Origin of the sequence: Roseibium sp., from assembly GCF_965276855.1 — a bacterium.
Lineage (GTDB): Bacteria > Pseudomonadota > Alphaproteobacteria > Rhizobiales > Stappiaceae > Roseibium.
The window spans coordinates 4807105-5037790 of the sequence record NZ_OZ255700.1 but is presented as its reverse complement, the minus strand read 5'-3'; the positions used below and the strand labels follow the sequence as shown (position 1 = coordinate 5037790).

General features: G+C 56.3%; 212 protein-coding genes, 3 tRNA genes and 2 pseudogenes (2 of these 217 running past the window's edge). 114 read left to right on the top strand and 103 right to left on the bottom strand.

Going from position 1 to position 230686, the window contains the following annotated elements; translation table 11 throughout:
* A protein-coding gene (locus tag ACQY4Z_RS23365; protein WP_428529657.1) for an SDR family NAD(P)-dependent oxidoreductase crosses the window boundary here: on the bottom strand, positions 1-758 show its 5' portion. It extends 40 nt beyond the left edge of the window; the window shows 758 of its 798 coding nt (coding positions 1-758); the start codon lies at positions 756-758; its stop codon lies beyond the left edge, outside the window.
* A gap of 61 nt (positions 759-819) precedes the next feature.
* Complete coding sequence (locus ACQY4Z_RS23360; protein ID WP_306148653.1) at positions 820-1470, bottom strand: ChrR family anti-sigma-E factor; 651 nt, start codon at positions 1468-1470, stop codon at positions 820-822.
* A 314-nt stretch (positions 1471-1784) separates the two neighbouring features.
* On the opposite strand from ACQY4Z_RS23360, the gene ACQY4Z_RS23355 reads away from it, so the two are divergent.
* From ACQY4Z_RS23355 to ACQY4Z_RS23345, 3 genes are all read left to right on the top strand, one after another.
* Complete coding sequence (locus ACQY4Z_RS23355; protein WP_428525282.1) at positions 1785-2819, top strand: cysteine synthase A; 1035 nt, start codon at positions 1785-1787, stop codon at positions 2817-2819.
* A 34-nt stretch (positions 2820-2853) separates the two neighbouring features.
* On the top strand, positions 2854-4368 hold the full coding sequence (gene cls, locus ACQY4Z_RS23350; protein ID WP_428525280.1) for a cardiolipin synthase: 1515 nt from the start codon (positions 2854-2856) through the stop codon (positions 4366-4368).
* A 120-nt stretch (positions 4369-4488) separates the two neighbouring features.
* A complete protein-coding gene (locus tag ACQY4Z_RS23345) occupies positions 4489-5058 on the top strand; it encodes an N-acetyltransferase family protein (RefSeq protein WP_428525278.1) in 570 nt (189 codons plus the stop codon).
* 52 nt (positions 5059-5110) lie between these two features.
* Here the strand turns inward: ACQY4Z_RS23345 and ACQY4Z_RS23340 are convergent, their stop codons facing one another.
* Positions 5111-7105 (bottom strand): diguanylate cyclase, encoded by a 1995-nt coding sequence (locus ACQY4Z_RS23340; RefSeq protein ID WP_428525276.1) that lies wholly within the window; start codon positions 7103-7105, stop codon positions 5111-5113.
* 238 nt (positions 7106-7343) lie between these two features.
* On the opposite strand from ACQY4Z_RS23340, the gene ACQY4Z_RS23335 reads away from it, so the two are divergent.
* From ACQY4Z_RS23335 to sseA, 4 genes are all read left to right on the top strand, one after another.
* On the top strand, positions 7344-7991 hold the full coding sequence (locus ACQY4Z_RS23335; RefSeq protein WP_428525274.1) for a LysE family translocator: 648 nt from the start codon (positions 7344-7346) through the stop codon (positions 7989-7991).
* A gap of 98 nt (positions 7992-8089) precedes the next feature.
* A complete protein-coding gene (locus ACQY4Z_RS23330) occupies positions 8090-8806 on the top strand; it encodes an alanyl-tRNA editing protein (protein WP_428525272.1) in 717 nt (238 codons plus the stop codon).
* Positions 8807-8827: 21 nt separating this feature from the next.
* Positions 8828-9316, top strand: a complete 489-nt coding sequence (locus ACQY4Z_RS23325; RefSeq protein ID WP_409687942.1) for a GFA family protein — start codon at positions 8828-8830, stop codon at positions 9314-9316.
* The gene (gene sseA / locus ACQY4Z_RS23320) at positions 9313-10158 is read left to right on the top strand and encodes a 3-mercaptopyruvate sulfurtransferase (protein ID WP_428525270.1); all 846 of its coding nucleotides are present in this window, start codon (positions 9313-9315) and stop codon (positions 10156-10158) included. Before ACQY4Z_RS23325 ends, sseA begins: the two co-directional genes overlap by 4 nt.
* A 55-nt stretch (positions 10159-10213) precedes the next feature.
* On the opposite strand, the gene ACQY4Z_RS23315 is transcribed toward sseA, so the two are convergent.
* Positions 10214-11029 carry an HD domain-containing protein gene (locus ACQY4Z_RS23315; protein ID WP_409687948.1) on the bottom strand — a complete coding sequence of 272 codons (816 nt, stop codon included), beginning with the start codon at positions 11027-11029 and terminating at the stop codon, positions 10214-10216.
* Positions 11030-11104: 75 nt separating this feature from the next.
* On the opposite strand from ACQY4Z_RS23315, the gene ACQY4Z_RS23310 reads away from it, so the two are divergent.
* Positions 11105-11725: a TetR/AcrR family transcriptional regulator gene (locus tag ACQY4Z_RS23310; protein WP_428525268.1), complete on the top strand. Its 621-nt coding sequence runs from the start codon at positions 11105-11107 to the stop codon at positions 11723-11725.
* 66 nt (positions 11726-11791) lie between these two features.
* Here the strand turns inward: ACQY4Z_RS23310 and ACQY4Z_RS23305 are convergent, their stop codons facing one another.
* The 6 genes from ACQY4Z_RS23305 to ACQY4Z_RS23280 all read right to left on the bottom strand — a co-directional run bounded on the left by ACQY4Z_RS23305 (position 11792) and on the right by ACQY4Z_RS23280 (position 19349).
* Entirely contained in the window at positions 11792-13126 is a 1335-nt protein-coding gene (locus ACQY4Z_RS23305) for a protoglobin domain-containing protein (protein ID WP_428525266.1), read from the bottom strand.
* 315 nt (positions 13127-13441) lie between these two features.
* Positions 13442-14245: an amino acid ABC transporter ATP-binding protein gene (locus ACQY4Z_RS23300; RefSeq protein ID WP_133947151.1), complete on the bottom strand. Its 804-nt coding sequence runs from the start codon at positions 14243-14245 to the stop codon at positions 13442-13444.
* Between the two features lie 67 nt (positions 14246-14312).
* Positions 14313-15464, bottom strand: a complete 1152-nt coding sequence (locus ACQY4Z_RS23295) for an amino acid ABC transporter permease (protein WP_428525263.1) — start codon at positions 15462-15464, stop codon at positions 14313-14315.
* A 10-nt stretch (positions 15465-15474) separates the two neighbouring features.
* Complete coding sequence (locus ACQY4Z_RS23290; RefSeq protein WP_428529655.1) at positions 15475-16680, bottom strand: amino acid ABC transporter permease; 1206 nt, start codon at positions 16678-16680, stop codon at positions 15475-15477.
* Positions 16681-16925: 245 nt separating this feature from the next.
* On the bottom strand, positions 16926-17942 hold the full coding sequence (locus ACQY4Z_RS23285) for an amino acid ABC transporter substrate-binding protein (protein ID WP_209002198.1): 1017 nt from the start codon (positions 17940-17942) through the stop codon (positions 16926-16928).
* Positions 17943-18332: 390 nt separating this feature from the next.
* Positions 18333-19349, bottom strand: a complete 1017-nt coding sequence (locus ACQY4Z_RS23280; protein ID WP_428525261.1) for an amino acid ABC transporter substrate-binding protein — start codon at positions 19347-19349, stop codon at positions 18333-18335.
* Positions 19350-19582: 233 nt separating this feature from the next.
* On the opposite strand from ACQY4Z_RS23280, the gene metC reads away from it, so the two are divergent.
* Together metC and ACQY4Z_RS23270 are read left to right on the top strand one after the other, a co-directional pair.
* Positions 19583-20758: a cystathionine beta-lyase gene (metC, locus tag ACQY4Z_RS23275; RefSeq protein ID WP_428525259.1), complete on the top strand. Its 1176-nt coding sequence runs from the start codon at positions 19583-19585 to the stop codon at positions 20756-20758.
* Between the two features lie 100 nt (positions 20759-20858).
* Positions 20859-21710, top strand: a complete 852-nt coding sequence (locus ACQY4Z_RS23270) for a PhzF family phenazine biosynthesis protein (RefSeq protein WP_428525257.1) — start codon at positions 20859-20861, stop codon at positions 21708-21710.
* A 43-nt stretch (positions 21711-21753) separates the two neighbouring features.
* On the opposite strand, the gene ACQY4Z_RS23265 is transcribed toward ACQY4Z_RS23270, so the two are convergent.
* The 4 genes from ACQY4Z_RS23265 to ACQY4Z_RS23250 all read right to left on the bottom strand — a co-directional run bounded on the left by ACQY4Z_RS23265 (position 21754) and on the right by ACQY4Z_RS23250 (position 25501).
* The gene (locus ACQY4Z_RS23265; RefSeq protein ID WP_008191718.1) at positions 21754-22068 is read right to left on the bottom strand and encodes a lipid-A-disaccharide synthase N-terminal domain-containing protein; all 315 of its coding nucleotides are present in this window, start codon (positions 22066-22068) and stop codon (positions 21754-21756) included.
* Positions 22069-22131: 63 nt separating this feature from the next.
* Entirely contained in the window at positions 22132-22893 is a 762-nt protein-coding gene (locus tag ACQY4Z_RS23260) for a glycosyltransferase family 2 protein (protein WP_428525255.1), read from the bottom strand.
* A 9-nt stretch (positions 22894-22902) separates the two neighbouring features.
* On the bottom strand, positions 22903-23799 hold the full coding sequence (locus tag ACQY4Z_RS23255) for a phosphatase PAP2 family protein (protein ID WP_428525253.1): 897 nt from the start codon (positions 23797-23799) through the stop codon (positions 22903-22905).
* The gene (locus ACQY4Z_RS23250) at positions 23786-25501 is read right to left on the bottom strand and encodes an ArnT family glycosyltransferase (RefSeq protein WP_428525251.1); all 1716 of its coding nucleotides are present in this window, start codon (positions 25499-25501) and stop codon (positions 23786-23788) included. Before ACQY4Z_RS23250 ends, ACQY4Z_RS23255 begins: the two co-directional genes overlap by 14 nt.
* Before the next feature lie 240 nt (positions 25502-25741).
* Between ACQY4Z_RS23250 and ACQY4Z_RS23245 the strand changes: the two genes are divergently transcribed.
* A complete protein-coding gene (locus tag ACQY4Z_RS23245; RefSeq protein WP_428525249.1) occupies positions 25742-26578 on the top strand; it encodes a phosphodiesterase in 837 nt (278 codons plus the stop codon).
* A gap of 2 nt (positions 26579-26580) precedes the next feature.
* On the top strand, positions 26581-27144 hold the full coding sequence (locus tag ACQY4Z_RS23240) for a CAP domain-containing protein (protein WP_428529653.1): 564 nt from the start codon (positions 26581-26583) through the stop codon (positions 27142-27144).
* Between the two features lie 36 nt (positions 27145-27180).
* Here the strand turns inward: ACQY4Z_RS23240 and ACQY4Z_RS23235 are convergent, their stop codons facing one another.
* Positions 27181-28539: a YcaO-like family protein gene (locus tag ACQY4Z_RS23235; RefSeq protein ID WP_428525247.1), complete on the bottom strand. Its 1359-nt coding sequence runs from the start codon at positions 28537-28539 to the stop codon at positions 27181-27183.
* Between the two features lie 289 nt (positions 28540-28828).
* Between ACQY4Z_RS23235 and ACQY4Z_RS23230 the strand changes: the two genes are divergently transcribed.
* Together ACQY4Z_RS23230 and ACQY4Z_RS23225 are read left to right on the top strand one after the other, a co-directional pair.
* Complete coding sequence (locus ACQY4Z_RS23230) at positions 28829-29119, top strand: hypothetical protein (RefSeq protein WP_428525245.1); 291 nt, start codon at positions 28829-28831, stop codon at positions 29117-29119.
* An 83-nt stretch (positions 29120-29202) separates the two neighbouring features.
* A complete protein-coding gene (locus tag ACQY4Z_RS23225) occupies positions 29203-29490 on the top strand; it encodes a hypothetical protein (RefSeq protein WP_428525243.1) in 288 nt (95 codons plus the stop codon).
* Here the strand turns inward: ACQY4Z_RS23225 and ACQY4Z_RS23220 are convergent.
* Together ACQY4Z_RS23220 and ACQY4Z_RS23215 are read right to left on the bottom strand one after the other, a co-directional pair.
* Entirely contained in the window at positions 29483-31255 is a 1773-nt protein-coding gene (locus ACQY4Z_RS23220) for a BTAD domain-containing putative transcriptional regulator (RefSeq protein ID WP_428525241.1), read from the bottom strand. The genes ACQY4Z_RS23225 and ACQY4Z_RS23220 overlap by 8 nt on opposite strands.
* Before the next feature lie 27 nt (positions 31256-31282).
* Positions 31283-31507 (bottom strand): hypothetical protein, encoded by a 225-nt coding sequence (locus ACQY4Z_RS23215; RefSeq protein ID WP_428525239.1) that lies wholly within the window; start codon positions 31505-31507, stop codon positions 31283-31285.
* Between the two features lie 185 nt (positions 31508-31692).
* On the opposite strand from ACQY4Z_RS23215, the gene ACQY4Z_RS23210 reads away from it, so the two are divergent.
* A complete protein-coding gene (locus tag ACQY4Z_RS23210; protein ID WP_428525238.1) occupies positions 31693-31929 on the top strand; it encodes a hypothetical protein in 237 nt (78 codons plus the stop codon).
* 369 nt (positions 31930-32298) lie between these two features.
* On the opposite strand, the gene ACQY4Z_RS23205 is transcribed toward ACQY4Z_RS23210, so the two are convergent.
* Positions 32299-32375, bottom strand: a tRNA-Arg gene (locus tag ACQY4Z_RS23205).
* Between the two features lie 112 nt (positions 32376-32487).
* Positions 32488-32793, bottom strand: a complete 306-nt coding sequence (locus ACQY4Z_RS23200; RefSeq protein WP_428525236.1) for an ETC complex I subunit — start codon at positions 32791-32793, stop codon at positions 32488-32490.
* A 432-nt stretch (positions 32794-33225) separates the two neighbouring features.
* On the opposite strand from ACQY4Z_RS23200, the gene ACQY4Z_RS23195 reads away from it, so the two are divergent.
* Positions 33226-33474, top strand: coding sequence for a hypothetical protein (locus ACQY4Z_RS23195; RefSeq protein ID WP_428525234.1), 249 nt, complete (start codon positions 33226-33228; stop codon positions 33472-33474).
* Between the two features lie 25 nt (positions 33475-33499).
* Positions 33500-34015, top strand: coding sequence for a hypothetical protein (locus tag ACQY4Z_RS23190; protein ID WP_428525232.1), 516 nt, complete (start codon positions 33500-33502; stop codon positions 34013-34015).
* Here the strand turns inward: ACQY4Z_RS23190 and ACQY4Z_RS23185 are convergent.
* The 6 genes from ACQY4Z_RS23185 to ACQY4Z_RS23160 form a co-directional block, all read right to left on the bottom strand.
* Entirely contained in the window at positions 33987-34700 is a 714-nt protein-coding gene (locus ACQY4Z_RS23185) for a hypothetical protein (protein WP_428525230.1), read from the bottom strand. The genes ACQY4Z_RS23190 and ACQY4Z_RS23185 overlap by 29 nt on opposite strands.
* Positions 34701-34901: 201 nt before the next feature.
* A tRNA-Pro gene (locus ACQY4Z_RS23180) sits at positions 34902-34978 on the bottom strand.
* Between the two features lie 374 nt (positions 34979-35352).
* Positions 35353-35784, bottom strand: coding sequence for a hypothetical protein (locus ACQY4Z_RS23175; protein WP_428525228.1), 432 nt, complete (start codon positions 35782-35784; stop codon positions 35353-35355).
* Between the two features lie 120 nt (positions 35785-35904).
* A complete protein-coding gene (locus tag ACQY4Z_RS23170) occupies positions 35905-36402 on the bottom strand; it encodes a DUF192 domain-containing protein (RefSeq protein ID WP_428525226.1) in 498 nt (165 codons plus the stop codon).
* A gap of 194 nt (positions 36403-36596) precedes the next feature.
* On the bottom strand, positions 36597-37178 hold the full coding sequence (locus ACQY4Z_RS23165) for a cold-shock protein (protein WP_428525224.1): 582 nt from the start codon (positions 37176-37178) through the stop codon (positions 36597-36599).
* A 146-nt stretch (positions 37179-37324) separates the two neighbouring features.
* Positions 37325-38095 (bottom strand): SIR2 family NAD-dependent protein deacylase, encoded by a 771-nt coding sequence (locus tag ACQY4Z_RS23160; RefSeq protein ID WP_428525222.1) that lies wholly within the window; start codon positions 38093-38095, stop codon positions 37325-37327.
* 51 nt (positions 38096-38146) lie between these two features.
* Between ACQY4Z_RS23160 and ACQY4Z_RS23155 the strand changes: the two genes are divergently transcribed.
* From ACQY4Z_RS23155 to ACQY4Z_RS23145, 3 genes are all read left to right on the top strand, one after another.
* Entirely contained in the window at positions 38147-38587 is a 441-nt protein-coding gene (locus ACQY4Z_RS23155) for a VOC family protein (RefSeq protein ID WP_209175233.1), read from the top strand.
* Between the two features lie 171 nt (positions 38588-38758).
* A tRNA-Glu gene (locus tag ACQY4Z_RS23150) sits at positions 38759-38834 on the top strand.
* A 294-nt stretch (positions 38835-39128) separates the two neighbouring features.
* Positions 39129-40688 (top strand): caspase family protein, encoded by a 1560-nt coding sequence (locus ACQY4Z_RS23145; RefSeq protein ID WP_428525219.1) that lies wholly within the window; start codon positions 39129-39131, stop codon positions 40686-40688.
* A 284-nt stretch (positions 40689-40972) separates the two neighbouring features.
* On the opposite strand, the gene ACQY4Z_RS23140 is transcribed toward ACQY4Z_RS23145, so the two are convergent.
* Together ACQY4Z_RS23140 and ACQY4Z_RS23135 are read right to left on the bottom strand one after the other, a co-directional pair.
* Positions 40973-42910, bottom strand: coding sequence for an adenylate/guanylate cyclase domain-containing protein (locus ACQY4Z_RS23140; protein ID WP_428525217.1), 1938 nt, complete (start codon positions 42908-42910; stop codon positions 40973-40975).
* Positions 42907-43584 carry a hypothetical protein gene (locus ACQY4Z_RS23135; RefSeq protein WP_209175182.1) on the bottom strand — a complete coding sequence of 226 codons (678 nt, stop codon included), beginning with the start codon at positions 43582-43584 and terminating at the stop codon, positions 42907-42909. Before ACQY4Z_RS23135 ends, ACQY4Z_RS23140 begins: the two co-directional genes overlap by 4 nt.
* A gap of 265 nt (positions 43585-43849) precedes the next feature.
* Here ACQY4Z_RS23135 and ACQY4Z_RS23130 point away from each other — a divergent pair, with 265 nt between their 5' ends.
* Positions 43850-44701 carry a GNAT family N-acetyltransferase gene (locus ACQY4Z_RS23130; protein ID WP_428525215.1) on the top strand — a complete coding sequence of 284 codons (852 nt, stop codon included), beginning with the start codon at positions 43850-43852 and terminating at the stop codon, positions 44699-44701.
* A gap of 2 nt (positions 44702-44703) precedes the next feature.
* Here ACQY4Z_RS23130 and ACQY4Z_RS23125 read toward each other — a convergent pair whose 3' ends face one another.
* The 7 genes from ACQY4Z_RS23125 to ACQY4Z_RS23095 form a co-directional block, all read right to left on the bottom strand.
* A complete protein-coding gene (locus ACQY4Z_RS23125) occupies positions 44704-45648 on the bottom strand; it encodes an ornithine cyclodeaminase family protein (protein ID WP_428525213.1) in 945 nt (314 codons plus the stop codon).
* Positions 45649-45759: 111 nt separating this feature from the next.
* A complete protein-coding gene (locus tag ACQY4Z_RS23120; RefSeq protein WP_428525211.1) occupies positions 45760-46857 on the bottom strand; it encodes a calcium:proton antiporter in 1098 nt (365 codons plus the stop codon).
* A gap of 129 nt (positions 46858-46986) precedes the next feature.
* Positions 46987-47766, bottom strand: coding sequence for an ABC transporter ATP-binding protein (locus ACQY4Z_RS23115; RefSeq protein ID WP_133947127.1), 780 nt, complete (start codon positions 47764-47766; stop codon positions 46987-46989).
* The gene (locus tag ACQY4Z_RS23110) at positions 47763-48518 is read right to left on the bottom strand and encodes an ABC transporter ATP-binding protein (protein ID WP_133947126.1); all 756 of its coding nucleotides are present in this window, start codon (positions 48516-48518) and stop codon (positions 47763-47765) included. Before ACQY4Z_RS23110 ends, ACQY4Z_RS23115 begins: the two co-directional genes overlap by 4 nt.
* Positions 48519-48529: 11 nt before the next feature.
* Positions 48530-49735, bottom strand: a complete 1206-nt coding sequence (locus ACQY4Z_RS23105; RefSeq protein WP_428525208.1) for a branched-chain amino acid ABC transporter permease — start codon at positions 49733-49735, stop codon at positions 48530-48532.
* A 3-nt stretch (positions 49736-49738) separates the two neighbouring features.
* Entirely contained in the window at positions 49739-50770 is a 1032-nt protein-coding gene (locus ACQY4Z_RS23100) for a branched-chain amino acid ABC transporter permease (RefSeq protein ID WP_133947124.1), read from the bottom strand.
* 111 nt (positions 50771-50881) lie between these two features.
* On the bottom strand, positions 50882-52237 hold the full coding sequence (locus ACQY4Z_RS23095; protein WP_133947123.1) for a substrate-binding protein: 1356 nt from the start codon (positions 52235-52237) through the stop codon (positions 50882-50884).
* Positions 52238-52724: 487 nt separating this feature from the next.
* Here ACQY4Z_RS23095 and ACQY4Z_RS23090 point away from each other — a divergent pair, with 487 nt between their 5' ends.
* From ACQY4Z_RS23090 to ACQY4Z_RS23075, 4 genes are all read left to right on the top strand, one after another.
* Positions 52725-53333: a pyridoxamine 5'-phosphate oxidase family protein gene (locus tag ACQY4Z_RS23090; protein WP_428525205.1), complete on the top strand. Its 609-nt coding sequence runs from the start codon at positions 52725-52727 to the stop codon at positions 53331-53333.
* Positions 53327-54460: an agmatine deiminase family protein gene (locus ACQY4Z_RS23085; RefSeq protein ID WP_428525203.1), complete on the top strand. Its 1134-nt coding sequence runs from the start codon at positions 53327-53329 to the stop codon at positions 54458-54460. The genes ACQY4Z_RS23090 and ACQY4Z_RS23085 overlap by 7 nt, the downstream gene beginning before the upstream one ends.
* 97 nt (positions 54461-54557) lie before the next feature.
* Positions 54558-56603: a M3 family metallopeptidase gene (locus ACQY4Z_RS23080; protein WP_428525201.1), complete on the top strand. Its 2046-nt coding sequence runs from the start codon at positions 54558-54560 to the stop codon at positions 56601-56603.
* Positions 56604-56749: 146 nt separating this feature from the next.
* Positions 56750-57127 (top strand): DUF423 domain-containing protein, encoded by a 378-nt coding sequence (locus tag ACQY4Z_RS23075; protein ID WP_428525199.1) that lies wholly within the window; start codon positions 56750-56752, stop codon positions 57125-57127.
* 6 nt (positions 57128-57133) lie between these two features.
* Here the strand turns inward: ACQY4Z_RS23075 and fghA are convergent, their stop codons facing one another.
* From fghA to ACQY4Z_RS23060, 3 genes are all read right to left on the bottom strand, one after another.
* The gene (gene fghA / locus ACQY4Z_RS23070; protein ID WP_428525197.1) at positions 57134-57958 is read right to left on the bottom strand and encodes an S-formylglutathione hydrolase; all 825 of its coding nucleotides are present in this window, start codon (positions 57956-57958) and stop codon (positions 57134-57136) included.
* 33 nt (positions 57959-57991) lie between these two features.
* The gene (locus tag ACQY4Z_RS23065) at positions 57992-58423 is read right to left on the bottom strand and encodes an N-acetyltransferase family protein (RefSeq protein ID WP_428529651.1); all 432 of its coding nucleotides are present in this window, start codon (positions 58421-58423) and stop codon (positions 57992-57994) included.
* A gap of 61 nt (positions 58424-58484) precedes the next feature.
* Positions 58485-59597 carry an S-(hydroxymethyl)glutathione dehydrogenase/class III alcohol dehydrogenase gene (locus ACQY4Z_RS23060; protein WP_428525195.1) on the bottom strand — a complete coding sequence of 371 codons (1113 nt, stop codon included), beginning with the start codon at positions 59595-59597 and terminating at the stop codon, positions 58485-58487.
* A 399-nt stretch (positions 59598-59996) separates the two neighbouring features.
* On the opposite strand from ACQY4Z_RS23060, the gene ACQY4Z_RS23055 reads away from it, so the two are divergent.
* The 5 genes from ACQY4Z_RS23055 to ACQY4Z_RS23035 all read left to right on the top strand — a co-directional run bounded on the left by ACQY4Z_RS23055 (position 59997) and on the right by ACQY4Z_RS23035 (position 65942).
* Positions 59997-61250: a sarcosine oxidase subunit beta family protein gene (locus ACQY4Z_RS23055; protein ID WP_209175160.1), complete on the top strand. Its 1254-nt coding sequence runs from the start codon at positions 59997-59999 to the stop codon at positions 61248-61250.
* 15 nt (positions 61251-61265) lie between these two features.
* A complete protein-coding gene (locus ACQY4Z_RS23050; RefSeq protein ID WP_008190152.1) occupies positions 61266-61571 on the top strand; it encodes a sarcosine oxidase subunit delta in 306 nt (101 codons plus the stop codon).
* Entirely contained in the window at positions 61568-64570 is a 3003-nt protein-coding gene (locus ACQY4Z_RS23045; protein ID WP_428525193.1) for a sarcosine oxidase subunit alpha family protein, read from the top strand. The genes ACQY4Z_RS23050 and ACQY4Z_RS23045 overlap by 4 nt, the downstream gene beginning before the upstream one ends.
* Positions 64563-65138 carry a sarcosine oxidase subunit gamma gene (locus ACQY4Z_RS23040; RefSeq protein ID WP_428525191.1) on the top strand — a complete coding sequence of 192 codons (576 nt, stop codon included), beginning with the start codon at positions 64563-64565 and terminating at the stop codon, positions 65136-65138. Before ACQY4Z_RS23045 ends, ACQY4Z_RS23040 begins: the two co-directional genes overlap by 8 nt.
* A gap of 90 nt (positions 65139-65228) precedes the next feature.
* Positions 65229-65942 carry an endonuclease/exonuclease/phosphatase family protein gene (locus ACQY4Z_RS23035; RefSeq protein WP_428525189.1) on the top strand — a complete coding sequence of 238 codons (714 nt, stop codon included), beginning with the start codon at positions 65229-65231 and terminating at the stop codon, positions 65940-65942.
* Between the two features lie 25 nt (positions 65943-65967).
* On the opposite strand, the gene ACQY4Z_RS23030 is transcribed toward ACQY4Z_RS23035, so the two are convergent.
* From ACQY4Z_RS23030 to ACQY4Z_RS23015, 4 genes are all read right to left on the bottom strand, one after another.
* Positions 65968-67482 carry an inorganic phosphate transporter gene (locus tag ACQY4Z_RS23030; protein WP_428525187.1) on the bottom strand — a complete coding sequence of 505 codons (1515 nt, stop codon included), beginning with the start codon at positions 67480-67482 and terminating at the stop codon, positions 65968-65970.
* Positions 67483-67635: 153 nt separating this feature from the next.
* Positions 67636-68121 (bottom strand): NUDIX hydrolase, encoded by a 486-nt coding sequence (locus ACQY4Z_RS23025; RefSeq protein WP_428525185.1) that lies wholly within the window; start codon positions 68119-68121, stop codon positions 67636-67638.
* A 113-nt stretch (positions 68122-68234) separates the two neighbouring features.
* Positions 68235-69125, bottom strand: a complete 891-nt coding sequence (locus ACQY4Z_RS23020; protein WP_428525183.1) for a nitrilase-related carbon-nitrogen hydrolase — start codon at positions 69123-69125, stop codon at positions 68235-68237.
* 83 nt (positions 69126-69208) lie between these two features.
* Positions 69209-69400: a hypothetical protein gene (locus tag ACQY4Z_RS23015; RefSeq protein ID WP_428525181.1), complete on the bottom strand. Its 192-nt coding sequence runs from the start codon at positions 69398-69400 to the stop codon at positions 69209-69211.
* A 139-nt stretch (positions 69401-69539) separates the two neighbouring features.
* Here ACQY4Z_RS23015 and ACQY4Z_RS23010 point away from each other — a divergent pair, with 139 nt between their 5' ends.
* Positions 69540-70166 (top strand): LysE family translocator, encoded by a 627-nt coding sequence (locus tag ACQY4Z_RS23010; RefSeq protein ID WP_428525179.1) that lies wholly within the window; start codon positions 69540-69542, stop codon positions 70164-70166.
* Here ACQY4Z_RS23010 and recJ read toward each other — a convergent pair.
* From recJ to ACQY4Z_RS22980, 6 genes are all read right to left on the bottom strand, one after another.
* Positions 70163-71983: a single-stranded-DNA-specific exonuclease RecJ gene (gene recJ / locus ACQY4Z_RS23005; RefSeq protein WP_428525177.1), complete on the bottom strand. Its 1821-nt coding sequence runs from the start codon at positions 71981-71983 to the stop codon at positions 70163-70165. The genes ACQY4Z_RS23010 and recJ overlap by 4 nt on opposite strands.
* Before the next feature lie 10 nt (positions 71984-71993).
* A complete protein-coding gene (glpX, locus tag ACQY4Z_RS23000; protein ID WP_209002191.1) occupies positions 71994-72989 on the bottom strand; it encodes a class II fructose-bisphosphatase in 996 nt (331 codons plus the stop codon).
* A 48-nt stretch (positions 72990-73037) separates the two neighbouring features.
* Positions 73038-74357, bottom strand: a complete 1320-nt coding sequence (locus ACQY4Z_RS22995) for a homoserine dehydrogenase (protein WP_428525175.1) — start codon at positions 74355-74357, stop codon at positions 73038-73040.
* A gap of 22 nt (positions 74358-74379) precedes the next feature.
* A complete protein-coding gene (locus ACQY4Z_RS22990) occupies positions 74380-75597 on the bottom strand; it encodes an LL-diaminopimelate aminotransferase (protein ID WP_209175147.1) in 1218 nt (405 codons plus the stop codon).
* Between the two features lie 211 nt (positions 75598-75808).
* Positions 75809-77035: a diguanylate cyclase gene (locus ACQY4Z_RS22985; RefSeq protein ID WP_428525172.1), complete on the bottom strand. Its 1227-nt coding sequence runs from the start codon at positions 77033-77035 to the stop codon at positions 75809-75811.
* A gap of 249 nt (positions 77036-77284) precedes the next feature.
* Positions 77285-77530: a hypothetical protein gene (locus ACQY4Z_RS22980; RefSeq protein ID WP_428525170.1), complete on the bottom strand. Its 246-nt coding sequence runs from the start codon at positions 77528-77530 to the stop codon at positions 77285-77287.
* 243 nt (positions 77531-77773) lie between these two features.
* Between ACQY4Z_RS22980 and ACQY4Z_RS22975 the strand changes: the two genes are divergently transcribed.
* Positions 77774-79579: a PHA/PHB synthase family protein gene (locus ACQY4Z_RS22975; RefSeq protein WP_428525168.1), complete on the top strand. Its 1806-nt coding sequence runs from the start codon at positions 77774-77776 to the stop codon at positions 79577-79579.
* A 132-nt stretch (positions 79580-79711) separates the two neighbouring features.
* Here the strand turns inward: ACQY4Z_RS22975 and ACQY4Z_RS22970 are convergent, their stop codons facing one another.
* Positions 79712-82045, bottom strand: coding sequence for a sensor domain-containing protein (locus ACQY4Z_RS22970; protein ID WP_428525166.1), 2334 nt, complete (start codon positions 82043-82045; stop codon positions 79712-79714).
* A gap of 399 nt (positions 82046-82444) precedes the next feature.
* Here ACQY4Z_RS22970 and ACQY4Z_RS22965 point away from each other — a divergent pair, with 399 nt between their 5' ends.
* Positions 82445-82963, top strand: coding sequence for a hypothetical protein (locus ACQY4Z_RS22965; RefSeq protein WP_428525164.1), 519 nt, complete (start codon positions 82445-82447; stop codon positions 82961-82963).
* Here ACQY4Z_RS22965 and speB read toward each other — a convergent pair.
* On the bottom strand, positions 82942-83913 hold the full coding sequence (gene speB, locus ACQY4Z_RS22960) for an agmatinase (protein WP_428525162.1): 972 nt from the start codon (positions 83911-83913) through the stop codon (positions 82942-82944). The two genes, ACQY4Z_RS22965 and speB, sit on opposite strands and share 22 nt — an antisense overlap.
* Positions 83914-84166: 253 nt before the next feature.
* Here speB and guaD point away from each other — a divergent pair, with 253 nt between their 5' ends.
* From guaD to ACQY4Z_RS22945, 3 genes are all read left to right on the top strand, one after another.
* A complete protein-coding gene (gene guaD, locus ACQY4Z_RS22955) occupies positions 84167-85495 on the top strand; it encodes a guanine deaminase (RefSeq protein WP_428525160.1) in 1329 nt (442 codons plus the stop codon).
* A 75-nt stretch (positions 85496-85570) separates the two neighbouring features.
* Complete coding sequence (locus ACQY4Z_RS22950) at positions 85571-85924, top strand: hypothetical protein (protein WP_428525158.1); 354 nt, start codon at positions 85571-85573, stop codon at positions 85922-85924.
* Positions 85924-87153 (top strand): HlyD family secretion protein, encoded by a 1230-nt coding sequence (locus ACQY4Z_RS22945; RefSeq protein WP_428525156.1) that lies wholly within the window; start codon positions 85924-85926, stop codon positions 87151-87153. The genes ACQY4Z_RS22950 and ACQY4Z_RS22945 overlap by 1 nt, the downstream gene beginning before the upstream one ends.
* Here the strand turns inward: ACQY4Z_RS22945 and ACQY4Z_RS22940 are convergent.
* On the bottom strand, positions 87128-88396 hold the full coding sequence (locus ACQY4Z_RS22940) for an MFS transporter (protein WP_428525154.1): 1269 nt from the start codon (positions 88394-88396) through the stop codon (positions 87128-87130). The genes ACQY4Z_RS22945 and ACQY4Z_RS22940 overlap by 26 nt on opposite strands.
* A 70-nt stretch (positions 88397-88466) precedes the next feature.
* Between ACQY4Z_RS22940 and ACQY4Z_RS22935 the strand changes: the two genes are divergently transcribed.
* Positions 88467-88883 carry a helix-turn-helix domain-containing protein gene (locus ACQY4Z_RS22935; protein WP_209175135.1) on the top strand — a complete coding sequence of 139 codons (417 nt, stop codon included), beginning with the start codon at positions 88467-88469 and terminating at the stop codon, positions 88881-88883.
* Between the two features lie 17 nt (positions 88884-88900).
* Here the strand turns inward: ACQY4Z_RS22935 and ACQY4Z_RS22930 are convergent, their stop codons facing one another.
* Entirely contained in the window at positions 88901-90298 is a 1398-nt protein-coding gene (locus tag ACQY4Z_RS22930) for an MATE family efflux transporter (protein ID WP_428525152.1), read from the bottom strand.
* Positions 90299-90373: 75 nt separating this feature from the next.
* Entirely contained in the window at positions 90374-91699 is a 1326-nt protein-coding gene (glyA, locus tag ACQY4Z_RS22925; RefSeq protein ID WP_428525150.1) for a serine hydroxymethyltransferase, read from the bottom strand.
* Between the two features lie 108 nt (positions 91700-91807).
* On the opposite strand from glyA, the gene ACQY4Z_RS22920 reads away from it, so the two are divergent.
* From ACQY4Z_RS22920 to ACQY4Z_RS22910, 3 genes are all read left to right on the top strand, one after another.
* A complete protein-coding gene (locus ACQY4Z_RS22920) occupies positions 91808-92707 on the top strand; it encodes a LysR family transcriptional regulator (RefSeq protein WP_428525148.1) in 900 nt (299 codons plus the stop codon).
* A 171-nt stretch (positions 92708-92878) separates the two neighbouring features.
* Positions 92879-93370: a MarR family winged helix-turn-helix transcriptional regulator gene (locus ACQY4Z_RS22915; protein ID WP_428525146.1), complete on the top strand. Its 492-nt coding sequence runs from the start codon at positions 92879-92881 to the stop codon at positions 93368-93370.
* A 12-nt stretch (positions 93371-93382) separates the two neighbouring features.
* Entirely contained in the window at positions 93383-94267 is an 885-nt protein-coding gene (locus ACQY4Z_RS22910) for an alpha/beta hydrolase family protein (RefSeq protein WP_428525144.1), read from the top strand.
* 55 nt (positions 94268-94322) lie between these two features.
* Here the strand turns inward: ACQY4Z_RS22910 and ACQY4Z_RS22905 are convergent, their stop codons facing one another.
* Together ACQY4Z_RS22905 and ACQY4Z_RS22900 are read right to left on the bottom strand one after the other, a co-directional pair.
* On the bottom strand, positions 94323-95057 hold the full coding sequence (locus ACQY4Z_RS22905) for an SDR family oxidoreductase (protein WP_428525142.1): 735 nt from the start codon (positions 95055-95057) through the stop codon (positions 94323-94325).
* Positions 95058-95079: 22 nt separating this feature from the next.
* A complete protein-coding gene (locus ACQY4Z_RS22900; protein ID WP_428525140.1) occupies positions 95080-95724 on the bottom strand; it encodes an NADPH-dependent F420 reductase in 645 nt (214 codons plus the stop codon).
* Between the two features lie 87 nt (positions 95725-95811).
* On the opposite strand from ACQY4Z_RS22900, the gene ACQY4Z_RS22895 reads away from it, so the two are divergent.
* Positions 95812-96711: a LysR family transcriptional regulator gene (locus ACQY4Z_RS22895; RefSeq protein ID WP_428525138.1), complete on the top strand. Its 900-nt coding sequence runs from the start codon at positions 95812-95814 to the stop codon at positions 96709-96711.
* Here ACQY4Z_RS22895 and ACQY4Z_RS22890 read toward each other — a convergent pair.
* Positions 96686-97633, bottom strand: a complete 948-nt coding sequence (locus ACQY4Z_RS22890; RefSeq protein ID WP_428525136.1) for a LysR family transcriptional regulator — start codon at positions 97631-97633, stop codon at positions 96686-96688. The genes ACQY4Z_RS22895 and ACQY4Z_RS22890 overlap by 26 nt on opposite strands.
* Before the next feature lie 98 nt (positions 97634-97731).
* Here ACQY4Z_RS22890 and ACQY4Z_RS22885 point away from each other — a divergent pair, with 98 nt between their 5' ends.
* Together ACQY4Z_RS22885 and ACQY4Z_RS22880 are read left to right on the top strand one after the other, a co-directional pair.
* Positions 97732-98616 (top strand): SDR family oxidoreductase, encoded by an 885-nt coding sequence (locus ACQY4Z_RS22885; RefSeq protein ID WP_428525134.1) that lies wholly within the window; start codon positions 97732-97734, stop codon positions 98614-98616.
* Between the two features lie 61 nt (positions 98617-98677).
* Positions 98678-99532: an SDR family NAD(P)-dependent oxidoreductase gene (locus ACQY4Z_RS22880; RefSeq protein WP_428525132.1), complete on the top strand. Its 855-nt coding sequence runs from the start codon at positions 98678-98680 to the stop codon at positions 99530-99532.
* Between the two features lie 256 nt (positions 99533-99788).
* On the opposite strand, the gene rpsI is transcribed toward ACQY4Z_RS22880, so the two are convergent.
* Together rpsI and rplM are read right to left on the bottom strand one after the other, a co-directional pair.
* Complete coding sequence (rpsI, locus tag ACQY4Z_RS22875; protein WP_133947081.1) at positions 99789-100265, bottom strand: 30S ribosomal protein S9; 477 nt, start codon at positions 100263-100265, stop codon at positions 99789-99791.
* Positions 100266-100267: 2 nt separating this feature from the next.
* Positions 100268-100735: a 50S ribosomal protein L13 gene (gene rplM / locus ACQY4Z_RS22870; RefSeq protein ID WP_133947080.1), complete on the bottom strand. Its 468-nt coding sequence runs from the start codon at positions 100733-100735 to the stop codon at positions 100268-100270.
* Positions 100736-101040: 305 nt separating this feature from the next.
* Here rplM and ACQY4Z_RS22865 point away from each other — a divergent pair, with 305 nt between their 5' ends.
* Positions 101041-102309: a GGDEF domain-containing protein gene (locus ACQY4Z_RS22865; RefSeq protein WP_428525129.1), complete on the top strand. Its 1269-nt coding sequence runs from the start codon at positions 101041-101043 to the stop codon at positions 102307-102309.
* 24 nt (positions 102310-102333) lie between these two features.
* Here ACQY4Z_RS22865 and ACQY4Z_RS22860 read toward each other — a convergent pair whose 3' ends face one another.
* Together ACQY4Z_RS22860 and ACQY4Z_RS22855 are read right to left on the bottom strand one after the other, a co-directional pair.
* Entirely contained in the window at positions 102334-102759 is a 426-nt protein-coding gene (locus tag ACQY4Z_RS22860) for a PaaI family thioesterase (RefSeq protein WP_133947078.1), read from the bottom strand.
* 100 nt (positions 102760-102859) lie between these two features.
* A complete protein-coding gene (locus tag ACQY4Z_RS22855) occupies positions 102860-104203 on the bottom strand; it encodes a ferredoxin reductase family protein (RefSeq protein WP_428525127.1) in 1344 nt (447 codons plus the stop codon).
* Between the two features lie 212 nt (positions 104204-104415).
* Between ACQY4Z_RS22855 and ACQY4Z_RS22850 the strand changes: the two genes are divergently transcribed.
* The 3 genes from ACQY4Z_RS22850 to ACQY4Z_RS22840 all read left to right on the top strand — a co-directional run bounded on the left by ACQY4Z_RS22850 (position 104416) and on the right by ACQY4Z_RS22840 (position 106741).
* Complete coding sequence (locus ACQY4Z_RS22850; protein WP_306148549.1) at positions 104416-104892, top strand: hypothetical protein; 477 nt, start codon at positions 104416-104418, stop codon at positions 104890-104892.
* A gap of 227 nt (positions 104893-105119) precedes the next feature.
* Positions 105120-105905: a substrate-binding periplasmic protein gene (locus ACQY4Z_RS22845; RefSeq protein ID WP_428525125.1), complete on the top strand. Its 786-nt coding sequence runs from the start codon at positions 105120-105122 to the stop codon at positions 105903-105905.
* A gap of 80 nt (positions 105906-105985) precedes the next feature.
* The gene (locus ACQY4Z_RS22840) at positions 105986-106741 is read left to right on the top strand and encodes a substrate-binding periplasmic protein (RefSeq protein WP_428525123.1); all 756 of its coding nucleotides are present in this window, start codon (positions 105986-105988) and stop codon (positions 106739-106741) included.
* 51 nt (positions 106742-106792) lie between these two features.
* Here ACQY4Z_RS22840 and ACQY4Z_RS22835 read toward each other — a convergent pair whose 3' ends face one another.
* Positions 106793-107158: a VOC family protein gene (locus ACQY4Z_RS22835; protein ID WP_428525121.1), complete on the bottom strand. Its 366-nt coding sequence runs from the start codon at positions 107156-107158 to the stop codon at positions 106793-106795.
* A 233-nt stretch (positions 107159-107391) separates the two neighbouring features.
* Between ACQY4Z_RS22835 and ACQY4Z_RS22830 the strand changes: the two genes are divergently transcribed.
* A complete protein-coding gene (locus ACQY4Z_RS22830) occupies positions 107392-108114 on the top strand; it encodes a hypothetical protein (RefSeq protein ID WP_428525119.1) in 723 nt (240 codons plus the stop codon).
* A 32-nt stretch (positions 108115-108146) separates the two neighbouring features.
* Here the strand turns inward: ACQY4Z_RS22830 and bmt are convergent, their stop codons facing one another.
* Complete coding sequence (bmt, locus tag ACQY4Z_RS22825) at positions 108147-109178, bottom strand: betaine--homocysteine S-methyltransferase (RefSeq protein WP_428525117.1); 1032 nt, start codon at positions 109176-109178, stop codon at positions 108147-108149.
* 193 nt (positions 109179-109371) lie between these two features.
* On the bottom strand, positions 109372-111933 hold the full coding sequence (locus ACQY4Z_RS22820; protein ID WP_428525115.1) for a GcvT family protein: 2562 nt from the start codon (positions 111931-111933) through the stop codon (positions 109372-109374).
* A gap of 351 nt (positions 111934-112284) precedes the next feature.
* Between ACQY4Z_RS22820 and ACQY4Z_RS22815 the strand changes: the two genes are divergently transcribed.
* From ACQY4Z_RS22815 to ACQY4Z_RS22780, 8 genes are all read left to right on the top strand, one after another.
* Positions 112285-113826 carry a trimethylamine methyltransferase family protein gene (locus ACQY4Z_RS22815; protein ID WP_428525113.1) on the top strand — a complete coding sequence of 514 codons (1542 nt, stop codon included), beginning with the start codon at positions 112285-112287 and terminating at the stop codon, positions 113824-113826.
* 18 nt (positions 113827-113844) lie between these two features.
* A complete protein-coding gene (locus tag ACQY4Z_RS22810; protein WP_428525111.1) occupies positions 113845-114213 on the top strand; it encodes a GFA family protein in 369 nt (122 codons plus the stop codon).
* A 148-nt stretch (positions 114214-114361) separates the two neighbouring features.
* The gene (locus ACQY4Z_RS22805) at positions 114362-115531 is read left to right on the top strand and encodes an AGE family epimerase/isomerase (protein WP_428529649.1); all 1170 of its coding nucleotides are present in this window, start codon (positions 114362-114364) and stop codon (positions 115529-115531) included.
* Between the two features lie 133 nt (positions 115532-115664).
* Positions 115665-116576: a bifunctional methylenetetrahydrofolate dehydrogenase/methenyltetrahydrofolate cyclohydrolase FolD gene (folD, locus tag ACQY4Z_RS22800; protein WP_420337410.1), complete on the top strand. Its 912-nt coding sequence runs from the start codon at positions 115665-115667 to the stop codon at positions 116574-116576.
* 190 nt (positions 116577-116766) lie between these two features.
* Positions 116767-118752, top strand: coding sequence for an autotransporter assembly complex protein TamA (locus ACQY4Z_RS22795; RefSeq protein ID WP_428525109.1), 1986 nt, complete (start codon positions 116767-116769; stop codon positions 118750-118752).
* Positions 118753-118757: 5 nt separating this feature from the next.
* Positions 118758-123101: a translocation/assembly module TamB domain-containing protein gene (locus tag ACQY4Z_RS22790; RefSeq protein WP_428525107.1), complete on the top strand. Its 4344-nt coding sequence runs from the start codon at positions 118758-118760 to the stop codon at positions 123099-123101.
* 160 nt (positions 123102-123261) lie between these two features.
* Positions 123262-123705, top strand: coding sequence for a helix-turn-helix domain-containing protein (locus ACQY4Z_RS22785; RefSeq protein ID WP_428525105.1), 444 nt, complete (start codon positions 123262-123264; stop codon positions 123703-123705).
* Positions 123706-123890: 185 nt separating this feature from the next.
* Positions 123891-125348, top strand: coding sequence for an NAD-dependent succinate-semialdehyde dehydrogenase (locus ACQY4Z_RS22780; RefSeq protein WP_428525103.1), 1458 nt, complete (start codon positions 123891-123893; stop codon positions 125346-125348).
* 6 nt (positions 125349-125354) lie between these two features.
* On the opposite strand, the gene ACQY4Z_RS22775 is transcribed toward ACQY4Z_RS22780, so the two are convergent.
* Entirely contained in the window at positions 125355-128132 is a 2778-nt protein-coding gene (locus tag ACQY4Z_RS22775; RefSeq protein ID WP_428525101.1) for an EAL domain-containing protein, read from the bottom strand.
* Between the two features lie 115 nt (positions 128133-128247).
* On the opposite strand from ACQY4Z_RS22775, the gene ACQY4Z_RS22770 reads away from it, so the two are divergent.
* Positions 128248-128985, top strand: a complete 738-nt coding sequence (locus tag ACQY4Z_RS22770; RefSeq protein ID WP_428529755.1) for a hypothetical protein — start codon at positions 128248-128250, stop codon at positions 128983-128985.
* Between the two features lie 19 nt (positions 128986-129004).
* Positions 129005-129154, top strand: a complete 150-nt coding sequence (locus tag ACQY4Z_RS22765) for a hypothetical protein (protein ID WP_428529753.1) — start codon at positions 129005-129007, stop codon at positions 129152-129154.
* Positions 129155-129258: 104 nt separating this feature from the next.
* Here the strand turns inward: ACQY4Z_RS22765 and ACQY4Z_RS22760 are convergent.
* The 3 genes and pseudogenes from ACQY4Z_RS22760 to ACQY4Z_RS22750 form a co-directional block, all read right to left on the bottom strand.
* A pseudogene (locus ACQY4Z_RS22760) lies at positions 129259-129480 on the bottom strand (FecR domain-containing protein); the annotation flags it as partial.
* Between the two features lie 495 nt (positions 129481-129975).
* Positions 129976-131139 carry an MFS transporter gene (locus ACQY4Z_RS22755; RefSeq protein ID WP_428525099.1) on the bottom strand — a complete coding sequence of 388 codons (1164 nt, stop codon included), beginning with the start codon at positions 131137-131139 and terminating at the stop codon, positions 129976-129978.
* Between the two features lie 50 nt (positions 131140-131189).
* A complete protein-coding gene (locus ACQY4Z_RS22750) occupies positions 131190-131912 on the bottom strand; it encodes a glycerophosphodiester phosphodiesterase (RefSeq protein ID WP_428525097.1) in 723 nt (240 codons plus the stop codon).
* A 389-nt stretch (positions 131913-132301) separates the two neighbouring features.
* On the opposite strand from ACQY4Z_RS22750, the gene ACQY4Z_RS22745 reads away from it, so the two are divergent.
* The 9 genes from ACQY4Z_RS22745 (at position 132302) to ACQY4Z_RS22705 (ending at position 141306) form a co-directional block, all read left to right on the top strand.
* On the top strand, positions 132302-132886 hold the full coding sequence (locus tag ACQY4Z_RS22745) for a YceI family protein (RefSeq protein ID WP_428525095.1): 585 nt from the start codon (positions 132302-132304) through the stop codon (positions 132884-132886).
* Between the two features lie 56 nt (positions 132887-132942).
* Positions 132943-133554 (top strand): cytochrome b, encoded by a 612-nt coding sequence (locus tag ACQY4Z_RS22740; RefSeq protein WP_428525093.1) that lies wholly within the window; start codon positions 132943-132945, stop codon positions 133552-133554.
* A complete protein-coding gene (locus ACQY4Z_RS22735; RefSeq protein WP_428525091.1) occupies positions 133551-134105 on the top strand; it encodes a YceI family protein in 555 nt (184 codons plus the stop codon). The genes ACQY4Z_RS22740 and ACQY4Z_RS22735 overlap by 4 nt, the downstream gene beginning before the upstream one ends.
* 133 nt (positions 134106-134238) lie before the next feature.
* Positions 134239-135876 carry a fumarate hydratase gene (locus tag ACQY4Z_RS22730; RefSeq protein WP_428525089.1) on the top strand — a complete coding sequence of 546 codons (1638 nt, stop codon included), beginning with the start codon at positions 134239-134241 and terminating at the stop codon, positions 135874-135876.
* A gap of 303 nt (positions 135877-136179) precedes the next feature.
* Positions 136180-136869 (top strand): hypothetical protein, encoded by a 690-nt coding sequence (locus tag ACQY4Z_RS22725; RefSeq protein ID WP_428525087.1) that lies wholly within the window; start codon positions 136180-136182, stop codon positions 136867-136869.
* A gap of 428 nt (positions 136870-137297) precedes the next feature.
* Positions 137298-137888, top strand: a complete 591-nt coding sequence (locus ACQY4Z_RS22720; RefSeq protein WP_428525085.1) for a hypothetical protein — start codon at positions 137298-137300, stop codon at positions 137886-137888.
* A gap of 190 nt (positions 137889-138078) precedes the next feature.
* A complete protein-coding gene (locus ACQY4Z_RS22715) occupies positions 138079-139167 on the top strand; it encodes a DUF389 domain-containing protein (protein ID WP_428525083.1) in 1089 nt (362 codons plus the stop codon).
* Positions 139168-139568: 401 nt separating this feature from the next.
* On the top strand, positions 139569-140411 hold the full coding sequence (locus ACQY4Z_RS22710; protein ID WP_428525081.1) for an urea carboxylase-associated family protein: 843 nt from the start codon (positions 139569-139571) through the stop codon (positions 140409-140411).
* Between the two features lie 301 nt (positions 140412-140712).
* Positions 140713-141306 carry a L,D-transpeptidase gene (locus ACQY4Z_RS22705; RefSeq protein WP_133947053.1) on the top strand — a complete coding sequence of 198 codons (594 nt, stop codon included), beginning with the start codon at positions 140713-140715 and terminating at the stop codon, positions 141304-141306.
* A gap of 49 nt (positions 141307-141355) precedes the next feature.
* On the opposite strand, the gene ACQY4Z_RS22700 is transcribed toward ACQY4Z_RS22705, so the two are convergent.
* Positions 141356-141922, bottom strand: a complete 567-nt coding sequence (locus ACQY4Z_RS22700) for a TetR/AcrR family transcriptional regulator (protein ID WP_428525079.1) — start codon at positions 141920-141922, stop codon at positions 141356-141358.
* 236 nt (positions 141923-142158) lie between these two features.
* Between ACQY4Z_RS22700 and ACQY4Z_RS22695 the strand changes: the two genes are divergently transcribed.
* Together ACQY4Z_RS22695 and ACQY4Z_RS22690 are read left to right on the top strand one after the other, a co-directional pair.
* Positions 142159-142788 carry a pyridoxamine 5'-phosphate oxidase family protein gene (locus ACQY4Z_RS22695; protein ID WP_428525077.1) on the top strand — a complete coding sequence of 210 codons (630 nt, stop codon included), beginning with the start codon at positions 142159-142161 and terminating at the stop codon, positions 142786-142788.
* A 49-nt stretch (positions 142789-142837) separates the two neighbouring features.
* Positions 142838-143797 (top strand): alpha/beta fold hydrolase, encoded by a 960-nt coding sequence (locus ACQY4Z_RS22690; RefSeq protein ID WP_428525075.1) that lies wholly within the window; start codon positions 142838-142840, stop codon positions 143795-143797.
* Positions 143798-143853: 56 nt separating this feature from the next.
* Here ACQY4Z_RS22690 and ACQY4Z_RS22685 read toward each other — a convergent pair whose 3' ends face one another.
* The 3 genes from ACQY4Z_RS22685 to ACQY4Z_RS22675 form a co-directional block, all read right to left on the bottom strand.
* The gene (locus ACQY4Z_RS22685; RefSeq protein ID WP_428525073.1) at positions 143854-144570 is read right to left on the bottom strand and encodes a DNA helicase; all 717 of its coding nucleotides are present in this window, start codon (positions 144568-144570) and stop codon (positions 143854-143856) included.
* A gap of 197 nt (positions 144571-144767) precedes the next feature.
* Positions 144768-145130, bottom strand: a complete 363-nt coding sequence (locus ACQY4Z_RS22680; protein ID WP_055671644.1) for a gamma-butyrobetaine hydroxylase-like domain-containing protein — start codon at positions 145128-145130, stop codon at positions 144768-144770.
* Between the two features lie 61 nt (positions 145131-145191).
* The gene (locus ACQY4Z_RS22675) at positions 145192-146628 is read right to left on the bottom strand and encodes a cryptochrome/photolyase family protein (protein ID WP_428525071.1); all 1437 of its coding nucleotides are present in this window, start codon (positions 146626-146628) and stop codon (positions 145192-145194) included.
* A 167-nt stretch (positions 146629-146795) separates the two neighbouring features.
* Between ACQY4Z_RS22675 and ACQY4Z_RS22670 the strand changes: the two genes are divergently transcribed.
* The 3 genes from ACQY4Z_RS22670 (at position 146796) to moaA (ending at position 149583) form a co-directional block, all read left to right on the top strand.
* A complete protein-coding gene (locus tag ACQY4Z_RS22670; RefSeq protein ID WP_428525069.1) occupies positions 146796-147902 on the top strand; it encodes an Acg family FMN-binding oxidoreductase in 1107 nt (368 codons plus the stop codon).
* The gene (locus ACQY4Z_RS22665; protein WP_428525067.1) at positions 147895-148347 is read left to right on the top strand and encodes a MarR family winged helix-turn-helix transcriptional regulator; all 453 of its coding nucleotides are present in this window, start codon (positions 147895-147897) and stop codon (positions 148345-148347) included. Before ACQY4Z_RS22670 ends, ACQY4Z_RS22665 begins: the two co-directional genes overlap by 8 nt.
* Positions 148348-148593: 246 nt before the next feature.
* A complete protein-coding gene (gene moaA, locus ACQY4Z_RS22660) occupies positions 148594-149583 on the top strand; it encodes a GTP 3',8-cyclase MoaA (protein WP_428529647.1) in 990 nt (329 codons plus the stop codon).
* Positions 149584-149687: 104 nt separating this feature from the next.
* Here the strand turns inward: moaA and ACQY4Z_RS22655 are convergent, their stop codons facing one another.
* The 3 genes from ACQY4Z_RS22655 to ACQY4Z_RS22645 all read right to left on the bottom strand — a co-directional run bounded on the left by ACQY4Z_RS22655 (position 149688) and on the right by ACQY4Z_RS22645 (position 153132).
* A complete protein-coding gene (locus ACQY4Z_RS22655; protein WP_428525065.1) occupies positions 149688-150932 on the bottom strand; it encodes a multidrug effflux MFS transporter in 1245 nt (414 codons plus the stop codon).
* Positions 150933-151033: 101 nt separating this feature from the next.
* The gene (locus ACQY4Z_RS22650) at positions 151034-151912 is read right to left on the bottom strand and encodes a DMT family transporter (RefSeq protein ID WP_428525063.1); all 879 of its coding nucleotides are present in this window, start codon (positions 151910-151912) and stop codon (positions 151034-151036) included.
* Positions 151913-151983: 71 nt separating this feature from the next.
* Positions 151984-153132 carry an Mrp/NBP35 family ATP-binding protein gene (locus tag ACQY4Z_RS22645; protein ID WP_428525061.1) on the bottom strand — a complete coding sequence of 383 codons (1149 nt, stop codon included), beginning with the start codon at positions 153130-153132 and terminating at the stop codon, positions 151984-151986.
* 264 nt (positions 153133-153396) lie between these two features.
* Here ACQY4Z_RS22645 and ACQY4Z_RS22640 point away from each other — a divergent pair, with 264 nt between their 5' ends.
* The 8 genes from ACQY4Z_RS22640 (at position 153397) to ACQY4Z_RS22605 (ending at position 160036) form a co-directional block, all read left to right on the top strand.
* Entirely contained in the window at positions 153397-154077 is a 681-nt protein-coding gene (locus ACQY4Z_RS22640) for an SDR family oxidoreductase (RefSeq protein WP_428525059.1), read from the top strand.
* Between the two features lie 38 nt (positions 154078-154115).
* Complete coding sequence (locus ACQY4Z_RS22635) at positions 154116-154706, top strand: GNAT family N-acetyltransferase (protein ID WP_428525057.1); 591 nt, start codon at positions 154116-154118, stop codon at positions 154704-154706.
* A gap of 208 nt (positions 154707-154914) precedes the next feature.
* Entirely contained in the window at positions 154915-155373 is a 459-nt protein-coding gene (locus tag ACQY4Z_RS22630; RefSeq protein ID WP_133947703.1) for a BLUF domain-containing protein, read from the top strand.
* 106 nt (positions 155374-155479) lie between these two features.
* Positions 155480-156649: a benzoate/H(+) symporter BenE family transporter gene (locus tag ACQY4Z_RS22625; RefSeq protein ID WP_428525055.1), complete on the top strand. Its 1170-nt coding sequence runs from the start codon at positions 155480-155482 to the stop codon at positions 156647-156649.
* A 66-nt stretch (positions 156650-156715) separates the two neighbouring features.
* Positions 156716-157594 carry a formate dehydrogenase accessory sulfurtransferase FdhD gene (gene fdhD / locus ACQY4Z_RS22620; protein WP_209175077.1) on the top strand — a complete coding sequence of 293 codons (879 nt, stop codon included), beginning with the start codon at positions 156716-156718 and terminating at the stop codon, positions 157592-157594.
* Positions 157591-158244, top strand: a complete 654-nt coding sequence (mobA, locus tag ACQY4Z_RS22615; RefSeq protein WP_428525053.1) for a molybdenum cofactor guanylyltransferase MobA — start codon at positions 157591-157593, stop codon at positions 158242-158244. The genes fdhD and mobA overlap by 4 nt, the downstream gene beginning before the upstream one ends.
* Entirely contained in the window at positions 158241-158762 is a 522-nt protein-coding gene (gene mobB, locus ACQY4Z_RS22610; RefSeq protein WP_428525051.1) for a molybdopterin-guanine dinucleotide biosynthesis protein B, read from the top strand. Before mobA ends, mobB begins: the two co-directional genes overlap by 4 nt.
* A complete protein-coding gene (locus ACQY4Z_RS22605) occupies positions 158759-160036 on the top strand; it encodes a molybdopterin molybdotransferase MoeA (RefSeq protein WP_428525049.1) in 1278 nt (425 codons plus the stop codon). Before mobB ends, ACQY4Z_RS22605 begins: the two co-directional genes overlap by 4 nt.
* Positions 160037-160274: 238 nt before the next feature.
* Here the strand turns inward: ACQY4Z_RS22605 and ACQY4Z_RS22600 are convergent, their stop codons facing one another.
* Positions 160275-161273, bottom strand: coding sequence for an MBL fold metallo-hydrolase (locus tag ACQY4Z_RS22600; protein ID WP_428525047.1), 999 nt, complete (start codon positions 161271-161273; stop codon positions 160275-160277).
* A 154-nt stretch (positions 161274-161427) separates the two neighbouring features.
* On the opposite strand from ACQY4Z_RS22600, the gene ACQY4Z_RS22595 reads away from it, so the two are divergent.
* Entirely contained in the window at positions 161428-162360 is a 933-nt protein-coding gene (locus tag ACQY4Z_RS22595; protein ID WP_428525045.1) for a LysR family transcriptional regulator, read from the top strand.
* Between the two features lie 5 nt (positions 162361-162365).
* Here ACQY4Z_RS22595 and ACQY4Z_RS22590 read toward each other — a convergent pair whose 3' ends face one another.
* Positions 162366-163013 carry a glutathione S-transferase family protein gene (locus ACQY4Z_RS22590; RefSeq protein WP_428525043.1) on the bottom strand — a complete coding sequence of 216 codons (648 nt, stop codon included), beginning with the start codon at positions 163011-163013 and terminating at the stop codon, positions 162366-162368.
* A gap of 495 nt (positions 163014-163508) precedes the next feature.
* Here ACQY4Z_RS22590 and ACQY4Z_RS22585 point away from each other — a divergent pair, with 495 nt between their 5' ends.
* From ACQY4Z_RS22585 to ACQY4Z_RS22565, 5 genes are all read left to right on the top strand, one after another.
* Entirely contained in the window at positions 163509-164285 is a 777-nt protein-coding gene (locus ACQY4Z_RS22585) for an ABC transporter substrate-binding protein (protein ID WP_209175070.1), read from the top strand.
* A 134-nt stretch (positions 164286-164419) separates the two neighbouring features.
* Positions 164420-165133, top strand: a complete 714-nt coding sequence (locus ACQY4Z_RS22580) for an ABC transporter permease (protein WP_133947030.1) — start codon at positions 164420-164422, stop codon at positions 165131-165133.
* Positions 165130-165957 carry an ABC transporter permease gene (locus ACQY4Z_RS22575; RefSeq protein WP_008190950.1) on the top strand — a complete coding sequence of 276 codons (828 nt, stop codon included), beginning with the start codon at positions 165130-165132 and terminating at the stop codon, positions 165955-165957. The genes ACQY4Z_RS22580 and ACQY4Z_RS22575 overlap by 4 nt, the downstream gene beginning before the upstream one ends.
* Before the next feature lie 84 nt (positions 165958-166041).
* Positions 166042-167199, top strand: coding sequence for a trans-sulfuration enzyme family protein (locus ACQY4Z_RS22570; RefSeq protein WP_428525040.1), 1158 nt, complete (start codon positions 166042-166044; stop codon positions 167197-167199).
* Between the two features lie 75 nt (positions 167200-167274).
* A complete protein-coding gene (locus ACQY4Z_RS22565; protein ID WP_428525038.1) occupies positions 167275-167865 on the top strand; it encodes a LysE family translocator in 591 nt (196 codons plus the stop codon).
* A 27-nt stretch (positions 167866-167892) separates the two neighbouring features.
* Here the strand turns inward: ACQY4Z_RS22565 and ACQY4Z_RS22560 are convergent, their stop codons facing one another.
* Positions 167893-168771 carry a LysR substrate-binding domain-containing protein gene (locus tag ACQY4Z_RS22560; protein WP_428525036.1) on the bottom strand — a complete coding sequence of 293 codons (879 nt, stop codon included), beginning with the start codon at positions 168769-168771 and terminating at the stop codon, positions 167893-167895.
* Between the two features lie 358 nt (positions 168772-169129).
* Here ACQY4Z_RS22560 and ACQY4Z_RS22555 point away from each other — a divergent pair, with 358 nt between their 5' ends.
* Complete coding sequence (locus ACQY4Z_RS22555) at positions 169130-170011, top strand: NAD(P)-dependent oxidoreductase (RefSeq protein WP_428525034.1); 882 nt, start codon at positions 169130-169132, stop codon at positions 170009-170011.
* A gap of 6 nt (positions 170012-170017) precedes the next feature.
* Positions 170018-170734 carry a DNA alkylation repair protein gene (locus tag ACQY4Z_RS22550; RefSeq protein ID WP_428525032.1) on the top strand — a complete coding sequence of 239 codons (717 nt, stop codon included), beginning with the start codon at positions 170018-170020 and terminating at the stop codon, positions 170732-170734.
* 25 nt (positions 170735-170759) lie between these two features.
* Here ACQY4Z_RS22550 and ACQY4Z_RS22545 read toward each other — a convergent pair whose 3' ends face one another.
* The 4 genes from ACQY4Z_RS22545 to ACQY4Z_RS22530 form a co-directional block, all read right to left on the bottom strand.
* Positions 170760-171263, bottom strand: a complete 504-nt coding sequence (locus ACQY4Z_RS22545) for a DUF302 domain-containing protein (protein WP_428525030.1) — start codon at positions 171261-171263, stop codon at positions 170760-170762.
* 101 nt (positions 171264-171364) lie between these two features.
* Positions 171365-172444: a 2Fe-2S iron-sulfur cluster-binding protein gene (locus ACQY4Z_RS22540; RefSeq protein ID WP_428525028.1), complete on the bottom strand. Its 1080-nt coding sequence runs from the start codon at positions 172442-172444 to the stop codon at positions 171365-171367.
* A gap of 3 nt (positions 172445-172447) precedes the next feature.
* The gene (locus ACQY4Z_RS22535; protein ID WP_428525026.1) at positions 172448-173683 is read right to left on the bottom strand and encodes an aromatic ring-hydroxylating oxygenase subunit alpha; all 1236 of its coding nucleotides are present in this window, start codon (positions 173681-173683) and stop codon (positions 172448-172450) included.
* Between the two features lie 144 nt (positions 173684-173827).
* Positions 173828-175864: an FAD-dependent oxidoreductase gene (locus ACQY4Z_RS22530; RefSeq protein WP_428525024.1), complete on the bottom strand. Its 2037-nt coding sequence runs from the start codon at positions 175862-175864 to the stop codon at positions 173828-173830.
* A gap of 163 nt (positions 175865-176027) precedes the next feature.
* On the opposite strand from ACQY4Z_RS22530, the gene ACQY4Z_RS22525 reads away from it, so the two are divergent.
* Positions 176028-176675 carry a TetR/AcrR family transcriptional regulator gene (locus ACQY4Z_RS22525; RefSeq protein ID WP_428525022.1) on the top strand — a complete coding sequence of 216 codons (648 nt, stop codon included), beginning with the start codon at positions 176028-176030 and terminating at the stop codon, positions 176673-176675.
* A 30-nt stretch (positions 176676-176705) separates the two neighbouring features.
* On the opposite strand, the gene ACQY4Z_RS22520 is transcribed toward ACQY4Z_RS22525, so the two are convergent.
* Together ACQY4Z_RS22520 and ACQY4Z_RS22515 are read right to left on the bottom strand one after the other, a co-directional pair.
* Entirely contained in the window at positions 176706-177962 is a 1257-nt protein-coding gene (locus tag ACQY4Z_RS22520) for a glycosyltransferase family 87 protein (protein WP_428525020.1), read from the bottom strand.
* A gap of 156 nt (positions 177963-178118) precedes the next feature.
* On the bottom strand, positions 178119-178610 hold the full coding sequence (locus ACQY4Z_RS22515; RefSeq protein WP_428529645.1) for an Lrp/AsnC family transcriptional regulator: 492 nt from the start codon (positions 178608-178610) through the stop codon (positions 178119-178121).
* 234 nt (positions 178611-178844) lie between these two features.
* On the opposite strand from ACQY4Z_RS22515, the gene ACQY4Z_RS22510 reads away from it, so the two are divergent.
* Positions 178845-179801: a sulfurtransferase gene (locus ACQY4Z_RS22510; RefSeq protein WP_428525018.1), complete on the top strand. Its 957-nt coding sequence runs from the start codon at positions 178845-178847 to the stop codon at positions 179799-179801.
* Between the two features lie 51 nt (positions 179802-179852).
* Here ACQY4Z_RS22510 and ACQY4Z_RS22505 read toward each other — a convergent pair whose 3' ends face one another.
* Entirely contained in the window at positions 179853-180500 is a 648-nt protein-coding gene (locus ACQY4Z_RS22505) for a uracil-DNA glycosylase family protein (protein ID WP_428525016.1), read from the bottom strand.
* Positions 180501-180630: 130 nt separating this feature from the next.
* Between ACQY4Z_RS22505 and ACQY4Z_RS22500 the strand changes: the two genes are divergently transcribed.
* Entirely contained in the window at positions 180631-182181 is a 1551-nt protein-coding gene (locus ACQY4Z_RS22500) for a sensor histidine kinase (protein ID WP_428525014.1), read from the top strand.
* A 19-nt stretch (positions 182182-182200) separates the two neighbouring features.
* Here ACQY4Z_RS22500 and cobT read toward each other — a convergent pair whose 3' ends face one another.
* On the bottom strand, positions 182201-183226 hold the full coding sequence (gene cobT, locus ACQY4Z_RS22495) for a nicotinate-nucleotide--dimethylbenzimidazole phosphoribosyltransferase (protein ID WP_428525012.1): 1026 nt from the start codon (positions 183224-183226) through the stop codon (positions 182201-182203).
* A 110-nt stretch (positions 183227-183336) separates the two neighbouring features.
* On the opposite strand from cobT, the gene ACQY4Z_RS22490 reads away from it, so the two are divergent.
* The 4 genes from ACQY4Z_RS22490 (at position 183337) to ACQY4Z_RS22475 (ending at position 186401) form a co-directional block, all read left to right on the top strand.
* A complete protein-coding gene (locus ACQY4Z_RS22490; protein ID WP_428525010.1) occupies positions 183337-184212 on the top strand; it encodes an adenosylcobinamide-GDP ribazoletransferase in 876 nt (291 codons plus the stop codon).
* A gap of 40 nt (positions 184213-184252) precedes the next feature.
* On the top strand, positions 184253-185437 hold the full coding sequence (locus ACQY4Z_RS22485) for an alpha/beta hydrolase (protein ID WP_428525008.1): 1185 nt from the start codon (positions 184253-184255) through the stop codon (positions 185435-185437).
* Between the two features lie 68 nt (positions 185438-185505).
* Positions 185506-185691 (top strand): DUF1289 domain-containing protein, encoded by a 186-nt coding sequence (locus ACQY4Z_RS22480; RefSeq protein ID WP_209002176.1) that lies wholly within the window; start codon positions 185506-185508, stop codon positions 185689-185691.
* A complete protein-coding gene (locus ACQY4Z_RS22475) occupies positions 185688-186401 on the top strand; it encodes a TIGR02281 family clan AA aspartic protease (RefSeq protein WP_133947014.1) in 714 nt (237 codons plus the stop codon). Before ACQY4Z_RS22480 ends, ACQY4Z_RS22475 begins: the two co-directional genes overlap by 4 nt.
* A gap of 14 nt (positions 186402-186415) precedes the next feature.
* Here ACQY4Z_RS22475 and dusA read toward each other — a convergent pair whose 3' ends face one another.
* Positions 186416-187435 (bottom strand): tRNA dihydrouridine(20/20a) synthase DusA, encoded by a 1020-nt coding sequence (gene dusA / locus ACQY4Z_RS22470; RefSeq protein ID WP_428525005.1) that lies wholly within the window; start codon positions 187433-187435, stop codon positions 186416-186418.
* Positions 187436-187719: 284 nt separating this feature from the next.
* Here dusA and ACQY4Z_RS22465 point away from each other — a divergent pair, with 284 nt between their 5' ends.
* Positions 187720-188601, top strand: coding sequence for a DMT family transporter (locus ACQY4Z_RS22465; protein ID WP_428525003.1), 882 nt, complete (start codon positions 187720-187722; stop codon positions 188599-188601).
* Positions 188602-188655: 54 nt separating this feature from the next.
* Here ACQY4Z_RS22465 and ACQY4Z_RS22460 read toward each other — a convergent pair whose 3' ends face one another.
* The 3 genes from ACQY4Z_RS22460 to ACQY4Z_RS22450 are packed head-to-tail and all read right to left on the bottom strand — an operon-like array spanning position 188656 to position 191773.
* Positions 188656-189720: a TRAP transporter substrate-binding protein gene (locus ACQY4Z_RS22460; RefSeq protein WP_428525001.1), complete on the bottom strand. Its 1065-nt coding sequence runs from the start codon at positions 189718-189720 to the stop codon at positions 188656-188658.
* Between the two features lie 23 nt (positions 189721-189743).
* On the bottom strand, positions 189744-191303 hold the full coding sequence (locus ACQY4Z_RS22455; protein ID WP_428524999.1) for a TRAP transporter large permease: 1560 nt from the start codon (positions 191301-191303) through the stop codon (positions 189744-189746).
* Positions 191300-191773, bottom strand: coding sequence for a TRAP transporter small permease subunit (locus ACQY4Z_RS22450; RefSeq protein ID WP_428524997.1), 474 nt, complete (start codon positions 191771-191773; stop codon positions 191300-191302). Before ACQY4Z_RS22450 ends, ACQY4Z_RS22455 begins: the two co-directional genes overlap by 4 nt.
* A 341-nt stretch (positions 191774-192114) precedes the next feature.
* Between ACQY4Z_RS22450 and ACQY4Z_RS22445 the strand changes: the two genes are divergently transcribed.
* Both ACQY4Z_RS22445 and ACQY4Z_RS22440 read left to right on the top strand, forming a co-directional pair.
* Complete coding sequence (locus tag ACQY4Z_RS22445; protein ID WP_428524995.1) at positions 192115-192948, top strand: hypothetical protein; 834 nt, start codon at positions 192115-192117, stop codon at positions 192946-192948.
* A 233-nt stretch (positions 192949-193181) separates the two neighbouring features.
* Positions 193182-193724: a peroxiredoxin gene (locus ACQY4Z_RS22440; RefSeq protein WP_428524993.1), complete on the top strand. Its 543-nt coding sequence runs from the start codon at positions 193182-193184 to the stop codon at positions 193722-193724.
* Between the two features lie 66 nt (positions 193725-193790).
* Here the strand turns inward: ACQY4Z_RS22440 and ACQY4Z_RS22435 are convergent, their stop codons facing one another.
* The 6 genes from ACQY4Z_RS22435 to cydD all read right to left on the bottom strand — a co-directional run bounded on the left by ACQY4Z_RS22435 (position 193791) and on the right by cydD (position 201637).
* Positions 193791-194801: a BMP family ABC transporter substrate-binding protein gene (locus ACQY4Z_RS22435; protein ID WP_306148478.1), complete on the bottom strand. Its 1011-nt coding sequence runs from the start codon at positions 194799-194801 to the stop codon at positions 193791-193793.
* A 279-nt stretch (positions 194802-195080) separates the two neighbouring features.
* The gene (cydX, locus tag ACQY4Z_RS22430) at positions 195081-195200 is read right to left on the bottom strand and encodes a cytochrome bd-I oxidase subunit CydX (RefSeq protein WP_428524991.1); all 120 of its coding nucleotides are present in this window, start codon (positions 195198-195200) and stop codon (positions 195081-195083) included.
* Positions 195201-195227: 27 nt separating this feature from the next.
* The gene (gene cydB, locus ACQY4Z_RS22425) at positions 195228-196385 is read right to left on the bottom strand and encodes a cytochrome d ubiquinol oxidase subunit II (protein WP_428524989.1); all 1158 of its coding nucleotides are present in this window, start codon (positions 196383-196385) and stop codon (positions 195228-195230) included.
* Between the two features lie 6 nt (positions 196386-196391).
* The gene (locus tag ACQY4Z_RS22420) at positions 196392-197996 is read right to left on the bottom strand and encodes a cytochrome ubiquinol oxidase subunit I (RefSeq protein WP_306148476.1); all 1605 of its coding nucleotides are present in this window, start codon (positions 197994-197996) and stop codon (positions 196392-196394) included.
* Positions 197997-198149: 153 nt separating this feature from the next.
* Positions 198150-199835 carry a thiol reductant ABC exporter subunit CydC gene (gene cydC, locus ACQY4Z_RS22415; protein ID WP_428524986.1) on the bottom strand — a complete coding sequence of 562 codons (1686 nt, stop codon included), beginning with the start codon at positions 199833-199835 and terminating at the stop codon, positions 198150-198152.
* Positions 199832-201637 carry a thiol reductant ABC exporter subunit CydD gene (cydD, locus tag ACQY4Z_RS22410; protein ID WP_428524984.1) on the bottom strand — a complete coding sequence of 602 codons (1806 nt, stop codon included), beginning with the start codon at positions 201635-201637 and terminating at the stop codon, positions 199832-199834. The genes cydC and cydD overlap by 4 nt, the downstream gene beginning before the upstream one ends.
* A gap of 235 nt (positions 201638-201872) precedes the next feature.
* Here cydD and ACQY4Z_RS22405 point away from each other — a divergent pair, with 235 nt between their 5' ends.
* Positions 201873-202193, top strand: coding sequence for a hypothetical protein (locus tag ACQY4Z_RS22405; protein ID WP_428524982.1), 321 nt, complete (start codon positions 201873-201875; stop codon positions 202191-202193).
* A gap of 66 nt (positions 202194-202259) precedes the next feature.
* Here the strand turns inward: ACQY4Z_RS22405 and ACQY4Z_RS22400 are convergent, their stop codons facing one another.
* Positions 202260-203759, bottom strand: a complete 1500-nt coding sequence (locus ACQY4Z_RS22400; protein ID WP_422023172.1) for a CoA-acylating methylmalonate-semialdehyde dehydrogenase — start codon at positions 203757-203759, stop codon at positions 202260-202262.
* Positions 203760-204092: 333 nt separating this feature from the next.
* Between ACQY4Z_RS22400 and ACQY4Z_RS22395 the strand changes: the two genes are divergently transcribed.
* Entirely contained in the window at positions 204093-204974 is an 882-nt protein-coding gene (locus tag ACQY4Z_RS22395; RefSeq protein ID WP_428524980.1) for a LysR family transcriptional regulator, read from the top strand.
* An 8-nt stretch (positions 204975-204982) separates the two neighbouring features.
* On the opposite strand, the gene ACQY4Z_RS22390 is transcribed toward ACQY4Z_RS22395, so the two are convergent.
* Entirely contained in the window at positions 204983-205588 is a 606-nt protein-coding gene (locus ACQY4Z_RS22390) for a thiamine phosphate synthase (protein WP_428524978.1), read from the bottom strand.
* Between the two features lie 159 nt (positions 205589-205747).
* On the opposite strand from ACQY4Z_RS22390, the gene ACQY4Z_RS22385 reads away from it, so the two are divergent.
* The 4 genes from ACQY4Z_RS22385 (at position 205748) to ACQY4Z_RS22370 (ending at position 209008) form a co-directional block, all read left to right on the top strand.
* Positions 205748-206683 carry a pirin family protein gene (locus tag ACQY4Z_RS22385; protein WP_428524976.1) on the top strand — a complete coding sequence of 312 codons (936 nt, stop codon included), beginning with the start codon at positions 205748-205750 and terminating at the stop codon, positions 206681-206683.
* 279 nt (positions 206684-206962) lie between these two features.
* Positions 206963-207685, top strand: coding sequence for a class II aldolase/adducin family protein (locus ACQY4Z_RS22380; protein ID WP_428524974.1), 723 nt, complete (start codon positions 206963-206965; stop codon positions 207683-207685).
* A 2-nt stretch (positions 207686-207687) separates the two neighbouring features.
* Positions 207688-208584 (top strand): ROK family protein, encoded by an 897-nt coding sequence (locus ACQY4Z_RS22375; RefSeq protein WP_428524972.1) that lies wholly within the window; start codon positions 207688-207690, stop codon positions 208582-208584.
* Positions 208585-208708: 124 nt separating this feature from the next.
* Positions 208709-209008 carry a hypothetical protein gene (locus ACQY4Z_RS22370; RefSeq protein ID WP_428524970.1) on the top strand — a complete coding sequence of 100 codons (300 nt, stop codon included), beginning with the start codon at positions 208709-208711 and terminating at the stop codon, positions 209006-209008.
* Between the two features lie 237 nt (positions 209009-209245).
* On the opposite strand, the gene ACQY4Z_RS22365 is transcribed toward ACQY4Z_RS22370, so the two are convergent.
* A complete protein-coding gene (locus ACQY4Z_RS22365; RefSeq protein WP_428524968.1) occupies positions 209246-210220 on the bottom strand; it encodes a DMT family transporter in 975 nt (324 codons plus the stop codon).
* A gap of 232 nt (positions 210221-210452) precedes the next feature.
* On the opposite strand from ACQY4Z_RS22365, the gene ACQY4Z_RS22360 reads away from it, so the two are divergent.
* On the top strand, positions 210453-211028 hold the full coding sequence (locus tag ACQY4Z_RS22360; protein ID WP_428524966.1) for a MarR family winged helix-turn-helix transcriptional regulator: 576 nt from the start codon (positions 210453-210455) through the stop codon (positions 211026-211028).
* 144 nt (positions 211029-211172) lie between these two features.
* On the top strand, positions 211173-211937 hold the full coding sequence (locus tag ACQY4Z_RS22355) for an FKBP-type peptidyl-prolyl cis-trans isomerase (protein WP_428524964.1): 765 nt from the start codon (positions 211173-211175) through the stop codon (positions 211935-211937).
* Positions 211938-211955: 18 nt separating this feature from the next.
* Here the strand turns inward: ACQY4Z_RS22355 and ACQY4Z_RS22350 are convergent, their stop codons facing one another.
* Positions 211956-213377, bottom strand: a complete 1422-nt coding sequence (locus ACQY4Z_RS22350) for an 8-oxoguanine deaminase (protein WP_428524962.1) — start codon at positions 213375-213377, stop codon at positions 211956-211958.
* Positions 213378-213481: 104 nt separating this feature from the next.
* Positions 213482-214882: pseudogene (sthA, locus tag ACQY4Z_RS22345) on the bottom strand (Si-specific NAD(P)(+) transhydrogenase).
* Positions 214883-215135: 253 nt separating this feature from the next.
* Between sthA and ACQY4Z_RS22340 the strand changes: the two are divergent.
* From ACQY4Z_RS22340 to ACQY4Z_RS22330, 3 genes are all read left to right on the top strand, one after another.
* Complete coding sequence (locus tag ACQY4Z_RS22340) at positions 215136-215888, top strand: substrate-binding periplasmic protein (protein ID WP_428524960.1); 753 nt, start codon at positions 215136-215138, stop codon at positions 215886-215888.
* Between the two features lie 330 nt (positions 215889-216218).
* Positions 216219-218399, top strand: a complete 2181-nt coding sequence (locus tag ACQY4Z_RS22335) for an anthranilate synthase component I (RefSeq protein WP_428524958.1) — start codon at positions 216219-216221, stop codon at positions 218397-218399.
* A 91-nt stretch (positions 218400-218490) separates the two neighbouring features.
* Positions 218491-218898, top strand: coding sequence for a nuclear transport factor 2 family protein (locus ACQY4Z_RS22330; protein WP_428524956.1), 408 nt, complete (start codon positions 218491-218493; stop codon positions 218896-218898).
* A gap of 66 nt (positions 218899-218964) precedes the next feature.
* Here the strand turns inward: ACQY4Z_RS22330 and ACQY4Z_RS22325 are convergent, their stop codons facing one another.
* Both ACQY4Z_RS22325 and ACQY4Z_RS22320 read right to left on the bottom strand, forming a co-directional pair.
* Positions 218965-220125, bottom strand: coding sequence for a methyl-accepting chemotaxis protein (locus ACQY4Z_RS22325; RefSeq protein WP_409688436.1), 1161 nt, complete (start codon positions 220123-220125; stop codon positions 218965-218967).
* 57 nt (positions 220126-220182) lie between these two features.
* Positions 220183-220719, bottom strand: coding sequence for a PAS domain-containing protein (locus ACQY4Z_RS22320; protein ID WP_428524954.1), 537 nt, complete (start codon positions 220717-220719; stop codon positions 220183-220185).
* A 407-nt stretch (positions 220720-221126) separates the two neighbouring features.
* Here ACQY4Z_RS22320 and ACQY4Z_RS22315 point away from each other — a divergent pair, with 407 nt between their 5' ends.
* Positions 221127-222047, top strand: coding sequence for a hypothetical protein (locus ACQY4Z_RS22315; protein ID WP_428524952.1), 921 nt, complete (start codon positions 221127-221129; stop codon positions 222045-222047).
* 68 nt (positions 222048-222115) lie between these two features.
* Here the strand turns inward: ACQY4Z_RS22315 and amt are convergent, their stop codons facing one another.
* Positions 222116-225310 carry an ammonium transporter gene (gene amt, locus ACQY4Z_RS22310; RefSeq protein WP_428524950.1) on the bottom strand — a complete coding sequence of 1065 codons (3195 nt, stop codon included), beginning with the start codon at positions 225308-225310 and terminating at the stop codon, positions 222116-222118.
* A 259-nt stretch (positions 225311-225569) separates the two neighbouring features.
* On the opposite strand from amt, the gene ACQY4Z_RS22305 reads away from it, so the two are divergent.
* Positions 225570-226052: a DUF962 domain-containing protein gene (locus tag ACQY4Z_RS22305; RefSeq protein WP_428524948.1), complete on the top strand. Its 483-nt coding sequence runs from the start codon at positions 225570-225572 to the stop codon at positions 226050-226052.
* A 17-nt stretch (positions 226053-226069) separates the two neighbouring features.
* On the opposite strand, the gene ACQY4Z_RS22300 is transcribed toward ACQY4Z_RS22305, so the two are convergent.
* Positions 226070-227137, bottom strand: a complete 1068-nt coding sequence (locus tag ACQY4Z_RS22300) for a metal-dependent hydrolase (protein WP_428524946.1) — start codon at positions 227135-227137, stop codon at positions 226070-226072.
* A 560-nt stretch (positions 227138-227697) separates the two neighbouring features.
* Here ACQY4Z_RS22300 and ACQY4Z_RS22295 point away from each other — a divergent pair.
* The 3 genes from ACQY4Z_RS22295 to ACQY4Z_RS22285 all read left to right on the top strand — a co-directional run.
* A complete protein-coding gene (locus ACQY4Z_RS22295; protein ID WP_428524944.1) occupies positions 227698-228165 on the top strand; it encodes a GyrI-like domain-containing protein in 468 nt (155 codons plus the stop codon).
* Positions 228166-228386: 221 nt separating this feature from the next.
* Positions 228387-229658: a GGDEF domain-containing protein gene (locus ACQY4Z_RS22290; protein ID WP_428524942.1), complete on the top strand. Its 1272-nt coding sequence runs from the start codon at positions 228387-228389 to the stop codon at positions 229656-229658.
* A gap of 179 nt (positions 229659-229837) precedes the next feature.
* Positions 229838-230686: the 5' portion of a GGDEF domain-containing protein gene (locus tag ACQY4Z_RS22285; protein ID WP_428524940.1), read on the top strand. Its footprint extends 402 nt past the window's final position; 849 of the gene's 1251 nt are visible here — the first part of the coding sequence; the start codon lies at positions 229838-229840; its stop codon lies off the right edge, out of view.

The window sequence follows — 230686 nt, the reverse complement described above, 5'->3', positions numbered from 1 at the left end:
ACCAGTTTGTAATAGAGATTGAACGGCAAATACTCGATCGCTTTCAACTGGCGAACAAATGCCTTTGGAAACGAGATCTCAAAGCGCTTCCGATCCTGAAGTCCGTCGATGATCCCCCTGACAGCCTCTTGAGGTGAAATCAGGTGCGGCATCGGGAACGGATTTGATTTAGTGGCGGGTGTGTCGACAAATCCCGGGCTGATGACTTGCAGACGAATTCCGGCCCGCTCGAGATCAAACCGAAGGCTTTCCGCGAAATTGAACAGCGCGGCTTTGCTGGCGCCATAGGCAGCAGAGGTTGGAAGACCGCGGTAACCTGCAACAGATGACACGATAGCGATCTGCCCCTGCCCTGCCACCTTCATCACATTGATAGCTGGCAGAACGACGTTCACGGTGCCCATCAGGTTCACGTCGAACGTTTTTCGGTAGGCTTCCGCGTCGCCGTCGAGGCCATCTTGAGGCAGATAGATACCGGCATTTGCAACGACCAAAGCAAGCCCGTGTTCGGCCGCGATAGACCCGCAGTGCGCCGCCATAAGTGCGGTATCGCTAACATCGCCGGCATAGACCACAATGGAACCAGAAAAATCGGATGCGGCGTCCTTAAGCTCCGCCAAGGCATCCTCTGAGCGCGCTGTGACGGCCACCGTCCAGCCGGTTCGTGCCATCTCCAACGCCAATTCCCGACCGATGCCAGAACTTGCGCCTGTAATCCAAACAGCCCCGTCGGACGGGGCTGCTACATAACTTACTATGGGCAATGATGTCTCCTTAAGTCTCTGCTACCTATACGCAAAGACAGGAGAAATGGTTTGATTACCCGCGCATGAAAGGCGCGAACCAGCGGCCAACCGGCCCGGTCAATTCCAGGCGCCCAGCGGTCACTGCAAAGCAAATGCAGTCATCGCCGTCGTCCGCAATCGGGCGATGGTCCACATCGTCGTCGGCGAAGGCAACGTCGCCAGTCACATAGTGACCATCGGTGTCCTTGAAGCCGCCCTGGAGAACAAGGGTGAGTTCAGTCCCGTGGTGTGTATGTGACGGCATTGCGCGCCCTGCGCGGACCCAGATGAGGCTGGCATCGCAGCCATCAATCTCGCCGAGTTTGCATTCTTTCACGCCAGGAAGAAGTGTTTTCCAGGCAACGTTGTCCATCGACGGGCCGATAATCGAACGGAGCGATTCGGGAACACGGCTATCACTCTCGCACGTGCGCCTGGGGGCTAGGTCCCGGATTGGCTCTTCACTCTCAAAAATCGCGGCCAAGGCAGAGTCGCGATCTGCAAATTCAACAGGATCACTATCAGCGATCCCCGTGCTGGCAAGAGTCTCAAGAGAATGGACATAGCCCCGGTTCTGGCCGCTCAATTCCAAGTGAGCACCAATCAGAGCTTGAGCCGGATACGTAAGTGTTCCGGCTGCGTATCCAGCCAACAACTCATCCATTCCGGTCACGTGCTTTTCCATCTCGTATCTCATGCTTACCTTTTGCTTCCAGAGTACAGTTCGCCTACGGCCTGATTCAGCATCTGGATCATTTGCAAAACTAAATAAGCCGAATTTTCCTCGAGATCTAGGGGATCTGAAGAACAACTCAGCCAGTACTTTTAATGAAAACGCTTACAGCGCCAAAAATATCGATTTTAATATGTAGCAATCCGCAGTTAAAGACTTACATTGCTTGCTTGATAAGACCTATCGGTGCCATTAGCGTCGGCGCTGAACGCGTGATGAAATCTATGGAACAGCGCTCCGCTGTCCACTCTGTCGGGATCAATTGAATGTCTGTGTCCGCATCTGTCGTCGATGCCATCGGCAATACGCCGCTTATCCGCCTTAAGGGCCTGTCCGAAGAGACCGGTTGTGAGATTTTCGGCAAGGCCGAGTTCATGAACCCGGGACAATCCGTCAAGGACCGCCCGGCTCGTCAGATGATCCTGGAAGCCGAAGCGCGCGGCGATCTGAAGCCCGGCGGTGTCATCGTTGAAGGGACAGCAGGGAACACCGGCATCGGCCTTGCGCTGGTTGCAAGTGCACGCGGATATCGGACCGTTATCGTTATCCCGGAAACCCAGACCCAGGAAAAGAAGGATATGCTGCGCATGTGCGGCGCAGAGCTTCTCGAAGTTCCGGCAAAACCCTTCAAAGATCCGAACAATTACCAGCATGTGGCGCGCCGCCTTGCTGACGAAATGGCCAAGACCGAACCAAATGGTGTTCTCTTCGCCGACCAATGGAACAATCTGGACAATCGCAAAGCCCACTATCTGACAACGGGTCCGGAAATCCTTGCTCAGACAGACGGAAAGATTGACGGATTTATTTGTGCCGTCGGCTCCGGCGGTACGCTTGCCGGCGTCTCCACGTATCTGCGCGAGCAAAAGCCGGGCATTACGATCGGATGCGCCGACCCGCTGGGCGCAGGCATGTATCACCTCTTTAAAGATGGCGAAGCAAAGGCCACCGACGGCGGTTCGATTGCAGAAGGCATTGGACTTGGCCGCTCAACGGTGATTGTCGGCGATATCAAGGTCGATCATCCATATTCAATCCCTGATGAAGAAGCGCTGCCGCTTGTCTTTGATCTTGCCGAAAACGAGGGACTGCTGCTCGGCGGCTCGTCTGCGATCAACCTTGCTGGCGCAAGGCGCTTGGCAAAGGAAATGGGTCCGGGCCACACGATCGTGACCATCCTCTGTGACCATGGCACCCGCAGCCAATCGAAACTCTATAATCCAGAATTCCTGCGGGCCAAGAACTTGCCGGTGCCCGGTTGGCTTGAGCGGACAGTCGACCTGAAACCGCCCTTCGCATAACTTCCAATGAGGAGGAGACCGAGCCGGTCCAGTCATGTCGACCCATGATCCTGCACTTCAAACCGGCATTGCCGATACAAGGCGCGTGATCCAGGATGCTGCCACGGACATAACCGTCGTTGATATGGTGGCAAACAACCTGGGTCTGGTCGCAGGTGCGCTTGCGGTTGTTTACATCACAGCGATTATTTGTGCGGTTCGCGAGATTATGTACTCGCGCACCTCACAAGGTTCGGTTGCCTGGCTCCTGTCTCTGTTTTTCATCCCATATGTCACTGTCCCGCTGTATTTTGTGTTCGGCTGGCGGTCCTTTTCCGACTACGCGAAAATTCAAATTACACTTGGCCGCAGCGAACGAGCGCGCCGGGCCGATGAACTTGGTCTCACAGACCACGACGAAACGCGGGATTGGCCCGTGCTTTCCCGTGTTGCCGGCGTGCCGTTTCTTGCAGGCAACACTTCCGAACTCCTGATCGACGGCGACGCAACCTTCACAGCGATCAAGGACGGGATCGCCCGAGCCGAAAGCGTTATCTTCTTTCAGTTCTTTGCAATACACGATGATGCCCTTGGCCGGGAAATGGCCGATGCGCTGATCGCGCGGGCCAAGGACGGAGTGGAGATTTACTTCCTCTATGATGATGTCGGGAGCCACTCGCTCTCCAATAAATACATCGAACGCCTGACGGACTCGGGTATCAAGGTTTGCGGCTTCAACGAAAATCACAAATTCCTGCGGGTTTTGGGGCCAATGCGGCTCAACTATCGAAACCACAGAAAACTGGTGGTGATCGATTATCGCGAAGCATTTGTCGGCGGCCATAACGTTGCGGATCAATATGTCGGGCGGAGCAAACGGTTTGGCCATTGGCGCGACACCCATGTGAGGATAGAAGGGCCGGCTGCCGTTGCCTGCGCCTTGTCATTTGTGGAAGACTGGCTCTGGGCGAGCGGCAATCACATCGATCTGCCGCAGGTGAGCGAAATTCCCATGCCGGGCGATGAGTCCGTGCTGGTGATGCCAACAGGTCCAGCTGACAAGTTGGAAGAATGCGCAATTGCTTTTGTTGAAGCCGCAGCGCAGGCAAAACACCGGCTTTGGATCACAACACCTTATCTGGTGCCGTCTTTGGACGTGCAAACGGCACTTGCCGCAGCTGCTATGCGCGGGGTCGATGTCCGCATTCTCCTACCGGAAAAACGCGACCACTGGACAGTCTGGCTCGCCAGCCATGCCTATGAGGATACGCTCGTCCAAAGAGGCGTTAAGATCTATCGGTACACGGACGGCTTCCTCCATCAGAAGGTGACCTTGCTTGACGATGATCTGGTGTCCATCGGCACCGTGAATTTCGACAACAGGTCCTTCCAGATCAACTTTGAACTCACGCTCTGGTTCACCCATGAACGGCTGATTTCAAAGGTGGAGAAGATGCTGGAAGACGATTTCGCGCATTCCCGCCTCACCTGGCCGGATGCGTTCCAGTCGCGCAGTTACATTTTCCAGGTTTTCGCCCAAGGCGCCCGGCTGCTGTCACCGATCCTTTAAAGGCAAGCGCACAGCACCAAAACCACATGACCCTGTTTATGCCGCATTGCAGCACTAATCTCTGATTCCAGGGAGGACACTTTCATCGCCGGAAAACCGGCAGACACAGAGGGTCCTTACATGAACGACAACTTAGCTGTTTCTCATCCCGGCATCAGACGACTTTGGCAGTCTGACCTCGACAGGCTCACCGAACATTTTCAAAGACTTGACAGCGATACCCGGCGGCTGAGGTTTGCCGGAAAGGTCAGTGACGGTTTTGTCGATCAATATGCCGAATCCATTCTTTCAGCCGGCGCAATAGGGTATGGCGCTTTTCCTGATCACGAGTTGCGTGGAATGGCGGAACTGCGCGAATTGCAAAACAGTTGGCCGCGCGCAGCCGAACTTGCGCTTGTCGTTGAACGGGACTGGCAAGAAAAAGGCATCGGTAAGGCCCTGTTCAATCGGATGATCGGCGCGGCCCAAACCAGACAGATCAAGACCATCCATATGCTGTGCCTTCTTGAAAATACTCGCATGAGGAACCTTGCGAAACTGCATGATGCGACCCTTGCGATCGACAGCGGGATCATGGAGGCCACATTGTCCGTCGCCCGCCCCTCACCAATCGCATTTCTGGAAAAGCTTTATGGCGACCCTTGCAATATTCTGAGAGCGACAATTCGCGTGGGCGGCCAAACGCGATAGGCAGACGATCGTGCCAAGAAAACCGCGGTCACCAAAATGCCCAAGCGCCTGATCAAACACAGGTCTCGATTGGACACTCGCCAAGTGCGGCAAAAAACATGTCATCGGCGGCCTCGGCAAACTGTGTGCCGACCGCCTTGATATGACATCCATAGGGCTCGCCGGTCTTGCGCTGGTTTACAATGCGTATTTCACCCTCGCCGGTTTTAAGGACCTGCGGCATAAGGCGCTTGGCCTCGCAGATGTTGGTTTGAACGCACTGCAGGACTTCAGGTTTCTGTCCGAGGAGCTCATCAGGGCTGTACGCCGTCAGCCCTTCAACGTCTCCACCAACACGCTCGAAAACGACCTCTCCGCCCCTCCCTTTTCGGGTGATGGCAGTCATGATGCCAAGTTTAAGGGCGATGTCGCACACTGTATCCCAGTCGGCATCTGGATCCCTTGCCAGTTCTTTCACGTAACTCAACCGGTCTTCACCTGTCGTCAAGGCCAGGTCATCGGCCCGATGCATGGCGATTTCAACCCGGTTCCTTCCAATTCTCTTGGCCTTATAGAGCGCTGCATCGGCGCGCTTGAGCGCAGAGGCCACAGTATCCTTTTCAGGATTCAGGGCAGCCACTCCAAAGCTTCCGGTATAAGAAACGTTGTGATGCCCCACCATGCGGCTTTCAAGAGCGCACCGAATGCGCTCACTCAACTTAGCCGCCTGATCAATGTTGGTATCCAACAATAAAATCGCGAACTCTTCTCCGCCGACACGAGCGAACAGGTCATAGCTCCGCAAACACTCCGACACCGTATGTGTCATGTCGATCAAAACGGCGTCACCCACGTCATGGCCAAACGTGTCATTAACCCGTTTAAATTTGTCCAGATCCAACATCACCACGGACAATGGCGTGTGTGAGCGCGCCGAATGGCTGCGTTCCCGCTCTGCAAGCTCAAAGAAGACCCGCCGGTTTGCGATTCCGGTCAGTTCATCAGTTGCCGCCAGTTTTTGTGCCCGGTCCTTCTCCGCTTCCAGTTCGGCCGTGCGAAGACGGACCTCGTCTTCCAGGGATTGCCGGACATCGCGCGCATCCTTGAGAGCCAATTGGAGATGTGCGGTGCCCGCAGACAGATACAAAGTAGAGATGCCAACGGTTCCGATCAGCAACTGAATGTCTATCAACGCATCGTTACGGACATCGGAGACGAAAGGTCCGAACCCGGCAACCGTTGCGCCAATTGCGCCGATTGAAAGCACCGGGAGCGCCAGGCAAATGAGCGGCACCCCGACCCTGACAGACATCAGCATCATGATCGGAGGAACCATGAACAGCAGTAATCGGTAGACGATTGTATCTTGCGGTGCGATCAGGATAGTCAGTCCAACTGCGATCAGGGCCGAAAGCAACACGAAGGCCTCAGAGCGATGCTCCCGAATGCGGAACAGAGTTCTGCCTTGAGCCAGAAGAATTAGAAGCGGGGCCAGAACCAATACACCGATTGCGTCTCCGGTGAACCAGGTGACAAACAGTGTGGCATAGGATGGTGTTTCAACGAAACCGAAGATCCAAAGGCCGGTCACGCCGAACACTGCACTTGCAAGGCTGCCGAGCAACACAGCATAAAACAGGAACGCGGTGACGCCGTGCAACGATGCAAAGAGGTGTTTTGGTGAAATCTGCCGTGTGATAATCGCAGCGGCACCAGCGGTCGCCAAAGCATCGCCGACACCATTGGAAAAACCGCTGCCAATGGCCCTTGCAGCTGTTTCCAGTGAAGTCGGATCGAAATACGCCCACCCGTTTCCGATCATGGCGCCTGCCAGAACGCCGGGCCAAATACCGGGACCCCGTATTAAAGCCCACGCAAAACATACACCTGACGGGATCCATACGGGCGTTACATTGCCTGGCGGAATACCCAGCGTCTGGCTGAAACGGGCCAGGACGAAATAAACAAGCGCGACACTGGCCCATTCAAGGAAACGAACTTCTACCCGGACCACAGTACCTCCTTCACTGAAAAAGGCAGTATGGGAACACTTTGCGCTACTTGGCATTGTAACGTCATCAAGAGGCTCGGGTTCCCTCAAAGTCAGTTATCAACCTTTTTTCCCATTCTGGATCATAGGACCAACCGTCAGCGTAAGACTTAACATAATCGCTTAATTTCGAATATGGTTAAATATAGTTTCTTCTCTCAAAACCATTGATTGTTTCGTCTTGCGGTTTTTCTTTGACAAGAGTTGCCTTACAAAGGCAGGTGCTACACGACAGCTTATTGGTGTTAATCGCTAAATGCCTGATTTTCTGCCCACTTTCTCGGTACTCGCCGCCTTCACGGCCGCTGCTCTGGTCCTGACGATCACACCAGGCCCGGACATGACCCTGTTCATGAGCAAAACGCTCACCCAGGGACGCAGAGCCGGGATCGCGGCGGTCCTTGGGGCTACGACCGGGTTGATCATCCACACGATCCTCGCAGCTATTGGCATTTCTGCGCTTCTTGCAGCCTCTGCGACAGCATTTACAGTGTTGAAGTTTGTCGGCGCGGCGTATCTGATTTGGCTTGCTATACAGGCTCTCAGAAAAGGCACTTCCCTCACCCTTGAGGCCGCAGAAAGCAAAACCCAACCGTTCCGCAGGGTTTGGCTGCAGGGGCTTGGGGTGAACATTCTCAATCCGAAAATCGTCCTGTTTTTCGTGACCTTCCTTCCGCAATTCGTGTCGGCAAGCGACCCGCATGCAACTGCAAAACTTCTGTTTTTCGGAGGCTATTTCGTTCTGCTCGGGATGCCGATTTGTGTCCTGATGGTTTTGGGCGCGGGCGCGTTTTCACGCTTCCTCAAGTCGTCGCCAGCGTTCATGCGCGCTTTCGACTGGCTGTTCGCCGGGATCATGGGAACCTTCGCACTGAAGCTGCTGGTCGCAAAGGCAAACGCCTGAACGGTTTCGCGCGACTTTTCATCTCAAAACCGGATTGACCCATTTCTCCGGCTGTGCACTCTTGGGCAAAATCAGTTTTCTTCCAAGGAGTTGCTTAGATGACCACGCCCCTCTTCCGCGATGATGCCTATTTGCGCAGCTGCGAAGCGGATGTTGTGGCGGTGAACGAGCGTGGCGGCATCGTCCTGGATCGAACTGTATTCTATGCAACCGGCGGCGGACAGCCCGGAGATACCGGGTATCTTGAGCTTGAAGACGGTGCCCGCATCGACATTGCAACGACCGTTTATGACGCCGACAAGAAAACGATCGTCCACGTGCCGGCAGAGGAACAGACACTGCCGGAGCCAGGCACAAAACTGACGGCACATATTGATTGGGCGCGCCGCTACCGGTTGATGCGAATGCATACGGCGCTTCATCTATTGTCGGTCGCGCTGCCCTTTCCAGTGACTGGTGGTCAAATCGGCGACGGCGAAGGCCGGCTCGATTTCGATATGGGCGACACGGCGCTCGACAAGGAAAAAGTCGCCGAGACACTGAATGAACTTGCAGGCGGCGATCATGATGTTGCGTTCGAGTGGATCACCGATGAAGAACTGGACGCCAACCCCGGGCTTGTGAAAACGATGTCCGTTCAGCCGCCCCGCGGTGCCGGCCGGGTGCGGCTGGTCCGGATCGGTGGGGATATTGATCTTCAACCATGCGGGGGCACCCACGTTTCCAAAACATCTGAAATCGGCCCTCTGGAACTCGGCAAAAGCGAGAAAAAAGGCAAACAGAACAGACGGGTTCGAATTCGCCTCGCCGATTGAGACTGTTTGGGAGGATGTGCCATGAAACTATCCGGCAGTTGCCATTGCGGCGCCATTCACTTCGATGTGGAGAGCAAGACGCCCTACCCTTACATGCGCTGCTATTGCTCGGTCTGCCGGAAGACAACCGGTGCCGGCGGTTATGCGATCAATCTGATGGGTGAAGCCGAGAGCCTTCAGATCCACGACCCGCATAAGGTGAGAAAAGTCTATCAGGCGGAGTTCGAGGCAGGTTTGAGCCCCGCTGAGCGCTCGTTCTGCGGACGGTGCGGCAGCCATCTCTGGCTTTGGGACCCGCGGTGGCCCGGCCTTGTTCATCCGCTGGCAGCTGCCATCGATACGCCGCTGCCGAAACCACCTGAAACCGTACATATCCTCCTGGAGAGCAAACCAGACTGGGTTGAGGTTGCAGAAGGACCCGATCAGGCCCATTTCCAGGAATATCCGGAGCTTTCCATTGAAGACTGGCATAAGCGCCACGGCCTTTACGAAAACAAGGACACCTCATGACCTATCATCCGCTTGTCTCGACAGACTGGCTGGCCGATCATCTGGATGCACCGGATGTGGTCGTCGTCAATGCCTGGATGCCGCCGGTAACGACGCCGGACGCCAAACCGGTCTATCCGGACAGCCATATCCCGGGTGCTGTGTTTTTTGACGTCAATGAAATTTGCGACAAGAACAGCGACCTGCCGCATATGCTGCCGGCCCCGCACGTCTTTTCCTCCGCCATGCGCAAGCTCGGGATCGGGGATGGCCAGACCATCGTCGTTTATGATGACTTTGGCTTCTATTCCGCCGCCCGTGTCTGGTGGACCTTCCGGACGTTTGGTGTTGAAAACGTCTATGTTCTGGACGGCGGCATGCCGAAATGGCAGGGCGAAAACCTGCCAGTCAACGATGATCCTGTCCGGCGGCCGGAACGCCACTTCTCGGCACGGCTCGACCACAGCGCTGTTGCCAATCTGTCTGCCATCAAAGCCTTGAGCGCATCCGGAAACGGGCAAATTCTCGATGCCCGGTCTGCTGCCAGATTTGCCGGAGACGCCCCAGAACCGCGTCAGGGTTTGCGCAGCGGGCATATGCCGAATGCGCTGAACCTGCCATTCACGAACCTGATTTCTGAAGACGGCACGTTCAAACAACGGGACGGCCTGGAGCAGGCCTTCAAAAACGCCGGCGTTGACCTGTCCCGGCCGGCCACAACGACCTGTGGGTCCGGCGTCACCGCAGCGATCCTGACACTCGCACTCACAGTTCTTGGAACCCGGGACGTAAGCCTTTATGACGGGTCCTGGTCTGAATGGGGCGCACGCGACGACACGGACGTTGTAACTGGTCCGAACTAGGATATGGACTGAATGCGCTGGGGCCAATTCGCGCCCCCGCATGACCGAAACGATCTTAGGTGCGGGGCGCTGCGAGCAACTTGTCTTTGGGAATTTTTGCGGTGTGGTGCTTTCCGCCAACCCGGATCAGAAAGTCACCGCGCGTTCCCTGAAGATGGTGTCCGGGCCAGATCTCCAGACCGTTCATGAGATCGCCCTTCGGATGACGTTTCTGGACCTCACGGCGTGTCGATCCGGCGATACGCGCCCGGCCCATACCGAAGACGTCACACATAGCACCCCTCGAAAGCAGATGTGCCTCTGCGCCATGAAGGCGGCGCGAGACATACCCGTTCAAGTGCAGCCCGATCGCTTCTCCAATCTTCCGCGCTTTTGCAGGATCGTGCCCTTGGGAGACAAGAAGATCCTTGCTGCGCTTTGCGCCGTGAACGGTGAAACAACAGGCGCCCGGATGAACCGGACGGTCTTTGGCCAATCCAAGGTCGTGGAGCATCGCCGCCGAAAACAGAACCTCCCGGTCAACGTCCAGCTTCTTGTAGCCCGCAAGGCACATCGCCCAATAGTAGGTACGCCAGCTGTGTTCCAGAACGTCTGTTCCGAGTTTTTCTGAAGCGAGTGCCTCACTATCGGATACCAGCCGGGTTTGGAGCGGCAACAAGCCTTCAAGATCGGCCCCATAAGCGTTCATCAGACCCAGTTTGTCTGACGCCTGATCCAATGCCTGCAGCAGGCTCATCCGAACCATGTTTCCAATGACTGTGACCTTCTCGGCCCGCGTTAACCGTCCCTCGCTGAACGCACCTTTTCTCTCACCCCAGGCCAGAGATCCCATAATTGGCGCCTTGTGTTTTGTTTGACAAATGGTGGTCATATCAGCTCCTCTGTTTATTTGTACCGTATCGCATAAAAATAGACAGGTCGAGTTTTTTGTGCGAAGCGTTACAGAATGACGAAGGAACGAAAACGCGGCCGTCCTCGATCTTTCGATGAGACGGCAATTCTCGACAAGATCATGCAGGTCTTTTGGGAGCAGGGCTATTCAGCCACGAGCCTCGACCAGATAGCTGAGGCAACCAACCTCAACCGACCGAGCCTTTATTCTGCCTTTGGCAGCAAAAAAGACATGTATCTGAAGGTGATAAACCGCTTTGCCGACATGATGCAGGCACATCTTGCGGCGGCTGGTGATTTCGACGGATCTCTAAAGGACCGCTTCGAGGCGATCCTGTCAGCTGCCATCGATCTTTATACCGGTCAAACGGGTGTATCTGCATCCCGTTTCGGCTGCCTTGCCATTTCCACTCTGCCAGCAGAAGCAGCCCAGGATACAGAGTTTCTGAATGCCTTGAACAAGGTCATGGGCCGGATGGACCGCGGCTTCGTCCGCCTCATTCTTGGCTCCGGCGATGCCCCCGTTCATGAAGACGAAGCCAATGAAACGGCAAGGCTTTTTTCCGTCCTACTCCATGGCATGTCGGTGCGCGCTCGAGCAGGTGAAGATCCAGATGAGCTAAAAAGCCTCATCAAAAGCGCGGTCGACAGGCTTTTGCCCGATCCTGCCAGATGATGCATGGCGCATGTGGCTAAGGTCTAAAGGGTTCCCGGGAGCCTTTTCGACCCCTACCGGCCTCAATCAGGTTCCGGTCCGCAGTGTCTCAAAGAAGTTTTTGATTTCATCAGAAATCACATAGACGCTTGTGTTCATCCGGTCAGCCGCAGTCTTGAAATTGCCGGCAGCTCTGTCAGTTGCCACGACTGCATGCCCAACACCTTCGATATTGCCCTCAAGTGTTTGCGCCCCGTTCGCAACCGTCTGGACACTGTGTGAAATCTCTTGCGTCGCAGCGCCCTGCTCTTCAACGGCAGCGGCAATCGACGAGGTCATCTCATCCAGCTGCCGGACCACCTCTGCAATCGACTGGATGGACCCAACCGCGCCTTCCGTCGATTCCTGAATTTCGGAGACCTGTTGACTGATCTCTTCCGTCGCTTTCGCGGTCTGTTGGGCGAGCTCCTTGACCTCTGCAGCAACCACTGCAAAGCCTTTGCCCGCATCCCCTGCCCGTGCGGCCTCAATGGTCGCGTTGAGCGCCAAAAGATTCGTCTGCTCGGCAATTGCCTGAATCAGCCCAACAACGTCCCCAATCTTCTGCGCGGCCCCTGCAAGGCTCGCAACCTGATCGCTGGATTTTTCAGTTCCGGCCGACGCCTCGCTGGCAATTCTGGACGCGCCAACAATCTGCTTCGAGATCTCCTGGATGGAACTGGACAACTCTTCCGTCGCTGCGGCCACGGTTTGCACACTGTCGCTGGAATCTTTTGACACGGCCTCCGCGCTGGATATCTGATTTTGGGCTTCCTTGGAAAGGCTTTCAAGTTCCACCGCTTCACTGGTGACCGTCCTGGCGCCCTCATCAGCATCTTGCAGCGGCTTTTCGATTTTTTCCCGGAACTGGTCGATCGCCCGATTTAGCTGGTTCGCCTGCTCAGCCCGCTCCAACAACAGTTGTTCTTCATACGTTGAAATGGCCAAATCCATGTCGAACATGACTGCAGCCGTTACATGTTCCAGAACATCACCGAGATCGGTGAAGGATGTTCGATATTTCTTCACGAGATGTTTGTGCAGGCGTGTCAGGACAAACTTGTAACCTGCAATATACCAGCGGGGCTCAAGGCCGATACGGCAGTGAATATGCCCAATCCGGTTGATGCTTTCCTGATAGTCTTTGTCAAAGCCGCTCAAGAAGAGTTTTTCCCAATGGCTCTTTTGCGCACCGACCAAGCGCGGCTGCTGATCACCGACCATTGTGGCCATATGGGGTTCGGATTTGACGTGCGCATAAAAGCCGGCAAGCAGGTCATCCAGAGCCGGCTGAATAACCGGCCATATTTTCTTAAGTGCCGAGATGGTTTTGGAATCAATTTCTGCAAACTTCAGGCGATGATCAAAATCGGTTTCAGACATGGCAGCCCTCGCAACATACTGCCGTTAGGTCATATTGAAATGCTAAACATATTATAAATTGCAAATTACCTAGAAATAACTACCAATAGTTTCAACAATTTTCGTTAGTTTTCGCATATGCAGATCTACCAAGATGAACTGATCAGTGCCTATTTTGTAATCACTTAAATAAGTATAGATGGACGATTCGCGGTTGAATTGGGGTCTCTTTTTAGGATCTTCCGACACGTTAGCTTGGCATTTTGCGACAAAATAAAAAAAATCCCGGACCACCGGTCCGGGATTTCCAAGTTGTATTTGGTTCGCCGGGATCCGTCAGTGATGCAGGATCTGGCTAAGGAACAGCTTCGTGCGCTCGTGCTGCGGATTGGTGAAGAACTCTTCCGGCTCGTTCTGCTCAACGATCTGGCCCGCATCCATGAAGATCACCCGGTTGGCAACCTTACGGGCAAAGCCCATCTCGTGGGTCACGCAAAGCATGGTCATGCCTTCTTCAGCCAAACCAACCATCACGTCGAGCACTTCCTTGATCATCTCCGGATCAAGCGCCGAGGTCGGCTCATCGAACAGCATGATTTTCGGGTTCATGCAAAGCGAACGGGCAATTGCCACACGCTGCTGCTGACCACCAGAGAGCTGACCCGGGTATTTCAGCGCCTGCTCTGGGATCTTGACCCGCTCAAGATAGTGCATCGCAATATCTTCAGCTTCCTTCTTCGGCATCTTGCGAACCCAGATCGGCGCTAAGGTGCAGTTTTCAAGAATGGTCAGATGCGGAAACAGGTTGAAATGCTGAAAGCACATGCCAACTTCGCGGCGGATCTCGTCGATCTTTTTCAGATCGTCTGTCAGTTCCGTACCTTCCACGATGATCTGACCTGCCTGGTGCTCTTCCAGACGGTTGATGCAACGGATCATCGTTGACTTGCCGGACCCGGACGGGCCGCAGATGACGATCCGTTCGCCGGACATCACACGCAGGTTGATGTCGCGCAACACGTGGAAGTCCCCGTACCACTTGTTCATGTTCTTGATTTCGATGGCGACGTCCGTGTCGGAGACCTTCATCTTGGTGCGATCGGCAGCCAAGTCATCGTCGCGTACAGCGTTTTCGGTCATTGATTTACTCCAAGAGTGTCTTTGGACCGGGGCGCAGCGATTTCATCCCGCGCGCCCCGGAAGAGCGTTATCGTTTGTGTCCGGTGTGCAGCTTCTTCTCCATATAGATGGAATATCGCGACATGCCGAAGCAGAACACGAAGAAGATGATCGCTGCAAAAAGGTAACCGGTATGGCCCTGGCTGGGTGTCGACCACGTCGGATCCGTGAAGGACGACTGAATCTGGCCAAGAAGGTCGAACATGCCGACGATCAGAACCAGTGTGGTGTCCTTGAACAGGCCGATGAAGGTGTTGACGATCCCCGGGATCACAAGCTTCAGAGCCTGCGGCAGGATGATTAGGTACATCATCGGCCAGAACCGGAGACCAAGGGCCATGGCGCCTTCATACTGCCCCTTTGGGATCGCCTGAAGACCGCCGCGGACCACTTCCGCCATGTAGGCTGCCGAGAACAGCGTCACCCCGATCAGAACCCGCAAGAGCTTATCGAAGGTCACCCCTTCCGGCAGGAAGAGTGGCAGCATCACCGAGGACATGAACAACACGGTAATCAGTGGCACACCGCGCCAGAACTCGATGAAGATGATCGAGACCAACTTGATGATCGGCATCTTGGACCGGCGACCAAGCGCGAGCGCCACACCCAAGGGAAGAGACGCCACGATACCTGTCACCGCGATGACCAGGGTCACCAGCAGACCACCCCAAACTGCAGTCTCGACAATCGGCAGAACAACGTTGTCGCCGATGACCAAACCTGTCAGCAGGAAGTAGGCAATGATCGGAAACACCACCAGAAAGAGGATCGCGTTGATCTTCTTGAACGGTGCGCTCGGGATCGCCAGTGGCACTAGGAGCAGAGCAAACAGCGCATAAACGATGTCCACCCGGTAACGCTCTTCAACCGGATACCGGCCATAGATGAATTGCGGGAAGTATGCTTCGACATACGCCCAGCAAGCGCCGCTATGGCCGCCATCTTGGGGCAGACACGCTTCACGATTGTCGCCGGTCCAGACCGCGTCGATAAACGCGAACTGGATAAACGGCGCGAGCATCGAGTAAGCGAGCAGTACCCCGATCACGGTCAGAATGGTGTTGCCGATGGACGAGAAAAGGTTTTGCCGCATCCAGCCAATAACACCGGTGGTGGAAACCGGCGCCGGCAGGAGCGGCGCCTCTTCCGTTCGAACCTGGAACATTTCAGATTTAGACATGTCGCTCTCCTTACCGTTCCACGAGCGCCATGCGCTGGTTGTACCAGTTCATGAAGGCTGAGGTGATCAGACTGAGCGACAGATAAACCGCCATCCAGATCGCAATGATCTCAATCGCCTGACCGGTCTGATTGAGAACAGTACCGCCCACGGAAACAAGGTCCGGGAAGGCAATAGCCACAGCAAGGGACGAGTTTTTCGTCAGGTTCAGGTATTGGCTGGTCAGCGGCGGAATGATGACCCGCATCGCCTGCGGAATGACCACAAGACGAAGGGTCGGACCGTTGCGCAGGCCAAGGGCATGCGATGCTTCGGTCTGGCCGTGACTGACAGCCTGAATGCCCGCCCGGACGATTTCCGCGATGAACGCAGCCGTATAGATCGCGAGAGCAGTTGTCAGAGCAAGAAACTCGGGGATCAGGTTGAAACCGACACCCAGCTCAAAACCGCGGCGCAGGACCGGACCGGTTTCAACGAAGTTCGGATGCTCCAGATACATCGGCATTCCGGTCACGAAATAGGTTATGACCGGCAACCCAATGATCAATCCGAGCGCTGTCCAGAAGACCGGGAATTGTTGCCCCGTTTCGTCCTGGCGCTTGCGTGCCCATTTGGAGACCACAACAGACGCGACAATACCAACGATCAAAGCAAAGCCGATAAAGCCGGAGCCGTCTTCCCAAATGGGCTTGGGCATCCGCAACCCGGCAATGTTCAGATGGAAGGTGTCGAACAAGGACCACTTTTCGCGCTTGCCAGGCACCGCACGCAGAACGGCGAAGTACCAGAAGAAGATCTGAAGAAGAAGCGGAACATTTCGAACCAGCTCGACGTACCAATACGCGATCTGGTTGATGACCCAGTTGTTGGACAGCCGCGCAATGCCGACGACAAATCCAATGATGGTCGCAAAAAAGATCCCGACGACTGCGACCATAAGTGTGTTGAGAAAGCCAACGAAAATCGCCTGGCCATAAGTAGACGTTTCGGCATACGGAACCAAGGATTGGATGATGCCAAAACCGGCCGTATTTTCAACGAATCCCCAACCGGAGGCAATGTTCTGCCGCTCCAGGTTGGCTACCGTGTTCGTGACTATGAAGTACCCGAAGAAGATCAAAGCTGCGATCAGGAGTGCCTGATAAAACAGCCCGCGTACCTTCGGATCATTCACCAGCGAAGCACGCGCCGGCGCCCCCGCCGAGTCCTGCTCCATGACTGACATAGAACCTCGCCCAAGTTATCACGCCCGGCATATGTGGCAGATCAAGTGTCCGCAAGCCGTGGACGTGGCGTCGTCTGCTTTCCATCTCAACGCTTGTTCAGCGTCCCCTATCGGCAGAAAGCAGGTTTGTTCCCCGCGCACTGTCCGGATGATTTCCGGTTATTTTGGCGCAGAATTTATTGAGGGTTCCGGCAGTCATGCCGCCGGAACCCCAAAAACCTCTTTAAATCAGAGGATTAGCGTACCGGCGGAGCGTACAGGAAACCACCGTTCGACCACAGAGCGTTCACGCCCCGGGAGATGCCGAGCGGAGTGTCCGGACCGACGTTGGCATTGAAGCTTTCTTCGTAGTTACCAACGTTTTTGATGATGTTGTAAGCCCAGTCGTTGGACAGGCCGATGGCCTCACCGAATGCACCTTCAGCGCCAAGCAGACGCTTGACGGACGGGTTGTCAGAACCCTTCATTTCGTCAACGTTTGCAGAGGTCACGCCCATTTCTTCGGCGTTGATCATTGCGTTGAGGGTCCACTTAGCAATGTTGAACCACTCATCGTCGCCCTGACGAACAACCGGACCAAGCGGCTCTTTGGAAATGATTTCCGGCAGAACCATGTGGTCGCCCGGGTTGGTCAGCTTCAGGCGCTGAGCGTACAGGCCGGATGCGTCCGTGGTGTAAACGTCACAACGGCCAGCGTCGTATGCAGCGACAACTTCGTCAGCTTTTTCGAAAGCGACGATTTCGTACGGCATGTTGTTCGCACGGAAGTAGTCAGCAACGTTCAGCTCGGTGGTTGTACCGGTGTTGGTGCAGACAGATGCGCCAGACAGTTCCAGAGCAGAGGTCACGCCCAGATCCTTGCGGACCATGAAGCCCTGACCGTCGTAGTAGTTGACGCCTGCGAAGTTCAGACCGAGCTGAGTGTCGCGGGACATGGTCCAGGTGGTGTTCCGGGACAGAACATCAACTTCGCCGGACTGCAGAGCAGTGAAGCGCTCTTTAGCAGAAAGCGGAGTGAATTTAACGGCAGAAGCGTCGCCGAATACTGCAGCAGCCATTGCGCGGCAGAGATCAACGTCGAGACCGGTCCAGTTCCCCTGTGCATCCGGGTTTGAGAAGCCCGGCAGACCCTGGCTCACACCACACTGGATGAAGCCTTTGCCCTTGACGTCTTCCAGCGTCGTCGCACCAGCAGCTGTCGCAGCGACACCCATAGCGGCGCCGAGTACGAGCGGAAGGATTTTGTTAGACATGGATATGCAGCCTTTATTTGTTACCCATAACTTTTATTTAGCTGGCCGGTATGAGTTGATGTCCTCTTCGCCCGACATTGCGGGCAAATTCCAGCGCAAAGCGCTGGTTCCTCCGGAAATCATCCCCCCGATCCAACAGCCCCCATACGATGGCATTTGCGTGTTCGGGTCAAGTACTTGCTGACGATATCTCGTTAAAATTCTCGGGCCGAAGTAGGATTACGGTTACCATGGCTGCACAAAACGCGAACATGTCTAGTTTCGCCTCATTGGCTGCCCATTACGTAATCATTCGTTTTGTTCGCTAAGGCTGCGTCCCCTACGGAAAGACCTGAAACGCCGCAAAGTGAGGTCCGATGCATTCGTGTAAAAGCATCGGACCAAGACCTTTTACCGAACCGGCGGGGCGTAAAGAATACCGCCGTCGAGCCAGGACGCGTTCAAACCGCGCTCAATTCCAAGCGGAGTATCAACACCAACGTTGCGCGCGAAGATTTCTCCGTAATTACCGACCGCGCTTATGATGCGGACGGCCCAGCCCTGATCAAGTCCGAGCGCACCGCCGAAGTTGCCTTCCACCCCGAGCAGCCGTTTTACAGCTGGATTATCGGACGACGCCATTTCTGCGACATTTGCCTGGGTCACACCGAGTTCTTCTGCGTTAATCAGTACGTTCAAGGTCCATTTCGCAATATTGAACCACTGGTCGTCGCCCTGCCTGACCACCGGGCCCAGTGGCTCTTTTGAAATGACCTCTGGCAAAATCATGTGCTCGGACGGATCGGTCAGCTTCAAACGGTTGGCGTGCAGACCCGATTTGTCGGTCGTGTAGACGTCACAGCGGCCGGCATCATAGGCTTGTGTCACCTCATCATTTTTTTCAAAGGCAACGACCTCGTACTCCATGCTGTTGACCCGGAAGAAGTCGGCGACGTTGAGTTCCGTCGTGGTTCCAGTCGCCGTGCAAACCGAAGCCCCGGCAAGTTCCATGGCCGATGTAATTCCAAGCTCCTTGCGGACCATCATCGCCTGGCCATCATAGTACATGACACCGGCAAAGTTGGCGCCAAGGTTCGTATCCCGGGACATCGTCCATGTTGTCGTTCGTGACAGAACGTCGATTTCGCCGGATTGCAGGGCCGTAAAACGCTCCGGTGATGACAACGGCCGGAACTTGACTGCGGTCGGGTCGCCAAGAACGGCTGCGGCGATCGCGCGGCAGTAGTCCACATCCAGACCACTCCAGTTGCCATCGCTATCCGGGTTGGAAAACCCGGGGTTGCCCTGGCTCACACCACAGGTGAAGTAACCGTTCGACTTGACCTGCTCGAGCGTGGATGCCGAAGCGGGAAAGGCGGCCCCTGAGAACGCCGCAGCGATCACCAGGCTTTTGAGAGTGTTTTTCATTTTTCAGTCCTCCTGAGGCGCGAAATAGGGCTCGCAAATCCCTGCCTTTCAAAGGACCATTGCAACAAATCACGAATACCAATGAAAAAATGTCTTGGGAAAAACAGCGATTTGACGCACTTTCGCGATCGGAAAGCCCAAGAGCATCTTTACGTAATGAGCACATTGGTATTGGGCCAGCGCTTAAACTCGATGAACGAAAAACAAGACAGCCATAACGGACTGAAGGACCCATGACGAATACCCCAGACACTAAAAGAAGCATTGAAACCGTTCTGGCGCACAGCGGCCGGGATCCGTCCGGGTTCCATGGGTTTGTCAATCCGCCAGTTGTCCATGCCTCCACCGTCCTTTATCCGGACACCAAGACCATGGTGACGGGCGCGCAGAAGTATTCCTACGCGCGCCGCGGCAATCCCACCACCGATTCCCTTGAAGACGCCTTGAAGGAAATTGAAGGCGCAGCGGGTGTGAAACTGGCCAACTCCGGCCTGAACGCCATTGCGCTAGCCATTCTATCCTGCGTGAAGGCAGGCGATCATATGCTCATCGCCGACACGTCTTACGGCCCGACCCGTCATTTTGCGGATACCGTCCTGCCAGGCCTCAACGTTGATGTTGAGTATTACGATCCGGCTGTTGGTGCGGACATCAAATCGCTCTTCAAACCGAACACGACTGCAGTCTTTACTGAGGCCCCAGGCTCCCTTACCTTCGAAATGCAGGACATTCCAGCGATTGCGTCTGCAGCGCACGAAATCGATGCGACGGTGCTGATGGACAACACTTGGGCCAGCCCGCTCTATTGCCAACCCATCACTTTCGGCGTTGATCTCTCCATTCAGGCGGGCACGAAATACATTGTCGGCCATTCCGACGTCATGCTGGGTACGATCGCAGCCAGCGAAAAAGCCTGGCTCAAACTGGACACGCTCCATGGCGCGATGGGCAGCCATGTCGGTCCTGACGATGTCTATTTGGGTTTGCGCGGGCTTCGGACCCTGTCGGTCCGTCTTGAGCGGCACCAAAAAAACACAGCCGTCGTTCTGGACTGGCTAAGGACGCAGCCGGCCATCGGAGCGATCAGATATCCCGCGCTTGAGAGCGATCCCGGCCATGAAATCTGGAAGCGAGACTTTTCTGGCGCATCCGGGCTGTGCGGTTTCGACTTTGCGGCTGGGACAACACAAGAGCAGGCCTATGCGTTTCTCGACGCCCTGACCCTGTTTGGTCTCGGATATTCCTGGGGCGGATTTGAAAGTCTTGCGATACCGGTTCGACTGAAAGGCATGCGGTCGGCGACAAATGTAGATCCAGATCTTCACTCGGTTCGCCTTCACATCGGCCTTGAAGATCCAGAGGATCTGATCAGGGATCTTGGCCAAGCACTCGACAAGGCTTTCGCATAATTGATGAATTCCATGAACAAGTTTCATGGATGGAACCTGTTGCGATCAGTCTTGCTTGTCACAAAATGGTGGGAACCGAAAACACACAAAGGCTCCCTCCATGGACATTCAGCGCATCTCCGCATTTTCAGATGGCGACACCGGCGGCAATCCGGCCGGTGTGGTCATCAGTGACATGCATCCGTCGGTCGAAGACATGCGCGCCATCGCAGCGGATGTCGGCTTTTCCGAAACCGCATTTGCTGCGCCTCAAGGCGACGGAGCCTGGCGCGTCCGCTATTTCTCGCCGCAATCAGAAGTGCCGTTTTGTGGTCACGCGACCATCGCACTCGGATCCGCCCTCACTCGTGAATTCGGTCCAGGGCGCTACAATCTTAAGCTCAATGAAGCCGAGATCTCTGTTGAAGGAAGTGTGTCAGGCGAACTCGTGGAAGCCGCTCTCCAATCGCCTCCAACACGAAGCCAACCAGCACCGGATGAAGTTGTGAGCGAGGTTTTGGATCTTTTCGGTTACACGAAAGACCAGATCGATGCCCGCATTCTGCCGGCGCTCGTTCATGGCGGCGCAGATCATTTTGCGCTGACGCTTAACTCACGCGAGGCCGTCTCGGATATGACCTATGATCAGGAAGCGGGACGTAAACTGATGGAAAAGCATGGTTGGGTCACGATTCTAATCGCCTTCAGCGAAACGCCACAACTCTTTCATACCCGCAATGCCTTTGCCTCGGGCGGGGTCTATGAAGATCCGGCAACTGGGGCGGCCAGCGCTGCCTATGCCGGTTATCTGCGGGACATTGGTTGGCCGCATCAGGGCCGCATCGAAATCAATCAGGGATTTGACATGGGGCATCCCAGCCGGATCGTTGCGGAGATCGGATCTGAAAAGGGAAGTTCAATCCGTGTTTCCGGTTCGGCCCGGGTCATGACCGAAAGCGATTTCACAGACTGATCACAGCCGGATCACTCAGAATATCACACGAGCTACGGCGCGGTCAGATTGCCGGATCGCGCCGTTTTTCCTTGAAAATCAGCCAAAGGTTCCGGAAGTAAATCACCAGTCCGAGCCCCTGCCCCAGAATGATGATCGGCTCCTTCTTGATCACACCGTATGTGAACAGCATGATCCCACCGGCGATGGAGAAGAACCAGAAAGCAATCGGCACGATGGATCGTCCGACACGTTCGGATGCCATCCATTGAACAACAAAGCGCATCATAAACATCGATTGCGCAGCCAGACCGAAGATCAGCCAAAAATCAAACTGTGCAATGAAGACTGCATGAAACCAGTCTATGAGGGCAGCCATGTCGGATTCCAGTTACCTTGATACGCCAGCGGCGCGTTTCTGCTCGGAAATTGTGGCGTCAAATTAGGTCAACGGCCGGACAACGGGAATTTTTTTGCGGCGGCGGCGCAACCACCAAACACCAAACAAATCCAGCACCCCGACCAACGCCCGGTCGAAGATACCGTATTTCGAGGTCCCGTGGCGCCGTTGCCGGTCCTGAACGTCAATATGCACCACATTGTAGCCTTCGCGGATCACCAATGCCGGGAGAAACCGGTGCCAGCTGTCAAAATACGGAAGCTGAAGGAAGACCTCACGGCGCAGCGCTTTGAGACCGCAGCCGCTGTCGCGGGTGTTGTCCTTTAAGATAGCGCCCCGCAGTTTGTTCGCGAACTTGGACGCATACCGTTTTGCAAGGCTTGCTTTCCGGCCCAGTCTTTGACCTGCAGCAAGCGCAGCAGACGGCCCTGCGGCTTCGAGCGCATCGAGCAACTGCGGGATGTATGCGGGATTGTTTTCCCCGTCTCCATCAATGGTGGCGACGACGTCACCACGCGCATGCTGAAGTCCAGTGCGCACTGCACAGCTCTGACCGCAAGACTGTTCGTGCCGAACCGGACGCAGCCAGTCATGCGTTGCCGCGTAGTCCTGAAGAACAATGTCGGTCCCGTCAGATGATCCGTCGTCGATCACAATGACTTCAAACGTCCGTCCGCTAAGTGCCGTTTCAATCTCATCCAGCAGAAGGGGAAGGTTCTCTGCCTCATCTTTGGCAGGAACAACCACGGTGACGGCAATCCCGCCCTTTGTCGCGGCCAAGGCCTCCAAATAACTCTGTGTCATGACATCCACTCAGTCCGCCTCGCTGGCCGCAGCCCGGCCCGGAACGATACGCTGCGCTCCGCGTTGTCCGCGCAAAACCTGCCAAACGGCTCGCGCGCTTGCCTTGGCCGAAATGGCTGTCATGTTCGGAACGATATTGCCGTTTTCCGCAATATGAAAACCGATCCGGCGCCGGGCCATGGCACGCACGGTGAAGAAGGTAAAGGTCATCCCGAGCAGTGTGCCGGCAATGACGTCACTTGGGTAATGCGCACCCGCCATCACCCGGGAGAATGCCAGCCAGAACGCACTGACAACAATCAGCCACCGGTAAGCCGGGAAGATGAAATAAAGCGCAGTCGCAAGGGCGGCGACAGTTGTGGAATGGCCGGATGGAAAGCTCGTGAACTTGCCGTGAAAAGCAAGGAAATCAAAATGAACGGGGCCGAAATCTTCGTACAATTTCGGACGCGCGCGCCCAAGGCTCCACTTGATGATCAGCACCACAATCCCGGACGCTGCGACCGTGTAGAAGACGAAGGCTGCATAGGTGAAGACGGCGCCGATCGCCATCCGGATCCGGAAGGCGTATCGGCCGGCGTCGAGCGCAAGCAGAAAGAGACAAGGAACACCGGTTGAAATCAGGATCCAGTCTGCCTTACCCAGATCAGTGAACGAGCGGAAGGCCGTCCGGTATTCGTTCGGCAATGAGTTTAGCCAAGGATACGTCGGCGCATCAAAGGCAACGACTGCGACACCCACCGTCAAAAGAAGAACAGCAAGGATATCTTGTGGCCGTTGGCCCGGTGGCAATGTCCGCAACTGAGCTGTACCGCGCTCCTTGCGATTGGAATAAAGGATCATGGCGCGCCGGGCATTGCCGCGCATCCGTTCCAGCACCCATTTTATCCGACTATTGCTGCTCATTGCCGCCTTGTGTGTCTGTTGCGTCCGCGGCCGACTGATAGAGCGCAATATCGACATCATCGCCGCCGTTGATATTCAGGCCGTCTACCCTTTTTCGCACCATGGGGACAAGACCCTTCTCCTTGGCTGCGGCCAAAAACGCTTCTTCATGCCGGCTCTCGATTGCTGCGATCCGGCAAACACCACTCTCCCCTGGCTTAACTTGCGCAAGGAAATCGGCGGCTTCAGCCTCCGGCACGATCTTGGTGTTGGTCCCTTCCAGGAAGATAAAGCTCGGTTCATGGAAACCGGTCGTGACCACTTGCCGGGTATCCCGATTTGCGCACCCCGGGATCTCGTCCATCGCAGTCACAAGGCGCGGACTGACCCAGATCGTGGTCAGTGCCGGTCCTGAAAAACCCCATACACCGATGGCAACGCAAATTGCGGTCAGCGTTGTAGCGGGCAGAGCATAGAGCGCCGGTCCACGGAGCAGACGGCTTGCGGCAAAGACGGCAAACACAGCGCCAATCCCGGTGACAATCGCCCCTGGAGGGGACGGCCAGATACCAAGCGCAAACGGGCCTCCAAAGGCGGCGGCCGCAATTCCTATGGCCGGCACCGCCAACAAGATCGCCGCCACCCAACGTAGCCACTTCGCGGATTGGGAACCGGCGCCTTCGATCAGGGCCGCCGCCACAGGCAAAATTAGAGCGGGCATCAAGGGCATGGTGTAATGCGGCAGCTTCGTCGCAACGAGTTCAAACACCACCCAGCTTGGGAAAAACCAGCAAGCTGCAAAGATCACCAAAGGACTTTTCCGCTCGCGCCACATCATCGGCAATGCAAGCAGGAAGAACGCCGGAAGCGGCCAAAAGACACCAAACATGGCACCGAGATGGGTCAGCGGCGGGGCCCCATGCCCTTCCTGCCCTTCAGACACCTTGCCGAGCAGATCCTTGCCGATCGCCTCTGTAAAAAAAGTGCCGTCTGTTGCGATCCAAATGGCGACGAACCATGGCAAGACCAGCAGGAAAAACCAGATGAAGCCGACAAGCGGGACGGCCCCCTTGAACCAGCTCAAATTGCGGCTGGTGATGATCAGGCCAACAACCGTGAACCCGACGACCATCGGGCCAACTGGTCCCTTGACCAAGACACTTGCCGCAAGCGCGGTCCAGAACACAAAAGCGAGCCCCCAAGCCCTATCGGAGCTGTTCCTCAGCCAAAGGCGCGCCAAGGCACCTTGGGCAATGACAATTGTCGCAAAAAGGGTGGCATCGGTTTTGGCAAGCCGCGCTTCAACGCCAAGGATAATGGCAAGCACAACAAAGGAACCAGCAACGAGCGCTCCTGAGGGGCCCATGAACGCTCTTGCCAACCAGAAAACCGCCAGAACGCCCAATGTCGCTCCGATAATGGACGGCAAACGATACACCCAAAGCGACGCAGACGCATCATGACCTGTCAGTTTGACTGCAGCTGCCTGCAGCCAATAAATGCCAACCGGCTTCTTGTGACGCGCCTGATCCTGGAACCGAATGTCGACATAGTCGCCGGTTTCGAGCATTTGCTTGGTCGCTTGCGTGAAACGCGGCTCATCGCGGTCCAGCGGCGGCACAGTCCACTGACCTGGAACGAACAAAACAAGCGCTAAGGCAAGCAGCAAGAGCGGTGCGGTCACATCATGGCCGAAGATACGCAGCCATATCGGCTTTTTCATTTGATTTCCGGACTTTTCCGGATCCTGCTCCGGTTGCGCGCTGTTTGCCGCTGCCGATTGCGTTTCTGCCATTACGACCCGATTCCGCAAGGATCAAACGGGCTTGATCCCAGCCTTTCAAAAAGAATGTGTGTGCATCTCCTACATGAGCTTTTTGAAAAGGGAAACACTGCTTGCACCCAAACTCTGTGAAGCTATCGTCATGGGGACGATTCCTCGCAACATTCCTTTGGCAATCATATGGCACTCATTGCACATATTACCGATTTGCATCTTCGTCCGCGCGGACTTGCCTGCTATCGCGTCTCCGATACCAACATGCTGGCGGAACGGGCGATCCCGGCCTTGAACGGCCTGACGCCACGCCCGGACGCAGTTGTTTTGACCGGAGACCTCACAGACAAAAGCGATCCGCGGGAATATGCACTTGCCCGGCAGATCCTGTCGCGGCTCGCCATGCCAGTGTTCATGATCCCCGGCAATCATGACGGCAGCGCCGATATGCGGCGCGAGATGTCGGGGTTTCCGGGTATGGATGGCGATGTAGAGGGCAAGCTCTGCTACACCGCCGACATTGGCGATCTCCGGCTTATCGCGCTTGATACCAACATTCCCGGCAAACCGAATGGCGAACTCGGCACACCGCAGCTGAATTGGTTGTCAGATCGTCTCTCGGAGGACAATCGGCCGACGCTCATCGCCCTCCACCACCCGCCTGCCCTCAGCGGCATTCAGCACATGGATGCGATTGGCTTGAATGACGCCGGTGCGCTCGCAGAGGTGATCGGCCCGCATAAGCACATTCAGCGGCTGCTTTGCGGTCATCTGCACCGCCCGATCATCGCGGAGTTCGCAGGCAAGATCATGACGCTCGCCCCCAGTACGGGCCACCAGGTCGTCTTGGATTTGACCGAAGATGGGCCGCCGATGTTCAACTTCGAACCGCCCGCATATTTCCTTCATCACCATACGCCGCAAGCAGGCACAGTGACCCATATGGCTTATGTCGAGGCATATCCCGGACCGCATCACTTCTTTGCCGATGAGGGTGTTTCCTGGCCCGGAGATGACGCGTGACAATGATTTTCGGCAGCCAGAGAAACAGAGCTATTCAGTGCCTGCGCACCCTGCCCTTGGTCTTGCTCTTTGTTTTCTTGGCAGGCTGCGGTGCGCTGCCTGGCGGTCAAGGCGAATTGGAAGACCGGCCGGTCTTTACAGATGTCGATGTCAGCACCTCTTCTCTCATGGCGATGGTGAACGCCTATCGCGCAAAGAATGGTCTTCCGGCCTTGCGTCACGATCCAGCGCTTGATGGTGTCTCGCAAGACATGGCGCGGCATATTGCCAAACGCGACAGCATGGACACCTGGCAGCACAGCGCCTTTGGCCTTTCCCAGCGGCTCGACAAGGCGCGTTACCCAAATTACGCAGCTGCAGAGAACCTTGGTGCCGGTTATGCGGATCTGCCTGCAGCTTTTCGCGGCTGGCAAGGTTCCGAAGGCCACAACAAGAACTTGCTTAATCCGTATGTGACGCGTGTTGGCATTGCCCGCACCAATCGCAGCAATGGAAAATGGCGGAATTTCTGGGTCATGACGCTGGCGCGGCCGCAAGCCGACGGTCGGCCGGTCCCCGTCAACTAACAAACTACAACACGATCAAAGTGCTGTTGAGCATGGCTAGAATGGGAACGGGCGCTCTGCGAAGACCTCTTCCCGTTCAGGTTCAGTGCGCAATCCGCGCTCGACCACGCCTTTAAAGAGCCTGTCTTTGCCAAACCGCGGCTGCCATGTGCACAATTCGGGTGAGAACAGTTTGATGCAGGGCACACCAAGATCCGGACGAGTCGCATCAAACTCCCAAACTGTAATTCCCTTCTGCCGCAAGGCCTCCAACAATCCGTCATAAGTAAAGACTTCGGCTTCAGAAAAAGAAGCCGCTACCGAGGCTTCTCCAACTGGCCAATCATCCTGGATCGATCTCTCGCGGGCATACCGAAGCTGAGATGGAATTTTGCTGCCTTGCTCATGGGGACGATCTGGGTACGCAGTCTCCATCGCAGACAACGAGATTTCTCCCTGCAGCATTTCGGTGATCGCTCCGAACATCGCTGATCCGAGATCCCATTCGGCACAAGCACCAAACGCTGCCGCGTGACCATCACCGCGGTGTGAAATGGCAACGGCAACATGGACCGGTAAATCGGTTTCGACCCTGCAAATCGTTGTCTTTCGGCGGCGCTCAGACAGATATTTCATCAAGTCGTCAGAAATTTTTTCACGCAAAACCGCACTAGGTAGCAATGTTATCCCCAGACGGTTGTACCAGGCTTGAGCCACGGCGTCGCGCTCTATGAGCTCCAAAAGCGCCCGCTCCCGAGCCCCTTCCAGATCAGACCAGACGGCGCAACCGACTGTTGACGAAACGCCCACCTTAAGGCCTGTTTCCAGAACAGTTTCTCCGAATAGCGCCGCGAATGCGGGCAACTGCGCTGCCGTCCCGTTTGACAAGTTGCTCACACGGATGCGCCGATTGCTCAACCCGCCCCAGTCGATTACAGCACCCTGCGAGGCGGCATGTGCTCCCATTCGCACACGAAGCAAATCACTGTTCTGAGCCTTACTAAATCCCAATATCCCAGCAAGGTCTGCATCACCTTCACCTTGCGTAAGGCTGCTCACACGTGGATCGCCTTGCCCTAGAGAATAAAGGGTTAATCTTTCGGCAACCTCACCAATACAACCAATAGCTGCACCTTCTTTTGTATCTGCTTGCCCTCCGGCGGCGAAGGAAACGATCGCACTTTCGGCCCGCTGCGCACCGGAGTGTTGAGGGGTAAAAACTGCGGTCCAAAAATGAATTGGACAGTCCGGCAGAGAGACCGGCACCAAGCGAACGCGGCCAGCTCGCAAGACCGGTTCAAACAGCCGGAGAGCTTGTTCGGCTAACGGACCGGCCGGTTTCAAATCCCCCCCCGTTTTGACGATTAGGCCGGCACTCAAAAGCCCGTTCAGAACCTCCGACTTCAAACCATGCATGGTTCCCCTCCGCATAAGGGCGTCCTCTGACTAAAGCATTTTCGAGAATGCCATCAAGTATATAGTTTCACCAACTGACTCATTAGAAATTGTCCTTAGGTAGTAATTACGTTTTTTCATTGTCTTGGAAAATTATTGATGCATTACTTTGAAACAGGATCAAGTAATCTAGAGTTATGAATATCACTAGACGCGACTCACAATGATTACAATCCATATATGGGACTATATTTACTTATTATCCCAGAAATATAAAAAAATATACAACCTTTTAAACTGGAGGCTTAGCATGCACACCGTTTCAACTACCGATCGCGACCTGACTGTTGGTTCGAAACTTGGCGAAATCATTCAGAACCCGGCGGAACGCACAAATTTTTTAGAAAACCCGGAAACCACGCTCGCAGAACTTGGCCTGGCAACGGACGTAAAAATTTATGCCGACACCGCCGACAAAGTGCATCTGATCATTCCGGCAGAGGTCGATGAGGCCCGTGTTGCAGCCGGTGATGAGACATATTTTGAAGAACTTGGTCGCCTTGCTCTTGCTGGCTGCCATTATGAGGAAATGCCGGACTGATTGACAACAATCAGTCCAGCATCCGCGACCGGGGGCCACCAACCTCGGTCGCGCATTTATTTGCTCATTTGGAGGACGTCCCAGTGGCCCGCATTCCTTACTACAGAAGTAATATCGCAGAGCTTGGTAGAGTCCTTGCGACAGCGCGAACAGACAAAAACTTCCGGCAAAAATTCATGGAGAACCCGAAATCCGTTGTGGCCGAGATTGGTTTTCCGGCTGCCGTAAATTCACTTATGGAATTTGAGGTGGTGGACGCAGCTACTGATAAGGCAACGGTACTACCTTATCGATTAAATCAAAAACGCTTAGACGAACGTGATGCAACGTATCTTTTATCAATCGCTCATGGTTTCACGTCCATTAACTAATGGAGGCACGATCACCAAAAAAGTATCTTTTTACAAGATCAACGCCTCTGTCATAGTTGGCGCGTGTTTTGGGGTCATTATAGAAGTTTAGGCGATTTCCAAACCGTTGCGGTCCTTGGGCAATCAATCCGTTCTTAAAAAAGGTATTCGTATAAATATCGCTGTTCCGCTGCAACAAATCGATCGCTTCGGATTGTTTTCCAGCGCACACTAAAGACGCAATGCGCGTGGTCAAGCCAGATATGCTATCGAAAGAGGCCCTTTCAATCATTTTTGCGGCGGTTTCGAAGTCTTCGGCCGCGAAAAATACATGAGAGTAGTACTCGTAGAACACTCGCGGCACGGTAGTGAACAGATTCATTGCAAGTTCTGCCTTTGCACGTGCCTCTTCCACGCTACCGGAAAAAGCTAACCCCTCTGCAACAGACATAATATTTATCGGGTCAACACTGTTCAATCGACCCGCCTGTATAAAGGCCCGACGGGCTTCATCCGCCATATTTGATTGGATGAGAGCCCACCCAAATGCACGTTGGTTTATCGGTTGCCACGGATCAAGCGCAACTGCGTGCTCAGCCAAGGAGAGAATTTCGTTGAGTGGCAAAGTCGGTGTTTCATTTTCGATATAGTAATAAACTAGTTGCTTAAGGTTAATCAGCGCCTTCCCCGAGTAAGCCATGGAAAACGTGCTGTAACGTCTTTCAATGTCATTCAGAATTTCCAGAGCTTTTTGATCGGAATGAGGATTGAACTCGATCATTAGCGCTTCAGCTTGACACCAACGCGCGAATGCTGACGTATTTTTCGGATTACGCAGCTTCTTTGTTACAAAGTTATAGATGCGGCCAATAGTATGGCTCGCAGCCATTTGAACACTGTCCCATTCATTCAAGTCAACAATTTCACTGAAAACGATACGCCCCTCCGCGCGGTCTTCAAATTGGATTGAGACATTTCCACTGCGCTCATTATGCCGGAACCTGAGTAGAAAACTGCCCGCTTCATCACTCTGTAACAGCACGGGCTGGGGTCCATCAGTATCTCCAAAATACTCAGCATGATAAAGATCGAACGATCGGTAGGCAGATAGCCCGCCAACGATTTCTTCTCTCAGATACAATCCCTCAGTTTTCGTGATGTTGTTCAGTTCTGTTGAAACGATAGAGATTTGCGGCAAAAAGAATGCATTGTCGCCGACAATAGAATCGGTTCGAGAAGGTTTCTTATCATCTCCCTGCAAAGCCTGCGTATACTTACCGCCCCCAGATTCCGGTCGATTAGTTGGCGGCTCCCACTTGGTGGCACCCGACAACAAATCCCGGGTTTCCTGTTCCGGCTCACCGTCCAGCTCTTTCAGCTCGCGCTCACAGGCGCGCAACTGCTGTTCCGCACGCTCCCGTTGGCCGCTGTTCAAATAGATTCGGATCAGCGCGCGGTGGGCCGGCTCAAAAGCGGGGTCCATGTGCAAAAGGAAATGCGCCGCATCCTCCGCCCCTTGTGTTGCGGCGGCAGTTGACGCCCCGGAGAGATGCTTCAGCGTGGCATCAATCACCTCATCCCGGATACGCTGACGCTCAATCAGCAGCCACTCGGTAAACACAGGGTCGATATCTTCAAACCCGGCCAGATAGTCTCCGCGCCACAAACCACGCGCTGCGTCGAAATCCGGCGAATCGGACGTGTTTAGGAGGTCTAGAAGACGCGCCAAATCGGTTGGCAGGCTTCCCGTTGAGATCTGGATGTGTCCGCTTTCGGACTTGACCACATCGAGCCCGGCAATTTTTTCGGCGGTTTACAACTGTTTTAGGGCTTGACGCAGAGATTGCATGCCTTTGTGTCCGGCCGCACTGCTCCAAAGCAGATCGGCGACAGCTTCCCGGGATGCGCTCAAATCACTGATCCGGCTAACATACCCCAGGATGGCAAGGGCCTTGCGGGTTTTGATCGCAACCGGGTCGCCGCCAGCCCCTTTCAGCATTGGCCGTCCGAGGCCTGCAAAGTGTGGACCCTCAATCATCTCCAGTCTGCATCCTTCGCATTTGTCAACTTTGACATTAGCCCCACAACCCAGAATGTTGCGCCGCATGAAATGCACGATTACTCTATCACGGTTGTTTCACGCTTCAAGAACAACATAGACATCTCGAAAGGTTCCCAAGGTGCGGGAAACCTAAAAAGGCAAGAACACTGGTGGGTGGTAATATGTCTCAGTCCAACGTAAAAAATGATGCAAAGCTTGAACAGGAACCTCCCGTAGAGGCCATCAAACGCATGATCCGGTACACGCAGAAAGAAGCCGACAAGGACGGGCGGACCTTTTGCTCCTATTTCTTGGACATGGCACTTCAGTCACTTGAAGACGGCAGCGAAGATCTCGACACCATTTTGAAATCCAAGGTGACGCCCCTGATGGTCAATCAAACCAGCACCGGCACCTGAGCCTGGCCCCATCACGACCTCATGTTGCGGCAGGTTGAACTCTTGGTACGCCGAAGACCGTGCCGCAACACAACGCTCCAAACACTGACCGGGACGCGGGATCCCGGTCTTTTTTTGGCCCAAAAACCACAGGCCAATGATTGCGACAACCATGCAACCGGAAGCGGAGCCAGCCGCAGCGCCGAACATACGGTTTGCGCTTGGCCCTCCAAGGGCTTGGCAACACTCTCACACATGTGCAGGCACGAAGACGTTGGCGCTGGAACACAGCCAGTTGCTGGACAGAAAATGAACCGACAGTCCCGCACCCTACCGTACTGGCGCGGGACAAAATCGAAATAACTTATTATTTTCAATTAGTTATAAAAATGGCGACCCCGGCAGGATTCGAACCTGCGACCATTCGCTTAGAAGGCGAGTGCTCTATCCAGCTGAGCTACGGGGCCGTGACCAAACCTGAGGCCAGTCCTTTGTGCGGCAAATCCGCTTGACCTGTCGACAGCAAATCCCTGATTTCAACAAGGAAATCATTGGAAGGCCTGCGGCAATTCAAACTCTTTAGTGTGTCCAGGGCGCCACTCTGTCAAACTTGAAATTGTCAGAATAGGCCGCACCACGCACCACGCGCGCCTGCGATTTCTCGACCCGGAACGGAATACCCTGCCGCTTGGCATACGCCACTGCCTCTTCCTGGCTTTCAAAAACCATCCGAACCTGCTGCTTCATGTCCGACGATGAAGTGTACCCCATTAGAGGTTCTACAGACTTGGCAACTTCGGGTTCAAAATCCAGCACCCATCTTTGCGTTTTTGCCTTGCCCGATTGCATCGCCGTCTTGGCCGGCCGGTAAATGCGCGCCACCATTCGTCGTATCCTGTTCCAAGTTCGAACATGTTGCGGATTTCAACGTTGCTTGTTCACTCCTTTGCCGCGGAAGTCAATATCTGGATATCAACTGTCCTGTAATCCCCTTCCTGTTGCCCAACGTTTGTGGCTGGATGCGCGTTCTCTTCGAACCGGAACAATCACCGGCGGGCATTTCACTCCGAAATTCTGATAGGCATGAAAAACCTGATTAACGATAGCACCGAAACCGGCAGCCGGACGTGAACGGGGCATAGCGCCGAGGTACAACCTATGCTATCAATTGACCTAACGTGAGAAAGTTACGAGTGCACACTGCTGAAGAGTTCTGAAGCCTGCATTGCTTGGCAATAAAAACGGAACAACGGCAAAGATGGTGTCCGGTGCCCCATAACAATCAGACCGAACACCCAACGAAAAGGAAGGCCCGTCATGCAACATCATTTCCAGAATCTCTTTGGTCTAAAGACCGATAACGGGATTACGGTTGAGCTACCCGAAACAAGGCATTTGGACCCAATAGGGCTGCGCGCTGACATTGAAGCTGCAAATCTCAGCGAGATGTGGAGCATGATTTTAACACTCGATTATGCCGTTGAGGACGTCGCAGACCTTCCGCCTGAGAAGCAAGAGGAATTCCTCAACGTCATGTCATTGCTATTGTCGGCGTTCAACCGGTAACACAGATAACAGGTGTCGTAATACTGTGCTAACACGTCCGGCCTCAACATTCACGGAACTTGGGACCAAGGTAATAGAACAGGGCCTTGCCGACCCGAAACTGTCTGAATTTTATGAAGCGATACAATCTGCGTCGCATCAGGCCACGCCGGACACACTCAAACCTTATATCAACTACCTGAGCCTGTGCTCTGACAAGGTTTCTGAGACCGCACCACCCCCGATTTTCTATGTCGGACGCGATTCCAGTCAAAGATTGCTGTTCGGCGAACAGTGGGCGAGCCCGGAGGCCGGCAGTAGCCCGGCAACCGGATTGCGCACACCGGATTTGGATCTGGAAAAGGCTTCTGCCGACGCCTACAAGTCAGCGCTCAACCTGCGGCCATATTACGGCTATGCACGCACGCTGCTCTCCCTCGACGGCGAGACCTACGAAATCGCATTCGAACGGCTGATTGTAGGTATTCGGCCGGCTCCGGCGGCGACTTATCAGATCTGCGCCTATTATGGCGTCATTCAGGATCTGCAACGCCGTCTGTAGATGCGAGTGTCTGCGCAAGGCCGATAAGGTCGCTGCGGGTTGAATACACCAGCCAGTCATCCGGCCGGATGTGTCCTGGAGGCAGGTCCCAATGGGTGCCGCGCGGCACAAATCGCCTGTAGCCAACCCGGATGCCAAATCCCTTTTCAGCGGCAGATGCTGCCATCAAGCCGTACAGATAGTCGGGTGACCACTTCAGCAGAGCGACAAGAAAACCAAGTTGGGTCAGCGGCTCGGCGAGCCCCTTTCCGCGCACATCCCGGCGCAGCCACAAATTGCCGTGATACACGATTCTGCCACGGAGAAAATACGCATCATGCGCATGTTCGGTGCCAAACCGCGCCTGCGGGTTCGGGTCAACGAATATCCGCCTCTGCTGTTGCTCCCAGTGTTCGGCAAGGCTGCGGTCCTGCAGGTCTTCCACCTTCGCCGCCTGAACGGAAACAACATTCCCATGATCATTGACCGCGCCGATCCAAAATGCCGTTGACCCGTGGAGATCAAAAAAACGGGGTGAGAAGTCTTCCATCAGATACTTGTCTTCGGTCTTGCGAATGGTCTTCTCAAAGGCGCTGAAATCGCTGCTTTCCTTTACAGTAAGCCCACTGCGCGTAATTTGCGCCTTGACCGCGGCGATCGCTGCCGCAACCTCCAATGTCGTCTGGTGTTTTGGATCGCTGATCATCTTGCCCTGCTTACAACGGGCAAAGCGGTCCTGCCGCTCTTCTCCCCGTCCCCACAGCAAGGGTGATACACGGCTGAGGGATGCACAAGAAAAAGAGCACAACTTCCCCGATTTCCTCAAAGACGAGCTTGAATCCGCCCAAATCCAAACAATTGACCGCTTATCCGGTTTGCCGGCAAGGAAATATAAAGAGGAGAGAAATGGTCGGGGCAGCAAGATTCGAACTTGCGACCCTCTGGTCCCAAACCAGATGCGCTACCAGGCTGCGCTATACCCCGACGTCCTGATTTCGCTGGGTTTATAGCTCTGAGACGGTGCCGTCAAGCGAGAACAGACCGTGAAAATATGTCCTTTGTGGACAAGTTCTGACGAAAGAGTCCCGAAATAGTACCGAAATCGGTTCTCGCTCTGTTCCTTATCCGAACTGCATGTCTGGGGCTTCGTTATTCTCGAGTGGTTCGGCCTTGCCTGCGGCTACTTGGGGTCAATTCCCTAGAGGCTGTTTCTCCGCACTCTTGACGGGGTGCTGATACCCAACATGGCCAAACCATGCGCAGCCGCCGACAAGACTGAATCGCTCCCCCATTAGACCCCAATGTATTCCGTCAACGGATGCGCCCAACTCAAGAGACAACGCATAAATATGAGCACCTCAAGTTGACAAAACGCACTGCACCACTGCTCCCCCTGGCTTCCCGGAAAACTTCGTAGACGAAATCCCGTGACCGTAATACCAGGCCCACTGCTTCAACTCACCAGTAATGTACATAACCGAAGCATGACTACCAGGAGGAACAGACGTATATCCAGATATCCAGCAGTCACCTTGCTGAGTTGTAAAAGGCTTATTATTCCAATAAATCAGGTAAACATGCCCCTTAACTTTTCCTATTGTACGAACATAAGGAAGAACAACCAATACCGAGTGACGCCCCACAAAAGATAAATCCACTCTTGTGCTTGCGCTTGGCTTCACCTCCAGAAATCGAAGCGGCCAGGGTTCGGCGACAGCAGAAATTATCAAGAGGATCGACACGACAAATGCCGTAAATGCGCGCACACCCATAGAGAGTATTTTACTCATTCCGACCTCCTCTGAAAATCCTCTCCGTGATTGGCAATGTGGTCTCTTTAAAGCCAAGCAAAGATTACTTTCACTAAGCACCAAAAAGAGACCCAAACGCGCGCCAAACCCTTGGCCAAGTCAAGCGTCATTCAGCCCCATCGAGCTGGCAACAACTTCATCTCCCGGGGTTATGCCAAGCCTTGCCGCAGTTCCTGCATTGAGCTCAAGAACGAATTTTGCCGGAGCGCCGGACGGAATAACTCTTTCCGAATACGGCGTTGTGTCCGCGGCAATGCTGACGATCTTGCCTTGGGAAGAAATGAAAATGATATCAAGCGGGAGCGGTGTGTTTTTCATCCAGAAATGCCGCTCGAATTCGCCATCAAAGATAAACAGCATGCCATGTTCGGCCGCCATTTCTTCCCGGAACATAAGCCCCTTCGCACGCTGCGTGTCCGTGGACGCCACTTCCACCGTGAACCGGTGTTCGTTCGCGCCGGAAATTACGGTCAACGGCTCGGTCGGTAGCGTCTGACTGTTTCCGGCGATCGAGACGTTGCTCACGGCGCTCAAAAAGATGGCAAAGGCTACACACAAGGCCAGGGCAACGTATCGGTGCAATTGGTACGCGTTCATGAGAACTCCGGTTCCGACAGGTCTATGGCGTCTCGCGCTTCATTGAATTCAGGCTGCCTCAGGTTTTGCGTACGAGGCAAAGCCGAGTGGCGGCGAAATCTGAACCCCCGCAAACGCGATTTGCTTTAGTTCAGTTACACCATTTAAAAAGGCCGGAACATGTCCGGCCGTGAAACGATTGTGATATGTGCAGATCAATGGGACGCTGGAATATGCGTTCCGCTTCCGACTGGCCGGATCTCCGCAGCCATGCGTCCCTTCGGGCCAGTCCCAAAGCGCACCAGCACCTCTTGCCCTGGCCGAAGTTCGGTGATGCCATACCTGCGGAGCGTCTCCATGTGGATGAAGATGTCTTCGGTCCCCTCACCTTGTGTCAGGAAGCCAAAGCCCTTCACGCGGTTGAACCACTTGACTGTCGCAGTCTCGAATCCGCCTTCCGGAACCACCTGAACGTGGGTCCGTGACGGCGGAAGTTGAGACGGGTGAACGGCCGTGCTCTCATCCATGGACAAAATGCGAAAGGCCTGAAGCCCACGTGGCCGGTCCAAAACCTCACACACGACACGCGCGCCTTCGTAAGCGGTTTGGAAACCGTCCCGCCTGAGGCAGGTCACATGAAGCAGAATATCTGTCTCGCCACTGTCCGGCACGATAAAGCCGTAGCCCTTACCGACGTCGAACCATTTAATCGTTCCGGCAACCTCGAATACATCGACGGCAACATCGTCCGTCAGGTCTTCGAGTGCGCGGGGATCCCGTGCGGCTTTAACCCCCATAATCAAATGTCCCGTCTCTGGTGCACATCTACCAGCTCCGGACCCAATAACGGCGCGCCCATCAGCTGATTCCTAACAAAAGGATAACACCGCACATTTTGCCGGAAAGAGAAATTAACGGACTAACCACAGACCATTTCAACGATTTACGCCGATTTCATGGGAAAATTTGCAAAAGTCGCGGCAAGTGGCGTTCGCAAGATCGTTGTAGCGATCGAATCGATCGGCGTTTCCTCGCGGTTGAGAATCACCAGGTCCGCGCCGCTGCGCACGGCAAGAACCGGCAGTTGGGCGGCCGGATGCACAACCAGCGAGGAACCAAGCACGAGAAACACATCACAGGACTGACATGCGTCCACGGCCCGTTCCATTTCCTTCTCCGGCATCGCCTGACCAAAACTGATGACGGCAGCTTTCAAAAGCCCGCCACACGACCTGCAGCGCGGACTGGTCCCGGCCTCTACCAGTTCTCTCTGATCCTCCAGAGCGGCCTGACGGCCACACTCCAGACAGGTCGAATAGGTGGAATTGCCGTGCAGCTCGATGAGTTTGTCCGCTGAAACTCCAGATCGCTGATGCAATCCGTCGACATTTTGCGTTATCAAAGTCGACAGCTGTCCTTTTGCGCTGAGATTACTCAGCGCAAGATGCGCCGCGTTCGGTTCTGCGGCTGAAAAAAACGCCTGCATTTCGAACCGGCGGTCCCAGTCTTCAAGCCGGCTCTCTTCAAAAGCCAGAAAATCCTGATATTGAACAGGAGCGCGCTGAGACCAAATACCACCGGGTGACCGGAAATCCGGGATACCGGAATCGGTCGAGATGCCAGCACCCGTGAGCGCCACGATCGATCCCGGGGCCTTTTCGGCGAAAGACGACACAAATTCCTGCGCTTCGGCCAGTTCGGTGATGATCTTCATGAGCCGGTCCGTTGCTCCATCAAATTTAAACGCTGCTAAAGAGGGTAAGACATGCGTTATTTGCACACCATGGTTCGTGTTTCCAATTTGGAAGAATCACTCGACTTTTATTGCAACAAAATGGGCATGACCGAAACACGGCGGTACGAGAGTGAACAAGGCCGGTTCACTCTTGTGTTCCTGGCAAGCTCTGATGACGTTGACAGCGCGAAGGAAAACGCTCGTCCGGTTCTAGAACTCACCTATAACTGGGACCCGGAAGAATACACCGGCGGCCGCAACTTCGGTCACCTCGCGTATGAAGTCGACAACATCTATGAGTTCTGTGAAGCATTGCAGAGCAAAGGTGTGACCATCAATCGCCCGCCGCGGGACGGCCGCATGGCGTTTGTTCGCTCCCCGGACAACATCTCTTTCGAGCTTCTGCAAAAAGGTCAGGCCCTTGAAATCAAGGAACCTTGGGCGTCGATGGGCAACACCGGCGAGTGGTGATCCGGCTAAGGGTATCCCCGCCGAGCTCAGAGAAGTGATTGCCGGCTGATCGCCGGTTTTCAACAAGCACAGGCCCGGGTTTCCGGGCCTGTGAAATTTTCTCCAAAAGGCACTTGCGGGCCAATCATTTCCCGCCTATAAGCCTCCCCACGACGCATCTGCGTCGACCGCGCGCCCATCGTCTAGCGGTCTAGGACGCCGCCCTTTCACGGCGGAAACACGGGTTCGAGTCCCGTTGGGCGTGCCATTTCTTTCCCAACAAATTCAATATTATTGGGACTGCGTTTTCCAAGCGCAGACTTAGTCGTGGCCAATTTGCTTGGCGCCGTCTATAATCGTGGCCGATTTGGGGCATACGAAATTGGCGGAATTGCTGGACTCATTTCATTGTCTGACAGCAAAATGTCTTTTCCGGCCTCTTGTGACACACATTACAATCTAAAAGCGCCTCTGCAGGTATTATGAGTTCAGAAACGAACAAATATCTGAACAAGATCGGACCAACCGACCGGCGACACCAGATCGATGAAAGGACATGGAGATGTTCAAACACTTGATCGCCGTGCTTGTAATTGCATTGGCAGGCACATCACCTGCGTTGGCGAAACGCGTTGCGCTTGTAATCGGCAATGGCGCGTATGAACATACGGTCGCACTGCCGAACCCGGCAAACGATGCAGAGGTAATGGCCGGAAAACTCCGCGGCCTTGGTTTCGACGTTGTGTCCGGCATGGACCAGACCTATTCGGACATGCGCCGGACGGTGATGGAGTTCGCAAAAAAGGCCTATGGCGCCGACATTGCGCTTCTCTTTTATGCAGGCCACGGCATGCAGATCGCCGGCCAAAACCTTCTGATCCCGGTTGACGCCAGAATAGAAGACGAGACCTCGATTGATTTTGAGACAATCTCGGTCGACTTCATCATGCGCCAGATGTCGAAAGACGTGAAAGTACAGATGGTCTTCCTTGATGCCTGCCGTGACAACCCGCTGGCCCGGACTTTGGCCCGCCGCATGGGGCCGAGCCGGTCTGGCAGTGTCGGCACTGGTCTTGCCGAGATCAAAGTCCAGGAGACCGGTGGTGAAGGCTCTGTAATTGCATTTTCAACCAGCCCGGGCGATGTAGCTCTCGATGGTGAGGGCAGCAATTCGCCGTTTACATCGGCTCTTATCCGTCACATCGACACCCCCAATGCGTCCATTCAAACGGTCATGACACGGGTCACCGGTGACGTTTACGATGCAACAGAAAAGCGGCAGCGCCCGTGGGTGAACGCCTCCTTGATTGGAGAGGTATTCCTGAACAAACAAGCAGATGTGGGTTCTCAGCAAGTTGCGAGCATTGGTGACACCGCCAAATCAACGCCGCAGGCGACTGCTCCGGCAGCCTCTGCCGCAGTAACCCAATCCACGATAGCCTGGGAGCGGGAAAAGCTGGTTTGGAACACCGTGAAGGAAAGCGACACGGTTGCCGATTATGAAGCTTATCTTTCTGCTTATCCGGAAGGCACCTTCAAGAACTTCGCACGGAACGCCATCAAGCGCCTTCAGTCTGGAACGCAAGTTGCGTCCCGGAACTCGACAGCAACTGACAACGCAACAGAGACTGGTGTGGCTACAACTGCGACCAATCTCCCAGACCCGCAAAAATCTGTTGCAGGCACTGCAGATACCGAAGCGTCTATCGGCTGGAACCGCACGGCACGCCGTGAAGTCCAGACACGGCTGAACCTCTCCGGCAACAATGTCGGTCGTCCCGATGGCGCGTTTGGGCCAAAAACCCGCGCTGGTATCACTGCCTGGCAGACCCAGAACGGTTTGGTCCCGAGTGGCTACTTCACGGCCGCGCAATACGTGCTGCTGACGTCTCAGACCGAGGCTCAATACGCAGCCTATGTGGCCGAAGTGAATCGCAAGCGGGCGGCGGCGGCTGCAGCTAATAAAACCCGCAGCAGCACCACGCGCACCAACACGGCCACCAACCGCAATCAGAACACACGCCAGCAAAACAACAACAACGGTGGCAACACCGCGGGTGCAGCGTTCATGGGCGGCGTTGTAGGCGGCATCATTGGCGGAGCCATCGGCAGCCGGTACTGACTAATCGTGTTCGACCTGCCCCATTTGTCGGGACAACGAAAGAGTCATAAAAGGCCGGTTAATAACCGGCCTTTCTTCGCATCAAATAATCCGGCCAAAAGATCAATTAAGCTTCGAAATTGAACACAGAATGCGCAGGGTCTTTGACCCCTTTAAGTAATGCGTATGCTCTAGCTGCCTCCGGAGAGTTCGACTGCACAGCACCTGCCTCCCTCTAAATCCCAAGCGACCTGACAGCCGCTCGGTCTCAGGCAAATTGGAACAGATTACCGACATATCAAAGGTTAGTTTGGAAACTTGACCAAGTTGACCGGTCGTTCTGACGCTTCGCCACCCGGCACCGAGGGTATTTCGCCGCCCATGAAAACTGCAGGGTCATCGACAGTGAAAACGTGAGTGTCGTGGCTGAGGCCACGCAATCTGCCGCTCCAGATGTTCTTGATCGGATATCCATCTTGCAGATTGCTGGCAACCGGGTCGCTGAACGCCAGCCGAACCTTCCTGTCCTTCGCAACGCTTTCGATCCGGCTGGCCGTGTTGACGGTGGTGCCCATAACGGTAAAGGAGCGCCGGTGTTCTCCGCCAATGTCTCCGACAAGCACAGGACCGGCATTCAAGGCAATGCGGAGATCAAGGCTGCCTTGGCCTGTCTCTTTTCGGATCTCATCCAGCAGGGCAATGATCTCACGAGAGGCGTCGACAGCCGCTTGTTCGGGATTTTCGACCGTATTCGGTGCATTCCAGACGGCCATGATGGCATCGCCGATGTATTTGTCGATGTAACCGCCATGCTTGGTAATGACCTGCCCGATCATATCAAAACAGGTGTTGACCACCCGGACCACCTCGTGATCGGGCAGTTTTTCCGACATTTTTGTAAAGCCGACGATGTCGAGAAACGCCACGACCACGTGACGCGTTTCCCCCCCAAGGGCCGGAAGTTCCTCGGAATCCGCCATTTGCTTGATCACATCCTCGGACAGATAGTGACCGAACAGGTTGACCAAGGAACGTTGACGCCGTTGCAAAACACCGACCTTGCCAATCGCGGCCACAATCATCGCCGCGATCACAGCTACAGGCGCAACGCCCGGCGCAATCAGGTAGCCCGATTGCAAACCTAAAAAACTGATGCCGAACGCAACCGATATGCCACCAACGGCGACCACAGGCAAAATCGACAGGGGAAGAAGCAGGCCTGCCGCAGTTCCGGCGACCGCAAAGACAAAGGCCAGCAGTGCCAGAGTGCCAACTGGCGGATCTAGGGCAATGCGGCCTGACAAAGCCGCCCCGACCATGTCGGCCAAAACAAAAACACCGGCAGTCGCATGCCGGACCCCAGGACGACCACTCTCACCCGTTTCAGCAAGCTCGGCGGTCAGCTGCGGTAAAAACCTGTCGGAATAAAGGTGTTCATCCTCATTTGGCATGGTGCTGCCAAACAGGATCACCCGCCCTTCAGAAAACGCCTTGATTTGCGCCCTACCCGCTTCTGTTTCGGTCAGCGCCAGCAAATCAATCAAGGACAGGTACGGTATTGATGACGCAAGCCGATGTTCCGGGATCATCGTGTAACTTGTCGAGATGGCGGCGTCCGCGCTCGCCAATAAGGCATCAATCAACAAGGGAGAGTCGATGAGCGGAAGCTCTGGCATGTGCCGGCGGACGACGCCATCCGTATCGGGCGTAACTTCGGCAAAGCGGACGCCGGACGTGCCGGCAGCGGCGGAAATAGCCCTGTGGGGCACACCTGTACTTGTGCGCGACACAAAGACCTTACCTCGGTTTTGATAGAGAAACCTGAGGAACGGCCGGTCAAAGCCGCGCAGGCGCTCCTCGCCGGTGTTGGGGTCAGCAAAAGAATCGGCGCTAAAGGCAAATACGAAATCATAGCCGACGCCGGCCGCACCAGCGTCCAGAACCGCCTGCCCTGCCGTTGCCAATACAGGGCTCATGAAAACACGAGGGACAGTCGCCAGCCGGTCGGAATTCAAAGACACCTGGTCAAGCCCGACAACGGCCACCGGTGCGCGCTGGTTCTTTTCTTTCTGAGATAACAGAGACTTGGACTGAAAAAGCCGATCGACAAACCAGCCTTCCCAAATGGCGTTTTGGGCGCCAAGACCAAGGGCCGTTCCGGCAGCAAGTGCCAGAAACGCGATTACAGCAGTCAGCCGTTTGCGGCCAAGTAAATGGACTGAAAACGGACGCCCCGCTGTCATTTTACAACTACGACAGCCGTCTTCCGTCCAACAGTCGCCGGATCGATCGTGAACTCCCGCATGACAACTTCACCATCGGCCGTGCTGCTCTGCAAGAAGAGCTGCACGTCGATTTTGTCAGTCTCCTCATCGCGGACCGGCATATCGGTCAAGACATTCTCACCGAGTTCGAACCGTTTCGGTTCACCGCCTTCAAAGGACACGAACACACTGTCATATTCGGTCTTCAGCTGGTCGTCGAAACGGAGCATCAGAGAGGCTGCTGTTTTGTTGGCCGCCTTGATGCTGCGGAGTGTGACGGTCAGGCCCTTGTCAGCAGTGTCCGGATCCGTTCCGCTGTCTGCTTGCAGGCAATTGCCGGCCCGCAGTTCTTTCTCTTCTCCCCCATCGACTTCATATCCGGTGGACGTGAAGACCACGCGGCCGGCGGTTATCCGCACCTCGCGGCACGCGCTGTAGTCGAGGAGATCAATGTGTCCGGAATTGCCAAGTTCGACAACATCTCCGGCTGAGAGTTCGCTGAATGCTGGAAAAGCGACAGCCTTTGACTTGTCCAAAACGAGGGCCAAGGGCTCGGCAAAACCAGCGCCGGCACTTGCCACAATACCGGCCGCGGCCAAACCAGCAGCCATGGATTTCGGATAGAGTGAGAAGAAGCCAAACGCGGTCTTCATGACGGTCTCCTGAAAATTCACGCACAATACGGCGCAGGATCGCAGCCGTTTGTTTGAATGGATTATAGCACCGGACGGCGCCAGACATGTGGTCTTGGTCACAAAAACACCGGACCAGCTGCAACATCTGGAAATTACTTGGTAAAATTGCGACGGGATTTCTGTCTTTTCGCGGCAGCTGCCCGCTCAATGTCAATTTTGAGCCGTGATCGACTCATTTTATGGTCTTGTCAGTCCAACAAATCATGCACGCTTCGGAGGCACCATGGCGGTCCAATTGAACATAAGAAACTTGAACGCCGAGGATATCCAGACCGCAATCGACTGGGCCGCGAACGAAGGTTGGAACCCGGGTCATGAAGATGGCTTGGCGTTTTTAGAGGCGGATCGTTCCGGTTTTTTCGCCGGCGAAATCGATGGGGAACTTGTCACAGTCATCTCCGGTGTTCGTTACGGTGATGGTTTCGGCTTCATCGGCCTGTTCATCACGCACCCGGATCACCGCTCCAAGGGACATGGACAATTGGTCTGGGATCACGCCATGACCTATCTTCATGGTCGAACCATTGGTCTGGATGCGGTGAAAGAACAGACGCCGCGCTACGCAAAGCATGGGTTCAAACCTGTCTACCGGAACGTGCGCTACGCGGGCATTGCCATGTGCGACACCCCCATGGATTCCCGGCTGACGCCAATTGGCCAGGGCCTGTTTCCGTCCGTTCTTGACTACGACCGGAAGTTTTTCCCGGATGAGAGAACAGACTTCCTGAAACTTTGGACCGCCCCCACAGCCCAAACCCGACAAGGTTTTGCCTTTGTCGAAAACGGCGAAATTCAAGGCTATGGAGTGCTGCGTCAATGTCTGGAGGGGTTCAAAATCGGGCCTCTGTTCGCCGACACACCGGAAATCGCGGACACACTGTTCCGCGCCCTCGCCGGTCAAGTGAAAGGCCTGACCATCATTCTGGACATCCCGGAACCGAATGCGGCTGCCCTCTTACTCGCTGAGAAATACGAGCTGTCACCGGAGTTCGAAACGTTCCGAATGTATAAGGGCCCTGCTCCCGACCTGCCGCTTGATCAGAAGTTTGGCATCACCACCTTTGAGCTTGGATAAATCTATTTGCGCGCCGTCTCATAGGCGAGCATGGCACCCGCAAGGTCTTCCAATGCCGCTCCCACCGATTTGAAGAAGGTCACCGCATCATCAGACTGGCGTCCTGGATTCGTACCTCGGCAAAGGTCGTAAAGGTCGGCCTTGATGTCTTTTACTGTGATAACTCCGGCCTGAAGGGGCTGGACCATATCTCCGCCCTCCACAAGGCAGCCGTCGCGGGTATCGACATAGAGGTCCGCGCGTTGGACCAGGTCGTCGTCGCTTTCGCGCATGGAGGGCTTGAACGCGCCCACCAAATCGACATGAGCGCCCGGTTTAACGAGGGCGCCCTTGATCAGCGGTTCGTTGGAAAGCGTTGCAGCGCTAATGATATCCGCCTTGCCGAGAACATCCTCCAGATGACCGGCGACGGTCACAGAAACCGGATAGGTCGCGCCAACATGGCGCGCAAGTTCAGCGGCCTTTTCCTTCGAACGGCCCCAGATTGTCACCTGCTTGATCGGCCGAGCCGCCATATGTGCGGCCACGAGATTTGGGGCAAGACGACCTGTGCCGACAATCAGCAAATGACTTGCGTCTTCCCGCGCAAGATATTTGGCTGCGAGCGCAGATGCCGCCGCCGTCCGCCGGGCAGTCAATTCGCCCCCGTCAATCAGAGCCAGCATTTCGCCGGTCTTGGCGGAAGACAGAAGATACTGCGCCGCCACTGCCGGCAATCCCCGCGCAGAGTTCCCCGGCATGACGTTGACCACCTTTACCCCGGCGTATTCACCTGGCACCCACGCCGGCATCAAGAGCATGGTCGCGTCCGGTTCTCCCGACATTTCCATATCGTGGTGGTGACGGGTCGGCATCACACATCCGGAACGGAAAATCTCTTCCAGAGCGTCGATCAGAGCAGGAAATGGCAGTGCGTGACGGGTTTGGTCTTCAGAAAGGAGCAGCATAGGCAACCGGAATCAGGGGGATTGGAAACAGAAACTGCTTGCAGGAAATCATATTTGCGGCGGCAGTCCAACCGCCACTTGACTGAAGTCAGCAGCCAGTTAGTCCGCGTTTCACGAAAGATCGAAGATCAGCATGATATAGGCTGCGAACAAGGCAAGATGGACAGCGCCTTGGAGGTAGTTCGTCGTGCGGCTGCCGAAGGTCAAAAGGCTCACAAACAGGGTCAGCACCAAAATGATGATCTCGGTCGTTTCCAGGCCAAGTTCAACCCGCAAGCCGGTCCACCATCCGACTATCAAGACAGCGGGCACAGTCAAACCAATCGTTGCCACCGCCGAGCCGAGACAGATATTGACGGCCCGCTGAAGCATGTTGTCCCGCGCCGCCTGCACCGCACTCATTCCCTCCGGCATCAAAACAAGTGCAGCGACTATGAAACCGCTGAAAGCGATCGGCGCGCCGACAGCGGCAATTCCGAAGTCAACGTAAAGCGCCAAGCTCTTTGACAGGAGTATGATCGGCAAAAGCGCGCCGAAAAGCCCAATCACATGAAACGGAACGGTCCGGACAACCACATCATGATGTTCATCGTGACCGGCACTATCCGGTTGGCGGAAGATGTCGCTGTGGGTCACGGTCTGTATGGCCAGGAAAACACCATAGAGAACTACTGACATCACGATCTCAAAGCCGACTTGAAGCGGCGACAGTTCACCACCTGGAGCGGAATGCGTGATGCGCGGCAATACAAGCGCAAAAATTGCGAGCGGCACAAGCACGGACAAAAACGCGTTCGCGCCTTGAAGATTATAGGTCTGGTTGCGATGCTTTAGGCCGCCCAGCAACAGACAAAGCCCAACCAAACCGTTCAGGACGATCATCACGACTGAGAACATTGTATCCCGCGCCATGGTCGGAACCGCATCGCCGGACAGCATAATCGCAACGATCAGAGCCACCTCGATGCCGATCACAGCCAGTGTCAGGATCAAGGTCCCGTATGGTTCGCCGAACAGTGTCGCCAAGCCTTCGGCATGGCGCACAACGGAGAAGGCGCACCACATGACAACGATAAAGATCAGTGCGAGCAGGATCAGGCTGCCAAACGTGCCAACTGCGGCTGGTTTCAGAACATCGCCAAGCAGCTTGAAGGCGGCAAAGGCAAGGAACCCGACGAGGCTCGGAAGTTCTGATCGTAATATGGACATCCCGCCGCCCCAGCCCGAAGAATCAATCAAATATTGCGCCCACTATAAGCGGCGCTGCTGGTCGGACAACCGAACAAAAAAAGGCCGGCGCAAACGCCGGCCCTGGATCATCTTAAGTTTCTGGCAGCTTTAGATCGCGAGATACTCTTGGCGAAGCTCCGCGTTGTCCAGAACCTCTTGCGCCGTACCGTCAAAAACCACCTCGCCCATGTCGAGGATCACTGCCCTGTCCGCCAAGTGGAGCGCCGCGATGGCGTTCTGCTCAACGATGATGGTTGTCATGCCGAGATCCTTCACGCCTTCCAGGATACGCTCGATTTCCTGGACGATAACCGGCGCCAAGCCTTCATAGGGCTCATCCAGCAACAGGAGCTTGATGTCCCGTGCCAGGATACGGGCAACAGCAAGCATTTGCTGCTCGCCACCAGACATGGTAGTGCCTTCCTGGTTGCGCCGTTCTGCGAGCCGCGGAAAATGCTCATAGATCCGCTCGATCGACCAGCCCTTGGGCTCTGCAATCTGGGACAGCTCCAGGTTCTCCTGAACCGTGAGGCCAGGAATGATGCAGCGGTCCTCTGGCACCAGACCGACCCCGTTTTGAGCGGCCTGAAAGCTCTTCATTTCATGCAGAGGCTTGTGGTCCAGCCAAATTTCCCCATGCGTGAGCGCGGGGTCGTCCATGCGGGCGATCGTCCTCAAGGTAGAGGTCTTACCCGCACCGTTCCGGCCAAGAAGTGCAAGGATCTCGCCTTCGCGTACGTCGAAGCTGACGCCCTGCACGATGTAACTCTCGCCATAGTAGCCGTGAAGGTCCCAGGCAGAAAAGAAGGCCGGAGCACCACCGCGGGCTTTCTTTGGCGGAACCGCCGGCGCCGTCTTGCCGGCGAATTGGTCTTCAAGAATGGTCACAGGTGCGCTCCTCCGAGATAGGCTTCCTGAACTTTCGGATCTCCCTTGATGTCTTCTGGCTTGCCTTCGGCGATGATCGCCCCTTGCGCCAGAACGGAAACCTTTTCGGCCAGCGAGAACACAACGTGCATGTCGTGCTCGATGACCACCTTGGTAATGCCGCGGTCACCGATGCGTTTCAAAAGATCGATGGTGTTGTTGGTATCTGCCCGGGACATGCCAGCTGTCGGCTCGTCCAGAAGCAGAAGTTTCGGATCTTGTGACAAGCACATCGCAAGCTCCAGCCGGCGTTTGTCACCACGGGATAAGGAGCTCGCTGTGATGTCGCCCTTTTCGGCGAGACCGACATCTTCCAGCATATGCATGGCCTTGTCGCGAATCTCGGCATCCTGATCCACCCGCGCAAACGCATGGAGTGCAAACTCGCCGTCCCGCTTGGCAAGTGCCGGGATCATGATGTTTTCCATCAGGGTCAGATCGCCGAAAATTTCCGGTGTCTGGAACACGCGCGACACACCCACCTGGTTGATCTCGTGCGGTTTCATGCCGGTCAGAGAAATGTCCCCGAACATCACGGTTCCGGTATCTGGAGCCAGACGCCCGATCATGCAGTTGAGGAAGGTCGACTTACCGGCTCCGTTCGGACCGATGATCGCATGGACGGTGCCTTCTTCCACACTGAAGTTAACGTTGTTGAGAGCCCGAAGTCCGCCAAACGACTTGTTTACGCCCTCGACTTTGAGGATTTCCATATCAAATCACCTTATTCAGCTGGCGCGGCGGATGGTTTGGCACCAGAGCCTTTCGCGGAGGACGATTTGCGCTTGAACAGCCGCCCGATCCTCTCAAGACCTTCCATGATGCCACCTGGCAGGAAGATAACGATCAGCATGAACATGATGCCGAGCGTCAGGTGCCAGCCCTTGCCGATGAACGGGTGGATGACGAACACCAGGAAGTCAGCGATTCCTTCCGGAAGACCGGAGAACCACTCGTAGAGAATGTTGTCGTTGATCTTGGAAAAGATGTTTTCCAGATACTTGATGAAACCAGCTCCAAGGACCGGACCGATCAAGGTGCCTGCACCGCCGAGGATGGTCATCAGGACGACCTCACCAGACGCTGTCCACTGCATGCGTTCCGCACCTGCAAGCGGATCCATCGCCACCATCAGACCACCAGCCAGACCGGCGTACATCCCAGAGATGACGAAGGCAGCAAGTGTATAAGGCTTCGAGTTCAGACCCGTGAAATTCATACGTTGCTGGTTGGACTTCACCGCGCGCAGCATCATGCCGAAGGGCGAGCGGAAAATCCGGATCGCGATATAGAAAGCGATCATCATCACGACAGCGCAGAGGTAGTAGCCCGCATTGAACGTGAACAGCCACCCGCCAACGGCCAATTCAAAACTGTCGCGCATGTCGATCCCAAAGAAGTGGGCAAGCGGAATGGTCCCATCTACCTGGCTCACGCCGAGGATACGCGGATCATCAAGCGCAAGCTGCAGTCCGGTTTCACCAGCCGTAATTGGGGTGAGGACCGAATAAGCCAAAGAGAACGACATCTGAGCGAACGCGAGGGTCAGGATCGAGAAGTAGATGCCTGAACGCCGCAGCGAAATATATCCGACAATCACTGAGAACAGCCCGGCAAAGATCACCGAGATAATGATGGCCGGCAGAACGTTCATAGTCAGCAGCTTCATCATCCAGACGCCAGCGTAGGAACCAACACCCAGGAAGGCGGCGTGACCGAAGCTGAGGTATCCCGTCAGGCCGAAGAGGATGTTGAAGCCAATGGCGAAGATCCCGAAAATTAGGAAGCGTTGCATCAAGTCCGGATAGCCTGCGTTGAATTGCGCGAGCTCAGAATTCTCCGGAAAGGGGTTCAGAAGGAACGGCGCAAATACAACCAGCAGCAAGACGAGGATGAAGAGCGACGTGTCTTTTTTGTTAAGTCCAAGCATGATTTAGCTCTCCATTACGCCCTTGCGGCCCAACAGTCCCCGCGGACGGGTGAGAAGGATCACAATCGCAACGAGATAGATGATGATCTGGTTGATGCCCGGCAGCAGGGCGACGACCTGCGCCATAGACGCAAAGCTTTCAAGAATCCCGAGCAGGAAGCCAGCAGCGACGGCCCCGGGCAACGAGCCCATGCCGCCAACAACCACCACGACGAAGCTGAGGACAAGGAAGTCCATCCCCATGTGGTAGTTGGGCGAATTGATGGGGGCATACATCACGCCTGCAAGGCCTGCCACAATCGCGGCAAGGGCGAACATGATGGTGAAGCGCCGGTCGATATCAATGCCGAGCAATCCGACAGTTTGCCGGTCTGCCATACCCGCTCGAACAACCATGCCGAAGGTTGTGAACTGGAGGAAGGCGAAGACCCCGCCGATAATGACCGTGGCAAACAGGAAGTAAACAATCCGCCAGTACGGATAGATGATGACATTCGGGTCCATTCCGATCATCGCACCGAAATCAAAGCTGCCAGCGAAGACTTCCGGAGCCGGTGTCGGGATCGGATTTGCGCCGTAGAAATACTTGATGATTTCCTGAAGAACGATCGCTAGGCCGAAGGTCACCAGGATCTGGTCCGCATGCGGGCGCTTGTAGAAGTATTTGATCAGGCCGCGTTCCATGAACAGGCCAACCAGCGCCATGATCGGAATTGAGAACAGGATCGCAAGGGGCACCGACCAATCAATGATCGCGCCTCCCATCTCGGGGCCAAACCAGGCTTCCACATAAGGTGTTTCAACCTTCAGCGGGTTCCCGAGGAAGTCGGTCCGGGTATCGTCGATGGTGGTGAACGACACGGACAGCAGACGGTTCAGTGTGACCGCGCAAAAGGCCCCGATCATGAACAACGCGCCGTGGGCGAAGTTAACAACGCCCAATGTGCCGAAAATGAGGGTCAGCCCAAGGGCGATCAGCGCATATGCGGACCCCTTGTCCAGACCGTTCAAGATTTGAAGAAGTATCGCGTCCATCGCTCTCAGCTCGGATCAACAGCGCGTGGCGGTAGCCCCCAACCGCGCTAGATTACAAGGAAAACACCGACAGGGCAGAGACCCGCCCTGTCGGATTTTTTTGAGATAGGATTAAGCGCCTGAGTTACAGGTACCCAGTGCACCACCGGCAAACTGCGGGTGGTCCGGTGCATAGGTCACCTGCTCCACAGGTGTCACTTCGACGATTTCCAGAAGGTCGAAGTCGGATGTCGGGTTTTCTTTACCCTTCACGACCAGAACGTCCTTGAAGCACTGATGATCTTCAGCGCGGTACAAGGTCTTGCCGTTGCCGAGACCGTCGAACTCGAAGCCTTCGAGGGCCTCAACAACACCGCATGGATTGAACGTGCCGGCACGCTCACACGCATCCGCATAAAGCAGAGCCTGAACGTAGCAGGTGTGCGCAGCCTGGCTTGGCGGGAAGCCGTATTTCTGACCGAAGGACTTCACGAAAGCCTTGGAGCCTTCGTCCTGCAGCGACCAGTGCCAGTTGGTGGAGCCGAAGATGCCTTTAACGTTCGCACCAGCACCCTTCGCCATCAGGCGGGAGTAGAGCGGAACGATGATCTCGAAGTTCTTGCCGTTCACGACTTTGTCGCGCAGGCCGAACTGAACAGCGTTGGTGAGTGAGTTCACCATGTTGCCGCCGTAGTGGTTCAGAACGAGAACGTCAGCATCGGACTGCAGAACCGGTGTGATGTAAGCCGAGAAGTCCGTCGCGGCGAGCGGGGTTTTGACGGTCTCAACGGTTTCCCAACCCAAAGCCTCGGTGGACTCTTTGACAGCCTGCTCTGTGGTGTAACCCCAGTTGTAGTCCGCGGTCAGGTGGTAGGCCTTACGGTCAGCGCCGTATGCATTCTTCAACACCGGAGCAAGAGCTGCACCGGACATGTAGGAGTTGAAGAAGTGACGGAAGCCGTTGGCGCGCTTGTCCTTACCGGTGGTGTCGTTGGAGTGGGTCAGACCCGCCATGAAGATTACACCAGCTTCCTGGCAGAGCGCCTGCACGGCCACGGCCACGCCGGAGGACGAACCGCCGGTGATCATGATTGCGCCGTCTTTTTCGATCATCGACTTTGCAGATGCACGCGCCGCATCAGACTTGGTCTGGGTGTCACCGGTTACATACTCGACCTTCTTGCCGAGAATACCGTTGCCCTTCAGCGCCTTCGACGAGAAGGTGCCCATCATTCCGCCGTCGCCTTCACCGTTCAGGTGTTCAACAGCAAGTTCGTAAGCACGGAGTTCGTCAGCCCCCTCTTCGGCATAAGGTCCGGTCTGCGGGACGTTGAAGCCGAGGGTAACTGTCGAGCCGGTCGGCTCATTCAAGTAGCCCTGCGACCACGCACGGCTGGTGAATACCGTCGGCATGGCGAGAGCCGTACCGCCGAGCGCGCCGGCGCGCAGAATCGAACGGCGATTAAGGGGTTTGCGAATTAAGCTCATTCTTTCCTCCCAGAAAGGCATGGCGGGCTCACCTTGAGCGCGCCTGCAGTAGCTGTACAGCGGCAAGCAGCTCAGACCTGTTCCCCGTCCGGTTGCCCGGCTCCACCACGTCAAAACTGCAAGCTGGCAAGACTTTAGAAACGATGCGCTCCAGTCAGCAATACGACTATTGGCGCGCCCTACTTTCTGGCGCCTAATACTTTTGAAGTAACGCTGGCTAAATACTTCTCATGACACCTCACTCATGTCGCAGCGCAAACAAACGACATGCTCCGGATCATAGCCATTCCCAAATTTTTCTTGCTGCGCCGCAAAATAACCTATACGTAATGTGGCAAAACACCTATCCATCCAGATCATTAGACAAAAGTCATATATGATCGGCTCGCCCGCGCAGGCCCGTACATGTTGGACCGGACCAAAACCTGCACATAAACAATGCACCTGCCGAAATTTTTCTCATGAAACCAACCACAAGAGATTTTTTATGACCGTTCTCAAAACCATCGATGAGCTTGAAAAACACTATGGGCCAGTCGGCGAAGCGTCGCTCATAAAAGTGACTGATCATCTGACCGGCGCCTACCGTCAAATCGTTGAGAAATCCTGCTTTTGCACACTCTCAACGGCGGGACCGGAAGGTCTTGATTGTTCCCCGCGCGGAGACGCCGGCCCGGTCGTTCGAATCAAGGACCCTCGCACTTTGCTCATGCCGGATAGGCGCGGAAACAACCGCATTGATTCTCTGCGTAATATCATTCGTGACCCGCACGTCTCGCTGATGTTCATGATCCCGGGCTGGAACAATGTTTTGCGCATCAATGGACATGCGGTGATCTCAGTTGATCCGGCTCAGCTCGCGTCTTTTGTCATGGAGGGCAAAGAGCCCCGGTCCGTCATCGAGATCACGATCGAGGAAGCTTACTTCCAGTGCGCCCGCGCCATCATGCGCGCAGACCTCTGGAATCCGGAGAGCTATATTGCCAAAGGCGACATCCCGACCCCTGGACAAATCATGCAGGAAATAAAGGACAGTTTCGACGGATCGACCTATGATGCGGACTGGTTACAACGGGCAAAAGGGTCCATGTGGTGACAAGAACAGGCCGATCTCGGAGACGTTTTCTGCAAGGTGCCTCTGCGGCGACAGCAGTGTTGGCGGCAAGTAGCTCTGGAGCAAGTTTCATGATGTCAGCGCAAGCATCAACGACCGGCTTGCCCGACGGCTACTTCGTCCCGGCAGAAGACGACCCGCACGAGCGCACGTTCATGCAGTGGCCCGTGCATCCCGCTGTTCATCCAGACCGCTGGTTTCTGCAAGACCTGCAGCAAACCATCGCTGAGATTGCAAACACCATTGCCGAGTTTGAACCTGTGGTCATGCTGGCCGGTGCTGATTACCATTCAAACGCTCGCAAGCTTCTCTCCCAGTCTGTCGAGTTATGGGATATCCCGACCGACGATCTCTGGTGCCGGGATGCAGGACCACTGTTTGCAATCAACGATCAGGGCGGCCTTGTTGTCTCGGGAATGAAATTCAACGGCTGGGGCGGAAAACAAGTCCATGACAACGACGGTCAAATTGTGCCGCGTGTCGCAGAGCGTTTGGGTCTGACTGTTTATCCGAGCGGCTTGACCGGTGAACCGGGCGGCGTGGAATGGGATGGCCACGGCACCCTGCTGGCCCATGAGAGCTGCTGGGTCAATCCAAACCGTAACACTCTCTCACGCGCCGAGATCAAAGATCGGCTGCTCAGGGCCTATGGCGCAGACAAGATGATCTGGGCACCAGGTGTTGCTGGTCATGACATCACAGATGATCATATCGACGCCCTCGCACGCTTTGTTCGCCCGGGTGAAGTTCTCATTCAAGTTCCATATCCGGACGACAATGACATCTTTTCTGTCTCTGCCAGGAAGACGCTCGCTATCCTGAAGTCGGCGACGGATGCGGAAGGACGTCACTTGAAGATCACTGAAGTGCCCTCACCCGACCGCATCAGAGTGACATCTGATGATTTTCTTGCGTCCTACGCCAACTATTACGTTCTGAATGGCGCCGTTGTATGTGCCGAATTTGGCGATCAGGACACGGATGTCGAAATGCAGAGGACTTTGCGGCGGCTTTATCCGGACCGGGAAGTTGTCGCCCTCAATGTCGACGCGCTCGGCGAGACCGGCGGCGGCATCCACTGTGCGACGCAACAGCAGCCAAGGGTTTAACCTCGACGTAGTGGAATAACGGAAGCGCCTCTTTAAAGGACGATCAGCTTGCGCCATATCTGAGTGCAGTCGATTTCGAACCCTTTTGAGGATTTTCATGACCGCCAATCCGTTGCTGACCGACTGGACCACGCCTTTCGAGCTCCCACCTTTCTCTGAGATCGAGCCGAGCCACTTCGAGGAGGGTTTCGAAGTTTCCATGGCAGAGGCCCGCGCCGAGATCGATGCAATCGCGGATCAGGCAGCACCGGCAACCTTCGAGAACACGGTTGTTGCACTTGAAACATCGGGAAAGGCTCTGTCCAAAGTTGCACGAACCTTTTTCAATTTGAGCGGCGCCCACACCAACGAAGCCCTCCAGAAGATCGAACGCGATCTTGCTCCAAAGCTTGCCAAGCACAGCTCCGACACACTGCTCAACGCCAAACTCTACAACCGGATTGCCACTCTTTGGGATGAAAAAGACTCCCTCGGATTGCCCCCCGAAGATGCCAAGGTCCTGGAACGTTATTACAAGATGTTCCAGCGCGCAGGAGCCGGGCTGGAAGCAGATGGCAAGGCCCGCATGGCAGAGCTCTCGCAAAAACTTGCAACACTCGGCACCTCCTTTTCGCAGAACGTTCTGAAAGATGAGTCCGAGTACCAACTGGTTCTAGAAACCGAGGAAGATCGCACCGGACTGCCAGACTTTCTGATTGCAGCCGCCGCAGAAGCCGCAAAGGAACGGGGCCTGGACGGCAAGCATGTCATCACCCTCTCCCGTTCTTCGATTGAACCGTTCCTGCAGTTCTCAACCAACCGGCGCCTGCGCGAAGAAGCGTTCAAGGCATGGTCTGCCCGCGGTGAGAACGGGGGCGACACGGACAACCGCGCAATCATCAAGGATACCCTGGAGCTGCGCGCTGAAAGAGCCAGGCTTTTGGGTTTTGACAGCTTCGCCGCCTTCAAGCTGGACGACACGATGGCCAAGACACCGGAAAACGTCCGCGATCTCTTGACCAAGGTCTGGACGCCGGCTGTTGCTCGCGCGAACGAGGAAGCAGAAAAACTCGGCGAGATGGCTCAGAGCCTGGGCGAAAACCATGAGATCGAGGCATGGGACTGGCGGTTCTATTCAGAGAAGGTCCGCAAGGCGGAGCACGATCTCGATGAAGCCGAGCTGAAGCCTTATCTGCAGCTCGACAAGATAATCGAAGCGGCATTTGACACGGCAACCCGCCTCTTCGGTGTCACCTTCCGGGAACTCAAGGACATGCCCGTCTACCATCCGGATGTTCGGGCCTTTGAAGTCTTGAACCCTGACGGGAGCCATAAAGGCTTGTTCCTCGGTGACTATTTCGCTCGTCCCTCGAAACGTTCCGGCGCCTGGATGAGTGCGTTCCGCTCTCAGCACAAGCTGAACGGCGGTGACACACCGATCATCGTCAATGTCATGAACTTCTCCAAGGGCGCATCGGGTGAAGCCACGCTTCTGACATTTGATGATGCGCGCACTCTCTTCCATGAGTTCGGACACGGGCTGCACGGGCTTCTGTCGGATGTCACTTACCCGATGATCTCCGGAACATCGGTCGCACGCGATTTTGTCGAGCTGCCATCGCAGCTCTACGAACACTGGCTGTCAGAACCTGAAGTTCTCTCCAAGTTTGCCGTTCACTACAAAACCGGCGAACCGATGCCAAAAGCGTTGCTCGACAAATTGCTTGCCGCCGCGAACTTCAATCAAGGTTTTGCGACCGTGGAATATACGGCCTGCGCCCTTCTCGATCTGGAACTTCATTTGCTGGACGATCCGTCGAGCTTTGATCCGGTCGCGTTCGAAAAGGCCGAACTTGCAAAGATTGGTATGCCGAAAGCGATCACCATGCGCCACCGCATCCCGCATTTTCAGCATGTCTTCTCCGGCGACGGCTATTCATCCGGATATTACAGCTATATGTGGTCAGAGGTGATGGACGCAGATGCTTTCGGCGCTTTCAAGGAAGCTGGTGACATCTTCGACAAGGACACAGCGGACAAGCTCCTGACCAACATCTATTCCGCTGGCGGACGTCCAGATCCGGAAGACGCTTATGTCGCGTTCCGCGGCCGCGCCCCAAAAATCGACGCCCTTCTGGAAGGCCGCGGCCTCGCCGCAGCCTAAATCGCGAAACATGCAGTCCCGGCCCCCGCGCCGGGACCATGATTTTTTGAGCCCGGCGCAAGACCGGGTCGGCAGATCCGACCTATTAACTTCATGCAATCGATTGTCCAACCAACGAGTTTCTGATTATGCAGACCTCGCCCACTATGTCCGACGCCACCTCGAAACTTCTCCGTCTCGGTTTGGTCATTGGCGGTTTGAGCGGGGCTTCGGGCGTCGCGTTTTTGGCTCTCTCGGCGCATGCGGATACGACCGGTCTGATGAAGACCGCAGCACACATGCTGCTCTTCCACGCACCCGTCTTTCTAGGGATGGGACTAGTCGCGCAGATCCGGCGTGTTCCGTTTTTGCCGGTTGCCTTTGCGCTTATGGTCGTAGGCATCACCCTGTTCAGCGGCGACTTAATCGCACGCGCCACAATCGGCAACCGCCTTTTTCCGATGGCGGCCCCGACTGGCGGGATGCTGACAATCGCAAGCTGGATCGCACTGGCTCTCAGTGCGGTCCAGATAAAGCCGAGATGACTGGACCTACTTCAAGCGCGCGGCATGCCAGGCGACATGATCGCGGGCAAACGTCGAGACGAAATAGTAGGAATGATCGTAGCCCGGTTGCAGACGGAAGCTGTGGGCTGTCTTTGTCTCAGCAAGTGCCGCGGCCAGCGCCTCGGGTTTAAGCAGATCGTAGAACTGGTCATCTGCGCCCTGGTCAATGAGGATGTCCTCAACCCAGCCCTTCTCCTTCAAGAGATACACAGCGTCGTGCGCCGTCCATAGGGTCTCATCGTCTCCGAGATAGGCACCGAGTTGTTTGCGTCCCCAGTCGGACTGGCTCGGGTTTGCGATCGGTGAGAAGGCCGACAAGGACCGGTACTGGCTCGGGTATTTCATCGCCAGGGTCAGCGCACCGTGCCCCCCCATGGAGTGCCCGGTAATGCCGTGGTGGATCGACACCGGGAACTGTGCCTGCACAAGATCGCGCAGCTCTGTGGCGATGTAGGTTTCCATCTGGAAATGCGGTGCCCAGGGGCCTTGCGTCGCGTTGACGTAAAAACCGGCCCCCTGCCCCAAATCATAGGCCTCGTCGTTGGCAACACCCTCGCCGCGCGGGCTGGTGTCCGGAAAGACGATCGCAAGGCCAAATTCCGCGGCATGCGCCTGAAGACCCGCCTTGGTCATCGCGTTTTCATGGGTACAGGTCAGCCCAGACAAATACCAAAGGCACGGCACTGGCCCGTTTTTGGCCTGCGGCGGAATATAGACCGCAAACGTCATCTCGCCGTCGGTCGCCGTGCTCTCATGGCTGTAGACGCCCTGAACGCCGCCAAAACATTTGTTTTCAGAAAGGGTTTTCATGGAAACTCCATTAAAACGTTAGCGTCCGCACCGTCAAAGCTTCCGGTACATGACAAGCGCATCGACATAGCCGTCGCGCGGATGATGAAATGCCTCTGGCAACCGGCCAACGATATCAAATCCGTATCGCTGCCAGATCTCCACTGCACGCGTATTTATCGAGACGACAAAGTTGAACTGCATCGCCCGAAACCCATCTGCCTTCGCAGTCTCGAGCGAATGTTCCAGCATCAGTCTGGCAACGCCCAGGCCTTGCGCGGCAGCGGCGGTGACAAACCCGCAATTGCAAACATGTGAGCCACCGCCCTTCTGGTTTCGAACGATGTAATAGGTGCCCAGAAGCTCACCGTCCCGTTCAACCACAAAGACCTTTTTGCCGCCCGTCCAATAGGCAAGCGCACCGGCACGGTCGATATCGGGATCGACCGTGTAGGTTTCACCGGCTGCGAAGACGGGCTCCAGCATATCCCAAATGCCGTTCCCATCTTCCGCGCGAGCGGGTCTGACAATGAGATCCGTCACAGGCTTAGTAGAGCACCACTGAGCGGATCGACTCGCCTTTATGCATCAGATCAAAGCCCTTGTTGATGTCCTCAAGCGGCATGGTGTGCGTGATCATCGGATCGATTTCGATCTTGCCGTCCATGTACCAGTCAACGATCTGCGGCACGTCCGTGCGTCCGCGTGCGCCACCGAACGCCGTACCTTTCCAGACCCGTCCGGTGACCAGCTGGAACGGACGCGTGGCAATCTCGGCACCGGCCGGCGCCACACCAATGATGATCGACTCGCCCCAGCCTTTGTGGGCAGATTCCAGCGCGGTCCGCATGACATTGACGTTGCCGGTCGCATCGAATGTGTAATCCGCACCGCCCTTTGTGAGGTTCACCAGATACGGTACCAGGTCTTCTTCCACCTCGGACGGATTGACGAAGTCGGTCATGCCGAAACGCTCAGCCATTTCTTTCTTGGCCGGGTTCAAGTCAACGCCAACGATCTGGTCCGCTCCGGCAAGCCGCAGTCCCTGAATGACGTTCAGACCAATGCCGCCGAGGCCAAAAACAATCGCGCGCGATCCAATCTCGACCTTGGCCGTGTTGATCACGGCGCCGATGCCAGTCGTGACGCCGCAGCCGATGTAGCAAACCTTGTCGAACGGGGCGTCCGGGTTAATCTTTGCCAGCGCGATCTCCGGAACAACGGTGTAGTTCGCGAAAGTGGATGTGCCCATGTAGTGCAGGATCGGGTCGCCATCGAGCGTGGAGAACCGGGAAGACCCGTCCGGCATAAGGCCCTGGCCCTGCGTGGACCGGATTGCCTGACAAAGGTTGGTTTTCGGGTTGAGACAGTATTCGCACGTCCGGCACTCCGGCGTGTAGAGCGGGATCACATGATCGCCCGGCTTCAGGGTCGTGACGCCCTTGCCGACTTCGACAACAACACCTGCGCCTTCGTGGCCGAGAATCGCCGGAAAGAGACCTTCCGGGTCCGCACCGGACAACGTAAACTCATCCGTATGGCAAATGCCAGTTGCCTTGACTTCCACCAGAACCTCAAAACCCCGCGGGCCTTCCAGGTTGACTGTGGTTACTTCGAGGGGCTTGCCGGCGCCCACTGCCACGGCTGCACGAACTTGCATTTGACGATCTCCCTAAATGCTATTGACCCGCACAGTTACTCCGAGCGCGATCATTTGCAAGAACCGGGACGACATCCAATGTCGGATTTACGCATTCAAGAGCGCCGGTTTGTTCCTTGCTGCGCCAAAAAACAGCCCAAGGCCTCGCATTTTTCGCGTGTTTTCAGCATGTCCAATCCTGCGGAAAACCTGTGCCAGCGAATATGTCGCTTTCAGACCAACAAGCGACCGAAACCTGATATGCAGATGGGCATGCAATCGCGAATATGCGCACCAACGGACACAGCTTGCCGAATGGCAATTGCCGGTGCCCATAGGACATGAACACAAGGACCGGACCGCGACCGTCTTTCCAACTTGAAAGGCAGTGATGGTCCAAAACGTGCGGAGCCGCTCTTTATGAAGCGTTATTCCTTCCTGGAACTGGCAAAAAATGCCTTTTCCGCGCACCAGAACTGGGGCCGCCAATGGCGCGCGCCGGAGCCCAAAGCCGAGTATGACGTGGTCATCATCGGCGCCGGTGGCCATGGTCTTGCTACCGCCTATTACCTTGCCAAGGAACACGGCGTTCGCAACGTCGCGGTCCTTGAAAAAGGTTGGCTTGGCGGCGGCAACACGGGCCGGAACACGACCATCGTGCGCTCTAACTATCTCTGGGAAGAAAGCGCGGCGCTCTACAATCACGCAATTGATTTGTGGGACGGCCTGTCGCAGGAGTTGAACTACAACGTCATGTACTCCGCGCGTGGCGTCATGATGCTGGCCCACACGGTCCACGACGTTCAGGTCGCACAGCGCCACATTCACGCCAACCGGTTGGCGGGCGTTCAAAACGAATGGCTGACGCCGGAACAGGCCAAGGAATACTGCCCTCCGCTCAACATCTCCAAGGACATTCGCTATCCGGTGATGGGCGCCGCCCTTCAGCGCGTTGGCGGTACCGCCCGTCACGATGCGGTGGCCTGGGGCTATGCGCGTGGCGCGGACGACATGGGCGTCGACATTATCCAGAATTGCCTTGTCACCGGGATCAAGCGCGGGGCTGATGGCGCCGTTGAGGGTGTTGAAACGGCCAAGGGCTTTATCAAGGCCAAGAAGGTCGCCGTAGTGGCTGCCGGCAACACCACGACCGTCATGGATATGGCCGGTGTCCGGATGCCGCTGGAGTCTTTCCCGCTGCAGGCACTCGTCTCCGAACCGGTCAAACCGGCTTTCCCATGTGTGGTGATGTCGAACACGATCCATGCCTACATTTCCCAATCCGACAAGGGCGAGCTGGTGATTGGTGCGGGAACGGACCAGTTCATCTCCTACAGCCAGACGGGCGGCATCCACATTTCCAACCATACAATTGACGCGATCTGCGAACTCTTCCCGCACTTCCGGCGCATGCGCATGTTGCGCAACTGGGGTGGCATCGTGGACGTAACCCCCGATCGCTCACCAATCCTGTCCAAAACGCCGGTCCAGGGTCTTTACGTGAACTGCGGCTGGGGCACAGGCGGTTTCAAGGCAACACCGGGCTCTGGACACGTTTTTGCGCATACAATTGCCAAAGACGAACCGCATCCGATCAATGCACCTTTCACCATCGACCGCTTCAAAACGGGTCGCCTGATCGACGAAGCGGCCGCTGCCGCCGTGGCACACTAAGGGGAGAATACAGACATGTTGTTGGTTTACTGCCCTTACTGCCAGGTAGAGCGTCCGGAAACCGAGTTTTCCTGCCGCGGCCAGGCGCACATTGCCCGCCCGTCCGACCCTGCAGAAGTCACTGATGAAGGTTGGGTTGAGTACCTCTACATGCGCGACAACACCAAGGGTGTTTACGCGGAACGCTGGCGCCACATCCATGGTTGTGGCCGGTTCTTCAACGCCGTCCGTCACACCGTGAGCGACGACTTCCTGAAGTTTTACAAGGCTGGCGAACCGATGCCGGACCTTGATGAATTGGCCAAGGAGGCCGGCAAATGAGCCAGCCATTCCGTACTGAAAAAGGCGGCCGGATCGACCGCGGCGAACAGCTGACCTTCACCTTCGACGGCGAAGAAATGCAGGGCCACAAGGGCGACACCCTTGCCTCTGCACTGCTGGCAAACGGTGTTCACCTGGTCGGGCGGTCCTTCAAGTACCACCGTCCGCGCGGCATCGTGACAGCAGGCTCCGAAGAGCCGAACGCACTGGTCGGCGTGTACCGCAAGGGCGATCAGACCCCGAACCTGCGGGCAACACAGGTGGAAGTCTACCAAGGCCTTGAGGCGATCTCGCAAAACCGTTTCCCGTCGCTCGGCTTCGATGTCGGCGCGGTCAACGATCTCATGTCCCCGCTGTTTCCAGCCGGCTTCTACTACAAGACCTTCATGTGGCCGAAGGCGTTCTGGGACCGGGTGTATGAGCCGGTCATCCGCGCAGCAGCCGGTCTTGGGAAACCGCCAAAGAACCCGGATCACGACACCTACGGCAATATCTACGCGCATTGCGATGTACTGGTAGCAGGGTCGGGACCAGCTGGTCTTGCCGCAGCGGTGGCCGCAGCTGAAACCGGCGCCAAGGTCATACTGTGTGATGAGCAGGCGGAATTTGGCGGTTCGCTTCTGTCGGACGAAAACGCAACCATCGACGGCAAAACCCCGATCGAGTGGGTCCAGGAAACTGTTGCCAAGTTGGCATCTATGGACAACGTCACGCTTTTGTCCCGGACGACTGCGTTTGGCTACTTCGCGCACAACTACATCGCTCTTGCCGAGCGTGTAACCGAGCACCTCAGCGACCCGGATCCCAAGCTGCCGCGCGAACGCCTCTGGCAGGTTCGCGCCAAGGAGGTGGTGATCGCCTCCGGTGCGATCGAACGCCCGATGGTGTTCCCGGAAAACGACCGCCCGGGCATCTTGCTCGCGGAGGCGGGCCGGACCTATCTCAACCGCTATGGTGTCAAGGTCGGCAACAAGGTGCTTGTCGCAACCGCTTGTGACACTGCCTGGCAGGCGGCTTTCGACCTCGCAGATCACGGCGTGGACGTCGTGGCCATCGCCGACTTGCGCGAAACCCCGCCGGAAAACCTGGTGGCCATTGCGCAGGCTCGAGGCATTCGGGTTGAAGCTGGTTGTGTCGTCACCGGAACGCTCGGACGCAAACGGGTCAAGGCCGCCCTGCTCGGCCGCTTGATGACCTCCGGCCAGGTCGCATCCGCTGGTCAGGTCGCATGCGACGCAATCCTGATGTCGGGCGGCTGGACGCCAACCGTAAGCCTTTACTCTCAGTCCCGCGGCAAGGTTGTCTGGGACGAAACCGTTGGTGCTTACGTGCCTGGAAAATCCGTTCAGAACGAACGCTCGGCTGGAGCCGCTAAAGGTCTCTACGGCCTTCAGGCAACACTCGACGACGGCTATGCTGCTGGTGAAACAGCGGCAAAAGCTGCGATCGGCAAGGAAGCCAAGGTCACCTATGCGGCGGCCTCCGGCGGGGAAGCCGGCCAAGGCGCTGTTCTCGGTGCCCTGCCCCATGACCGCAATGCCTCGCGCGTGAAAGCGTTTGTCGACTACCAGAACGACGTGACCGCCAAGGATATCAAACTCGCCGCACGCGAAGGCATGCAGTCGATCGAGCACATCAAGCGCTACACGACGACCGGCATGGCGACGGACCAGGGGCGTCTGTCCAACATGAATGCGCTGTCCATCGCCTCTGGCGCTCTGGAAAAGCCGATTGTGGATGTCGGTCTGACGACCTTCCGCCTACCCTACACGCCAACAACCTTTGGTCTGTTTGCAGGTGTTGCCCGCGGCGATCATTTCGATCCGGTCCGCAAGACCCCGTCCCACGACTGGGTTGTCGCCAATGGCGGCGTTTATGAAGACGTCGGACAGTGGAAACGGACTTGGTACTTCCCGAAATCGGGCGAGGACATGCATGCAGCCGTCGCCAGGGAATGCGCTACTGTACGTGAAAGCGTTGGCCTGTTTGATGCGTCCACTCTTGGCAAGATCGAGGTAGTCGGGCCCGATGCCGCCGAATTCCTGGAGCGGATGTACACCAACCCTTGGAAAAAGCTGGCGCCGGGCCGCTGCCGCTATGGCCTCTTGCTGAATGATGCCGGCTTCATCGTCGACGATGGTGTCATTGGCCGTCTGGCAGACGACCGCTTCCATGTGACCACGACCACCGGCGGTGCGCCGAGCGTCTTTGCAACGATGGAAGACTACCTGCAGACCGAATGGCCGGATCTCGATGTCTGGATCACCTCCACCACTGAGCAATACGCAGTGGCCGCAGTTCAGGGACCTAAGGCCCGTGAGGTGATCGCCCCGTTCATCGAAGGTATCGACCTGTCCGCAGAGGCTTTCCCGCACATGAGCGTCAAGGAAGGCACCTTCTGCGGTGTTCCGTGCCGCCTGTTCCGCATCTCCTTTACCGGCGAACTCGGGTTCGAGATCAATGTCCCGCGCCGCCATGGCAAGATGATGTGGGAAACGCTGGCCGGTGAAATCGAAAAGCACAACGGCACCGCTTATGGCACGGAGACCATGCACGTTCTGCGCGCCGAAAAGGGTTACATCATCGTCGGTCAGGACACCGATGGCACTGTCACCCCGCAAGACGCCGGCATGAGCTGGGCCATCGGCAAGAAAAAGCACGACTTCGTCGGCAAACGCGGCCTAGAACGCCCGGATCTTGTTGCCGATAACCGCAAGCAGTTTGTCGGCCTCCTGACCAAGGATCCGAAGGTCAAGTTGGAAGAAGGCGCACAGATCACTGTTGCGCAAAACCCGGCCACCGGAACACCAGCGGAAGGTCATGTGACTTCATCTTACTACAGTCCCGCCATGGGCCGGACGATCGCTTTGGCGATCGTGAAAAACGGCCATGCCCTTCATGGCAAGTCGCTTTATGTGCCCATGCCGGATGGCGGCATCGAGGTGCAAGTGACCAGCCCAATATTCTTTGACAAGGAAGGAGCGCGGCTCAATGTCTGATCTTCTTGCCAGTGACGTCATCACGCCGGATGCCGGCGAAACACCGCTCCTCAGCCTTCCGGATGTCTCAGTTCTGAAGGCAGCGCCGATGACACGGCTGTCGCTCCGGTTGCGCGAAGCTGCCATCCCGGCGGCGGGTGAAGCTTTCGGCGCGAAATTGCCGGTGACCCCGCTCGGTGCGGAAACCTCGGCAAAACGGGCAGCGCTTTGGATGGGGCCGGACGAATGGACGCTGTTGGCGCCTGAAGATGAGCTTCAGGCGGTGTTTGACGGGATCGAGACCAAGCTCGATGGTCAGCCGCACTCCCTCACCGACATTTCGCACCGATCAGAAGCTTTGATCGTGTCAGGTCCAAAGGCCAGCTGGTTGCTCAACACCGGGATATTCATCGATTTCTCGCTGGAAAAATTCCCGGTTGGCACGGTGACCCGGACAATCTTCCACAAGTCTCCAGTCATGATCTGGCGCACGGGTGAAGACACATTCGTGGTCGAGGCTTGGGTTTCTTTCATGGACTATGTTGCCGGCATCCTTGTCGAAAGCGCCCAGGAGTTGGCCGCGGCCTGATTCATTAAAGGTCCGGTTGGCGCTCTGAGCGCCAGCCGGTTCAGGTTTGTTGCTTGAAATTTTAACGTCTTGCCTGCAAATGTGCTGATCATGCTGAAGATCGGCTCCTACAACATACAAAAATCGATTGGTGTCGATGCGCGGCGGCGGCCAGACCGGACATTGAAGGTTATTGGTGAGCTGCAATGCGACGTGATCGCCCTGCAGGAAGCCGACAAACGCTTCGGACCTCGTGAGAGCACTCTCGACCGCGATCATATTCTTGCGCAGACCAACTTCCGCCCAGTGCCCTTTGCGGTTGGCGAACACAGCCTCGGCTGGCATGGGAATGCTATTTTGGTCCGGCAAGGCATTGAGATTCTGAATCACCGGCGGATTGAATTGCCAACCTTGGAGCCGCGGGGTGCCGTGGCTGTAGATTTGGCAGTGGAGGATCAGAAGATCCGGGTCGCCGCCATGCACCTCAGCCTGATTGGTCATTTCCGCAAGAAACAGATTTCCTCGCTGATGCACCAGCTTCACGAAGACCTGGATTACCTGCCGACCATTTTGATCGGCGATCTGAACGAATGGCGCGATGATGCCAAAAGCATCCGCCTCCTGGAAAAACGCTACGAAGTCACAACGCCCGGCCGGAGCTTTCCAAGCCCCCTGCCCGTCGGCAGTCTGGATCGGATCATAACCAGTCCGGAATTCACCGTTCAAAAGGCCGGGGTTCACAAATCAAAGACAGCGCGGATCGCGTCAGATCATCTTCCCGTTTGGGCAGAGCTCGCCCTTGAGCCAACAGGCCACCTTGCCTGAATCTCTGGCGCTGGACGACTGCGTGCTATTGTGTGACCAGCAGATAGTCGAACACATGAAAGAGCCCCGCCGATAGGAGCGCACACGCAGGGACCGTGACGATCCAGGCACCGATGATGGTGACCAGGTTGGTCCGGCGTACCAAAAGCCTGCGGCGACGCTCCTCCCGGTTGCGGATAGGCTGATGGCGCTTGCCATTCACCTTCTGCGGGACGAACCGGTTTCTGTACCACTCGCGAAACAGACCAACGCCAAAAATTGCGCCCACCGCGATATGCGTCGACGAGACTGGCAACCCGAGCCCGGACGCGGTCAGCACCGTTCCAGATGTTGCCAGCGTGACGCAGAACGCCCGGATCGGGTTCAGCTTGGTAATCCGTTTGCCGACAACTGTTACAAGACGGCGGCCAAACAGTAAAAGGCCGGCTGAAATACCAAAGGCTCCGACAGCGCTCACCCATAGCGGTGCAACCGGGTTGAGCTGGCCGAGAATCCAGTAGTGCAGATCGTTGATTTCGTCAGACTGGCTGTTGACGATCGCCGCCAGCGGACCGATCGCGTTCGCAACGTCGTTCGCGCCATGCGCAAACGACAGCAGCGCTGCTGAACAAATCAATGGGATCGCAAAAAGAGAGCGCAAAGACTGTGTTCTATTGTCGAGAAACAAAGCCTGACTGGCAACCACGCGCCGGTAAATGGCCCAGACGACAGCCCCGGCAACAATCGGTGCGAGCGTTGCCGGGACAAACGGCAAGACGATCAGCCGATGAAGGCCTTTGTGGGTCATGTAAGCGGTAAAGGTCGCAGCCAAGCCGCCTAGAAGAATAGGCAACCAGAAACGCGCCGCGGCGAGCTTGTCGTCCGTGTAGATGACCTTGGTATTGATGAACCCAAGGAGCAGCGCTGCGACAATGCCCCCCAAGAAAGGTGATGCAACCCAGGTGGCTGCTATAACCCCGAGCGTTGACCAGTTGATCGCAGCAAAGCTGCTTGCCGCAACGCCGGCGCCAACGACACCACCGATAATCGTATGGGTCGTGGAGACAGGCGCGCCAATAAGCGTTGCAATGTTGATCCAGATCGCCGCCGCAGCCATGGCAGTCAGCATCGCTTTCATGAAGCGGAAGTTTTCAGGGATGTCATCTGGCGCGATGATCTCGGTTGAAATCGTGGTGACCACGTCACCACCAGCCAACAACGCGCCAGCACTTTCGCAAATCGCAGCGATGATCAGCGCCGTTGTTATGCTGACCACCCGCGCGCCGACTGCAGGCCCGACATTGTTGGCAACATCGTTGGCGCCGATGGTGATAGCGAGATAGCCGCCGACCGTTGCACCAGTAACCAGGATCAGAACATTGGATACATCCGACGCTGCAAATTGAAGGGATGCAAGGATTGCGCAGACCGCCAAAAAGCAGATGGCAAGACCGGGCGCTATCAGGCGCCGGCCCATCGCTTCTGCAGCATCGCCAAGAAACCCGACCCGGTCGAGATCCTTATCGAGTGCCTTTGGTGTCAGGTTGTCCCCCGAACGCACAGTACCCGTCTTTCAGATCCGTTCACCGGCTGCCTATCGCACGAGGACCTTCGGGACCGTACCGCGCCGGAGTAAACTGAATATGCCAGCAGCCTTGCAACAGCCTTGCGACGCAGACGTGTCACAGACCGCTCAAACGTTCTGACAGATCGATTAGAAAAGCTGGTTGCGATGCCGCTTCAAGAAACGCCGCAAGGCCGGTTCATCAGCCTTTTCAATGGCCTCAGAGACAGGCATCCAAATCCGCTTGCGTTGCCCCAGCTCAGGAAAATTATCGACTTGGCTTTCAAACTCCACCTTGAACACAAGCACTTTGGTGCGCAGTTTCAAGCCACTTGCGAGCCCCTTGTAGGACCGAAAACTGCCCAGAGGCCGATGATCTGCAGTGCCGATCACCCCAGCCTCTTCATAAGCTTCAAGCAGAGCCGTCTCGAAGGCCGGCATGTCCGCCTCGGGCCATCCTTTCGGTAAAATCAGCCGGCCGGTGTCCCGTGTCGACACGAGAAGGATCTCATGCTCTTGTTCGCCCTTCCGGCAACACAACGCCGCGATCTGCAGGCGTGCCGGTTTGACAAACAAACCAGCAAAACCGCGCAGCCACGAGGCGTCGAACGCCGATATCGTCGGGGCAAAAGCCATACCAATCCCAGAGTGGTGAAGTTGAGACGCTGGCTTATATAGCGCAGTTTGTTTGCCGTCTAGCAAAAAACGCACATTGTGCGCATATGCGCATTAAAACTACGCAATGAGTGTCACATTTTTAAAAGTGTTACGTTTTCGGCCGTCCAAGCACCTGGCCAAACCTCTGCACCGCCGTCGCGCAAGGCTCGAATCACGCCGACTGGAACTGGCGTGGTTAGAAATAATTCTTCACCGCCGACGCCGCCTGTCGGCTTCAGTTCAGCGCCAACACCTTCGAATCCAAGCTCTTCTTCACACGGCACATAGAGCGCTGCGCCCGAAACATTGGTCTCGTTCTGCGTTGTGCCATCGGCTCGTCCGACAACGCCGCAGGCTGCAACGGCGCACATCAATTCGACCGCCCGCGCTTTTGCACAACCGAACACACGGTGATAGCCGGAGAGTTTTTCCGTCATCGACGGTACGAGGATGAGGTCGACTTTTTCTTTGGCAAGAAGACAGCTCAGCGCTGGCATTTCAATGTCCAGGCAGATCAGGATGGCCATCTTCAGACCATCCAGCTCAAACACCTTCAGCTCCGTTCCAGGCACCAGATGCCAGATGTCTTCTTCCTGCTCAAAGGGTGTGAGGCTCAATTTATCCTGTCGGATTTCGCGGCCATCAGCGGTCAGCAGCACCGCAGTGTTTGTGATCCCCTTGGGTGTTTTCACCGGCCATGTCCCGGCCAACAATGAAACGCCTGTCTTTTGCGGCAATTCGGACAGCAGCGGAAACAGATCGTCACCAACATCAGCCAGAAAGCCCATTTCCTGATCTGGCCGAAGACCCTCCGGTTTGAAGGCAAGGCTTGTCTCGGCGAGGTATTCCGGCAGGACGAGAAGTTTTGCGCCTTCCGACGCTGCCCTCTCGAGCCCCTCCGCAATCATGTCCGCTAGCGCGGCCACAGATCTGGGCGCTCTACCGAGATTGAAGGACCAAAGTGAAATCGGATATTCGGTCATGCTGCCCGCCCCATTTGAGTACCAAGCAGCCGACATAACTGGACCTTGCGTATCAGTTCAAGGCTGATACTGGACAGTTTGGTTCAGCTCGCGAACAAGGCGACAAAAAACGTCAAAAGAATCAAGAAACCGGTATTTATGAACCACGGCTTGGGTTCGGCCGGAAGCGCCCGCAACTTTGCAGATTTTCTAACTTCGCGAACACCTTCAAGAGCCCGGTCTGTGCGCCGGTCGATCTCGCGGAAATACGGTGCCAACTCATTCTGAGTACGCATACTCAACCCTCACGATTCCTTCGTGAGATGAACGCTACGGCAAGGGTGTTAGAGGGAGGTTAATTGCAGCGGATAACAAACTCCTTGAACAGATCTTGAGCCCATGATGGATTGGTCACGGTTCTTGACGGAGGATGCCATGGTCGAACTGCCGACACTCATCACCTACAGTCTCATTGTACTTGGGTTTGTATTCATTCCAGGTCCGGCAACCCTTTTGACAATCGCACGGGCCACAACGTCGGGACCAAAAGTCGGCATCGCGACAGGCGCCGGGATCGCAGCTGGCGACATCGTTCACACATTGCTCGCTGTATTCGGCCTCTCAGCGATCATCGCGGCCTCAGCTCTTCTGTTTTCGGTGATCAAATACGTCGGTGCCGCCTATCTGATTTACCTTGGCATCAAAGCCATCACTTCGAAGGTTGCTCCGTCATTCGGAGACGGCATTGCGGACGTAAGCACTGGGACAGCCTTTCGCCAGGCTTTCATTTCGGAGATTCTAAACCCAAAAACCGCCCTCTTCTTTTTGGCGTTTTTGCCGCAGTTCGTGCAGCCCGAAAATGGTTACGTGCTGCTTCAACTGACAATTCTCGGATTTATTTTTGTCGCCCTCGGGCTATTCAGCACGATCGTCTTTGCCTTGGGCGCCGGTACACTTGGCGGATTGGTCCGGCGCAATCCCGTCATCTTGAAATGGCAAGGAAAAGCCGTCGGGACGATTTTCTGCATTCTCGGTGTTCGACTGGCGTTGCAGGAACGTTAAAGCCTGGTCTTTTGCGGGTCCGCAACGTCCAGAATGCGTAGCTGCACTTTCGGTGTCCCCTGCCAGGTGTCAATGGACAGGGTCCCCGCAATGTGCAGGTTGCGGCCACGGCCTTCTAGAAGCAACTGGCCGTGAGGCTTGTCCTCTGCCTTGAAGCAAATCCCCTTGAGCGCAGTGCCGTCACCAGCCGCAAGTGTCGCCCGAACATGGCCCTTGCCCACAACATCGGCAAAGGAGACCCGGTGCGCGGGAAATGCAAACACGGGCTCGGAATGACCCGCGCCGTAGGGGCCTGCTTTTTCCAGCATATTCATCAGATCGAGGTTTGCGCCCGTTGCAGTCAGTGCCGCGTCGATCTTCAGTTCCCGGTGCGCGGTTGCGGCTTCAACATCATCTTTTAGGGCGTCGTTGAAGAAGGCTTCCAGATCTGCAGCCTTTTCCTGGCGGACCGTCAACCCTGCCGCCATGGCATGTCCGCCGCCCTTTTCCAAAAGCCCGTCGTCGACAGCCTGCCGCACAGCTTTGCCAAGATCGACACCGTTGATCGACCGTCCGGATCCAGTCCCCTTGCCCGTTTCATCATAGGCAATTGCAAAGGCTGGCCGGCGATGCGCTTCCTTGAGCCGCGACGCGATCAGGCCGACGATCCCCGGGTGCCAATCGTTGGATCCTGTCAATAGAACGGCCGGGTCCCGCTGTTCGATGGCCATAGCGGCCTCGGCTCCCGCCTGTTCGAGCATTACAGCTTCCATCGCCTGACGCTCGGTGTTTAGCTGATCAAGACGTTCGGCAATAGCGCGAGCCTCATGCGGGTCCGCTGTGGTCAAAAGCCTCGCACCCAGGGCCGCATCACCAATCCGGCCACCCGCATTAATTCGCGGACCGATCAGGAACCCCAGATGATAAGGGGCCGGTTTTCCGCTCACCCGCGCGGCATCGGCCAGCGCAGTCAGACCGTGGTTCTGCCGCTGATGCATGACTGCCAACCCACGCGTTACATAAGCGCGGTTCAAGCCCTGGAGCGGAACCACATCACACACAGTGCCGAGTGCCACCAAGTCCAGCAGTGCCATCAGATCCGGCGCCTGACGGCCGTTGAACACGCCCCGCTGACGCAGCTCGCGGTTCAGTCCGACAATAAAGAGGAATGTGACGCCGACGGCCGCCAAGTGCCCCTGCCCCGACAGATCATCCTGCCGGTTCGGATTGACCAGCGCCCGCACATCGGGCAGCGTTTCACCAACTTGGTGGTGGTCAATCACCACGACGTCGAGGTTGAGCTTGCTGGCCGTCTCAAAGGCTTCAAAAGATGTGCTGCCGCAATCCAGCGTAATCAGCAGTTCCGCACCGCCCGCCTGGAGGTTCTCGATTGCAGGTCCGTTTGGGCCGTACCCCTCAATGATCCTGTCGGGAATATGGATGACCGGATCAAGCCCCATCCATTGGAGATACTTTGCCAGTACCGCGGACGAGGTGGCGCCATCGACGTCGTAGTCGCCGAAGATCGCTATCTTCTTCCCTGCCTGAACCGCATCGGCTACGCGAGCCACAGCTGCGTCCATGTCGACGAGACTGCTCGGATCCGGCATCAAGGTCTTGAGGGATGGTTCGAGAAACGCCGAAGCGTCTTCAGCAGCAACACCGCGCGCTGCCATGACACGGGCCAAAACGTCAGGCAGCCCGTGCTGTTGCGAGATCGCCATCGCGGCGCGTGTTTCAGCGGCGCTCAGGCGCTCCCGCCATGCATTTTCATTGGCGGAGCGGGCAACCCCGAGTACGAGCCGCCCTTTATCGTCTTCGCCAAATCCTGTCAGCATGCGTTCAGACTTAGTCCAGGTGGAATTTTTCCAGCTGTGTGTGCTGGGCCTTGATGTAGCGGACAGTCCCCGTAGAGGACCGCATGACCACAGTGTGCGTGGTGATGTGATTGCGGCCGAAGCGCACGCCCTGCAGGAAGTTGCCGTCCGTCACACCGGTTGCGGCGAACAGAACGTCCGGACCGGCCATTTCTTCCAGCGTGTATTTTTTCTTGATGTCGTCAATGCCCATACGGTGGGCACGTTCGACCTGCTCGTCGCGGGTGATCACCAGACGGGACTGCATTTGACCGCCGATACAGCGCAACGCCGCAGCCGCCAGAACGCCTTCCGGAGCACCGCCGATACCTGCGTAAAGATCGATGCCGGTTTCCTCCGGATCGGTGGTGTGGATCACACCAGCCACATCGCCATCGCCAATTAGGCGGATCGCAGCACCGGTCGCCCGGATTTCTTCAATCAAACGTGCATGGCGCGGACGGTCGAGGACACAGGCCGTCACTTCTTCGATCTTGACGCCTTTTTCCTTGGCGACAGCGGCCAGATTGTCCGCAATCGGCGCATCCAGATCAATCAGGCCCTCAGAATAGCCCGGACCGATCGCAATCTTGTCCATGTAGCTGTCCGGCGCATTCAAAAGGTCACCTTCCGGAGCCAGCGCGATGACAGCGAGAGAGTTCGGCAGGTTCTTTGCGCAGATGGTCGTGCCTTCCAGCGGGTCCAAAGCGATGTCCACTTTCGGGCCCTGCTTGGTGCCGACATTCTCGCCGATGTAGAGCATCGGAGCTTCGTCACGCTCACCTTCGCCGATCACAACCGTGCCGTCGATCGGAAGACGGTTCAATTCACGGCGCATCGCATCAACAGCTGCCTGGTCGGCGGCCATTTCATCGCCATGACCGCGCAACCGGGCGGCTGAAACAGCTGCTCTTTCGGCAACACGCGCCAGTTCCAATGTCAGGATACGGTCAAGCCCGCTGGCTGGCTGGTGTTCTGTGTTGGACATCAACATCTCCGCTTTTCCCCCGTTCCGCACGTCCGCGGGACGTTTGACTTACTTCAGTTTTTCGATCCGGATCATCTGAGGCTGTTCTGCGACCACGCCTTTCGACATGACAACATCCAGCGCTTCTTTGATGGCAATCTCGGTTGTTTCATAGGTGATCAGGATGACCGGTTGCGGCGCATCCGCACTGTCGCGGTCTCGGTCTTCTGCCGCTGCCCGTTTTTGAACGATGGACTCAAGCGAAATACCGGCATCCCCCATGCAGCGGGCAATCTCGCCGAACGCGCCCGGACGATCGTAGACAGACAAGCGGATGTAGTACCCCCCCTCGTGAAGGCGCATCCTGGCCCGCTCATACGGAACCAGGTCTGTTGCCGGCATACCAAGAACGGGTGTTTCGTCGCCCCGGGCAATGTCTGTTATGTCGGCAACCACAGACGACGCTGTCGCGTTCCCGCCGGCACCCGGTCCAACCAGAACGATCTCCCCGACGTAATCACCGTCGACGGCAACAGCGTTCAGAACGCCGTCGATCCGTGCAATCGCGGACGATTTCGGCACCATCGTCGGATGCACCCGTTGTTCAATGCCCGTGTCGGTGCGTTGTGCAACACCGAGCAGCTTGATCCGAAAGCCAAGCTCGTCGGCGGCCTGGATATCGGCCGTGGTAATGGAGGTGATACCTTCCATAAAAATGCTGCCAGCATCGATTTCTGTGCCAAAAGCAAGACTCGTCAGGATCGCCAGCTTGTGCGCCGTGTCGTTGCCTTCAATGTCAAACGTTGGGTCCGCTTCCGCATAGCCAAGACGTTGCGCATCGGCCAGACAATCTTCAAAGCTGATGCCTTCGGCTTCCATCCGCGTCAGGATATAGTTGCACGTCCCGTTGAGGATGCCATAGACGCGGCTGACTTCGTTGCCGGCCAGAGACTCGCGCATGGTTTTCACGATCGGAATGCCGCCCGCAACCGCTGCCTCATAATTGAGGCAGGCGTTGTTCGCCTCAGCGACACGTGCCAGATCCACACCGTGTTTGGCGATCAATGCCTTGTTGGCCGTCACGACATGCACACCGCGGCCAAGCGCCGCGCGAACACTTTGCTCGGCCGGACCGTCTTCCCCGCCGATCAGCTCAACAAAAATATCGAGCTCTGCTTCTTTCGCCATGGCCACCGGCTCATCGAACCAGGTGAAGCCGCTTGTATCAATTCCCCGGTCCCGCGTCCGGTTCCGGGCGCTGACAGCCGTCACCGTTAACGACCGACCGGTCCGGCGTTCGATCTGGCCAGCGTGCTTTTCCAGGAGTTGCACCACGGACGCACCGACCGTTCCAAGGCCGGCCACGCCGATTTTCAATGCGTCTGCCATTCGGGAATAAATCCAATTCTATTCAGCGAGAAGTCTCAAGCGGGATGACGTTGTGCAGCTTTTGCTCCGCAGTTTCAAGGAAGCGGCGGACATTTCTTGCCGCCTGGCGCAACCGCTGCTCGTTTTCCACCAGGCCAATGCGGACGAACCCGTCACCATATTCGCCAAACCCAATGCCGGGCGCGACTGCGACGTCAGCACGTTCCAACAACAATTTGGAGAACTCTAGACTGCCGAGAGACCGGAACTTTTCCGGGATCGGTGCCCAGCAGAACATGCTGGCTTCCGGTGCCGGTATATCCCAACCGGCACGGCCGAAGCTCTCAACGACAACATCCCGGCGTTTCTTGTAAATGTCACGGGTTTCACGGATGCAATCATCCGGACCGTTCAGCGCCGCTGTCGCAGCAACCTGGATCGGCGTGAAGGCACCATAATCTAGATAAGACTTCACCCGGCCAAGGGCGCCAATCAGGCGTTCATTACCAACCGCAAAGCCCATCCTCCATCCCGGCATAGAGAAGGTCTTGGACAGCGATGTGAACTCGACCGTGACGTCCATTGCCCCCGGCACCTGCAAGACGGACGGAGGTGGCGTGTCGCCAAAGTAGATTTCCGAATAGGCAAGATCCGACAGGATGAAGATGTTGTGTTTACGCGCAAAAGCCACGACGTCCTTATAGAAATCGAGGTCCGCGCAATACGCTGTCGGGTTGGCCGGATAACACAGAATGATCGCGATCGGTTTCGGCACAGAGTGAATGACCGCGCGTTCCAGCGCTTCAAAGAAGCCACTGTTCGGCTCAGCCGGAATGTTGCGGATCGAGGCTCCGGCCATCAGGAACCCGAACGTGTGGATCGGATAGCTTGGATTGGGGCTCAGGATCACATCGCCTGGCGCGGAAATCGCTTGGGCCATGTTGGCAAAGCCTTCCTTGGAGCCAAGTGTTGCAATCACCTGTGTGTCCGGGTCGAGCTTCACGCCAAACCTACGGCCGTAATAGGATGCCTGAGCCTTACGCAGACCTTGAATTCCCTTGGAAGCGGAATACCGGTGACTGCGCGGGTCCTGAACGACCTCTGTCAGCTTGTCGACGATGTGTTTCGGTGTTGCCAGATCCGGGTTACCCATACCGAGATCAATGATATCCGCGCCCGCCGCTCGCGCCTTTGCTTTCAAGCGATTGACCTGTTCAAAAACATACGGCGGGAGCCGTTTGATTTTGTGGAACTCCTCCATGGGCGCGGATCCTTGCGGCTTGAAAATGGGTATATCGCACCTGCGGCATAAGCAGGTTGCGCGCCCTTTTAACAGGCCTTTTCAAGTTTCGCACCCATCTTTGAGCGCCTAGCCACCTAAATGTGGGAACAGATAAGTTTGGCCGGGACCTGCCAAGGACGCCGCCGAGAAGAGGTAAAGCACGCGAACTAGAAGGCTCGGTAACGAGCAGCTATGCCAGATGGGGATTATAATAAGCGAATTGTGCGTCTTCAGCGCCAGAAAAAACTCTAGCCTTTTCAGCGGAGCCGACAACCGTTTTGCCCCGGCCGCACGCTTTGGCTTCATACATAGCTCTATCTGCAATTTCCAAGGCCTCATCCAGTCCGAGATCAAGCGGTACAGAACTGACGCCAGCACTTAATCCAACCTGAACCGCACCCTCTGTCTCCTCAGAACAGGCAGCTGCGAAATGAGCCCGTATCCTTTCGGCAAGAATCCGAGCTTGGTTTGGCGCCATCCTTGTGGACAGAATGACAAACTCATCACCGCCCAACCGGCCTGCAACCGTATCCACCGGTCTTGTTTCCTCGCAAACCCGTCCGAACACTTGAAGGACCAGGTCACCGGTTGCATGGCCGTGCTTGTCGTTGACTCTCTTAAACTCATCAATGTCAAACCGGATCACAGTGAGACAGTCGTTTGCGCCGGAGACTGACTTGAACGTTGCCGCCCGTTCAAACACCGCCCGACGGTTGGGCAATCCCGTTAGACAATCGCGATAGGCGGCCGATTTAAAATTTAGAAGAGACCGCTCGATCGGCATGGCGAGAGCGGTAAACATGCAAAGGACCATGGTCACCAGGATAAGCAGCAGTGCAATCAAAATGACATGTCCGCTGATCGCCGCGAACAGCTCGTTTTCCACGCCAAATCCAAGTGCAGTCAAAAAACTGAAATGGGCACCTGCTTCAAGAGCAGCACTGAAAGCGTAAACCTTTGGCGTGACGAGATTTTCTGTATTCCAGCGCAAGCAGATTATGGCCGACCATGCGATGTAGAGGATCATAACCGGTTGTACGTAAGCCACCCGGCTGGACAATGTTGTCGCAAAGTCCGGAACTGAGCAGAGTAATAGCCAAACCCCGGCAAGCCCTGCAGCAATCCAAAGGCGCAAAGGCTGGTGAAAGAAGGCAGCGACACCGCTGCGTCTCAGGCCAGTTGCAAAAAGGATAAGGAAATTCGCTGCAACGATGGTCAAGTCGTCCGGCAACACACCACGGAAGCTTATGAGCAGTGTGCCGATCGCCCCAAGCAGGAACGCAATAGACCAGAGCCCGAAGGACAAATGCCCTGCCCGGTCACGATGTTTCCAGAAGAAAAAAAGAAAGCACAAGACGGCACTGGCTGTCAGCTCAGCGACAACTAGGGAAAACAGTATAGTCTTCACATCAAGCACGAGCGCCCCCAAAACTCCGGGACCACATATCAGCAATTCAAGCTATATGCTCGCCTTCAGGTGGCATATCAAAGTTTCCGAGTTATCCAAAGTTGTTTTCCCTTACGGCACTCGATATTTTTTTGGAGAGGTTAAGCAATGATTTCCAGAAAAACAGGTGACAAATCTAACACTCCGCTGCTGGGGAAATATCAAGCCGCTGTGCAGAATCTGGCTTCCGGGGTCTATTGAACAGTCGAGACACTCTCTTCACTGCGCGTCTGCGAGTGTAGCTAAGTATTCTTCCGTTTTGGCACGCTCCAGCGGGTTAATGAGGCCTTGTGACTGCACGGACGCGTTCGGTGGACCGTAACCCGTTGGCGGCTGGACTGTGCCGGACAGTGCTTTCTGGTCCGGATTCACGGCTTTGACCAGCGGCGTTCCGGGCCCAACGGCGCAGGATTGAAGAATGAATGCACCCAAGAACACCAAACAGAGATTGCGCCGGATACGCATGATTGTTGCCTCCCCTCATACAACTCGGATCATAGTTCCATCGAGGTGTCACACAAGTCCTCTAGCACAGCGGCAATATGCGTTATGGAAACCAATCGACGGCGCTGGAACGTTGTGCCATAAATGAACTTGACGTTCCGAATACAAGCGCAAATAGAAACACATAACGCTAAGGAACCGCCCAACGAACTGCCGCCACCAGACGGCAGTCTAGAAGACCGGAAGTCGGAGGAATCCCTGGTTATGGCTGATGACCGCCAGCATCCCATGTTGCAATACATCATCAACAATCCCGAGGCTTTCGCACAAAATCTGGCGAAGACGCTGGAAAATGCAGGCAAGGCTCTTGCTGCGTATATCGAGCCACGAGAGCAAGGCAAGATCACGCATGAGTCGACCGATGAACTCACCGGCGTCGTCAAGACACTCGCTCAGGTAGGCGAATACTGGGCGTCTGATCCGCAGCGTGCCCTTGAGGCGCAGGGACGCCTGTGGAGCGGTTATATCGATCTCTGGAATTCTTCGCTGAAGCGGATGATGGGCGAACAGTCAGAGCCGGCTGTGAAGGCCCCGGCGACGGACAAGCGCTTTGCCGACCCGGATTGGGAAAACAATCAGTACTTCGATTTCGTCAAACAGATTTATCTGATTACCAGCCAGTGGGCCGAGGAGATGGTTCACGAAGCCCAGGGACTGGACGAGCACACCCGCCACAAGGCCGAATTCTACGTCACTCAGATCTCCAACGCACTCTCGCCGTCAAATTTCCTTCTGACCAATCCTGAACTCCTGCGCCTGACAATGGAGAGCAACGGCGAAAACCTGGTCAAGGGCATGGAGCATCTGGCCGAAGATCTGAAGACCGGCAAGGGTGAACTAAAAATCCGGCAGACCGATCCGTCAAAGTTCAAACTCGGAGAAAACCTTGGAACGACCAAGGGAAAGGTGATCGCGCAAAACGACGTGTGTCAGGTTATCCAGTATGACCCGGCAACGGACACGGTCTTGAAGCGCCCCTTGATGATCGTGCCGCCGTGGATCAACAAGTTCTACATCCTCGACCTCAACCCGGAGAAATCCTTCATCAAGTGGGCAGTGGATCAAGGCCACACGGTGTTCGTGATCTCCTGGGTCAATCCGGACGAACGGCAAGCTCAAAAGAGTTTTGAGCACTACATGAAAGAGGGCATCCTCAACACGCTGGATGTCATCAAGCGCGCCACCCGTCAGGAAGAGGTCAATGCGATCGGCTATTGCGTTGGCGGCACCCTGCTCGCCGTGACACTGGCGTATATGGCCCAGACAGGCGACGATAGGATCAAAACGGCCACCTTCTTCACAACCCAAGTTGATTTCACCTATGCAGGCGATCTGAAGGTGTTTGTGGACGAAGAGCAAATCTCCATTCTAGAGAAGCGCATGGCGGAAAGCGGCTATCTGGACGGATCCAAGATGTCGTCGGCCTTCAACATGCTCCGCTCCAACGACCTGATCTGGTCCTATGTGGTAAACAACTACTTGAAGGGCAAAGAACCCTTCCCGTTCGACCTCCTTTATTGGAACTCAGATTCGACCCGCATGCCGGCAGCGAACCATTCTTTCTATCTCCGCAATTGTTATCTTGATAACAAACTCTCAAAGGGCGAGATGGAAATCGGCGGCGAAACCCTGGACCTGTCCAGGGTCAAGATCCCGATCTTTAACCTTGCAACCCGCGAAGATCACATCGCGCCGCCCAAATCCGTGTTCCTGGGATCCGGCTGTTTTGGCGGACCAGTGGAATATGTGCTCTCGGGATCCGGCCATATCGCGGGCGTCGTCAATCCGCCGTCCAAAAAGAAGTACCAGTATTGGACCGGCGGTGCGGCAAGAGGCACTCTGGAGAACTGGCTGAAGAACGCCGAAGAACATCCCGGATCGTGGTGGCCCTATTGGGATGAATGGATCCGGACAAACGATGCGGCGGAGGTGAAGGCGCGCAAGCCAGGAGCCAACCGGGTCAAGATACTCGAAGAAGCCCCCGGCAGTTATGTGATGAACCGGGTTTAAGATGAGAAAGCGGGAACAGATTGCTGTCAGTTCCCGCAATCTTTTTGCATTGCAAGGAAAAGCAATCAGTTGAACGCCCGGAACACCTGACAGGATGACGATAGAGTATCCGTTTTGCTCAAGCCGGATATTCTAGAGGGCCACATCCAGCGGTGTTCTGGTCATTCCAAGGAGTTTTGAAAACTTGTCGGCGGCCATCGGTCGGCCAAAGTGATAGCCCTGTGTGGTCTCACACCGGCAGCTGAGCAGGAACGCCTGTTGCTTGGCCGTTTCGACACCCTCCGCGACGACGTTCAATCCAAGCTCGCGGCCCAAGCTGATTATCGCCCGGACAATTGCGCGGTCGCTTTCCTTGTATTCGAGATCCCGGATGAAGCTTTGGTCAATCTTCAGCCGGTTCAAAGGAAAATTCTTCAAGGCGACAAGGCTGGAATAGCCAGTGCCGAAGTCATCGATTGCCAGGTGAATGCCGATCCGGCGAAAGTCTTCCATCAGCGCAACAGCTTGCTCAACGTTCTGGATCACAAGGCTTTCTGTGAATTCAAGTTCCAGATAACGCGCATCCAGCCCGCTGGTATCGAGCGCGGAAAACACATCTGACAACAAAGCCTTGTCGCGGAACTGGTTCGCAGAGACGTTCACGGCGATGGTGATGTTCGGAAGCCCCGCATCCTGCCAGGCTTTGTTTTGACGGCAAGCCTCGTTCAACACCCAGCGGCCAAGCGGAATAATCGCTCCGGTTTGCTCCGCAATCTCAATGAATTCGCCCGGCATTAATCTGCCACGTTCCGGGTGAGACCACCGGACCAGTGCTTCAGCGCCAACAATCCGGCCGCTCATCAGGTCGATCTGTGGCTGATATTCCAGAAACAGCTCGTTATTTTGGATGCCTTGGCGCAACTCTTCGACCAGTTTCAGCCGATTGACACCCGCTGGCGCTGTTTCCGGATCAAAAATGAAAAAGTTGTCCCGTCCGAGGCTTTTCGCTTCAAACATCGCCTGGTCAGCATTTTTCAAAACGTCATCCGCGGTCTCGCCGTCGAGCGGAAAGACGGCTGCCCCGATCGAACAGGTTACGTGAAGCGTCAGCGATTCCAGTGAAATTGTTTTCAGAATTTCTTCGCGCATTCGCGTGAGAAAATCCCGCAGCTCTGGTTTGTGTGCCGAGGGCCCATCCACGAACAGGACAAATTCGTCACCGCCGAACCGAATGGTTTCAAAGGCAGTATTGTGGGAAGCAAGGATGCGTTCGGCAACGGCAGAAAGAACTTCGTCGCCGACAGCATGCCCGTAGCTGTCGTTGATGTATTTGAAGTTGTCCATATCGACGAAGACCACAGCAACCGGGTCTCCGGTCTCACGGCTCGCAGCCACTTTTGCTTCGAGTTTATCTTTGAACTTCCGGCGGTTCGGCAACCCGGTCAAAGGGTCTTGCTCTGCCAGATAGCGGATCCTCTTTTCAGCACGGTCACGTTCCACGGCAATCGATGCCAGATGGGCTGCCTCACGAACGATTTTTTCTTCCCGCTCTGATGGTGCACGAACGTCCGTCCAATAAAATGCAAAGGTCCCCAAGACCTTGCCATCCCCGGAGAAAAACGGAACGGACCAGCAGGATTTCAGGTCATATTCGCGAACGAGGTCGACATAATCTGCCCAGAGTTCACTGTCGAAAATATCCTCGACGAACACTGCTTCCTTTCGAAAAACAGCCGTTCCACAAGACCCTACTCTTGAACCAATCTCGATGCCATCAACCAACTCCAGATAGCTCTTGGGCAAGTTCGGACCGGACGCCGACAGGATATGATCGCCGCTGTCGTCCACGAGCATGACGGAACCCATACCGCTGTCCAGCTGCTCTTCAATCATCAGCACCAAAGCGTCGAGGACATCTTGCAGCGGCAAACCGCTCACCAGTTTCTTCAGGATCTCATTCTGACCCCGCTGCAATTTCTCGGCGTTTTGGCGCTCGGTGATATCTCTTGAAATACCTACGATCCCGACGACATCACCGGTCTCGTTGCGGATCGGGTATTTGGACGACGAAAACCACTTATCTGTCCCGTCAGGCAGAAGGATGCGGTCCATAACGTCGACCAAGTCCCTGCCCTCACGCATCATTGTCTGTTCGGCATCATAGAACACGTGCCCGACTTCCGGTGAGTGCAACTCCAAATCAGATTTGCCGATCAGCTCCGCACTGCTTGAACGGCCCATGTCTTCAGCGACCTTGTCATTCGCCATGACAAATCGCGACTGGCGATCCTTTACATAAACATAGTCGGAAACGAGATTCACCAGCTGCTGAAGCCAGTCCAGATCGCCAAACATATCCAGGGAGCTGTCATAGCGGTCCGCCGAGTTCAGCTCTTGGAGCCTTGTCGCAAGGGATTGCATGGCCTGCCAGTCGGCAAAACCTGTTGGGCCTTCGTTTCTTCCCTGAGACACCTGTTGATCCGTCATGGATCCGCCTTCTACCGCATCTGCTTATCACTTTTTCTTGCAGACCATCCTAGTAACACATTCCAGACTGCCAAAGCGTTTACATGCATTAATCCCGCACAAGCTCTGTGTGTTTGGTTTGATTTTCCGTTAACCCGACGCCAGAAACGCCTTACAGTGCCAAAACCCAACCAAAGACCTGTCCGTTCATTGTCAACTTTGCCCCGAATCGCGCTTGTCACGGTTTGCAAAACACGTTGAGCGCGAGTTATATCTTGTTACGAAGGGAAACAGTTCCAGATCATGCACACACCGCCACTGCTTCATTCTGACGATGGAAATTCCGCACATTGGGCGGGCGCGACCGGGTCACCACGTTACACGGCGAGGTCTGGCACTCCCGCACCAACGCGCGCTCCAATGATAGCTGCACGAATGTTCGTCCCGGTTTGCGCGGCAGCTGCAAGCTGGACAGCACTTTGGATTGGTCCGTTCTATGCCGGCACACTGGCACTTTGGACGTGTTGGGCCACGGTGGCTTTGTCCCGGATTATTTCTTCTGATAACCCGCGCTTGTGCCGGGAGGCAGCATTCGGTGAACGTATCTGGCTCAATCAGTTTATACAAACCAAAGGTCAACAAGGACCTATGCTAGGTCTCTATCTAACGGCATGGACATCGCTGGGTGTCACGATCCTAGGTGGATTGATGCTGACGCCGCTTGTGACCGTGACTGGCGTAATGGTTGCCTTGATCACCCAGTACGTTTTGTGGAAGCAACTGTCTGCCTATTACTGCCAAAACAAGACTACCCATCCGCTCTACCGCTTCTGGGACACACAGAAAGCCAACGACAACAACAAGTCATTCAAAGGCTTATCAGACGGACACATGACGTCCGATCTCGGCCGTCAACGTCAAAGACCGTCCGTCCGCTGACGCTGCTTTTCCGCAAGCAATCCGATATACATCAGCGCAACGCTCGCGCCGGCAATTGATGTGATGTCGGCATGGTCATAGGCTGGCGCGACTTCAACAACATCCCCGCCAATAAAGTTCAGATCACCCAGCCGGCGCAAGATCATCAACGCCTCCCGGCTTGTGAGACCACCCGCAACAGGCGTTCCGGTCCCCGGCGCGAACGCAGGATCAAGGCAATCAATGTCGAACGTCATATAGGCCTTGGCATCACCGACCCGGTCCTTGACCAGTTCGACCACGCCGTTGACGCCAAGCAGTTCGACTTCTTCGCCGTAAAGAATTTCGAGGCCGCAAGTTTCCGGCGCGTGCGTGCGGATGCCAATCTGAATTGATTTTTCCGGGTCAATCAGACCTTCTCGAACCGCCCGGCCGACAAAGGTGCCATGATCGATCCGGTCTCCCTTGTCATCCCAAGTGTCCTGGTGCGCGTCGAACTGAACGAGGGCCAAAGGTCCGTGCTTTTCGACATGCGCCTTCAACAAGGGATAGGTGACGAAATGATCGCCTCCGATGGAAAAGAGATGCGTGCCGCTCTGCAGGATCTCTCGCGCCTGTGCTTCAATGTGGCCTGGGATGTCCCGGTTGTGGCCATAATCAAAAACGCAATCCCCATAATCGACACAAGCCAGTGTTTCGAACGGATCAAACTCGAAGGGGTATTGCGGATCCCCATCAAAAATAGCCGATGCTCGGCGCACGCCCTGTGGTCCGAAACGAGCACCAGGCCGATTTGAAACGGAAGCGTCAAACGGAATCCCCCAGACGGCCAGATCGACCCCGTTCAAATCGCGGCTGTACCGCCGGCGCATGAACGACAAGACGCCGCCATAAGTCGGCTCGTGCGACCCTCCCTTCAGAGAATCGCCTAGGAACGCATTGTCGGTCTGACGGGGCAAATCAACAGCCATGGGGCACCTTTATCAAAAGAACTGCAGGCACTTAACCGCAGTCCATCGACAACCTCAAGCATTCATTCAGACCCGGCAGCTGAAGAGATTTGCAACTTACCGTCAAAGTGAGAATGCCATTTCGGCGGCCCTCTCATGGAGGTCTTTCTTGAAATTCTGAATGTATCTCGCGTTGCCGCCCTCCCGGATCGCGTCTAAAAGGCCTTGCCTCGCACAGCGGGCTCCGGCAGCATAATTTCAGGGACATAGAGATTTGGCAGACACAACGGCAAAACTTCTGCGCGGCAGACTGCTGACCTTCACCTCCGCGCCCGGCGGCCCTGAGGACACATCCGCCTATACCTATGAAGACGATGGCGCGGTCCTGATTTCCAATGGAGTGATCAAGGCACGCGGGTCGTATGCTGACGTCAAAGCCTCAGCTTTAGAGCCATTTGAGGAAATCGACCACCGGCCGCATTTGCTGATGCCCGGTTTCATCGATACGCATTTGCATTTTCCGCAAGTGCAGGTCATCGCCTCTTGGGCCGATCAGCTGCTGGACTGGTTGAACGACTACACCTTCCCGGCCGAGCAGAAATTCGCTGACAAAACACACGGTGACCGGATCGCACGTGGGTTCTACGACTGTTTGCTTGCAAACGGCACGACGACGGCGGTCGCCTACTGTTCCAGTCATCCGAATTCGGTCGAGGCGTATTTCGAGGAAGCCGGCCGCCGGGGCATGCTGATGCTCGGCGGCAAGACGATGATGGACCGGAATGCTCCGGAAGCCCTCTGCGACACTGCTGAAAGCGCCTACACTGACAGCAAGGCACTTTTGGAGAAATGGCACGGCAAAGGTCGCGCCCACTATGTCATCACGCCGCGGTTTGCGATCACCTCGACGCCCCAGCAGCTGGAAGCAGCCGGCACGCTCCTGAAAGATTATCCGGACTGCCATTTGCAGACGCACATCAATGAGAACCACAACGAGATTGCCTTCACGAAGGAGCTCTACCCGGACGCACAAGACTATCTGGGTGTCTACGAAGACTTCGGGCTTCTGGGGCCCAAAACACTGCTGGGTCATTGCATCCACATGAATGACCGGGAATTGGGCGTGATGCAGGAAACCGGTTCTGTCGCCGTGTTCTGTCCGACCTCCAATCTGTTCCTGGGCAGCGGTCTGTTCGACAAAAAACGGACAGAAGCAGCCGGCATTAAAACCGCAATCGCGACCGACATTGGTGGCGGCACCAGCTATTCCATGCTGCGCACGCTGGATGAAGGCTACAAGGTCCTGCAATTGCAGCGCCAGCGCCTGCATCCGCTTGAAACGTTCTACTGGGCAACGCTTGGTAATGCGAAGGCGCTGTCGCTTTCTGAAAAGATCGGCTCGCTCGACGTTGGTACCGACGCGGACATTGTCGTTCTGAACGCCAAAGCCACACGCCCAATGGCCTTACGGATGGAAACAGTTGAAACGCTGTCCGAAGAGCTGTTTGTTTTGCAAACCCTGGGTGACGACCGGTCCGTTGTCGAAACCTATGTGGCAGGGGTTCCGCAGAAACCTGCTGACCTAGACGCAGCCGGCCTCTAACGCAAAATTACGTATTGCCCGCAAGGCCCTGACTTTGTCTACTAAGAAGAAAGTCTCGGCTTTCAAGGGGATGTTGTGGACACAATCACGAGCAATCTTAGCCATGATCCGCTGCCGTTTTTTATCACGGCACCGGGCCAGACAGACACGCTGTTCATTGCGGTCAGTATCTTCATGGTCCTCGTGCTGGTCGGGTTCGGCGCGCTGTATTTCACAGTTCAGGCCTGGCCGGACCGGATGGCGTCCGGCATGGGCAAGACCCAGATCCAGATTGTCGGGCTGCTCGGACTGTTGTCCCTGATCACCTTCAACAACGCCTTTTGGGTTGCAGCCCTGTTGCTCGCCGCCATTCCAATTTCGCAGATTGTTTTACCTGTTAAGGTCAAATCGCTCCGCTCTGGCCGGACCGGCAAGCGAAGGATCCGGTAATGCTTGAGCTGCTTTTCAGCGCCCTGATTACAATCCTTCCGGATTACCTTTATCGCCGCTACAAGCAGGGCAAGCGGCTTGGTCATGAAATCAACCTGTTCACAGTGTGGTATGAGCTGCGATGGGGCATCACGTCCTGTGCCGTGCTTGCGATCAGTCTGCTGACGGTGATTTTCTATTTTCACCCCACAACGACGAATGTCACCTCGCTCTTCAGGACCGTTTCCATTCTCAGCGACCGACCCGGCCGGGTCGAAGAGGTCTATGTTGCCGACAATCAGTTTGTCCGCGCCGGAGACCCTATCTTCCGGCTCGACACTCAGCGGCAACAAGCGGCAGCCGAGACAGCGCGGCGCCGGATAGCCGAGGTCGAAGCCGCAATTCTGGTCGGACAAGCGGAACTCGCAGCGGCCGAAGGCAACATCATTGCTTCTGAAAGTCAGCTACGTCAGGCGCAAGATGATCTCACGCGGCGCCTTGAGCTGTCTCAGCGAAACCAGAATGTTGTCACCGAGCAGGAATTGGAGCGCCTGCGGCTGTCGGTCGAGGGTCTGACCGGGTCGCTGGAAGCAATCAAGGCGCAGCGCGATGCGATCCAGACCCGGCTCCGGGTTCTTCTTCCGGCGCAAAAGTCGAGTGCCGAAGCGGCACTTGCGCAGGCGGAAACAGAGATCGAAAAGTCGACCGTCTTTGCCGGGACAAACGGTACTGCCCGCCAGTTCAAGCTCCAACCGGGTGACCTCGTTAATCCAATCCTGCGTCCGGCCGGTATTCTGGTCCCCGAAGGATCGGGCCGCGGCCGCTTTCAGGCTGGCTTTGGTCAAATCTCAGCTCAGATCCTCCACATCGGCACGATCGTTGAGATTACTTGCGCCTCAAAACCGCTTGCCGTCATCCCGATGGCTGTCACCGAAATCCAGGATGCGATCTCAGGCGGTCAACTCCGGCCCACAGATCAGCTAATCGATATTCAGGATCGCGCGCGTCCCGGCACGATCCTGACTGTTCTAGAGCCTGTTTTCGAAGGTCATGCAGACTACATCCCGCCCGGCAGCCGCTGCATAGGCGTTGCGTATTCCAATCATGACAAGGCCATAAAGTCTGGTGAGATTTCCGGATTCTCTGCCTTCCTGTTCCGGATCGTGGACGGGATGGGAATTGCGAATGCGCTCGTCATCCGCATCCAGTCCCTGCTGTTACCGGTCAAAGTACTGGTTTTTCCAAGTTAGGCTCTGAGGGCACAGCCATTCTTACGGGTCTGAAGAGTCTAACTGCCAGTGCCACAGATGCGAAGACAACAAATGCTGCGCCGCAGGCGCCGTATACCGCCACAAATCCATAACTCTGGAGTGCCGGAGTAAACACAAATGGCGACACGATCTGCCCTAAGAACATGGATGTTGTGATCATGCCGGAGACCGTTCCACGCCGAGCGGGCGGTGCAATGTCGAGCGCGGCAAGAAACAAGGCAGGCTGGACGAACGCATAGCCAACGCCAATCAGTGCGCAGCCCGGAATTATGAACTCCCACGCTGGATACATCGCAAGCGTTGCAAACCCACATCCCATGATGAGAAAACCTGCCGAAAATGTGATTGGGAGACCGAGACGGCCGCGGATCGCTGCAAACTTCAACGCAGTGAAAGCGCCCGACAGGGTCAAGGCGCCGAGCCCGAGCGCTGTGCCGGTCGCCCCGTCAAATCCTGATGCTTCAAGGTAAAACGGCAATTGGCTGGGCATCAGAAAAAAGATCATCACGGTCAGCATTGAAAGACCAGCAAGCCCGAAAGCGTAAACCAGCCACGACCCAGCTTGCGCGGCCGGGTCTACGGATGCCCCACTCTTCAGTGATGAGGCCACGTCAGGTGCGATTTTCCGGTTCCGATGCTCCTGTTTCATAACCGGCCAGAGCAACGGCAGCAGAAGAAGAGGCAACGCGTAAATCAAAAAGGGCAAACGCGGAGAAACGCCGGCCAAAAGACCGGCTCCACCGATAAACAAAAACCCGCCGAAATTGATCGCAACAACCTGCCCTCCCATAAAGGCGCTGCGGCGGTTGCCCTGAAACAAATCCCCGGCAAGGGCGACCTGCGCGGTCATTGTAAAAGCAAGCGCGACCCCAAGCAGAAGACGGCTTATAAGGATGGCAGTCAGATCGTTCAAATAGGCACCGGCACTACCCGACAGTGCGAACACCAAAACACCAGCCATCAGCAACCAGCTTCGCCCGAAGCGGTCAATCGCAAGACCAGCAAGCGGTGCAACAAGAACTACGGTCAAGGACGGCGCCGAGACCAAAAAGCGGACCAGATAAGTCGCGCCCGGCTCGCCTGAAAAACTGGCTTCCAGCGCAGGCAAAGCAGGACTGATCGTGGCATTTGCCATGATTTTTAACGAGGCTGTCAGAAGCAGCGCCAACGCAGTTGCATCGCGCCAAAGCGATGTTTCCGGCCGGTCATTTGTATAAGTCATGTAAAAATCCTCTTGCATGACGACTGAGTTGGCTGCAGCCTACAAGTTCAAGTCGACTTAAGGTCAAGATATGAAATTACTCGATATTTCGGAAGTTGCGCGCCAGTCCGGGGTCGCCGCATCAGCGCTGCGCCACTATGAAGAAAAGGGTCTGATCCATTCCGCCGGCAGACGTGGCCTGAAACGGCTGTTCGGTCCGGAAGTCCTCGATCAGCTTGCTGTCATCCGGCTTGGCAAAGCCGCCGGTTTTTCGCTGGAGGAGATCAAGGGCATGTTCGGACCGGACGGCCGCCCGTCCCTCTCCCGCTCCGTCCTTCGGACAAAGGCGGACGATCTCGATGATCAGATTACCCGGCTGACATCCTTGCGGGATATGATCCGGCACGTTGCCGACTGCCCTGCACCGCGTCACATAGAATGCCCGAAGTTTCAAAAACTCATCCGGATCAGTGCCCGAAGGAGCGCTGTGAAACCCAGCAAGTTCTGAACTCGACAGGTAGTGGCTTAGCGGCGGTTGAAAAAGAGAATGACCTGGCGGGCCTGACGCTGGAAGATGCTTGGCCCTGCGGGTCTGCCCTCCCCGGTCTCGACCGACCGGATCACCGAGCGCACCAGGAAGATGGCTGCCACGCCAAAAATCACGCCGCCTGCAGCCTGACCGATCAGCACCCCGGGAGCTCCCCAAATCGATCCGCAAATCATGACGAGCGGGATGGTGCCAAGCGTATGACGGCCCCAGTTCATCCAGGTCGAATAAAACGGGCGCCCCAGATTGTTGAAGAATGCGTTGGAGACGAACAGAGCTCCGTTGAAGAAGAATGCCAGGGCCAAAGGACCGCAGAAAAGATAGATCAGCGTCAGGGCAACACCCTGCACCTGAAACAAGGCAGCGATCGGCTCTCTTAAAAGGAAAAGCACCAGGGCGGCGAACGCAACCACTAGGGCTGTAAACAAAAGCGCATCCCGCAAGACGGTGCGAACCCTTGTGTAGGCCCCTGCTCCATAATTCTGCCCAACGATCGGTCCCACGGCACCGGAAAGCGCAAAAATCGTGGCGAAGGCAAGCGGGCTCATCCGGGCAACGACTGCCATTCCGGCAACCGCATCTTCACCGAACTCCGCCATCGAGCGGGTGACAAACGCCTGACCGACAGGTGTCGCCAATTGGGTGAGAATTGCAGGGACGGCAATGGCCGCGATCGGCGGCAGAGCTTTCATAAATGCGGATTTACTCGGTAGGCTCAAACCACCGTAATACTGAAAGATCGGCCAGATGGCGAAGACAGCGAGCGCGATGCGGGACGCTGCGCTTGCAAGGGCGGCGCCGGTCAACTCCAGACCGAAGCCAAAGATCAGGATCGGATCCAGAACCGCGTTCACCAATCCAGCAATGATTGTGCAGGACATCGCGCGCCGGGCATCCCCGTGAGCCCTTAGAATGGCGCCCCCTGCCATTCCCAACAGCAAAAACGGCAAGGTTGGAACAATGATCGACAGGTAATCGACAGCAAGTCCGTGGGTCGCCCCGGTCGCGCCGATCAGGCTGACCAGAAACTCCAGCCCGAACCAGACCAGGGTCGCAAACACAATGCAAAAGAGAACGCCCCAGCCGAGCGCCGCGGAAGCCCTGCTGCGGGCATGTTCCTTGTCTCCCTCGCCAATCGCCCGGGCCACCAATGCACCAGCAGCGATCGCAACCCCGATGTTGAAGGATGTCGTGAAGAACAGGATTGCGCCCGCATAACCAACCGCCGCCGCCAGCTCATCCTTGCCGAGCATCGAGATGAAAATCATATCGACGAAATCAACGGCGAAGATCGCCATCAGTCCGACAGAAGACGTCAGCGACATCACCGTGACATGACGGAACAGATTGCCGGTCAGGAATTTGGCTTGGGACATGAGCACAGACAGTTTGCCGGGACTCAGACAGTGGCCCCTGCGCGCGTCATGCCACGGGAAGGTCCTGTGTGCAAATCATGACTGAAGCACGAAATGCACATCGTTGAATTCAGACCGGTATGCTGAGACCTCCCGGGCAAGAGTGGCTGGATCGTTGGTGGTCACGGCACGTGCGATCAGATCCGCCAATTTGGGCGCATCTTTGGCGGTCACACCTCTGCGCACCAATTCCGGGGTTCCAATCCGCAGCCCGTTCATGTCTCCCTGAACCGGTGCAACCGGAAGACCGATCCCACAGGCCAGGAAACCTGCCTGGCGCAGTTTTTTCGAAGCTGCTTGGCCGCCGCCGAAACTGGCTGCCTCAACTGCGAACTGATGGGACTGGGTAAAACCCTTTCCTCCGCCGAAGACTGGCACACCATTTTCCTGCAGCTCCTTTGCCAGGCGGTGTGACAGAGCGATCATCTCGGCCGCATAAGCTTCGCCATAGGCCTTCCAGTCCAACATGGTTATCGCCAGCCCTGCCGACTTGGCTGCATCAAAATTCGCTGTCATGCCGGGAAAGGCAATCGCATCCAGCCGTTCTGCCAGATCCGATTCATTGGTGACCAACAATCCACCTGCTGGTCCGCCGAGGCTTTTGTAGGTGCTCATCGTCATCATGTGAGCCCCTTCTTTGAGCGGGTTCGGCCAGGCCCTGCCAGCGATGATCCCGCATTGGTGCGCTGCATCGAAGAGAACCTTGGCCCCGCACCCGTCTGCAATCTCGCGGATTTCCCGGACTGGATGCGGGAAAAGATTGAGGCTGCCGCCAATGGTGATCAGTTTCGGTTTCACGCGGTCTGCCAGTTCCTTCAGCCCATCAAGATCGACCGTGTAGCCATCTGCGCTCACCGGCGCTTCGTGAATATCAAGACCATAGAGGCCGGCACATCCAGCTTGGTGGTGGGTCACGTGACCGCCGATGGACGCGGGCGGGGCAATAATCGTATCGCCGGGACGGCAGGTCGCCATGAAGGCATAGAGATTGGCCAGCGCGCCGGAGCCAACCCGTATTTCGGCGAACTTCGCCTGAAACACTTCCGCGCAGAGTTCGGCGCAAATAACCTCGATTTCCTCGATCGCTTCCAAGCCCATTTCGTATTTGTCGCCCGGATACCCAAGCGACGGTCGCGACCCGAGCCCGGCAGCGAGCGCAGCCTCGGCCCTTGGGTTCATGACGTTGGTCGCCGGATTGAGATTAAAGCAGTCGCGGTCATGGATCTGAAGGTTCCGTGCGATCAACGCATCGATGCGCGCCTGCGTCTCCTCCAGATTGGCTGATGCGGTTCGGGCCGCCAGCTCCTGAACGTAAGTCTCGCAGGCGTCCGGCACCCAGTTTCTTCTTTCCAATGCAGTCATTTCGCTCTCCCGCGCTGTTGATTGGAACGAAAGCAAATGCGGGTGGAACCTGCAAACGAGATTTGCTAATTATTAGCCCTAGATATTCTATGCCTAATTGGATCTGTTATGGCCGTTGCCCCTCCACGACCGAAGATGCCGCCGCTCAATGCTTTGAAAGCCTTCGAAGCAGCGGCACGCCTCAACAGTTTTTCAGCTGCCGCCGACGAGCTATGCGTTACCCCGGCAGCCGTCGCCCAGCAGATCAAGAGCCTCGAGGCTTGGACGGGAGAAAAACTTTTCAGGCGCAATGCCCAAGGTGTTCAACTGACGCCACTTGGCGCGCAAGTCCTTCCCGGCTTCATTGCCGCCTTTGATGCCCTGGCAGAAACGGTCCAGACGCTCAGAACGACAGCCAATCCGCAGGATATCCGGATAGCGGCAACGCCGAGCATTGCCCAGCTTTGGGTGTCGCCGCGCCTTCCGGCCTTGCGGGCGGCCATGCCCGAAATGTCAGTGTCCATCACGGCGATGGAAACCCCACCTAATTTGTCTCGCGAACCATTTGATTTGGCGATCTTTTATCGGTCAGATGAAGAAACACCCGACGAAATTCTTATCGCGCGAGATGTAATATATCCGGTCTGTTCTCCAGCCGTTGCCCAAGCGCTTCGCACTGTTGAAGATCTGTCAGGTCAGACATTCCTATATGACGCCACCTGGAAAATGGACTGGCAGATCTGGCTCGCCACCGCCCTTCCCGGCCGCCCGCTTCTGAAGTCCGGACCGGAGTATTCTCTCTTTTCGCTCGCTCTTGAAGAATGCAAGAATGGCGCAGGCGTTTTGATCGGACACGATGCACTCGTCTCCGATGAAGTGAAAAGAGGAACACTGGTTGCTCCCTTTCTCATCCATGCTGAATTGCCGACGCGCCTTTCCATGCGCTCGATGAAGCCGTTGCAGGGCGGATCTCCAGCAAAACAGGTCGCTGACTTCCTCCTTACGCAGCACCCTTTGGCGCTTTGCTAGCCCGTCAAAGTCTGGAAAACATCAATAGTGTCCTGCGGCGCGGCCCTTCCCTGCGCCTTTGCGCCCACGCCTTTATCGGCGACACCATCTTCCGTTTACGTAAAAAGCTTATTGCCAGCCGTGACATTAGTTCGTATATAAACTAAATTAGTCCACATACGAACCAAATACATGTCCAAGAAGCTGCGTGTTTTCTATCTTCTGCAAGTCGCTTATTCGGCCGTATTCCGCGCGGCGGATCACCGGGCCCGGCAAAACACGGGACTTACGATCACACAGATCGCTGTCCTCTTTCTGCTCAACGAAAAGGACGGCCGACCCGTTTCCGAAATCGCAAACCGTCTTTCCATGGGGAAGTCCAGTCTCACCGGACTGATTGACCGGATGTGCGAGAAACGCTTGGTCAAACGCAAGCCCTGCCCGGCCGATGGACGCGTGACGCGGGTTTACCTGGAAGAGGCCGGCCGAACGGCCGCTCAAGAAGCAAACCTTCACACGCGGCACTACAACGCTGCCCTTCTCGCACCGTTCACGGAAGACGAGCAGGACGTCATCGGCCGGTTCCTCCACCATCTTGCCACCAACGCAGACACCATCATCAACGGACGAGGTACCGGTCAATCCGATGGGCCAGACACGGACAAAGGCCAATCCCCGTCCTGAAGGAGCTGAACCATGAGCACCGTTCAATCCCAATCCCTGATCTTTCAGGCAGAGGACGGCTGGCAGTTGACTGGGGATCTCTACGTGGGCCCGTCACCGAAGGTCGCCATACTGATCTCGTCAGGAACCGGATTTCCGAGGCGGTTCTATAGGCATATGGCAGCTTACATGGCCGGCCAAGGCGCAGTTGTGCTGACCTATGATTACCGAGGGATCGGCGGGTCCAAGACAGCCTCGATCGCCCGCTCCGCGATTGATCTGCCGGACTGGGGCCGTCTTGATATGCCGGCCGCAATCGATGCACTGGAAGCGCACGCCCCGGACCTGCCAATCACGCATCTTGCGCACAGTGTCGGCGGCCATTTTCTTGGCCTGATGCCGAACCACGACAAGATCGCGCGCAATGCCTTTCTTGCGGTCAGCACGGGATATATCGGCCATCACGCGGCCCGTTACCGTCCGATGGAGGCCTATTTCTGGTGGGGTCTCGGCAGTTATTCCTTGATGCGCCATGGTCAGTTGAAACCGATCGGCGGGTGGCGCGGAGAAGCCCTGCCACCGGAAGTTTTCAAGACCTGGCGCAGGTGGAGCCACAGCCCGACCTACTTTCAAAGGGACTTTAAGACCACGCTGGCGCCGCAGCACTATGATCAGGTCCGCTCGCCCATCCGCAGCTGGCTGTTTACAGACGACCCGATTGCAACACCCAAGGCCCATGAAGTCCTGCTGGACGCATACCCGAATGCGCCCAAGTGCCTGACCTTCACCTCCCCGAAAGACCTCAACGTCAAGCGGATCGGTCACGAAGGCGCCTTCAAACCGGAGTGCGCGCCACTTTGGGCGGATGTGTTTGAGTGGCTGGCGAATGGCACAGAAACACGTGGCGCTGCTATTTAGACAGATCACCAGCAACCGTCCGGCAATCATGGGTACTTGATTGCCGGCTTCGGCCTTACCGCGTGGCGTATTGACGGATCATGTGTCCGCCATCGACGTCCAGAACATGACCGGTTGTGAAGGTGTTTGCCATCAAGAACAGTGCAGCGTTCGCAGCTTCATCGACTGTCCCGACGCGGCGCACCGGGAGGGACTCGCCCGTCGCTGCATACATTTCCTCTCTTGCGGCCTCCGGCACAGCCGCATAGGCATCAGAGCGGATCATGCCCGGAGACACGCAATTCACCCGCAACCGGGGACCGAGTTCCAGCGCCAGTCCATAGGTGAGGCTCTCCACGGCTCCGTTGACCGCGCCCAGACCGGAGCAGTTCATTCCGGGCCTCCGGGACAAGACACCACTGAAGAACGTGATCGACCCGCCGTCACGAAGATGTGGCAGCGCTGCCTTGGCCGTCATATAGGGTCCGAAGAATTTTGCATCGAACATGGCCCTGAGTGGGTCCTCTTGCAAATCGGAGAACGCTCCGTGGGCCGCACTCGACGCGGAAATCACCAGATGATCAATCGGACCAAGCCTATCCGCCCATGCGGCTCTGGATGTCGCATCCGTCATATCCAACGTCAGCACGGTCATACCCGTTCGGCTCTCCGCAACGCTTTCGAGTTTCGCAGCATCCCGGCTGGAAATGATGAGGTCAGCGCCCTGCGTCAGCGCACTTTCGGCAACAGCCCGACCGATCCCCGAGCCGCCACCGACAACCGCTACTCTTTTTCCTTTAAAACTGGACATTACGCGCTTTCCTTTTGCGGAGTTACCGAATGGCTTTCACTTCGGGCTGAATGAAATTGAAGACCGTACGCGGCTCCCTGCCCGCAAAAAGGAATTTGATAACAATGGCAGCCGCTGCTTCCAGCTGATACGCATGCGCGTTGCTGCCAAGCCGCAGCGGTTCGGAGCCAACATCGGCAATCAACCCGGCAACGGCCTCATCAATCTCCTCATCGGACGTATAGAGCGTCACCAGCTGACGGCCGTCATAGATCATGTTCGGGTCTTCCCAAACGGCGACTTGCGCCATGTTGAAGGCCTTGGCGACATTAGCACCCGGCAATGCGTCCGCGATCGCCTGGGTCAACGACCGGCCATCCTCACGGGTCGTCAGGAAGGTCTCGATGCTGACCGGGTTGTTGATATCAATAACCGTCTTGCCCTCAAAAGCGGCCGGTCCACCGGCGCTTTCTATGGCGGAAAATACATCTTCCCAACGTGTTGCCAAAACAATCACGTCTCCAAAATGGGCCGCGTCCTGAGCGGTTCCAGCGCGAACACCAAGTGAGGCCGCCGTGGCCTTGGTCTTGTCCAGATCCCGGCCGGACAGCATCACCTCGTGTTTGGCGGCCCACTTGCCCGCCAAGGCTTTTGCCATTCCGCCGGCACCAATAAATCCGATGTTCATAACCATCTCCTGTTGTTTGATGGCTTGAACATGGTGCGAAGACTGTCATAGATAAAATCGTGAAATTGGATATTAGGTATAATCTGAGTGGATATAAAACAGACTGAGCTTGGACTTCTCCTCGCCCTTCATGCCCTGCTGGACCATGAGAATGTCTCACTGGCCGCGAACCAGATCGGCATCACGCAGCCTGCCATGTCGGCGCAGCTCAAGCGGCTCCGCGACCTTTTCAACGATCCACTTCTCGTGCCGTCTGGCCGGCGCCTGGTTGCGACCACGCGCGCCCGCGCATTGCAAAATGACCTGCGCGTCCATCTTCAGGGCCTGAACGCCTTGGTGCGCGATCACACGGTTTTCGACCCGGCATCGAGCGAAACAACGTTTCGACTGATCGGGACCGACTATGTCCATGCCGTTTTGGCCGCGCCCGTTCAAAAGATGCTGGCGGCGGAAGCCCCAGGTGCGCGGGCGGCATTTTTGGCCTTCGATCCGAAAACACTGTGGTCATCGCTGGAAGCCGAAACAGCAGACCTTGCGCTTGCAACGGGCATGTCTTTGCCGGAGGCAAAAAGACAATTAGCGCTCACAGAAGATTTTCAGGTGATCATGTCCAAGACCCATCCTCTTGTGGGACAGCCAATGACACTTGAGGGATTTTGCGCTTTCCCGCATATCCTGGTGTCACCGGAGGGCGGTGGGTTCATTGGAGCCACAGACCGTGTTCTCAAAGAGACCGGTCACAAGCGCCGCGTTACGATCTCGTTGCCGAGTTTTCTGCTGGCTCCGGCACTTGTGTCCAGCTCGGATGCGCTTTGCATGATGCCGAGTCGTCTCGCCAAACTGTACGAAAGCAATGTGGCTTGCAGTCCATCGCCCTTCCCATCCCCCGTCTTTGACGTCGATCTGATGTGGCACCCCCGCCGCCAAAACGACCCCGCCCACAAATGGTTCCGCCAGGAAGTCAGGCGCCTTGCTGGGCACCTATGATTGCCTGGAGTGAACCACGGAGCATCTTTTGGATTGTTTCTTCGGCAAGCGACAATGCAGCGTCTATCCGCGCCACACGGCGAGCCCCAGGGCGGAACGTCAGATACACCGGATACGGCCGTGACCTATAGCCGGAAAGACACGTTACCAGTTTGCCGCTTTCAAGCGCTTCCTTCAGCATGAAATGTGGCAGGAATGCATAGCCATGCCCCGCAATCGCCAGGTCCAGAAGCACCTTGAAACTGCGCACGGCGACCTTTCCCGTGATCTCAACCTGCATCTGTTCCCCATCTCTGACGAATGTCCAACTGCCGTCAGGCTGGCTTCCATGAAAGACCAGGCACGGAGTGTTTTGCATATCTTCCGGGTGTTTCACCGGGTATTGTTCGGCAATGTTTGGTGACGCAACAAGGTAAAGTTGGACATCGCCGAGATTGATAGCCACCAACCGGTCATCCACGACAGAACCGATCCGAAAGGCAAGATCAACGCCAGGGTCCTGCATATCTTCGAAGTCGTAGGCCGGACGCACGACAAACGAGAGCCCTGGATGACGGTCCAATGCGGCCGGGAGAAGTGCCGACATCACAAATCCGGCGAATTCCGGGGTCGTCACAACGGTCACTGCACCGACCACGCCGCTGCTTTCTTCGCGCGCAATGTCCTCCAGTAAATCGACTTCGGCCAGGATGGATCGGATTCGTTGGTTAAGCGTTTCGCCAATCGGGGTGAGCTTCAAGGTCCGGGCGCCGCGTTCAAAAAGTCGCACACCGAAATGATCTTCAAGCTGTGCCACATGGCGGCTGACTCCGGATTTGACCATTCCCAAATGCGCCGCGGCCGCCGTCACACCACCAAGACGCGCAACTGTGTGAAAACTGAGCAAGGCAGGAAGCCCAATTGTTCTAATATTTTGAACCATACGTTCCTCAAGATATCTCTGTTGCTTCAGATTGAATATTCCTACCTTCGTTTTCGGAAGCGCACCACCGAGGAAAGCGCACAGAAGGAGATGAAGAGATGAATATTCTTGTGACCGGAGCCAGCAGCGGTTTTGGCGAACTGATCGTCAGTGACCTGGCATCTGCCGGGCATCGCGTGGCCGGTACTGTCCGTGATCCGCAAGGGCGGAACGTGGAGGCAGCAGAGAGATTGCGGGCGAAAGGCATCGAGGTCATCGATCTTGACGTGACTGATGATGCATCTGTCGAAAAGGGCGTGGCCGCTGCGCGCGGCGTCTTGGGAGAAATTGATGTGCTCGTCAACAACGCCGGCGTTGGGGTTGTTGGCCTGCAGGAAAACTTCTCGGCCGATGACTTGCAAAAGGTTTTCGATGTGAACGTTTTCGGCGTTCAACGGATGGTGCGTGCTGTTGTGCCGGCAATGCGAGCGCGCGGGTCTGGTCTTATACTGAATGTGTCCAGCCTGCTCGGCCGGGTCACGATCCCGTTTCTTGGACCGTACAACGCGACCAAATGGGCGGTTGAGGCGCTCAGTGAAAACTACCGGGTCGAACTCAGCCAATTCGGCGTCGACGTTGCCGTTATAGAACCGGGCGGATTCCCGACGGCCTTCTTCGGAAACCTGCTGCAGCCCGCATCCCGCGATCGCGATCCAGGATACGGTGACATGGCCAGTGCGCCGCAGACAATGCTGGCGGGCATGGGCGAGTCCCTCGCCTCCAATCCGGAACAAACGCCTCAGATTGTCTCGGATGCCGTCTTGAAAGTCATCGAAACAGCACCCGGTTCGCGCCCGTTCCGGACGGAAGTTGACCGCAGTGGCATGGCCGACCCGATCGCACCGTACAACGTGCAGGCTGAAAAGGTCACCGAACAGTTGTTTACAGCCTATGGAATGGACGGGATGCTGAAACTGAACACGGACGCTGCTGAGGCAGCCTGACACAAATGCCGGCCGGACACGTTTCCGGCCGACATCTTTCACGATGCATCGGAGACAAACTATGACGCACCCTGCACTCAACAAAGATTCCATCGCTGTGATCACCGGCGGAGCATCGGGGATCGGGCTTGCCGCCGCAGTCCGTTTTGCGCGAACAGGCATGCGAATTGTGATCGTGGACAGGAATGAAGTGAAACTGGCAGAGGCTGAAACGATCGTGCGCGGTGCTGGTGCCCAGGACATCATCGCGGCAGCGACGGACATATCCGACCGCGCCGCTGTTGTGGACTTGAAACAGCAGGTTTGGGATCGGTTTGGTAGCGCCAACATATTGATGAACAACGCCGGGATCGGCGGCACAACGTCTTGCCTGTCGGCGCACGATCAATGGCAGGCCATTCTCAACGTGAATTTTCATGGTGTGCTGAACGGTGTCCAAGTCTTTGCGCCAGATATGATCGAAAGTGGCCGGCCGGGCGCGATCATCAACACCGGATCTAAGCAAGGCATTACGACCCCCCCCGGAAATCCAGCGTATAATGTGTCAAAGGCCGGTGTGAAGGTGTTCACCGAAGCGCTTGCGCACGAGTTGCGAAACACCGAAGGATGCGCCATCACAGCCCATCTGCTCGTGCCTGGTTTCGTCTACACCGGCATGACCGGGCTGGACCGGAAAGGACCGGACGCAAAGCCAGCAAGCGCCTGGACCGCCGAACAGACCATCAACTTCATGATCAATAGCCTCAATGATGGCAACTTTTATATTCTATGCCCAGACAACGATGTCCCCCGCGAACTGGATGAAAAACGCATTGCCTGGAATACCGGTGACATCATTGAAAACCGCCCGGCCCTCAGTCGCTGGCACCCTGATTATAAGGACGCTTTCGAGGCGCACATTGCCGGTAACATTTGAGGCATTTGGGATGACTTGAAAGCCGCTTGTCTGGTGTGAAAGGCTGGAGCCTTTGTGTGAAGGCAACTTCAAGCGATCCGGTTTCCTTCGGCAATGACATTGGTCGGCGGAGTTGTCCCTCTGAGCCTATCCGTTTTCGAAGCTCACTTCCAACGGGCGTCAACGGTTAGATCCATTGCAGACGACACAAAAAAATGCGGCGTTCCCATGGGATGGGAACGCCGCACAAAAACAATCGTTTTCCGTACGTAGAAGATTAACGCTTGGAGAACTGGAAGGACCGGCGAGCTTTCGCGCGGCCGAATTTCTTACGTTCAACAACACGGCTGTCGCGTGTGATGAAGCCGTTCTTCTTCAAGATCGGACGCAGTTCCGGCTCGTAGTGGGTCAGAGCCTTGGACAGACCGTGGCGCACAGCACCCGCCTGGCCGGACAGACCACCACCGGTAACGGTCGCAACGATGTCGAACTGACCGTCACGCTCGGTGATCATCAGCGGCTGTTTCAGGATCATCTGAAGGACCGGACGAGCGAAATACTCGGTGAAGTCCTTCTTGTTGACGATGATCTTGCCGGTGCCCGGCTTAACCCAAACGCGGGCGATCGCGTCTTTACGCTTGCCGGTTGCGTATGCGCGGCCCTGTGCGTCCAGCTTCTGGACATGGACCGGAGCTTCAGGGGCTGCGGTGTCGACCGCGCCGCCCAGTTCTTCCAGGGATTGCAGCTCAGCCATTGTTAAGCCCTCTTGCCGTCATTTTTTGCGTTGAGGCTCTTCACGTCGACCAGTTCCGGCGACTGAGCTTCATGCGGATGGTTCGGACCAGCGTAGACCTTCAGGTTGGACAGCTGCTTGTTGGACAGCGGACCGCCCGGCATCATGCGCTGAACAGCTTTTTCCAGAACCCGCTCCGGAAAACGGCCTTCGAGAATGCCGCGTGCTGTACGCTCTTTGATGCCGCCCGGGTGGCCGGTGTGCCAGTAGTACTTCTTGTTGTCGTACTTGCGGCCGGTCAGAACCACTTTGTCGGCGTTGATGACGATGACATTGTCACCGGTGTCGACGTGCGGCGTGTAGGTCGGCAGGTGCTTGCCGCGCAGATGATTGGCAATGTATGCAGCCAAACGGCCAACAACCATGCCTTCTGCGTCGATCAAGATCCACTTTTTCTCGACCTCGGCCGGCTTGGCAGAGAAGGTCTTCATGAGTTCGATCCATGAGTTCAGGTTAAAGAAAAGGCCCGCGCGGCTTTCAATAAGCACAGCGAACGGACCTTCAATTCGTTCGGATCGAGCTTATACGCCTGTCCAAATTGGGCGTCAAGAACCTTTATTCGCGCAATGCTCAAAATAACACAATAAAATCATATATTTAAAAAAACGGTATTATACTACCGCATCTTTTTTGCGTCTTTTGATGGTTTGTCGTCATCCTACAGCGTTGGGAAGTTTAAAGCGCTATAATTAGCAGCATTCAATTTTCCGCTATTTTACGCGCCCTTAAGCGGTCGATGGCTACGATCTCCCCCGGATATGACTGGGAAACCCTGATGAACGTCACGCGTTTGTATGAACATCACCGCTATACGCTTCTTGCCGCAGCCACGGGAACATTGGCCCTGATCGGCATCGTGTGGATTGCACTGGACACCTTGATTGACTGGCAGGTCCAGGAAGCCATCAAGCGCAACGCTGAGGAACGGGCGCTCAATTGGTCCCACAATTTCCTGGAAACCACGCCGTCTGCAATTGAACTGATCCAGACAGGCAAAGGCGATATGGAAGATATCAACCGCCTGGAAGACTCCTTTGCCTTGGTGAACATCATCCGCTTTCAGCTCTTTGACGAAGAAGGCCGGCAGACCTTCCTGTCAAACGGGAGCCTGGACCGGGACAGCAACTACGGCGACGCACCGAACGAGAACGCTGTTCTCGCCTTCGAGACGGGACAACCTGTCATCGAGGTTCATCATGATGACAATGACGAGCGGACGGATGGCGATCCCCGGGTTCCTGAGACCTATATCGAGGCATATGTGCCCGCGATCACCTCTTCCGGCGAAAAGGTTGGCACGATCGAGCTTTATGTTGATGCCAGCGCCTTTGAAGAAGCTCTGGAAGAAACCTTTCAGGAAGTCAGCATATACCTCGTCGCCGGAACCGTGCTCGTTCTTCTGTTCCCGATCGGCGCATTCGTGCGCCGGACCCAACAACTGATGCAGAACGACAAGCGCATGCTTGAGTTGACGCGGTATGATCAGCTGACCGGGGTTTTCAACCGCAACTCGACGACGCAGCATTTGAAGGCACTGTTCATCGATCCCGACAGGGCGGCCGGAACCGGCATTCTTTTTGTTGACGTGGACTATTTCAAACAGGTCAACGACAAGTACGGCCACGCCTGTGGTGATATTCTTTTGAAGCATATCGCAGATGTGCTCAAGTCCAGTATCCGTCTCAAAGACGATGTCGTTGGCCGCTATGGCGGGGATGAGTTCGTGATCCTGTGCCGGAACATCACGCAAGAGGACTTCCGGGGGCTCTGGCAGCGCGTGATGGAAGGCGCAAAAACGCCCTGCACCCACGAAGGCAACAGCTACACACCCAGCTTGAGCGTTGGTGCTTATCTCTCGCGCGATGGTGATACGGAAGATCTCGCCCTGCACCGCGCGGACTTGGCGGTCTACGCGGCCAAACGCGGCGGGCGCAACCAGGTCGTTGAATACTCAGAAGATCTGGAAGGGCTTTTCAAGGATGAAGGCGCTCAGAAAAGCGCCTGACACATTCCGGAGTATTTTTGTCGATTACCGCGGCGGGATTGAATAGGTGGCCGTTGCATGGGCAACCATATCGTCTTGTCCCTCCCCGGCAATCGCGCAGTCGACCACGGCCAATCGTTTTCCGAGCTTCAAAAGACGGCAAGTTGCCAGCAGATCGCCCGGCTCCGGCTTTCTCAGGAAGTTGATGTTGAGATTGGTGGTGACCGCCAAAGCCTGCGGCCCAATATGCGCCAGAATGACCACATAGGCCGCAAAGTCAGCCATCGCCATCATGGTCGGACCGGACACCGTGCCACCGGGACGCAAATGCCGCTCGTTGGCTGACAGGCGTAGCACGGCTTCGCCGGGCCCCACACTCTCGATCGCATAGACGCGGCCATCGGCATGGATTTGAGGAAAAACCTCATCCAGCATCCCCATGATTTCATCAGCGTTCATGATCGGCTGCATCGGCTCCCCCAATCCATTCAACTTGCAATCGTTCTATCTCTTTGACTTACGTAAACGTCAAAGCAGTTCTGATGCAAGTGTGTTCGCGGGATAGACCGTCTTATTCAGCAGGTTCGGTTTTTCTGGAAACCCGTTTTTCCACTTCATAGATACCGCGATCCCAAAGCCACACGGCAAGCGCCTGGAGACCAATTCCGGTGCGCATCTCAAATTCTTCAAAGTGGAACCTGGAGGCCTTGAGCCCTTTGAGAACCAGACCGGATTTCAGCGCCTTGCGCATAGGCACGGGCCCGCAGAAGAAGACATGCGCATTTGTGGTATTGCCTCCGAGGTCGGACACGATGCGGTCCGAAGTCAGCCGGATGCCTTCTGCGGAGTTCACGATGATCAGCTCCAGCGTATCGAGCTCTTCAGCCAGCCGCTCCAGTTCGACTGCATAAGGAATGTCGTCCCGCTCCCGGACGCAATAATAGAGCTTTACCGGACCGGTCTCCCGGCCCTTGAGACTCTCCGCAAAGGCTAGAAACGGGGTGATACCAACCCCTGCCCCAATCCACGCCTGAGGATCTCGACCACGGGGCATCGAGAAATGCCCAAATGGACCCGACACGATCGCGTTCATGCCCGGCTGAACCATTCTTTGCAGCCGATCGGTGTAATCACCAAGATCCTTGATGGAGAACCGCAAGACCCGGTCGTCTGTTGGCGCGCCGCTGAGCGTAAAGGGGTGCTCCTCCCCCAGTCCGCCAACATCGATCGACAGAAACGCAAATTGCCCCGGCTTATGCCGCATCCCGCGCCCCTTGGGCACCAAGACCAGCTCAGTCAACCCGCCGACCCGACGGACAAGATCCACTTCATATCTGTGACCGCGCGGTGCCATCGGGCGAACGACAGACATCCATATATAGGAAAGTATTCCTAAAATGCAGAATGCCGAAACATAGAGCCCAAGCGGGTCGAGGTTGGAAAAGGGCTTTGCAATGAAGAAGAAATGAAATGCTCCGAGAAAGAAGAACACTCCGATGATGCGGTGGCTCCATTTCCAAAGGTGATAGGGAATGAAGGTGATGACAGAGGCCAGGATCAGGATCATCAAGCCATAAAGGCTGATCTCACCGATATCTTCGGCAATTCCGGCGAGCGGCCCGCCGCGCACCCCGTTCATCTCCGCGTCAATGATGTCATGCAGCCCCATGGCAACAAGCGCTATGATACCCAGCCACTTGTGCAGCACGTATATCCGGTCAAGCGGACCAAAAACGATCTCCAAACCCGGGGCCCTCGTGGCAACAAATTGATTGATGCCCATCAGGATGAGAGCGGCGGAGCCAAGATATTGGCTGAACAAGGCAATTGGGTCCCGCTCGGAGGCGATCGGCGCAAACCAATAAACCGGTATCAGGACCGCAAGTGCAATGAGGACAAGGCCGAGGGGGCGCATTGGGGAATTCCGTCTTCTTGGCTTTTGGCTCAGCAAAACGCGAGGGCAGATGCACTCTGCCTTAGAAGAGCTCCATGACGGTGGCAAGACCGGGCGTGGGCCAACAAAAGATTATCGGACTGATTTTCTGGTATTTATATAAAACGTTTATCGAAACCCGGCAGGCACCTGGTGACCCAACGCTTGGTCAAACTTCATCTGGAGGCATGCACATGACACGATATGGCCTTATCGCAGCTTTGACCGCCAGCATGCTTGCAAGTGCGGCGCATGGCGAAGACTGGACATATCTGGATGACCGGTCGACACCTCAAAAACTGGTTGAAAGCTATTATTATGCGATCAGCAACCAGCTTTATGTTCAAGCTTACAGCTATTTTCAAACGGACATGGCGCCCAAGGATTTCAAGTCCTGGTCGGAAGGTTATGCGGACACCAAAAGTGTTGAAGTGACGTTCGGCCCGACCGAGCCTGATCCGGGTGCCGGTCAGATCTATTGGGGCCTTCCGGTCGCACTCAACACCACCAAGACCGACGGCTCAACTGTCATTTTCTCAGGCTGTTACACGATTCACATGGCAAATCTTGGAATGCAGACAGAACCACCCTTTCAGCCAATGGGGATCGTCGAAGCATCGCTTAAGGAAACGGACGTTCCTTTTGAAAAGGCCGCCCCTCAAAAGTGCTGAGCTTTGACTTCAAAGGGCGTAAGAGACAAGGCGAACACCTTCATCTAGTCATTTCCGCGTATCATTCTGAAATACATGACTTTCTTGGAGTGCTAAGCGACCAGCTCAAGCTTTCATAAATAGTGATGTGATTCAAAAGCGCTGCGAACTGCGTCGTAAACCAAATTTAATTCAAAATCTATCGAAACTGCTTGTCCAACTCATGACGTGGACTGCGGATCGATAGCATGGCGACAGGATATGTGTTCCGGAAGTTTGTTCTTTCTGCAGCGTTCTCGCTGGCCCTAATCCTGTCCGCCGCCGCAACGCCTTTGCAACTCGTAACGCTTCAATATCCGCCTTACGAGTATCAGGATGGCGACAAGGTAGACGGCATCGTCGTCCGCTTGCTGCACCACGCTTTTGAACAGCTGGGACGGGACATAGAAATTACGGTCCTTCCATGGAAGCGCGCTCAACTCATGGCCAAAAAAGGCCAAGTCGACGGCATATTCACCGTATATGAGACCACTGAGCGGCTGAAGTACCTCGACTATTCCAAGAAGGTCCTTATCCCACAAACAGTCTCCTTATGGGCGCTTCGCGAAACCGAAGTTGCCTATGATGGGACCATGGAAAGCCTTGCGGATCTTTCAATCGGCCTTGTTCTTGGAGTGAGCTACGGCGAAAAAGCCGACCGGGCGCTCAAGAGCGGTGCTTTGAAACACCTGGAGTATGCGCCGGACAGCGCGCAGAACATCAAGAAACTTCTGGCAGGCCGCACATCTGTGGTCATCATGAACCGCTACGGCGCCCTGCACCATTTGCACCTTCAAGACGGCTTTGAACGGGTCAAAGAACTGACGCCCGAAATCTCTTCGGTTCCCTCCTATGTGGCCTTCTCGAAACTTCGAAATCACACGGTGCTGAGAGACCAGTTCGATCAAGTCTTGGAGACCATGATCGCCTCTGGCGACTATGCGCGGATCATCGACGACTACTTTGCTGAAAAATCGGCAAAAACACAGTTTTGACATTTCCGCCCGGGTGGCGGTTCGAGACGTCCAATTTCTGTCCCGCAGGTTGGGCGTCAAAGCCAAGGATGGAGGCACACATGAAGCGACTCGCACACATTACTCTGATTGCAATGGGACTGGCGTTCTGCGCAACAGCGGTCAAAGCAGAAACTGTCAGACTTGTGACCCTTGAGTACCCGCCCTACCAGTATGCGGCCGGATCTGATGCCGACGGCATCGTCGTGCGCATCCTGCGCGAGGCATTTGCCAAAATGAACGCGGACATCAGCATTGAGGTGTTGCCCTGGAAACGGTCTCTGAAGATGGTCGAAACCGGCGATGCCGATGCCATATTCACCGCCTATAAGACCGCCGAACGGGAAACCTTCCTCGACTATTCCAAAACCGTTCTGATGCCGCAGGTCGTCTCCGTTTGGGTCAACAAGGACAAGAGCGTTGCATTTGATGGCAGCATGGACAGTTTAAGTGATGTCTCGATCGGCCTCGTCGACGGGTTGAGCTACGGCGGCACGGTTGATGACGCTATCAAATCAGGTGTTTTGACGTCTCTCGACTACGCCCCGGAAAGCTCCAACAACATCAAAAAGCTCATGGGTGGGCGGATCGATGCCGTCATCATGAACAAGTACGGCGCCATGCATCACCTGAAAAACCTGGGCGGTCTGGAGAAAGTCGCAGAGCTCGAGCCGGAGCTGTCTTCTGTTCCGTCTTACATTGCTTTTTCAAAAGCCAACAATCTGGCCGGTATGCGGGATGAACTCGACACCGTCCTGCAAGGCATGATCGACAGCGGCGAGTATCAAAGCATCATCGACGCTTATTTCGCCCAGTAACCGAATGCTCCAACCTTGCGCGGCCCCGCCCCTTTTGGTGGGGCCCTTTCTTTATGCCGGTTCAAAGAGCTCAACAACGTTTCCGGATGGATCCCGGCACAGGATCTGTTTTCCGCCGGGCCCGATGACGATGTCGTTGAGAAACGGGAATTCTTTCTGCCCGAGCTCGGTCACAAGCGTTTCCAGATCAGCCACAATAAGGACGCAGCGGTTCCACCCTCCAGATTGCGGGACAGTTCCATCTGCCATCGGCTTTGACGCAGACGCCATTGGCCCCGCCAGCCAGAGCTCAAGATCATCGCGCTTGAGAATCGCCATCGCCGGCCCAAATTGCTGTTTCAGGTTAAATCCGAGTTGATCCCGATAGAAGGAGACGGCCTCATCGACATTTTCAACAAGATACCGGAAATGCGCCACTGAAGTCCTCCATTCGGAATACAACCAGTAATTATAACCTAGCGCCTCATCATACGGCTGTCATTTATACCGATAATCACCGCAGACACGACTTCGTGCACTTAAAAACGATCTATCGCGTCAAGCGCGTATAATTTGACCCCACACGCTTAGCCTACATATCCTTACAATCTTTCCGTGAAACTCAGGTGTCAATGCACCCTTTCAAATTGGAATTTTGTGAGGAACAGGAGATGCACAAAAGCAGCAGTGGCCCGCGCGCGGACCAAGTGCGCTGCGACACAATCTTCACTTACATCTTCATGCTGGTAATGTCTGCGCTGGCCACACTGAGCCCGCCGGATGCCGCGTTTTCCAGAAATCTCAGCCCGAAGTTTCCGGCCGCATACTATGCCGAACAAGGCAACAAATACTTCGACACACTAGACAGCTATGCGTCCCGCGCCTCAAAGCCCAACTATTCCACCCATGTGATCCGGTGGGAGTGGCCTCCCTGGCTGTACCTGACCGGTCACAAGGACCACTGGATGACGATGGACCGGTTGCTTGTGCTCTATCCGACGCGCGTCCTGAACCGGGACTGCCGCAGTTTTAAGGTCCAACCTTTCAGCCGGTGCCGGGTCACTTTCCACTATGAGTGGATCGATTCCTATGTCGGTATTTATCAGGAGTTCACCTTCAACGATTACGGGCAAATCACCTTCATCGAAGCATGGACCGATGAAGCCGGTTTTCTCCCGATGAATGCAACAGTTGACCGTTGGGCCGAAGGAAAAGCGGTGAACAGGCTGTCGACCCGCGTACCAGGCCTTGGCCGCGCTGATGGGAGGTATCAAGCCATACCGCCACAGCACCTTGCCCGTGTCGACCGCGATCTGCGAAACCTGCAGATCCGTCTCCGGGTCCCGGTGATCGCATGGCTGGTCGAAAGCGTGCGGTTCACTTTCAACGCCTAAGTGATTTTGGTCCGCGGATGCCGGTCTTCCAATTAGCCTCGGCGACGGCCGCGGCGGCGGCCGGACCCAGCACCCTCGCCTTCTGCTGCGCGTGCTGCATCGGCTTCCTTGTTGGGCGGAGACACAAGCGGTCCAATCTCTGAAATCACCTGTTCGAGCGTCGGACGCACACCCTTTTTGTAGTCGTCAAGCGCAAGACGCATTGCCTTCAAATGGGATGGAGACGTGCCACAACATCCACCGACAATGCGCGCTCCTGCGTCCAAAGCCATGCGGGCGTAGTCCGCCATCAGTTCTGGTGTACCTGTATAGACCACCTCATCCCCCTTGATTTGGGGAATGCCGCAATTGGCCTTGGCAACGACAACCGCGTCCGGATAAGCCTCGGTGATCTCCATGATGGCCGCCAGCAAATCGGAAGCACCGACGCCGCAGTTCGACCCGATGGCAACCGGCGTGCAGGCAAACTGGCTCTGGAGATCGCCAAGCCCCTTCGGCGACAGACCCATCATGGTTTTGCCAGCCGTATCAAAACTAGCGGTGATGACCAAGGGCATATCAAACCCTTGAGCAGCTTCCGCCGCAGCTTTCATTTCCTCGATTGCGGACATGGTCTCGACCCAGAGCACATCCACACCGCCCTCAACAAGCCCTTCGATCTGTTCCCGAAAGGCCTCAACGCCCTCTTCGTAGGACAGAGCACCGAGCGGCTGGAACAGTTCGCCCGTTGGACCGATCGAACCGCCGATGAGAACGTCCCGGCCAGACTGTGCAATGACATCCTTCGCAAGGTCGACAGCAGCGATATTCAGTTCCTTCACGCGGTCCTGCGCGTTGTGAAGCTTCAACCGGTGGCGGTTGCAGCCGAAGGTGTTCGTCAGAATGATGTCGGACCCTGCATCGACGAACGACTTATAGAGCGCCTTGATCTTTTGCGGTTCGTCCGTGTTCCAGAGTTCCGGCGCGTCGCCGGACACCAGCCCCATATCGAACAAGTTGGTGCCCGTTGCCCCGTCCGCCAGCAATGCACCTTTTTGAGCGAGGAAATCTTCAAACTTCGACATGTCTTTTTGGTCTTTCCGAGTCGTCTCGAGCCCGAAGGCAAATCTGAGGCCTGCAATAGCAGACCCCGCGCGGATGTCCACGCGGGGTTTTGTTTTTCCGGTTCGTCGGCTGTTCCAGCCCTGCGCTGGGAGCTAACCAGTTGTCTGATGGCCCCGGTTAAAGCCCGGGACCGCGGTCAATATACACCGCGCCTTAGCTGCGCGGTTTGGCGTTCTCTGGATCGTAAAGCGGCGCATAGCCGACACCGGCAACTTCCACCGGGTAGCTTTCGGAGAAGTACTCCACCTGGAGCTTGCGGCCGACTTCGCAGTATTCCTGCGGGAGATAAGCCAGTGCAATGTTCTTGCCGATAGTCGGGCCATAGGCGACCGAAGTGGTGTAGGAAATCCGGCCGAGCTCATCGACCAGTGTTTTGCCTGTCACCGGATCCTGAACCGGCATCGTGCCGACCGGGAACCGCTCGACGCCGCTGGCATCGGTGTTCTCCTGCATCACCAGCGTGCAGAGCATCGCAGGTTGCTTGTCGCGCGCCCGGTATTCCAGATGCTTTTCCTTACCCCGGAAATCGGCTTCCTTGACCTTCGGACGGGCCAGATCCGCCTCATAGAGGTTATACTGGGTTAGAAGGTCAGCGTTTTGGAGACGCAGGGATTTTTCCAGGCGCCGAGAGTTGGCGTAGGTCTCAACACCAACGGCCATGATACCTTCCGCGCGCAGCGCGTCCCAGACAGCCAGGCCGTCTTCGTACTTCATGTGAAGTTCCCAGCCCTGCTCGCCAACGTAAGACAAGCGAAGCGCGGACACCTTTTTGCCGGCGATTTCCAGATTGCGGATCGCGGCAAACGGGAAGTTTTCTGGATCAAGAGCAGCTGGATCGGACACGACTTTCTTTAGATTTTCACGGGCATTCGGACCCCAGATGCCGATGGTCGTGTACTCTTCACTGACATCGGTCACCGTGACATCGAAACCTTTGTCTTCCGCAATGCGCTTCACATAATGGTAGTCACGCGGACCGGCATCGGCGCCATCAACAATCCGGCAGCGGTCTTCCATACGGAAAATGGTGAGGTCCGCGCGGACATTGCCTTCATCATCGAGGAAGTGCGTGTAGATGCCTTTGCCGATGTTGTTGTCGCCGCCGATCTTAGCCGCGCACAGCCATTCCATCAGTGCAACATGGTCCGGACCTTCCACATCGAACATGTAGAAGTGCGACAGGTTGATGATGCCGCAGTCTTCGGAGAGCGCCAGCTGCTCGGCATTGGAAACCCGCCAGAAGTGCCGGTTGTCCCACTCGTTTTCGCGGACCGGAACATTGTTGCCGTATTTCTCCAACAGGTGCTCGTTGGCCGCGTAGCCGTGCGCCCGCTCCCAGCCGCCGAGCTCCATGAAGTAACCGCCAAGCTCCACCTCACGCTCATAGAACGGCGAGCGCTTGATGTTGCGTGATCCGGCATAAGGCTCGCGCGGGTGGATTGCCGGGAAGTAGATCTTCTGTGCCGCCTCGTAGCACCGGTCTTCGATGAATTTTTCTGTCATCTGGTGCGGATAGAACCGGGAATAATCGATACCTGCGTGATCGATCTCAGTGCGGCCGTCGGTCATCCAGTCTGCAATCAGCTTGCCATAGCCCGGACCGTCCTTGACCCAGATGGCAACGCAGTACCAAAGACCGCGCACTTTCTGGCTTTCGCCGCAGGATGGACCACCAGCGGCCGACACCTGCAACAGGCCGTTAAACGACCAAGTCTCGTTGTAGCCGAGTTCGCTGAGGATCGGGGTCAGTTCCATCGCCTTTTCAAGCGGCTCGATGACCTGCTCCAGCTCCAAGTCGCGCTGCGATGGTGACAGGCGCGCCTCTTCCTTGGACTGAAGATCACGCGGGTGGCACATGCGCGGATTGGTTGTCTCGTAGTAGCCCCACTCGATCTGGCCGCCTTCGGTGGTTTTCGGATCGCCCGTATCGCGCATATAGGCGGAGTTGCCCTGGTCGCGGAGTAGCGGATAACCAATGTCCTTGCCAGTGCCCTCAAACTCGTTGAACGGACCGAAGAATGTCAACGGGTGGTCCACCGGCATGACCGGCAGATCCTCACCCACCATGTTTGCGATCAGGCGGCCCCAAAGACCGGCACATACAACAACATGATCGGCCATGATCGTGCCGCGGTGGGTTTTCACACCGGTGATCTTGCCGTCCTCGACGATAAGGGACTGCGCCGGTGTGTTGGCGAAGGATTTCAGCTTTCCGCTTTCAACGCCCATGTCGACCAACCGGCCCGACAGTGCCTGGGACCGCGGCACAACAAGACCGGCGTCCGGGTCGTAGAGGCCGCCCTGAACCTGATCTTCCTCGATCAGCGGAAACATTTCCTTGATTTCGGAGGGTGTGACGAGGCGGACATTGGTGCCAAATGCCTTGCCAGAGGTCACCTTGCGCTTGATTTCCTCCATCCAGGCATCGTCGCCGGTCCGGGCAATTTCCAGCCCGCCGACGCGCTCGTAGGCGCCCATCTTGTCGAAGAAATCGACGGAATAGAGCGAGGTCCATGTGGACAAGAAGTCGTGGCTGGTGGTGTAGCAGAAGTCTGAAGCGTGGGCGGTGGAGCCGACGTCGGTTGGAATGCCAGACTTGTCGATGCCGACAATGTCCGTCCAGCCGCGCTCGATCAGGTGATGCGCAACCGAAGCGCCGACGATGCCGCCGAGACCAACGATGACGACCTGTGCCTTGTCAGGAAAAGCTGACATGTTTCATTCCTCTTCAAAAGGCAGGAAGCGCTGTGCTTAAACGCGCTCCCCTCCGCTTGTTCCATCCACGAAGGATATTCTTCTGCACCCCGGAGCCATTGCCCCGCCGATTTGGCCGCCAGTATTGCGACACTCGGGAGGGCAAAGTAGCTCAATTGCGTCATGGGAGCATGTTGCGACGACACGCAGCAGAATTTCAGCCCGGCAAACCGCGGCCGTCCGACGCAGCGGCCGGAACCGCCGCAATGACGGAATTAGGGCATGATAGGACGCATCCACACCAAGATCGCTGGCCAAGCCCTCTAAGACTTGACATAACGACACAAATTTTTCTGTTCAGGGAGCCCCACAATGTCAGACGCCGCCGTCAGCACCGGCCGCCGTGGCCGATCCGCCCGCCGCGAAAGACGCACCGCCACGTCCGGAGGCGTCGGCGCTCCTTATATCAGCCGGGGCATTCCGAATTACGAAGTGCTCAGCGATGAGGGCGCAGCCACCATTGAGGCCAACGCGGATCGCATCCTTGCTGAGATCGGACTGGAGTTCCGTGAGGATCCGGACGTTTTGAACATCTGGAAGATTGCCGGCGCTGAAGTTGACGGTGAACGGGTTCGCTTTCCGAAAGGCATGCTGCGCGAAATCCTGAAAACGGCTCCATCGCAGTTCACCCAGCATGCCCGCAATCCGGCCCGCAATGTGGAAATCGGTGGCAACAATCTGGTGTTTGCACCGGTCTACGGCCCCCCCTTCGTCACCGACCTTGACCAGGGCCGCCGCTACGGCACGATCGACGACTTCCGCAATTTCGTGAAGCTCGCTTACATGTCACCGTGGATGCACCATTCCGGCGGTACCGTGTGTGAGCCGGTCGATCTGCCAGTGAACAAGCGTCACTTTGATATGGTCTATTCCCATATCAAATATTCCGACAAGCCGTTCATGGGATCGGTCACAGCGCCGGAACGTGCAGAAGATTCGGTCCGCATGGCGCAGATCACGTTCGGCGAAGACTTCGTTGACCAGAACTGCGTGATGATCCAGCTGATCAACGCCAATTCACCTTTGGTATTCGACGCGACCATGCTGGGCGCACTCAAGGTCTATGCCCGGAACAATCAGGCTTGCATCGTCTCGCCGTTTATTCTGGCCGGCGCGATGAGCCCGGTGACCGTTGCAGGTACCCTGGCACAGGTTCTGGCCGAGGCATTGGCCGGCTGCGCCCTCACCCAGCTGATCCGACCGGGCGCTCCGGTCGTCTTTGGTGCATTCGTGAGCTCCATTTCCATGCAGTCTGGTGCGCCGACCTTCGGCAGCCCGGAAGGCTCGCTCCTTTTGAACGGCGCAGCAAAGCTTGCCCGCCGCGCCGGTCTTCCGTTCCGTTCCGGTGGATCGTTCACCGCGTCCAAACTGCCGGATGCCCAGTCCGCTCAAGAATCAGCCCAAACGATTACCGCGACCGTTCAGGGCGGCGTGAACTTCTGCCTGCACGCAGCTGGTTGGCTCGAAGGCGGCCTTTGCTCGTCCTATGAAAAGTTCATCATGGATGCCGATCAGCTCGGCATGATGCATGTCCTGGCCAAAGGCATCGACGTCAACGACGAGTCGCTCGCGATGGACGCTTTGGAAGAAGTCGGTCCCGGAGGCCACTTCCTGGGCGCAGCTCACACACAGCGCAATTTCGAGAGCGCGTTCTACCGGTCCAGCGTTGCGGACAACAATTCCTATGAGCAGTGGCTCGCGGATGGTGAACTGGACGCGGCAAAACGGGCCAACAAGATCTGGAAAGAGCAACTCGCGGCTTATACAGGCCCTGCTCTCGATCCGGCCATCGACGAAGCACTGCTGGACTTCATGGCAGAGCGTAAAGCGTCCTTCCCGGACAGCAACGTTTAAATCGCCCGGAGTGATACGATGAAAGGCTGCTGTCTTTGTGGTCGTGTCACCTATGAAGTAACGGGGCCATTGCGCCCCGTTATTGCTTGTCATTGCGTCCAGTGCCGCAAGACATCCGGTCATTTTGTCGCCGCCACACAGGCGGCGAAGAAAGACCTCCACATTCAGGGCGAAGACAATCTGACCTGGTTTCAATCATCCGATAGCGCTCGGCGTGGTTTTTGTGCAGCCTGCGGAAGCCAGCTGTTCTGGGAGCCGGACGGCCAAGACGCGGTGTCGATTATGGCCGGCACACTGGACGGCCCCACCGGCCTTCAGATCAGCCATCACATTCACACCGATACCAAGGGTGACTACTACCAGTTACCGGATCCTGCCTCCGAGTGACCTCCCGCGGCGCCGTCTTACCGGCAAGGGAAACGCGAAAACGCATTGATCAGATTACCGGTTTGCTTGTTTGCCACGTTGGTCTAACCTGCCGCCCACTCCTGCCAGCAGGTTCTGCAAAATGCACCCGGAAACGTGATAGGTGACCATGTCCTCTGAAACCGCGCACGTCCAAAAACTCGCCGACGATCTGACCCGCTGGCTGACGGAAGACGCATTGCCCGCCTGGCACGCAGGCGGCGTAATTTCAGACACGGGCGAGTGTTACGAAACCATAGACCTTGCAACCCAGCAAGGCGTGCCCAAAGACCGCCGGGCGCGTGTTATTCCACGGCAAATCTACTCGTTTCTTGAAGGGGCCCGGCTTGGCTGGACGGGCCCGTCGGAGAGCATAGCAACCCGGCTCTGGGCCTGGTTTTCGGACACCTACCGGTTGCCGGACGGCACCTTTGCGGCCACCGCGGCTATGGACAACACCCTGACCGATGCGCGCTTCGATCTCTATAATCAGGCGTTCGTGCTTTTTGCGTTGGCCCACATGGCCGACAAGATCCCGGCCTGCGCAAGCAGCGCCGAAGCAGATGCAAAGTCACTCGTTGAGGTATTGGTCAAAAGCTACAAGCACCCGGTCATCGGGTTCCGGGAAGACAATCCGGACCGCATCCCGTTGCGTGCCAATCCCCACATGCACCTGTTTGAAGCTGCACTGGCTTGGGAAAGCGTCTCCAACGACCCGATGTGGTCGGGTATGGCGGATGAGTTGGCCGAGCTGGCTCTTACCAAACTGATCGACCCGGTGAACGGTGGATTGCGCGAGTTTTTCGATCTTCACTGGGGGCCTTTGCCCGGAGACGAAGGACGGATTTTGGAGCCCGGCCACCATTTTGAATGGGCCTGGCTGCTGGTCCGGTGGGGCACAAGCCGGGCCGACGCGGATGCACTTGTCGCAGCACGGCGGCTCTACGACATCGGCTGGACCTACGGCATTGACGAAAGCCGCGGCGCAACCTTCATGTCGATCAACGACGACTTCAGCGCGCGCGACCCAGTCGCACGGCTCTGGGGTCAGACGGAATGGATCAAGGCCGCCATTGCCTTGGCCGGGATTTCGGTCGGCGCGGAACGTGAGGCCTATACGGCCGACATTTCGCTCTCGGTTGCAGCGCTAACAGCTTATTTTGAGGACGTGCCCGCCGGCCTTTACCGGGACAAGTGGCACGTGGACGGCTCGTTTGAAGACGAGGCCGCTCCTGCCAGTTCGCTCTATCACATCGTCTGCGCCATTTCAGAACTGAACGCCTTCGCCAAGTCGCTGTAACTGCGACTTGAACATGAATGGCGAATGCAGAGCACGATAAGACGTTTTCCGCATTTTACAAAAGCAACGGGCGCTCTATAGCTGTTCACCGGATAGGATTCGATAACCGATCTGAGGTTCAAAGGGAGGCGGAATGCCACAAGCTCAAATCATTGACGGAAAAGCTATTGCAGAATCCGTGCGTGGTGAAATCACCGAACGCGCAGCAAAGCTGTTGAGCGAAACCGGCAAACGCCCCGGCCTTGCGGTTGTTCTTGTCGGAGAAGACCCGGCAAGTCAGGTCTATGTACGCAACAAGGACCGCGCTGCCGAAGCGTGTGGCTTTCATTCCGTGAAACACACCATGCCTGCCGACTCCAGCGAAGACGCAGTGCTAGGCATGGTCGATCAGCTGAACAACGATCCGGACATTCACGGCATCCTCGTGCAGCTTCCCCTGCCCGGGCATATTGATGAAAGCAAGGTTCTGCGCCTGATCAAGCCGGAAAAGGATGTCGACGGCTTTCACCCGATCAATGTTGGTCTTCTGACCGCCGGCGAACGCGACAGCGCGCTCGTCCCCTGCACGCCTGCGGGCAGTCTTGTATTGTTAAAGCGCACCCTCGGCGACACTTTGTCCGGCAAGAATGCTGTTGTCGTCGGCCGGTCGAACATCGTCGGAAAGCCGATGGCTTCGCTGCTACTGCAGGAAAGTTGCACCGTCACCATCGCCCATAGCCGTACCAAAGACCTACCCGACGTTGTTCGCGCCGCAGATATTGTCGTTGCAGCCGTCGGACGGCCGGAGATGATCAAGGGCGATTGGATCAAACCGGGGGCCACAGTGATTGATGTTGGCATCAACCGGATCCCGGCACCGGAAAAGGGTGAAGGCAAAAGCCGTCTTGTCGGCGATGTCGCCTTTGACGAAGCCGCAGAACACGCCGGCGCCATCACGCCGGTACCTGGCGGCGTCGGACCGATGACGATTGCCATGTTGATGGTCAACACGCTAACCGCCGCCCGACGGCTCATGGGCCTACCGGAAGACGAGCCGCTTTTTTAGCTGTTCCGTTAGGTCAAACCGCCGCCTTGCATTCGGCCTGCCGCCATGGTCTATCAATGTTGACAGCCTCTTAACCATGGCCAACTAAGCTGCGCCATGTAGGGACTGCAATTGCAGATAAGTTGATGGCATGACAAAGGACGCTAAGTGCTTGGTCATGCCGACTTTAAACCTGAACAGGCGGCAGTGAGTGAAGGGTCTACCGTCTCAAGCGTCCGGACATGTCCGGCGCCTGCGCTCAAGCGCAAGAGATGCGCGCGTAAACACGAAGAACGCGGCACCCTTTCTGCTGTCCACTTCTTCACTGCTAGTTCTCAGCGTTGTAGCACCGCTCGCATTGGCTCCACAGCCCGCACATTCATTTGAAATCTTCGGCTGGAAGTTCTTTGAAAACGGCAAGGAAGAAGAGGCCGCCGTCCCGGACCCCATCGCCTATGAGGCAGAGGTTGCTGTATCTGAGCGCAGTGATGCTGATCTGACCAAGGAAATGACCGCCACGTCGCTTTTGGTTCAGCAAGTGAAGAAACCGCCCTCAGGCGAAGCCGGACTGATTGCCCGGTCCTTGTCGGACCGGGAACGTTTGATTGCCCGCCTTTATGCCGATGGGCGCTACGGAGGCACGGTCAGCATTTCGCTCAATGGACTGCCGCTCGAAAGCGCGCTTGAACGCGCCGGCTTGCCGGACGGGCGGCCGGTTCAGGTCAAGGTCCTGGTCGACCCAGGCCCGGCTTTCACGTTCGGGACCGTCACTGTGCAGAGCCAGGGCAACGAACTCTCGTCCGATCCTGCCTTTTGGGGACTCGCCCCTGGCGACCCGGCAGGATCCGGCAAGATCCTGAGTGCCGAGCGGCGCATCGTCACGATGTTGCGCGGACGCGGGTATCCGGAAGCAAAGATCGCAGAGCGCCGGATAACCGCGGACCACAGCTCCGACCGATTGGACGTCGCCCTGATCGCTGATGCCGGTCCAAAGGCAAGGTTCGGCAAGGTGACGGTCTCAGGCACCGAGGTCACAAAGCCGGAGTTTGTGGTCCAGCAGGCGATGATCCCGGAAGGCGGTGTTTATTCGCCCGAAGACATCTCGCGCGCTCGAAAGCGTTTGAACGACCTTGGCATCTTTTCCTCCATCCGGTTTGTCGAAGGTGACATCGCAAGACCGGACGGTACCTTGCCGATCACCATCCAGGTTACCGAACGCAAACGCCATGTCATCGGTGCGGGCGCCTCCTGGTCCAGCACCGAAGGCTTCAGTGCGGAAGCTTACTGGCGCCGCCGCAACCTGTTTGGCGGCGGGGAAACCCTGTCGGTCGAAGGCTCTATTGGCCGGATCGGGTCTGAGAGCATTGGCAATCAGGAATACTCTGCCCGCATTGCGTTTGAAAAACCCGGTGTTTTCGGACCGCTCACCAGCTTCACGACCAGCCTGCAAGCCAAGCAGGAAAACCCGGATGCCTACATCAGCCGGACGCTAACCTATGACGCGTTCTTGAGCCGGGAGTTCAGCGAACAGGTCAAGGGCCGGGCCGGGTTTGAAATCCAGTATGCCGACGAAGAAGACGCTTTTGGTGACAACCAGTATCTTCTGGTCGGGCTTCCGGCGGATCTGACCTTCGACAACCGGGACGACAAGCTCAACCCGTCAAAGGGTGTCTTTGCCGCCCTCTTTGGCGAGCCGGCCTACGATGCCAAGAACGGCAACGGAATGGGTTTCCTCCAAGGAACCGTTTCAAGCTACTACGCCCTGGATGAAGCAAAACGCTTTATTCTTGCCGGCAAGCTGTCCGCCGGATCAATCATCGCACCGTCTGTGTCGGCCGTGCCAGCAAACCGCCGTCTCATTGCAGGCGGCGGCGGGTCTATCCGCGGCTACGCCTACCGCAACGTTGGCCCGCGGCTAAATGGTGAAGTTGTCGGTGGGCGCTCGCTGATCGAGATGTCCGGCGAAGTTCGCGTCAGGATCACCGAGACGATCGGCGTCGTCGGCTTTGTCGATGCGGGCAATGCTTATGAAGATACCATTCCTGATTTTTCTGACGGCCTGAAGATAGGCGTGGGCGCCGGACTGCGTTACTTTACGCCCATAGGTCCCCTGCGAGTCGATGCGGCCGTCCCGCTCGACCCGGAACAGGACGACCCGAGTTTTGCCCTTTATGTTGGACTAAGCCAGGCCTTCTAACGCCGATGCGTTTTGTAAATCTAGCCCTCAGGATCATTGGACTGCTGGTCGCACTGGCGGTCGCAATCCCAGTTGTCGCAATCGCAATCCTGCAATTTCCTGGAGGACGGACCCTTGTTTCCAACATGGTGAGTGATCTTGCATCCTCACCGGCCCAAACCATCTCTGTCGAAGACCTTTATCTTGGGTTTGACCTCGACCTTTCGGCCAAACGTATTGCGCTCGGCGATGACTTGGGCACCTGGCTCGAAGCGGATGATTTAAACGTTTCATGGTCGCCGCTTCAGCTCATCTCCGGCACACTGCAAGTCAATGACATCTCAGCCTCCCGGTTCGACCTGAACCGGCTGCCCGCTGCTTCGCAAGAGGCGCAGCCCACCGAAAGTGCCGATGAAACGGAAACATCTTTCGCGCTTCCGCTTGATGTTGAGCTCGGGTCGCTCACCATCTCAGAGATCAATCTCGGCGAGCCGCTTCTTGGGACCCCGATCGCACTGGCGGTGACCGGCTCGGGCAGTGCCGCGATGGATCCGGCTGTCTTTTCGGCAAATCTGGACGTCAAACGGATCGACGGTGTGGACGCGCATCTCAGCGCAAAAGCAGAGTTCGCACCATCGGAAGAAACCCTCGCCTTCGACATCAAGGTGTCCGAACCGCGCGGTGGTTTGGCAGCCCGTGTGCTGGATGTTCCAGACCTTCCGGCCCTCGGTCTTGAGCTGATCGGCAGTGGTCCGCTCAACGAGTGGGCCGCAGATCTCCGCATCGCGCTCGATGGACGCCAGACGGTCTCGGGCACTGCCAAGCTTGCCGAAACTGCGGCGGCACGCCACTTGACCTTTGATCTTGACGGCGACCTCGCCCCCTTGGCGCCGCCCGAGGCGCACGCATTTTTGCTCGGGACCACCAACGCAACCGGCAAGGCAGATTTCACACTGGATTTTGCTCCGCAATCCGGCGCGATCAACCTGAAAACACAGACCGTTTCCCTATCAGCCCAAGGAGCGCTTGAAAACAACCGCTTGTCGGCCGATGCCGACCTGGCTGTCAGCGCGGGCGGAGATTCTCTGATTGCGCTCGATCTCGGTGACCGGCGGATTGCCTTCGGACCACTGACGGTCAAACTCTCCGCAAATGGCGACATGTCGTCGGTCGCCTGGTCAACGGATATTGGACTGGCCTCGTTCGAAACCACCGAAATCCGCAGCGGTCAGATCCAACTGGCGGCAAAGGGAAGCGGCGCAAATCTCACCCCGGACGTGCTGACGGCCCCCTTTGATCTCTCCCTGACTGCTGATGGTTTGCAGGGCCTGATGACTGAAATCCAGTTTGTCACGGGTGCTTTGGCACTCAACTCCAATGGATCGATCAATAGCACATCGCAAACACTTAATCTCAGCGCTCTCGCCCTCACCTCCGGTTTTGTGAACCTTAATCTATCCGATACTGAGCTGGGTGCGGAAAAGGCGTCCGGCAATGGTCGGCTGACCCTGTCCGATCTAAGCCGCTTTTCACAACTCGCTGGACAAGATCTAGGCGGTGCTGTGACGGCAAGCGTGGATTTCGACCTGGACCCGTCAGCGCTGGAAGGAACAGCAAATCTTCAGGCCGTCGCGCAAGATCTCAGGACAGGTACGGTGCAAGCCGATGCGCTGCTCACTGGCCGAACGGACATGAAAGGTACCGTCAAACTTGCCGGTGTGGACGATGTCTCGGTTGAAGATCTGACGGTCACAAACACCAATTTGACCCTGGCCGGATCTGCCGATTATGTATCGGGCGCCCTTGCCTCTGACATCACCTTGGCCCTCCCCGATCTCGCTTTGGCGGATCCGCAGTTGGGCGGTGCGCTGGACTTGCGCGCTGAAACATCCGGCCCGCTTGACCGGCTGGACATCACCGCGGATGTGAAATCCAAACAGATCCTCCTGGCCGGCACTCCTCTCGACAATCTGGAACTGGACATCGAGGCGACCGCTGATCCGTCGGCGCCGTCCGCGAGTGTCAATGGGTCCGCGGACCTGAATGGGCAGACCGTCTCGGTTGATGTCGATCTCAAAAGCGCTGACGGCGCGGCGGAACTCAATCCGTTGGCCGTGAGAGTGGCGGAAAACACCATCTCCGGCGATCTTGCAGTGGCCGACTTGGAAAACTCTGTCGAGACACTGAGTGGTTCCTTGAAGATCGATGCGCCGAACCTTGCAGCGATCTCCCCCTTGGCCCTAACGGAGCTTGGCGGCCGCCTTGAAGGAACCCTTACCGCCGATCCTGATGCTGGAAAACTTCTGCTGGATCTCTCCGGTTCTGAAATCGACGTTCCTTCAGTCAACATCGGCAGTCTTCAACTGAAAGCCGACATCGCGCGTCCCTATGATCCCAAAACGGTGTCCGCCGATCTTGTCGTGAACGATCTGATCACGGCGGCAACCCCGGTGCGCAGTGTGGCCCTGACGGCAAAACCGCAAGGCGATGGAACGGCTCTGACCGCCGATGTAAAGCTCGAAGATGGTGCGCAAGATGGCCTCATCCTTGCAGCTGTCCTGTCCCAGCCCACTGCCACGAGTTATGCGCTCGCACTCAATCAGCTCGCGTTGAATTATCAGGGTATCGCCAGCCAACTGAAGCAGCCTGCCACGATCACATATGGTGATAGGACAACCGATATCACTCCGCTGGAACTTGCACTCGGTCAAGGATCGTTATCGATCTCAGGATCTGCAGGCGAGGCTCTGGGTCTGCAAGCCGATCTGAACGCAGTGCCCCTTTCACTGGCGAACGCTTTTGTGTCGTCACTCGGCATCGGCGGCACTTTGACGGGAACGGTCAATGCAAAAGGCAGCACATCAGCCCCGGAAGTTGACTGGGCGCTCTCCGGCAACGGCCTCACCGCATCTCCCTTGCGGGACAATGGGCTCTCAGCCCTGGCGCTAAACTCAAACGGCACTCTGATTAACAATCAGATATCCCAAACCACGAAGGTGTCCGACGCAAACGGACTGTCTATCAGCGCCAACGGCACCGTCGGACTGACTGCACCGCAGCCGCTTTCCATCACTGTAGACGGAACCATTCCGACTGCGGCCTTGAGACGGCCACTGCTGGAGGCGGGTATCCGCGCGGAAGGCGGAATAAGCTTGAACGGATCCATCGGTGGCAGTGCGCAATCTCCGGCCTATAATCTCACAGCGGCGCCATCCGGCCTCAAGGTAACCAGTCTTTCAACTGGTCTGACTGTGCAAAACATTCGCGGTTCGGCTAACGTCACCCAAGATCAAGCCTCGCTGAATGGTATTGCCGGTGATCTTGCAACAGGTGGGTCTTTGTCGGCATCTGGTACTGTCGGAATGAAAGACGGGTCGCCGGCCAATCTCAACCTTGCCCTCGACAAGGCGCGCTATATTGATCCAGGTCTGGTCAACGCAGAAGTCGATGCCAGCATTTCTGTCACTGGTCCCCTTGCCTCGACCTCCGCATCACCGCTGATCGGCGGCACGGTGACCATCAACAAGGCAGATGTCTCCATTCCAGAGTCGCTGCCCGGGGCAATCCCCGCGGTTGATGTCCGCCACCTCAATGCATCTGCGGCCGTCCGGCGCCAGGCTGAAGAGCTCGGCGGCGGCGACAGCGGGCGGCAAACCGAACAACGCAGCAACCCTCCACGCCTTGATGTTCTGGTATCGGCACCTGGCCGTATCTTCATTCGCGGACGCGGCCTTGATGCAGAACTACAGGGCAACTTGAAGATTGTCGGAACAACCGCCGATCCCCAAGCCATCGGCGCGTTTACCTTGCGCCGCGGCGTGCTGGACATCCTGACCCGCCGTCTGACGTTCTCCACGGGCCGTGCTACGTTTGAGGGCAGCCTCACACCATTTCTGGAGTTTGTAGCGACCACGACCGTGAGTGACACCACAATTACAATCACGGTCACAGGCGAAGCGGATGATCCACAGATCGCCTTCACATCCTCCCCGGAACTGCCACAGGATGAAGTCCTGGCACTTCTCTTGTTCGGCAAATCTGTCGGCAACCTGTCTGCCACTCAGATCGCCCAGCTTGGAGCGGCCGTTGCAACCCTGACCGGCGGCAGTGACAGCGGACCGCTTGCCCAGATCCGGAAGTCTCTCGGCCTTGATGCTATCGACATCGACACATCCGGCGAAGATGGACCATCGGTGTCGGTTGGCCGCTATATCAACGACAACATCTACTTGGGTGTCGAGCAAGGTACGTCCAGCGGCTCCAGCCGTGTGAAAGTCGACATTGACCTCGACCGCGGCCTAAAGGTTCGCGGCGAAGTCGGCGCAGATGGGTCGTCGAAAGCCGGAATATTCTTTGAGCGGGAGTATTGATGGTCGTTTTTATTGCCAATCGAAACTGTCAGACATGGCTAAACGATCACCGGCATTTTTAGCGAACCCGGCGCGGATTTCCGCCACACAAATTTCTTTTTCCGACAAAACGCCGGCTGACTGTTGCAGTGCACCGCCACAACGTGCGAGGGTCCGGCCCATGACCAATCTAAAGAAAATTGAAGTTCTGCAGGAAGACGATCAGACCGTTTATCCGGCCGTCGGCACACCTGTGGACACCGGAGCCAACTACATGTCGAACAGCAGCAGCGACTACACATTGGGCGAACGGATCTGCAAGGCACGGGACATTGCCGGACTGTCCACCGCCCAGCTTGCGCGCCGCCTCGGCATCAAAACTTCCACTTTGCAAAGCTGGGAGAGCGACCGCTCCGAACCGCGGTCCAACAAGCTGATCCTGCTGGCGGGCATTTTGAACGTCAGCCCGACCTGGCTTCTGGTTGGGCGCGGTTCGCCGCCTGTTGCAGAAGACACCACCGCAGATCTCGACAGCATGCGCGTTGCCCTTGATCGCATCCAGAAGCAGGCCCAGGCCCTTGCTGATGAAATCGCAACGCTGCAAAGCCGGCTTGGCGGCAGCTGATCCAGCGCAATCCCCGATCTTTTCAACGCATCTTCGTTCACCGCCCAAACACGGCCACGCCGTGTTTGGGCGGTGAACTGTTGCAACAGTGTTTTGCCTTGCCAGACCCTTGGTGATCCGCCTATCACTTGAAAATTCCAGACCGGCAATCACCCGGTTCCTGCCCCTATGTCACGGAGTTCTCTATGTATCTCAATCCGGCGCTCTTGAAACAGCAAGTCTATATCGACGGGTCCTGGGTGGATGCCGACAGCGGTAAAACCATGGAAGTGACCAATCCGGCGACCGGAGATGTGATTGGCACCATTCCGGTCTGCGGCCGGGAAGAGACAAAACGCGCCATCGATGCGGCCCACAAGGCCATGCCGGCCTGGAAGGCCTTGACCGCAGAAGCCCGCGCCACACTCATGCACAAGCTCTGCGATGAGATCATGGCGGTGATCGATGACTTGGCCGTATTGCTGACCACCGAAATGGGTAAACCGCTCGCCGAGGCCAAAGGCGAAATCGCTCTTGGTGTGAAGTACATCCGGTTCTTTGCCGAAGAAGGCAAACGGGTCTATGGCGACACGATCCCTTCGCCGTGGCCGGACCGTCGCATCCTGGTGACCAAGGAGCCTGTCGGTGTTGTCGGCGCGATCACGCCATGGAACTTCCCGAATTCCATGATTGCCCGAAAGCTCGGCGCGGCCCTTGCAGCAGGCTGCACCATGGTGATGAAACCGGCTGAATTCACACCCTACTCTGCTCTGATTTACGGCATTCTTGCAGAAAAGGCCGGTATTCCGGCCGGTGTGGTCAACATCGTCACTGGCGACGCTCCGGCGATTGGCGAAGAAATGTGCGAAAACCCGCTCTTGAGGAAGATCACCTTCACCGGCTCGACCCGCGTCGGCAAACTGCTGGCCGGGAACGCGGGCAAGAACATGAAGAAGATCTCCATGGAGCTTGGCGGCAATGCGCCGTTTATCGTGTTCGACGACGCGGATCTGGACAAGGCTGTTGAGGGCGCAATCGCCTCAAAGTTCCGCAACTCAGGGCAAACCTGTGTCTGCGCCAACCGGATCTACGTGCAAGCCGGTGTTTACGATGCCTTTGCGGCCAAGTTGAAGGACGCGATTGCCGCACAACTCAAACCCGGCAACGGTCTGGAAGATGGCAGCACACAAGGTCCGTTGATCAATGAAGCAGCTCTTGAAAAGGTGGCCGACCATGTGGCCGACGCTCTTGCAAAAGGCGGTGAGCTGATCTCCGGCGGCAAGCGCAGCGACGGTCCGGGAACTTTCTACGAGCCGACATTGATTGTCGGAGCAACCGCGGACATGAAAGTCGCGAACGAAGAGACGTTCGGCCCCTTGGCAGCGCTCTTCAAATTCGAAACCGAAGAAGATGCAATTGACCGGGCAAACGACACCGAATACGGCCTGGCCTGCTACTTCTACACCCAGGATCTCGGCCGGACCTTCCGCGTCATGGAAGCCCTGCAATACGGCCTTGTCGGGATTAATGAAGGCGTTATCACAACAGAAGTTGCCCCCTTCGGCGGTGTCAAGGACAGCGGCATCGGCAACGAAGGCTCCAAATACGGCCTCGATGACTATCTGAACATCAAATACAGCTGTCTCGGCGGCCTCGGCCTCTAAAAGCGGTTAGGCGGACCTGCGAAGAAGTTGCGCAAGGTCCGCAGCGCTCATAGGGCGCCCGAAAAGATAGCCTTGTCCGACACGGCACCCGAGACCGAGGAGCGTTTCCGTCTGTTCCTCGGTTTCAATGCCCTCCATGACGGTTTCCATCCCAAAGGCCTTGGCCATATGCAGGACAGCTTCAATGAGGGCGACGTCCTTCTTGTTGGTTGTCACCTTCGATATGAACATCCGGTCCAGTTTGATCTTGGAAAATGGATAGTTCTGGAGATAGGCCAGCGACGAATATCCCGTGCCAAAATCATCCAGAGAGAAACAGCACCCCAGCTCGGCGAGCTCCTGCATGCTGGTGCGGACATCAATAGTCTCGTCAATAAACAGCGATTCTGTGATTTCCAGATCGAACCGGTCCGCCGGAAATTTCGTGGCCTTGAGCGCATCTTCGACGGTGGCGACGATATCGCCCCGCGAAAACTGGAGGGCGGACACATTGACCGAAAGATTGATGTTGCTGTTCCATTGACCGACCTCTTCCATTGACCGATGCAAGGTCCAGGCTCCCAATTCGACGATAAACCCGTTTTCCTCCGATATCGGAATGAATTCAACGGGTGAAATTTCGCCCAGTTCTCCGTGCCGCCAACGAAGCAGAGCTTCCACGCCAATGATTTCCCGGCTCCGCAGATCAATCAGCGGCTGGTAAACCATCCGGAGTTCGCTCCGTGAAATCGACTTGAAGAGCTCTGTTTCCAGGCTTCGGCGCCGCTGCAACGTGTCATTCATTTCCGGACGGAAAGCCACGCAGGCCAGCTGAGCGCTTCTCCGCGACAAAGCCAGCGCGTTGCCGGACTTTTTCAGAAGCTCGTCTATTTCGGACGCGTAGTGGTCGACGATGTACCCGAAATCCAGCCGGACAGAGATCCGGGATCCCTCGATCATATAGTCTTTGCCAACGACTTGTTGAACCGTCTCAAGGAACCGTTCAGCGCAGACCTCCCCGTCTTCCGAAATATAGGCTGCAGCAAATACATCGGCCGTGAGCGCCGCCCAGGTGACCTCCGTCCCAAAGTGCTGGGTCACACGGTCCGCAATCGCTTTTCGCAGCAAATCCCCGTAGGAAAAACCGAGCGAAGCGATGATCTGGTCAAGATTGGAAATCGAGAACTGAACAAGACATAGCACCTGCCCATCAAATCCGGCTCTTTCGACGGTTTCCGGCATCTCGTCCTCGAAGCCATTGCGGTTAAACAAACCCGTGACAGGATCGAACCTTGCAAGATAAGCCAGCCTTTTGTTGGCTTCGTATTCCTCGGTAATATCCCGGCAGGTCAGACACGCCAGCGCCTCATTTTCCCGTGCGTGTTTGCCTTTTTTGCTGGTTACCGTTTTCTCAGAGCGCGTTACCACATACTCAATAACGCGCAGCTGACCATCTTTCCCAGTCATCTTGAGGAGTTTGGGTTCAGGTTTGCCCTCTGTTGTTTCGGATAACACCGCAACGGCATCATCCACCAGTTCAACTGGCAGTGCGTCGCGGCCAGATGCGTTCGGAACGGCGTTCAGACCAAAGAGCTGACGCGCGACTTCACTCGATGCCGTAATCTTCTCCGACCGGTCAATCACCACGATGGCATCGAAACTGTCGTCAAAGACCTGTCCCAGCATGCGGACCGTATTGCGCTGGCTGATCTGGTAAAGCTGAGAAATCAGCCTTCTGAGACCAAGTTCCTGGAAAATGATGACAATAGCGGAGGCGACAAGCAGCACTTGCGCGGATGCCGTTGATATCAGCACGGGACGTTCTTGAAGGGCAAAATACCCGGCAAGCTCCAGGAGCACCATGAAGCCAACCAGCACGGCCAATTTCGTGCTGAGGCCTGTTCTTTTCGTTGTTGAGAGGAGCACAAACAGGAGAAGAACCGATAAAACAGCAGGCATTGCGCCACGGATAATCAACGCCCGGTCCTGCATGAGTGTTTCAGCCCCAAGTGCCTGAATCATGGCGCCAGGAAGGATGCCGTAGACGGGCGTTGGAAACAGGTCCCGCAGCTCCTGAGCGCTTGCTCCGATGATGACCTTTTTCCCAAATAGGGTCGTATTGGCAACGTCTCCTTCAAGCACATCAATCATGGATACCCGGGGCATCTGATCAATGGCAATGCTGTAATCCAGCCAAAAGGCCCCCGAGGTTGCGCCGGTATGACCGCCGAGATAGGCGGCGGCGGACAGTTCCTCGACGCCGTTTAGTTCAAATCCGTAGATGTTTCGCCAGATCCGGCTGTCGGCCTCCACCGGCACCATCACAACGACGGGCCATGCGACCTCCAAAAATTTCGCTATTGGCTGGTTTAGAATTTCTTCGGACTCGTCCTCTGCACCGGTTGCCGCCTGGCGGAACGCTGCGAGACTGACGTTTCCTGCACGCTCGATAGACGCTGCAAAAATTGCATCATCTTCTGGAGTTGAGACCGAACTGAAATCGATATCAAAAACGATTTCAGTGACGCCGGCTTCGGACAGATTGTCGATCAGATCCGCGTAGGTTCGCCGCGGTATTGGCCATACGCCCAGTTGCTCGAGCGACCTTGCGTCAATATCGACAAAGAGCAAATCTCCTGTGACCGGACGCTCGGACGCTGTGAACCTGTGTTCCCATAGCATCCGGTCAAGTCCGTCCGTGACGCGGACAGCTTGCAGCGCCAAAAGACCTGCCCCCATCAGGCCTGCAAACACGATCGCTGCAAGAAATCTCTTTAAGTCAGCCGAAATTGCTCCTAATCGCACTTTTCCCGCCCAATCCCACCTCTAAATGCTCGATACACTCCGGCTTGCACCCTATCAGGACGCTTTGGCATCAAGTTTCGGCTCCCCAACCGAAAGCTTGAGTACGCAAACACCAATGGCGTTACAAACGACCGCCTGTATCAGCTCCACCGTTGCCGTTCCCATTGCCATTTCCGTTGTTGCCGGAATTGCCGTTGCCGTTGTTGCCGGAATTGCCGTTGCCATTCCCGTTGTTGCCGGAATTGCCGTTCCCGTTTCCGTTGTTGCCGGAATTGCCGTTGCCATTCCCGTTGTTGCCGGAATTGCCGTTGCCATTCCCGTTGTTGCCGGAATTGCCGTTGCCATTCCCGTTGTTGCCGGAATTGCCGTTGCCATTCCCGTTGTTGCCGGAATTGCCGTTGCCATTCCCGTTGTTGCCGGAATTGCCGTTGCCATTCCCGTTGTTGCCGGAATTGCCGTTGCCATTCCCGTTGTTACCGGAATTGCCGTTGCCATTCCCGTTGTTACCGGAATTGCCGTTGCCGTTTCCGTTGTTACCGGAATTGCCGTTGCCATTTCCGTTGTTACCGGAATTGCCGTTGCCATTCCCGTTGTTGCCGGAATTGCCGTTGCCATTCCCGTTGTTACCGGAATTGCCGTTGCCATTTCCGTTGTTGCCGGAATTGCCGTTGCCATTTCCGTTGTTGCCGGAATTGCCGTTGCCATTTCCGTTGTTGCCGGAATTGCCGTTCCCGTTTCCGTTGCCACTTCCATTGTTGCCAGAAGACTCGCCGCTCCCGGAGGAACTGCCCGCGCTCCCGTTCCCGGTTCCGCCCGAGTTGCCACCAGCATTCTGCCCCTGGCTGTTTGTTGAGCCTCCCGAAACGCCTTGATTGGAGGTGTTCGTAGACGGGCTCGGAACATTTCCGATTGTCGGAGTGGCAAAAGCCGGAGCCCTCGCAGCGCCCGGTGACACAGAGGGCGCATTCACACCCGACACCGACAAGCCCGACCGGCTGCCGGGCGCACTTGAGGCACTTTGACCTGGTCCCAGCGAAGCGGTTTGGCCGGTCGCCAAATCGGAGACCTCGACAAGACCACGTTCAACAGAGACCCGCGCTTCGCGGCTGTTCACGGAAACACCAAACCGCGTTCCTTTGACAACAGCGGCGAGAAAAGGGGTTTCGACTGTAAAATGCGGACGCCCGCGCTTTTGAACATCGACGGTCAGGCGGCCAGAGCGCTGAAGCAGCGTGGTCTTGCGATTGTTGCTTCGATATTTTGAAAGAGCAAACTTGGCATTCGGGCCAACCGAGATGGTCTCTGCGCCGCGCGCGATCAGAGCCCGCGCACCGGAACGCGTTGCCATGGTGTAACCTGGTTGAAACACCATACCGCGTTGAACGCGGAACGCTTTGACCTCTGGCGCAACAAAATAAACGACCCCAGACACCCGCTTGACGATCCACTCAGCGCGCGCTTCACCGACGCTCGACAGGACCGCGAAACTGCAGAGGAAAAATGCGAATACGTTGAACCCAATCGGTCTGCCAATTGGTTTTATAGCAAGGAGCTTATAAAACACCGTAGACACGTCTATTGACCGAATGAAAACCACGCCAGACACCGTATTTTAGATGATTATTGACGCACCTTATAACATTGACAATTTTAACGTTAGGTGAAGGCCAGCAAATAGGTCGCGGAACATAAGTTGAACCCCGATGACATACCCATACTACCACAGCGATAAGGGCCAAGACTATCGCAACTATTTCCAACCGATGGTCACCTGCGTTGAGAAATTGATAAGACACGCAAATCCCGGCTTCGATGCTGTCTAACGACAATCAAAACAACAGTTTTATTCAGGCTGTGAACCCTGAACGGCCACGCCAGCACTTAACGCTACGATTACCATAAGCAGAGAAAGCCCGGCGAATGTCACGGGCAAGCCGATCCCGTCCGCAACGAAACCGATCACCGCAGGCCCCAATAATATTCCGCCATACCCGGCTGTTGCGACTGCTGCAATCGCGGCGCCTTGCGGCATGGCCTTTTGCCGCCCTGTTAAGCTGAAGAGCACCGGCACAATGTTGCAGACCCCGGCCCCGATTGCCGCAAATCCGATCAACGACACAGCCAGGTTGCCCGCGGTTGCAACGAGCAGAATACCGGCAATGGTGATCACCCCGCCCCAAAGCAGGATATTTTTCGGGCCAAACCTGGCAACCACCCGGTCGCCCAGCAAACGACCGATCGTCATCGTGATTGAAAAACACATGAAGCCAATGCCGCCCTGGGCAATGTCCACCAGCCCCTGATCTGTGATCAGCGCAGCGCTCCAGTCCAGAACAGCTCCTTCGGTCAAAAACGTGATGGCAATGAGGAGTGCCAGAAGCAGGACAACGCCTTTCGGGAAAGCGCCGCCCGTTGAAGAACCACCCGTGCGATTTGGGAGCAGCCGGGGGGCCGCTAAAATCAGCAGCAGGAGGCTTGAAAGCGCAATCAAGCCAGCAGATGCGAACGGCGACAGGCCGAGCGTCAAGAAAAGCGTGACGCCCCCTGCCCCGGCAAAACCCCCGATGCTGAACTGGGCATGGAACCCCGACATCAACGGTTTGTCCGATCCACTCTCAACATCCACCGCATGAGAGTTCATGCCGACTTCCATGACACCGAGGAAGCTCCCGAACAGGAAAACCGCGATGGCCATGAGCGGGATCGTCTCTGCATACCCAAGAGCCGGAAATCCGGCGATCAGACCGATCCCGGACCCGACAATCACACGCCGGCTTCCAAATGCGGCGCACAACGGTCCGGCAAGCGGCATGAAAAGAACCGACCCAATACCGAGGCACAAGAGCAAAAGACCAAGCCCGGCATCATCAACGCCAAGCCTTTGCTGGGCGAACGGGATCAGGGGTGACCAGGCGCCCATGGTCAGTCCGCCAATGAAAAACACCAGCCGTGTTGCAAGCCGCGTTTCGAACCGGTTGAGGCTCAAGGCAGCATCATGACCCGTCACCGGTCGCAGTCCTTTTGTGTTTTGCAGGGCCCGGCTTGCGATCCAAAATCCTAGGTCGCCGGGGTCAGAATTTCGTTTTCAACAGAGCGGAAAACGTCGACATGGTCAATGTTCATTTGCTGGATGCCGCACTTGACCGCCAGTTCGAACACGTCGCGATCATCACCGTCATAAAAGAGCTGCGTGGTGAGCCCAGCATCCCTTGCTGAAGCGGCAAGGTCAGGGTCGAGGTTGTGCGCTTGAAACTCCAAAATTGCCGCGCCTTGCGCGACCGCCCGTTCCACCGAGCCGACATGATCAAACAAGACCATGAGCCGGAGATCAGGAACACGGGCCCGTGCCTCGGCGCGAATGGCTTGATCAAAGGAAAACGTCCAGGCTGTTTCAAGGAGACCGTTGGCCTGGAGCATGTCTCTGACCTTCGCCGGATCTCCTTCTTTGATCTCAGCATAGACGGCAATCTGGTCCCGGCACGCCTTCAGGAAGGCATCAAACCGCGGCACACGTTCGCCGGAAAACTCTTTTGAAAACCAGGAACCTGCATCAAGTCGGTCGATCTCAGATGAGAGTTTGTCGGCAAACCGGCCCGAGCCGTTCGTCGTTCTATCCAGCGTGTCATCGTGAAAGACGTAGAGGACACCGTCGCGGGATGGACGGACATCGAGCTCGACAACTTCGGCGCCTGCTTCGATCGCTTTTTCAAGAGACGCCAGGGTGTTTTCCGGGGCTTTGAGGCTGAGGCCACGATGGCAAACAATAGCTGCACGGTTCATGGATATGCTCCAGAAGGTTCGGGGTCAAAGCACCGGCGATGTTGAAGGGAAACGAATCTCGATTGATCGAGACACGAAAGAGATGCCTGAGGACTTTGATACCTTCATGACACATATCACGTTCACCAAACTATAGATTGGTTCAAGGTCAAAAGTGGCCGCTTCGGTCATTATCAACTGTTGCCGAGCGCAGTTGTAGATCTCGCAGAAACTTCCAATCTTCTCGATAACTCGCCGAGTCGTTTTTCCGAACCATCCGGCGGAATTATGACAAATTGTTCACCCTCAATAAACAGTCAGTCAAATTGCAGCTTTTGAAATACAGCTTATGTGATGGATCAGCGTTCCCCATGGAACGTCTTCAACAGTCTTATTGATGAGGTTCCAAAATGATCCGTTTTGCTACATCTGCCTTTGCCCTGTCCGTTCTCGCTGGCGCTGCTGTCGCTGAACCGGTTGCGTTCGACTTCGACAAGTCCCACTCCAACCTGTCCTTCACCTACGACCACCTCGGCTACTCCACCACCGATGGCCGTTTTGGCGACTGGGATGGCACTCTTTTGATCGACAAGGAAACCCCGGCCAATTCCTCGATCGAGTTCACCATTCAGATCGGCAGCCTCGATACATTCTGGGCAGATCGCGACAAGCACCTCCTGAGCGCCGACTTCTTTGACGCTGAGAAGTTCCCGGAAGCGACCTTCAAGAGCACAAGCGTTGAACAAACCGGCGAGAAGCAGCTTGAAGTCACCGGCGATCTCACCATCAAAGGCATCACCAAGCCCGCGACCCTGACCGTTGATGTCAAGGCAATGGGTGAGCATCCGATGGCGAAGAAGGAATCGGTTGGTTTTGCCGTAAACACCGTGATCAAACGCTCTGACTTCGGCATGGACATGTTCGTGCCCTATGTAGGTGACGAGGTCACAATCACGTTCCACACGGAAACGCTGACGACTGCCGCAACAAACTAATCTGCGAAGATGCGGGGAGCCTTGTTAAGGCTTCCCGTTTGCCGAAGGAAACCGCCATGTATCGCAATACGCCAACCGGTTATGGCCGGATAGCCATTTTCTTTCACTGGACCATGGCCCTGCTGATAATCGGCATGCTCGCCTTCGGACTTTACCTCAAGCAGCTGCCGCAGACCGATCCAAACCTTTTTCAGCTCTACCAGCTGCACAAGTCCTTCGGCTTTGTTGTATTGGCGCTTGCGGCCTTCAGGCTGATTTGGCGTCTGGCAAACCCTTCACCGAAACTGCCGTCCGGCATGCCGGCTCTTGAAAAACTGGCAGCTCATCTCGGTCATATCGGGCTCTATGCCCTGATCTTCGCAATGCCGATCACAGGCTGGTTCATGGTGTCCGCGTCCCCTTGGGGCATCCCGACAGTGGTGTTTAACGTTCTGCCGATCCCGCACCTGCCCTATCCGGAGGCCCTTGGAACAAAAGATCAGGCCGAAGCCTTTTTCATGATCCTCCATGAATACGGTGCGTATCTGTTGATCGCCCTGGTGGTTGTTCACATCGCCGCCGCACTGAAACACCACTTCATTGCCAAGGACGACACCTTGAAGCGGATGACATCAACCAAGCCGGCCCAAAACGCGCTTGAATCACATTCTGAGAAAGCCAAAGCATGACACTGAAATCACTTGCACTCCTCAGCTGCACCTTGTCTTTCCTGACCGTGCAGCCCGTACTTGCCGCTACATGGACCGTTGACCCGGCGCAGAGCACACTTGGGTTTGAAGTCCAGCAGGGCAGCAGCGCTTTGACAGGACGTTTTACCTCCTGGGACGCATCCATCGAGTTTGACCCGGACGCGCCGGAGAACGCCGATATTTCAGCAACGATCCGTCCGGCCAGCGCCTCCACCGGCAACGCCCAGTTTGACGGCACCCTGCCGAACGGCGACTGGTTTGACACCGCCGCTTTTCCGGACGCGACCTTCACCGCCGACAGTGTTGAACGGGTGGAAGGCGACAGTTACCGGGCAAACGGAACGCTGACGATCAAAGGAGTGTCCATGCCGCTCGTCCTGGACTTTACGTTGGCCATCAACGGTGACACTGCCACAGCCAATGGAATGGCAACACTAAACCGTCTTGAATACGGCCTTGGATCCGGTGTCGGAACAGATACCGTCGGCGATGCGGTCACCGTCACGCTCAATCTCACAGCGACCCGCTGACAATTCCTCGATCAGACCAAATCATGAGACCGCGGCGCTTGGCGTTCGCGGTCTTTTTGCTTAAGAACACGCCACAGACCTTTTGCCAGGGGCTGATCCGTCAGCGCCTAGCCAGATCAGGAAGGCTTTTTGCATGAACGCGCCCGTCACCCCGCCAGACTATCAGCACAGCGCCCTCTTCCCGCAAGGCGAAGACACAACGCCCTATCGCAAGCTGACCTCTGACCACGTCAAAACAGCTGAGTTCAACGGCGAAGAAGTTTTGGTCGTCGAGCCGGAAGGCCTGCGCCTTCTGGCCGAAGAGGCCTTCAAGGACATCAACCACTTTTTGCGCCCCGGACACCTCGAACAGCTGCAAAAGATCCTGGATGATCCGGAAGCCACTGAAAACGACAAGTTCGTCGCTTTTGATCTTTTGAAGAACGCCAACATCGCCTCCCACGGCGTCTTGCCGATGTGCCAGGACACAGGCACGGCGATCATCATGGGCAAGAAGGGCCGGCGCGTGTGGACCTCCGGCGGCGACGAGGCATCGCTCGGTGAAGGTGCGCGCGACGCTTATTTCAAGAAAAACCTGCGCTATTCGCAGCTCGCGCCGATCTCCATGTTCGAGGAGAAAAACACCAAGAACAACATGCCGGCGCAGATCGAACTCTATTCAGAGGGCGAGGACGCCTACAAGTTTCTGTTCATGGCCAAGGGCGGTGGTTCGGCGAACAAGACCTTCCTGTTCCAGGGAACGCCGTCGCTCCTGACCCACGACCGCATGATCGACTTCCTGAAAGAGAAGATCCTGACGCTCGGGACAGCCGCCTGCCCGCCTTATCACCTGGCGATCGTGATCGGCGGCACATCGGCGGAAATGAACCTGAAAACGGCGAAATACGCCTCCGCCCGCTATCTCGACAATCTGCCGACCGAAGGCTCGGAAGCCGGGCACGCGTTCCGCGATCTGGCGATGGAAGAAGAGATCCACAAACTGACCCAGGCAACCGGCGTTGGCGCGCAGTTCGGCGGCAAATACTTCTGCCACGATGTCCGTGTGATCCGCCTGCCGCGCCACGGCGCCTCCCTGCCGATCGGTCTGGCCGTGTCCTGCTCCGCCGACCGTCAGGCCGTCGGCAAGATCACCAAGGACGGGATTTTCCTGGAACAACTTGAAATGCATCCGGAAAAATATCTGCCGGAAATCACCGACGATCATCTCGGAGGTGACGTCGTCGAGATCGACCTGACGAAGCCGATGCCGGAAATTCTCGGAGAACTCACAAAACATCCGATAAAGACCCGTCTCTCCCTGACCGGCACACTGATCGTTGCCCGTGATGCGGCCCACGCCAAACTGCGCGAACGTCTGGAGGCCGGTGAGCCCCTGCCCGACTACATCAAGAACCACCCGGTCTACTACGCAGGTCCCGCCAAGACCCCGGACGGAATGCCCTCCGGTTCCTTCGGTCCGACAACGGCCGGACGCATGGACGCCTATGTCGATCAGTTCCAGGCGGCCGGCGGCTCGATGGTCATGTTGGCGAAGGGCAACCGCTCCGCCCAAGTCCGCCGCGCCTGTCAGGCCCATGGCGGTTTTTATCTCGGCTCCATCGGTGGCCCGGCTGCCCGGCTTGCCCAGGACTGCATCAAGAAGGTCGAGGTCGTTGAATTCGAGGAACTTGGCATGGAAGCGGTCTGGAAGATCGAAGTCGAAGATTTCCCTGCCTTCATCGTTGTCGACGACAAGGGCAACGACTTCTTCAAGGAACTGAATTTGGGGTGAAGCTTCTTGCGGGGTGATGTTTGTGTCACCCCGCCGTCCCGGGCGTGACCCGGGACCACAATAGTGTTGCGAAAGGTCCCGGCTCAAAGGCCGGGACGGCGATTGCATTGTTCAAGAATCCTGCACCTTTTTTCGAGCTTTGCTCAATTCTTGAAAACATAGTTGTTCAATTTGCCAAAGACAGATTTCAAAGACATCCCTCGAGAGATCAGCCATCCTGGGACAGACACTCCTGTTTTAGATTGGTGGGCTGGTATCTACGACAAGGTCTTCATTGCGCTGAACCCTTTTGTGAGGTGGCCCGTGGTCGAAGGTGTTGTCGCCGCAGAAACAACAATGGTGGGCGGCAGGAGATATGTAACCGCCAGCTGTTCCGGCGCTGATGGGTTTGACGAAGACCATGCCGTTTACGCCAAGCAGTACGGCGAAACCACGCCGTGGTCAGACGTGCATAAAGCTGTCTGTCCTGACGTGCCCTTCGAGATGTTCGCGCGGTGTGTTTGGATCTCTTCAAGCTTGGGCCGCCGGATGGATATCCCCTCGGATATTCAGGATGCAATCGAGGATTACTGCGTTTCTGAGGCACTATTCCTGCCACAAGACGATACTCCGGAACCGGCCAACGAACCTCAAATAGGCCACTTTCTGTCGGCGCTTCGTATCACCGCTGTTGATGTCTATGACGAATTCAGAGACAACGTGTTTCGGTATGACATAGAAGCGTTTTCACGAGTGCGCCCAAAGATCCGCCTGCCGCAAGCGATCACGCACGACACGTATTTTTGCATCCACTCCAAGGACATGGGCCTTGTCATGACATGGGAGTTCGATGGTGTCGCAGCGCTCATCGGATTGACAAACGACGCGCTGTCACACGCCCGGCCAGAAGCTTACTTCGAAGGCTTTTATGCCGATGCAAACACGTATTCGGATTGGGCAAACCCTCTCGACTTCTGTCCGCGCAAACCACCAGCTAAACCGTTCAGCAAATAGTAGATGACCGTCATACTAAAGGGCACGGTCCAGCATCTAGACACATCCTATTTCGTAATGACCGGCTCAACCGGATAATCCATGCCGTGCCAATGTTTCGCACTCATGCTGATCGAGTGAAAAGGAAACGGCATGGATCACCGGGTCAAGCCCGGTGATTACATAGGAGAAACTGCGGGTTTCGCCACACATTTTCGAACTCCAGCTCCGCCGTCCCGGGCGCGACCCGGGACCACAATCGTGTTGCGAAAGGTCCCGGCTCAAAGGCCGGGACGGACACGTATCGAACGGCATTCCGGGAAAATTTGCGCCAAACGACCAAGTCTCCGTTACCGGGCCACTTCCTTTAGCATTTACGGCAATCTGAAAGCCTATTTTAAGTTGCATTCTCTATCTTCTCAGCAATTCTGACATGCGGAGGATCGGGAATGCGGCAGCAGAAATCCTTTGGAAAGCGCGAACACGGTTTCGTCCGGCAAGAGCGGGGACGGTCCCTGCCCCGCCGTCCAATCCACGATACGGTCGAAAGCCATGAAGACCCTGTCCTTGTGCGCTTTGCGACGGCCAAGTCCTGGCCGGCTTATGCTGCCGCGGGAATTACGCTGGCCGTCATAGCGACCACACTTTTCGCTGTTGGCGAGGTTAGCACCATAACACTGCTGATGCTGGTTCCGATGATGACCCTCGTCGGCTTCATCCTGTTTCTGCAGTTCAAGGGCCTGCAACGTGGCATGCAGGGCGAAAAGGAAAAGAGGAAGCGCGCGGTCCGGGCGAAGTATCCACTGGTGCCGATTGCCGGAATGATCGCCGGACTTATCTATTTCATGATCACCAGGGAACAGAGCCTCTTAGACATTGCGGGCTATGACTGGTCCGGGATGTTTGGCCTCAGAACCGATATCGGAAAGAATGAGCCGCTGACGGCACAGTTGTTGGAGACAATGGCCAAGTTCGGCGGTGCCGGGGTCGCCGTGGCCGTCCTTTGGTACAAGGTCACCAAGAAAGAGCCTGCAGACTGACCGGCCCCAAAGACCGGATGACCCTGGCGGCTGAGTTTTAGGAGCTGGATGCCGGACCCTGTATTTGCCAAGGCAATTTGCACAAGAGTACGGGTGCGCGCGTCGGCTCGGTTAAGCGTAAATTTCACAGGATTGAGAACCGCCATACATCAACGCATCCTACGTCAGCTTGCGATTGATGAGGTGCGCCGTGCGACGACCGATTTACGCATTGTGGTTCCGCCCCCGCCCAGATGCGGAGCCATCTGAAAAAACGGACGGAAAAGAGCTCGCGGCCCGCATGGAGCGGTTCTCCGTCGCCACTTTCCCTTTCTATCTGATGCTCTCCTTAAGCGCCGTCCTGGCAACTTTGGGTCTGGTTGCAAACAGCACCGCAACAGTGATTGGAGCAATGATCATTGCGCCCCTGATGGCGCCCATTCTGAGCCTCGCATTTGGCATAGCGACCTACGACTGGGCGCTGATCAGACGCTCGGCTGTCACCGTTCTGGCAGGAACAGTGTGTGTGGTGACGATCGGGTATCTCGGGGTGATGGCTATCGGCGCCCGGATCGTAGGACCGGAGATTCTGGCAAGAACCAGCCCGTCGATGATTGATCTCGCCGTTGCCCTCGCTGCAGGCTGCGCTGGCGCCTATGCGCAAACCCGGCCCAGCATCGCCGATTCCATTGCCGGGGTCGCGATCGCGGTTGCCCTTGTCCCTCCCCTTGCTGTTGCCGGAATTGGCCTGGCCTTGGGCAGCAAGGCAAGCTCTGAGATCGGTCTGCGTCTCGACGAGTTCGGTTTGCAGGATGCGGGCATCGATGTCGCAGCCGGAGGGGCTCTGCTGTTCTTAACGAACCTTGCTGGCATCATTATCGTCGCCGCGCTGGTGTTTCTTTTCCAGAACTATGGCCAGTGGAAGAAGGGTCTCGCCTTACTGATCGTTGCGTCGCTTGGCGGCTATTTCCTTGTGCCTCCGCTCAACACGGCCTTGCACGAAATCTATGTCAAAAACCGTCTCTTGCGGTTGGTGAACAAAAATCTGGAACGGGAACCCACCTTTGGTTCCAAAGGCACTGAGGTGCGGATCCAAACGGTCAATGTGGGCTATCGCAACGACCATTTGTTCATCCGGGTCGACCTTCTAGCCGACCGCCAAAAACTGGCGCAAGCACAAGAGTATTTGGAACGTTTCAGTGCCCAGCTGGCAAAGGACATTGGCGAAGACGTTCTTATAGAGGTCGACATCGGCGCCATAGATGTCATACGCCTACGCGCACTCGGCCGCGGGAGTTGATGTTTCCGCGCCATAACCACACGCATGACCCGACTAACCCGACCGGCACAGCAAAACCATCAATCCTGATCATCAGTGTCGGATTTCAACGCCTCACCTGGAGTTTCGGGGTCCGTCCGTTTTAACGGTTTCAAGGCCACGCACATCTGACGAATGTGAGATGTTCTTCTTCCGCCGTACTGTGCCATAATGTCCTCCCATGGATTTGCCGTTCACCTGTCCAAAGGATAACCGTCGGTCTGTGCCAGTGGCGTGATCGGCATCACACATGAGCGGAAATGGACCTTCCGGACCATTACAGTTTTGACAGGAGACAGGTCATTTTCTCAGATAACCGGTCTTGCATCGCGGACCGGCCCCAGCCACAACTCGTCCATTGCCAAACCTTGCTGGACGCACCGATGACCCAACCCGTTGATGCTGCAGACCGCCGCGCGATCCGCCCGGTGATTTGTTATCCGAACGATACTCTGCCTGCCCCTGACCTGCCGCTCTATGCAAAGGCGCGCGAAGGGGCTGAAAAGATTGGTGAGGTGACGGTGCCGCCACGGGAAGCGGCGAGCATTGAAGTCCCGGCCGGATGTTTCTTGAAGATCACCTCGATTGAAGGCCCACAGGTAGGTGACCTCAATCTTTTCAACAGCGCCGATCTCACCGAACGGTTTTATTCCGGCAAGACCCGGGCTCTCCATGGCACGCATGTGACCACCGGCGATCGTCTCTGGTCGAACTTCCCGACCCTGCGCCCGCTGGCAACGGTCACCACCGATACCCTCGACTGGTATGGCATCGATGAATTCGGCGGCTCGGTGCACGATGTTATCGGCACCCGCTGCGACCCGTATACCGGCCGTGCGCTTGGCGGTCCTGATTATCACCATTGCTGCCATTCCAATTTGACCCGCGCGCTCGCTCAGACCAGAGGCATGAGCCTGCAAGACGCGGAACAACATGTGCATGATGTCCTGAATGTCTTCATGTGCACCGGTTTCACACGGGACACTGGTCAGTACTTCATGAAAGCCAGCCCAGTGCGGCCGGGCGATTATCTGGAACTTTTTGCCGAAATCGGATTGCTCGCCGTCATGAGCGCGTGTCCAGGCGGCGACTGCGGATCTGAACATTCCAGCGACACCGCGCCCTGCCATCCAATGCTCATGGAAGTCTTCAAGCCGCAGGATGGCCGTCTGGATGAATGGCAATCGCCAGATATCAATCCGTATGATCGCAGCCACGGGCTCTGACGCATGGGAATTGATTGGAAATTTTAGACAAGCGGCGGCAAAGTGTGTTCCGGATCACCAAAAAGAGTGACTGCAAAGACTAACTTGTGCGTGTGCCGTCGGTTTTGACTGTACTGACGTGCATGAATTGTTGCTGATGAGGCACAAATATCGGCTGATATAGGTCGATCACAGATACGTGAGATGGAAGACGCGCCTCGATTACGCCAATAGTGTTAACGGTACGGCAAGGACGTCTTTTTATCTTGAAGACATGGATTCGCCTCTCCGTCAGGAGGCTGGGTACTTACGGGGAAATGTTATGAGAAAACTTTTTTATTTGGTTTTGGCAGTCGCGATCAGCGCGATCATGTTCGAAACCCCGGCCAGTGCGCAAGGAACGTACTTCGATCCGGTGAGCAAACGCTGGCTCACCATGAAATATCATCCAGGCGGGCCGTCCCCGATCAAGCGCAAGCGCGTGCGTTATGACGGTCCTTACAGCCCGGGCACGATTGTCATCGACACGTCCGAGCGCCGCCTTTACCACATCCTGGACAATGGCCGCGCCATGAAATACGGCGTGGGTGTCGGCAAGGAAGGCTTCCAGTGGGCCGGGACACACCGCGTAACCCGCAAGGCTGAGTGGCCGAGCTGGACACCTCCGGCGCAAATGCGGGCGCGCGAGCGTGCCAAGGGCCGGATCCTTCCGGCGCACATGAAAGGCGGCCCGAACAACCCGATGGGCGCACGCGCGCTTTACATCGGCAACACCTTGTACCGCATTCACGGCACCACGGAACCGTGGACGATCGGCTCAGCGGTCTCTTCCGGCTGCATCCGGATGGCAAATGAAGACGTCATCCATCTTTACAAGAGCGTAGATGTCGGCGCGAAAATCGTCGTGAAGCGCTGATCTGTCAGCCGCATGTCATCAAGGAAAGGCCGGGGCATCCCGGCCTTTTTTATTTGCCAATAGCTTGTCCAATCAGCACCGACGCGGCCGCGTGTGCGTCGCGGGCCGGTGTTTGGGAGTACCCCATGCGCGCTGCAACGATTGCGCCCTCGATCAAAAGCATCAACTGGCGCCCCAATTGATCCGGCAGATCTGCACTGGCAGCCTTGGCCAGGCCAATCAAGTCGTTCAGCAGGAGCCGTTTGTGTTCGCGGGCCTGCGCCGGGATCGCCGCTTCACCGTCAGAGAACTCCGAGGCTGCCTTGATGAACAGGCAGCCATGAAAATCCGGCTGGTCGAACCATTCCTGCAACAGATCGAAAACCGCCAAGAGTTGCTGATCTGGCGCTCCTGAGAACCGGTCAAGTTTCCGGTGCATCCAGTTGCGGAACGTCTCATCCCGCAGCCGCAAGGTCGCCAGGATCAGTTCATCCTTGTTGCGGAAGTGCTTGAACATTGTGGTCTTGCTGATACCGGTCTCAGCCACAAGCGCATCCATACCGGTCGCCTGAAATCCATCCCGATCGAAAATCTCTTGGGCTTTATGGACCAGTTCATCGCGTTTACTCGGGCGCATGCTCACTCCTATGTGTACTGATCTGTATATATATTAAGATTGACTTTCCATTCAAACTAAATTTTTGAAATCCAGTATTATTCATTTATTACAGATATTTATTTGAGTTTAGATGAATTTCAAAGCGCGCGAGCTCAAAAAATATGTCTGACTCCCCTTGATTAAATGAACAGATCTGTACATATAAAAACCATCAAAGTGGACAGATCGGTACATCATCAGATTGGAGACCCGTCATGGCACGCGCATTATCAACCATTGCCTTCACCCCGGCTGTTCGGGCGCGGCAAACGGAAGAAGGTTCCCGGGAGGCTTACGCCCCGCTCGATCTTCCGGAGGCAGACAACGGCGATCGGCTGGGCCCAGCAGAAGCTGCCTTCATCTCCGAACGCGATGGCTTCTATCAGGCAACCGTTTCCGAGACCGGCTGGCCCTACGTTCAGTTTCGCGGCGGCCCCCGCGGGTTCTTGAAGGTTCTGGATGAAAAGACGCTGGCCTATGCGGACTTTCGCGGCAACCGGCAGTACATCAGCTCCGGAAACCTCAAAGAAAATGACCGTGTATCCCTGATCCTGATGGATTACCCAAACCGTCGCCGTCTGAAAGTCTGGGCGCGGGCCCGGCAGATTGATGCCAAGGACGATCCGAACCTTATCGCGACCTTGCGCGAAGATGGATATCGCGGTCTGCCAGAACGCGCCGTCGTCCTGACGATCGAAGCCCTCGACTGGAACTGTCCGCAGCACATTCCAAAGCGCTACACGCTGGAAGAACTCGCCCCGGACATTCTGGCTCTTAAAAACCGCATTTCAGAGCTCGAAGCGGAAAACGCGGAACTCAAAGACTTCCTGAAACCCACACCCTAAAGCCTGACGCCGGCAGTTTCCGGCGACCCACTACAATAGGAGACTTCCCATGTCGCTGATTACCAGAACCCTTTCGGCTGCCTTGTTGGCAGCGGCCTTGATCACACCAATAGCGTCATCCAACGCCTCAGAGCGCGCCTCCACGTTTGGGACCAAGTTTGGATACGAAACGATTGACGGGTTGCGGATTGCTTATCGGGAAGCCGGAGACCCGGCCAATCCGACTGTGCTGCTGCTGCACGGCTTTCCGACCTCGTCGCACATGTTCCGCAACCTGATTCCGGACCTTGCCGCGGACTATCACGTGATCGCACCTGACTTTCAGGGATTCGGCGCATCCGACATGCCGTCCGCCGAGACCTATGATTACACGTTCGACAACCTGGCCGGTACGATCGAAGAACTTTTGGAGCGCAAGAACATTGAGAATTATGCACTCTACCTGATGGACTATGGCGCGCCGGTTGGGTACCGCCTGTTCGCCGATGCGCCGGAAAAGGTCACGGGTTTTATCATCCAAAACGGCAACGCCTATGAAGAGGGACTGCCGGAGTTCTGGGATCCAATTCGGGCCTATTGGACAGATCCGTCAGAGGAAAATGCAGCGCCTCTGCGCGCGTTCCTCGGGATCGAAGGCACCAAATGGCAATTCACCCACGGAACCCGTAACCCGGATGCCATCAGCCCGGACAATTACTGGCACGTTCAATACCTTTTGGATCGTCCCGGAAATGCCGAGGTTCAACTGGAGCTGTTCTATGATTACCGGACCAACCTGACGCTCTATCCGGAATGGCAGGCTTTGTTCCGCGAGCATCAGCCGCCTGCCCTCGTGGTCTGGGGCAAGAATGATCAGATCTTCCCGGCGGAAGGCGCTCACCCCTATCGGCAGGACCTGACCAACGTCGAGTTCCATCTTCTCGATACCGGGCACTTTGCTCTTGAAGAAGACGGCGCGTTCATAGCCGAAGAAATTCGGGATTTTCTGGAGCGCGAAGTCACCCCGTAACCAAACAGCGGTGGCGCGGTGAAAACCGCGCTGCCCTTTGGCCTTTGTTCGAACTGCTACGGGGCAGGTACGATCTGCACTTCACCATCATGCAAGAAACACCCTAAGTCGAACCTGGAGAGATCACAGGGGTTTGGCTGGCGAACATCTTCAAAATCGGGCAACGTTTTGCTGGAATTTTCAAAGCCACGACCAATCTGCGCCAAGAAAACCATCTTGCAGCCGCTGCTTTTTGCGAACTGCGTTAGGACATGCAACTGCTCGTCCAATGACGGTGTTGCCCGGCTTTGGTCCAGGAGTTGAAGGTAATCAATGAGGACAATTGAGCAGCCCGGCGCTTTCTGCAGGCGGGCGACAATATGATCGGCACAAATCTGGTCAGATACATCAATGATGGGAGACCGTGGCGACTGATTGCCACTCTCCCATGTGCGCGCAAACTCAGCCCGGATCTGTTCCTCGGTGTAGTCCAGAGAAAATACGGCGACCGGTCCACCTGCAACTGCCGCTCTGGCCACAAGCTCCAAACCGAGTTTGGTTTTACCTTGTCGCGGTCTGCCCCCGACGAGCAATGTATGCCCGGGGCGCATTTGATTGAGCACTTGGATATGCAGCGGATCAGTTTTGTATCTGCTCGCAAGAAGGCTCCAGCTCCGAAATCCTTCGAGTTGAGCGACCCGGTCCAGTGCCCTGTGAAGAGGAATCCCCTCGTCTCGCACCAGCTGATGCGCACGCTTTTTCAAACGGAAAATCGGAGTCGATAAGGTATTCATGTCATGACCTCCTGAAGCCATGCCAAATGCAATCCCTCCTCATGCAGCGCATGTTCAGTCGATCAGAAAAGGGTACGGCTCTGCAGGTTTACTGCTGCTCCATTGGAGGGGGACGGCGCGAGCCTCGCCTTAAGAACTTCATACCCGATTCCCCCTTTGCATGTCACCGAACAACAGTTTGCAGCAACGTGCACGGATTACCGGCTGAGGCCCTTCTCACCGAGTTCCTGCAAATACCCGCCCCAGTGCTTTGACCGATCCGTTGCCAGTTCCAGGAGATAGGTCCAGCTGAAAATTCCGGAATTGTGCAGGTCGTCGAAATGAATGCGGACGGCATAGTTGCCCACCGGATCAATCTTCATGATCCCGACGTTTTTCTTGCCCGGGACGGTTTTCTTTTGCGAGGGAGCGTGACCCTTTACCTCCGCCGACGGTGAACACACCCGCAGATATTCCGCGCTCAACTCGTGTTGCTCCCCGTCGTTAAAAGCAACAGTCAACGTTTTGCGATCCTTGGAAACCCTGAGTTCGGTTGGCCAGGGTGCGGAAGAGTCGGTCATTTTGTATGTGTCCGGTTAGGCTGAATTTGGTGGCGCGACGATACCGGGCAAAAACAACGGGTCAAGCTGCATCTTGTCCCGCTGATTTCACATCCTCATAACCGTCGAGCGCAGCCTGGCGGGCCTTTCCGTGATCCACGATCGGATACGGGTAGGTCTCGCCAAGCTGGACGCCTGCTTCCCGCAGGACACTGGCCGGGGCCTCGAAGGGTGAAAATAGGTGTTTTGTCGGCAGCTTGGCCAATTCCGGCACCCAGCGGCGCACGTATTTGCCGTCCGGATCGAATTTCGGTCCCTGCGAAATCGGATTGAAGATCCGGAAATATGGTGCCGCATCCGCCCCAGACCCGGCCACCCACTGCCAGCTTGCAGAGTTGTTGGCAAGATCAGCATCGACCAGCGTGTCGCGGAACCAGGTCTCTCCATGCTTCCAGTGGAGACGGAGATGCTTGACCAGGAAACTGCCAGCCAGCATACGGACCCGATTGTGCATATAGCCCGTGTGCCAGAGTTCGCGCATCCCGGCATCGACCATCGGATACCCAGTCAATCCCTTTTGCCATTTTGTGAGATCCTCCGCACTCTCCCGCCAAGGGTATGCGTCGAAGGCAGGCCGCCAGTTTTTCTCCGGCAATTGCGGGAAATGATAGAGGAGATGATAGGAAAACTCGCGCCAGGCAATTTCCGATAGGAACTTGTGTCCGTCGCTGGAAAGGCTGGATTTGCGTGCGGTTGCATGCTGGGTTGCCGACCACACCTGCCTCGGCGAGATATCGCCAAAATGAAGGTGCGGCGACAAACGTGAGACGTTGGGCAAGTCCGGCCGGTTGCGCTTGTCGCCATAGCCGGACAATCCGTGATCCAGAAATTCGATCAGACGGTCTTTGGCGCCGGCTTCCCCAGGCTGCCAGATGTCTTCCCAGCCTTCGGCCCAGTTCGGCTTGGTCGGCAGCAACTTCAGATCGGACAAGCTATCGCCTTCGTCGTAGGCGGCGAAGTCAATCTCCTCTGGGGCCGGCAAGGGATCCGGCACGCTTATTTGTTGAGCCGCCTTCCAGAACGGCGAGTAGACTTTGTAGGGGCCACCGGTCTTAGTTTCGACATCCCAGGGCTCAAACAGCAGGGAGGCCTTAAAACTCTTGGCATCGATCAGGTCCGTTTTCAGGGCCCCTTTCAGCGCACTGTCGCGTTCGATGGCATGCGGCTCATAACAGCGGTTCCAGTAGACAGCATCTGCGCCGGTCTCCTGAACGAGTTCCGGGATCAGATGCCGCGCGCTGCCGCGCAGAAAGACAAGACCCGGGAGGTCTTCCTTCAGCGCCGCCAAGCTATGATGCAGCCACCACCGGCTGGCGCCGCCCAAGGGATGGCCATCGCCAGATTGATCCGGTGTTTCAAGAATATAGACCGGCAACACCGGGCCGCGCCGAGTTGCTTCATGAAGGGCCGGATTGTCCGAAACACGCAAGTCTTGCCGGAACCAAACGATTGTAGTCATAACGCCTCTTAAGTGTGTCTCTTTCCTACGCGGCCGTCCTTCTTCAGATCAATTTTTCTCTGACTTTAAAGGCACATGCTCCCAAAAACCGAACGGCTGGCATCACATCTTGATTTAGTTCGATTTCGTATTATATAGTACGATATCGCATCATACAGGAGCCTTCCATGTCAGTTTCCCGCCGCAAAACGCTCGCCCTCCTTGGAGGTGGTCTGATAGTTGCCGCCACCGCATCGGCCGGCACATTTCTCGCAACCCGGACTCCAGAAAAGGCGCTCAAACCGTGGAGCAGCGCGGGCGGATACGAAGATCCGCGGCTGTTTGCGCTGTCTTACGCCTTGCTTGCTCCAAACCCGCATAACCGGCAGCCCTGGCTGATCGAGTTGACTGACAAGGACACATTCCGGCTGCACAGAGATCCGGCGCGGGATCTCCCTCACACTGACCCTTATCACCGGCAGATCTTCATTGGTCTCGGTTGCTTCCTGGAGCAAATGGCCATTGCCGCTAGCCTCAAAGGCTTTTCGACTGAGATTTCGCTCTTTCCAGAGGGAACTGATGGTCCAATCGCGGACGTTGTGTTGATCGACGGGGCGGACGCAGATCCATTGGGTGCGCATATCATGGACCGCCGGTCTTGCAAGGAGCCCTTTCAGAACACGCCGGTTCCAGATGCCATGGCGGCGCAACTCCAGACCTATGGCTCGGTCTGGACCAATCCGGCGGATGTTAAATGCATCAAGGACCTGACATGGCAGGCCTGGCTAACGGAAATGAACACCCACCGGACCTTGAAGGAAAGCGTCGATTTGATGCGCTTCGGCAAAGCAGAAATCAATGCAAATCCGGACGGTATTGATCTCGGCGGTCCGTTCCTGGAAAGCCTCATGGTGGCAGGTCTTCTGACCAAGGACAGTCAGCTGGATCCGGCGTCCACAGGATTTCAGGAGGGCGTGAAAATGTACCAGGCAATGCTCCATGCAACGCCCGCCTATATCAGCCTGACAACGCCGGCAAACACGCGGCAGGATCAGATAGAGGCTGGCCGCCGCTGGCTGAGGCTCAACCTGGACACGACACGTCTCGGATTGGCGCTTCACCCGGTGAGCCAGGCGCTGCAGGAGTTTGATGAAATGACCCCGCATCATGCTGAAGCGCACCGCCTGCTTGCCAAACCCGGAGAAACTGTTCAGATGCTTGGACGATTGGGATTCGGGCCGCAAACCGCCCGCACGCCGCGCTGGCCCCTCGAAACACGGATGATGAATGGATAACGCGTCCCGGCATACGCTGTTCAGTTTTTTCAATGAAATCGGCATTATCGCCCAATTGAGCCGGGCTACGATGGAAGCCCGGCTGCCGAAGGGCCTGACCCTGCCCCACTTCAGCGTGATCAATCACCTGATACGGGTCAAGGACGGTCAAACCCCGCTTGCCCTTGCCAAAGCTTTTCAGGTCCCCAAGACGACGATGACCCACACGCTAAGCGGCTTGCTGGATCATGGCTTGGTTGACATGCGCCCCAACCCAAAAGACGGCCGCAGCAAAACAGTCTGGCTCACCGAAGCCGGGCGACAATTCCGAGAGACGGCCATCCGCTCGATCGACCCGGACATGTCGGCAATAAAATCGGCGATACCGGAAGAAAAAATCGCTGAAATTCTGCCGCTTCTGGCGGAAATCCGCAGTTTCATGGACGCTTATCGAGACGAGAATTAAGGGGCAAGGCTGCGCATAAAGTTTGCTCGCGATTGACAGAACTACACTAACCAGTTTACCCATAATTCGGAACTGTACCATTTGGCTCCGGTTTTATTTGAAAACATGCCGGTTTGTTCCATATGATGCAGGAGCGGGCGAAGACCCGCCGTCAAAGACAATTCTGAGGGAGAGCGGAACGTGACAGACGGCAATATCGTGGTTTCGAAACCGGCGGCACCAGAGACATCCGCAAGGCCCAAACCGATGATCGATCCCTTTGGCCGCGCCGTTTCCTATCTGCGGGTCTCCGTAACAGACCGCTGTGATTTCCGCTGCGTGTACTGCATGGCAGAGGACATGACGTTCCTGCCGAAGCGCGAAGTCCTCAGCCTTGAAGAGCTGGACCGCTTGTGCACAGCTTTCATCGAAAAAGGTGTCCGCAAGCTGCGCCTGACGGGCGGTGAACCGCTGGTGCGCAAAAATATCATGAGCCTGATCCGCAGCCTCGGGCGGCATCTGGACAGCGGCGCTCTGGAGGAGCTGACGCTCACCACCAACGGATCCCAGCTGGCCCGCTTTGCCCACGAGCTTTATGATTGCGGTGTCCGCCGGATCAATGTTTCCATCGACACGCTCGATCCGCAAAAATTCAAGGCAGTCACCCGCTGGGGCGACCTTGCCAAAGTCATGGACGGCATTCGCGTTGCCAAGGAAGCCGGGCTTGCCATCAAGATCAATATGGTCGCGCTCAAACAAGTGAATGAGCATGAAATTGAGAGCATGATGACCTGGTGCCATGAGCATGGGTACGATCTCACAATGATCGAGACCATGCCGCTCGGCGAGATCAACGAAGATCGCACCGATCAGTATCTACCGCTCTCCACCGTGCGCCAACGCCTTTCCGAACGCTTCACCCTGACGGACATCCCTTATAAAACCGGTGGTCCGGCGCGCTATGTCACGGTTGAGGAAACCGGCGGTCGCCTCGGCTTCATCACGCCGATGACCCACAATTTCTGCGAAAGCTGCAACCGGGTCCGCGTGACCTGCACGGGCCAGCTTTACATGTGCCTGGGTCAGGATGACATGGCGGATCTGCGTGCGCCTCTCAGGGCCTCGGAAGGCAACGAACTGCTGAGTGACGCAATCGACGAGGCCATTGGGCGCAAGCCAAAGGGGCACGACTTTGTTATTGACCGGGAGCGCAATCAGCCGGCGGTGTCCCGGCATATGAGCGTGACGGGCGGCTAATCTCAGGCCTCGTTCGTTCCGGAAAAACAGAAACGCGAAGCAGCACGAAGCATATTGCGCGGCAGTTTAACCGCGCAGCAACGGCAAACGTGCCTAGTGATTGCTTACCGGTCTTCATATGGTGTGTCTTGACGCTCGCCAAGAAAAACGGCGAGCACACACGCCAGTCCGAAAACGCCTCCGACAACCATGACCAGGATCATCGGCATCTCACCACCACCGGCAATGTCGGCCGAGAACATATAGGCGACGGCACTTGAGACCAGCGCACCAGCGCCAACCTGGAGAAAACTGAGCATTCCGGATGCCGTGCCGGCAAGATCAGGGCGGATGCTCACAGCTCCGGAGATGGCGCTTGGAATGCCAAGCCCATTGCCCAGGCCGATGAAAAACATCGGCAGGAAAAACAACGCCCCGGTAAGGCTGTCCGTCAACGTCCCAAGGACAAGAAGCGATACCCCAAAGACACCTGTGATCACACCAAGTGCGATCATCCGGGCAAGCCCTACACGAGCTGCAATTCGGCCGGTTATGAAGTTCCCGATGATATAGCCGATTGAGACCACCATCAGATAAAGGCCGATTTCCGCAGGCGCCATATTGAACACACCGGCCGCCACAAACGGGGCGCCGCCGAGATAGGCAAAGTACAGCCAGGCCATAAAGGTCGATGCTCCGCAATACACCCAGAACATCTTCACCTTGAACAAGTCCGCGTAGCCCTGCCCTATCTGCTTCAGACTGACAGCTTTCTTGTGCTGATTGGTCTCGGGAAGGAACAGCCAGGCACAAATGGTCACGCCGATCCCAAAAACCAGCATCAACACAAAACCGCCCCGCCAACCGTAATGCGCGTCGAGAAAACCGCCGATCGCGGGCCCGATGGTCGGCGCGACGGCCATGCCCATCGCGACATAACCGATCATGCTGGCTGCCTTATCACGTCCGTAGACGTCTCGAACGATGGCACGGGCCAGAACGAGACCGGCCCCGCCGCCGATCGCTTGAACAATCCGGGCAGCTATCAGGGCTTCAACTGTCGGTGCCATCAAACACAATACGCTGCCGATAACGAACAGCACCATTCCGGCAACAACAACAGGGCGCCTGCCGAACTGATCGGAGATCGGCCCCAAAAAAATCTGCGCTCCAGCAATTGCGATGAAATAGAACGCCAATGTGAGCTGAATCTCAGCAGCGGTGGCCGAGAACGCACTCATCATGCCATCGACCGACGGCAGATAGATGTTCATCGCAAAGGGAGACAATGTCGAAATGCCCATGAGCATGACAACAAACGCGATCCGTTTGGGTTCCCGGGTTGTATGCGCAGTCAGATCTGAGGCCATTTCAAAGTGTTCTTTTCGCTGAACGCAGACCTTAGGAAGGCGCTCTCAAAAAATCAATCTTATTAATTGAAGACGACATCAACTATCGCGATAGTTGCATATCATCTTGTGTCCGCTGCGCCAGCTTTGCGCTCCCGGAAAAAGCTGTAGGTGCCGGAAGCGATGACGATAGCAATGCCTACCAATGTGATTCCATCCGGGACATCGTCCCACACAATGTAGCCCAGAAAAATCGCCCAGACGACAATGGTGTACCGGAAGGGCGCAACCACGGCGATGTCCCCAAGCCGCATCGCCAGAATAATGAAGACGTATCCAGCCAGGACAAAAACAGCCGCCCCGCCGAGATAGCCGTATTCTACCAAAGACAGGTCCGTCCAGCCGGATTGCACGGTCAACACGGTACCAAGCAGCGTCACGGCAATAAAACTAACCAAAGCGACACCGAGAGTCGGGACATCCTTTGGCAACTGACGGGTTGCAAGATCCCGCAGCGCCATGCAGCCAACACCTGCCAGCGCCAGAAGGGAGAACGCATTGAAGCCCTCCAACCCCGGCCGGATGATCAATAACACACCGATCAGACCAACAAGGATCGCGCTCCATCGGCGCCACCCAACCGCGTCTTTTAGGAAAACCGCTGCTGCGGCTGTTACCACGAGCGGCAACACTTGAAGAATCGCAGTCGCATTGGCGATCGGCAACTGGAAGAGCGCCGTCAAGTATAGGATGGTGGCCGCTGTCTCTGCGAGTGCCCTAACCAGAACCGCAGGATGCGCCATAACACGCGCATTGTGAAACAGCCCGGTCACGGCACCGGCAACGCCCAGCGCGGCGATGCAGATCAAACCACGTACCAGAATGATCTGTCCGAGCGGCACCGCGTCAGAAGCCATCTTGACCAGCGTATCGTTCAAGATGAAGCCGGCCATGGCGATCAGCATCGCTGCAATCGCCCGGCTGTTGCTCGGATGGTCCATAAAAATGCCTTTAAAAAAAATTCGGGCAGGAACACCGCCCCTGCCCGATCCAAACTAAACTATTGCGCTGACTATTCAAAAACAATCGCGGGTGCTGCGCGATCTGCACCGTCCGTCCCGCCTTCGATGCCTGCCATCACTTTGCCCGCGATCTCTTTGTAGATTTGCGCAGACTGGCCTTCCGGATCAGACACAACGATTGGCGTTCCTGCATCGGACGTCTCACGGATCTTCATCGCCAACGGCACCTCTCCTAGGAAAGGCACCCCAAGCCGCTCAGCGTCGGCGCGTGCGCCCCCGTGGCCGAAGATGTCATGGCGGCTGCCGCAATCCGGGCAGAGGAAGTAGCTCATGTTTTCAACGATGCCGAGAACCGGCACGTCGACCTTTTTGAACATGGCAAGCCCTTTGCGGGCATCAATCAAGGCAAGATCTTGCGGCGTCGAGACAATAACTGCCCCTGCGAGCGGCACTTGTTGGGCCATTGTGAGCTGCGCATCGCCGGTTCCAGGAGGCATATCGACCACGAGGACATCGAGCTCACCCCAGGCAACCTCGCGCAGCATCTGAGTGAGCGCGGAGATCACCATAGGACCACGCCAGATCATCGGGGTTTCTTCTTCCACCATGAAGCCCATGGACATCACCTTGACGCCATAGCCTTCCAACGGCTTGAGCATGCGGCCGGACAAGGCTTCCGGACGTCCGGAAACATTGAAAAGCCGCGGCACGGACGGTCCATAAATGTCGGCATCGAGAACACCGACCTTTAAACCATTCGCGGCCATGCCCAGCGCGAGGTTCGCAGTTGTGGTCGATTTGCCAACACCGCCCTTTCCGGACGCCACGGCAACAATGTGTTTAATCCCCGGAACACCCGGTTTGGCGGAGGCCTGTTCTTCTTGCGGGGGTCTTGGTGCTCGCGGCGCAGGCGCTGGCTGCGGCGGACGTGCGGGGGCACTACCGGGCGCGCGTTCCGCAGTCAGGGCAACCATGGCATTTTCAACACCCTCAACTTCCTTCACGACTTTCTCGGCCGCCTGACGCAAAGGTTCCAGTTCCTGAGCTCGCGCAGCTGGGACGGTAATGGAAAACGCGACACGGCCATCGGACACGAAGACGTCTGAAACCAGTCCAAGCGAGACGATGTCGCCCTCCAGGTCAGGCCCTTTGATTTGGCGCAGCCGGTCCATCACGGCGTTTTTTATGGTTTCACTCATCTATGCGTCCTGTCGGTCTCAGGTGATCGCAGCGCTCCTCCGCTGATGTGCCATATCGGCCCTAAATCACCTTATTCTATGATTTTCACCTCTTAAGGTGATTTCCTTCTGTTTCTTAGGGTTGATGATTGCGCGTTACAAGGTGTGTTGAGCGCTCAACATTGTCCCCCTTGCGGAGAGAGGACAATGTTGTCCTTGCCCCTCCCCAGGCAGCCCGGATAGTTTCGGCCCTGTCGCCTGAACAACCACCTTTCGAGAAAACATATGACCACCTGTCTGATTACCGCCATCAATCGCGGAATTGGCCGCGAACTTGTCGCCGCCGCTCTTGCTAAGGGCTGGACTGTGTATGGGTCTGTCCGGTCAGCGGAGGCCGCCCGCGAAGTCACTGAAGCCTTCGACGGCAAAGTCTCGCCACTCGTGTTTGACGTCACCGATCACAAGGCCGTGGAAGCAGCTGCCGAAGCGCTCGAGGCGCCAATCGACGTCTTGATCAACAATGCAGGTATTATCGGCCCTGACCGGCAAAGCCCACTCGATATGGACTACGACGGTTTTCACGAGACACTGGCAATCAACACGCTTGGGCCCCTTGCCGTCAGTCAGTCATTCCTGCCGCACCTCTTGAAAGATGACCCCGGTACAATTGTCACGGTTTCCAGCCAGATGTCCTGGATGGGGTATCGAAAATCTGACCGGATTGCCTACCGAGCTTCCAAAGCGGCCGTGAACAAGGTCATGCAGGGATTGGCGACGGAGCTCGAAGAAGAAGGTATTCCGGTCGCCTTGATCGATCCGGGCTGGGTTCGCACTGATATGGGCGGACCGGAGGCCGACAATTGCCCGGCCGATGTCGCATCCGGTATTCTGGCTCTTTGCGAAAGCCTGACGTTGAAGGACACCGGCAAGTTCTTCAAATGGAGCGGCGAAGAACGGCCCTTCTAAAAGACGAACAACGCACCAACAAACTAGCGGATCATTCGATGTCCTGGCCCCTACCCCTTACCTTGACCGGTACACATGTCTCTCTCGTTCCTCTCAGCCTTGAACACGCCGATGATCTTTCGGAAGCTTCGGCCGAAGGGGATTTATGGAAGGCCTGGTATACGAGCATTCCGAAGCCTGAAGACGTTCGAACAGAAATAGAGCGGCGCCTGGGATTGCAGGACGCCGGATCGATGTTGCCTTTTGCGGTTCTCACACCGGATGGCAAGGCGGTCGGCATGACGACATACATGAACATCGACCCGGTTCACAAACGTGTCGAGATCGGCTCCACCTGGTATCGCAAGTCTGTTCAACGATCCGGCCTCAACACAGAGTGCAAGCTGATGCTGCTCACGCACGCCTTTGAAGAGCTGGACTGTATAGCGGTGGAGTTCCGGACCCACGTCTTGAATCGGCAGAGCCGGACAGCCATCGAGCGGCTTGGCGCACGCCTTGATGGCGTGTTGCGGTCCCACCAAAGATCCGCAGATGGTGCATTGAGGGATACGGCGGTCTATTCGATTCTTCCACACGAATGGCCAGCAGTTAAAAACGGCCTAATGTTCAAGCTGTCGCGAGACATCTGAGCCGCTTTCACACAAGAAGATCAGCCAATGTATTTGTGCACAGGTTTCTTGATGCTGATCTTTTGAATCAACAGCACCGGAATCGTCAGACCAAAGAGAGGACCTGTCGAAAACAGGTCCTCTTCTTCCAATTTGATTCAAATTTTAAGCAAATGTGAGGAATTGAAGCGCAGGCTGGTCTTATCGGGGATTGGATGGGACACGAGCAATGGAACTCTACCGGGCCTGCTACCGCAGCAAGATCAAATGGGACAACATGCGCTTGCCCCTGCCGGATGAAATCGACAAGACCTTGTTGCGCATTCGGCGCATCAACCGCCGTGCAGGTGTGACCGGGGCTTTGCTTCTTGTCGATCAACACATTATTCAGGTTCTGGAAGGCTACACCGGACCGGTACTCGACACTGTGTACTGTGTCATGAACGATCCTCGCCTCCACGACATTGAGGGCATCATTCACGAGCCGGCCGATTACCGATTGTTTCCGAACTCGCTGATGTTCTTCCGCGATCTGACGGATGGCATTGCTGCATCCCGGCATGCAGAACTCCGCCCACTTCTTGATCATCCAGGTGAAGTCACCCGCGATGAGGCTTATCTGGCGCTCAGCCACTTCGCCAAGGAGCTGCGCGAAGGTCGGATGACCAACGACATGTTGATGATCTGAGCCCCGACCCGAACTCCAAAGAGAACGGTTTGCGGCTGAACTGATCTGGCCATCTCCGCATCGTGCGGACTAGGGTGTGGTTCCCTTTCCTTGGAATCACATTTTCATGTCCGCCGCACACCCGTCCTTCCAGTCCTTTTCTGCCGGACTGCTCGCCGCAATTGTCGGCTTTGCCAGTTCCTTCGCCATCGTCATCCAGGGGCTGAATGCCACCGGAGCCACGCCCGCAGAGGCAACCAGCGGCCTGATGGCCCTGTCCATCTCCATGGGCCTTTGCGCTGTCGTTGCATCGCTCTGGACAAAGATCCCGGTCAGCATTGCCTGGTCCACCCCCGGTGCAGCCTTGCTTGCATCCGCCGGCGCAGTCGACGGCGGATTTCCGGCCGCAGTTGGAGCCTTCCTTGTCTGCGCAGTCCTGATCATTCTCGCAGGCCTGATCCGCCCTTTTGGGCGCGCCGTGGCAGCGATCCCTAGTCCACTTGCAAATGCCATGCTGGCGGGCGTTCTCTTCGGGCTGTGTCTTGCGCCGGTGCGGGCAGTTGGCGAAATGCCGGTCTATGCATTAGCGGTGATCCTGACGTGGGCAGTTGCTGTCCGTTTCGCCAGGCTTTACGCCGTCCCGCTTGCCATGGTCGTCACCTTCGGCATTGCGTTTTTGACCGGTGGGTCGCTTTCTCTTGGTGAAACACCTCTCATCAGCCAACCGCTTGTTATCTTGCCCGTGTTCACTTTCGAGGCACTGGTCAGCATCGCACTGCCGCTTTTTATCGTGACGATGGCATCTCAGAATATACCGGGCATCGCGGTCTTGAGGGCCTTTGGCTACCAACCGAACAGCAGCTCTTTGTTTACACTGTCCGGTGTGTTCAGCTTGGTATCGGCCCCGTTCGGCGGGCACGGCGTAAACCTTGCCGCAATCACGGCCGCCATGTGCGCCGGTGAAGATGCGCACAAGGATCCAGCCGCCCGCTATTGGGCGGCCGTGTTCGCAGGTGTGATTTATATCCTGTTCGGTCTCTTCGCCGGTTTGGTTATGGCTTTCGTGGCCGCAACACCTGGCATCTTGATTGAAGCCGTCGCAGGTCTTGCCTTGCTTGGCGCGCTTGCGTTTTCAATCGGTGAAGCGACCAAAGAGGCCGAAACGCGGGACAGCGCGATCATCACCTTTGCAATCACTGCCTCCGGTGTCAGCTTCTTCGGGGTATCCGGCGCCTTTTGGGGACTTCTTGCAGGCGGGGCTTTCATGGCACTTATGCGGTTTCGAAAACACACTTAAGTGCTTGCCCTTCTCCCTTTGGCTCCCATAGTCTTCCAGACGAAACAACTTTGGAGTTCTGTGCCTGTGACGGCGCCTTACATTCTGCAACCCGACCCTTTCAATCCCGCCCTTTCGACCACCGTGACTGGGGTCGACCATACCGGTGCCGAGGTCGACACAAGGGTGGTCACCGAAAAACCCCTCACTTTGTTTCTGAACTCCCAGGAAGTGGTCACGATGATGACCATTGGCGATCATCCTGATCTGCTTGCTGTTGGCTATCTCAAAAACCAGAACATGCTGGCTCCCGACGATGTCATTACCGGGATCGAATACGATGATGATCTCGAAGTGGTTATCGTTCGCACAGAACGCGAGACCAACTTCGAAGACAAGATGAAGAAGAAGGTCCGGACCTCCGGCTGTGCACAAGGCACCGTTTTCGGTGATGTCATGGAGGGCTTTGAAACCATCGACCTTCCAAAGGACGCCCGGCTGAAAACATCCTGGCTCTATGCGCTTACCAAGGCGATCAACACAACACCGTCGCTTTATCTGGAAGCTGGCGCGATCCATGGCTGCGTATTGTGCCGTCATGACCAGCCGCTGGTCTACATGGAGGATGTCGGCCGCCACAACGCCGTCGACAAGATCGCCGGCTGGATGGAGCTGAACAAGATCCCAGCAGACGACAAGATCTTCTACACAACCGGACGTCTGACATCCGAAATGGTGATCAAGACCGTGATGATGGGCATCCCGATTCTCGTTTCGCGGTCCGGCTTTACCGCTTGGGGCGTAGAGCTTGCCCAGCAAGCCGGTTTGACCTTGATTGGCCGGGCGCGCGGCAAGAGATTCGTCGTGCTGTCCGGCTCTGAACGAATTGACTTTGATATGGATCCCGCGCTTGCGGACGACGAACCCCGTGGTTCCGGCCGGAAAGGGAGTGAAAAAGCGGAATGACCCCGGCAAATGCTCGGATCTCCAAAGACTGTGTCCTCGGCTGTGTGCTGGCTGGCGGGCAATCGCGCCGGATGGGTGGCGGCGACAAGACGCTGATTGATCTCAACGGGAAATCGATGCTGGAGATCATTCTGGACCGGCTTGACCCGCAGGTCTCGCAGATTGTTCTGAATGCAAATGGCGATCCGGAGCGGTTTGCCCAATTCCGGCTTCCGGTTGAGCCTGACCCGATTGGCGGTTTTGCAGGCCCACTTGCCGGTGTTCTCGCAGGACTTGATCATGCACGGCGCAATCTGCCTTACGTCAGTCATGTCGTGTCAGTCGCCGGTGATACACCGTTCTATCCATCCAACCTTGTTGATCGGTTCCTGGAAGCGGCTCCTGGCGACAAACCGGTGATCGCACTCGCCAGTTCTTCTGACAAACTCCACCCGGTCTTTGGTCTTTGGCCGGTCGCGCTCTATAACGATCTGCACGACTGGCTGTCGACGGGACAAAGCGGCAAGGTACTGGCCTTTGTCGACCGGCATGACAGCATCGAAGTCGGTTTCGAGTTGGATCAGGCGACAGGCCTCGATCCGTTTTTCAATGCCAACCGGCCGGATGATCTTGAGACGGCCCGCAACGCGGCGAGCCTTTTGTCCTCATGATATCAACGCCTGTCTTCGGAATTACTGGCTGGAAGAACTCCGGCAAGACGCAACTGGTGACCCGTCTGGTGGCGGAGTTCACCTCCCGTGGTCTTAAGGTGTCTACAGTCAAACACGCACACCACAACTTCGATATCGATCGGCCAGGCGCCGACAGTTACCGGCACCGGGAGGCTGGTGCCATTGAAGTCGCTCTTGTGTCCGGCCGCCGTTGGGCCCTGATGCACGAGCTGCGCGAGGAAGAAGAGCCACCGCTTTCAGCAATCCTTCCGCGATTGGCGCCCTGCGACTTGATCCTGATCGAAGGGTACAAACGGGAAAACCATCCGAAGATTGAAGCACGGCGCATCGAATCGGCCAGCAAAGGCCCTTTGTCGCCGGAAGACCCGCACATTTTGGCTGTTGCCGCTGATCATGCAATTCCTGACGAAACGCTGCCTGTTTATGATCTCGACGACATCTCCGGTCTTGCTGACTTCATAACCAACCACCTCAGCCTTCAGAGTGTCCAGTCATGACGGCCAAGCCTCTCTTGAACGACTGCTTTCTGCACGACAAGGATCGACTGAAACACGCCGAGGCCTTGGCAATTCTAAAAGACCGGCTTGCGCCTGTGGCTGCGTTGGAGACCGTTCCCCTGGGCGATGCGCTCGGTCGGATCCTGGCAGAAGACATCACTGCGCCGCGCAACATTCCGCTCGCAGACAATTCTGCTGTCGACGGGTATGCATTCCGCTTTGCGGACCATGATGAAGCCGGGGGTTTTTTCCGGTTGCGCCAACGCGTTGCCGCCGGTCATGCCAGCAACGAAATGCTTGCGCCCTGGGGCGCTGCCCGGATCTTCACCGGTGCCGTCATGCCGCCGGGCGCTGACACGGTAGCCATGCAGGAGGACTGCGAGCCCCACAGCCAGGACGGCGAAGATTTCGTCATCGTGCCCCAAGGCCTGAAGAAAGGTGCCAACTGCCGGAAGGCCGGGGAAGATGTTACCGAAGGCACGAAGATATTGACCTCCGGGCATCGGCTTAAACCCCAGGACCTCGCAGCGATTGCATCGACCGGTCTTCCCGACATCACGGTCTATCGGAAACTCAAGGTTGCGCTCGTTTCAACCGGCGATGAATTACGCCGGCCCGGCGATCTGATCACCGTCGGGGACGTCTACGATTCCAATCACTACTTGCTGAAAAGCCTCGCCGCAGGATTGCCGGTTGAGATCGAAGATCTGGGGATCTTGAAGGACGATGCGGGTCTTGTCGAAAACACTCTGGCTGAAGCGTCTAAGGCCTTTGACATCATCCTGACGACCGGCGGGGCAAGCCGCGGCGAAGAAGATCACATGCAGACAGCGCTGGAAAAGCTTGGCCAGCGGCACATGTGGCAACTCGCCATCAAGCCTGGCCGGCCAATGATGTTCGGTCAGATCGGAAATTGCGTGTTTCTTGGACTACCCGGAAACCCGGTCGCGGCGATGGTCTGTTTTCTGCTCTATGGCCGCCCGGTCATCAGTGTTTTGGGTGGCGGCGGTTTTGTGGAACCACAACGGTTCCAAGCGCCGGCGGACTTCGAGGTTCCAAAGAAGAAACCGGATCGCCGGGAGTTCTACAGAGGCATCCTCGAGATCGACGAAAACGGCAAGACGATCGCCCGCAAATTCGACCGTGACGGCTCTGGCCTCATCACGGGGCTGCGCGAAGCGGACGGGCTGATCGAGATCCCGGAAGACGCAACGTCTGTGAAACGCGGAGAGCTCGTCACCTTCCTTCCGTTCTCCGGTATGGGCGTTGTGTAATCCGACTAATCCAGAAACTTCTTTTCTGACCAGCGGATTTTACGAATTTCAAGACCAATCACCTCATCGGATGATATCGCACTCCGTTAGCTGATTTGTGCGCATTCAAAATGAAATACAATCAAACAAATGGGCGCGACCGTTTCACCACAGTGCGTTCCCGACTTCGAGCCGGGATCTGTGAATCGATGGTCCCGGCTCAAGGCCGGGACTGCTTTTTTCAAGTACGTTGGTTTCGTTAGAACGTATAAGGCCAGTCCGCTGCAACGAAGCGGTAGCCATCGCCCTGTTTGGCGAGATAGCCAAATCCCGGGAACGGGATGTGCATTCCGGCAAACATCACCCTGTCGGCCGAAATTTCATCGAAGAACTTCTTCCGGGTCTCAATTGCCTGCGCTGGATCAATATCAAAGGCAATCGCCCATTCCGGGTTCTCGAATTGATACGTTGTTGCGTGAATGATGTCCGCCGCAATGATCAGCTGTTCGCCATTGCTTTCGATGACAAAACCGACATGTCCGGGCGTGTGACCCGGCAAGGCCTTCGCAGTGATACCCGGAAAGAGTTCCTTTCCCGGATTGAACAGTGTCTGGGTGGACTTGTAGGCATCTGCGCTTGCGCGAGCCCCAAGGAAGAACGGTTTGAACTGTTCAGGTGCTGCGTTCATCGCCGCATCATCGTACCAGAAGGTGTTATCTAGCTCAGGCAGCAGCAATTCAGCATTCGGGAACGCCTTCTCGCCCGCCGGCGTCAACACGCCGAAAAGGTGGTCCGGGTGCATGTGGGTGATCAGAACCGCATCGATCTGTTCCGGCGTGACACCAGCTGCGGACAAGGCCTTACCAAGATGCCCAAGAGTCGGCCCAAATGTGTCGGATGTGCCCGCATCGATCAGCACCAATTTGTCGCCGGTGTTGACGAGATAGGCGTTCACCGGTCCTGTGAGGGCCTGACTTTCAATAAAGGCCGCCTCACGAAGTTTCGCCGCAGTTTCTTCTTCGTAGCCAACGAAGAGTTCTGGACCCAGTTGCAGGTAACCGTCGAGGAGCGCTGTCACTTCGAAGTCACCGACTTTGCGCCGCAAAGCACCCGCCATTGGTAACCCAGCCAAAGGCGCTGCCGCATGTGCTGATACCGGGACGAGGCTCAAAGCACTTGCCGCGCCAAGTGCAGCACCGCCGGTCATGGCGCCGCCCAAAAAGCCGCGCCGGTTCATGGAAATTGTTTCAACGGTCATACCTGTTCTCCAATGCCGTTCTGCCAATCCGCCCCCGAAAGAGGCCGTGCTCTTTAATTGATTTATTCCTCTGGATTTTAAAGCCGGAGATTATTTATAAGAACCAGAAGCTCATCTTATGAATTCTATTTTCTGGGGGCTTCAGGAGACCGAAATGGACAAATTGAGCGCGCTCAGTAGTTTTGTGAACGCGGTGAGACTGGGCAGTTTTTCCGCGGCCGCAACGCACTTGGGTGTGTCACAGCCAGCTGTCAGTCAACAGGTCCGAAGCCTGGAGGACACGCTCGGAACACGGCTGATCAACCGCACAACCCGGCGCTTATCTTTGACCGAGGCGGGGGAACGCTATTTCGCCTATGCCAGTGACATTCTGGAAAAGCTCTCCGAGGCGGACCGGTCGGTACAAAGCAATGAAGCCCAGATGAGTGGCCGCCTCACCGTCAGCCTGCCGTATGCCTTCACCGAGCCGGAGCTGGCAGGCTTCCTGACCAAGTTCAAGGCGGCCTATCCAAACATCTTGTTCGACGTGCAACTGTCGGACGCCATGGTGGATCTGCAAAAGGAACGGATTGATGTCGCCATTCGCATGGGGCATTTGCGTGACGACCGGTTGATTGTCAAGAAGCTCGGCGACATGAAACGATGCCTTGTCGCCTCACCAGACTATCTGAACCGGAGGGGGCGACCCGAGACACCGGAAGATCTTAAAACGCACGACTTCCTGCTTTATCCGCATATCGCCGAGGTTGGATTCATCGACCTCTTCAGCCCCACAGGAAAGGCTGCCAAGGTTGCCGTGTCGCCAACAATGGTGATCAACAATTCTGCGGCCCTCCGCCGTGCAGCGATCGCAGGCTTGGGCATCTCCACCGCGGTAACCTGGCTGTCAGCACCGCACTTTGGAACGGGAGAACTGGAACTGATCCTTGAGGATTGGTCCTATGGTGTTCATCCCATCCACGCGGTTTATCCGTCTTACCGCTTCATCCCAATGAAAGTCCGCCAGTTTGTCTCGGACCTTCAAGCTCATTTGGATGAGCAGCAGGCCTTCGCAGACCCGACCACGCATTTGGCTGCAGCGGAATAAGCCCGTCAAACCTCATCGACGGCGACGACCCACGTCTCCTTGAGTGCCTCAGCTTCCCATTCCTGCCAGGCGTCAAGCCCGCGCAAGGTTTGGCTGTATTTGACGGCAACGGACGCATCGCTGAGGCCGTATGTGTCAAAGCGGCTCACGACGGGCGCATACATGGCATCGGCAATCGTGAAATCGCCGAACAAAAACGGTCCGCCGGAGGTCACGAGACACTCTTCCCAAATCTCAAGGATCCGACCGACATCCGCCTGGACGGCCCCGCTGACGGACCGCTTTTCAGCCGGCCGGCGCATGTTCATCGGACATTCGGCTCTCAGAGCTGGAAAACCTGAATGCATTTCCGCCGAAACTGATCTTGCGCGCGCACGCGATTGAAGATCCGTCGGCCAAAGCCCCGTCTCAGGTTCACAATCGGCAACATATTCAAGGATCGCCAGGCTGTCCCAAACCGTGAGATCACCGTGCTTCAGCACAGGCACTTTCATACTTGGCGAGAAATCACGAAACTTCGGATTGCCGTTTTCAAAATCGAAGGGAACAAGCGTTTCCTTAAACGCAATACCCTTGTGCCGCATCGCGATCCAGGGTCGGAACGACCAGGTCGAATAGTTCTTGTTCCCGATGAAGAGTTCGAATTCGGCCATCTGTTCCGCCCGCTTTCAAATCCGTTTCCAGATTGTGTCATGAGATGCGACCGGCAAACTGTGCCGGGCGATATTGTCCTACCGGCACCCGGCGGCCGCATCAAATTGAATAAGTTCATCAATTCCATAAGGAAGTCTCATGGATGGACGCCTGCGTGATGTTCATATTTTTTGACAAAGATAGAGATCCAGCCACGAATGAACTTTGTTGCAGCACCCCAGACGCCTATCGTTTTCCGGAAGCACGCCCCGGTTGCTCCTACTCGGCTGAAAAGATAATTGTCCCGATATTGGGCAAAACCGAACAACAACATTCGCTATTCGCCCAGCATTTCCCTACGGCATGCCTAATTGGATCAAAAAAAGGCAAATTTCCGCTGTGTTTTTTTCATGGGCATGCTTGAAATTTGGATCGAAGTGTATGGAATAGGGCCTTCGGGCAAAAAGGCGGGACGAACCCGCCTGAAACCCAAACAAAATACTAGGGGAATCAATATGCGTTTTGTGCGTATGGCCGCAGCTGCGGTTGCAGTCCTGGCCACGGTTGGTGGCGCAACTGCAAAAGACTGGTCCAAGGTCCGCATCGGAACCGAGGGCGCCTACCCTCCGTTCAACTCCCTGACCGCTGACGGTCAGCTTGTTGGCTTCGACATCGATATCGCCAACGCTCTTTGCGAAGAAATGAAGGTCGAGTGCGAATTCGTCACTCAGGACTGGGACGGCATGATCCCGGCACTTCAAGCTGGCAAATACGACGCCATCATCGCGTCCATGTCGATCACCGAAGAGCGCAAGCAGAAGGTCGACTTCACCAACAAGTACTACAACACCCCGCCGGCAATCGGTGTTCCGAAAGACACCAAGCTGACCGGCGTTACCAAGGAAGACCTGAGCGGCATTCTTCTTGGTGCACAGTCCTCCACGACCCACTCCAACTATGCGGAAGCGCACTTCCCGGATGCCGAACTGAAGCTGTATCCGACTGCTGACGAATACAAGCTGGATCTCGAAAACGGCCGTATCGACGCTGTGATCGAAGACGTTGTGGTTCTGTCCGACTGGCTCGCAACCGACAACGGTGCATGCTGTAAAGTTCTGAGCACGTTGAAGTCCGATCCGGTCATCAACGGTGAAGGTGCCGGCATCGCGATCCGCAAGGGCGAAGATGAGCTGAAAGACAAATTCAACGCAGCGATCGAAGCCATCATTGCGAACGGAAAGTACAAAGAAATCAACGACAAGTACTTCTCCTTCGACGTATACGGCGGCTAATCTGATCGCGGTGTGAAAACCTTTGAAGCGTGGCGCGGACCTCCGGGCCACGCTTTATCGTGAGGTGGTCCTCACGCTGCCAGCCGGAGGGGCGGCTGGACTAACAACGACAAAACAGAAAGAAGCGCCGGCTCATGAATGAAGCTTTGACGCTGTTATCTTTTGGGGAACAAGGCTGGGGTGACACGATTGCCTCAGGTGTGCTGATCACCGTATCGCTGGCGCTCGCGACCTTACCGATCGGTCTTATCCTTGGTTTTCTGATTGCACTGGCCAAAAACTCGTCCGAACCCAGCCTCAAGCTGGCGGCCAACATCTACACAACAATCTTCCGTGGCCTTCCAGAGCTCCTGACCCTATTCCTGGTCTATTTCGGCGTTCAAATCGCCATCCAGGAATTTATCAAGCTGCTCGGCTACGACATCTACTTCGAGGTCAACTCCTTCGTCGCAGGGATGGTAGCGCTGTCTTTGGTGTTTTCCTCCTATGCCTCCGAAGCCTTCCTGTCCGCATTCAATGGCATTCCGCAAGGCCAGTATGAAGGCGGCTACGCGCTTGGCCTGTCGCGCTACAAGACAATGCGTTTGATCATCCTGCCGCAGTTGATCCGCCTTGCCTTGCCCGCGCTTGGAAATCTCTGGCTGATCCTGTTGAAGGAAACCTCGCTTGTGTCCGTCATCGGCTTGGCAGACCTGGTTCGAGAAGCCGGAATTGCTGCACGTGTGACCAAAGAGCCGTTCCTGTTCTTCGGGCTGGTGCTGGTCATCTACCTCCTTCTGACCATGATTTCTTCTGTGGGGCTGCTCCGCATTGAACGCTGGTCCAAACGGGGAGACGCCGCAAGATGATCGCAGCCAATCCCTCAACCGGCATGACACGCCCGCCACCACCACAGAAAAAGTGGACCAACCTCCGGATCGCCGGCCATGTCCTGATGGCGCTTTGGATCCTGTCCGGTCTTTATCTGCTGTACTTTCTTGGCTCGAACGTCGCGAGCCCGTTTTTCCAGAAGTACTGGCCGGAATATGTCGATGGCTTCATCGTCACGATCCAGATCGTCAGCGTCTCACTGGTGCTGGGGGCGCTGCTGTCGGTGCCGATTGCAGCCGGGCGCGCGTCAAAACTGAAAATCTTCTCCTGGCCGGCCTATGCCTATGTGAACTTCTTCCGCGGCACGCCTCTGCTCGCCCAGGCGTTCATGGTCTATTACGGCTTTGGATCCTTCAGCGAAGAGCTGAAAGCTGCCGGTCTCTGGTGGTTCTTCCGGGACGCCTGGTACTGTGTGATCTTCACGTTCTCGCTGAACACGGCGGCCTATCAGGCCGAGATCCTGCGCGGCGCGATCCAGAACGTGCCGAAAGGCCAATGGGAGGGCGGAGAGGCTCTTGGGCTCTCCAGAAATGTGATTTTCTTCAAGATCATCCTGCCCCAGGCCTTGATGGTCGCCCTGCGGCCCTATGGCAACGAAATCATTCTGATGATCAAGGGATCGGCGATTGCCTCAATCGTGACAATCTACGATCTCATGGGTGAAACTCGCCGTGCCTATTCGCGGTCCTACGACTTCCAGGCTTACATCTGGGCGGCGGTTGCCTATCTGTTGATCGTGGAAACGCTGCGCCGGATCTGGGACAAAATCGAAGCCCGGTTGACCCGGCACTTGAAGCGGTGAGCCCCCTCACCGCTTCCCCAATTCTTCAATATTGATAAACCCGCTCATCTGTTATCGACACTGGGCGTGGTGATGGAGCCTTTCATGTCCTCACACAAACCACCGCTTCACGCTGACACCCTCCTCGCTCATGGCGGCGGAGGGTTCGATGCCGCGACCGGAGCTGTTGTGCCTCCCATTCCGGTGGCGACAACATTTGTGCGGGACGAAAACTACGCCTTGGTGAGCGACGGTCACCTTTATAGCCGGGACGACAATGACCTCTTCCGCAAGACGGAGAACCTGCTCGCAACGCTGGAAAACGGCGCGGAAAGCCGGCTGTTCTCTTCAGGCATGGCTGCAGTTGCAGCTGTTGCACGGGTTGTGAAACCTGGCGGTACTTTGATGGTCCAGTCCGGGATTTATTGGGGAACAATTCTGTTCCTGCGCGAACACTGCGCCCGCAACAACATCGCCTTGGTTGAGTGCGACGCGAGCGATCTTGCAATCTTCCGCGATGAACTGGCCATCACCAAGCCCGACCTGGTTTGGCTTGAGGTTCCGAGCAATCCCTACCTCAAGGTCGCAGACATCGAGAAAGCCGCAGAACTCTGTAAAGCTGCGGACGCTCTCCTTGCGGTAGACGCCACAGCCGCAACCCCGCTGATCCTGAAGCCGCTCACACTTGGCGCGGATTTGGTCATGCATTCGGCAACAAAAGCCTTGAACGGACACTCTGATCTGCTTGGCGGTGTCGTCACCGCACGCGATGCCCAGTCCGAAGCCTGGGACTTCATCAAAACGGAACGCAAGATGGCCGGCGCCGTGATGGGCTCATTCGAAGCTTGGCTGCTGTTGCGGGGTCTCAGAACCCTGAGCCTTCGCGTTGAGCGCATGAATGCCAACGCACAGGCTTTGGCAGACCATCTTGAGACGCACTCAAAGATCGAGAAGGTTCTTTATCCCGGACTTCCAGGACACAAAGATCACACAGTCGCAAAGGCGCAGATGTCAGGCGGATATGGATCTTTGATGTCCGTTCAGACCAAGGGCGGCAAAGAGGAAGCTCTCAAGGTTACCGGAGCGCTGAAGCTGTTCCAGCGGGCAACATCGCTGGGCGGTACTGAAAGCCTCATCGAGCATCGCCGCTCCATTGAAGGCGAAACCTCCGGTATCCCGGGGAACCTCCTGCGCCTCTCGCTTGGCATCGAACATATCGATGATCTGATCGCCGACTTCGATGCGGCACTGAAAGCAATCTAATCCATGATCCTTGGAAAACCAGACAGCCAATCGCAATAAGCCGTTGATCCCGCACAGATCGAGAAGAGGACGCGCATGATCACATTCGCTCTTGCTGTTTTCTTCTTGATCATCACTCCCGGGCCCGGCGTCTTGTCCGTCGCAGGCGTAGGATCTGCGTTCGGTTTTGGTCCCGGCGCTCGCTATATCGGCGGGCTGTTTGTCGGCACAAACCTTGTTGCAATCGCGGTTGTGTCCGGCATGGCGACCGTAATCCTGGCGAATGAAAACATTCGCGCAGGTCTGTTGATCGCCTCGGTGCTGTATCTCCTTTACCTCGCCTATCGGATTGCCTTTGCAGGAACCCGAATTGCGTTCAAGGAGGCACCAAGCGCGCCTGGTTTTTTAGCGGGCGTCACGCTCCAGTTGGTCAACCCAAAGGCCTATGCCGTGAACACAACCTTGCTGACGGGATTTGCTTTTTTGCCGTCGAGTTTGATCGCCGAAACTTTACTCAAGTTCCTGATTATGAACCTGATCTGGATCCCGATTCATTTTGGTTGGTTATATGTTGGAATGACGATCCACCGGCTCAATCTTGCCCCGCATGTGCAACGGCGGGTGAACATCGCCATGGCAATTTCAATGTTGATTGTGGTCGGTCTCGCGCTGCTTGCCCCCAGATAACCCGCCGCAACAAAAAGACTGCTCTGCTCATTCCTGCATCATCGAGCGGAGCCAGCTGATAAAGCTCTTCAGGGCGGGCCGCTTTACGCCAGGCCGTGTGACCAAATAGTACCCTGTCCCCGGATAGAGGCCCTCCTCAAACAGCACCCTTAGATTTCCTGCATCGATGTCAGGCTGGATAAAAGCCTTCGCAGTGGCGGAGATGCCTTCCCCGCGGCGAAGACCTTCCAGAACCATGTAGCCAGGCAGGTGCGTAACGCTCAGCTTGTTTTTCGGAACAACCCCCTGCCGCTCCAACCAGACGCCCAGCTCATTTGTCCCGTATTCCTGAAGCCAGGGAAACTCCAGGATATCTTCCGGATTTTCCATCTTCCGGTCGCCGATCAGGCAATCCGCCCCGACCACAACGAAATTGGTCGCCAAGAACAATTCGGCTTCCAATCCAGGCCAATTGCCCTTTCCGAAACGAATGGCAAGGTCCGTACCACCGGGCGCCAGTTCCGTCACCTCGGCGCTCGGATTGAGCATGAGCTCAACACCTGGATGTTTATGCCGGAAGTCGTTGATCCTTGGCATCAACCAACTCACTGCAAATGAGGGTGTCATCGTGATGTTCAGCGGGCGGGTTTCTCCGCTTGCGCCAATGGCCTCAACCGTTTCACCGATCGTTTCAAACCCTTTTCGAAGGCCCTCATAGAGCTGCCGCCCTTCGTCCGTGAGCTCGATTCCGCGTCCTGCCCGGGCGACCAGCGGAAGACCAAGGTGTTTCTCCAGAGCCCGCACCTGTTGGCTGATCGCTGCATGTGTGACGTTCAACTCACGTCCGGCAGCGGACAGGCTTTTGCTTTCCGCGACAGTCGCAAATGCACGAAGGCTGTTGAGCGGGGGCATGTTGCGCCAATCCATATATTAGATTTCCTTACATATTAAAAATCTTCCTGACTCGCTAAAGAAGGCCAGAAAACGCACATTATCTCCAGTCAACCGGATAGAAGGATGTTAGATCATGTTTAACGTTTATGCCCGTTCTTTCTTTGAGGCAACACGCTTCACACAAAACACACGCCCTGATCCTGCTACCCAACAGCATCAAGATCAGCAAACGGCTGCAAGAACACGTCACACACGCTTGTGGCGTCGCGGCCCGTATTGGATCTGAGCGGGGGACTGACAAGTCCATCAAGATGCCCTAGAACTTTGCCGAACATCTGAACACCGAGGCCCGGCGGCAAGCCGGGCCTTCGTCTGCATGGGGAGCAAAATCATGGCAAAGGTGGCATTCATCGGTCTTGGGGTCATGGGATACCCGATGGCCGGGTTTTTGAAGACCAAAGGCGGCCATGACGTCACGGTCTACAACCGCACAATTGCGAAGGCAGAAAAATGGGCGGCCGAGTATGGCGGCGCCTTCGCAAAGACCCCGCAGGAAGCCGCTGAGGGTTGTGATTTTGTCTTCTGCTGTGTCGGCAATGACGATGATTTGCGGTCTGTCACAACTGGCCCGGACGGCGCGTTTCACAGCCTGAAAGACGGCGCGATTTTCATCGACAACACAACGGCTTCCGCAGAGGTCGCACGCGAACTTTATGAAGCGGCCAAAGCAAAGGGCTGCGGTTTTATCGATGCGCCCGTTTCAGGCGGCCAGGCCGGCGCTGAAAATGGCGTTTTGACCGTCATGTGCGGCGGAGATGAAGATGTCTTCGACAAAGCCAAGCCGGTCATCGATTGCTTTTCCAAGTTTGTCGGCTTGATGGGTCCGAGCGGCGCCGGACAGCTCACCAAGATGTGCAATCAGATCTGCATCGCCGGACTGGTTCAAGGACTGTCTGAAGCCATTCATTTCGCCGAGAAATCAAACCTTGATGTGGAGACCGTCATCTCCGCCATTCGCGGTGGTGCAGCACAGTCTTGGCAGATGGAAAATCGCTGGGAAACCATGCGCGACGGCAAATTCGATTATGGTTTTGCCGTCGACTGGATGCGCAAGGACCTGGGTATCTGCCTGAAAACCGCAAGCGACACCGGCGCCCGCCTGCCAGTTACCGCCCTGGTCGACCAGTTCTACGCAGAAGTCCAGGCCATGGGCGGAAACCGGTGGGACACCTCCAGCTTGGTCGCCCGCTTGCGGAACGCCGACAAAAGCTAATTCAACATGTCCCGCCGCCCAAAACCTTCCGGTGAAGACTGGTCTTTAGATCTCGTTCTGGACACCTTGACGGCCCTGGGCTCAGAAGAAAACCGCGCCGGCATGGCGCGGTTTGGCATTGAAACGTCCAAAGCCTTCGGCGTTCCAATGGCAGAGCTGCGTCCCTTGGCGCGGCGCATTGGCAAACACGAAAACCTGGCTGATGAGCTTTGGGCCAGCGGGTATCATGAAGCGCGTCTGCTCGCTATTTTGACCATTCCGCAAGCGGCCTTCACAGATGAACGCGCACTGCGGTGGCTGTCCGAAATCAGCTCCTGGGACCACTGCGATCAGTTGACCAACGTCCTGGCGCGGCGGGAAGGATCAGACGGCTTGATCGCCCCCCTCGCAGCCGAAGAAGAAGAGTTCCTCCGGCGAGCAGCCTTTGCGCTGATGGCCTGGCGGGCCGTTCACGCGAAAAAATCGCCGCACACCGAGTTCCTCAGCTACCTGCCACTGATCAGAACAGCTGCCAGCGACCCCCGAAATTTCGTTTGGAAGGCGGTGCATTGGGCCTTGCGCCAGATCGGAAAGCGGTCTGCCAGTCTGCATGGCCCTGCCCTTCAGCTCGCTGAAGAGCTTTCTGAAGATCAGAACAAAACCGTAAGGCGGGTAGGACGCGAAGCGTTTCGGGAACTGAACTCCGACAAGGTGCGCCAGCGCCTTTCATTCAGCAAAGACTGAGTGCCCCATTTCACACTCTGTTCCGTCACTCGGAGACAGCTTCTTGCGCAATGGCGTCCAGCAGCGCGTTGATGTCACCAATCGCGGCTTTCGACGCGTCTGATCCGGTTTCGGACAAACGGCGAAACCCGACCGTCACGGTGCCTTCGGCATCCGGCGTGTCGTAGACGAACAAGGTGTATGGGCAATAGGCGATGTTGGCCGGATCGGCTTCCATCACTTTTCGCGACAGATCCGCAGAGCAGAACAGCATCGCCTGGGCGTTGGCATAGATCTGCTTCGTTCCCCCGACATCGGCCGATGTGCGGGCCAGCATGTCGCCAATGTGAGAGGTGTAGTCGATCACAAGGCCACGGTTGATGATGGCGTTCTCAAGTCCAAAGCGGACATCTTCAAAATCTGCCTGGACCGAATAGGCCGTGACACCGTCCGGAGCATCTGCCTTGTCAGCCGCAATTGCGGATGTGGAACCAACAAGCAAAATCGCACCAGTCGCGATAGCAACAGCTGTGGTCAAAACCGTTTTCATACCATCCTCCCAAGAAAGCTTTGTTTTTTGGGAGGATACGGCACGATCACGGCCACCGCCATTGATACATCTCAATTTTTGAATGTTTTATTCTGCGCGGCTTAGACCTCGACTTCGACAGTGCCGATCGGGTTGGAACAACACGCCAGGATGAAGCCGTCCTCGATGTCCTCATCGCTGATACCACCGGAATGCACCATATGCACCTCGCCGGACACTTTCTTGACCTTGCAGGTCCCACAAACGCCGAATGTACAGCCGGACGGAATATTCAACCCGGCCTCCTTGGCAACAGCCAGAACCGTATCCGTCTCAGAACACCAGGCTGATACATTTGAGTTGGCAAAGACGATCTGCGCCTGCGTGTCTTCCTGCGGGACCACGTCGTCGAACTCGGTGAGCTCTTCCTTGGTTTCCGCCGGAGCCTGGAAGCTCTCCTGATGATACCGGTCCATATCGTAGCCGAGCGCATTCAGGATCTCGCGCACACCTTCCATGAACCCTTCAGGACCGCAGCAATAAACATCGCGTTCCAGATAGTCGTTGCACATCAGACCCAGCATGAGCTGGTTGAAGTAGCCGCGATAACCGGTCCAGACATCATAAGGGTCGCTCTGGTTGACGACGAAATGCAGCTGCAGACCGTTGGTCCGGCAGGCCATGTATTCCAGGCGTTTGCGGAAGATCAGCTCGGCAGGCCGATTGGCGCACTGGACAAAACAGATATCCGGCTCTTCACCGCGCTCGAACAGTGTTCCGGCCATGGACATCATCGGCGTCACGCCAGATCCGGCGGAGATGAACAGAAACTTGCCGTCTGGATTGGGAGGCAAATGAAACAGGCCGGCAGGACCAAAGGCCTTGATCTGCATGCCGGGAACCAAATGGTCGAGCATCCAGCGGGACCCGATACTGCCTTCCTGGGCCTTCACAGTCACCGACAGATAGGCCTGCGTCACTGGCGAAGATGATATCGTGTAGGTGCGCTGCACATTGCCGCCAGGGACCGGCAGGTCAAGCGTGATGAACTGGCCTGCCTTGTAAACAAACCGGTTGCCGGACGGAGGGCGGAACGTGAAAGTTTTAACGTTCGGCGCCTCCGGCAAAACGTTGACGCATTCCAGCATCTCGGCATCGGTCCAGACTGGAGTGTCCTTGTCCGGCATCGGGATCATCGCCATGACTTACTCCGCCGCCACACGGAACCGGCGCACAAGGCCCTTTTCAAGGGTCCTGGCATACCAGTCGACGAACTGAATCACGCCGCTTTCCTGAACCGGCGAATATGGCCCGGGTTCATAGGCTGGAGAATTAATACCTATTTGATTCTCTTCAACAATCTGACGATCTTCGTCGTTGGTATGCACCCAGACTTCGGTCAACCGCTTCAGATCATAGTCGACGCCTTCCTGGGCATCCTTGTGCACCAGCCACGTGGTCGTGACCCGTGTTTCCATCGGCCCGACCGGAAGCACGCTGAAGGTCAGGACACTGTCAGAAAGGAAGTGGTTCCAAGTGTTCGGATAGTGGAAAAACAGGCACGTCCCGGCATTGTCGAACGGGATCGACCCCACCCGGCGGGAAACGGCGGCCTTACCGTCCATGGTGTAGCTCACCGCGTCCCCAAGGAACGGAATTCGTACAAAACGCCACTGCTCGCTGTCGTTGATCACATATTTGGCCGGCAAACCAGCCTTTTCGCACCGATCGACATGCGCAAGACCGACGTTTGAACTTGTCGAATCATCTGCTCCAACAAGATTTGGATCATCCGGAAACGTCCGGCAGAGCGACGGGTGAGAGCCCGAGCAATGATAGCACTCGCGGTTGTTCTCAAGGACCAGTTTCCAGTTGGCTTGCTCGGTAATCGTCGACTGGTGTGCCACTTTCAGATTGGACAGATCATGCGGCCCGAGATACCGGGACGCTTGAGCCTTGAAGTCTGAAATGTCGGGAGCGACATCAGCCAGGCAAATGAACACCATTCCGGACACATCGGCACAATGCACCGGCTTCAGACCATGATTTTCAGGCTTGAAGTCTTCCCCCATTTCCCGCGCCCACAGAAGCTTGCCGTCAAGCTCATAGGTCCATTGATGATAAGGGCAGACAAGTTTCGGAGAACTTCCCTTGGACGCAGAGCAAATGCGGCTGCCACGGTGCCGGCAGGAATTATGGAAACTGCGGATCTGACCATCTGCGCCGCGCACGATAATGATCGAATAGGCGCCAATTTCGAGCGTCACGTAATTTCCGGTCTTCGGCAACTCCGCAGACGGGATCGCAAACACCCACTCCTTGTGCCAGATGTGTTTCATGTCAGCCTGGAACACATCCTCATCGGCGTAGAAGGCCTGCGGCAGGGAATGACCGGGGGTCCGGGACATGAGAAGCGAAAGAATATCAGCGTCGCTGTGCATTCTGCATCATCCTGTAAAAGCCGTTTGTGGTGGCCATTGATCTGGCGGATAATTGACGCGCAATTGTGATTTTACATAGCACAAAAACGGCATGATTTTATCCAAGTAAGACGTGCTGCAAATTCAGTCAGCTGTGCCGCTTTTCTAGATATCTTTCACTATCCTCAAAGCGTCATAGATTGCCGCATGTGTGTTACGGGCGGCAACCGCATCGCCGATCCGGTAGAGCGCAAAAGCCCCATCGGGATTCGCGCCTTGCGGCTGAGACCGGCCAAAGATCAAAGCGTCCTGATCCACAGCACCAAAGTTGGTCGATTTCGGTTTCAGCTCAAAATAAAGCTCATCCATAGGCACAGTACCGTGATTGACAACGATCTGATCAAACTCACGCTCCTCGGTGTGCGCCGAGTAGTCTGTTCCAATCACAGCTGCCAATTGGTTGCCGGATCGGCGCACGCTTTTCAGGCGATAGGTCACCGTGAAGCGCACATCCTTGTCCTGAAGCGCACGCATGTAAGGCACCAGGTTCATCGCCATGACATCGGGCGCAAAGGACCGATCCGGGGTCATGATTTCAACATGTGCCCCTGATGCTGCAATCATCTCTGCAGCCTGCAAGGCTGGATGATCGCCGGCATCGTCATAGACCAGCACCCGTTTGCCCGGCTTGACGTCGCCCGCGATGATGTCCCAGGCCGACACCACCAGATCATTGCCCTCACCAAGCACATCCGTGTGCGGCAAGCCTCCGGTTGCGATGATGACTGCATCCGGATTTTCAGATTCAATATCAGAGCTTTCTGCAAATCTGTTGAAGTGAAATATCACCCCACGATTGGAACACTGTTGCAAACGCCAATCGATAATGGAGATCATCTCCCGGCGTCGTTCGGACTGGGCCGTCAACCGGATCTGACCACCTGCATCAGGCGCTGCTTCAAAGACTGTAACGTCATGACCACGTTCACTGGCAACACGCGCTGCTTCCAATCCCGCAGGCCCGGCTCCGACGACAACGACCTTCTTTTTCTCGCTTGCCGGTGGGATCTCATGCGGCATGGTCAGTTCGCGACCTGTCGCCGCATTGTGGATGCACAGCGCATCACCGGCCTGGTAGATCCGATCCAGACAATAGGTCGCTCCGACGCAAGGACGAATATCGTCCTCGCGTTTCTCTGCGATCTTCTTCACGACCTGGGGATCAGCCATATGGGCGCGGGTCATCCCCACCATATCGAGCAGACCTTCAGCAATCGCGTGCCGCGCGGTGGCCACATCCGGGATTTTCGCTGCGTGAAAGGTCGGCAGTCCGACTTCCTTTTTGATCCGCCCGGCAAAATCAAGATGTGGCGCGTTGCGCATGCCTTGAACCGGAATAACGTCTGTCAGGCCCGGGTCGGTATCGATATGCCCGCGGATCACATTCAGGAAGTCGATCTTGTCTGTTGCTTTTAAACGACGGGCAATCTCCAGGCCTTCGGCTTCGGTGATCCCACCCTCAAGGTCTTCGTCAGCCGTGAACCGGATACCCACAATGAACTCATCGCCGACCCGCTCACGTACCGCATCGATCACTTCCATCGAAAACCGCATCCGATTCTCCAGAGAACCGCCATAGGGACCGTCGAGTGTGTTGGTGACCGGGGACCAGAACTGATCCATCAGATGTCCATAGGCCTGCAGCTCAATGCCATCCATGCCGCCGTCTTTCATACGCTCGGCAGCATCGGCATAATCTTGAACAATCTGGGCAATGTCCCAGTCTTCGACCTGTTTTGGAAAGGCCCGGTGTGCCGCTTCCCGTTCGTGGCTTGACGATACGGCCGGCAGCCAGTCTCCCTTGTTCCAATGGGTCCGCCGGCCAAGATGGGTCAGCTGGATCATCACCGCGCAGCCATGATCATGACAGGAATCGGTCAGCCGCTTAACCCAAGGCACCACCTCGTCCTTATAGGCCAGGATATTGTTGAAGACCGGTGGGGAGTTGCGCGAGACGGCAGCAGATCCGGCCGTCATGGTCAGAGCGACACCTGCCTTGGCCCGGGTCTCGTGATAGGCCCGGTAACGGTCTTTCGGCACCCCGTCTTCAGGATAGGCAGGTTCATGAGAGGTGATCATGATCCGGTTTTTCAATGTCAGATGTTTCAGCTGATACGGCTGCAGCAACGGATCTTTCGACATGCCTCTCCCTCTTGCGCGCTTGCCCGCGATGGTCGCGGAATTCCATCAGTTAAGGCCGCATGGACTTCTTTGAAAAGCCACAAAAACGACATTTATGTCGGATTTAAAAACATAAGTGTCAATTTTGCTTGTTTCTGCGGATTTGCGCTGATAACGGACCAGAATGAACACAGATCTGATCAGCAAAACATCGGGATGGCGCGGGTCTCGCGACATATGGGTCCAGGCGGCTTATGAAGCGCTTTTGAACGGCGGTATTGACGCAGTGAAAGTCATGCCCCTTGCCGACCGGCTTGGTCTGTCGCGCACCAGTTTTTACGGCCACTTTTCAAACAGGCAGGATCTTCTGGACGCGCTTATCACGCTTTGGCAGACCAAGAACACCGGCAATCTCGTCCAGCGAACCGAGGCTTACGCAGAGACCATCACGGAAGCGATGCTGAACATTTTCGATTTGTGGCTCATGCCGGAACTGTTCGATTCCCGCCTGGAGTTCGCCGTTCGGAACTGGGCGCACACCGACCCGCAGCTGGCAAAACTTCTGAACGAGGCCGATCAGGTGCGCGTCGACGCTTTGGAAGCTCTGTTTTTGCGGTTTGGCGATGCGCCGCAATACGCAAATGTGCGCGCGAACACCGTTTATCAGACCCAGATCGGCTACATCTCGATGAAAGAAGATGGACCGTCCGAACCGCTGGAACCGCGCCTGGCACGCATGCCCCACTACGCGGAGATTTTCACCGGAAAACCGGTCTCAGACGCCGAAATCGCCCGCTTCCGCGCCCGGCATCCGATTGCTCGACCTGTTTAGATCTGCACATCCGGCCGGAGATTTCAGTCTCTACCCGTATTCATAGGAAGCCTGTTTTCGAACCAAGAAATAGATCTGGATCGAAACTATCAATATCAACAGCGGCAGAAATGACGAGAGATACCTTGCTGCTGCCACTGTTAATGCAACTTGCCCATCGCTGAACAGCATCATTTGAACAAGCGGGGCAATCCACAGACCACCAGCGGTGATCTGCAGATGCCGCGGCCAGCTTGGCACAAGCTGAAGGACCAAAAGCGAGCTGGCACTGATAATCAGCCAATCGTAAAACAGGAAAGATGGCGATGCCGCGGCCATGGCCATGAGACACACTGGAACTGCGAACTTCCGCGATAAGGTCCTGGCGGCATACCAGATGCCTCCCCCGCATAGGACCAAGATCAGGATTTGCGCCCAAACCCTGTAGTCACTTGAAAACCAAAGCTTCCCAAGCGACTGACTGACTGTGATCATACCGACATAAACTTGGTTGAAATGACTGGATCCAGATCCATCGGTGAAGGTGCTGATATAGCTTTCCCAGACTGGCCAGCCAAATCTGAGAATTGATAGGCCGATTAATGCTGCGGTGACAACCGCAGCTATCCAAAACGTACGCCAGTCTTTCTGGCCGATCAGGAAGACCGGAATGAGAAGGCCAAATTGCGGTTTGATTGTCGCTGCTGCCAGCGCCAGTCCGCTCAGCACAGGCCGGCTATCACTGTTCACCAGAGCATAGACGATCAGGAAGATGACGATTGGTGAAATCTGGAGCAATACCAGGGAGCTGTAGGAGCCATAGACAAGAAACGTAAATACAAATGGGCTGAAGCCAAGCCTCAAGTCCGCAACCCTGACGATCCCGTAGATAGCGACAAGGTTTGCAAGAAGCACGACCACTCGTGCCATCTGATAGGGCAGGAAAGCCAAGGGTTCGAAGATCAGCAAAGCATGTGGCGGATTGAGAAAAAGAAGGCCCCGGTTCAATTCTGAAAACGGCCGAATGAAGACTGCTGGATCGTATACGAGATCTGCCTGGCCGCCCCTCGCCAGATCTCCTGCCCTGTAGAAGGCCAAAAAGTCTTCCCGCCCGACCCGATCAACGCCGCCGAGAAAGTCAAAGAGACCCTGGCTCTCGGTCACAAAGAGGGAGAGGACAGCAATGGCCGATGTGACGACAAAAAACAAAAACAGCGGCCCGCCAAAGCTTTTGTTGAGCGCATCAGCATCCAACACGTTCAGGTATTGAGCCCGCACAGCCCTCATCACCCGAAAAAAAGACCCCATAAGCCGATCCTTGAAATGCTCTTAATCGCCTAACACTTCATCTGCACAAAGACACGTCAGCCAAGAACCGCTCAACATTGGTTTGATAATGGCGGTTGGCACACGGTGAAAAAATGCCTGTCATTTTGCAATTCAAGCGCTAAACGCCCGGCGAACCTAATTATCCTTGTCAGCTTTCGGCTTTTCGGTTGCCACATAGGCCAAGGGAAGAGCGGTCGTGTTCTTGATCTGCTCCATCGCGAAGGTGGTCGAGACGTCAGAAATGTCGATCTTGGCGATCAGTCGTTTGTAAAACGAGTCGTAGGCTTCAATATCCGGCACCGCGACCCGCAGGAGATAATCCACCTGCCCCGCCATGCGGTAAAACTCGACCACCTCGGGAAATTCCTGGATCACGTCTGCAAACTTTTTCAACCAGTCTTCCGAGTGCTGGCTCGTGGTGATTGCGACGAAAGCCGTCACCTTTGCATTGACCTTGGCCGGATCGAGCAACGCCACCCGGCCCGTGATCACACCATCTTCTTCCATCTTCTGGATGCGGCGCCAGCACGGAGTGGTCGATAGCCCAACCCGCCGGCCGATTTCGGCAACGGGCACGGTGCAGTCTTCCTGAAGGATGGAGAGAATACGGCGGTCTATGCGGTCGATCATGGTTTGGCCTGAGAAAACGCAGCGTCACCAAGCTTTGGGACGCTCCAAAATGACAGGATTCTTTTTGCCTGCCGGGTACAGATCCCGCAATACCGTTCTACATGGGGGGGACGCAAGAGAAATTGAGATTTTTCTTCCAATTTCGGAGCTGAATTCGCTTGAAACAGCACCCGCACAGTGCAATTTCCACGGTCGAATAGAAATTTATTCGAATTCAGGAAGGAGACCGGCATGACACGCTTGCACCTTGGCACAAAAGCGATTGTGGCCGCCGCATGTGCTATCTTGTTTCAGGTCACAAGCCTGACCGGTGTCGCACAGGCGCTGGACGCATCTCCTTTGGTCAACGTTGAGTGGCTTGAGACCAATCAGGGCGATGAAAACCTGCTGATCCTCGACATTCGCTCCCCGCTCGCCAAGTCCAGTAAAGACGATTACCTGAAAGGTCATATTCCAGGAGCTGTCTGGAGTGAATATCCAGGTTTCTGGCGGACCTCGCGCGGCGATGTGACTGGCGTTCTGCCGTCGATTGAAAAGCTGGAGGCTTCGCTATCTGAACTCGGTGTTCATGAAGATCGGACTGTCGTTCTGGTTCCTGCAGGCACATCTCACCTCGATTTTGGGGCTGCGACCCGGATCTACTGGACCTTCAAGTATCTCGGCCACGATAAAGTCGCCATTTTGGATGGTGGCCACAACGCGTGGGTAAAAGCCGGCAAACCCCTTGAAACAGGAGAAGTCGTGCCAGAGGGTGACATGTTCATTGCCGAGCCACGTCCTGAGCTGCTGGTTTCGACCGACGATGTGGCGTCCCTTATTGGTGGGGATGCCGTTCTGCTCGACGGCCGGCCGCTGGCACAGTTTGAAGGCACAGAGAAGCACAAGGATGCAACCCGCTTCGGTCATCTGCCGGGCGCAAGCCACTTCGACCAGGCACAGTTCTACGACACTGAAAGCGACCAGTTGAAGCCGCAGGCAGCTTTGGCCTCACTGGCAAAGAATGCCGTGTCCGACTCTGACGCACCGGTTGTCTCTTACTGCAACACAGGTCACTGGGCCGCGACGAACTGGTTCGTTTTGAGCGAGCTGCTTGGCCACGAGAATGTCGCTGTTTATGACGACAGCATGGTTGGTTGGAGCCAGCAAAAAGACCTGCCGATCTCAAGCCCGAAAACGGCAACGAACTAAGGCTTTTCCCCTGGGGCCGGCATGGCATCCAAAAATGTGCCGCCCCTCACCTTACGCCCGGCCCAACAGCCGGGCGATTTCTTTTTGAAGGACCGGCAAAAGCTCCGCTTCGAACCACGGGTTCTTTTTAAGCCATGAATTGTTGCGCCAGGACGGATGGGGCAACGGCAGCACAAGCGGACGGTCAGACTGTCCACTTTCCTGAAAGTAGGTCTCCCATGCAGCAACGGTCTCCGTCAAAGAGCCCTTGCGCGCCTTACCCAGATGGTAGGCCTGTGCATATTGCCCGATAACCAGGATCAATTCGATTTGCGGCATGGCTGCAAACACACGATCGTGCCAGACTTTTCGGCATTCCGGGCGCGGTGGCAAATCCCCTCCCTTGGCATCCAGGCCAGGGAAACAGAACCCCATCGGCACGATTGCCAGCAGGTCCGGATCATAAAAGACATCTTCCCCAATCCCCATCCAGGATCGCAGACGATCTCCGGACGGGTCTGTAAAGGGGCGTCCGCTCTTGTGCACACGGGTCCCAGGTGCCTGGCCGCTAATGCAAATCCGCGCCGTCGAAGATGTTTGGAGAACCGGCCGAGGCTCATGCGGCAAGGGCGCCTTATCCGGCTTCTCGACACAAATCCGGCACGCGCGCACTGCGTTTGAAAGAGCTTCAATTTCTTCGATTTTCGTCAATTCAATCAATGCCTTAATTTTAGTGATCCGGTTAACGCTTTGCTTACCACAATTCTAGGGACGATCTTAAGGAATGGTGAGTCAAAACAAGGAAACAAGCATAATCGAAATAACCAATTGAACACCTTGGGCAGGCCGAATGGACACCGCTGCGTCAGCAAAAGACGACGACAGTCAGGCGATTGACCGGGACCGTGCGCGCCGCCGGCGTGAGATGGCCCGCTCGGCCGGAAATGTCCGCAGCCGCCTCGGCACATCTGACCGGCAGCACTCAACCTTTGAACTGGAACGCCAGCATCTCTTTGCCGACACGCGCATCAACGCTGCTTTTGCAGTCCCACTGCTGGTGCTTATCGTCACCGCCATTTCGGTGATCTGGCTGAACCCGTTTTTTCTCGGTGCCTGGCTCATTGTTACCCTCTGCACGCACCTCCTGATGGTGGTCACGTGCCACTCTTATGAGCGCGCGCCGTCCGACCAAAAGGCAAGGGTCTATTGGCGCCGCCGCTTCACGCTCGGCGATATGCTTTATGGATGCGCGTGGGCAGTGTTTTTTCTCCTGCCGCGCTCCGACAATGCGGGCGACGGCTTCGTGATCTTTCATTTTGCGACGCTCCTGATTGTTGTTGCAATGAACACAATGCAATCGGCGACCCTGCCGCGGTGCCTGTTGGCGAGCACCCTGCCAATGACGCTTGTCGTCACAGCGAGTTTTTTGCAGCAGATCGACCCGATCCATTACACGCTGGCCGCCATGGCAATTGGCGCGCAGGGTTTCTTCTTCATTCTTGGCAACCAGCTCTTGAAGAACGCCAACACCATGCTGGAGTATCGCGCTGAAAAGGACCATCTGATTGCTGAATTGGAAACGGCCAACGCCATGTCGGACGAAGCACGCCGCCGCGCTGAAGCTGCAAACGTTGCCAAGTCACGGTTTCTTGCCACGATGAGCCACGAACTGCGCACACCGCTCAACGCGATCCTCGGATTTTCCGAAATCATGAAGGATGAAGTGCTCGGTCCGATGAAGAACGACACCTACAAGAGCTATTCCGCCGATATCCATGGCTCGGGCCAACACTTATTGAATCTCATCAATGAAATCCTCGATCTGTCGCGGATTGAAGCGGGCCGGCATGAGCTTCAGGAAGAATCGCTCTATCTGGAAGAGGTCGTGGAAGAGTGCGGGTCGATGATGACCGTGCGTGCCAACGCCAAGAACATCATGCTCCATCGCACCCTCGAACCGGACATGCCTAGGGTGTGGGCCGACGAGCGCGCCCTGCGGCAGGTCGTCCTCAACCTCATTTCAAACGCGGTGAAGTTCACACCGGTCGGCGGCGAAGTGCACATCAAGGTCGGCCGAACCAGCGACGATGGGCAATATGTTTCCATCACCGACACCGGCCCAGGCATCCCGGAAGACGAAATTCCAACAGTGCTGGAAGCCTTTGGTCAGGGATCTCACGCCATCAAAAGCGCAGAACCCGGCACAGGCCTTGGGCTGTCGATTGTCCAGGCGCTCGTTGGAATGCATGACGGCAAATTCGTAATCAAATCTCAGCTGGGTGTCGGCACCGAGGCAATCATGTCCCTGCCCCGCGCCCGGGTGATGAACTATTCACCGGACGTCGTTTGGGCAGACACGGACAGCACCGACTTCGACCTTGAGAACGCGCGCAGCGCATAAGACCGTGAGACGCGTTTCGTCACTCCGACTTTTCTGAAACACCGGCATCTGCGAAGGTTGCCATACCCGAATGCACCTCGGCCGCGGTCTTGATGATCCCGGCCGCCAACGCAGCTCCGCTACCTTCGCCTAAACGCATGCCGAAATCGAACAGCGCATCTTTGCTCATATGGGACAGCGCCTTGGCATGGGCTTGTTCGGCAGAGACATGCGCAAACAGGCAATGATCCAGCCCTTCCGGATCCATCGCGTAAACCACCGCAGCAGCAGCCGTTGCAACGAACCCATCCACCACCACGGGAACGCGCTGAAGGCGCGCGGCGATGATCAGTCCGGCCATGGCTGCGATTTCACGTCCGCCAACCTTGCGAAGCACTTCCAGCGGGTCTTTTTCGCCGTTCAGCCGGTTCACGGCCTTTTCAAGGGCGTCACGTTTGCGCGCCAAACCTTCGTCATCTACGCCGGTGCCACGGCCAATCCAGTCGGCAGCCGATCCGCCAAACAGGCCGTTCAAGACGGCAGCTGCAACGGTCGTGTTACCAATGCCCATTTCGCCGAGACAAATCAGATCGATACCGCCCGCCAGCGCTTCCATACCGTAAGCCATGGTGGCCGCGCAGTTGGCCTCATCCAACGCATCTTCCTGGGTGATGCTCGGTGTGGGCATATCAACGGCAAGATCAAACACCTTCAGGCCAATGTCGTTGACCCGGCAGATCTGATTGATAGCCGCTCCGCCAGCTGCGAAGTTTTCGACCATTTGCCGGTTCACCGCACTTGGAAATGCTGAAACGCCTTCGTCCGCAACGCCATGTGCCGTTGCAAAGATCCCGACCATCGGCCGGGTGATTTTCGGCGGGGCCTTGCCGGACCAGGCCGCAAGCCATTCCGCGATCTCTTCCAGACGGCCCAAAGACCCGGCGGGCTTGGTGAGTTCTGCATCCCGAGCCTTCACCTTCTGAAGCGCCTCTTCGTCCGGGCCAGGCATGGACTTGACCAGGTTGCGAATATCGTCGAAGGGCAGCGCGGTTTCGGACAGGGACATGGTGCTCACAGTTCCGGTTGGTGGGCGGAAAGTTAGGCCGCCTCTTGGTCTCTTCAAGAGGCCGTTCTATAACCGGCCCCTAATAAAACTCAAGCTCCGGACCGAACAGGATGCCGTCTGAAAACGACCAAAACACTGAAACTGCATCCGAAACAAAGCCGGAGTTTTCTTGGGATCACCGGACGAACACAACGGCTTATCTTGCTGCGCTCTTCTCCGACATGGCCGCCTGTGTCCGATTCTTTTCGCGTATGCCTCTTGAGAAGATCAACGCAGCGGATGATCCGGCGGCGCTTCCGGATTTTGCCCGGATCTCGAGAGCTGCTCCGCTCGCAGGTGCGTTTGTCTCCCTTCCGGCTGCCGGCTTGCTGCTGGTTCTTGGAGCAACCAGCCTCCCGCCACTCGTTGTCGCCGTGATAGCCACAGCCGTCCTCACGATCGTGACCGGCGCTTTGCACGAAGACGGCTTGAGCGATGTTGCCGACGGTTTTTTCGGAGGGGCCACGATCTCCAAGCGACTGGAAATCATGAAGGACAGCCGAATCGGGGCCTTTGGCGCAATTGCACTGGTCTTTGCCATTGTTCTGAGGGTTGCTTTGATCGCAGCTTTTCTGGACCGGTTCGGAGCCGCGGACACGGCCCTGCTTATTGTGACCAGTGAAGCGTTCAGCCGGTTCCTGATGGTATGGCAATGGCACCGACTTCCCCTGGCCCGGCCCGATGGACTTGGGGCCCGGTTCGGCAAACCGTCTGATGCCGCCCTGCGCCAATGTGTTCTGGTTATGTTGGTGCTTTTGCTCCCGGCCCTTCTTGCTTTGCCGCTACAAGCTGCCGGAATCGGTATTGGGATCGCCGGCGCTGCGGCTTTGAGTGTGGCACAGGTGGCACTGTCCAAGATCAATGGAACCACCGGAGATGTCCTTGGGGCAATTCAGCAGATCAGTGGGCTTGGATTCCTGACCGGAGTGCTTATGGTGGCCGTGTAATCAGGCGGTGATCCGGACCGAGCAAGAGGCGTGGCCGTTGATGTTGAGTATTTCAGTTCCCGCGCCGGCGAGACTTGCCCTATCAGTACTGCTGGTCGCGCTTCTCGTCAGCGCCTGTGGCAGCCGTCCAACGACAGGCGCTCTTGCAATCAATACAGAGCCCGCCGCTGGCGCTCAGGATCACGATATCCTGATCGTCACTACGCGCGAAAAAGACCCAACTCCAAATACTTTCTTCAACGGTGAACGCTCTCCGACCATCAATTATGCGGAAGCGACGATCTCCGTCCCGCCAACCCACAAGGCCGGTGCGGTCGAATGGCCGCGCGAACTTCCCGGAAACCCCAAAACGGACTTCGTGGCCCGCAAGGCCGGGTATATCGAGGATGAACAAGCATTCTTGAGGCAGTTGAACCAGCAGCTCTCTGAGCTCCCCAAAGGCAAACGGGACGTGATGCTATTTATACACGGTTACAACACGTTGTTTGCTGAAGGCCTCTATCGATTTACGCAATTCGTGCATGATTCCCAGGCCCCGGTTGTCCCGGTTCTGTTTACCTGGGCTTCGCGCGGCCAACTCCAAGGCTACGTCTACGATTTAAACAGCGCCGCGCTGGCGCGCGACAGCTTGGAGCAAACCTTCCGTCTGCTCGCAAAAAGCAAAGCGGACAGCATTTCGATCCTTGCGCACTCAATGGGCAATTATTTGCTGCTGGAGACCGCACGCCAAATGCCTCTCGCGGAACGCCGCCAATTCGATAGAAAGGTTGGCAGCGTTGTTCTGGCGGCTCCGGACATTGATATTGATCTCTTTAAATCCAGCCTTCGAAAACTCGGGAAGCCGCCAAAACCTTACATCATCGTCGTGTCCAGAGACGATAAGGCCCTTCGCCTGTCCCGGGCCATAGCGGGCGGGGTTGAGCGGGTCGGCGCCTACTCAGATGACGAGGAACTGGCGGAACTCGGGGCGATCGTCTTTGACGTGACCGAACTCGACGCTGGTGAAACCTCCAGCCACAGCAAGTTCGCGGCCTTGGCCGAGTACTCTCCTGGCTTGCGGGATGCCTTGCTGAAAAGTGGCTTGACCGATCAAAACAGCGTCACCGGCCCGAAAACCCTAGGCGATGATCTCGGCAGTTTTGTCGGCAACACCACACAGGCCGCTGTCACGCTTCCAATCAAAATCGTAGCAGCGCCATTTACACTGGCGACCGGTGGATTCTAAGAGTTGAGAATTGTGAAATTCTTGAAAGAAGCATTGGCAGCACCAGCTTCAAACGCCATATGGAAACCATGAAGTCACCTTGCATCAAAATCTGCCAGATCGACCAGGTCAGCCGCCTGTGCACCGGATGTTTCCGCACGCTTGATGAAATTGCGTCTTGGAGCACCTATGACGACGCCCGGCGGCAAGCGATCATGGACAGCTTGGACACCCGGCGCATGCGTTTTTCTGCCGGAGAAGCGGCGCTCACGTGAACGGGCGCGGACAGTACCGGGGCTTTGCACTTGTCATCCTGATCACGGTGATGGCGGCCGCAGTCTTCTATTTCTTCTTCGGCGATCCGACAGACCCCGAAAATCTCAATTTCGACGACACCGGACCGCGGGTTGTCGCACTCTCGACACTTGCCTTTGTCTTCCTGGCAAGCTTCATCTTTGGACAGCCGAAAGTGCGCGACATTATTCAAGGAACGCTCTTCTGGGGCGGTTTATGCGCCTTGCTGGTGGTCGGCTATACCTACCGGACTGATCTGGTGCAGGCCGGTTACCGGGTCCTTGGCTCTTTGGCGCCGGGTATGGCGGTCACCCAGGCAGACGGCTCGATCCTGATCGTGCGGGACGCCGGTGGGCATTTCGTGGTCGACGGCCGCGCCAATGGCCGGAAAACAAGCTTTCTGCTCGACACAGGCGCGAGCGCCGTTGTCCTCACCTATCAAGATGCGGCCAGGGCCGGAATTCCGGAACGCGATCTGTCGTTCACCGTGCCGGTGGCGACGGCCAACGGGCGGACACTTGTTGCCCCGATCCGGATCGACAATCTGACGATCGGCGATCACACCTTGCGCAATGTCCGGGCGTTTGTTGCTCGGGACGGCTCACTCGGTCAAAGCCTGCTCGGCATGACCGCGCTCGACCGCCTCCGAAGCTGGCGCATCGAGGGCGACCGGCTGATCATGAATCCATAGAAGATAGCCAAAGGCTACTCGGCTGCATCCACTTCGAAATTCGTGGGGCTGACGGCTTCGAGTGCCTTTTCGACCACCTCAAGGCCTGCGCCCGGTTTGATGGCTTCCACTGTCAGGATACGGCGCCAGGAGCGCGCACCCGGCCGGCCATGGAACAATCCAAGCATATGCCGGGTCATGTGCGCCAGTTTCACGCCTTTGGACAACTGATCGTCCAAATAGGTCATATGCCCCCGCACCGCATCCCACGGCGTGACGGTCTCGGTCTCTGCGCCATAAAGGCGGGCGTCGACTTCGCCCAAGATTTCGGGTGAATGATACGCGGCCCGGCCATACATCAGGCCATCCAGCGTCTTGAGATAAGGCTCGCCCTGGTCAAGCGTATCGAGACCGCCGTTGAGGCCAATGAACTTGTCCGGAAGGCGCTGTTTCAAGCGCACCACCCGGTCGTAATCAAGCGGCGGAACATCCCGGTTTTCCTTCGGGCTCAAGCCTTGAAGCCAGGCCTTGCGGGCGTGTACCCAAAGCGCGTCGGATCCGGCGGCGAAGGTCAGATCGGCAACGGCATCAAGCGCCGGCTCCGGGTCCTGATCATCAACGCCAATCCGGCATTTGACGGTCACCGGAATAGCGACTGCCGCATTCATCGCTAAAACACAGTCCGCAACAAGCTGCGGCTCTTCCATCAAGCACGCGCCGAACCGCCCGGACTGAACCCGGTCGGACGGACACCCGACATTGATGTTGACCTCGTCATAGCCGAAGTCTTCCACGATCTTTGCCGCTTCTGCCATTGCTTGCGGATCAGACCCGCCAAGCTGGCACGCAACCGGATGCTCCAGATCGGAAAACCCTAAAATATGCTCCCGGTCACCATGAATCACCGCGCCGGTCGTGACCATTTCGGTGTACAGCAGCGCATGCGCCGACAAATGCCGGTGGAATGCGCGGCAATGGCGGTCAGTCCACTCCATCATTGGTGCGACTGCGAAGCGCGGCTGATGGGCGGTGTAAAGGCGATCACGGGTTGTCATGGCGCCTCCATATCACTTGGCCGCCTTGAACGCAAAATAGCGAATTCTGCGGATGTTTTGTGCGGATTGGAATCAAGCCCGGCGCTCGTTCCGCCGGTTCGCTCACTCTTGGGCGGTGGGATGACCGCCTCCTTCAGCTGACACAATGCCAGTCAAAGATAGGTATGTATTTTTTCAATAACTTACAGATTTTGATCCATCAGAACATATCAGGCCATCTGCTACATTCGGCTTGCCGTTGACAAGCTTCAATGATTAATTGGCGCTCCTTTTCGGAGTACTTCATGAATTCGGCAGCCCCCACGCCAAGGTCCAATGCCCGGGCCGGTATCACCCTGATATGCGCAGGGGTTATTTGTCTTTGCGTCAGCGACGCGATTGCCAAGGCCTTGTCCGCCAATTACCCGGTCCTGCAAATCCTATTCATAAGGAACCTGATCGCGCTGCCAATTGTTGTCGCTCTGATCTGGAAGCTGGCGGGGCCTTCCGCGCTAAAGTCGCACAAACCGGTCGCTCATTTGGTCCGCGGCGGTGTCTGGGTGCTGGCGGCCATGACGTTTTTCACCAGCTTCCGGTATCTAGGTCTGGCCGAAGCGACGACCCTCGTGTTCATCGCGCCCATTTTCATCACGGCGATCTCGGCCTTGTTTTTGAACGAGCAAGTCGGCTGGCGCCGTTGGTCCGCCGTGATGGTCGGGTTTATCGGTGTCTTGGTGGTCGTCCGGCCAGGTGCAAGCGCTTTTCAGCCAGCCCTGCTTCTGCCGCTTGCAACGGCTTTTCTCTACGCCGTCTTAATGCTGAGCGCACGGCTGGTCGATGAGCGCGAAAGCGTCTGGACCTTGATGCTCTACCTGGTAGGGTCCGGCGGGTTGATCAGTGCGTTGACCATGCCGTTCCTATGGGTGCCGCCGCGGGCAGAAGACGCGCTTTTGTTTCTCGGAATTGCAGCTTTCGGGACGGCGGGTGTAACCATGCTCACCCAGGCCTTTCGCGTTGCCCCCGCGTCCACGATCGCGCCGTTTGAATACACCTCGCTATTGTGGGCGACCTTGCTTGGCTGGATGTTTTGGCGGGAGATCCCGGATACCTGGACCTATATCGGCGCGGCGATCATCATCGCCAGCGGGATCTTCATCGTTCTGCGGGAAAGCCGGTCGCAGCCTTAGGTCTGTCTGTGCCCCATTTTCAAAAAGGCCGGGATCGCTCCCGGCCTTTAAGCTTTATACGCGCTGCGTGAAGGTCGTTTCCTTGACCAAGGTGGCATAGTCCTTGGCGAGATCGAGGAACGTATTGTAGCTCTTTTGAACTTCCGCAAAGCGCGGATTCGCTTCCGCGTTTTCCGCCATGACTTCTGCAACAGCCGTCTTGAGTGCCGCGATCACATCACCAGGGAAAGCACCAAACGTGACACCGTCTTCCTGGAGACTCTTCAAGGACAGAGCATTATAATAGTCAAACTGCGCAGTCGTCTCGACGGAAGCCGCAGCGGCGGCATTCTCAATCACTGCCTGAAGATGTGCCGGAAGACTGTCATAAGCGTCTTTGTTAACGACAATCTCAAGGGCCGCGGACGGCTCGTGGAAGGCCGGGACATAGCAGTATTTGGCAACCTTTTGCAGACCGAACGCCTGATCGAGCAGCGGACCAACCCACTCTGCTGCATCAATCGCACCGGACTGGAAGGACGGGAAGATTTCCGGAGGCGGCAGGAGAACCGCATTGACGCCGATCTTGCGCATGGCTTCGCCGCCAAGGCCTGCAATCCGCATGTTCAAACCGGCAAGGTCTTCAAGGCTATTGACCGGGTTCTTGAACCAGCCAGCTGCCTGGACACCGGAACTGCCGGAGTAGAAAGGCTTGAGGCCACGCTCGGCGTAGATCTCGTCCCAAAGCTGCTGGCCGCCGCCGTACTGAAGCCAGGCTGTCGTTTCAACCGCCGTCATGCCAAAAGGCACGGCAGAAAAGAAGTGAAGGGCCGAGTTCTTGGAAGCCGCATAATACGGGGTGGAATGGCCGATCTCGGCCGTACCCTGCTCCACGGCGTCTTCAACACCAAAGGGCGGTACCAGTTCGCCGCCGGAGAAGACTTTCAGCGTCAACTGACCATCCGACATAGCGTTGACGCGGGCAGCGAACGTCGTGGCATTTGTTCCAACGCCCGGCGCCTTGGCCGGAAACGACGTTGGCATTTTCCACTCGATCTTACCCTGCGCAATCGCTGGTGCTGCAAGCATTGCAGCAGGTGCCGCAACGGCCCCAGCCCTTAGGAAATCACGTCTTTTCATGGAAAGTCTCCCTCAGATGATTTCTATTTAAACAAGACGTCCGGCAGCCAGGTGGCCAGAGCCGGAACAGCGGCCACAAGGGCCAGAGCAAACAACTGCAAGCCAACGAACGGAAGGACCGAAACATAAATGTCCCGTGTCCTGATCGTATCGGGCGCAACCGATCTGAAATAGAACAAGGCAAAGCCGAAGGGCGGCGTCAAGAACGATGTTTGCAAGTTGAGCGCGATCAGAACGGCGAACCAGACCGGACTGATGTCCGTCTGCAGGATGATTGGCCCAACGATCGGCACAACAATGAAAATGATCTCGACGAATTCAAGGATGAAACCGAGCAAAAAGATCACGAGCATCGTGAGGAGCAGCATGCCATAGGCGCCGCCCGGCAGAGATTGCAGCAACTCGGAGACATGTTCGTCGCCATTAAAGCCGCGGAAAACCAGGGAGAGGATACTTGCGGCAATAACAATGCCGAAAATCATGCCAGTGATGATGACTGTCTCGCTGAGGGCAGAGCCCAAGACATCCCGGTGGGGCAAAGCCATCACGACCGCGGCAAGCAGCGCGCCGAGCACAACAACCGCCCCGACTGCGGTCAGTGTCGGCAGCGTCCAGGCGATCTTGCCACCGGCGAACTCAAGACCGAACAGTCCGCTTTGCCGAAGGATCAGGAGTAAAACTGCGAGAGCCGCACAGGCAGATGCCACCCAAAACGCACGCGCACCCTGCCCGGCCGCTGCTATCACCAGTGCACCGGCAACGCCAACGCCGGCCGCCTCCGTCGGTGTTGCAACCCCGATCAAAATGCTGCCCAGCACAGCAATGATGAGACCGAGTGTCGGCGCGATGTTTTTTAAGAGCTCCGATAGCGAGGATTTGGGAGATTCTGCAGTCTCATCGGTCTCAGACGCTTTGCCGCGCAGATTCAAAAACACATAGCCGGTGTAAAGCGCCACCAGCAGAAGACCCGGCAACAGGGCACCTGCAAAGAGATCACCAACGGTGACCGGGTCAGGCGCAAAATTGCCAGCTTCCTGTTGCGCTTCGAAATAGGCGTTGGAGATCTGATCTCCGAGCAAAATCAGAACGATTGACGGCGGGATGATCTGACCAAGCGTACCGCTGGCGCAAATCAGGCCGCTGCTCATATGCTTGTTGATCCCTGCCTTCAACAACGCAGGCAGCGTGATCGTTCCGAGCATGACAATCGTCGCGCCAATGATGCCCGTCGAGGCCGCGATCAGCGCACTGACCAGAACAACCGCCAAAGCGAGCGCGGACTGATTGCCGCCAAGCGCGGCCGTCAGGCTTTTCAGCATTTTTTCCGCTTGCTGGGATTTCTCAAGCAACAGCCCCATCAACACGAACAATGGAACTGCGAGCAGGAGCGGATTGGTCATGACGCCGAAGACACGCTGCGGCACAGCCTGGAAATAACCGAGATCAAATTGTCCGGCAGATGCGGCGATTAAAGCAACGAGCGTCGGTGCGCCCGCGATTGCCAATAGGACCGGAACGCCGGAAAGGATCCCGGCAAAGACGGCCAGAGCCAGAACTACAAGCCAGAGAAGATCGGGATTCATGAAACGCTCCGGCGGACAACGCCAACAAGTCTTGTGAGCACAATCAAGAGGATCAATGCGGGGAGGATAACGAGGCAGGTCTTAACGACAAAAAGACCCGGGAGACCGCCGGTTTCCTGGGAGCCTTCCAGAATGAGCCAGGAGCTTTTGACAAGCGGGTACGCCGCCCACAGCATCAGCCCAAAGACTGGAAGTGCAAACAACAGATCCCCTGCTCGGTCAATGCTTTGGTTGACGCGGTCCGACCAGGTCTGTCGGAAAACGTCCACTCGTACGTGACGGTCCCGGTCAAAGGTTACAGCGACGGACAGTGCAACCAGCGCCGCAAACGAATAACTGACAGCATCTTGAAGTTCGACAAAGCCGACACCGAGCAAATACCGCATCAGCACCATGGCGAGTTGGCCGGCAAAAACGATGACGGCGAGCCCCATGCACAGCCAGCGCACCGCTTGTAACAAGTTTTGCATGAAAATTCCGAACTGCAACACGTGATTCCGACCATGTTGTAGCGGCTCAGCCTGTGATCCCGCAATAGCCCGTCCCGGTTATCGGCGGTACCAGCGTTTTCGCTTTTTGGTGATCGGTGAAACACACCGAACAAATGCCAGCACCACAAGCGTGCACAAAAAACGAAAGACACAGATATTGTAAACGAACGTTCGTTCGTTTAAATAAGCGCAGAGCACCTGACCATCCCAGCTTCGTGCGTGCTGCAACAGTTATGGAAACTTATCGAACTCTGCGGGCTTACGCCCTTTCCTCCTGTCTTAACCGGAGCATCTGCTCCAAAACTCAGGCCTCATTCAACATGCGCTTCTTAAGATCAATTATCGTCACCTCAAGTGTTTTCGCCGGTTTGGTCCTTGGCAGCCTGTCGGGCGCCCATGCGGCTTCCCCCCTTACCTATCAAATTGAACTCGATGGAAAACCGGTCGGCCAAATCGTACATGAATACGTTCAGCAGCCAGATGGCGGTCACGGATTGAAACTGTCCACTCAGATCGAAACAAAATCATTCTTCAGCAAGGTACGCATCAACAGCGTTCTGGAAGAAACAATCTCCGTTGACGGATATCTTGATGCAGCCTCCAACAGGCTGGTTGAGAACAAGAAAACCTATTGGACAAAGATTCAGCGGTCCGGCAGCAGCTATCTGGCATTTACAGCCGAGATGAAGACACCGGAACAGCTTGAAACCGAAGAGCTTGCAGGCTTGGCAAAGGAGGTCATTGCGACGGTTGTGCCGTACGCCGGGGATGCGATGGCTGTTGCCGGCATTCTCCTGTCAGACAAGCGGGACGCTCCGCAGCACAAACGCCTGACAACCGACCATTTCGATACATCACTGATCGGCCTGCCGCTCTATTGGCAGTCGAACGATTACGATTTGCCAAGCTCTCTGACGATCATCGACACGGAGGAGATGTCCGTGTTCAAGGCGAAGGTCAAAGATCTCGGCGATACGCAGACCTCGGTCGCAGGGAAAAACCTGACTGTTCGGCATATCCAACTTGATGTTGCCAATGCAAAACCGATGGAGGTCTGGATCGTGCGGCCGGAAACAGGTCCAGCCCATTTCTTCCAGATTTCAGGAGTGAGCGATGGTGCCAAATTCAAGGTATCCCTGACCGGCGCGCACTAGCAAATCAGACCTCCAGTTGAGACCACGTCGAACGCGTGGTCTCAGTCTCAGCAATCTGTGAATTTGCCGCATCTCTTTGAACCGTCGCGCCTTGCCGCAGCGCAGCAAGTGCGCTACGTCGGGGCCGTCCTTTCGCTTTTAGGCTGGATGTCGGGACGGCCCACCTCCTCCCGGGCGCTGCACCTCTTACCGGTTTGAAAGCAAATTCAAAATCCATTTCCTGGAGTTTATAAATGCTCGGCAAAAAAGTTCCTTTTGTCACCTTCCGCACCCGTGTCCGCGACGAATCCATCGAAGGCCCGAACCCGTTTCGGTGGGACGACAAGACAAGCGATGACTACTTCAAAGGCAAGAAGGTCGTGCTGTTTTCCCTTCCGGGTGCATTCACCCCCACCTGCTCTACCTATCAGCTGCCGGACTTTGAAAAACTGTTCGACGACTTCAAGGCCGAAGGTGTCGACGAAATCTACTGCATCTCCGTGAACGATGCCTTTGTCATGAACGCCTGGGCAAAGGCTCAGGGCGTCGACAAGGTCAAAGTCATTCCGGACGGCTCTGGTGAATTCACCCGCAAAATGGGCATGCTGGTCGCCAAGGACAATCTTGGCTTTGGCATGCGGTCCTGGCGCTATGGCGCGGTCGTCACCGACGGCATGGTAGAACAGTGGTTCGAAGAAGAAGGCTTCTCGGATAATTGTGAAACCGACCCATACGGCGTTTCGTCTCCGCAGAACATTCTGGAGAGCCTCAAGGCATCCAAAGCAAAAGCTGCTTAAACTGCTGCCTTATGGATCAAGCCCCGGCGCGGACTGCTCCGGGGCTTTTTTGTTTCCGGCAAAGCTTCAAAGAACATCGGCGCAGCCAGCAACAGTGTCCCCAGGCAAAATCGCAACGCTGCCGGCGGCCAATCCATCCACGATTGCATTCACCTGGTCTTCGACATCGGAAACCAGAGCCCTGTTGTGCTCGTCAACCGCCCAGCCGACGCCTTTGTCACGGGTTGTCATTACAACCAGGCCCGGTGTCCATGTGTTATCGATCGCAGCTTTCCAAGTTGCATAGGCCGCCTCATCGACCCGTTTCAAAGCACTGGTCAAAACGGTTCCTGGCAAAAACCCGTTTTTGTTAGCATCCACCATAATCACATGGGCATCTTGCTCTCGAGCGGCCCGTGCGACGCCTTCCGCGGCCATTCCGGCCGGTGCAAAAATCACGTCAGCCCCATCTGCAAACATCTTGTCTGCGATCGCCTTTCCACCTTGAATGTTCCGGAAGGCGTACATGTCCTGACCCACAAAAGATGACAACACACTGACATCAGCATTGGCATATTTCGCCCCGGCTTCAAATCCGCACATGAACCGGCGCACCGGTGGGATATCCATCCCGCCAATGGTCCCCACTGTCCCGGTTTTTGTCTTCAGGCCGGCAACATAACCTGCAAGAAATCCGCTCTCGTCATCCGCAAAGAGGATAGACCGGACATTGGGAAGGTCACTGATGACACCATCGATGCTTGTGAATTTGACATCCGGAAACTCCATGGCCGTGGTGCGAACGAGTTCCGAGCTCTCAAATCCAAGCGTCAGAATATGGTTCACACCGGACTTCGCGAACTGCCGGATGACGTTCATCGTCTCGTCCGGATCCGTGCTGATCCATTCCCGGATTTCAAGTCCAAACTCAGCCGCGGCCCGCTCAGACCCAATTGCTGCGAGTTCGTTGAAGGAACCATCCATCTTGGCATTCGTAAAAATAACAGCACCAACAGTCTCGGCGCGCGCGGGTACAACCCCGGAAAAAACGAGAAAAATAGAAACGGCAATCAGTCTCAATAACGTAATCTTCTGCATTCTCGCCTTTCTTCCGGCAATGATTGCTTGTGTTTCTACTGAATGAAAAGGCAATCAACGCGTCTAACCCGAAGCCTGCCAATACCGGAATTGTCGGGCAACTGAAAAATACAATTGAAATTTGAATTATTACCTAAGGTCAGCACATAGACCACTCAGTAGACAGGTAAGGCACGCTCGATCGCTCCCTGAAAAGACGACCCGGCCGCGGGATCGCAGCCGTTTTGACCCCTTGTTTTTTCGGGGCGGAGCGGCTATCAGAGACACGGCTTTTGGCTTTTAGTCCGGATTGAGACTCCGGCGCCGTTCGTCTTCAGAGCGCAACTCAAGCCACATTGCATTCAAGATCGCCAGACAGCAGGCGAGCGGCATTCCCAGGATCCAGGCAAAGTACCACATGAGATTTCGTCTCCGTCTGTGCGTGCCTCAGTAGGCCGTGTGGTTGTCGCGTTCGATGGTTTCTTCATCAATCTTGCCCCACAGCACCTTGTAGACCCAGGCCGTGTAAACCAGGATGATCGGCAGGAAGATGACAACCGCAACGAGCATGTTGAAGAGCGTGCGATGTGTTGAAGAGGCGTCCCAAACAGTCAAGCTCGCCTCCGGCTGCACCGAGGACGGCAAAATGAAGGGGAACATCGAAACTCCGACGGTGGCAATGATCCCGAATACAGCCATCTTCGAGAACGCGAAAATCGGCATCTCGAAGCGCGTCTGCAGCAAAACAAGTGTGCCGAGCATCCCCAAGAACCCCATGATCGGGGCAAGCCACAGTACCGGATAAGCCGCATAGTTCTGCATCCAGGCTCCGTCCTCAACAACCGCTTGTTTGGCGAGCGGGTTGGCTTGCATGTTTGGGTCGACCTCCGATGTGATCCGGAAGCCCTCTACATAACCGGTTGCAACCAGATATCCGCCAACGCCGAACAGGAGGATCCCGCAGAGAGCTGCAAAGGTGCCGGCCTTTCTGGCCCGTGCAGCAATCTCCCCGGTCGCCCGCATCACCAGCCAGACCGCCCCATGCATCACAAGCATGGTGACCGACAAAAGTCCGCACAGAAGCGTAAATGGCGAGAACAATCCGAAGAACGAGCCGTCATAGGTCATGCGAAGTTCATTATCGAGCCGGAATGGCACCCCAAGAAGGACGTTGCCGACCGCAACACCAAACACCAGCGCGGGCACAAAAGACCCGGTGAAGAGTGCCCAGTCCCATGCGCTGCGCCAATTAGGGTCAGGCCGTTTGGAGCGATACTTAAAGGCCACTGGCCTCAGGATCATGGCCGCCAGGACCACGAACATGGCCAGGTAAAAACCGGAGAAGCTGATCGCATAGAGCGGCGGCCAGGCAGCAAAGATCGCACCGCCCCCCAAGATGAACCAGACCTGATTACCCTCCCAGGTGGCACCGATCGTGTTGATCACGACGCGCCGCTCAATATCGGTTTCGGCGATGAACGGCAGCAGCGTTCCAACGCCCATGTCGAAACCGTCGGTCACGGCAAATCCGATCAGCAGGATGCCGAGCAGCAACCACCAGATCACTTTCAGGGTCGAGTAATCGATGAGTTCGTAAAGGACCATGATCGCTTACTCCGCCGGAACTGCTGAAGCTGATGAGGGCGCCGAGATGGACGGTGGTGGTGTGGGAGCAATCCGTTCGCCATCCTCCGGTCCAATCTTGATGTATTTGATCATCAGCGCGATCTCGATGACCAAAAGCGTGCTGTAAAGGGCCACAAAACCGGCGAGCGTCAGCAGAACTTCGGGAACGGAGAGACTGGAAACGGCAGCGGACGTTGGCAGCATACTCTCGATGATCCAGGGTTGACGGCCATACTCGGCAACAAACCAGCCCATTTCGCATGCAATCCAGGGCAGCGGTATAGACCAGACCGCGACATGAAGGATCCAGCGCCGTTTTTCCATGAGCGTTTCCAGCCGGCCAGCAGAGGAATAGTAGAAAAACACGGCTGTCAGCAGGATGAAGAAGAAACCGCACGCCACCATGATCCGGAAGGCATAGAACATCGGCCAAACATTCGGCACCGTCGACCAGGCTGCCGCATCAACCTGCTCGGTCGTAGCTGCCATCGGGTTGTCGGTGTAGGGCAACAGGAGATAGGCATAGCCGAGAGACTGTGCGTTTTGGCGGAATGTTTCCCGCAACTCTTCGCTGGCCTCAGCCGGGTTTTCCCGAATTTTCTGCAACGCATCCCAAGCGACCGCGCCTTGCCGGATGCGATCTTTCGATCGCTCCACGAGCTCGTTGATGCCCGGGATCTCGGTATCCAGAGACCGTGTTGCGATGAGACCCATCACATACGGAACTTCAATCGCGAAGATGTTCTCCCGTGTTTCCATGTCGGGCCAGGCGACAACGTTGAACGCAGCCGGGGCCGGTTCCGTGTGCCACATGGCCTCGATGGTTGCGAGCTTCATCTTCTGGTTCAAATTGGCTTCGTAGCCGCTCTCATCGCCCAGAACGACGACGGACAGTGCCGATGCAAAGCCGAATGCCGAGGCGATTGCCATGGACCGTTTCGCGATCTGCAGATGCCGACCCTGCAGCATGTACCACGCGGAAATCCCGATCATGAACATCGCCGCGGTGACGTAACCGGCCGATACGGTGTGAACGAACTTGGCCTGGGCAACCGGGTTGAACAGGACTTCATAGAAGCTTGTGACTTCCATTCGCATCGTGTCGGGATTGAACTCGGCACCAACTGGATGCTGCATCCAGCCGTTCGCGATCAGGATCCAGAGCGCTGAAAAATTGGTGCCGAAAGCAACGGCCCAGGTCGCAGCGAGGTGCTGGCGCTTCGACAGTCTGTCCCAGCCGAAGAAGAACAAGCCGACAAAGGTCGCTTCGAGAAAGAATGCCATCAAGCCTTCGATGGCCAAGGGCGCTCCAAACACATCCCCGACATACTGGCTGAAATAGGCCCAGTTCATGCCGAATTGGAACTCCATTGTCAGCCCCGTGGCGACCCCGAGCACGAAATTGATACCGAACAGGGTTCCCCAGAACTTCACCATCCGTTTCCAGATTTCACGGCCGGTCATGACATAGACCGTTTCCATGGTGGCAAGCAGGATCGAGAGCCCGATGGTCAGTGGCACGAACAAGAAGTGGTACATTGCAGTCATGGCAAACTGCAGCCGCGACAGATCGACGACGTTGAGTTCCATCGTGTTCCCCTTTTAAGCCCGTGCGGCCTTAGCCTTTGACGAGATCGTGACCCAGGTGCATCTTAAGGTCAATGCACCCAAACTATATTGCAGATCACCTAACTACATCAAAATGAATACGAAATTACAAATTCGAGATAATCTGAAGTCACTTTATTCCGCTGCAAGATCGGCTTTTCTCTGATTGAGAAACAAAACGCTGCCGGCCGATTCCAATTCGATCCGCTTGTGCGCGATCATGAGAACAGCAGCGCGCCCCCGGAAAGAGAAGAACCGCTCCAGGACGTCTGTTGTCGTCGCCGTGTCCAATCCTTCCGTCATTTCATCCAGGATAAACAGGTCCGGATTTGTCAAAAACGCACGTGCGAGAGCAATACGCCGCTGTTCACCACCAGACAGACCAAGCCCCCCCTCCCCGATGACCGTATCTAGTCCATCCGGGCTTTCAGAGATCCGCTGCGCGATGGCCGCTTGCGCCAGCGCGATCCAGAGTTCGGTATCGCTTGCAGACGGGTTCGCAATCCTCAGGTTCGCGCCGACCGTGTCATTGAAAAGATGCGGACGCTGGCTCAGAACCGTGACGCGTGAACGAAGCTCTGCTTCGGGCACATCAGCCAAATCCTGACCGTTCAAAAGAATCCGACCCTTGCCAGGAACCAGCATTCTGGAGGCAAGTGCGGCAGCGGTGCTCTTACCGCATCCACTGCGCCCCGCAATTGCTAGCGTTTGTTTCTCTGAAAGTTCAAAGGACAGATTTTCCAGAACAGTGCGCTCTGCACCGGGATAGCCGAATGACACCGACTCGAACTTTAGAATTGAACCAGTAACAGGCTCTTCCTGGTTGTTGTCGTTTCTTTGGTCGACAACAGCTCTTTCGTCCGATTGAGACGGCGCGAGCAAAGTGTTTGTCCGGTCTGCCGCCAAAGCGATACGGGGCAGTTTTGCAAGCCCCGGCAGGATAGACCCGATGATCTCAGGAACGGCTATGGCTGCAAGGACAAGAGCAATGCCCAGGCCTGGAGAGATATCGTTTGCCATAATCGAGAGCGAAACGGCGACCAGCATCAGGGCCACAAACACCTGTCCGAGCGCGGCCGAAAACCCGGTCAAGCGGACCGCCCGGCGATCTTCCAGATCTTCCGCTGCTCCCTGGCTGTCATCCGCCTGCCGAATGGTTTCAACAACCGGCTCCAGCCCGCCAAACACCGCAAGATCCCGGCGGCCGGCGACCATGTCCGTTGCTCTCAAACGCATGGCTTCGTTGGCAGCGTCCGCCCGGCGGGCAAGTTTCTTGTCGGCACTGCGCACCGCATAGACTGCGAGCCCGAACCAGCCGCTGAGGCAAACCGCGCCAGCGGCAAATACGATTGCCGGCATAGACAACCAGATCGCAAGTGCCGCGAGCGAGACCGTCGAAATTACCGCAAAAGGAACAACCAAACGGAGATAAACCCCGTCCAGTGCGGAAATGTCGATGGTCAGGCGGTTCAACAGCAAGCCGGATCGCTTTCCGGACAGCGACTTCGACGCCATTGCGGCAAAGAGCTTTGTGCGCAGATCCGCGAGGTACCGGAATGTTGCGTCATGGGTCAGCATCCGCTCGCCATACCGGCCCGCTGTTCGCAAGATCGCCAAAGCCCGGATCATGGCGCTCGGGGCAAAGATGTTCAAAAACACACCTGTCGCCCCGGCAATACCGGCAGCCGTGATGAACCAGCCTGCCACACCCAACAGCAACAGGCCGGAAATTGCCGGAACCAGTGCAGCCGCAATCCCGAGACAAAAGGATAGGCGATTGTGCCGAAAGTGGCGGGAGACAAAGCTCAGAACAGCGCTCATCCGGCTGTCTCCAAAATATTCGCTCCAGCCAAGCGGGCAAGATCAATCTTTTGTCCAGGGAGAGCCAGAATGGCCGGATTGTGGGTTGCGATGACCGCCGTCCGGCCGGCGCACAGCTTTTGCAGCCCGGAGATCACATCGGCAGCGGTTTCATCATCAAGCCCCGCCGTTGGTTCATCTGCCAAAAGGAGTTTTGCCGATTTGCGCACGGCTGCCCTTGCGAGCGCAATCCGCCGGATCTCGCCAACCGACAAGCCAAAACCGTCTTCGCCCAGCTGTGTCCCAAGTCCGCGCGGCAACCCGCGGACCAGTCCTTCCGCACCGGCGAGCCTAAGAGCATTCCAGAGGTCGTCATCACTGACACTTTCGCCAGGTCCGGCACCCCGCATCAAGTTGGCCTTGATGGAGCCATGAAACAGACGCGGAGACTGACCGAGCCACATGGCGTTCTGACGCAATTGCTTGGCCATTGCTGATGTCAGCACCTGTCCATCAATCGTCACGGCACCGTCTGCTGGTGTGTGGAAACCCAGGATACAGTCGATCAGCGTTGTCTTGCCGCTGCCGCTCGGACCAAACAACAGAAGCGTCTGGCCAGACGGAATATCCAGTGTGAGAGCCTCATAGACCGACCGCTCGCCGAACCGGATCGAAACGTCCTCAAACCGGATAGTTGGTACGTTACCTCCGAAAAGGAACGTGACCACTTCGCTTTTCTCAGCATCGCTTGGCTCGGGTGCCGGAAAGCTGTCTTCAAGACTGGCAAGGCTTTCCAGAGCTGCCAAACCTGCTGCCCGGTCATGGTAGGCGGCCGCAAATCCGCGCAGGGGCGCAAAAAACTCCGGTGCCAGCAACAGGACAAACAGCCCTCCGCCGTAGGTCAAAGGCGATCCCCAAGTTCCGATGGAGATGTCTCCTAGGAGTGAAAAGCCGATATAGACAGCCGCAAAAGCAATCCCGAGCGCCGAGAACAGCTCCAACACGGTTGAAGATAAAAACGCAATCTTCAGGACATTCATTGTGCCGGACCGGAACCGCTCTCCGGCGTCATTGACACTTTGCAACGTACGATCGAGCGCACCAAAGAGAGTGAGCGTTTCCAGCCCTCGGATCCGGTCCAGCAACGTTCCGCTTAACCGGGTTAGCTCATTTTGCTGATGGGCACTGGCTTTCTTGGCCCGCATGCCGATCAGGGCCATGAAAACCGGGATCAACGGGCCACAGATCAGCAGAATGAGAGAGGCAATCCAGCTGACGGGCAGCACTGCCACAACAATGACCAATGGGACAACTTTTACCCGCATCATTTGCGGCACATAATTTTGGTAGTAAGGACCAAGAAGATCCACTTGCTCGGTCAAATGGGCCGCAAAGGCACCCGAAGATGGAAAAGTTGCCGCGGGCGAAACTTCAACGGCGGCTTTCAATAACCTGGATCGCGCTGCACTTTGCACACTGCGTGCCGCTCGGCGCGCCGCATTCATGCCCCTCGTCTGCAAAACCATGCGAACAAGCGCCAGCCCTATAACGCCGAAACCGGCAGCAAGAACCGGAACAGAGCTCTCAAGGGAGACGTTCACGCTTGCAGGGTTCAAAAAGGGCTGAAGCAACAGAGCAGCGGCAAACGTGATCAGTCCGGCCTGGGCAATCCAAATGAGATCGGCGCATGCCAACAGCAATCCGGCACGCCGAAGAGCCTTCGCGCAGGCGTCATCCGGCACGCCGATCGGCCCATCAGCCGCATCGGCAGTCGTCACGCTCGCGCCCGGTATTCTTGCCCGTTTGGTATTCCCTTTAGTCATGGACTGCTTATCGCCGCGCTCCCCCCGCGATGTCACTGAGGCTTTTTGCCCCTTTGTCTTGTTTCAACGACTCTTACACGCGGTTTTTCGAAATTTCCATCTAGCCCAAGGTTTGAGCGCGGATTTTGCCCCAATCACCAGCCGTTTCTCCTGACAGGAAGCTGGCAGGAGGCCTGTGCAACAAAGTCTGCGGACATTGTTTCCTCAACAGCAAAACCGAAAAGGATGATCCGTCATGACAACTCCGTGCCTCGAACTGGTGGTTTTCAAAGTCAAGGACCGCGCCAAAGCGCGCATTGCCCGGCGGGCAGCGCAGGACATTGTTCGCAACTATGAAGGCTTTTTGTCCTGGTCCGCCTATGAGGCCTGCGACGACGAGGGCCTCTTCGCTGATGTTGTCATGTGGCGCGACCTCGCGACGGCCAAAGCCGCCGGACAAAAGGTCATGTCTGATCCGGGCTTCAAAGCCATCATGGCAGAAATCGATGGTCTTGTTTCAATGGCACATTATACCGCGGACCGGGTGGTCGAGGCCGACATGACGGCCGCCGCTTGAAGCCACAAAAGAGAACGGGCGAACCAGATGGTCCGCCCGCATCTCAATCTGTCCGCACATACAGACTTATTTCATGGTCGGAATGGAGAATTCCGCACCCTGCCGGATGCCAGACGGCCAACGGGAGGTGACTGTTTTTGTCCGCGTGTAGAACTTGAACGCATCCGGACCGTGCTGGTTCAGATCGCCGAAGCCGGATTTCTTCCAGCCGCCGAACGTGTGGTAGGCGAGCGGCACAGGGATCGGCACGTTGATGCCGACCATGCCTATGTTGATCCGGTTGGCGAAGTCGCGGGCCGTGTCACCGTCGCGGGTGAAGATCGCGGTGCCGTTGCCGTACTCGTGATCCATGGCAAGGCCAATGGCTTCCTCGTAGGTCTTGGCACGCACAGTCGACAGCACCGGACCGAAGATCTCGGTCTTGTAGATGTCCATGTCCTTGGTGACATGGTCGAACAGGTGCGGCCCGACGAAGAAACCGTTCTCATAGCCCTGCATGGAGAAGTCACGGTTGTCGACAACAAGCTTCGCGCCCTGGTCGACGCCGGAGTTGATGAGCCGCAGGATGTTTTCTTGTGCGGCCTTGGTCACGACCGGACCAAAATCGATGTCGTCACCGGCTGTCCATGGGCCGACTTTCAATGCTTCAACGCGCGGAACCAGTTTTTCGATCAGGCGGTCTGCGGTTTCATCGCCAACCGGCACAGCCACGGAGATCGCCATGCAGCGCTCACCTGCGGCGCCATACCCAGCACCGACAAGAGCGTCCGCTGCCTGATCCATGTCCGCATCCGGCATGATGATCATGTGGTTTTTGGCACCGCCGAAGCACTGCGCCCGTTTTCCGTTTTCAGCAGCCCGGTGATAAATGTAATGGGCAATCGGCGTGGAGCCGACAAAGCCGACAGCTTGAATGGTCGGGTTGTCGAGGATCGCATCGACTGATTCCTTGTCACCGTTGACGACGTTCAACACGCCATCCGGCAAACCGGCTTCTTTCAAGAGCTCAGCCAGCATCATCGGAACGGACGGATCGCGCTCGGACGGCTTCATGATCATCGCGTTACCGGCAACGAGTGCCGGGCCCATCTTCCAGAGCGGGATCATGGCCGGGAAGTTGAACGGAGTAATCCCGGCAACAACACCCAGCGGCTGGCGCATGGAGTACATGTCGATGCCCGGGCCGGCACTGTCCGTGAATTCGCCCTTGAGAAGATGCGGTGCGCCGATACAGAACTCGATCACTTCCAGACCGCGCTGCACGTCGCCTTTTGCGTCTACAAAGGTCTTGCCATGTTCGGAGGACAACTTTTCAGCCAGCTTGTCCATGTCGCGGTTCAGAAGATCGACAAACTTCATCATCACGCGGGCGCGCTTTTGCGGGTTCTGCGCAGCCCAGGCCGGCTGGGCAGCGGCAGCGTTTGCAACGGCAGCTTCCATTTCGGCGGTGGTTGCAAGCGCGACCTGCGCCTGAACTTCACCGGTTGCCGGGTTGTAGACGTCGGCATAGCGGCCCGAGGTGCCCTCAACCTGTTTGCCGCCGATAAAATGACCGATCTTTTCCATGTTCGTTTCTCCCAAAACGTCAGAAGCAGCGGCAGCTGATAACTGCCACCCAAATTTTGCTGCAGCTGTTTTCGCTTTTATTTTTGCATTCTACAAGAACCGATAATCCGCATCCGTTGTGCATTTTTTATAGTTAGAACGCATAAGCTCCACTATAACTTGATAATAAACAGGCATCACAAACCCGGCACAAAAGCCACCCCACGCGACCCGGGCCAAGCAGAGCGCGGAGCTGGGACTACTCGGGCCGAAAACTAAACCAGCCATCCGCAATCGATTGGACCCCGGATCTTCGCTGCGCAGGGTCCGAGACGATAACAAAGACATAACTCTATGAACTGGGACGACATTCGCATCTTTTTGGGCGTGGCCCGCACGGGGCAGATTCTGGCGGCGGCCAAACGGCTCGGGCTGAACCATGCTACCGTTGCCCGGCGGTTGACCGCCCTTGAAGACAGTCTTGGCACCCGGCTCTTTGATCGCTCGACCTCAGGCTGCGTCTTAACCGATGCCGGCAGCCGGTTTTTCGACCGCGCCGAGACAATGGAAGCTGCAGCTCTTCAAGCCGAAGCCGATCTTGGCGATGACACGCCGGAGATATCCGGCACCGTGCGCATTGGTGCACCAGACGGGTTCGGGGTGGCGTACCTTGCCCCGCGCCTCGGCCTGCTCACGCGCCAGCATCCGGGCCTCACGGTTCAGCTTGTTCCGGTCTCCCGCTCCTTCTCCCTGTCCAGAAGGGAGGCGGACATCGCCGTCACCATCGAGAGGCCGGAAACGGGCCGCCTGATCGCCGGAAAACTGGTCGATTACGCCCTCGGGCTCTACGCCTCCAGGTCCTATCTGTCGGAACGGGATTTCCCGGAAAGTCCCGGAGATTTGAGCGCACACAATCTGATCGGGTATGTGGAGGACCTGCTCTATTCCGCTTCGCTCAATTATGGCACGGAGTTCTTTAAGGGCTGGACCGCGCGCTTCGAAATCGCGTCGGCACTCGGCCAGACTGAAGCCGTCAAGGCGGGAGCTGGCATTGGCATCCTGCACGACTTTATCGCCCGCGCAGATCCATCGCTTGTGCCTGTTCTACCGGATATGAAATTGAAACGCGCCTATTGGATGGTCACCCACGAAAGTTCCCGCCCCCTGCGCCACGTCGCGGCGGTGCAGGACTTCCTGCGCGAGCAAGTCGCGCGAGACAAGGCGATGTTTGAATAACGGGGACCTTAGCGCCACTTTTGCGTCGCAGAGATCCATTCGCGTGTCCGCGCCTCCGGATCGCTGTTTCGGGTAATGTCAGTGATCACCGCAGCGCTGTCCGCGCCATGCTCAAAAACACCCGAAAGCCGTTCCACGGTCAATCCACCGATGGTGACCAAGGGCAGATCGCCGATGTTCGCTTTCCAGCGGGTGATCTTTTCCAGCCCCTGCGGCGCCCACTTCAGTTCCTTGGTGACCGTCGGATAAACCGGGCCGAGCGCCACATACTCCGGCTGCACCGCCAATGCCGTCGAGAGCTCCACGCCATCATGGGTGGAAACGCCCAATTTCAAGCCAGCCTTGCGAATCGCGTCCACGTCAGCGTCCGCCATATCTTCCTGCCCCAGGTGGACAAAATCACAGCCTTCGGAAATGGCGAGCCGCCAATAGTCATTCACGACCAATTGGCAGCCGTGATCGGCACAGACGGTTTTTGCTTCCCGGATCTGGCGGGCAATGTCCGTGTCCGGCCGGTCCTTGATGCGCAGCTGCACAAGTTTCACGCCCAGCGGAACCAGCCGGGCAATCCAATCAGAGCTGTCAACGATGAGATAAAAAGGATCGAGTTTCATACTGGCTCACGGAGATAGCGGCCTAAGGCCGATTACCGGTCCGTTATACTGCGTGCAAATCACTGCTCAAGACCGAAACGGACTGTTCAATGGACACTTTCGGCGCACATCCCCTATCTATGGTGAGAAGAAACTTATTTGTGACATTGGGAGAGGCCCATGAGCTGGTTGAATTGCCCGGATCCAACTCCGGGAGACGCTGCAAGCTGCGATCCGATCGAGACGATTATCGTACCGCGCACATCAGATCTCGGCGGCTTCTCGGTCCGCCGGGCGCTGCCATCCGCAAAGCGCCGGATGATCGGCCCGTTCATTTTCTTCGACCAGATGGGCCCGGCAGAGCTCCTGGTGGGCGGTGGCATTGACGTCCGCCCGCACCCGCATATCGGCCTTGCGACCGTGACCTATCTGTTTGAAGGTGAAATGTACCACCGGGACAGTCTCGGCACGGAAATCGCTATTGCCCCCGGCGCACTCAACTGGATGAGCGCCGGAAAAGGCATTGTCCATTCAGAGCGCGAACGGCCCGAACGGCTCAATGAAAAACGCCCGCTGTTTGGTCTGCAAAGCTGGGTGGCCTTGCCGAAGCATCTGGAAGAGACCAACCCGACATTCCAGCACCACGGAACCGATGAGCAGCCGGAATTTGCGGATCAGGGCGCGTCAGTAAAACTGATCGCCGGATCGCTCTACGGCCATACGGCGCCAGTGAAAACGGCTTCAGACATGTTCTATGCCGACATCCATCTGGAGCCGGGCGCGAAGGTGCCGCTTGATGCCGGGTGGGAAGAACGCGGCATCTACACAATTTCCGGCCAGATCACGATTGCCGGACAGACTTTCGATCCGGCGCAGCTGATGGTCGTCAAACCGGGCGATCATCTCGTTATCGAAAACACCTCTCCGGCACCCGCCCGGTTTGTCGTGATGGGCGGCGAGCCTATGGATGGTGAACGCTACATCTGGTGGAATTTTGTTTCCTCGTCCAAGGAACGGATCGAGCAGGCCAAAGAGGACTGGCGTCAGAGCCGGTTCGACATCGTGCCGGGTGACGAAGAGGAGTTCATTCCCCTGCCGGACCGGCCTGGGCCGTAACATAAACGAAAGAGGCGTAACACAACTGTTTTCCATTGCTGCCCCGGACTTGATCCGGGGCCAACTGTTTATGGGCACCGGTCCCGGCTCAAGGCCGGGACAGCTTATAGGTCAAAGCACCATTGGTGAGCGAAAACTGCACCACGATCATTCGGTCAAGCCGCGTACAGACCCGGTTTTCTTTTGCGAAACCGGTGCGGAAATCGTAAGTGACCGCCACGTCCCTTGAAGCCCACGCTCTGGCCTTTATACAGAACGGATTGGTTTCAAGGAGTTGTCATGACCGCCCAAACTCAGCCTGTCTTTCCCAAAGACACCGAGGCGCTCCGCGCGGAGATCATCGAGACGGCACGGGCATTGCCGAAACTGGGGCTGACAAAAGGCACGTCCGGGAACGTGAGTGCACGCACAGAAAACGGTTTTTTGATCACTCCGTCCGGGACACCTTATGAAGATTTGACTGAAGAAAAGATCGTCGCCGTTGATATGCAGGGATGTTATCGCGGTGACATTCTGCCCTCTTCGGAATGGCGCATGCATCTGGACTTCTATTTGGCTAAGTCAGGCTGCGGAGCGGTCGTCCATTGCCACAGCCCGCGTGCGACAGCCTTGGCGTGTCATCGGAAGGGCATTCCGGCCTTCCACTACATGGTGGCCCTTGCCGGGGGCGACCGGATCGAGTGTTCCCGATACGAGAGCTTCGGGACCCGCGCACTCTCAGAAGCCATGATCGACGCCCTTGGGGATCGAAACGCATGTCTTCTCGCCAATCACGGACAGATTGCCGGCGGGGCAACACTCAAGAAGGCCTTGTCGGTTGCTGAAGGTGTTGAAGACCTTGCGGATCAATATTTGTCCGCACTGACACTTGGGCAACCGGTGATCCTGGATGCGGCGGAGATGGCCGACATTCTAACGAAATTCAAAACTTACGGCAAACAGGCGGGCGACCTCAAAGACGGTCAATCCGCTGCATTTGAATTGCCGAAACGGGTGGGTTGAACATGCGTCTTGGAATTGATTGGGGTGGAACAAAGATCGAGATCATCGCGCTGGATGATGCGGGCGCAGAACTGTTCCGCCAGCGCAGCGCAACGCCGAAAGATGATTATGAAGGCTGCATCCGCGTGGTGAAGGATCTGGTCGACGCGGCTGAAAGTGAAACCGGCCAGACCGGCTCGCTGGGGTTAGGCATTCCCGGATCGCTTTCCCCCAAGACCGGTGTTGTGAAGAACGCCAACTCCACCTGGATGAACGGCAAGCCGCTCGACAAGGATCTGGAGGCCGCCCTCAACCGTCCTGTGCGCATCCAGAACGATGCCAATTGCCTGGCCGTTTCCGAGGCGACGGATGGCGCCGGCGCAGGCGCTCATATCGTGCACGCCATTATCATTGGCACGGGATCCGGATCCGGCATCGCAATCGACGCCAAGGCCCATCTTGGCGCCAACGGCATTGGCGGGGAATGGGGCGGCATCGCCCTGCCCTGGATGACGGCGGAAGAGTTTCCGGGCCCCGACAGCTGGATCGGCCACAAGGGCGTCATCGATCTGTGGTGCTCCGGCACCGGGTTCCAGTGGGACTACAAAGAACGCACCGGGCAGGCACTGAAAGGTCATGAAATCATCGACTTGAAACGATCCGGGGACGCGGTGGCAACCAAGGTCTACCAGGATTATGTGAGCCGCTTGGCCAGGGCATTGGCCATGTCGGCCAACCTTCTGGATCCGGATGTCTTTGTGCTCGGCGGCGGCATGTCGAACATTGCAGAGCTCTATGACGACCTGCCGGACGCCATGTTGCCTTACGTCTTTTCAGACACCTATGACACGCCAATCCGCAAGGCCAAGCACGGCGACAGTTCCGGCGTGCGCGGTGCGGCCTGGCTGTGGAACGACTAGTTAGGTCAATTCTCTAAGGCACTGATTTTAATATCAAATATTTAGGTGGAGTATGACCCAATACGATCCTCTAGACCAATTCGGAGAACTGTTTATTTCAGCTGTTAGAAACCGAGTTCAGCGGATGTATAGGCAGATAGAAAACGGCTCCATCCGCGTGGAAAAAAGCCGTCACGATACCATTCAAGCGCTAGCCTCAAGCCCTGACCAGAAAGAAAAACTCAGGCAAATCGTGGAAGCCACGATTGATGATTGCCTCCACGAGTTTCTCTTCATGCTCGAAAACAACTACGATAAACTCGAACTGGTGTTCAAAGCCTCAGACGGGTCGGTGATCAATGTTGCGGAGACAAGTGACGGTCTTTGCGGAGAGCTCTACACCGAAGATGGCTGGATCGAGAAGTTCGGTTCTCACCTGGATTAAAAGTTCCAGGGATCGCCCGTCCGCAAGGCCAAGCACGGCGATAGCTCCAGCATTCGCTGCGCTGCTTGGCTGTGGAACGAACGATTTACTGAAGCGGACTCCTTTCCCGCCGTTTGCCGTCCCGGTCAAGCAAAGCGCGAACCGGGACCAAAGCCTTCTTGACTGAAACGAACTGGTCCCGGCGCAAGGCCGGGACGGCATTTTGGTGGCGAAAAGTGTCTTTTTAACAAGGGCCGATCAACTCCGCCCCTTTCCAAGTGTGACGAACACGATGCCGAGGGCGACGGCTGCGATGGCCCCGAGTTTCGCAAGGTTGGGCACTTCGCTGAAGACGAGATATCCGAGGCCAAGTCCGGCGATGGCCGCCACGGAGCCGATCTGGCTGAGGTAGACCGGACCGGCCACCTGCTGCAGGCGGAAATAGAGCCCGTATTGTACCGAAAACGCCAGGATCTGTGCCAACAAAAGGCCAAGCGCTGCGGACGTCCACTCGGCCGGACCAACAGGTATTCCCATGACCGCGTTGAAAATTGCCAGCGCGATGAACGCCACGACCATCATGCCAAGAGCCAGTTCGATGGGTGTCGCACCGTCCGGCCATTTCAGAGACCGGTAGATGTTTCCAACGGCGAGAAACACCGGGATTGCGAGTGTGACCACGGCCCAAAGGGAGCCTTCAGGAGACACCCCGGCCCCACCGCCCGCCAAGAGGACACCGCCGGCAAGACCGGCCAGAACCCCAATGCTGCGCAAAAACTGGAACCGTTCAAGTCCGATCAACACAGCGAAGGCATAAGTCAGAACCAACGGAAACGCATAACTCAGCGAGACAAAACTCGCGCCGACTTCAGGGGCCGCGACCACCGCAATCATGTTGGGTGCTATGAACAAAATGCCCGTGATGAAAAGGTATTTCAGGAGACGCACCTTCGCTGCGCGGGTGGTCCGGTGCCTGGCACCGCTATCCACGCCAGCGACTTGTGCCCCGCTCCAGAGCAGCGCGGCACCTCCGATGATGGCCCATTGCAACAGTCCCAACGGATGCCATCCCACCATGGGGCCGGTTTTGGCAAACACAACGGAGACGGCCAGAAAGCTGCCAACGGTTAGAAGCAGAAAAAGCGGGTTGTCGTAAAACCGGGTCAAGAGGCTCGGTTGTTGCCGGGGCACTTCCCCGGCCTGTGACGGCAGGGCTTTAAAGGTATCCGACATTTGAAAATCCTTCTCAAAAACAGTCTCTCAGCCGCGGCAATACGGCCGGTAACGGTCAACATAAGGATTATTATCTTTATATCAAGATACTTTTTATCAAGCTTCTTGATATTGATTGACAATCAGCGAGTCCTGGCGCATTTTCGGAATAGAAATCAATCATCTAGAAAAGCCACTGTGCGGCGCAAAAGGGTTGGTGAAACAGGCTTGCGCGATAAAACCAGGAAGCAAGATGTCCAAATCGCCGTCTTCACGCTCAAAAAACCCGGACCACATGTTCGGGGATCCTGAAGAGCTTCTGATGGACCGGGCCGAGCGCGCCCGCCAGCAATGGCAAAAGGAAGTGCCGGAGATCGCAAACAAGCTGACACCCATGGTGGTGCTCGGCCGAATCAATGAAGCCTCACAGATGATGACCGCCGATTATCTGACGCCAGCTTATGCCAAGATCGGCCTGAAACTCGGAGAGTTCGACGTTCTGGCAACGCTTGTCCGCTCCGGACCGCCCTACAAGCTCACCCCGACCGAACTCTACCGGACCACCATGATGAGCTCAGGCGGCATGACGGCCCGGCTCGACAAACTGGAAAAGGCCGGTCTTGTCGAACGCTGCCCCCATCCGGAAGACCGAAGGGCTCTGACCGTTTGTGTGACGGACAAGGGGCTAAACCTCGTCAAAGGCATGATGCCGGACTATGTGGACGCACAGGCCGCCGCTGTCGACGGCTTGAGCAAAGACGAACAACAGCAACTCGGCACCCTCCTGCAAAAACTCATCCGCACGGCCAACGAGAAGAAGACCGGCTGACCCACCCGCCAGATAACCGCAACCTGCCAGAAGGATGCGATTGGTGCGGCAATAGGCGCGGCCCCAATCAACGCACCTTGATTTGCATTTCAGAAGGAGATGATCGACGGTCACACGAGATTTTTCGGAAAAATGGACCCCGACATGATCAAGTGGATCGCCCCCATCCTTGCCGCAACACTGTTTATTCTCCCGGCAGTCGCGCAAGAACAACTGCAAATCAAGGACATCGAAAAAGGCACCGGAGAAGAAGCCAATGTCGGCGAGACCGTCGTCGTGCATTACACCGGCTGGCTGATGGACGGGACAAAGTTCGATTCAAGCCTCGACCGGGGCACCCCGTTTTCCTTCACACTCGGCGAACGCCGGGTGATCCCAGGCTGGGAACAAGGTGTTGAAGGCATGCAGGTCGGCGGCAAGCGCGAACTGATCATCCCGCCGCATCTCGCCTATGGCGCATCCGGCGCTGGCGGGGTCATTCCGCCGAATGCCACGCTCAAATTCGAAATCGAGTTACTGGATGTCAAAGGCAAGAAATTCTCCGAGCTCAGCAATGATCAGCTCAAAGAGCGCCTGGCCGCAGGAGCGACTGTAATCGACATTCGCCGCCCGGATGAATGGAAACAGACCGGTGTTATTCCCGGCACCCATCTGGTGACCTTCTTCGATGCCTCCGGAAACCCGAACCCCAATTTCGGCAAGGAACTGCAGTCACTGATCTCCGGCCCCGGCGATGAGGTCATCTTCCTGTGCCGGACGGGCGCGCGCAGCAAAGCCTTGTCGGAGTACCTTGCCGGACAGGGCGGTTTCACCCAGGTCGCCAACGTGACCAATGGCATCACGAGCTGGATCTCAGGCGGCGGAGACGTCACAGAAGCTGTGCAGCCCGAGAATTGCTGGCTCTGCTGAAGTCTCACCGGCCAGCCTTCAGAGCCCCTCGGCCAGTTTCAGGCTCAACCGGTTATGGGTCTCGATAACCGGCACCATGTCCATGGTCGTGATCTGGCCGTCCTCAACAATGACCTTGCCGTTGATCACCGTTGTTTTTGCGGTTTGAGGCGCACAAAAAACCACGGCCGCGACCGGGTCATGAAGCGCTCCGGCAAACCCAATCGTATTCAAGTCAAGTGTGAAGAAATCGGCACACTTGCCTGTTTCCAAAGATCCAATGTCATCGCGGCCAAGCACGGAAGCGCCGCCCAGTGTAGCAAGCTCCAAGGCTTCCCGAGCTGTCATCCACTCCCCGGCTCGAAGCGGGTGCGCTGGTGGCAGCAGGGCGTATTTGCTCGGGCCTTCCGGCGGCTGAAGTCCGAGCTGCAACCGCGCGAGCAGCATCGCCTGGCGGGCTTCCATTAGCATATTGGAACTGTCGTTGCTTGCGGACCCATCAACGCCAAGACCAACTTTCACACCCGCAGCCATATATTTCTTCACCGGCGCAATGCCCGACGCGAGCCGCATGTTGGAACACGGGCAATGCGCAGCGCCGCAGCCGGTCTTGGCAAAGAGACGGATCTCGTCGTCATCCACGTGGATCGCATGGGCAAACCAAACATCCGGACCGGTCCAGTCGAGCCCTTCCATCCATTCAACCGGGCGCTTGCCAAACCGTTCCAGAGTGTAGCGTTCTTCATCCACCGTTTCGCAGAGATGCGTGTGCAGCATGACCTTCTTATCGCGGGCGAGCGCGGCACTCTCCCGCAAGAGATCCTCCGATACAGAAAACGGGGAGCAAGGTGCGACAACCACCCGCGTCATCGCCCCGTCCGCCGCATCATGGTAGCGGTCGATGACCCGGACCGTGTCGTTCAGGATGAACTCTTCATCTTCGACACACTCGTCGGGCGGTAAACCGCCTTTGCTCTCTCCGAGCGACATGGATCCACGGCTTGCGTGGAACCGGACCCCAAGCTCCCGAGCCGCTTCGATCTGGTAATCGACCTTGTTACCGCTCTGGAAGAGATAGGTGTGATCGAAGACAGTGGTGCAGCCGGACAGCGCCAGTTCGGCCAGACCGATCAGTGTGCTGGCGCGCGAAGCCTCCGGATCGGTGCGCGCCCAAATCCGGTAGTGCGCCTGCAGCCAGGGAAACAAGTTGTTGTTCTGCGCTGCCGGCAGATTGCGCGTCAGCGTCTGGTTGAGATGGTGATGGGTGTTGACGAATCCGGGAAGGACAATCTGGCCGGATGCGTCAATGACCTTGTCCGCATGCTTGGGCAGGTCATCTGATGGCCCGACTTGCTGGATGACTCCGCCCACTGCATAGACCCCGCCACCGGCGATTTCACGCCGCTCGCCATCCATCGTGACCAGCATATCGGCGTTCTTGAGGAGCAGCGTCTCGGGCATGAGCAGTCTTTCAGGCAGAATCGAAGGTGCCTCAGCCTAGCCTTTGGGTCAGCCCAAGACCACGGCCAGTGCTCTGGAACTCTTTCAAGCGAAAGCTTGGAATATCAGTCCTCAAGGGGACCCATTCTGTTCCAGGCGTCCAGGGCAGCAATCTTGTAGGCTTCCGCCAAAGTCGGGTAGTTGAACGTGTTTTCGACAAAATACTCCAGGGTACCCTTCAGATTCAAAACAGCCTGGCCAATGTGAACAAGCTCAGTTGCCCCCTCACCCACGATGTGACACCCCAGCAAGCGTCTGGTTTTCAAAGAGAAAATCATTTTCAGCATGCCGGTGTCGAGACCCATAATCTGCCCCCGGGAGGTTTCCCGGAACCGGGCGATCCCGCATTCATAAGGGATACCGCGTTCCTTTATTTCTTCCTCGGTCATGCCAACAGTCGATATCTCTGGAACTGCATAAATCCCGTAGGGAAAATACTCCGGAGGATCGTAGGCCTTCTCCCCCAGCGCCTGACAGGCAGCAATCCGTCCTTGCTCCATGGAGGTGGACGCAAGACTTGGAAAACCGATGACATCACCTGCAGCATAGATGTGCGGCACGGTTGTCTGAAACGTGACTGGATCCACCTTCAAGCGGCCGCGATGATCAACCTCAAGTCCGCACGCCTCAAGGTTGAGCGACGGTGTCGCGCCCATCCGGCCAGCTGCAAAGAGGATCACGTTGGACCGCACGCTTCGGCCGCCTTCAAGAAAGATTTCGCATTCCCCCGGACCGTGTTTTTCGATGCTTTTCACTTTCGAGCCAAACCGCATCGCGATACCGCGATCCCGAAGCTGGTGCGTGAAATCGCTGACAAGCTCGTGATCGAGAAAATCAAGCATGGTGTCTCGAGGCTAGACCAGCGTCACGGCCACATCGAGCGCGGAAAAAATCGAAGCGTACTCCACTCCGATGACACCCGCCCCGATCACAGCGATCGAGCGGGGCAATTGGTTCAACTCCAGTATTTCGTCACTGTCGAGGACGAATTCTCCGTCAAATGGCACATAGTCAGGCCGGAACGGCTTGGTTCCGACCGCAAGAATGAACTTGTCAGCGGAGAAGAGCTTCACATCGCCTTCTTCGCTCTTAACCTCAATTTTCTCGGGCGACACGAAGCGCGCTTCACCGTAAACCGTCGACACTTTGTTTCGGGCAAATTGCAGCTCGAGAACTTCGACTTCATGATCAAGCGTCATATGAAGGCGTGCTCTGAGGTCACCCGCCGAGATGTCTTGTTTCACGCGGTAAGACCGGCCATAGAAGCCGCGTTCTCGCCAACCGGTGAGATTCAGCACGGTTTCCCGCAAGGTCTTGGACGGGATTGTTCCGGTGTGGACCGAGACACCACCAACCCGGCGGCCCCTTTCGACAACAAGAACCTCGTATCCGAATTTCGCAGCCTGAATGGCTGCACGGCGCCCCGCGGGTCCACTCCCGATAACGATCAGATCAAAATGATCCATGTGCCCCTCACATACCTCTTGCGAATGCGAATCCGTCCAAAAACCGCACTACATTCGATGTCGCACCGCACAAACATGATCCTTCGCCCAAGGTCAACCCGTTGCCCGGCGGTAACTCCGCTCAAGTCCGGTTGCTGGATTTATCACGGGAGCTCAAATAAACTGTTGCCACGCGTTAGAAACTGACTCGAGGACGCACGTGCTACGCCTGCGGCGGGCTAAATTGGCCTGCCATTTCATCTTTATGTTGTTGATGTTGAATGCTTCTGCATTCGCACAGACACTCACATTTGCCGCAGACGAATGGTGCCCGGTCAACTGTGAACCCGGCAGTGAGCGCCCAGGCTATATGGTGGAAATTGCCAGTCGAATTCTGGAACCGCTTGGCTACGAGGTGCGCTATCAACAGATAACCTGGGCAAGAGCCCTTCTGTTTGCCCGGCAAGGCCGGTTTGACGGCGTCTTTGCCGGCACCCCCGAAGAGGCCACTGGTTTTGTGTTCCCCAGCGAAGCGCAAGGCCGATACACGATTGGCATGTTCGTCGCTAAAGATGATCCATGGCGCTATGACGGGCCGAGTTCTTTGAAAGACAAGCGAGCCGGGTTGATCATCGACTATGGATACGGCGAGGAAATCGAGGCATCCGTCAATCGCTATTCTGAAGTTGTCCGGACCGGCGGCAACAACGCGCTGGAACAAAACATAAGAACCCTAGCTGCTGGACGTCTCGATTATATGCTGGAGGACATCAACACGTTTTCATACAAGGCGGAGGAGATGGGACTGGCTGACAGTTTCCGGCTTGAGAAAACCTTCACGCAAGACGATTTGTTCATTGCGCTTTCGCCAGCTCATGCTAATTCGCACGAGATAGCAAAAGCACTGTCGGACGGCATGCACCGGCTTCGCAATTCCGGCGAACTTTCGCAGATCCTGCAACGGTACGGCCTGCGGGACTGGATCGTGCCGACCTCGCAAGGCCATTCTTCAAAAGTGCCGAACTGAACGCGGCCACTCCTTCCAAACCTCTCGTCTTGCGCTACCTGAGCCCAGCTTATCGGGGAGCGCGGTCTGCTGGCGTTTCCTCCAGCAATCCATGGAATGGCACTTTTTCATTGCCATTACCGGCGCCATCCTCTAACGGTGTTGGCATGATGAGAACCTTGAAAGCAGCTTGGTGGTGGCGCGGCGCGATATAGGCGGCCAGCGATCTCTCATGCTCTGACAAGATCGACAAGTTTCAACCAAGGCCGCCGCGGGAACCCGCTGGCGGCCTTGGCGCTTTATTGGGCCGTCCGGGTTCCGGTCAAAGGCCAAAAAAGACGGGGACATACCATGCCGCAACTGGCAGACCAGAGTTTCGTAACCGAGAGCGGGATCACCATCCTGCGCAGCTCCCGCCCCTCCGATTACGAAACAGGGACATCGGAATGGATCGACCGGCTGGATGCAGAGCGCGGGGCCGTTCTCGCCTCGTCCTATGAATATCCCGGCCGGTACACCCGTTGGGACATGGCGCTGGTCAATCCGCCTCTCGTCATGGAGGCAGCAGACCGGACCGTCGAAATCCGTGCATTGAACGACCGCGGTAAGATTTTGATGCCGGCCATCTCTGCAGCACTCAAGACACATGAAGATGTCGAACATTTTGCCGAGACCGACGAGCGCATCGACCTGACGGTCAAGAAGCCAGACCGAGATTTTCAGGAAGAAGAGCGTTCCCGCCAGCCGTCGACATTCTCGATCGTGCGGGCCCTGAAAGACCTGTTTGCCTGCAACGACGATCAGCTCGGTCTCTACGGGGCATTTGGCTATGACGTGGCGTTTCAGTTCGAACCGATCGATTTGAAACGCGACCGGCCAGACGACCAGCGGGATGTCGTTCTGTTCCTGCCCGACGAGATCCTCATCGTCGACCACCACGGCAAACGTGCCTATGTTCTGGAATACGATTTTGTCGTTAATGGCCGCAGCACGAAAGGTCTTGAGCGCAGCGGCGAAAAGCGTCAGTACACCCCTGCGAACCAAGATCCAGGCCGCGGAGACCATGAACCGGGCGAATACGCACGCCTTGTCGAAGAGGCGAAGGACTATTTCCGTCGCGGGGATCTCTTCGAAACCGTTCCGGGACAGGTGTTTTACGAGGCCTGCCCGAACCCGCCCTCAGCGGTTTCCCGGCGTCTCGCACAGATCAACCCCTCGCCCTACTCCTTCTTTTTCAACCTTGGCAATGATGAGTATCTCGTCGGCGCATCGCCGGAGATGTATGTCCGGGTCACCGGTGGCCGCCGGGTTGAGACGTGTCCGATTTCAGGCACCATCCGGCGCGGCAAGAACGCGATTGAAGACGAAGCTCAGATCCGAAAGCTTTTGAATTCGGCCAAGGATGAAGCGGAACTGACGATGTGTTCCGACGTCGACCGCAATGACAAGAGCCGCGTCTGCGTCCCCGGATCCGTCAAGGTGATCGGGCGCCGTCAGATCGAGATGTATTCGCGCCTCATCCACACAGTCGACCACATCGAAGGCACGTTGCGCGAGGACATGGATGCCCTGGACGCATTCCTCTCGCATACCTGGGCTGTGACCGTCACCGGTGCGCCAAAACGCTGGGCCATGCAGTTCATTGAGGATCACGAGAAGTCACCGCGCGCCTGGTATGGCGGGGCGATTGGCGCAGTGCTATTCAATGGCGATATGAACACCGGCCTCACACTGCGCACTGTCCGCATCAAGGATGGTGTTGCCCAAATTCGGGCGGGCGCGACTTTGCTCTACGACAGCATTCCTGAGGACGAGGAAGCGGAAACTGAACTCAAAGCGGAAGCGATGCGCGCAGCTGTTCGCGAAGCTGGTCTTGCGACCAAGACAACGGCCGCTGGCGACGTTAAAAAACCCGGCAAGGGCTTGAAAATCCTCCTGGTCGACCACGAAGACAGTTTCGTGCACACGTTGGCAAACTACTTCCGCCAGACAGGTGCCGAGGTTGTCACGTATCGGACCCCGGTCGCAGATCATGTGTTTCACGATGTGAATCCGGATCTTGTGGTCCTGTCTCCCGGCCCCGGCAACCCGAAAGACTTTGATTGTGCAGCCACGATTGGACGCGCGCGGGCGCGAAGCCTGCCGATCTTCGGCGTTTGTCTCGGCCTCCAGGCGCTGTCGGAGTATTTCGGCGCTGAACTCGGCCAGCTGGACGTGCCGATGCACGGCAAACCCTCACCGATCTCGTTGTTGGGGAACTCCCTGGTCTTTGACGGCCTCAACGCCCCAGTGATCGTTGGCCGCTATCACTCACTTTTCGCCAAACGGGACACACTGCCCAGCGACATTCGGGTAACGGCGGAAACAGAAGATGGTGTCGTAATGGCAATCGAGCATCAGAAAGAGGCGATCGCCGCCGTTCAGTTCCATCCAGAATCCATCATGTCGCTGGATCAGGACGCCGGACATAAGATCATAGAAAACGTCGTGTCCCGGCTGGTGCAGAGCAGACAACTCGCCGAGAGCGCCTGAGTTTTTTGCTCAGCTGTCCCTGCGTCACGGATTTACCACTCAAAAGCTGCAGGATACCATCCTGCAGCTTTTTGTTTTTACGGGAGGATCCATGGCCCAGTATTCCGATCACCTCTCCCTCTGGCTCAGCGGCCTTGAGGGGGCAGACAAATACAAGGTCCTCAACAAGATCCTTGCGGACGAGTGTGTCTTCTACAGCCCCGTCATGCACACCCCGCAAAAGGGAAAACAGCTGACCTTCCTCTATCTTGCGAGCGCGTTCACGGTGCTTTTGAAGGAGGGGAAGTTCAAATACTGCCGGATTCTCGAGCAAGGACATGATGCCGTGCTTGAGTTTGAGACAGAGATCGACGGAATTCACATCAACGGCGTCGATATGATGACGTTCAACGAAGCTGGCCAAATCACTGAGTTCAAGGTCATGCTCCGGCCTCTCAAGGCCCTGGAGAAAGTTCGGGCTTTGATGATGGCAGAACTCGAAGCTGCAAGATCAGCCTAAAACCTGACGGGAGCCTTCGCTGCGCGTCACGTCCGCAAACCGATTTTTACGCAGAGCTTACCCAGGTTAGCCCACCTTTGTCGCGGTTGCCAGGAAGTGACGCATATCCTCCCGCAGCGAACGCAGCTGGACTTCCTGAGCGTTTAGGGTTTCTGCTTCCACAAGAACGCGGTCGCTGATCTGCTTGCTTTCCGCGGTAGCCGCCCGAACGTTTGCAATGCTGCTGCTGACTTCAGCAACACCAGAGGCGACTTCGTCAATGTTCTGAGCGATCTCGCCCGTGGCCGCGGCCTGCTCCTCGACCGACGACGCAATGGCCGTTGAAACCTTGTTGACCTGATCAATTGCAAGGCTGATCTCTTCGCTGGCCGCAACGGCGTTCTTTGTTGCCCCTTGCAGACCGGAAATCTGGCCGTTGATCGTCTGCGTTGCTTCCGCTGTCTGACCTGCAAGCGCCTTGACTTCTTGAGCAACGATCGCAAACCCGCGCCCATGCTCGCCGGCCCGTGCCGCCTCGATCGTCGCGTTCAAGGCCAGAAGATTTGTCTGCGCAGCAATATCTGTTATTAACTGAACAACTTCGCCAATGTCCGAAGACATCTTCGCAAGGCTGCCTATTTCACGATTCATGGTCTCGGATTTGGAAACAGCCCCTTCTGCCGTTTCCGACGCGGAGTAAACTTGGCGATTGATTTCTCTTACCGAGCTGGCAAGTTCTTCCGTTGCCGACGACACGCTTTGCATGTTCGCCGAAGTCTGCTCTGCCGCTGAAGCGACAACGGTGGACTGTTCGTTGACAGTCGCGCTGGCCGCAGCAACCCCCGTTGAAACAGTGTTCAGCTCCTGAACGGAATGCGTAACAGTCTCGACCACGTCCTTGAGCCGGGTCTCAAACTGTTCGGCAAGATCGCAGAAGGCGTCGTGCTTTTCCTTGATCGCAACGGTCGCTTTGTTGATGCTGTTGGCGGCACTTGCAAACCCGCCAACCATTCCGGTTTCGGAAATCATTCGGAAATGCTGATTGCGCCCGACATAATCAAGGCAGGCTTTGGATTCACGCAAGTAGGCGTCGGTGCGGTCTATCAGGAGATTGATGGCATGCATGAGTTCTGCCGCCTCTCCGGTTTCGGTAATTCCGGTGATACGGGCTTCGAAATCGCCCGCAGCTACTGCCTGGCACACCTTGGTCGCCTTGCGCAGTGACGCCTTGCTCAATCCACCGATCATCTGCCTATTCCCAAACCTATTCCTAGCCGGTCGCCTGCCTGAAGGCTGCTCCGGTGATTAAGCCGCCTTACCCAGTGTCGCGACAAACTCGTCGTAAGCGATCCCATGCTGCTCAAGCAGCCCCAACACCATCTGCTCGCTGGCCAGCATGCCATCCTTACGGCTTGCATGACGCTTTTCTTCTTCAAGAAGCATCTTGTAGAGCGGAATGATGTGCTCGTTCACGATTGCCATGTCAGGAACGCGCCGGTTGGAATGATAGCTGATGATTTTACCAGACGCGTCAAAACTCGGGGTCACATGGGCGTAAACCCAGTAGTGATCGCCATTCTTGCAACGGTTTACAACGTAGGCAAAGATCTCCTGACCAGCTTCGAGTGTGGACCACAATAGCTTGAATACACATCGAGGCATCTCAGGATGGCGGATCAGGCTATGTGGCTGCCCCAGAACTTCTTTTTCCGTGTAACCGGCAACGTCCAGAAAAACCCGATTGGCGTAGGTTATGCGACCCTTGAGGTCGGTTTTGCTGACGATGACATCGTCTCTGTGAAACGTTCGCTCGCGTCCCGTTAGGAAGGCATTTTTTGGCACCGGAAAACCCCAGCTGCTACGTGCTGACCTTGTCAGCAGTCCGAAAAAACTGGCACTGAGTATCTCCCGACTAAAATTAATTTTGAATAAATGAGGCGGTCACATTTGCCCCTATTCAGCAACAATCAATGTAAAAACTGTCGATACTCTGGATCATTCAGATGACTAGAAAAAATTCAAAAACCCAAACGCCAATTCCCTTGAAATCCAGCATACGGAAACTTCCCTTGCGAGATAGCTCGCGTAAAACGTTCAGTATTTTCCAGGTAAATAAAATGCATAATTTTTCCAATGCAGGTTTTGCGCAAACGGGTTTCGCGATAATGTGCACGCAGACTCTGGACGCGGCGCACATATTGCGCACAGCTGACGCATGAACACAGTGGCTGATACGCCGGGGAACAGCGGTGACGGTATTCAAGAGGACTGGCGCTCAATTAGGTCTGCTGCTGACACTGATCTGCGGAGTTGGTCTTGCTGTATTGGAGCGACCACTTTCAAAGCCTGCATTTGCACAAGCAACCCAAGCCGCCGACATGGTTCTGGGTATCGGGATTTGCCCGCCATGGCGGACACAATCGGTAGAGGTTTGCCGGAACAGTGTTCAAACCGTTCTGAAGGCATTTTCAGAACGGTTTGGTCTCTCCGAAGCGCGGCTTCACTTGATGTTAAATGAGGGCGCCTCCGCAGACAGCCTCAAGAAAACCGTCACGGCGCTCGCCAACACACTAGGGCCAGACGACCGGCTCATCATCTACGCCAACATACCGTCAATCTCCAACGTGGCCGCCGAGGCGGGCTTGCCGAGTGGTCAAATACTGCAACTTTGGGCGGACGAAAAACCAGAAAGCACGGAGCTTGCGATTGAAACGGGGACATGGGTCTCGGCCCCCGCCTTTGCAGCCATGCTCCATACCGTCCCGGCTGGCCAGGTGATCTTGATCCTGGACACCAGCAACTCCGACACGATCGATCCGGATCTTTTGGAAACGCACGCAACAAACCTGGATGCCCGCCCCGAGGCGCTGGTGACTTCTGCCGGAGCCGGACAAATGGCAAACTATTCCGCTGACCGGACGATCGCCCTTTTCGCAAAACATCTGGCAGCGTCCCTATCAGCCACTGAGGGAACACTAGCCGACGTGATCAGGGCAGCTTCCGCAGGCACCCGGCAAGCCGCGATCCCGATATGCGTCGCATTGAGAGAAAAGCAGTCGGACAGTCAAACCAACGAAAAAGACTGCACGCAGGTCCCTGAGATCCATGATCCGGCTGGCATACTGAGCACAATCGTAGTGCCGCCTTTGCCAGGAAAAGAAGCGAACTGACGTTTCAAGCCATCAATCCAGACAGGCACCCCTTCAGAACAATCAGCGCTTTGATGATTTGGATCGGATCAACTGGCCAATTCTGCAGACGGGATATCGTCACTGCCGAGTTCAGCGGCAAACCTGATCCGATCCAACGCCGCCAGCACAGCCTTTGGCGCGACCCGGACCAGTTTGTCGACTGGAACAGGTTTGCCAATCAGATACCCTTGCACTTCATGGCACCCCTGAGCTGCCAGCAGGCAGAGGTTTTCAGTGTCCTCCAAACCTTCGGCAACGATCCGCATATCAAGCGCCTTGCCCAGCCTCACGACAGCTTCGATAATCGCCAATGCGTTGTAGTTCTGCTGCGCTTCCAACACAAAGGACCGGTCGATCTTGATACAGTCGAAGGGGAAGCGGCTGAGATAACTGAGTGAGGAATACCCGACCCCAAAATCATCCAGGGCTATCTTTACGCCGATGTCCTTCAGTTTTGTCAGAATGGAAAGTGCCCGTGCATCATCCTCGATCAAGGTGTTTTCCGTGATTTCAAGTTCAATCCGGTTTGCGGGAATTCCAGACGCCTTAATGGCACGCGCCACGTCCTCAATGAAATCCTTGTCCCGAAACTGAACCGGGCTGACATTCAAACTGATGTTGCCGGTGGGGATCTCCTGTGCCGCAACTGCGAGCGCCCGCTCAAGCACGAACTTACCGATCCCGATGATCTGGCCTGAGTTTTCGGCAACCGGAATAAACTCCACTGGGCTGACAAGTCCATGGTCAGGATGGTTCCAGCGGATCAACGCTTCATAGGAAACGATATTCCCCGTAGCGAGGTTCAGGCGCGGCTGAAAATAGAGCTCGAATTGGTCATCAGCGAGAGCCGCGTTCAGATCTTTTTCCATTTCACGTCGCTGCCGCACCTCAGCACCCATGCCCTTTCGGAACAGGCAATATGTCTGCCGTCCAGCGCTCTTGGCATTGTAGAGGGCAATATCAGCGTTCGAAACGACCTGCTCCTCGCTTTGACCTGCCGCGATCATGGCAACCCCAATGCTGGCCCCTGGCTTCACAATTAGCCCGTGTCCGCAATTGACCGGCTCAGATAGAATGGCAACCAGACGGTGCGCCATATCTTCCGCCTGATTGGCGAATGAAATGGACGTCTGGATAATGGCGAACTCATCCCCACCGAGACGCGCCACGGTGTCACTGCCCCGGCAAGCGCTCAAAAGACGCTCAGCCGTGACACGAATGACCGCATCCCCGGCAGGATGACCATGCAGGTCATTGATGTCTTTAAACTTGTCCAGATCAACAAGCAGCAGCGCTGCGCCCTGCCCGTTCTTTTCACATCGGCGCAGTGTTTGCTGAAGTTCGGCGTTGAAGACGGCCCGATTTGGAAGATCGGTTAAGGGATCATGCTGCGCGAGATGAAGGATCTGCGCTTCCGCCTTTTTCCGCTCACGCAAATCAACAAGGGCTGACACACGGGTTGGAACACCTCGGTAGGCGATCACGCGGGTCCGGATCTCAACCGGCACCCGTTCGCCAGCGCGGTTGACGAATACGACCTCACGCGGCTCCTTCTCCGCCTTGATCAGATGATCTTCCAGAGTTCCGGCGACATCGGTCTCCACGAACTCATAAAGACCGCGCATTTCTAGCTCAGAAATCGAATAACCGACGAGCTCTTCGAAGGTTTTGTTGCCGTCCAAGATGCGCCCATCGACAGAAATAACGATCGCATCAAAGGTGGCATTTGCGAGCGCAGACAGACGCTCTGCTTCTTCCTGGGTCCGTTTTGCATCAGCGACACGGGACTGGGCCTGCTCCTGACTTTGGACCGTATCCATAAGCGCGTTGAACAACCGGGTTAGGCGCTCAGAATCTTCGCCTTTGGACACCTGAAGGCGCATGGAAAGATCGGCCTTTCCAGCAATCAGGCTATCGAGCGCATCCTCAACATGTCCGATCCCGAGGCGTGTCCCATGCTCAGCCTCATTTAGACCGATGTCTTCATCCTGCTGTGACAAACGCAGTGGGCTGTATTTGTTCAACACCGCAAGGAACAGGATGCTCACACCAAAACACCAGAAGAAGTTGGTCAATATCCCTTGAAGCTGAACCAAAAGCTGAGGAACGCGCGCACCGAGCGGCAATGTCTCTGCAGGTGCCAAAACGGCCAGGCCAAGCGTTCCAATGACACCGGCAAATCCGTGAACACTGATCGCGCCGACAGGATCATCCAGCCTGAAATAGCGTTCGAGAACAAGCGCTCCAAACAGCGCTGTTGCCCCTCCGGCAGCTCCAACCAAGAGCGCACCGCCGGGCGTCAGAATATGGCACCCTGCAGTCACTGCAACGAGCCCGCCGAGAAGCCCCGAAATAGAGTTCTCCGGCAAAACCACGCCATCCCGATACCTGCCGGCCAGATAGCCCGCGGCAGTGCCGGCTGCGGCCGCCAGGACGGTGTTGGCGAAGATCTTGGGCACATCCCAACTGGCGGCCAATGTTGAACCGCCATTGAATCCGAGCCAGCCGACGAAGAGAGCGACAGCGCCGGTTGTCGCCAGAACAGAGCTGTGACCCTGAATACGATAAGCTCGGCCCTCGGCGTCAAACCGCCCGATCCGGGGACCGAGGATGATACATGCAGCCAACGCAATCCAGGCGCCGGTCCCGTGAACAACCGTTGACCCTGCAAAATCTACAAATCCGCGATCAGCAAGGAAGGCTTCGGCGTCCGGGAACAAAACGCCGCCCCAAGACCAACGCGCAAAGACCGGGTAGATGACGGCTGCGGTTAAGATCGTACACCAGACATAGGCTTGAAGCCGCATGCGTTCGGCAACTGCGCCGGAAATGATTGTCGCCGCCGTCCCGCAGAACATGACCTGGAAGGCGAACACGGTCAGAGCCCAGGGAGTAACGTCCGACAGCAAAAACAACCGGTCATCGTAGCCGGCAAACCATGTGCCGCCTGCTCCAAACGCCACTGCAAATCCGAACACGGCGAAAATGATCACGCAAACAGCGAGATCCAGAAGATTTTTTTGCGCAACGTTGATGGAGTTCTTTGACCGGACCATGCCTGCTTCAAGCAGCATGAATCCGAGCTGCATCAGAAGTACCAGCCCCGCAGCAACCAGCACCCAGACCATATCGAGGCGTTGTTGCAAATTCTCCGAAGCAGCCTGCGCAGGCAGCAACATACCCGTAAAGAAAAAAACTCCACACCAAACAAGAGTTTCGAACTGAACCCGAAGCTTACGCATTCCAACCGCCCAAGAAACCAGAATGGGCGGCATGATCCCGCGCAAATCATTAATTATGCCTTGCAAATATTGCCAATGCCGACAAGTTCAGCACTCTGCTCAACTTTCATGCAATTACTTGGCTGCTGTAGTTCTTATTTTAAGCAATTCATCACCTTCGCGGTCTCAGAGGAGTGTCGAACCAGCACAAGTCAGCGGTTGATTTTAATTGAACATTTGTTCAATATAAGATTTATGGATGAGCATACGGGAGGAGCGCATGGCGACACAGACAGCGAACAACCGCCGGATTGATAGTTTGTTGGCGGAGTATGGCGAAAGCCACCAGAACGCGACCAACAAGTTCATTCACTGGATCTGCGTTCCCGTGATCGTCTGGACCGTAACTGCACTGCTTTGGAGCATACCGGTTCCGTCAATGTTTGCGGCAGTGCCTTACCTCAATTGGTCAACTCTGGTGATAGGGCTGGCGACACTCTACTACCTGACCCTCTCCGTTCCGCTTGCCTTTGGCATGGCCGTCATCGGGGCAATTTGCTCCGCCATAAACGCCAGCTACGGTCTGCCGCTGCCGCTCTGGCAAACAGCGCTGGCGGTGTTCGTCGCCGCATGGATCGGGCAATTCATCGGACACAAGATCGAAGGCAAGAAACCGTCCTTTTTCAAGGACATTCAGTTCCTGCTGATCGGACCGGCATGGCTCCTGCATTTTTTGTATCGCAAGGCTGGGATCAAATACTGACGCGAGCGCGTTTCAGTCTAGCACGAGCGCTCGGAAGGCTGCGTAACAGCCGGCATCTCTGACGCTTCGGCTGCACGTATAGCAGGCCGCCCTCTCAAACGCTCGCCGAGCCAGGCGAAGTCTTCGCTGTCGGCGCGGCGCAGAGACAAGTCCCGCTCCGGCATCATCGGAACGATGCCGCCATCCGTTTGTTCACCAACGGCAAATCGGAACGCATAACCAGGTGTCAGACCCATCCGCAGGTCCGAGATGACCACCTTGCCGTCCACGAGTTCCGCGCGATTAAATCCGCGACTGAACCAATCGAGCTTTTGATAAGCGTCCGAATTTTGGACGCAAGCAACAAGTTCAGGATGGCGCGAATGAGTGTAAATCTCCGGTTCCTGATCCCCGTCAAAGAGCGACAGGTAAAGGTTTTGATAGCGGTCTTCATCGAGACCGATCACTTTCCAAAGAGCAATATTAAACGGCGCTGCGATTGCGAAGATCTTTTCGGGAACCTCTCCCTGGCTGGCGAAAATCTGCTCCGCTCTTTGCTCGACATAGGCTTGAATTCCGACCGACAACAGCATGTAGGCGCTGGTCGCAACCAAAACACCGCCGACCCACCGTCCAAATCTCTGTGTCCAGTCGCTTTTGAAAAACGCCCAAACCACGACAAACAGAAGCGGCAGCGAGTAGACCGGATCGATAATGAACACCGATCCGACACCTACGGGATCTGGATAAATCGGCCAGAAAATGCGTGTTCCGTAGACCGTCATCGCGTCAATCATCGCGTGGGTCGCGAAACACAGATAAACCGTCAGGTACATCAGCCAGCGATGGTCTCTTAAACCCTTGAACAGGCGAACGAGCAGCTCTCCGAAGACCGGTGCCGCAAGCGCATGAACAAACACGGAGTGCGTCCATCCCCGGTGATAGACAAAGCTGTCGACCGGGTCGGCGAACGGGATGAGGACATCCAGGTCCGGCACGGTCCCCAATAGGCCGCCAACTAGCGCTGCTTTCCTTGGACCGATTTTCTTGCCAAGACACGCCGTTGAAACGGCTGCGCCCAGTACGAATTGGGTGATTGAATCCATGAAGGGGTCCGGGTGGCCTGAGCGGTCGTTGGTGGTTTTACGATAAGTGGGTCAATAGTTTGCCGATGCAAGGAGTACGTAGCGCATTGCACAAAAGATCACGATAAGCACACCTGCAATCTTGCTGGAGGCCAAGGTGCCATGCTTTGAAAGAGTGGAAGCTTTACCCGCCTTTCGGCTGCGATCATCATTTCCAAGGCCTCAAGCCGGCTCGCGCTCTGCGCCTTCCACCACCACTGCCGCAGGACGGGAGGCCAGTCCTGCACAGGTTTCCCACCGCTCAGGATATGGCTCGGGATGTCAATCACCATCGTGCCGCCCCCTTCTGCAAACTCGACCACCCCGCCTTCCGCTGTCTTCGGTCACAAACAGCACGCTTCAGTACGAATTGGCCTGACTTGGCCGCCGACCAGAGCGCGGTGCAAACGGTGCGATGGACCATCGGTGCAGCCGGCACACTTCACCCTCAATCATCCGTCTTTTTGACAAGGATCATCGACACCCTGCCCTAGGGGCTCAACAATGCTCAGGACCAGTCCCTGGACGATGAGGAGAGTGAGATGCCTGACTTCAAGACAATGACCGTTGAAGAGACACCCTATCTTTTTCAGGAGGCGACTTGCAGCATGGATGCTGCTGATATCGGGACGACCATGGGCCAGACATTTCAGTCCGTATGGGCCTTCATGCAGAAAAACGGGATAGAAACGAGCGGCAAGGTGTTGGCCGTTTACTACAAATACAATCCTGAAACCATGACCTTCAGGGCCGGTTTTTCGGTATCACCGGACGCGGAGAACAAAGCGGAAGCGCCAATCCAGTTCGACCGAACTCCGTCTGGAAAGGTTGTCTATTTTCAGCACAAAGGTGCCTACTCAACGCTTCGTGACAGTTATGGTGACATGATGTCATGGATGGAAAAGGAAGGGCTAACCATGGGAGCACCTGCATGGGAAGTCTATCTCAACGACCCGGCCAACACGCCTGAAGACGCGCTTTTGACGGATGTCTTTGTCAGCCTTTTATGACCGTCTTTTTAAACGCAAGTGCCCGTGCGGCAGAATCCGCTCGTGATCTATTGTATTTGATTACAGCGGGATAGAGACCGGAGAACAATCAAACTCCCCGTCACGGTGTTAGGTGTTTTCAAACCCTTTACATGTAAAAAATGACATATGCGCTTAAGTTGTGCTTCTTGTATTATTTAACCAAAGATTTCAGAACGTGATCCAACGAGCCGGAAGACAGCATGACACTGGACACGCCGACACTGTTGATCGCATTGGCAGCCGCTGAATTTGCCAGCGCACTTATCCTTTTCGCGTTTCTTGTCAGTTTAAAAAAGGCCAACCGGGCAACGCGTCTCGCACTAGCGATATACGCGCCCGCCATGCTTTTGGTTGCTTGCGGAACTGTTCTGGTCGCCTTCCGGTCCGAAATACCGGATTTCTGGAGCATCGCCTTCGGGAATACGCTTATCTTGGCCGGATTTGCATTACGTCCTGAAGCCGTCGCCGTCTTCTTCGGACGACCGATGCGCGGTTGGACCACACTGATCGCACTCGGCGGCTGGACGGTCATTTGCATCGTCCCGGAATTCTTCGCGTCATTTGCGCTCAGGCTGGTTTTTGTCCAATCAGTTCTTCTCGCCGCCGCGATTTTTTCGGCGTGGCGTGTGCTGACATTGAACTCTGAACATTTAACATCGATACGGTTGTTCCTGATTGGCAGCACTCTTGAGTCGTCCGCCTATATCATGACGATTGGCAGTCAATTCATCTACCAGCACGAATCCCTGAAATCCTTCGCGAATCCGATCCAACCGCTGCTCTACATGGTCCTTTTGATGGTCGCGATCGTGATCGTTTCTGCATCTCTCGTTGCAATGGCCATCGAACGCATCCAGATCCGGTTCGAGACACAGGCGCTGACGGACAGTCTGACAGGACTTGCCAACAGACGTGCGTTCATTGAAGCAGCCGAAGGATGGTTCTCTTCAACTGTCGCGGAACCTACTTACACTTTGATCCTCATTGACATTGACCACTTCAAAACGATCAACGACCGCTTTGGCCACTCGGCCGGAGATCGTGTGCTGGCATCATTTGGCACGGCAATGCAGTCTATCTTCCCGCGCGCAATCCCACCGGGCCGGATTGGCGGAGAGGAATTTGCAGCTCTGCTGCCGCAAACCAACAAAACGGATGCTCTGAAACTGCTGGACGAACTCCGTTGTGTTATCTCGAAATGCTCGATTTGCCCCAATACCGACGCGTCTGGAATAACAGTCAGCGCCGGATTGTTTACAGCCACAACCGGCCATACCTTCGATCAGGCATTCGAACATGCCGATCAATTGCTATACCAGGCAAAGGAAGATGGCCGGAACCGGCACACCGCCCTGGATAAAACGGCAGAGACCGGCAGCCCGGAAACAACGCTGCTGCAACAATCAGAGCCTTTCTCCGCCCCGAAGGAGGAACAGGCGTCCACGCGCGAAGGCCTGATTGCGAACACCTGAGGCCATTCCTCATCAAATTGGGAGATCTGACTTCTGGGTGAATACCGCGCACCTGATACCAGATGATCGAGTTTGCTGGGGTCCCTGTTAATATTAACGGGGACACGAAGCCTCTTTTCGTATATGCATTTGACAAGCTTCCGTAATCGTTACCTTTAAATTTCTTGAAACTTCCCGCCATGAACCTGGACGTCAAAACTCTCTTTACGGTTGTTACTCTGGCCTATCTGATCGGCGCGGTCGTCATGACTGTTTTGTCGATCGCAACGCGGTCCGCTCCGAAGTCCGTTCGGTCCGGCTGGGGGCTTTGGGGAATTTGCCTCTTCTTGTCCGCGGCGGCGGCAATAATGATCAGTCAACGCGGTGCCATTCCAGATGCGCTTAGTATCATTGTGGCAAACGCCCTCCTGACCATCGGGTTCGGTCTGAGGCCAAGTGCCATTGCACTCTTGAACGGCAGAAAGATGCAATACCTGTGGCTGCCGGTCGCAGGAACACTTGGATGGCTGGGCCTTTATGCTTTTGAGTTCTTCCGCGAGGACATTCTTTTGCGGGTCATTTACATCAACGGCTTTTGCCTGCTCGGGGTTTTGCTCTGTGTCCGGGAAAGCATCCGGTTGAACCACCATAGGGTCAGCAGTTGGTTTCTAACGATTGCGTTCTCGATGGATGCCGCCGTCAGGATCAGCCTGATCGGCGCGCATTTGCAAAAACACTACCCAACCCTGCTTGAGTCTTACGAAACTCTACCTCTGCAGCTCTGTTTCCTTGCTCTGATCACAGCAATCGTCTTGAAGTTGGTCGGGATCACGATGTCAATCTTCGAGATGCAGCGGCATCAGTATCGCGAAGAAGCGGAAAAAGATCCGCAAACGGGTTTGCTCAATCAGCGCGGTTTCATGCGCGCCACATCGCAACACCACGAACAATTGGCCCCGACATCCGCCCCCTATGCGCTGGTCCTTATGGACATTGACGAGCTCAGGCAGATCGAAGAGCGTTATGGTGCGTCCATGCGCGACGCCTTG

Excerpts from the sequence above, each read along its gene's own strand:
- ACQY4Z_RS22990 (WP_209175147.1), bottom strand. The coding sequence starts at position 75,597 with ATGGAGGAGTTCCACAAAATCAAACGGCTCCCGCCGTATGTTTTTGAA.
- ACQY4Z_RS22580 (WP_133947030.1), top strand. The coding sequence starts at position 164,420 with ATGAATGAAGCTTTGACGCTGTTATCTTTTGGGGAACAAGGCTGGGGT.
- ACQY4Z_RS23015 (WP_428525181.1), bottom strand. The coding sequence starts at position 69,400 with ATGCGTACTCAGAATGAGTTGGCACCGTATTTCCGCGAGATCGACCGG.
- ACQY4Z_RS22815 (WP_428525113.1), top strand. The coding sequence starts at position 112,285 with ATGTCAGACGCCGCCGTCAGCACCGGCCGCCGTGGCCGATCCGCCCGC.
- ACQY4Z_RS23295 (WP_428525263.1), bottom strand. The coding sequence starts at position 15,464 with ATGTCTAAATCTGAAATGTTCCAGGTTCGAACGGAAGAGGCGCCGCTC.
- cls (WP_428525280.1), top strand. The coding sequence starts at position 2,854 with ATGTCGACCCATGATCCTGCACTTCAAACCGGCATTGCCGATACAAGG.
- ACQY4Z_RS22710 (WP_428525081.1), top strand. The coding sequence starts at position 139,569 with ATGACCCAACCCGTTGATGCTGCAGACCGCCGCGCGATCCGCCCGGTG.
- ACQY4Z_RS23065 (WP_428529651.1), bottom strand. The coding sequence starts at position 58,423 with ATGCTGGAGCCCGTCTTCGCAGCCGGTGAAACCTACACGGTCGATCCC.
- ACQY4Z_RS22605 (WP_428525049.1), top strand. The coding sequence starts at position 158,759 with ATGACGGCCAAGCCTCTCTTGAACGACTGCTTTCTGCACGACAAGGAT.
- ACQY4Z_RS23300 (WP_133947151.1), bottom strand. The coding sequence starts at position 14,245 with ATGACCGAAAACGCTGTACGCGACGATGACTTGGCTGCCGATCGCACC.
- ACQY4Z_RS22480 (WP_209002176.1), top strand. The coding sequence starts at position 185,506 with ATGAAGTCACCTTGCATCAAAATCTGCCAGATCGACCAGGTCAGCCGC.
- ACQY4Z_RS23040 (WP_428525191.1), top strand. The coding sequence starts at position 64,563 with ATGTCTGATCTTCTTGCCAGTGACGTCATCACGCCGGATGCCGGCGAA.
- ACQY4Z_RS23340 (WP_428525276.1), bottom strand. The coding sequence starts at position 7,105 with ATGCCAAGTAGCGCAAAGTGTTCCCATACTGCCTTTTTCAGTGAAGGA.
- ACQY4Z_RS22820 (WP_428525115.1), bottom strand. The coding sequence starts at position 111,933 with ATGTCAGCTTTTCCTGACAAGGCACAGGTCGTCATCGTTGGTCTCGGC.
- ACQY4Z_RS22695 (WP_428525077.1), top strand. The coding sequence starts at position 142,159 with ATGGCACGCGCATTATCAACCATTGCCTTCACCCCGGCTGTTCGGGCG.
- ACQY4Z_RS23010 (WP_428525179.1), top strand. The coding sequence starts at position 69,540 with ATGGTCGAACTGCCGACACTCATCACCTACAGTCTCATTGTACTTGGG.
- ACQY4Z_RS23290 (WP_428529655.1), bottom strand. The coding sequence starts at position 16,680 with ATGGAGCAGGACTCGGCGGGGGCGCCGGCGCGTGCTTCGCTGGTGAAT.
- ACQY4Z_RS22400 (WP_422023172.1), bottom strand. The coding sequence starts at position 203,759 with ATGGAAAAGATCGGTCATTTTATCGGCGGCAAACAGGTTGAGGGCACC.
- ACQY4Z_RS22570 (WP_428525040.1), top strand. The coding sequence starts at position 166,042 with ATGTCCTCACACAAACCACCGCTTCACGCTGACACCCTCCTCGCTCAT.
- ACQY4Z_RS23310 (WP_428525268.1), top strand. The coding sequence starts at position 11,105 with ATGACGAAGGAACGAAAACGCGGCCGTCCTCGATCTTTCGATGAGACG.
- ACQY4Z_RS23145 (WP_428525219.1), top strand. The coding sequence starts at position 39,129 with ATGTTCAAACACTTGATCGCCGTGCTTGTAATTGCATTGGCAGGCACA.
- ACQY4Z_RS22885 (WP_428525134.1), top strand. The coding sequence starts at position 97,732 with ATGAATATTCTTGTGACCGGAGCCAGCAGCGGTTTTGGCGAACTGATC.
- ACQY4Z_RS22830 (WP_428525119.1), top strand. The coding sequence starts at position 107,392 with ATGCACAAAAGCAGCAGTGGCCCGCGCGCGGACCAAGTGCGCTGCGAC.
- ACQY4Z_RS22675 (WP_428525071.1), bottom strand. The coding sequence starts at position 146,628 with ATGACTACAATCGTTTGGTTCCGGCAAGACTTGCGTGTTTCGGACAAT.
- ACQY4Z_RS23315 (WP_409687948.1), bottom strand. The coding sequence starts at position 11,029 with ATGACCACCATTTGTCAAACAAAACACAAGGCGCCAATTATGGGATCT.
- ACQY4Z_RS22305 (WP_428524948.1), top strand. The coding sequence starts at position 225,570 with ATGGCGACACAGACAGCGAACAACCGCCGGATTGATAGTTTGTTGGCG.
- ACQY4Z_RS22705 (WP_133947053.1), top strand. The coding sequence starts at position 140,713 with ATGAGAAAACTTTTTTATTTGGTTTTGGCAGTCGCGATCAGCGCGATC.
- ACQY4Z_RS22585 (WP_209175070.1), top strand. The coding sequence starts at position 163,509 with ATGCGTTTTGTGCGTATGGCCGCAGCTGCGGTTGCAGTCCTGGCCACG.
- ACQY4Z_RS23195 (WP_428525234.1), top strand. The coding sequence starts at position 33,226 with ATGCAACATCATTTCCAGAATCTCTTTGGTCTAAAGACCGATAACGGG.
- ACQY4Z_RS22335 (WP_428524958.1), top strand. The coding sequence starts at position 216,219 with ATGCCGCAACTGGCAGACCAGAGTTTCGTAACCGAGAGCGGGATCACC.
- ACQY4Z_RS23305 (WP_428525266.1), bottom strand. The coding sequence starts at position 13,126 with ATGTCTGAAACCGATTTTGATCATCGCCTGAAGTTTGCAGAAATTGAT.
- bmt (WP_428525117.1), bottom strand. The coding sequence starts at position 109,178 with ATGTCGAAGTTTGAAGATTTCCTCGCTCAAAAAGGTGCATTGCTGGCG.
- ACQY4Z_RS22740 (WP_428525093.1), top strand. The coding sequence starts at position 132,943 with ATGTATCGCAATACGCCAACCGGTTATGGCCGGATAGCCATTTTCTTT.
- folD (WP_420337410.1), top strand. The coding sequence starts at position 115,665 with ATGCCACAAGCTCAAATCATTGACGGAAAAGCTATTGCAGAATCCGTG.
- ACQY4Z_RS22560 (WP_428525036.1), bottom strand. The coding sequence starts at position 168,771 with ATGGATTGGCGCAACATGCCCCCGCTCAACAGCCTTCGTGCATTTGCG.
- ACQY4Z_RS22845 (WP_428525125.1), top strand. The coding sequence starts at position 105,120 with ATGGCGACAGGATATGTGTTCCGGAAGTTTGTTCTTTCTGCAGCGTTC.
- metC (WP_428525259.1), top strand. The coding sequence starts at position 19,583 with ATGACGAATACCCCAGACACTAAAAGAAGCATTGAAACCGTTCTGGCG.
- ACQY4Z_RS23100 (WP_133947124.1), bottom strand. The coding sequence starts at position 50,770 with ATGGACGCGATACTTCTTCAAATCTTGAACGGTCTGGACAAGGGGTCC.
- ACQY4Z_RS23170 (WP_428525226.1), bottom strand. The coding sequence starts at position 36,402 with ATGAACGCGTACCAATTGCACCGATACGTTGCCCTGGCCTTGTGTGTA.
- cobT (WP_428525012.1), bottom strand. The coding sequence starts at position 183,226 with ATGTCCCTGTCCGAAACCGCGCTGCCCTTCGACGATATTCGCAACCTG.
- ACQY4Z_RS22655 (WP_428525065.1), bottom strand. The coding sequence starts at position 150,932 with ATGGCCTCAGATCTGACTGCGCATACAACCCGGGAACCCAAACGGATC.
- ACQY4Z_RS22790 (WP_428525107.1), top strand. The coding sequence starts at position 118,758 with ATGCGTTTTGTAAATCTAGCCCTCAGGATCATTGGACTGCTGGTCGCA.
- ACQY4Z_RS22920 (WP_428525148.1), top strand. The coding sequence starts at position 91,808 with ATGGCCGTTGCCCCTCCACGACCGAAGATGCCGCCGCTCAATGCTTTG.
- ACQY4Z_RS22575 (WP_008190950.1), top strand. The coding sequence starts at position 165,130 with ATGATCGCAGCCAATCCCTCAACCGGCATGACACGCCCGCCACCACCA.
- ACQY4Z_RS22550 (WP_428525032.1), top strand. The coding sequence starts at position 170,018 with ATGTCCCGCCGCCCAAAACCTTCCGGTGAAGACTGGTCTTTAGATCTC.
- cydB (WP_428524989.1), bottom strand. The coding sequence starts at position 196,385 with ATGGTCCTTTACGAACTCATCGATTACTCGACCCTGAAAGTGATCTGG.
- rpsI (WP_133947081.1), bottom strand. The coding sequence starts at position 100,265 with ATGGCTGAGCTGCAATCCCTGGAAGAACTGGGCGGCGCGGTCGACACC.
- ACQY4Z_RS23210 (WP_428525238.1), top strand. The coding sequence starts at position 31,693 with ATGTCTCAGTCCAACGTAAAAAATGATGCAAAGCTTGAACAGGAACCT.
- ACQY4Z_RS22690 (WP_428525075.1), top strand. The coding sequence starts at position 142,838 with ATGTCGCTGATTACCAGAACCCTTTCGGCTGCCTTGTTGGCAGCGGCC.
- ACQY4Z_RS22700 (WP_428525079.1), bottom strand. The coding sequence starts at position 141,922 with ATGCGCCCGAGTAAACGCGATGAACTGGTCCATAAAGCCCAAGAGATT.
- ACQY4Z_RS22500 (WP_428525014.1), top strand. The coding sequence starts at position 180,631 with ATGGACACCGCTGCGTCAGCAAAAGACGACGACAGTCAGGCGATTGAC.
- ACQY4Z_RS22720 (WP_428525085.1), top strand. The coding sequence starts at position 137,298 with ATGCGGCAGCAGAAATCCTTTGGAAAGCGCGAACACGGTTTCGTCCGG.
- ACQY4Z_RS22435 (WP_306148478.1), bottom strand. The coding sequence starts at position 194,801 with ATGCAGAAGATTACGTTATTGAGACTGATTGCCGTTTCTATTTTTCTC.
- ACQY4Z_RS23155 (WP_209175233.1), top strand. The coding sequence starts at position 38,147 with ATGCGTTATTTGCACACCATGGTTCGTGTTTCCAATTTGGAAGAATCA.
- ACQY4Z_RS22930 (WP_428525152.1), bottom strand. The coding sequence starts at position 90,298 with ATGTCCCAAGCCAAATTCCTGACCGGCAATCTGTTCCGTCATGTCACG.
- ACQY4Z_RS22900 (WP_428525140.1), bottom strand. The coding sequence starts at position 95,724 with ATGAACATCGGATTTATTGGTGCCGGCGGAATGGCAAAAGCCTTGGCG.
- ACQY4Z_RS23060 (WP_428525195.1), bottom strand. The coding sequence starts at position 59,597 with ATGCAAGTTCGTGCAGCCGTGGCAGTGGGCGCCGGCAAGCCCCTCGAA.
- ACQY4Z_RS22340 (WP_428524960.1), top strand. The coding sequence starts at position 215,136 with ATGTTGAATGCTTCTGCATTCGCACAGACACTCACATTTGCCGCAGAC.
- ACQY4Z_RS22375 (WP_428524972.1), top strand. The coding sequence starts at position 207,688 with ATGCGTCTTGGAATTGATTGGGGTGGAACAAAGATCGAGATCATCGCG.
- ACQY4Z_RS22805 (WP_428529649.1), top strand. The coding sequence starts at position 114,362 with ATGTCCTCTGAAACCGCGCACGTCCAAAAACTCGCCGACGATCTGACC.
- ACQY4Z_RS23045 (WP_428525193.1), top strand. The coding sequence starts at position 61,568 with ATGAGCCAGCCATTCCGTACTGAAAAAGGCGGCCGGATCGACCGCGGC.
- ACQY4Z_RS22405 (WP_428524982.1), top strand. The coding sequence starts at position 201,873 with ATGACAACTCCGTGCCTCGAACTGGTGGTTTTCAAAGTCAAGGACCGC.
- ACQY4Z_RS23105 (WP_428525208.1), bottom strand. The coding sequence starts at position 49,735 with ATGCTTGGACTTAACAAAAAAGACACGTCGCTCTTCATCCTCGTCTTG.
- ACQY4Z_RS23165 (WP_428525224.1), bottom strand. The coding sequence starts at position 37,178 with ATGGGGGTTAAAGCCGCACGGGATCCCCGCGCACTCGAAGACCTGACG.
- ACQY4Z_RS22370 (WP_428524970.1), top strand. The coding sequence starts at position 208,709 with ATGTATAGGCAGATAGAAAACGGCTCCATCCGCGTGGAAAAAAGCCGT.
- recJ (WP_428525177.1), bottom strand. The coding sequence starts at position 71,983 with ATGCTGACAGGATTTGGCGAAGACGATAAAGGGCGGCTCGTACTCGGG.
- ACQY4Z_RS23245 (WP_428525249.1), top strand. The coding sequence starts at position 25,742 with ATGGCACTCATTGCACATATTACCGATTTGCATCTTCGTCCGCGCGGA.
- ACQY4Z_RS22665 (WP_428525067.1), top strand. The coding sequence starts at position 147,895 with ATGGATAACGCGTCCCGGCATACGCTGTTCAGTTTTTTCAATGAAATC.
- ACQY4Z_RS23025 (WP_428525185.1), bottom strand. The coding sequence starts at position 68,121 with ATGGCTTTTGCCCCGACGATATCGGCGTTCGACGCCTCGTGGCTGCGC.
- ACQY4Z_RS22630 (WP_133947703.1), top strand. The coding sequence starts at position 154,915 with ATGGAACTCTACCGGGCCTGCTACCGCAGCAAGATCAAATGGGACAAC.
- ACQY4Z_RS22450 (WP_428524997.1), bottom strand. The coding sequence starts at position 191,773 with ATGCAAAACTTGTTACAAGCGGTGCGCTGGCTGTGCATGGGGCTCGCC.
- ACQY4Z_RS22565 (WP_428525038.1), top strand. The coding sequence starts at position 167,275 with ATGATCACATTCGCTCTTGCTGTTTTCTTCTTGATCATCACTCCCGGG.
- ACQY4Z_RS22770 (WP_428529755.1), top strand. The coding sequence starts at position 128,248 with ATGGCGTTACAAACGACCGCCTGTATCAGCTCCACCGTTGCCGTTCCC.
- ACQY4Z_RS22645 (WP_428525061.1), bottom strand. The coding sequence starts at position 153,132 with ATGAGTGAAACCATAAAAAACGCCGTGATGGACCGGCTGCGCCAAATC.
- ACQY4Z_RS23135 (WP_209175182.1), bottom strand. The coding sequence starts at position 43,584 with ATGAAGACCGCGTTTGGCTTCTTCTCACTCTATCCGAAATCCATGGCT.
- ACQY4Z_RS23235 (WP_428525247.1), bottom strand. The coding sequence starts at position 28,539 with ATGCATGGTTTGAAGTCGGAGGTTCTGAACGGGCTTTTGAGTGCCGGC.
- ACQY4Z_RS22390 (WP_428524978.1), bottom strand. The coding sequence starts at position 205,588 with ATGAAACTCGATCCTTTTTATCTCATCGTTGACAGCTCTGATTGGATT.
- ACQY4Z_RS23270 (WP_428525257.1), top strand. The coding sequence starts at position 20,859 with ATGGACATTCAGCGCATCTCCGCATTTTCAGATGGCGACACCGGCGGC.
- ACQY4Z_RS22640 (WP_428525059.1), top strand. The coding sequence starts at position 153,397 with ATGACCACCTGTCTGATTACCGCCATCAATCGCGGAATTGGCCGCGAA.
- ACQY4Z_RS23110 (WP_133947126.1), bottom strand. The coding sequence starts at position 48,518 with ATGGAAATCCTCAAAGTCGAGGGCGTAAACAAGTCGTTTGGCGGACTT.
- cydC (WP_428524986.1), bottom strand. The coding sequence starts at position 199,835 with ATGAGCGCTGTTCTGAGCTTTGTCTCCCGCCACTTTCGGCACAATCGC.
- ACQY4Z_RS22685 (WP_428525073.1), bottom strand. The coding sequence starts at position 144,570 with ATGAATACCTTATCGACTCCGATTTTCCGTTTGAAAAAGCGTGCGCAT.
- ACQY4Z_RS22865 (WP_428525129.1), top strand. The coding sequence starts at position 101,041 with ATGGCTACGATCTCCCCCGGATATGACTGGGAAACCCTGATGAACGTC.
- ACQY4Z_RS22980 (WP_428525170.1), bottom strand. The coding sequence starts at position 77,530 with ATGCGTATCCGGCGCAATCTCTGTTTGGTGTTCTTGGGTGCATTCATT.
- ACQY4Z_RS23285 (WP_209002198.1), bottom strand. The coding sequence starts at position 17,942 with ATGTCTAACAAAATCCTTCCGCTCGTACTCGGCGCCGCTATGGGTGTC.
- ACQY4Z_RS22350 (WP_428524962.1), bottom strand. The coding sequence starts at position 213,377 with ATGCCCGAGACGCTGCTCCTCAAGAACGCCGATATGCTGGTCACGATG.
- ACQY4Z_RS23090 (WP_428525205.1), top strand. The coding sequence starts at position 52,725 with ATGACCGTTCTCAAAACCATCGATGAGCTTGAAAAACACTATGGGCCA.
- ACQY4Z_RS22940 (WP_428525154.1), bottom strand. The coding sequence starts at position 88,396 with ATGACTTATACAAATGACCGGCCGGAAACATCGCTTTGGCGCGATGCA.
- ACQY4Z_RS22355 (WP_428524964.1), top strand. The coding sequence starts at position 211,173 with ATGATCAAGTGGATCGCCCCCATCCTTGCCGCAACACTGTTTATTCTC.
- mobB (WP_428525051.1), top strand. The coding sequence starts at position 158,241 with ATGATATCAACGCCTGTCTTCGGAATTACTGGCTGGAAGAACTCCGGC.
- ACQY4Z_RS22635 (WP_428525057.1), top strand. The coding sequence starts at position 154,116 with ATGTCCTGGCCCCTACCCCTTACCTTGACCGGTACACATGTCTCTCTC.
- glyA (WP_428525150.1), bottom strand. The coding sequence starts at position 91,699 with ATGACTGCATTGGAAAGAAGAAACTGGGTGCCGGACGCCTGCGAGACT.
- ACQY4Z_RS23095 (WP_133947123.1), bottom strand. The coding sequence starts at position 52,237 with ATGAGCTTAATTCGCAAACCCCTTAATCGCCGTTCGATTCTGCGCGCC.
- ACQY4Z_RS22465 (WP_428525003.1), top strand. The coding sequence starts at position 187,720 with ATGAATTCGGCAGCCCCCACGCCAAGGTCCAATGCCCGGGCCGGTATC.
- ACQY4Z_RS22750 (WP_428525097.1), bottom strand. The coding sequence starts at position 131,912 with ATGAACCGTGCAGCTATTGTTTGCCATCGTGGCCTCAGCCTCAAAGCC.
- ACQY4Z_RS23230 (WP_428525245.1), top strand. The coding sequence starts at position 28,829 with ATGCACACCGTTTCAACTACCGATCGCGACCTGACTGTTGGTTCGAAA.
- ACQY4Z_RS23120 (WP_428525211.1), bottom strand. The coding sequence starts at position 46,857 with ATGTCCATATTACGATCAGAACTTCCGAGCCTCGTCGGGTTCCTTGCC.
- ACQY4Z_RS23240 (WP_428529653.1), top strand. The coding sequence starts at position 26,581 with ATGATTTTCGGCAGCCAGAGAAACAGAGCTATTCAGTGCCTGCGCACC.
- ACQY4Z_RS22385 (WP_428524976.1), top strand. The coding sequence starts at position 205,748 with ATGAGCTGGTTGAATTGCCCGGATCCAACTCCGGGAGACGCTGCAAGC.
- ACQY4Z_RS22300 (WP_428524946.1), bottom strand. The coding sequence starts at position 227,137 with ATGGATTCAATCACCCAATTCGTACTGGGCGCAGCCGTTTCAACGGCG.
- ACQY4Z_RS22995 (WP_428525175.1), bottom strand. The coding sequence starts at position 74,357 with ATGGCAGACGCATTGAAAATCGGCGTGGCCGGCCTTGGAACGGTCGGT.
- ACQY4Z_RS23080 (WP_428525201.1), top strand. The coding sequence starts at position 54,558 with ATGACCGCCAATCCGTTGCTGACCGACTGGACCACGCCTTTCGAGCTC.
- ACQY4Z_RS22535 (WP_428525026.1), bottom strand. The coding sequence starts at position 173,683 with ATGCACAGCGACGCTGATATTCTTTCGCTTCTCATGTCCCGGACCCCC.
- ACQY4Z_RS23265 (WP_008191718.1), bottom strand. The coding sequence starts at position 22,068 with ATGGCTGCCCTCATAGACTGGTTTCATGCAGTCTTCATTGCACAGTTT.
- ACQY4Z_RS22970 (WP_428525166.1), bottom strand. The coding sequence starts at position 82,045 with ATGACGGATCAACAGGTGTCTCAGGGAAGAAACGAAGGCCCAACAGGT.
- ACQY4Z_RS22510 (WP_428525018.1), top strand. The coding sequence starts at position 178,845 with ATGACACGCTTGCACCTTGGCACAAAAGCGATTGTGGCCGCCGCATGT.
- ACQY4Z_RS22910 (WP_428525144.1), top strand. The coding sequence starts at position 93,383 with ATGAGCACCGTTCAATCCCAATCCCTGATCTTTCAGGCAGAGGACGGC.
- ACQY4Z_RS22325 (WP_409688436.1), bottom strand. The coding sequence starts at position 220,125 with ATGATCGGTGGATTGAGCAAGGCGTCACTGCGCAAGGCGACCAAGGTG.
- ACQY4Z_RS22540 (WP_428525028.1), bottom strand. The coding sequence starts at position 172,444 with ATGGCGATGATCCCGATGCCGGACAAGGACACTCCAGTCTGGACCGAT.
- ACQY4Z_RS22360 (WP_428524966.1), top strand. The coding sequence starts at position 210,453 with ATGTCCAAATCGCCGTCTTCACGCTCAAAAAACCCGGACCACATGTTC.
- ACQY4Z_RS22745 (WP_428525095.1), top strand. The coding sequence starts at position 132,302 with ATGATCCGTTTTGCTACATCTGCCTTTGCCCTGTCCGTTCTCGCTGGC.
- fghA (WP_428525197.1), bottom strand. The coding sequence starts at position 57,958 with ATGAAAACCCTTTCTGAAAACAAATGTTTTGGCGGCGTTCAGGGCGTC.
- ACQY4Z_RS22735 (WP_428525091.1), top strand. The coding sequence starts at position 133,551 with ATGACACTGAAATCACTTGCACTCCTCAGCTGCACCTTGTCTTTCCTG.
- ACQY4Z_RS22290 (WP_428524942.1), top strand. The coding sequence starts at position 228,387 with ATGACACTGGACACGCCGACACTGTTGATCGCATTGGCAGCCGCTGAA.
- ACQY4Z_RS23250 (WP_428525251.1), bottom strand. The coding sequence starts at position 25,501 with ATGAAAAAGCCGATATGGCTGCGTATCTTCGGCCATGATGTGACCGCA.
- dusA (WP_428525005.1), bottom strand. The coding sequence starts at position 187,435 with ATGACAACCCGTGATCGCCTTTACACCGCCCATCAGCCGCGCTTCGCA.
- cydX (WP_428524991.1), bottom strand. The coding sequence starts at position 195,200 with ATGTGGTACTTTGCCTGGATCCTGGGAATGCCGCTCGCCTGCTGTCTG.
- ACQY4Z_RS22330 (WP_428524956.1), top strand. The coding sequence starts at position 218,491 with ATGGCCCAGTATTCCGATCACCTCTCCCTCTGGCTCAGCGGCCTTGAG.
- ACQY4Z_RS22650 (WP_428525063.1), bottom strand. The coding sequence starts at position 151,912 with ATGGACCATCCGAGCAACAGCCGGGCGATTGCAGCGATGCTGATCGCC.
- ACQY4Z_RS23140 (WP_428525217.1), bottom strand. The coding sequence starts at position 42,910 with ATGACAGCGGGGCGTCCGTTTTCAGTCCATTTACTTGGCCGCAAACGG.
- cydD (WP_428524984.1), bottom strand. The coding sequence starts at position 201,637 with ATGACTAAAGGGAATACCAAACGGGCAAGAATACCGGGCGCGAGCGTG.
- ACQY4Z_RS22915 (WP_428525146.1), top strand. The coding sequence starts at position 92,879 with ATGTCCAAGAAGCTGCGTGTTTTCTATCTTCTGCAAGTCGCTTATTCG.
- ACQY4Z_RS22890 (WP_428525136.1), bottom strand. The coding sequence starts at position 97,633 with ATGGTTCAAAATATTAGAACAATTGGGCTTCCTGCCTTGCTCAGTTTT.
- moaA (WP_428529647.1), top strand. The coding sequence starts at position 148,594 with ATGATCGATCCCTTTGGCCGCGCCGTTTCCTATCTGCGGGTCTCCGTA.
- ACQY4Z_RS22555 (WP_428525034.1), top strand. The coding sequence starts at position 169,130 with ATGGCAAAGGTGGCATTCATCGGTCTTGGGGTCATGGGATACCCGATG.
- ACQY4Z_RS22935 (WP_209175135.1), top strand. The coding sequence starts at position 88,467 with ATGAAATTACTCGATATTTCGGAAGTTGCGCGCCAGTCCGGGGTCGCC.
- ACQY4Z_RS22460 (WP_428525001.1), bottom strand. The coding sequence starts at position 189,720 with ATGAAAAGACGTGATTTCCTAAGGGCTGGGGCCGTTGCGGCACCTGCT.
- ACQY4Z_RS22600 (WP_428525047.1), bottom strand. The coding sequence starts at position 161,273 with ATGACCGTTGAAACAATTTCCATGAACCGGCGCGGCTTTTTGGGCGGC.
- sseA (WP_428525270.1), top strand. The coding sequence starts at position 9,313 with ATGACCTATCATCCGCTTGTCTCGACAGACTGGCTGGCCGATCATCTG.
- ACQY4Z_RS22670 (WP_428525069.1), top strand. The coding sequence starts at position 146,796 with ATGTCAGTTTCCCGCCGCAAAACGCTCGCCCTCCTTGGAGGTGGTCTG.
- ACQY4Z_RS22625 (WP_428525055.1), top strand. The coding sequence starts at position 155,480 with ATGTCCGCCGCACACCCGTCCTTCCAGTCCTTTTCTGCCGGACTGCTC.
- ACQY4Z_RS22520 (WP_428525020.1), bottom strand. The coding sequence starts at position 177,962 with ATGGGGTCTTTTTTTCGGGTGATGAGGGCTGTGCGGGCTCAATACCTG.
- ACQY4Z_RS22880 (WP_428525132.1), top strand. The coding sequence starts at position 98,678 with ATGACGCACCCTGCACTCAACAAAGATTCCATCGCTGTGATCACCGGC.
- ACQY4Z_RS23255 (WP_428525253.1), bottom strand. The coding sequence starts at position 23,799 with ATGAGCAGCAATAGTCGGATAAAATGGGTGCTGGAACGGATGCGCGGC.
- ACQY4Z_RS22965 (WP_428525164.1), top strand. The coding sequence starts at position 82,445 with ATGATAGCTGCACGAATGTTCGTCCCGGTTTGCGCGGCAGCTGCAAGC.
- ACQY4Z_RS22975 (WP_428525168.1), top strand. The coding sequence starts at position 77,774 with ATGGCTGATGACCGCCAGCATCCCATGTTGCAATACATCATCAACAAT.
- ACQY4Z_RS23280 (WP_428525261.1), bottom strand. The coding sequence starts at position 19,349 with ATGAAAAACACTCTCAAAAGCCTGGTGATCGCTGCGGCGTTCTCAGGG.
- ACQY4Z_RS23075 (WP_428525199.1), top strand. The coding sequence starts at position 56,750 with ATGTCCGACGCCACCTCGAAACTTCTCCGTCTCGGTTTGGTCATTGGC.
- ACQY4Z_RS22420 (WP_306148476.1), bottom strand. The coding sequence starts at position 197,996 with ATGGAACTCAACGTCGTCGATCTGTCGCGGCTGCAGTTTGCCATGACT.
- ACQY4Z_RS23055 (WP_209175160.1), top strand. The coding sequence starts at position 59,997 with ATGAAGCGTTATTCCTTCCTGGAACTGGCAAAAAATGCCTTTTCCGCG.
- speB (WP_428525162.1), bottom strand. The coding sequence starts at position 83,913 with ATGGCTGTTGATTTGCCCCGTCAGACCGACAATGCGTTCCTAGGCGAT.
- ACQY4Z_RS23345 (WP_428525278.1), top strand. The coding sequence starts at position 4,489 with ATGAACGACAACTTAGCTGTTTCTCATCCCGGCATCAGACGACTTTGG.
- ACQY4Z_RS22810 (WP_428525111.1), top strand. The coding sequence starts at position 113,845 with ATGAAAGGCTGCTGTCTTTGTGGTCGTGTCACCTATGAAGTAACGGGG.
- ACQY4Z_RS22945 (WP_428525156.1), top strand. The coding sequence starts at position 85,924 with ATGCTTGAGCTGCTTTTCAGCGCCCTGATTACAATCCTTCCGGATTAC.
- ACQY4Z_RS23125 (WP_428525213.1), bottom strand. The coding sequence starts at position 45,648 with ATGCTGCTCCTTTCTGAAGACCAAACCCGTCACGCACTGCCATTTCCT.
- ACQY4Z_RS22295 (WP_428524944.1), top strand. The coding sequence starts at position 227,698 with ATGCCTGACTTCAAGACAATGACCGTTGAAGAGACACCCTATCTTTTT.
- ACQY4Z_RS23215 (WP_428525239.1), bottom strand. The coding sequence starts at position 31,507 with ATGATTGAGGGTCCACACTTTGCAGGCCTCGGACGGCCAATGCTGAAA.
- ACQY4Z_RS22905 (WP_428525142.1), bottom strand. The coding sequence starts at position 95,057 with ATGTCCAGTTTTAAAGGAAAAAGAGTAGCGGTTGTCGGTGGCGGCTCG.
- ACQY4Z_RS23050 (WP_008190152.1), top strand. The coding sequence starts at position 61,266 with ATGTTGTTGGTTTACTGCCCTTACTGCCAGGTAGAGCGTCCGGAAACC.
- ACQY4Z_RS22840 (WP_428525123.1), top strand. The coding sequence starts at position 105,986 with ATGAAGCGACTCGCACACATTACTCTGATTGCAATGGGACTGGCGTTC.
- mobA (WP_428525053.1), top strand. The coding sequence starts at position 157,591 with ATGACCCCGGCAAATGCTCGGATCTCCAAAGACTGTGTCCTCGGCTGT.
- ACQY4Z_RS22455 (WP_428524999.1), bottom strand. The coding sequence starts at position 191,303 with ATGAATCCCGATCTTCTCTGGCTTGTAGTTCTGGCTCTGGCCGTCTTT.
- ACQY4Z_RS22780 (WP_428525103.1), top strand. The coding sequence starts at position 123,891 with ATGTATCTCAATCCGGCGCTCTTGAAACAGCAAGTCTATATCGACGGG.
- ACQY4Z_RS23355 (WP_428525282.1), top strand. The coding sequence starts at position 1,785 with ATGTCTGTGTCCGCATCTGTCGTCGATGCCATCGGCAATACGCCGCTT.
- ACQY4Z_RS22530 (WP_428525024.1), bottom strand. The coding sequence starts at position 175,864 with ATGTCGAAAGATCCGTTGCTGCAGCCGTATCAGCTGAAACATCTGACA.
- ACQY4Z_RS22525 (WP_428525022.1), top strand. The coding sequence starts at position 176,028 with ATGAACACAGATCTGATCAGCAAAACATCGGGATGGCGCGGGTCTCGC.
- ACQY4Z_RS22850 (WP_306148549.1), top strand. The coding sequence starts at position 104,416 with ATGACACGATATGGCCTTATCGCAGCTTTGACCGCCAGCATGCTTGCA.
- ACQY4Z_RS23200 (WP_428525236.1), bottom strand. The coding sequence starts at position 32,793 with ATGGTGGCGCGCATTTACCGGCCGGCCAAGACGGCGATGCAATCGGGC.
- ACQY4Z_RS22440 (WP_428524993.1), top strand. The coding sequence starts at position 193,182 with ATGCTCGGCAAAAAAGTTCCTTTTGTCACCTTCCGCACCCGTGTCCGC.
- ACQY4Z_RS22545 (WP_428525030.1), bottom strand. The coding sequence starts at position 171,263 with ATGAAAACGGTTTTGACCACAGCTGTTGCTATCGCGACTGGTGCGATT.
- ACQY4Z_RS23020 (WP_428525183.1), bottom strand. The coding sequence starts at position 69,125 with ATGACCGAATATCCGATTTCACTTTGGTCCTTCAATCTCGGTAGAGCG.
- ACQY4Z_RS22860 (WP_133947078.1), bottom strand. The coding sequence starts at position 102,759 with ATGCAGCCGATCATGAACGCTGATGAAATCATGGGGATGCTGGATGAG.
- ACQY4Z_RS23035 (WP_428525189.1), top strand. The coding sequence starts at position 65,229 with ATGCTGAAGATCGGCTCCTACAACATACAAAAATCGATTGGTGTCGAT.
- ACQY4Z_RS22730 (WP_428525089.1), top strand. The coding sequence starts at position 134,239 with ATGAACGCGCCCGTCACCCCGCCAGACTATCAGCACAGCGCCCTCTTC.
- ACQY4Z_RS22595 (WP_428525045.1), top strand. The coding sequence starts at position 161,428 with ATGGACAAATTGAGCGCGCTCAGTAGTTTTGTGAACGCGGTGAGACTG.
- ACQY4Z_RS23360 (WP_306148653.1), bottom strand. The coding sequence starts at position 1,470 with ATGGAAAAGCACGTGACCGGAATGGATGAGTTGTTGGCTGGATACGCA.
- ACQY4Z_RS22490 (WP_428525010.1), top strand. The coding sequence starts at position 183,337 with ATGCCGTCTGAAAACGACCAAAACACTGAAACTGCATCCGAAACAAAG.
- ACQY4Z_RS22680 (WP_055671644.1), bottom strand. The coding sequence starts at position 145,130 with ATGACCGACTCTTCCGCACCCTGGCCAACCGAACTCAGGGTTTCCAAG.
- rplM (WP_133947080.1), bottom strand. The coding sequence starts at position 100,735 with ATGAAGACCTTCTCTGCCAAGCCGGCCGAGGTCGAGAAAAAGTGGATC.
- glpX (WP_209002191.1), bottom strand. The coding sequence starts at position 72,989 with ATGTCCAACACAGAACACCAGCCAGCCAGCGGGCTTGACCGTATCCTG.
- ACQY4Z_RS22590 (WP_428525043.1), bottom strand. The coding sequence starts at position 163,013 with ATGGCCGAATTCGAACTCTTCATCGGGAACAAGAACTATTCGACCTGG.
- ACQY4Z_RS23330 (WP_428525272.1), top strand. The coding sequence starts at position 8,090 with ATGACCACGCCCCTCTTCCGCGATGATGCCTATTTGCGCAGCTGCGAA.
- ACQY4Z_RS23325 (WP_409687942.1), top strand. The coding sequence starts at position 8,828 with ATGAAACTATCCGGCAGTTGCCATTGCGGCGCCATTCACTTCGATGTG.
- ACQY4Z_RS23335 (WP_428525274.1), top strand. The coding sequence starts at position 7,344 with ATGCCTGATTTTCTGCCCACTTTCTCGGTACTCGCCGCCTTCACGGCC.
- ACQY4Z_RS23175 (WP_428525228.1), bottom strand. The coding sequence starts at position 35,784 with ATGAGTAAAATACTCTCTATGGGTGTGCGCGCATTTACGGCATTTGTC.
- ACQY4Z_RS22365 (WP_428524968.1), bottom strand. The coding sequence starts at position 210,220 with ATGTCGGATACCTTTAAAGCCCTGCCGTCACAGGCCGGGGAAGTGCCC.
- ACQY4Z_RS22855 (WP_428525127.1), bottom strand. The coding sequence starts at position 104,203 with ATGCGCCCCCTCGGCCTTGTCCTCATTGCACTTGCGGTCCTGATACCG.
- ACQY4Z_RS22445 (WP_428524995.1), top strand. The coding sequence starts at position 192,115 with ATGCGCTTCTTAAGATCAATTATCGTCACCTCAAGTGTTTTCGCCGGT.
- ACQY4Z_RS23260 (WP_428525255.1), bottom strand. The coding sequence starts at position 22,893 with ATGACACAGAGTTATTTGGAGGCCTTGGCCGCGACAAAGGGCGGGATT.
- ACQY4Z_RS23185 (WP_428525230.1), bottom strand. The coding sequence starts at position 34,700 with ATGATCAGCGATCCAAAACACCAGACGACATTGGAGGTTGCGGCAGCG.
- amt (WP_428524950.1), bottom strand. The coding sequence starts at position 225,310 with ATGCGTAAGCTTCGGGTTCAGTTCGAAACTCTTGTTTGGTGTGGAGTT.
- ACQY4Z_RS23130 (WP_428525215.1), top strand. The coding sequence starts at position 43,850 with ATGGCGGTCCAATTGAACATAAGAAACTTGAACGCCGAGGATATCCAG.
- ACQY4Z_RS22785 (WP_428525105.1), top strand. The coding sequence starts at position 123,262 with ATGACCAATCTAAAGAAAATTGAAGTTCTGCAGGAAGACGATCAGACC.
- ACQY4Z_RS22485 (WP_428525008.1), top strand. The coding sequence starts at position 184,253 with ATGTTGAGTATTTCAGTTCCCGCGCCGGCGAGACTTGCCCTATCAGTA.
- ACQY4Z_RS23160 (WP_428525222.1), bottom strand. The coding sequence starts at position 38,095 with ATGAAGATCATCACCGAACTGGCCGAAGCGCAGGAATTTGTGTCGTCT.
- ACQY4Z_RS22380 (WP_428524974.1), top strand. The coding sequence starts at position 206,963 with ATGACCGCCCAAACTCAGCCTGTCTTTCCCAAAGACACCGAGGCGCTC.
- ACQY4Z_RS22395 (WP_428524980.1), top strand. The coding sequence starts at position 204,093 with ATGAACTGGGACGACATTCGCATCTTTTTGGGCGTGGCCCGCACGGGG.